Origin of the sequence: Sedimentitalea arenosa (assembly GCF_016428585.1) — a bacterium.
GTDB lineage: Bacteria > Pseudomonadota > Alphaproteobacteria > Rhodobacterales > Rhodobacteraceae > Sedimentitalea > Sedimentitalea arenosa.
In genome coordinates, this window is sequence record NZ_JAELVR010000001.1 from 113,874 (window position 1) to 340,724 (window position 226,851).

The window sequence follows — 226,851 nt, forward strand, 5'->3', positions numbered from 1 at the left end:
TCCCGATCGGCGGGGGACTTCTGGTCGGACTGATCCTCCATCGCTTCACCGATGACGGGCGGGTGCGGGCGGTCGCGGACGTGATCGAGGGCGCGGCTCTGCGCGACGGCCGGGTCGAGACCCGCGAGGGATTTGCCTCGATGGCCGCATCGCTGATCACGCTCAGCTCGGGGGGATCGTCCGGGCGCGAAGGGCCGGTGGTGCACATGGCCGGCATGATCTCGACCTGGGTCTGCAACCGCATCCACGCCGACGGCATCACCGGGCGCGACCTGCTCGGCTGTGCCGTGGCGGCGGCGGTCTCCGCCAGCTTCAACGCCCCGATCGCGGGCGCGCTCTTCGCTCTCGAGGTGGTGCTGCGCCATTTCGCGGTCCATGCCTTCGCCCCGATCGTGATCGCCAGCGTCGCCGGTACGGTCATCAACCGGCTGAATTTCGGCGATGTCGCCGAGTTCACCCTGATCACGCCGGGCCCGTTGCAATTCTACGTCGAACTGCCCGCCTTCCTGATCCTCGGCCTGGTCTGCGGGATCGTCGCGGCGGTGCTGATGCGTTCGATCTTCTTCGCCGAGGACGTCGGCGGGGTCATCCAGGACCGTACGGGCCTGCCACGCTGGCTGCGTCCGGCGGTGGCCGGGGCGCTGCTGGGCGGGCTCGCGATCTTCTATCCGCATATCATCGGGGTCGGCTACGAGACCACGCTGTCCGCGCTCAAGGGGCAGATCCTGCTGCACGAAGCGATCGTCTTCACCATGCTCAAGGTCGCCGCCGTGGCGATCACCTTCGGCGGACGCATGGGCGGCGGCGTCTTCTCGCCCTCGCTGATGGTCGGCGCCCTGACCGGCCTGGCCTTCGGCTGGATCGCGACCTCGATCCTGCCCGAGGTCTCCGGCATTCACACGCTCTATGCCTTCGCCGGCATGGGCGCCGTGGCCGCCGCGGTCCTTGGCGCGCCGATCTCGACCACGTTGATCGTCTTCGAACTGACCGGCGACTGGCAGATCGGCCTGGCGGTGATGGTGTCCGTCAGCATGTCGACCGCGCTTGCAAGCCGTCTCGTCGACCGCTCCTTCTTCCTCACCCAGCTCGAGCGGCGCGACATCCACCTCGCCGCCGGGCCGCAGGCCTACCTGCTGTCGATGTTCCAGGCCGGCGGGATCATGCGTGCCAGCGACCACGCGCGCGCCGCCGATCCCGAACGCTGCGCGGCGCTCATCGCCGACGGAATCTGCGTCACCCCGTCCAGCACGCTGGAAACGGCCATGCCGATGCTGGAACGGTCCGAGGACGGGTTCGTGCCGGTCGTGATCCTTGACAAGGACGACGCCACGCCCCGCCTTGTCGGCGCGCTGTTCCACATCGATGCGTTGATGGCCTACAACCGTGCCCTGGCTGCGACGGCAGCCGAAGAGCACTCCTGAAAAACACAGCTGCGCCGCACTCGGGTCGGTTGGGCGTGGTTGCATGTGTCTTGGGGCTCTGCCCCAAACCCCGGAGTATTTGGACGAAGATGAAAACACCGGTCTGGCTGCGTTGTTTCATCTTTGCCGAAATACTCCGGGGGAGTCGCCCGCACGGGCGGCGGGGGCGGAGCCCCCCGTGATGTCGTCAAATGGTGTCTTCGTCAGATCTGCTCGACGGTTACGAGGTCGCCTGTGAAAAACGCGAGGTGATCCTTGATCGCGGCGACAGGGTCGTGTGGGTCTTCGTAGCTCCAGACCGCGTCTTTCAGCGTGGCGGACCGGTTCACGATGTCGAAATAGCGCGCGGTGCCCTTGTGTGGGCAGGTCGTGGTGGTCTCGGACGGGTCGAGCATCGCCATGGCGATGTCTTCGCGCGGAAAATAGACCACCGGGGGAAGGTCGCCTTCGCTGAGTTCGAGGGCATTGGTGCTTTCGCCCAGAACGGCGCCGCCCGAGCGCACCGTCCAGACGCCGCCGAGGCGGCGGATGCGGATGTGATCTGCCATGTTCTGTCCTTCCGAAAAACGAGCGTCGCGGCCTTGTCGATGTGGCCGCGACCGAGAGCCGTGCGCCTCTCAGATCGGCGCGGTCGCCGCATCCAACCACACATTCGCCGCCTTGCCCAGACGCGGGCCGATCTTTTCGCGCACCTCGCGGTGATAGGCGTCAAGCCATGCGCGCTCGTCTGTCGTGAGCCTGTCGCGCAGGATCAGACGACGGTCGATCGGCACGAAGGTCAGCGTTCGCCAGCAGAGCATCTCGCGCTCGGGATCGCCGCCGGGAAGGGCCGGTGCGGCCTGCGCCACCAGCAGATTCTCGATCCTGATGCCGAAGGCACCTTCGCGGTAATAGCCGGGCTCGTTGGAGAGGATCATCCCGGGTTCGAGCGGCACTGTCGACATGCGGCTGAGCCGCTGGGGGCCCTCGTGCACGCTGAGATAGGCCCCGACGCCATGACCGAGCCCGTGGTTGAAATCCTGCCCGGCCAGCCAGAGCGGCATCCGCCCGATGGCTTCGATGTCGCGTCCGGCGAGCCCCCTGGGCCAGCGCAACCGCGACATCGCGATCATGCCCTGCAGCACACGGGTGAAGGCGGCGCGCTCGTCCTCGCCGGGCGTGCCGATGGCGATGGTGCGGGTGATGTCGGTGGTGCCGTCGAGATATTGCCCACCGCTGTCCAGAACCAGCAAATGCCCGTCGGCGAGAACCGAGTCGGTTTCCTCGCTGACGCGGTAGTGCATGATCGCCCCGTTCGGCCCGGTGCCGGCGATGGTGTCAAAGCTGATGTCCTGCAGCGCGTTGTCCTTGCGCCGGCAGGACTCCAGCCGGCTGACGACCTGCGTCTCGCGCAGGCTGCCCGGCGCCTGCGCATCCAGCCAGGCCAGCAGTTCGACCATGGCCGCGCCGTCCCGCAGATGGGCGGCGGCGCTGCCGGCGATCTCGGCCGCGGTCTTGGTGGCCTTGGGCAGGGCACAGGGGTCATTCCCGGCCACGCCCGCCGCGCCGAGCGCGTCCGCCAGCTTCTGCGGCGCGGTGCTGCGGTCATAGCGCACCGGGCCCGCGAGCGCCGCGAGCGCCGGCAGAAGGCTCTCGGGCAGGCACACCGTCACAGCCGGGCCGAGGTGATCCGCAAGGCCGTCAAGCTTGACGGCGGCAATGAACAGATCGACCCGGCCGTCGTCGTGCAACACCGCGAACCCGTGCGCCACCGGGTTGCGGGGGATGTCGCTGCCGCGGATATTCAGCAGCCACATGATCGAGTCCGGCTGGGTCAGCACTGCCGCGCGATGCCCTGCCTTGCGCAGCACTTCCGCCAGTCGCGTGCACTTGGACTCCGCCGTCTCACCCGCGAATTCAATCGGGTGCGGCTTGACCGGCCGCATCGGCGGGGAAGGCTGGTCCTCCCAGATCGCGTCGACCAGGTTGGCGCTCTGCACCATCTCGATGCCCGATCCTTCCAGCGCCCGGGTCCAGCCTTCCACCTCGGCGACCGTGTGCAGCCAGGGGTCGAACCCGACGCGTCCGCCCGAAGGCAACTGGTCGCGCAGCCACTCGGCCAGACCGGTCTCGGGCCACGGCACCGGGGTAAAGACATCGGCCACCTGCGCCTTGACCTGGGTGCGATACCGCCCGTCGACGAAGACCCCTGCGACCGTGCCGAGCGCCGCGCAGAAGCCCGCCGAGCCGGTGAACCCGGTCAGCCAGGCCAGCCGCGCGTCGTGATCGGCGACATACTCGCCCTGATGCGCGTCGGCGCGCGGCACCAGGAACCCGTCGAGCCCGGCCTCGGCCATCGCGGCGCGCAGCCGCGCCAGCCGGGGAGGGCCCTGCTCCGGGCGGGCGGTGACCTCGAATGTCTGGAACATGGCGACCCCTTCACGTCCTGAGATGGGCCGACCCTGTCCCCCGATCCGCGAAAAGTCCAGCACTCTTGCGGTTCTGGCGGGCGCGGCCGGGCTTTGCTAGTCTGTGCCCAACTCAGACCGGGACAGACTATGACCATGATCCGATTTGCCGCGCCGCTCTGCCTTCTCCTCCTGCCCGCCACCGCCTGCGCTGAAAGCAGCGAGGAGCGTGTCGCCCTGCCGGACCTCGCCGCCGACGCGCTGGCCGAGAAGGCCGGCGGCCGCGATCGCGTCAGCGGGCTCGAGCTGTCGGGCAGTTTCCGCAAGGGCGGAACGCAGGCGCTCTGCGCGACCACGAACGCCTATGATGCCAACGGCCATTTCATCGGCTTGACCTATTGGCAGGTCGAGTTCAGCGCCGATGGCACCGCCGTGCGCAACCTGCGCAACGTCACCGGCCTGAACAGCGACTGTTACAGCCGCAGCTACGATCGCTACGGCCGCTGACGTCTAGACGCGCTTGTCGCTCCCGTCCGTCCGCTCCTGCCGTGCGGTCGGCCCGACCTGCATCCAGCCGAGCCAGGGGCGGCGGCACGCGGGGCAGGGACACTGCTGCGGTCCCGGGTCGCGTCTGTGTCTGATATCCGAAATGCTCATGTCTCAAATCCTTTCCGCGCGTCATCCGAAACGGATGGCGCTGCGGGACAGGATCGAAATCCTGCCTGTCCCGCACATCATGGTTAACACATCCGTCGCGACTGATCTGTGATCCGGGTCACACCCGGCGCGTCAACTCGCCTTGCGGATTCCCATGACACGCGCCCGCGCCCGCGGGTCGCTGTCAAACAGCGCCGCCAGCTGCTCGGTCATCGCCCCGGCCAGTTGCTCGACATCGGTGATCGTCACCGCGCGATCATAATAGCGCGTCACGTCATGGCCGATGCCGATGGCCAGCAATTCGACCACCTTGCGCTTCTCCACCATGGCGATCACGTCGCGCAGGTGTTTTTCCAGATAATTCGCCGGGTTCACCGACAGGGTGGAATCATCCACCGGCGCCCCGTCCGAAATCACCATCAGGATCTTGCGCGCCTCGCGCCGGTTCACCATCCGCCGATGCGCCCATTCCAGCGCCTCGCCGTCGATGTTTTCCTTCAGCAGGCCTTCCTTCATCATCAGCCCCAGGTTGGGCCGCGCCCGCCGCCAGGGTGCATCGGCGCGCTTGTAGATGATGTGGCGCAGATCGTTCAGGCGGCCCGGCTGCTGCGGCCGGCCATCGTTGAGCCACGCTTCGCGCGCCAGCCCGCCCTTCCACGCCTTGGTGGTGAAGCCGAGGATCTCGACCTTGACGTTGCAGCGCTCCAGCGTGCGCGCCAGGACGTCGGCGCAGATCGCGGCGATCGAGATCGGCCGCCCGCGCATCGACCCGGAATTGTCCAGCAGCAGCGTCACGATCGTGTCGCGGAACTCGGTATCCTTCTCGACCTTGAAGCTCAGCGGAGTCGTCGGGTTCGCGACGACACGCGCCAGCCGACCGGCATCCAGAATGCCTTCCTCGCGGTCGAACTCCCAGCTGCGGTTCTGCTGCGCCTGCAAGCGGCGCTGCAGCTTGTTGGCCAGCCGCGAGACGGCCCCTTTCAGGGGTTCCAGCTGCTGGTCCAGGTAGGCCCGCAACCGCTCCAGTTCGACCGGCTCGGCCAGATCCTCGGCGGCGATCTCCTCGTCGTGATCGCCCTTGTAGACGCGATAGTTCGGATCGGCGTCCGAAAACGGCTGCGGCGCCGGCGGCTCGAGCGGCGCCTCGCCCTCGGGCATCTCGGCATCCTCGCCCAGGTCCTGGTCGGCCATGTCCTCGGTGCTGACCTGCGCCTGGGACTGGTCCTGCTGATCCTCCTGGCTCTGCTCGGGGTCGGCATCGGCGGACTGGTCGTCGTCGTCCTCGCCGGTGCTGTCGGGCTGCTGGTCGTCCTCGGCGTCGTCCTCGGCCTGGTCTTCCTGATCGTCGTCCTCGCTGTCCGGGTCCTCGCCCAGCTGGTCGCCATAACCAAGGTCCGAGATCACCTGCCGCGCGAACTTGGCGAACTCGGTCTGGTCGGCCAGGATGTCCTGCAGGTTCTCCAGCCGCCCGCCCGCCTGCGCCTCGATGTAACCGCGCCACAGCTCCATCACGTTCTGCGCGCCCGCAGGCATGTCCCGCCCGGTGGCCAGGTGCCGGATCAGGTAGCCCGCCGCCGCCGCCAGCGGCGCTTCGGAGGCATCGCTGATCTGGTCATAGCCCTTGCGCAGCGCCTCGTGGCCGATCTTGGCGTCGATATTGCCCGCCGTGCCCGGCATGTCCCGGGCCCCCATCGCCTCGCAGCGCGCCGTCTCCATCGCCTCGTAGAGATCGCGCGCCATGTCGCCCGGCGGGGCATAGCGCGCATGGGTCCTGTCATTGTGATACTTGCGGTTCAGCGCCAGCGCATCCGCCGTGCCGCGCGCCAGCAGCACCTCCTCCCGCGTCATCCGCCGGCTGACCTGCGGCAGCCGCATCGCGTCGCCCGACAGGCCCGACGGGTCGACCGTGTAGCTGATCGTCAGCTCCGGGTCGTCGGCCATCACCTTGGTGGCTTCGGCCAGCGCCTTCTTGAACGGATCGGCCGGATTGTCGGATTTCTGCGCCATCGCCCTGTCACTCCGCAGTTGCGGCAAAGACGGCAGCAGCGGGCGCCGCGCCCCGCTTCATCTTTGCCCAAATACTCCCGCCGGAGGCGTCACGCCACCGGCGTGATCCCGCGCGCGTCACCCCAGCGCCGTGCTCGCCGCACTTTCCGGCAGTTCCTCGTCGAAACAGCGCTGGTAGAACTCCGCCACCGTCTGCCGTTCCAACTCGTCGCACTTGTTCAAAAAGGACAGGCGGAAGGCATAGCCCACGTTGCGGAAGATCTCGGCGTTCTGCGCCCAGGTGATCACCGTCCGCGGGCTCATCACCGTCGACAGATCGCCGTTCATGAAGGCGGTGCGCGTCAGGTCCGCGACCGTCACCATCTGCCCGACTGTCTTGCGCCCGGCGGCGGTGTTGTAATGCGGCGCCTTGGCCAGCACGATGGCGCTTTCGGCGTCATGGGACAGGTAGTTCAGCGTCGCCACCAGCGACCAGCGGTCCATCTGCGCCTGGTTGATCTGCTGGGTGCCGTGATACAGCCCCGTCGTGTCGCCCAGGCCGACGGTGTTGGACGTGGCGAACAGGCGGAAATACTTGTTCGGCGTGATGATCTCGTTCTGGTCCAGCAGCGTCAGCTTGCCGTCATGCTCCAGCACCCGCTGGATCACGAACATCACGTCCGCGCGCCCCGCGTCATACTCGTCGAACACGATGGCGGTCGGGTTGCGCAAGGCCCAGGGCAGGATGCCCTCGTGGAACTCGGTCACCTGCTTGCCGTCGCGCAGCTTGATCGCGTCCTTGCCGATCAGGTCGATCCGGCTGATGTGGCTGTCCAGGTTCACCCGCACCGTGGGCCAGTTCAGCCGCGCGGCGACCTGCTCGATATGGGTCGATTTCCCGGTGCCGTGATAGCCCTGGATCATCACCCGGCGGTTGTGGCTGAACCCGGCCAGAATCGCGAGCGTGGTGTCCGGATCGAACTTGTAGGTATGATCCACCTCGGGCACCCGCTCGGTGCGTTCGGCAAACCCCTTGACCGTCATCGGCGTGTCGATTCCGAACACGTCGCGGACAGACACGTCCTCCGTCGGCTTCGCATTCATGTCCATCGCACCATCGGCCATGTCCGTCGTCCTTGTCGCTAGCTGGCTTGGGGTTGCCCCCGTGAAACCCGGACGTGGTGCAACATCTGGCGGCCAAGAGCAAGGGGAGCACGCCATAATTCTCGCCGTGCTCCCCGGATCGCGCCGCCTCTGCCGCGCGCCAGGGCGCCGCGCGACGGAGGCGGCACGACCCGTTCGGCCCCGCATCGCCTTGACCTCACCCGCCCGCAGAAGCCAGATCCCGCCGTGTTTTCGCTGTGAGACGAGTATCGGCATGGACGCCGCGATTTTGAGCCTGGCGCTTGGCGCCCTGGTGTATCTGGCCGTCACGGTGGTCAAACGCGGCGCGACCGACGCCCCCCCCGCGTCCCGAGGGGCCGCCGCCACCCCGCAGCCCCGTCCCACGCCCTGTTCGACGCCCGGACACCGCGGCACACGCCGCGCCCGCGCAGCCCACCCCGACCCTGCCGCCGATGCCGCCTGACCGCGTCCTCACCGGCAAGGCCCACGTGATCGACGGCGACACGATCCGGATCGGCAAGACGAAAATCCGCCTGGCCGGCATCGACGCGCCGGAACGCGACATGCCCTGGGGGCAAAAATCGAAATGGGCGATGGTCGCGATCTGCAAGGGGCAGACCATCACCGCACGGCTCGATGGGGAACGCTCCCACGATCGGCTGGTCGGCACCTGTTTCCTGCCCGACGGTCGCGACATCGGTGCCGAGCTTGTCCGCCAGGGGCTGGCGCTCGATTGCGCGCGGTTCTCAGGCGGGACATACCGCTCCCTCGAACCCGAGGGCGCCCGCCGCCGCCTCGCCAACGGCAGGTTCGGCCACGCCTCGATCCGCCTCCGCACCGATATCCGCACCAGGGCCCGGAGCGACTGACGCCCGGACCGTCTTTCATCTTCACAGAAATACTCCGGGGGAGTCCGCCGCAGGCGGACGGGGGCAGCGCCCCCGCGCCGGTCAGTCCTTGAAGTTCCGGCTGGCCTTGATCTGGTCCCAGGCCCAGACGACTTCCTGCAGCTGTTCCTCCTGGCTGCGGTCGCCGCCATTCATGTCCGGGTGCAGCACCTTGATCAGCTTCTTGTAGGCCTTGCGCACCTCGGTCTTGGTCCAGCTGTCCTTGACCTCGAGGATCTCGACCGCGCGCCGCTCGGTCGGCGGCAGACGCCGGCCCGACCCGTTGTTGCGCCCGGGGTTCTGGGTCGCGTTCGCGCCCAGCACCTGGTGCGGATCCTCGATGCCCAGCCGCGCCCAGGCCCGCGCCTCGGGGTCGCTCATCGGCTTGGTGGTGCGTTCCCAGACCTTGTCCTTGGACTGCTGCGCGTTGATCTCGGCCTCGGTGGTGCCGTCGAAGAAATTCCACTTCAGGTTGTATTCGCGCACATGCTGCTGACAGAACCAGTAATAATCGTCCAGCACGTCCGGGGCCTTGGGCGCCCGGAACTTGCCCGGCTCCTCGCAGCCCTCGTGCTCGCATTGCCGCACCGATGTCTCGGACGCGCCGGACATGCTGCGCCGTCCGCGCGGGTTCTTTTTCTTCGCCGACTTGATCGACATGTCGAAGCCAAACGGGTCAGGTTTTGTCATTTCAGATCCCTTCTCGACACATCTTTTCGACTCGGAGCACAGAGTTTAATGTAAGTCTCGACAGATAGAAGAGGGTGCAGCAAAAAAACTGCTGCAAATCGACCAACATGACCGTGACCCAAGACATCACCACCCGACTGGAACAGGCCTTCGCGCCGACCGCGCTGGACGTGGTGGACGACAGCGAAAGCCATCGCGGCCATGCCGGCTACCGGGACGGTGGCGAAAGCCATTTCAACGTGATGATCCGCTCGCCCGCCTTTGCCGGCCAGTCCCGGATCCAGCGTCACCGCGCGGTCCACGCCGCGCTCGGCCCGGACCTGGTGGGGCGCATCCACGCCCTGTCGCTGGACATCGGCGTCTGACGCAGCCCGCGCCACGTCTGCACCAGGGGAGTCTCCCATGCGCCCGTCCACATCGGCCCCGCTGGCCCTGACCGGTCTGCTCCTGGCGGCCTGCGCCGAGGAAAACCCGGCCACCCTGGCCAATCCCGCGGCCACGTTCTGCATCGAAGAGGGCGGCCGATACCAGATCCGCAAGGACGCCGCCGGCGCCGAAACCGGGATCTGCGTGCTGCCCGACGGCACGGAGGTCGACGCCTGGGCGCATTTCCGCGCCAACGCCCCCGCCTGAGCGGGCCTGTCAGCCGCGCTCGTGCCGGTCTTCCACGGCGGTCTCGGGCGCGTCGTCCGCGAGGCCCGGCGCCTCACCCGCATGGCCCGCGCGCTCCTCGGCATCCGGAGACTGCACCGGCACGGCCGCCCCGTCCCCGGCGACCACCGACGGCGCGGGCACGATGGCCGGGGCCGGTGCGCCCGGCGCATCCAGCACCCGCGGCGCATGCGCGTCCCTGTTGGCACCAACCTCGAGCGGCCGGCGGAACACCAGGACGTTGCGCCAGTTCGTCGTGGAGCCGGTCAGCCCGCTGCGTTCCTCGCTCGGCAGCAGTTCGGCGCGCTGGTACTCCCAGCCCGCAGCGCCCATCTCGTTCAACACGGTTTCGACCGACAGGGCAAAACGCCCCTCCGCCGTCTTGACGCCCTTGGCCTTCTGCCCGCGCGCCGGCGCCGGAACCACCTTGTATTCGTATCGCGACATCTGATTTCCCGAAATCCTGCTGCCGGGCACCCTATAGCACCCCGGCGTCAAAGCGCCAGACCCCGCGCTCAGCCCTTGCGCCGGATCCCGACACTGCGCCCGACACGCTCGGGCCGGGGCAGGGTGGCATGGCGCTTCGCCATCGCCGCGACCTTCTCGGCCACGTCGGGCGGAAAGGGCGCGACCTTCGGTCCGCTCATGTCGATATGCAATCCCAGCGCCTCGCCCGTGGCGGCCAGCCAGCCATCCTCGTGGAACAGCTCCTGGTAGGTGTGGAACCGCTTTTCGTCATGGTCGATCAGCTGGAAACTCACCCGCACCCGGTCGCCCTCGTGCAGCTCGCGCACATAGCAGACGTGGAATTCCGCGGTGTAGGTGGTGAACCCCCGGCTTTTGGCATAGTCCGGGCCAAAGCCGAGCTCCGCATAGACCTCGTCGGCACAGCTGTCGAACAACACGTTGTAATAGGCCATGTTCAGGTGGCCGTTATAGTCGATCCAGTCCGGCTTCACCGTCATCAGACTCGACATGAATGGGGCGGCTTGTGTCATTCGCATCTCTTTCCCTTTTTTGCGCCGCGACCCTACCGGCTTTGCCGGGCGCGTCAAACGCCTTTGCATCGGGCACCCGTCCGGCCCCTCTGACAATTGGATCGATCCGGGTCAGTAAACAGTAGGTGATGCGTTAACCTTCTGTTAATGTCTTGACGCGTTCGGGCGGGAACCCGGGCGCGTGTATTTATCGTTTCAAGGGAAGGACTGACCAATGAAAACACTTTTGGCCATCGTGGCGGCCGCGGGCATGAGCCTCGCGAGCGGCGCATATGCCGCGACGCTTCAAGGCACGTTCTACGACACCGGCGGCAACCAGGGCGGCGGTTCGCCGCTGACCAACACCATGACCCTCGCCGAGGCATTCCTCGCGGGCAACCCGACTCCGGACGCGACCTTCCAGTCGACCGGGATCAATTACGGAACGCCGCCAAATTACACGTTCACCGACCTGAACGCGTTCCTTGGGGCCGATGCTGCATCGCTCAACCCGGCCTCGGCCGGCACCATCGACATGCTGGGATCGGTCATCACCATCGCCGGCACGATCAGTGTCGGTGCTGGCAACAACGTGTTCGACGTGTTCAGCGATGACGGCTTCTCGATCAAGGTCAACGGCAGCGAAATCGGCCGCCAGGAAGGTCTGACCGCGCCAAGCAACTTCAGCTTCAACTTCGACGGCGGACTCGGTGGCCTTGCCGATTTCGAGATCACGTGGTTCGAAGGGTCGCGGACCCAGGCTGCGCTCGGCGTCAAGCTGAACGGCGATACGCTGACCGCTGCGGTGCCGCTTCCGGCCGCGGGCTTTCTGCTGATCGGCGCTCTGGGTGGCCTCGCCGCCGTCAAGCGCCGCCGCAAGGCCGCCTGATCCAACGATCCACCGCTGGATGACATGCTGAACGGCGGCTCACGGGCCGCCGTTTTTCCGTCTGCCGGGGCGGCCAGCGTGGCCCCGGCAAGGTGGCTGGCGGTGTCCGCCGGGCGATCTTTAGCGATCACGCCGGCCCGACAGGCTGCACGCGCCGTATGTACGCGATATGCACGCGGTCTGCACGCTCTGCACAGGGGGCTTACAACCCCAGCTTGGCCTGCACGATCTGGTTGACGGCGGCCGGGTTGGCCTTGCCGCCGGTCGCCTTCATCACCTGCCCGACGAACCAGCCGGCCAGCTTCGGGTTGACCTTGGCCTTTTCCACCTGCGCCGGATTGGCGGCGATGATCTCGTCCACCGCGGTCTCGATCGCGCCGGTGTCGGTGACCTGTTTCATCCCGCGTGTCTCAACGATTTCAACGGGATCGCCGCCCTCGGTATAGACGATCTCGAACAGCTCCTTGGCGATCTTGCCGGAGATGTCGCCCTTGCTGATCAGCCCGATGATGCCGCCCAGTTGCGCAGGGCTGACCGGGCTTTCGGTGATGTCGTGATCTTCCTTCTTCAGCCGCCCGAACAGCTCGTTGATGACCCAGTTCGCCGCCAGTTTTCCATCGCGCCCCTCGGCCACCGCCTCGAAATAGGCGGCCGAATCCAGATCGGCCGTCAGCACCGAGGCGTCATAGTCAGACAGGCCGAACTCCTTGATGAAGCGCGCTTTTTTCTCGTCCGGCAGTTCCGGCAAGTTGGCCGCGATGTCATCGACCCAGCCCTGTTCGATCTCCAGCGGCAAGAGGTCCGGGTCGGGGAAATAGCGGTAGTCATGCGCCTCTTCCTTGGAGCGCATCGACCGGGTTTCGCCCTTGTCCGGATCATAGAGCCGGGTTTCCTGCATCACTTCGCCACCGCTTTCGAGGATGGCGATCTGGCGTTTCGCTTCGACCTCGATGGCCTGCTGAATGAACCGCATGGAGTTCATGTTCTTGATTTCGCAGCGCGTGCCGAGATGCGAAAAATCCTGTGTTTCCTGATACTTCTCATACTGACCGGGTCTGCATATCGACACGTTCACATCGGCCCGCAGGTTGCCGTTCTGCATGTTGCCGTCACACGTCCCCAGATAGCGCAGGATCTGGCGCAGCTTGGTGACATAGGCGGCGGCCTCTTCGGGGCCGCGTATGTCGGGGCGGCTGACGATTTCCATCAGCGCGACGCCGGTGCGGTTCAGATCGACAAAGGACATGTTCGGGTCCATGTCGTGGATCGATTTGCCTGCGTCCTGTTCCATGTGGATGCGTTCGATCCGCACAAGCCGCGCGACACCTTCACCCATCTCGACCAGCACCTCGCCTTCGCCGACGATGGGGTGGTAAAGCTGTGAAATCTGGTAGCCTTGCGGCAGGTCCGGATAGAAGTAATTCTTGCGATCAAAGGCACTTACAAGATTGATCTGCGCCTTCAGACCCAGCCCGGTGCGCACGGCCTGTTCGACACAGTATTCGTTGATGACCGGCAGCATCCCCGGCATCGCGGCATCGACGAAGGACACGTTGGAATTGGGTTCCGCCCCGAATTGCGTCGACGCGCCGGAAAACAGCTTGGCGTTGGAACTGACTTGGGCGTGCACTTCCATCCCGATGACCAGTTCCCAGTCGTGTTTCGCGCCTGCGATGGTTTTGACTTTGGGGGCGGTGTAGCTCAGGTCCAGCATGGGTCAGCCTCTTGTCCGTGACCCGCGCGTTCTAGGCCAGCATGCCCTGCGGGGCAAGGGGCGCGGACCTGTCAGAAAAACGAAAAATGCGTGCGTTTGACCGGGATGTCGCGGGTTTGGAACGCGGCTTCTAAGTCGCGATGCGGCGGCACGCATTCAAACGGCAGGTGCACGCGTTTCTCGCCCGTCAGCATGGCGCTGACCCGGACGGAGAAGTCCCAGCGGGTATCAAAGCGCATGTGGTCGATTTCGGCAAGATCCAGCGTGCCCTTGCGCCGCCCGCTGTGCCAGTCCAACTGGTTGTCGTCCAGCCGCACCCCGGCGCTGGGATTGCGATAAAGATCCCCGAGCGCGGGCAGGGTCAGCAGCGCCAGAAGGCCCATCACCCACCAGGCCGCGTCGACCGCAACGATCAGGCCGATCAGACCTGCGTAGACGAGGATCAGAACGCTGAGCGTGCGCCGTGACCGGCCCTGCCGGGTGAAGGTGAACGGCTCGGCCATCAGCGCCCGCCGGAAACATCCAGTACGGAACCGGTGACGTAGCTCGCCTGATCCGACAGTAGGTAGAGTACCGCATCGGCAACCTCTGCCGCCGAGCCGGTGCGTTTCATCGGCACCATGTGGGCCAGCCGTTCGGCGCGGCCCGGCTCGCCCCCCTTGGCGTGGATGTCGGTTTCGATCAGTCCGGGGCGGATCGCATTGACCCGGATGTTGTCTGCCGCGACCTCGTCGGACAGCCCCTTGGTGAACGTGTCGATGGCGGCCTTGGACGCGGCGTAGTCGACGTACTGATTGCCCGACCCGAGCCGCGCGGCGGCCGAGGAAATGTTGACGATCGCACCCCCGTCGCCCTGTGCAAGCATCCGCGAGACGGACTCTTTCGCCACGAGGATCGCGCCGATGACGTTGATGTCGAACATGCGCCGCAGACGCGCATGGGTCAGGTCGGTCACGCGGGCGGTTGCATCGACGACACCGGCGTTGTTGACCAGCGCGTCCAGCCGGCCGAATTCGGCGTCGATCTGCGCGAACAGTGCCGCGATCTGGTCCGGGTCGGCCACGTCGGCCTGACAGGTCAGAACCCGTGCCCCGGCGGCCTTGGCGTCCGCCGCGACCGCCTCGGCCCCGGCGCGATCGCTGTTGTAGGTCACCACCACGTCATAGCCCCGTGTCGCGGCCAGACGGGCCGTGGCGGCCCCGATCCCGGCGCTGGCCCCGGTGACGAGCATCACCTTGCGCATCTACGTCGCCCCTTGAATGCGGGTGATCATTTCGGAGGTGTCACGCGACAGGTCGGGCGTCGCCATGATCCGGTCGAGCTGCGCCTTGATCAGCGCCTGCCGCCCAGAATCGTAGCGCCGCCAGGTCTGAAACGCGCTGCACATGCGCGCCGTGGTCTGCGGGTTCACCGGGTCGAGCCGGATCAGCCAGTCGGCCAGCAGGGCATAGCCCGACCCGTCCGCGGCATGAAAGCCCGCGTGGTTCATCGACAAAGCACCCATCGTGGCGCGGAAGCGGTTGGGGTTCTTCCAGTTGAAATCCGGGTGTTCGGTCAGGGCATGCGCGACCCCGACCGCGCGGTCTGGCGCGGCCTGCACGACCTGAAGGCCGAACCACTTGTCGATGACCAGCCGGTCGTCTTTCCATTGATCATAGAACGCCGCGACTTCGGCTTCGCCCTTTTGCGCGGACAGCAGGCAGGACAGGGCCGACAGTTGCAGCGTCATGTTGTCGGCTTCGGCAAATTGCGCCGCCGCCTGCGCGCCGCCGTCAAGCCGGGTCAGGAGCGCCAGCGCCGCGCCGCCAAGAGCCCGCTTGCCGGTCTGGTTGGGGTCCGGGCGATAGGTGCCGTCGATGCGGCAATCGGCCAGGATGCGCGGCAGCACGTCCTGCGCGTGCTGCGCCAGCGCCTGTTTCAGGGTCTCTCCGGCCTGCCAGATCGCATCCGGATCCGGTGTTACGCCGGTTTCAAAGATCGCAGCTGCCAGTTCCGACTGGCCCGGCTGTGCCAGCATCAGCGCGCGATAGGCGGGATCGAGCGTGTCGTCGCGCAGGACGGCCAACATGCCGTCAAGGTAATCGGCATCCGGCGTTGTGCCCCGTGTCGCCATGCCGGTCAGCGTCGCCCGGGCCAGCGCCCGGCCCGCTTCCCAGCGGTTGAACGGGTCGGTGTCATGGGCCAGCAGGAAGGCACGGTCGGCCGATGTCATCTCGCGGATCAGCACCACGGGCGCGGAAAAACCGCGCAGGATCGACGGCACCGGTTTCGCGGCCAGCCCTTCAAAGGTGAAGCTCTGCGTCGCCTCGGTCATTTCGAGCGTTTCGGTGGCGCGCACTTCGTCGCCGTTGGCGTTCAGCAGCCCCACGTCGATGGGGATGACCAGCGGTTGCGGGTCGGGTGTTGCGGCCGAGGGCGGCGTGGTCTGGGTGAAGGTCAGCGCATATTTGCCGTCGGCCCAGTCTTCGGTCACCGACAGGCGCGGGGTGCCGGCCTGCGCATACCAGCGCGCAAACTGGGTCAGGTCGCGTCCGGTCACATCTTCGAACACCTTCAGCCAGTCCTCGATGGTGCAGGCCTGCCCGTCATGGCGCGCGAAATAGAGATCGAGCGCCTCGGCATAGGCGGCATCGCCGACCAGCCGTTTCAGCATGCCGATCACCTCCGCGCCCTTTTCATAGACGGTGGCGGTGTAGAAGTTGTTGATCTCCTGAAAGCTCTCGGGCCGCACCGGGTGGGCCAGCGGCCCCTGGTCCTCAGGGAACTGGCGGGCGCGCAGGTCGATCACGTCGGTGATGCGCTTGACCGGCGCGCTGCGCATGTCCGAGGTGAACTGGCTGTCACGATAGACCGTCAGCCCTTCCTTGAGGCAGAGCTGGAACCAGTCGCGGCAGGTGATGCGGTTGCCGGTCCAGTTGTGGAAATACTCATGCGCGATGATCGCCTCGATGCGTTCGAAATTGGTGTCGGTCGCGGTTTCGGGGCTGGCCAGCACGGCCGAGGAGTTGAACACGTTCAGCCCCTTGTTCTCCATCGCGCCCATGTTGAAATCGTCGACCGCGACGATGTTGAACACATCAAGATCGTATTCGCGGCCATAGACTTCTTCATCCCAGCGCATGGATTTCTTTAGCGCCTCCATGCCGAAGGCGCATTTGCCTTCATCGCCGGGCCGGACATACAGGTTCAGCGCGACATCCTTGCCCGAACAGGTGGTGAAGCTGTCTGACAGCGCCACCAGATCGCCCGCGACCAGCGCGAAGAGATAGGCGGGTTTGGGCCAGGGGTCGTGCCATGTCGCGCTGTGCTCGCCCGACCGGACCGGGTTGCCGTTGGACAGCAGGACCGGGTGCGGCCCGTTGATCGTCACGGTGAAGACACTCATCACGTCGGGTCGGTCGGGGTAGTAGGTGATCTTGCGAAAGCCTTCGGCCTCGCATTGGGTGCAATACATGCCGTTTGACATGTAGAGCCCTTCCAGCGCCGTGTTGTTCGCCGGGTCGATCTCGACCTCGGCCTCCCAGGTGAAGGGCGCATCCGGCACCGTGCAGGTCAGTCCCGCGTCGGTCACATCCGGCGTGACTGGTGCGCCGTCGATGCGCGCCTCGATCAGCTTCAGGGTCTCGCCATGCAGGAAGAACGTCCGATCCTTGGCCTCCGGGTTCGGTCGAAATGCGATGCGGCTGTGCACGCGTGTCGCGTTGGGGGCCAGATCGAAGACGAGGTGCACCGAATCGACCACGAAGCCGAAGGGCGCATAGTCTTTCAGATAGATGGTCGTGGGGGCTGCATCGCGCATGGGAGTCTCCGGAGCGGAACAATTTCTGCCGGTGGACGTTAGGTTCACAAGAAAGCAGGCGCAACCGATCCCGTCGGTTGCCCGAAATCAACTTGTCAAGGAACAGGAGAGATCATGTCCGCACCGCAGACGAACATCGAAAAGCAGGAACGCCGCCACAAGGGTCCGCTCATCGGCGTTGGACTGGCAGTGGTGGTAGCCATCGTCGGTTACGTGGTCTGGCAGTCGACATTCGAAGCCGAGCAACCCGGCCCCGCGGGTGTGACCGGCACCGAGCAGGCCGCACCGCAAGTGGATCCGAACGCAGGCAATTCCACCGCTCCGGCGGACTGATCTCGACGTCATGAAGCACGCGGCGCTCCGATGGGTGCCGCGTGTTGCCTATTGGAAACTTTCGCTCTAACTGTCCCCCGGCATACAATCGCACACAGGCGAAAAGGGACGGGAATGAGCGACAGAAAGGTGATCGACGGGCTGCAGGTTGCGCCCGAACTTGTGGACTTCATCGACAACAAGGCGCTGCCGGGGACGGGCGTGTCGTCCGAGACATTCTGGAGCGGACTGTCGCGCGTCCTGCACGAACTGGGACCCGAAAACCGCGCCTTGCTCGAGCGGCGCGAGGAGCTGCAGAAACAGATCGACGAGTGGCACATCGCCCGCCGCGACCAGCCCCACGATCACGAGGCCTACACGGCGTTTCTCGAGGACATCGGATATCTGCTGCCCGAGGGCGAGGATTTCGAAGTCGACACCGCCAATGTCGATCCCGAGATCGCGGATGTGGCCGGCCCGCAACTGGTGGTGCCCGTGACCAATGCGCGCTACGCGCTGAACGCCGCGAATGCGCGTTGGGGCAGCCTTTATGATGGTTTTTACGGCACCGATGCCATGGGCAGCCTGCCGCCGGCGGGCGGGTACGACCGCGGTCGCGGCGCACGTGTCGTTGCGCGGGCGCGGGTGTTCCTCGACGAGGCCTTCCCCATCGTCGGCACCAGCCACGCGGACGCGCGCCGTTACCATGTGAATGACGGTGCCCTGCTGGTCGATGACCACCCCCTCGCCAACCCCAAGCAGTTCGTCGGATACCGCGGCCATCCCAAGGCACCCGACGCGGTCGTTCTGGTCAATCACGGCCTGCATGTCGAACTGGTCTTTGACCGCACCCATCCGATCGGCAGCCGCGATCAGGCGGGCCTGGCCGACGTGCGGCTGGAAAGCGCACTCACCGTCATCATGGATTGCGAGGACTCTGTCGCCTGCGTCGACGCCGAGGACAAGGTGCTGGCCTATGACAACTGGCTCGGGCTGATGCAGGGCGATCTGTCGACTACGCTCGAAAAGGGCGGGCGCACCGTGACCCGCGCGCTGAACCCCGACCGCGAGTACACCGCGCCCGATGGCGGCAGCCTGTCGCTGAAGGGGCGCGCGCTCATGCTGGTGCGTGACGTGGGGCACCTGATGACCAACCCGGCAATTCTCGACCGCGACGGAAACGAGACCTTCGAAGGGCTGATGGACGCGATGATCACCGTGATGATCGCGATGCATGACCTCAACTCCGAGGGCGGCAATTCGGTCAAGGGGTCGGTCTATGTGGTCAAGCCCAAGATGCACGGTCCGGACGAGGTCGATTTCGCCGCGCGCACCTTCGACATGGTCGAGGACATCCTCGGCCTGCCGCGCAACACCGTGAAGATCGGCATCATGGACGAGGAACGTCGCACCAGCGTCAACCTCAAGCAATGTATCCGCGCGGCGAAAAGCCGGGTCGCTTTCATCAACACCGGATTTCTGGACCGCACCGGCGACGAGATTCACACGTCGATGGAGGCGGGACCGTTCTCGCGCAAGGACTTCATCAAACGCAAGGACTGGATCGGCGCCTACGAGGATCGCAACGTCGATATCGGGCTCGAATGCGGTCTGCAGGGACGCGCCCAGATCGGCAAGGGCATGTGGGCGATGCCCGACATGATGGAGGCGATGCTGGACCAGAAGATCGCCCACCCGCGTGCCGGGGCGAACACCGCCTGGGTGCCCAGCCCGACTGCGGCGACGCTGCACGCGCTGCACTACCACAAGGTCGATGTCTTCGCCGTTCAGGACAAGCTGAAGGCTGGTGGACGGCGGGCCCATGTTGACGCCGTGCTGAACATCCCGCTGGCCACCTACCGGCGCTGGAGCGATGCGCAGAAGCAGCGCGAGGTCGAGAACAATGCGCAGGGCATCCTCGGCTATGTGGTGCGCTGGATCGACCAGGGCGTGGGCTGTTCCAAGGTGCCGGACATCAACAACGTCGGGCTGATGGAAGATCGCGCCACCTGCCGCATTTCGGCCCAGCACATCGCCAACTGGTTGCATCACGGCGTGGTCAGCCAGGACGATGTGATGACCGCGATGAAGAAGATGGCCGCCGTGGTGGACGAACAGAACGCGGGCGACCCGTTCTATTCGCCGATGGCACCGGGATTTGACGGCATCGCCTTCAAGGCGGCCTGCGATCTGGTGTTCAAGGGCCGCGAGCAGCCGTCCGGATATACCGAGCCGGTGCTGCATGCGCGTCGTCTGGAGCTTAAGGCGGCAGGCTGACGCGACCGGGTTCGAGGGGAACGCCGCGGGTTTTCTATCCCCGGTCCCCCTCGGCGAATTTTCGACCATATGAATGAGGAGTGGGTCATGACGATTTCTTTGCGCCGCGCGCGCACGATCATCCGCAAGGCGCTCGAGAAGTCACGCGAGATGGAACTGAAGCCGATGTCCGTCGTGGTGGTGGACGCCGGCGGGCACGTTCAGGCTTTCGAGCGCGAGGATGGCGCAGCACCGGGTCGTTTCGCGGTCGCGTTCGGCAAGGCGCACGGGGCGGTCATGCTGGGCATGGCAGGCACGGCGCAGATGGCGCGGGCCGAGCAGCAGGCCTATTTCATCGGTGCGATGAACGGGTTGTTCGACGGGCAGTTCGTTCCGGTTCCGGGCGGCGTGCTGATCCGCGACCGCAAGGGCGCGGTCGTGGGCGCGGTCGGCGTGACCGGGGACACCTCGGACAACGACGCCGTGGCGGCGATGGCGGGAATCGAGGCAGTTGGTCTGACCGGAGAGATCTGAGCCGGCCCGAGCGATGCAGGGGGCTTGTCGCCACGAAGCCGGGGTTCTAGGTTGTTCGAAACCGGAACAGGACAGGCAACATCATGGCGCGGCCCATCGTCGGTATCATCGGCAATTCCTACTTGATCAACGATCAGTACCCCGCCCATGCCGGGGGATCGCACAATTCCGAGGCGGTCGCCGACGTGTCGGGCTGCATGCCGCTGCTGATCCCGGCCGATCCGCGTTTCCTGTCGGTGCAGGAGTTGCTGGAGACTTGCGACGGGTTCCTGTTGACCGGGGGCCGGCCCAACGTCCACCCCGAGGAATACGGTGAAGCCGCGACCGAGGCGCATGGCGCCTTTGACCGGGCGCGCGATGCGATCACCCTGCCGCTGGTGCGGGCCTGCGTCGAGCGCGGCCAGCCGTTTTTCGGGATTTGCCGGGGGTTCCAGGAAGTGAACGTCGCGATGGGCGGCACGTTGCACCCGGAAATCCGCGATCTGCCCGGGCGCATGAATCACCGGATGCCGCCTGACGGCACGCTGGAGGAGAAATTCGCGTTGCGCCATAGCGTGCGCCTGACCGAGGGCGGGGTGTTTCATCGGTTGTTCGGCGCGCACGAGGTGATGACCAACACGCTGCACGGGCAGGGGATAAAGACACCCGGGAATCGCGTCATCATTGACGGGGTGACCGACGACGGCACGCCGGAAGCGATCTACATCAAGGATGCGCCGGGGTTCACGCTCTCGGTTCAGTGGCACCCCGAATGGGACGCCGCGAATGACCCGGTGTCGCGGCCTCTCTTCGCCGCGTTCGGCGACGCGGTACGCGCCTGGGCGGCGCAACCCGCGATGAAGAAATCCGCCTGAATCCGATCCTGCGCTTGACCTGCCGCAAGGTAGTGCGTGCTGGGAGCATGTAGATTTCCTCCGACGCGATGAGCCGAGGAGACGCGCGTATGAATATCCTGATCTGTTACGCCACCACCGAGGGGCAGACCCGCAAGATCATGCGGTTCTGCGCCGATGAGATGCTTGCGCAGGGCCACGGGGTCGAGCTTCTGCCGGTGAGTGAGGCCGACCCGATCGATTTCGCGCGCTATGACGCCGCGATCTTGGCCGGATCGGTGCATATCGGCGCCATACAGGAGGAGTTGTGCGACTTCGCAAGCCGGCATCACGCGCGGCTGAACGCGATGCCGACGCTGTTCCTGGTCGTGTCGCTGGCGGCGGCGGGCAAGGACGGCTCGGACCATGCCGAGCTCGACAAGATCGCCGAAGACTTCTGCAACGCCGCGCAATGGACGCCGGGTGCGACGCATCACGTCGCAGGCGCCTTCCGCTTTTCGGAATACGATTTCTTCAAGACTTGGGCGATGCGTTATATCGCGTCGCAATATGGCCAGAAGGTCGATCCGCATTCCGATACTGAATACACCGACTGGGACGCCCTCTCGGCAGTTCTGAAGGGCTGGCCCTATACCGCCTGAGGTCAGATCAGCAGGTCGAAACTCCGGCTGAACGGCAGTTCGCGCGCACGGGTGCCGGTCAGGTCGAACAGCGCATTGCCGAGCGCAGGCATCGCGGGCGGAGTCCCCGGTTCCCCCGCGCCGCCCATATGCGCGTTGGTTTCGAGGATCGCAACCTCGGTGATCGGCGCGGTGTGCATGCGGATCGCCTCGTAGTCGGGGAAGTTCACCTGCTGGACTGCGCCATCGGCAAAGGTGATCTCTTCGAAACACGCGGCGGACAGGCCATAGACCATGCCGCCGACCATCTGCGCTTCCAGGTTGCCACGATCCAGCGCGATGCCGACGTCACAGGCGATCCAGGCCTTGGCGATGCGGATCGTTCCGTTCTCGTCCACCACCTCGATGACCTGAGCGACGGGCGTGCCGAAGCTGTAGGTGAACCCGACGCCGCGCCCGACGCCCTCGGGTGTCTGGCCGGTCCAGCCGGCCATGTCCCGCACGGTCTCGAGCACCTTGGCGCTGGGGGCATGTTCGGCCCGGACAAGCTCGAGCCTGAAGTCCAGCGGATCGCGTCCGGCGGCGTTGGCCATCTCATCGATGAAGGTGTCATGAAAGAAGCCATTGAAGGAGGCACCAACGCTGCGCCAGAACCCGACCGGGATGTCGAGATCCGCGAGGTGGCCGCGGATCCGGTAGTTCGGAATGGCAAATGGCTGGTTGAATGCGCCGTCCACATGAACCTTGTCGGGGCCCGCCGCCGGCAGGCCGACCCAGCGGTTCAACGCCTGCTGGGCCGCTGACTGACCGGCGACCTGCCCATCCAGCATCAGCGCGCTGCCATCCTTGACCGCACCGCGGAACCGGGCCATCGCACCGGGACGATAGAAATCGTGGGTCATGTCCTCTTCGCGCGACCAGGTCAGTTGCACCGGGGTTCCCTGCATCTGCAGCGCGACCCGGGTGGCATAGGCGGCAAAGTCGAGTTCGCCACGGCGTCCGAACCCGCCACCCATGAAGGTGGTGTGGATCGAAACGGCGTCCTCGTCGAGCCCGGCCAGATCGGCGCAGGTCGCGCGCTGGAAGGTGGGCGACTGGTTGCCACACCAGATGTCGAGCGCGTCGCCGGTGTAGAGCGCGGTGGCGTTCATCGGCTCCATCGTCGCGTGGGCGAGGTAGGGCACCTTGTATTCGGCATCGAGCGTCACGGCGCCTTCCGGCAGGGCGGACACGTCGCCCTCGTCGCGCATGGTCGAATTGGCCTTGGTCTCGAATGCCTCTGCAATCCGATCAAAGATCGCGGCGCTGTCGGCGGGGTGGGGCGATGCGCCCCAGGCGATGTCAATTGCATTCGCCGCCTTTTGCGCGAGCCACGTGTTGCGGGCGATCACGGCGACACCGGTGCCGAGGTCGACGATCTTTTCGACGCCGGGCATGGTTTCGGCTTTCGATGCGTCGAAGCCATCCATCGCCCCGCCCAGATGCGGGTTGATCCGGAGGGCTGCAAACTTCATCCCGGGCAGGCGCACGTCGATGCCGAACTCGGCCGTGCCTGTCGACTTGGCCAACATGTCGACTCGCGGCTGTGTATTGCCCAGTAGGCGCCAGTCACGCGCATCGCGCAACGTTACCTCGGGCGGATCGATCGAGGCTGCCTCCACCGCCAGATCGGTATAGGCAAGGCGGGTTCCGTCGGGGGCGATCACATGGCCGTTTTCAGTCTTCAGCTGGTCGCGCGACAGGTTCAGGCGGTTCGCGGCCGCCTGTTTGAGCGTTTCGCGCGCCGTGGCCCCGGCCTCGCGCATCCGGATGAAGCCGTCCTTCATCGAGGTCGAGCCGCCAGTGACCTGAAGATTCGCCAGTTTCCCGAGCACGCCGAGCGCTTCGCCCACCGTGTGCTGGAAATCGGTGATGTCATAGCCCTTGTTGGGCAGCGCATCGGCCACCATGGCGCTGTTGTAATATGCCTTGGCGGCAGGGCCGTGCAGCACGCGCACGTCCGAAAGCGTGACGTCGAGCTCCTCGGCGATCAGCGCGGCCCAGGTTGTATGCACGCCCTGGCCCATTTCGGCGCGGGGCGAGATCAGCGTGATGCCTTGCCGATCGATCAGGACAAACGGGTTGAGCGCGGCTTCGCCCTCGGCGGGCTGCAGCGGATTGGGGGCGGGCTGGCGGACCTTGTAGACGCCGAAGGCGACGCCGCCGACGATGGCGGCCGAGCCGATGAGAAAGGTGCGGCGGGCGATCTTTCCGATGCTGGCCATGATATTACGCCTCCTTCATCTTGGCCGACGCGGTTTTGATCGCGGCCCGGATGCGAGTGTAGGTGCCGCAGCGACACAGGTTGCCCTGCATGGCGTCGTCGATGTCGGCGTCGGTGGGCGTCGGGTTCTCGGCCAGAAGCGCCGCCGCCTGCATGATCTGCCCCGACTGGCAATAGCCGCATTGCGCGACCTGGTGTTCGATCCAGGCCTGCTGCAGCATCCCCAGATTGTCGGGCGCGCCCAGACCCTCGATGGTGGTGACGTCGCCCCAGACATCGGCCAACGCGATTTGGCAACTGCGCACGGCCTCTCCGTCGATATGCACCGTACACGCGCCGCAGGCCGCGACGCCGCAGCCGAACTTGGTGCCGGTCAGTCCGATCTCGTCGCGCAGGACCCACAGCAGAGGGACATCCTCGGGCAGATCGACCTGATGCCGTGTTCCGTTGATCGTCAAACTCGTGGTCATGGCGGTCCTCGCTCTCGCCTTGGCAGGGTTTGACAAAAGTAAAGCAAAGTGTCAGGGTGTCAATGGTCGAATTGACAAAACGGCCTCGAAATGTCAGTGCATGGCCATGAAGGACGATCAGCCCCTGGACAAGCAACAGGCGATCCTGCAATCCGCATGGCAGGCCTTTGCCGCCTATGGCTATCGAAAGACGTCGATGGACGACATAGCACGCGGTGCCGGCATGTCGCGCCCGGCGGTCTACCTGCATTATCGCAACAAGGACGACATCTTTCGCAGCCTCGTCCGTCACTACTATGACACGGCGGCCGAAGCCGTCGCTGCGGTGCTCAAGCGCGAAGCGCCGGCAGAGGTCGTCCTTGCAGACGCGTTTCGGGCGCAGCTGGGCGACACGATCGAGGTGATGCTGACTTCGCCGCACGGGATGGAGTTGCTGGACACCGGACTGGCGACAGCCGCCGATATCAAGGCCGAGGGCGAGGCGCGGCTGGTCGCGCTTTATGCCGCGTGGCTGAAGCGGGCAGAGGTCAATGGGCATATTCGCCTTGACGACACGCCCGAGACCGTCGCCGGAACCATCGCGCTGGCGCTCAAGGGGATTAAGACCGAGGGGCCGGATTTCGCGACGGTCAAGACGCGGCTAACCGTGCTGGCGCAGCTTCTGGGACGGGGGCTGTCCGCGCGCCGCTAAAGATCGGTCCTGAGGTGCCAGAGCTCGGGAAAGAGTTCGACCTCGAGCATCCGTTTCAGATAGCTGACACCGCCGGTGCCGCCGGTGCCGCGCTTGAAGCCGATCACCCGTTCCACAGTTGTGACGTGGTTGAAGCGCCAGCGCCGGAAGTAATCCTCGAGATCGACCAGCTTTTCGGCCAGCTCGTAAAGCTCCCAATGCGTTTCCGGCGCACGGTAGACCTCCGTCCAGGCCGCGATCACCGACTCCTGCGCCGCATAGGGCTGACGTACGTCGCGGTTCAGCACTTCCTTTGGCAAGGGCACGGAAACGTCGAGCACGCGCAGCGCCACGTCATAGAGCGAGGGCTGCTCCAGTTCCGCTGTCAGCAGGGCCAGGATATCGGGACGGTGTTCGTGCGGGCGCAGCATGGCGGGGTTGCGGTTTCCCAGCAGAAATTCGATCTGCCGGTACTGATGCGACTGAAAACCCGAGGACTGCCCGAGCGCCTCGCGAAAGGTGGTGTAGTCGCTGGGCGTCATCGTCCGCAGCACGTCCCACGCGCTGTTGAGTTGTTCGAAGATGCGCGCCACACGCGCCAGCATCTTGAAGGCGGGGCGGGGGCGGGCACCCTGAAGTGCCGCGCGCGCCGCCATCAGTTCATGCAGCGCAAGACGCATCCAGAGCTCGGAGGTCTGGTGCTGGATGATGAAGAGCAGCTCGTCATGGGCATCCGACAGCGGGTGCTGCGCGTCCAGCAGTGTCGGCAAGCGCAGGTAGTCGCCATAGGACATGCGCCCGTCAAAGGACATCTGCGCCCCCTCGCGGGCCGGATCATAGGGGTCTGTCATGGCGTCGCGCCCGTCGGGCGGCTCCGATCACCCGACGTGCTCATGTGACCGCCGCGCGAACGCGGAATTCCGGCCTGTCCCAGAGACGGTCGGTCATGACCTCGGCGATGATCGCGGCGGCAGCGCGTACATCAGCTTCGTCGAGATAGAGCGGCGTGAAGCCGAAGCGCATGATGTCGGGCGCGCGGAAATCCCCGATCACGCCGCGCGCTATCAACGCTTGCATCGCGGCAAAGCCGTCTTCGAAGCGGAACGACACCTGGCTGCCGCGGCGCTCGGCCGCACGCGGACTGGCCAGGGTCAACATCGGGCAGGCTGCCTCGACCTCGGCGATGAACAGCTCGCAGAGCGAAACCGACCTGGCGCGCACATCCCGGATGTCGGCCATGTCCCAGATGTCGAGCGCGCATTCGAGCGCGGTCATCTGGATCACCGGCGGTGTGCCCACGCGCATCCGGTCGACGCCGTGCCCGGGGCGATACTTGCGGTGAAAATCGAACGGGGCTTCATGGCCCAGCCACCCCGACAGGGCGGGCAGGGCGCGGCCCGCGTGACGGGGCGCGACATAGATGAAGGCGGGCGCGCCCGGACCGCCGTTGAGGTACTTGTACGTGCAACCGACCGCGAAATCGGCCCCTGCGCCGGACAGGTCGACGGGAACCGCGCCCGCGGTGTGCGCCAGGTCCCAGACGGTGACCGCGCCGACCGCGTGCGCGCGCCGCGTGAGATCGGCCATGTCGTGCCAGCGCCCGGTGCCGTAGTCGACCTCGGTCAGCATAAGGACCGCGACCTCGTCCGTCAGGGCGTCAGCCACGTCCTCGGGATCGACGATGCGCAGTTCATGGCCCTTGCCCAGCGTCTTGAGCAGCCCTTCCGCCATGTAGAGATCCGAGGGGAAATTCCCGCTGTCTGTCAGCACCACGCGACGCTCTGGCACCAGGTCGAGCGCGGCGGCGAGGGCCTGGTAGACCTTTATCGACAGCGTGTCGCCCAGCACCACCTGGCCCGGTTCCGCCCCGATCAGCTTGCCCACCCGGTCGCCAAGCGCCATCGGCTGCGCCATCCAGCCGGCCTTGTTCCAGCCGGTGATCAGCATCTGGCCCCATTCGTCGGTCAGCATCTGCTGCACACGCGCTGGCGCGGCCTTGGGCAGCGGGCCGAGCGAGTTGCCGTCAAGATAGAGCACGCCTTCGGGCAGGTCGAACATCGCCTTTGTGGCGGCAAAATCGGTCATGGTGGGGTCCTCGTGCGAAAGGGCTACATCTGCCCGCCGGCGATCTCGATCGTCTGGCCGTTCACGCTTTCCGACCCCGGACGCACCAGCCACATGGCGGCGGCGGCGATTTCCTCGGGCGCGATCAGTCGCTTGTGGCGGTTGGCATTGACCATGACGGCGCGCGCTTCGTCGGCGCTGATGCCCGCGCGCTGCGATATGCTGTCAGTGTTGCGGTCCACGATCGGGGTGTCCACATAAGCGGGACAGATCGCGTTGAAAGTATAGGGCTTGGCGATGTAATCCTCGCTCAGCGCGCGGGTGAGTCCGATCAGCCCGTGCTTGGAGGCCGTATAGCAGGCCGCACCCGGCAGACCGCGGACACCGGCCATCGAGGCGATGGTGATGACCCGGCCCCAGTCGGTTTCGCGCATGCCGTGCAGGCATTCTCGGATGGTCAGGAAAGCGCCGTCGAGATTGGTCGCCATCATGTTGCGCCAGAACTCCAACGTGGTCTTGTGTACGGCACGGCCCTCGGCGATGCCCGCATTGGCGACGCAGATCTGCACCGGGCCGCGCGCGTCGACGGCGGCGGCGATCTTGCCCACCACGTCGTCTTCGTCGCGCACATCCATCGCCATGCCGGTGATGCCGTGCCCCGCGACCGCGTCCAGAACCTCCTGCCGCCGGCCGGTGATGGTGACCTGAACGCCATCGGCCGCCAGTGCTTGCGCGATCGCAAGCCCGATGCCGGTGCCACCGCCCGTGACCATTGCGTGTTTGCCTGCAAGCGTCATGATCTCATCCTCCCTGATCTGGCCCGCACCCTATCGTCTGAAGCCCCGGTGGCAAGACGCATCCTTTGGTCACTTTACTTACCAATTCGCATCTGTGAATGTATCGGCGACGAAAGAGGAGCCCCCATGAAACATCTTTTCGCCATAGCTGTGATCGCGGTCGCCGGTGCCGCAAGCGCCAGCGAGGACATCGCGGACCAGTATCCGCAATCCGAGCTCTATTCCAAACCGGTCGAGGTCATCCCGCACGTGTTCTCGGCGATCGGGGCCACGGCGCCGCCGACCTACGAGAATTCGGGCCACAACAACAACCTGTCCTTCATCGTGACCGACGCGGGCGTTGTGGTCGTGAACGCCGGCGCGTCGAGCCGTCTGGCCGCGGCGCTTCACGAGGAGATCAAGGCCGTGACCGATCAGCCCGTCGTTCTGGTCATCAACGAGAACGGGCAGGGCCACGCGATGCTGGGCAACGGCTATTGGCGCGATCAGGGCGTCGATATCCTGGCGCACGAGGACGCGGTGGCCGAAACCATGGAGAACGGCGATTTCATCCTGCAGGGGATGCAATCCTACAACCGCGACAAGGCCGAGGGCAGCCGCATCGAACATGCCAACCTGACATTCAGCGACGAGTACGACGCCTCGCTCGGCGGCGTCACGATCAAGGTGCTGCATCTGGGGCCGGCGCATGATCCGGGCGACCTGCAGGTCTGGCTTCCCGATTGGGAGATCATGATCGCCGGCGACATCGCCTTTCACGAACGGATGCTGCCGATCTTCGGCCACACCTGCACCAGTTGCTGGATCGAGACCTGGGAAGAGAAACTCGAACCCATCGCGCCGACCTACGTGATCCCCGGACACGGGCATCCGACCAACTTCGCCCAGGTCCGGCGCTACACGCTCGACTATCTTGTCGATCTGCGGGCGAAGATCCGCGATCATATCGACGAAGGGGGCGACCTGGCGGGCGCCTACTATGTCGACCAATCGAATTGGGCGCATCTTGACACGTTCGAGGAATTGGCCACCAAGAACGCAGGACGCGTGTTCGAGGAGATGGAATGGGAATGATCCGTACAAGCGCCGCGATTGCCGGGCAGGCCTGAGATGAAGTGGTTGGACCTGCCACCGGTCTGGCTCGGAGGGTTCATTGCCCTCGCCTGGTTTCAGGCGCGGCATGCCTCCTACGGGTTGAGCTTCGGCGGTGCGTGGGCGGATTTTGTCGGCGGGTTGCTGATCGGCGGCGGCCTGCTGCTGATGTTGCTGGCGTTTTCGGAGTTCCGCCGCCAGCGCACCACCATCATCCCGCACAAGACGCCGAGCCGCCTGATCCAGTCGGGAATTTTCAGCCGCACCCGCAACCCGATCTACCTGGGCGACACGCTGATCCTGGCCGGGCTGGTCCTGCGGCTGGACGCGGTGCTGGCCCTGCCGCTTGTCCCGATCTTCGTCTGGGTGATCGAGAAGCGTTTCATTCTTCCCGAGGAAGATCGCATGCGGCGCGCCTTCCGCATGGACTTTGCCCGCTATGAACGCAAGGTGCGACGCTGGGTCTGAGTTGATGTGCTGCAGACCATTGTATAGCAAAGCGAGGCTGTAATGACCTGCGAAGTCCTGTTATGACGCGCAGACACCACGATTTTCGGCCCGAAACGGGCGATATGGGGGACAAGAGTTGAAGATAGGAACACCGAAGGAAACGTTTGCGGGCGAAGCGCGTGTCGCGATGACGCCCGACTCGGCACGTGCGCTTCAGAAGCTTGGATATGACTGCCTGATCGAAACCGGCGCCGGCGCCGCGGCCGGGTTTTCCGACGCGGCCTATGAAGAGGCCGGGGTCGAGGTAATCAAGACCGCCGCGGCGCTCTGGAAAGAGGCCGACATCGTCGCCAAGGTGCGCCAGCCGAACGAGACCGAGCTGAAACGCCTGACCAAGGGCAAGACCCTGATTTCCTTCTTCAATCCGGCTGCGAACGACGCCGGAATGGAGCTCGCGAAGTCCAAGGGCGCCAACGTCATCGCGATGGAACAGGTGCCCCGCATCAGCCGCGCGCAGAAGATGGACGCGCTGTCCTCGATGGCGAATATCGCGGGCTACCGCGCGGTGATCGAAGCCGGCAACAATTTCGGCCGCTTCTTCACGGGCCAGATCACCGCCGCGGGCAAGGTGCCGCCGGCGAAGGTTCTGGTGGTCGGCGCCGGCGTCGCCGGTCTGGCCGCCATCGGCACCGCGACCAGCCTCGGTGCGATCACCTATGCCTTCGACGTGCGTCCGGAAGTGGCCGAGCAGGTCGAATCGATGGGCGCCCAGTTCGTCTTCCTCGATTTCGAGGAAGAGCAGCAGGACGGCGCGGCGACCGGCGGCTATGCCTCGGTCTCCAGTCCCGAGTTCCGCGAGGCGCAGCTCGCCAAGTTCCGTGAACTGGCGCCCGACATGGACATCGTCATCACCACGGCACTGATCCCGAACCGCGAAGCGCCGGAGCTGTGGACCGAGGACATGGTCAAGTCCATGAAGCCCGGCAGTGTCATCGTCGATCTCGCGGCTGAAAAAGGCGGCAACTGCAAGCTGACCGTGGCCGACGAGAAGATCGTGACCGACAACGGCGTGACGATCATCGGCTACACCGATTTCCCGTCGCGCATGGCGGCGCAGAGTTCGACGCTCTATGCCACCAATATCCGCCACATGATGACCGACCTGACGCCCGAGAAGGACGGTCAGATCAATCACGACATGGAAGACGACGTGATCCGTGGCGCGACCGTGACCTTCGATGGCGAGATCACCTTCCCGCCGCCGCCGCCCAAGGTGCAGGCGATCGCGGCCAAGCCGAAGGAAGCCAAGAAGGAACTGACCGCCGAGGAAAAGCGCGCGCAGGAAATCGCAGCGTTCAAGCAGCAGACCAAGAATCAGGTCGGCCTTCTGGCCATCGCGGCGGTGTTGCTCCTGGCGGTCGGCCTCGTCGCGCCGGCCAGCTTCATGCAGCACTTCATGGTGTTCGTGCTGGCGGTCTTCGTCGGCTTCCAGGTGATCTGGAACGTCAGCCACAGCCTGCACACGCCTCTCATGGCGGTGACGAACGCGATCTCGTCGATCATCATCCTGGGGGCGCTGGTGCAGATCGGATCGTCCTCTGTCATCATCGCGATACTGGCCGCATTGTCGGTGTTCATGGCCTCCGTGAACATCTTTGGCGGGTTCCTCGTGACACGGCGCATGCTCGCCATGTTCCAGAAGTCGTAAGGAGTTAACTAGCCATGGAATACGGCTTCACGATTGCGGCCTATGTGGTCGCGGCAATCCTGTTCATCCTTTCGCTGGGCGGTCTGAGCGGCCAGGAAAGCGCCAAGCGCGCCGTCTGGTACGGCATCGTCGGCATGGCGATCGCCGTGCTGGCGACGCTGATCGGACCGGGCCAGGACCGTTGGCTTCTGTCTCTGGTCATGATCGCACTGGGTGCCGGGGTCGGCTACCAGCTGGCAACGCGTGTCCAGATGACCCAGATGCCGGAACTGGTGGCGATCATGCATTCGCTCGTCGGTCTGGCCGCGGTCTTCGTCGGCTTCAACGCCGATATCGAACTGGGACGCGTCGCCGCCGCGTTCAACGAGGCGGGTCACGCCTTCCCCCGGCCCGAGGAGGTGACGGCGGCCAGCGTCGCGTTCGCCAAGGAGTTCTCGGGTTTCGCTGCCATCGTCGCCAAGAAGACGGCGGTCGAGATCACCATCCTGCGGGTCGAACTGGTGCTGGGCATCTTCATCGGTGCCGTGACCTTCACCGGGTCGGTCATCGCCTATGGCAAGCTGGCGGGAAAGGTCGACACTTCGGCCAAGAAACTGCCGGGCGGGCACATGTTGAACGCTGGGGCCGCGATCCTCTCGCTGCTGCTGGTCGCACTCTACCTCGGCGGGGCAGGCATGTGGACCCTGCTGTTGATGACCGCGCTTGCGCTTTTCATCGGCTATCACCTGATCATGGGCATCGGCGGTGCCGACATGCCGGTCGTGGTGTCGATGCTGAACAGCTATTCCGGCTGGGCGGCGGCAGCCATCGGCTTCAGCCTCGGCAATGACCTTCTGATCGTTGTCGGCGCGCTGGTCGGCTCCTCGGGTGCGATCCTGTCCTACATCATGTGCAAGGCGATGAACCGCTCGTTCATCAGCGTTATCCTGGGTGGCTTCGGTGGCCCGGCGGGCGAGCAGATGGCGGTCGAGGGCGAACAGATCGCCATCGAGGCCGACGGCGTCGCCACGGCGCTGAACGAGGCGGACAGCATCATCATCATCCCGGGCTACGGGATGGCGGTGGCGCAGGCGCAGGGCGCCGTGTCCGACCTGGTCAAGAAGTTGCGCGCCAAGGGCAAGAACGTGCGGTTCGCCATCCACCCGGTCGCCGGGCGTCTGCCCGGGCACATGAACGTGCTTCTGGCCGAGGCCAAGGTGCCTTATGATATCGTGTTGGAGATGGAAGAGATCAACGACGACTTCCCGGACACGGATGTCGCCATCGTCATCGGCTCCAACGACATCGTGAACCCGGCCGCGCAGGATGATCCGAACAGCCCGATCGCCGGCATGCCGGTGCTGGAGTGCTGGAAGGCCAAGCAGGTCTTCGTGTCAAAGCGGGGGCAAGGCACCGGCTATTCCGGCATCGAGAACCCGCTGTTCTTCAAGGACAACACGCGGATGTTCTATGGCGATGCAAAGGCCAGCCTCGACAAGCTGCTGCCGATGATCGACTGACAACCGGCCATGCCGTCCGAAAAGTTGAAAACCCCGGTCAAGGCGACCGGGGTTTTCTTTTTGCCTGCGGCGGAATGCGCTCTGGCGCCGCCTCATTTCTGAGTATAATTGTCAGTTAATGAGTGCCGTGAGCCGCATATCGTCTTTGCCACACCGCGAGTTTCCGAGCGGTCGAGAGCACCCGCCGCTGATGGACGCGCTGGGGCAAGTGCGCTGCGTCGGGCGGCGGTTGCGGCTGCATGGCGCTCGCGATCCTTCGCCGTTGGGCGTGCTGCTGCAGCGTCTGCCCGCGATGTTGGGGCGCAGGCTGGTCTTTCATGAGCCCGGCGCGCGCGACGTTTCCTTTGACGAGGCATGGTTGCTGAACCTGCTCGATGCGGTCAGGTCGGCCGACGAGGATCGCTATCGTTTCGCCCTGCTCAGCCGGATGCCGCGCGACCGGGCCTCGGCGTTGCATTTTCTGGTCTGCCAGGCCGCGCATACATTGGATACGTCGCGATAAGTGGTTATGTTGACTGACAGCAAGCCGTCGCCAGCCAACAGCATTTCCAAGAAGGATACATGACATGACACAAACTGCCGCAGACCTCAGCCCATCGGCGCGCGAAGCCATCGCCGACGCGCTCAACCAGGCGGTTGCGGAAACCGTCGTCACCACGATGCTTGCGCAGAACTTTCATTGGAACGTGACCGGCATGGCATTCGGCCCGCTGCACGCGCTTTTCCAGGAAATCTACGAGGATCACTTCGTGGCACAGGACGACCTGGCCGAACGGATCAGGGCGATCGACGCCCATGCCGACGGTGTTCTGGGCGACATGCTGAAGCGCTCGAAGGTGAAAGAGGCCACGGGGCATCCGTCGGCCGAAGACATGATCGCCCACCTGCGCGATGCGCAGGAGACCCTCGCCGCGACCACCGCCGAAGCCGGTGCGCTCGCTGCCGAGCATGGGGATACGCTGACCGAAGACCTGTGTATCGCACGCGGCCAGACCCACGAGAAGTTCGCCTGGATGTTGCGCGCGCACCTGCGCTGACGATCAGAGCCCCCCGGGCAGGGGGGCACGCTTCTTCTTGCACTTGCGTGCATAGATCTCGGGCCACGCATGGAACTTTCCAAGCGCGGCCTGTTGCTTGATCAGCATGTCGACGAAAGCGCGGCGATGCTTGTCTTTCTTCAGTGACTTGAAAAGGGATTTCTGATCTCGGGTCATGCTGCATCCGATGCAGTGACCTCCGCGTTTGTACTTGCACACGTCGATGCAGGGAGAGGGCGTCTTGCTCATCTACTTTGTCAGGATCAACTTGCCGCTGCGCGTCAGGCGCAGGATGTAGAGCACTCCGTCGAGCATGATCCCCGCGCGCATTTCGGGTCCTAGAAGCGCGCGCGCATCATGCATCGGCAGGGCCGTTTGAGGCATGGAATGATCCGACTCATCTGACATGTCTATTTTCTGACAAAAATAATCAGAAAAGACAAGTCGCGAAGCGGACAAACCTGTTTCCATCCAAGAAGATGACACCGTCACCGAGATCGGAGTTGCCTCTGACTTGGCAGGGAGCGTTCGGGCATAATGAACCGCACGCTCCGATCTCGGCCTCATCGCGTGGAACACCCAGAAACCCGGTATTTCGCGTTCCTCTTCCATGCGCATTCAGGATGAGGATGCCGAGCGGTGGCCTGAAGTCACCGAGAGATTGAGCGTTGAACGGGGCTTTTCGGTTTCGGTATACGAATGTATCCCTTTAACCACCTGATAAAAAACGAGAACTTCACTTTCGATGCGGAGTGGGCTAAGCTTCGCCAAACGAGGTTTCAGATGCCCCCGATCGAAGATCACCCCTTGCGCTATGCCCTGGCCAACGAGTTGCACGCTCGACCGTTTCCGCGTGTCTCCGAGCAGAGCACGGTCGCATTCGTCGCGATCAAGCAGGCCAAGGAGGCGGTGAGTCGCGACCGGTCCGAGGACCTCGCCCATCTGATCGCTCTGCTGGATCGGCACGGCGCGCCGCACCCTCAGCCGGGGGCGACGCACTATTCGGGCCGGATCGGTCGGCATGTGCTGAAATGGGAGCAACACACCGAGTTCGTGACCTACACCGCGTTCTCCGACGGTGTCAGTGACCGTGCTTTCGATCCCAACGATTTTTCGGTTTTCCCCGAGGCCTGGCTGGCCGAGGCGCCCGGTCAGCGCATGACCTCGGCGATGATGCGGATCGAACCTCGCTCCGATGACTCAGAGATCGAGGCGCGGCTGGGCGATTGGTTCGTGCCCGAAAGCCTGGCCGTGGCCGAGGTGCTGGACAAGGCCGCCGTGGCCGCCAGCGATTTCCGCATCGACCCGGCTGGGCATCTGCGGCTGGCGGTGTTCGTCGGGAGCGACACCGGCGAGCGGCGGATCGGGCGCATCGCGCAGCGTCTGTTCGAGATCGAGACCTACAAGACCATGTCCATGCTGGGCTTCTCTCGCGCGCGCAGTCTCAGCAGCCGGATCACGGCGCTGGACAATCAGTTGACCGAACTGATGGTCGAGATGACCAGCGGTGAAACCCAGCCCGACGTGACCCTGAGCAACCTGTTGTCGATCTCTGCAGAGCTCGAGACGATGGCGGCACGGGCGTCGTTCCGCTTCGGCGCCACCGGCGCCTATGAGGCGATCGTGAACCAGCGGATCTCGGTCCTGCGCGAGACCCGGTTCCTGGGCCGGCAGACTTTCGGCGAATTCATGATGCGGCGCTATGAGCCGGCCATGCGCACGGTCAAGTCGACCGAGACCCGGCTGCAGGCGCTGGCCGACCGCGCCATCCGTGCCGGCGACCTGTTGCGCACCCGGGTCGACGTCGACCGGAGCGCCCAGAACCAGGCGCTGCTCGAAAGCATGGACAAGCGCGCAGCATTGCAGCTGCGGATGCAGAACACCGTCGAAGGATTGTCCGTCGTCGCCATCAGCTATTACGCGGTTTCGCTGGCGGGCTACCTTCTCTACCCGGTGTCGGAAACCACGGGGATCGGCAAGGGGATGCTGACCGCGCTGGTCACCGTGCCCGTGGTGGCGCTGGTCTGGTGGCTTATCCGCAGGATACGCCGCAAGATCGGGTAAGCGCCACCCGCGCAAGACCGATGACAAAGCCCGGCCCGTTTGGCAGTCTGGAAAGTGCAGAGGACTTTGGGCGCGAGGGCATCGTGGCGGGACCGATACGGGACGACGAAGGCCAGTTCACCGAATGGCGGCAATTGGGGCGCAGCAGTCTCGGCGAAACATGGGCCGCCCGTGATGCGATGCGGGGCAGGGAAGTGGTGGTCAAGGTGCGCCCGCCGCTTGGTGCCAGCCGCGAGACCTGTCGGCGCGAAGCGGCCCTTGCGCGCAAGCTGAACACGCCTTTTCTGCAGAGATTTCTGGAGTACCGGCCGGCCGAGCTGGGACCCGATGCCCTGATCTACGAATACGTCCCCGGGGCCAGCCTCAAGACGCGGCTGGCCGACGGACCGCTGTCGCGCGATGCGGCGCTGACCATGGCGCGCGACGTGCTGACGGGGCTGGCGGCGGCGCACGCGAACGGCATCATCCACCGCGATGTCAGCCCCGAGAACATCATCCTGTCGGATCGTGGCGCGGTTCTGATAGACTTCGACGCCTTGGGCGATCTGGTGCAGGACAGCCACATCGGCCGGACCACCGTAGGGGGAGAGTTCGCGGGCAAACCGCTCTACATGTCGCCGGAACAGATCACCGGCGCGCCGCAGAGCGCGGCCTCGGATATCTGGGCTGTGGGCGCCGTGCTGTTCGAAAGCCTGACCGGGCGCAGCTTCCGGCAGGGCGAGTCGATCGCCGACCTCGTCGGGCAATATGCCAGCACGCCGGACGTGCGCGACGCGCCCGCCTCGTTGCAGGCGCTTCTGACGGACATGCTGGCGCCCGACCCCGGACGCAGACCCGACGCGATCGATGCCATAGACATGATCGAGGCGGCGCTGCGGATGTCGACGCCGCCGACGCGTCCGTCCGTTGTGTCGCCAAGCCCCGAACGCCCCATGTCCAGGCCGAGCCCGTCGGCACCGGAGATCGCGTGGGACCTTAGTCCTGCGTCCCCGGCGAAGGCCGGCGGCGGGCGGGCGATCATCGCGGTGGGCCTGGTCGCGCTTCCGCTCGTGGCGGTCATCGTTTTTGCGGCGATGTTCCGGGGTGGCGCACTGCTCAAGGCCTTCCGCGAGCAGGAGTTCCACACGCCCCATGTCCTGGGCATGGCGCTGGTCGCACTCGGTGTCGTTCTGGTGATCCTCAGTTTTTTCGTTGCGCGGTTTCTGCGCGCAAGGGCAGCGAGGGAGGACGTGGCTTTGCCCTTCCGAGCGCTCGATCTGATCAATGCACCGGATGCGCGTGACCGGTTGACAGAAACCATCTGCCTGCGAATCGACGCCTATCGCGACCTCGCGGGCAAGCCGTCCGAAGACCTGCTGACCGTGACCATGGTCGCATTGGCGAATGAATACGCGTCGGCGGAAACGGCGGATGAGCGGTTCAAGGCGCTGGCGATGTTGAACGATCTGCACACGCAGGTTGCGAGAACCCTGCGTCCGTGGTGGATGAACTACGAGACGTTGATTGCGCGCGTCCTCTCTCTGACGACGCTGGTTGCGGGTGTCGTCACCGCTGTCGAGGGCGTGCGCAGGTTGTTCTGAGTCTACTCCGCCGGGCTTAACGCCGCGCCGTGACCGGTGGACCGCCCCAGCAGGGCGTTTACGCCCAGAGCGCCAGCTGCAATCGACAGGATCGCGAGCAGCGCTGCGATGCTGAGCGTCGGGACACCCGACAAACCCGCGCCCACCGTGCATCCCCCGGCGAGAACGCCACCAACCCCCATCAGCGCGGCACCGGACAGATAGCGTCCGGTCTGGCGCGGGGAGTCGAAGCTCTGCCACCGGAAGGAGCCGAACAGCAGGGACGCCGCCAGCGCGCCGATCAGCACACCGCCGACGAGGCCGACGCCAAAACCCGCGGGGATCGAGGTCGAGGCGATGGTATAAAACAACGTATCGGCTGCCGGTGCGGTGAAAGACAGGCTTTCCATCGCGATCGGGTCGAACTCATCGAGCAAGATGAACCCGGTGCCAACCCAGCCCAGAGGCACCAGCAGTCCGAGCAGAGCGGCCAGCGAGAGGGAGCCGAAACCTGCGCCCGAACGAAGCGCGACACCCAGCGCCGTCGCGGCGATCAGCGCGGCCCAGACCAGCGCACCGCCGGGCAGTGCGGCCAGCGAGACCATGTCGCCCATCGGTACGGTGATGCCACCAAGTGCCGTGCGCAGGGGGGCGAGCACGCCTTTCAGCGTGGCATGGGCGATCACGGCGAAAACGATCAGCACGAGCAGCGCGCGCAAGTTGCCAGAACCGCCCAGCACCGTCAGGCGCGAGACGCAGCCGCGTGTCAGAACCATGCCCGCGCCGAACAGGAGACCGCCCAGGGCGATGGCCAGAAATGGCAAGTCCGAGGTCATGAAGCGGTGCGCGGCGAAATCGATCCAACCGAGTGTGACTGCCGCCTGTGTGCCGATCACGGCAACCGCGAGCGCGGTCAGCCACACGCCCATCGCGGCGCGGCGGTCTTCGCCGACCAGCGCACGACGAAAGCAGAACTGCGTACGCTCCGCCAGAAGTCCGAACAGGACTCCGATGCCGAGCGCGAGAAAAACGCTCACCTCTTTCGGCGTTGCCGTTTCAAAACCCAGGGACTCGAACATGATCCATCTCCCGTTGACAGGAACAAAGGACCAGATCGCGTAGCCTTGGAGGTGTTTCAAGGGGGGAGCCGTCAGAAGGAAAGCCAATTTCCGGAACGATGTTCCGGTTTTTGAAACAGGCGCCGACGCGTGTTCCGCGCCAATCACGTACACAGAACGCACGCCGCCGAAATGACGGCGCGCGCAAGTTTCGTTCTTAATTGACGGTCAGCGTCCGCGGATCCGGGGATCGAGCGCATCCCGCAGCCCGTCGCCCAGGTAGTTGACACTGAGCACGGTGAGCGAGATCGCGACACCGGGCCAGATCACCCGCTCTGGATATTGCTGCAGGAAGTCCGTGCCATCGAACAGCAGCCGTCCCCAGGTCGGGAAGTCTGGCGGAAAGCCCAGTCCGAGGAAGGACAGCGCGCTTTCGGTGATGATCGCGTTGGCGATGCCCAGGGTTGCCGACACCATGATCGGGCTCAGCACGTTTGGCAGGATGTGCCGCGTGATCATCTTGGTGTTGGTGGTGCCGATGCTGCGCGCGGCCAGAACGAATTCGCGTTCTTTCAGGGCGAGCACGTCGCCGCGCACGATCCGCGCGGTGGGCATCCAGCTGGTGATCCCGATGGCGCAGACGATCAGGATGAAGATGCCCTGTTCCGGCCCGAAGGCCGCGTTCAGAGGTTCGCGGAACAGCAGCATCATGACCAGCAGGAGCGGCAGCAGGGGCAGCGCGAGAAACAGGTCGGTCAGGCGCATCAGCGGTCCGTCAAGACGTTTGAAAAACCCAGCGATCACGCCGACGAACGAGCCGAGGAACAGCGCCAGCAACATCGCCGCCATGCCCACGGCCACGGAAATCTGCCCGCCCGCCATCATCCGGGCGAGGATGTCGCGGCCAAGCTGGTCGGTGCCGAACGGATGGCTGAGGCTCGGCCCCTGGTTGCGGGCGCGGATGTCGATGAAGGTCGGTTCCACGGTCCAGAACAGCGGGCCGATGAAGACGCCGAGCACGATGATCAGGAAGATGATCCCGCCCCAGAGTGCGCCCTTGTGCGACTTGAACTGGTCCCAGACGTCCAGCCACTGGCTGCGCGGCGGGCGGTCGGGCATCGGGCCACGGACGATGGCGGCCACCGGATCATGAGCCGCCAGCGAGGCCACTTCGTCCTTTGGATCGGTCGCTTTCTCGTGCAACGGGTCAGTCATAGCGGATCCTCGGGTCAAGAATGCCATACAGCACGTCGGCGATCAGGTTGAAGAGCACGATCAGCACCGCGAAGATGAACGCCAAGGTCTGCACCATGGGCAGGTCGTTGGCCTGAATCGCACCGATCAGCAGCTGCCCGATCCCGTTCACCTTGAACACCTGCTCGGTGATGATCGCCCCGCCAAAGATCGACGGAACGCCGAGCGCGATCACCGTGACCACCGGGATCATCGAGTTGCGCAGGACATGCAGCATGACCACCGTGTATTCCGTCAATCCCTTGGCGCGGGCCGTGCGCACGTAATCCTGGTTGAGGTTGTCCAGCATCGAGGCACGCATGAACCGGCTGATCTGCGCGGTGATCTGAAGCGCCAGCACCATCACCGGCATCACCATCTGCATCAACTGCTGTTTGAAGCTGGCCCAGTCATCGACGACCAGCGTCGTATCGTAGATCGACGGGAACCAGCCGAGATTGACCGAAAAGATCACGATGACCAGAACGCCGGAAAAGAACGGCGGCACCGAAAATCCGACCATCGACACGAAAGTGCCGGCCTGGTCGAACCAGGAATACTGCCGATAGGCCGAATAGATCCCGATGGGCAGGGCGATCAGGATGCCGACCACGTAGGCGGTGCCAACGACCCAGAGCGTCTGCGGGATGCGCTGCATCACGATGTCCATGACCGGGCTGCGGGTCTGCCAGCTGATGACGCGGGGATCGCCTTCGGAAAAGGATGTGCCGAAAACGTGGTCGACCAGCACCTGCGGCTCGATCCAGAAGAACTGTACGAGCCACTTCCAGAACCGGATATGCATCGGCTGGTCCAGACCCAGCGCGATGCGCATCTGTTCCTTGACTTCCGGGGGGACGGTCAGGGGCACCTGCGCCATCGGATCGCCCGGTGCGAGTTCGAGAAGCAGGAAGATCACCAGGCTGATGAACAACAGCGTCGGGATTGCCAGGACCAGACGTCGAATGGTGAATGTCAGCATTCAGGGCGCCTCTGCTAACACGTGTCTTGTTGTTATTGGCAAGAGCCACGCTCCGGGCGTGCCCGGAGCGTGGCGTCAGGCACCTGCGTGATCAGGAACCTTGCTTGCGATACCAATCGGCGACATTCCAGAGTTCGGAATCCCACACGTTCAGGACAACGCCGCCCAGCGTGTTGGAATGGGCGGAGTTGCGGCCGCGCCAGGTCAGCGGCATCATGACATATTCCTGCATCAGGATGTCGTTCATGGCCTTGGCGAGTTCGGCACGCTTTTCGATGTCGCCGGTGACGGCCATTTCCTCGATCAGCGCGTCATATTCCTCCGAGCAGAAGCGCATCATGTTGTTGCCCTGCCACTGGGTTTCCGGGCGCGGGAACTGATCGCAGGACCAGTTCGCCATGTAGGCTTCGGGGTCCGTGCCGTCGAAGTTGTTGGTGAACATCTCGACATCGGCGAAGAACTTCTGGAACGTGTCCGGCGAGCCGGGGTCCGATCCGAAGAAGACCGACGCATCGATGCTGCGCAGCTCGGTTTCCACGCCGATTTCGGACCACCACTGCTTGATGAGCGCCTGGTAATCCTGGCGCACCGCGTTGACCGAGGTCTGGAACAGGATCGAAAGCTCGACACCGTCCTTGTCGCGAATGCCGTTGCCGTTGCTGTCGACCCAGCCGGCCTCGTCCAGCAGCGCGTTGGCGCCGGCGATGTCCTGCACGAGGCAATCGTCATTCGCGGTCGAGGCATAGATCGCCGGAGCCGGCAACACGTTGCAGGTCAGGCGGCCGAAATCGCCATAGCCGATTTCCGTCAGGAGCGCGCGGTCGATGGCCATGGACAGCGCCTGGCGCACGGCCTTGTCGGTCATGAACGGGTGCGGGTGCTTTGCGGTGCCGCGCTCGTCGCCAAGGTCTGGACTGACATCGGTCAGGTTGACGTGCAGACGCTCGACCGAGGTGCCGAAGGACACGACGTTGGTGCCCTTGCCGGCCTCTTCCATGCGGGTCAGCACTTCGGGGGCCAATTGCAGGTTCCAAGCATAGTCGAATTCGCCGGTTTCCAGAACCGCGCGGCCCGCGGCATTGGCATCGCCGCCGCCCTTGAGCGTCATGGTCGCGAAGGCCGGTTTGGCCGGATCACGATAGTTTTCGTTCGCGGCCAGCGTCACCACGTCGTTGGGACGGAACTCGGTCACGGTGAAGGGGCCGGTCCCGACCGGGTTGAAATTGGCCTCGGTGCATTCGGGCATCCGCGGTCCCATGCAGTCGGCGAACTGCGCCTTCTGGATGATCGGAGCCTGCGCGCCCACGAAGGGTCCATAGGGGAAGGGCTTGGCGACGCTGAAATTGACCACCGCGGTCAGCTCGTCCGGCGTGTCGATGGACACGACGTCGAGAAACTTCTCGGACTGGGCACAGCCGCCACCTTCCGCGGTGCAGTATTCCCAGGTGAACTTGACGTCCTCGGACGTGACCGGTGTTCCGTCGGACCAGAGCAGGCCCTCCTTCAGCTTCCATGTGATGGATTTCAGGTCTTCCGACACGCCGCCATTGGCGACTGTCGGCACCTCGTCGACAAGCCAGGGCACCATGTTGCCGTCCTGATCGTAGCGGGCCAGGGGCTCGATCACCAGCGAGGCGGCCTCGAGGTCCTTGGTGCCGCCCGACAGGTAGGGCGTCATGATCGACGGCGCCTGCCAGTAGATCACCTTCACTTCGCCGTCCGATCCGCGCTCGGCCATGGCCATGGGGGCCAGCGCCGTGCTCGCGATCGCACCGAGCAGTAGAGCTTTGATTTTCATGTTCGTCTCCTTGTTGGACACCGTGTGCCGCTATTCGTTCCGCTTCACTTGCGGATACTGGTCTTGCCGTGCGGGGGAACGGTGCGGCGTCCGGATGCAGGCGCTATTGCCATGCAGACGCGATCCGCCCATCCCCCGACATCGGATACGCCCTCATCGAAACAGAGTTTGAGAAAATTGCAAGCGTTCCGTCCCTCAATGTGAGGCGGGGGTTTGACAGGTTCAAAGCCTCGGCCTAGCGTTCAGGCTCACGGGACTTTCAGGGGGCGCTCAAGTGCTGGATCAGCCGATTGCAAGGATCGAGGGGCTCAGGGTCTCGTTCCAGACCAAGGATGGCCCCGTCCTGGGGGTGGAGGATGTCTCCTTCGACGTCAATCCGGGCGAGACGGTCTGCATCGTGGGCGAATCCGGCTCGGGCAAATCGGTCACGTCGCTGTCGCTGATGCGCCTTGTCGAGTTCGGCGGGGGTAAAATCGATGCAGGGCGCCTGATTTTTGATCGAAAGAAGGGTGACGAGCTCGACGTTGCGACCGCCGATCAGGACCTGATGCGGCAGATCCGCGGCAACGAGATCGGGATGATCTTCCAGGAACCGATGACTGCGCTCAACCCGGTCTTCACCGTCGGTCGGCAATTGACCGAGGGTTTGCGGGTGCACAAGGGGCTGTCGCGCACCGAAGCCGAGGAGCGGGCGCTTGTCCTGCTGCGCGAGGTGCGCATCCCGGAACCGGAACGCCGTCTCAAGCAATATCCGCACGAGCTGTCGGGCGGCATGCGTCAGCGCGTCGTGATCGCGATGGCGATGGCGTGCGAGCCGCGCCTGCTGATCGCGGACGAGCCGACCACGGCGCTGGATGTGACGATCCAGGCCGAGATTCTCGCCCTGATGGACCGACTGAAGCGCGAAACCGGCACGGCGGTGATGTTCATCACCCATGACATGGCGGTGGTGGCGCAGATGGCCGACCGCGTCGTCGTCATGTTTCGCGGCAACAAGGTCGAGGAAGGAACGGTCGAGGAAATTTTCGAGAGCCCAAAGCACGACTATACCAAGGCGCTGCTGGCGGCCGTCCCAAAGCTGGGCGAGATGCGCGGCAAGAGCGCACCCGAGCCGATGAAGCTTCTGGGCGTCGAGAACCAGAAGATCGAACCGATCCTCGGCTCCGACGATGTGCTGTTGCGTGTCAGCAACCTGACCACGCGGTTTCCCGTCAAAGGGGGCTTCTTTCGTCGCACCATCGCCAACGTGCATGCGGTCGAGGATGTGTCCTTCACGATCAATCGCGGCCAGACCCTGAGCCTTGTCGGAGAGTCGGGCTGCGGGAAGTCCACTGCGGGCCGGTCGATCCTGCGCCTGGTCGAGCCGCAGTCGGGCGAGATCGATCTTGATGGCGTCGACATCATGAAACTGGACTCCGGGGGGTTGCGCGAGGCCCGGCTGGACATGCAGATGATCTTCCAGGACCCGTTCGCCTCTCTCAATCCGCAGATGCAACTGATGGACCAGGTGGCGGAACCGCTGCGCAACTACGGTGCGAATTCCGCGGACGACATCTCCAAGCGCGTTTCGATGCTGTTTGAGCGGGTGGAACTGCCCAAGAGCTTCATGCGCCGTTACCCGCATGAACTGTCGGGCGGGCAACGCCAGCGTGTCGCCATCGCGCGGGCGCTCGCGCTCAATCCCAAGCTGATCGTCGCGGACGAAGCGGTGTCGGCGCTGGATGTTTCCGTTCAGGCCCAGGTGTTGAACCTGATGATGGAATTGCAGGCGGATCTCGGCCTGTCGTTCCTGTTCATCAGTCACGACATGGCCGTGGTCGAACGTGTCAGCCACCAGGTGGGGGTCATGTATCTTGGCCGGATCGTCGAGATGGGTCCGCGGGCGCGGGTCTTCGAGAATCCGCAACACGCCTATACCCAGGCCTTGATGAAGGCGGTTCCGATCGCGGATCCGCGTCGCCGAAAGTCGGAAAAAGATCTGAATTTCAAGCCGATACCGTCACCAATTCATGGATTGGATTATCAGCCCGAACCGTCCGCCTACGAGGAGGTCGAACCCGGCCACTACGTGCTGACGACCGACAGCGGGTACTGATATGGCCGATGTTCTGAGCGCCCGTGCGATCCTCGACCGGCTGGTCGAATTCCCGACCGTCAGCCGCGATACCAACCTGCCGCTGGTCGACTGGGTCGAAGACTATCTCGCCAGCCACGGCATCAAAGCGCATCGCTACGTTGACCCGGACCAACCCAAGGCGGCGCTCTTTGCCCATGTCGGCCCCTTGGTGGAGGGCGCGGTGGTCCTGTCGGGCCATACGGACGTCGTGCCGGTGGATGGCCAGCCGTGGGATACCGATCCGTTCAGTGTCGTCGAACGGGACGGCAAGCTGTTCGGGCGCGGCACCTGCGACATGAAGGGGTTCGATGCTATCGCGATCTGGGGGCTGGTCGAGGCGCACCGGCGCGGCGTCGCGCGTCCCCTGCAGCTGGCGCTGAGTTTCGACGAGGAGATCGGCTGCACCGGCGCACCGCCGATGATCGAGGCGATGCAAAAGGTGCTGCCCAAGGGGTCCGCAGTGATCGTCGGCGAACCATCGACGATGCAGGCGGTCACCGGACACAAGGGCGGGCAGGGGTTCAACACCCATGTCATCGGTTTCGAGGTCCACTCTTCGCTCATGCATACCGGTGTCAACGCGATCATGTCCGCGGCCCGCCTGATCGAATGGGCCAACGCGACCAACGCCGCGAACCAGGCCGCCGAGCCGACCGCGCTTGCCGCGATGTTCGATCCGCCCTGGACTACCGTGCATGTCGGAATGATCGAGGGCGGGACGGCACACAACATCACCGCCAAGGATTGCCGCTTCTCGATGGATTTCCGGGCTGTGGCGGGCGAGAGTCTTTCGGACTGGCGGGCACGTTATCTCGCCGAAGTTCGCGCCGTCGAGGCGGACATGCAGGCCGTTCATCCCGAGGCGCGTATCGAGATCAGCGAACGGTTTTCGGTTCCCGCCCTCGAACCCGAACAGGACGGCGAGGCCGAGACACTCGTGCGCGCGCTGACCGGCGACAATGCGAGGCACGTGGTGAGCTATGGAACCGAGGCGGGTCAATTCCAGGATGCGGGCTATTCCGCGGTGGTCTGTGGGCCCGGAGACATCGCGCAGGCGCATCAGCCGAACGAATTCATGACCGTCGCCCAGTTCGAAGCCGGCCAGGCCTTCATGGATCGGCTCGTCTCGCGCTTGCAGGACCGCTGACGGATGCCGGTGAAGAACCGCCTGGCCGACCTGCACGACGAGATCGCCGGCTGGCGACACCACCTGCACCGCCATCCCGAACTGCTCTACGAGGTGCATGGCACCGCCGCCTTCGTGACCGAGCGGCTGCGCGAGATCGGCGTCGACGAGATCACCACCGGCGTCGGCCGGACCGGCGTCGTTGCGGTCGTGCGCGGGCGGTCCGATCGGTCAGGGCGGGTCATCGGGTTGCGCGCCGACATGGACGCGCTGCCGATCCACGAGGCGACCGGGCTGGCGCATGCCAGCACCAACGCGGGGGTCATGCATGCCTGCGGCCATGACGGGCACACGGCGATGCTTCTGGGCGCGGCCAAGTACCTTGCCGAGACGCGCAATTTCGACGGCACCGCGGTGCTGATCTTCCAGCCTGCCGAAGAGGGCGGCGCGGGCGGCAAGGCGATGTGCGACGACGGGCTGATGGAGCGCTGGGGCATCGACGAGGTCTATGGCCTGCACAATGCGCCTGGCCTGCCGGCGGGCAGCTTTCATATCCGGCCAGGGCCGATGATGGCCGCGACGGACGAGTTCGAGATTGTGCTGGAGGGCCGGGGCGGCCATGCCGCGCGCCCGCATCAGACCGTCGACACCGCCGTGATGGCCTGCCACCTCGGCGTCGCTCTGCAGACCGTCACGTCGCGCAACGCCGATCCGGTCGAGCAACTTGTGCTGTCGGTCACGTCGATCGAAAGCTCTACCACCGCCTTCAACGTCATCCCGCAGCGCGTCACCTTGCGCGGCACCGTGCGGTCGATGGTGGAACCGCAGCGCGCGATGGCGCGCCGCCGGCTGCGCGAGATCACCGAGGGGATCGCCGCGAGTCTTGGCGGCACCGCGGCGATCGACTTCCCCGAAGGTTACCCGGTGCTGATCAACGCGCCGGAACCGACCGCCCATGCCGCCGCCGTCGCCCGCGACGTCGCGGGCGATTGCGCGCTCTCGCCGATGGTGATGGGAGGCGAGGATTTCTCCTACATGCTGCAGGAACGCCCCGGTGCCTACATGCGGATCGGCAATGGCGACACTGCCGCGCTGCACAACCCCGCCTATGATTTCGACGACGAGATCATTCCGGCCGGCTGCAGCTGGCTGGTCGGCATGATCGAGGCGCGGATGCCCGCCGGCTGACGGCGCACCCTTGCATCGCGACGCCAGAGGCGTAGATCTGGATCAGAGCCAACAAGGAGTGACAGACATGCCCGTCAAGAACCGTTTCGCCGAATTGCAGACCGAGATCACCGAATGGCGTCGGGACATCCACGCCCATCCCGAGATCCTGTTCGAAACACACCGCACCAGCGCGCTGGTGGCAGAGAAGCTCAAGACCTTCGGTTGCGACGAGGTCGTCACCGGGATCGGGCGCACCGGGGTGGTGGGCGTCATCAAGGGCAAGTCCGACAGCAAGGGCCGCGTGATCGGGCTGCGCGCCGACATGGACGCGCTGCCGATCCACGAGGCGACGGGGCTGGACTATGCCAGCAAGACCGATGGGGCGATGCATGCCTGCGGCCATGACGGGCACACGGCGATGCTGCTGGGGGCGGCCAAATACTTGGCCGAGACACGGAATTTTGACGGCACGGTTGTGGTGATCTTCCAGCCGGCCGAGGAAGGCGGCGGTGGCGGCAAGGAGATGTGCGACGATGGCATGATGGACCGGTTCGGCATCCAGGAGGTCTATGGCATGCACAACTGGCCGGGCAAGCCCGTGGGCAGTTTCGCGATCCGTCCCGGCGCGTTCTTCGCGGCGACGGATACGTTCGACATCACGCTCGAAGGGCTGGGCGGACACGCGGCCAAGCCGCAGGAGACGATCGACACGACGGTGATGGCCGCCCAGACAGTGCTTGCGTTGCAGACGATCGCCAGCCGCAACGCCGATCCCGTCGACCAGGTCGTGGTGTCGGTCACCTCGTTCGAGACCTCGTCCAAGGCGTTCAACGTCATTCCGCAAAAGGTCCAGCTGAAGGGGACCGTGCGCACCATGAGCCCCGAGATGCGCGACCTTGCGGAAAAGCGCATCAAGGAGATCTGCAACGGCATCTCGGCAACCTTCGGGGGCAGCGCCGATATCCACTATCACCGGGGTTATCCGGTGATGGTCAACCACGAGGAACAAACGGAATTCGCCGCCGACGTGGCGCGCGCGGTGTCCGGCGATTGCGAGGATGCGCCGCTGGTCATGGGGGGCGAAGACTTCGCGTTCATGCTCGAGGAACGGCCCGGCGCCTATATCCTCGTGGGCAATGGCGATACGGCGATGGTGCATCACCCGGAATACAACTTCAACGACGAGGCGATCCCCGCCGGGTGCAGCTGGTGGGCCGAGATCGTCGAACGGCGGATGCCTGCCGCCTGATGCGATGCGGGCGCTTCGGGGCCCGTCTTCTCACTGTCGTAAATCGTTGGTCCAACAGAAGATTACGGCCGCGTCCGGCCTCGGGCCAGAGGGCGTCTTGAAAATGGTCCAGTGGACCTTTTGAGCCCGGAGGGGTTCGCAGAACCGATGGGGCATGCAATGCGCCCTTCGCGCGGGGGAGGGTGATTGGACTTCCCGGAAATCATCCGGGGGATGATTTCGCCTAATCACGGGCGGAGCCCCGGACGTAGCGGCCACATTGCGCAACAAGAGGGCGGCGCCCGACCTCGGGCCGGAGGCCGTCTTGCATTTGATCCAGTGGATCAAATGAGGCCGGAGGGGTGCGCAAGCACAGAGGGGGCATGAAATGCGCCCTCCCCGTGGGGGAGGGTGAAGCCCGTCTTGGAAACTGTCCGGGGGACAGTTTCAGGGCTGAACGGGCGGAGCCCCGGACGGGCGCAGACATGGGGTGTGACGATAGGGTTGTGCCCGACCTCGGGCCGGAGGCTGTCTCGCAAAAGGTCCGGTGGACCTTTTGAAGCCGGAGGGATGCGACAGCATCGAGGGGGCACGATAGTGCGCCCTCCCCGTGGGGGAGGTCGGGCGCGGCCCGGGACGGGGTCCCGGGCGGTTGGTTGTGGCGGGCCGATTTTAGTGGCGATTTAGAGTGGCGCTCGTTATAAGGGCGGTGCGTTAGTCAACCGATGCCTGATGCGCAGCATCAGGCACGCGCCCGACCCGCCCCTCAGGGCGGGCGCGTTCCGCACCCACCCTCGGGCCGGGCGCGAGGGTTAGCAGTTCAGAATGCTCGCGAGCGCGGTTGATGGGAACGCGCCTCTAATTCGGAACGAATATCAACGGCTTCACGAAGTAGCATGTCGATTTCTTCGATAGCGACCTTGATTGTGCGTTCTGAGATTGCCTCATTGAATTCAAACCACTGCCTGTTTTCTTTGTTGCCACGCGGGAAATAGTGAGCAACTCTAATAGACTGGGTTTCGTCGTCGAAATAGAATGCACCATGTGCAACAAGATTTCTGTTTTCGATACCATTTGTGATCTTCTCGGCAAGAGCACACATGCGTAGGCCAAGTGGTGCATGGCAATTAGTTGAGCATTGTCGCAATTGCCGAACAAGCTTTGGTGTGATTTTTTTGATTTCCAGAGTCTTCAAGAATTGCTCGCTGGAGGTTTGGTCTACTCCGTCAGCGAGCATGACAATTTGCCAGATTGTCAGTTCAAGATGTGCAGCAGATTGCAAATATATTCCGGCGTTAACCAGTACACGTGCTGGCAACATCTTTTCAATCAGGGTTTGACTCAAGGCTCGATCCAAAAACGAAATTCAAACATCCAACTCCTCCACGAACCTCGCATTCTCCTGAATATACTGGAACCGCATCTCGGGCTTCTTGCCCATCAGGCGTTCGACGAGGTCTCCGGTTTCTCCGGGTTCGTCCTCGTCGATGGTCACGCGGATCAGCTTGCGCGATTTCGGATCCATGGTGGTTTCCTTCAGATCCTTGGCGTCCATTTCGCCGAGGCCCTTGAAGCGGGAGACGTCGATCTTGCCCTTGCCGCCCAGACCCTTTTCCAGCAGCGCGTTCTTTTCGGCCTCGTCGGTGCAATAGACGCGTTTAGCGCCCTGCGTCAGACGAAAGAGCGGTGGGCAGGCGAGATACAGGTGGCCCGCATCGATCATCGGGCGCATTTGGGTGAAGAAGAAGGTCATCAGGAGCGACGCGATATGGGCGCCGTCGACATCGGCGTCGGTCATGATGATGACTTTTTCATAGCGCAGGTCATCGACGTTGAACTTGCTGCCAAGGCCGACGCCGAGCGCCTGGGTCAGGTCGGAAATCTCGGCGTTCGACCCGAGCTTGGAACTGGCCGCGCCAAGCACATTGAGGATCTTGCCGCGCAGGGGCAGCAGTGCCTGGGTCTTGCGGTCGCGCGCCATCTTGGCGGAGCCGCCCGCGCTGTCGCCTTCGACGATGAACAGCTCGGTGCCTTCGCGCGTGTTTGACGAACAATCCGTCAGCTTGCCCGGCAGGCGCAGTTTCTTGGTCGCGGATTTGCGTTGGGTTTCCTTTTCCTGCCGGCGGCGCAGGCGTTCTTCGGCCCTGAGCACGAGGAAGTCGAGGATCGCGCCGGCGGACTTTGTGTCGGCCGCCAGCCAGTTGTCGAAATGGTCGCGCACGGAGTTTTCGACCAGCCGCTGGGCTTCCATCGTGGCGAGCCGGTCCTTGGTCTGGCCGACGAATTCCGGTTCGCGGATGAAGCAGGAGACCAGCGCGCAGCCGCCGGTGGTGAGATCCTCGCGGGTGATGGTGGCGGCCTTCTTGTTGCCGACCAGTTCGCCATAGGCCTTGATGCCCTTGACGATGGCGGCCCAGAACCCGGCCTCGTGGGTTCCGCCCTCGGGCGTGGGAACGGTGTTGCAATAGGACTGGATGAAGCCGTCGCGGGACGGGGTCCAGTTGATCGCCCATTCGACCTTGCCCGGGTGGCCGAATTTTTCCTTGAAATCGACGGTGCCGGCAAAGGGTTTGTCGGCATAGGTCGAGGCCGCGCCAAGCGTTTCGGTCAGATAGTCCGAGAGGCCGCCGGGGAAGTGGAACGTGGCCTCTGTCGGGGTTTCGCCATCGTCGATGGCGGATTTCCAGCGGATTTCGACGCCGGAGAAGAGGTAAGCCTTGGAGCGGATGGACTTGAAAAGCCGCGCCGGTTTGAACCGGTGTTGACCGAAGATCTCGGCGTCGGCATGGAAGGTGACGGTGGTGCCGCGCCGGTTGGGGGCGGCGCCGACCTTTTCTACGGGGCCCAACGGGATGCCGCGGGAAAATCGCTGTTCGTACAGCTCCTTGTTACGGGCGACCTGCACGACCATCGTGTCGCTGAGCGCGTTGACGACAGAGGCGCCGACGCCGTGCAGACCGCCCGAGGTCTCATACGCCTTGCCCGAGAACTTGCCGCCGGCGTGCAGCGTGCAGAGGATGACCTCGAGCGCTGACTTGTCGGGGAATTTCGGGTGTGGGTCGATCGGAATGCCGCGGCCATTGTCGCGGATGGTCACGGCGTAATCGTCATGCAGTTCGACCTCGATCCGGTTGGCGTGACCGGCGACCGCCTCGTCCATCGAATTGTCGAGCACCTCGGCGACGAGGTGGTGCAGGGCGCGTTCGTCGGTCCCGCCGATATACATGCCGGGGCGCTTGCGCACGGGTTCCAGCCCCTCGAGCACTTCGATCGAGGAGGCGTCATAGTCGGACGGGGCCGATTGGGTCAGAAGATCGCTCATACCGCTGCTCTGTTGTTGTTTTGCGACAGTATGGCAGGGGGGGCGGGAATGGGAAAGTGTTTCCCTGTCCGGTGGAGGCGGCGGTTGGGGGATGGTCGCGGCACTCTCGCGTAGGGCGAGCATAGGGCACTGTTTTCAATCCCTTTTTCGGCCGGATGTAATTGCGGGTCGGGTGCGGAACTGTTAACACGTGCAATGAACAACGCGTTAAATGGTGACAGGAGACCATCGTGAAGACACTTTCCCTTTCGATTGCGGCGCTGATGATGCCGCTAGCTGCCGCGGCGGCGACTCTGAACCTGGATTCGGAGAAGCCGGGCGGCAACGCCGGCTTGCTCTACAAGGATGCGGGCGGCTTCTATCTGGATGCGAACGACACGGTGCGGACCGACAATTCGATCGTCTACCTGTCGTTGGCTGCGGGCACCTACAACATCACGCCGACCAAGGATCTGTACGAATCCTGGTCGCGCTGGAGTGCCAACAAGAACTGTGACAACTCTGGCGAGAATTGCACCCAGGGGTTCGAGCAGTCGTTCGCGTTCTTCATGGTGGACACGGCGACAGCGGGGGCTGATGGGCGCGTCGGAGATGTGCGCAGCGCGCCGACCGACAACAGCCTCACCAACCTTGTGAACTATTCCGTGCCGTTCACGGAATCTTTCTTTGCGACGCCGGGGCAGGGGTATGACGCTGTCGCAGGCACGGTGATGGCATCGTTCACCTTGGACACCGCACAGGATGTCGGGTTCTACATTCATGACAACTGGGTCGCCGACAATCGGGGCGGTGTAAGCATCAACGTCGCTGCGGTCCCGCTGCCGGCCGGTTTGCCGCTGCTTCTGGCAGGTTTGGGTGGGCTCGCGCTTGTGCGGCGCAAGTCGGCCTGATCATCCCGTTGCACAAGCACTGAATTTGCCCCGGTCGTGACGGCCGGGGCATTTTTCGTTGTCCGGTATCCGGGGCGTCGCGGTGGGCGTCAGTATTGCGCGTAGAATATCGACAGGTTGTCGCCCATCACAAGATCGTCCAGATGAGTGTCGCGCAGGATGATGGTGATCGAAGACAACTCGTCCTCGGGCGCCGGGACCCAAGGCTGATCGTCGGTATGGCGGATCACCACGTTGTCGCCGCGCTGGGTGATCGACAGATCAAAGCCGAGCAGCGAGAGTTCGATCTCGTCCTCTTCGGGGTTGAAGTCTCGGATCACGTTGCGCCCGTCCTCGAACAGGTCGAAGACGAAGGTGTCGGCGCCGGGCCCGCCCTTGATCCTGTCGTTGCCGTCGCCGCTGCGGATGGTGTCATCGCCGCGATTGCCGTTGAGCCGGTCATCGCCGTTGCCGCCGTCGATCACGTCATCGCCCTTGCGGCCCCGGATCAGGTCGTCTCCGCCCAGCCCGCGCAGGATGTTGGCCGCGTCGTCTCCGAGCAGCGTATCGTCCAGCGCGCTGCCGGTCACGTTCTCGATCGCCCTGACGCGGTCGATCTGCACGATGACCGCGCCGGGTTGGGAAGCGGCCGACGCGAAGAAGAGCGGCGGCGGAAAGCCGTAAGTCATCACGGTTCCGTCGCGCAGATCCGCGGTGATGCCCGTGGCTCCGCCGGTGGGCGAGGGGACCGAGTCATCCAGAACGCTTGCGGCATAGCTCAGCGTGTCGATCCCGGTGCCGCCCCGATAGATGTCGGTGCCACTGCGGTCGAGGAACAGGTCGTCGCCGTGTCCGCCCTTGGCGAAATTGTCGTAGTAGCTGTCCTGGTAAGTCAGGCCGCCCTCGCTCAATGCCTTGCGCAACGGATTGATCTGCCCCGAGGCGGCCTGCTGCAAGAGCGCCCCGAAGTCGGTTGCCGACAACGAAAGCCCTTCGACGGTTCCGATGCGCGGGTCGAATGCGAAGGATGCGTCGGCATCAAAGGGTGCGAAAGGGGCCAGGCGGGCCTCGATCCCGGTGATCGTGCCGGAGATGATCTGGCCCCGATCGACCACGAGCGTATCGCCCGAGACCAGAACCAGATGGCTGCCGGCGTCATAGAGCACATCGTCGCCCTGAGCCTCACCCGGGCCGGATTTTGACAGGATTTCGGCGATCAGGTGTTGTGTGGGGCGTGTAGTCGCGCTGTGATCTGTCAGGCGGATCATCGGAACTCTCCAAAAAAATTGATCGACCTGGCGCCACGTACGGGGTCGACCCTCATCGCTAGAATGGAGGAAGGATACACCTTGAGACGGATTTTAACAAAGTCTTACCGAATTGATGGTTACCAGGCCGGCGACACGACACCCAGCAGCGGTTATCGATCCAGCCAATCGAGGATGGCACGCGCCACCTGGTCGGGCGCCTGGTGGATCAACCAGTGGTTCAGGCCCGGCAGCTCGACGCGGGTGAGATCGGCGGCAAATTCTTCGAGACCCTCCGTGGATTCCGGCAGAAGGGCGCTGTCTTCCAGTCCCCAGATCAGCAGATGGGGACAGTGCACCTGCAACCGCTCCTTCGGCAGATCGGGCAGGTCGCCGAGCGGCACGCCCGGCTCGGCGAGGCGCAGGGGCGAGGCGCGGTACCAGTGGATCATGGTTTCGAGCCTTCCGGGTCGGGCCCATTCTGTCAGATATTCCTGCGTCTTCTCCTCAGTCAGCCAGCCAGTGTCCATCTTGGCCATGAACAGCTGTTTCATTCGGGCGAACCCGTCCTCGGCCAGAACCTCGTGGCTGTCCGGTCGGCGCAGGAAGGTTATGTAACTGCTGGCCTCCGATTGGGCACCGCCCGAAGCCATCGCGCGCTGAAAAGGCACCGGATGGACGCCATTGGCGATGATCAGCCGGTCCACAAGTTCGGGTTTGAACATCGCCAGCCCATAGGCCACCGCCGCGCCCCAGTCGTGGCCCATCACCGTGACCGGCCCGCCCAGACACCCGATCAAGGCTGCCATGTCCGAGACCAGTGCGGAGGCCGCATAATTCTCGACCCCCGCAGGTGCCCAACTGCGCCCATAGCCGCGCTGATCGGGGGCGATGCAATGGAAGCGTTCGCCTAAATAGGGTGCGAGATCGGCCCATGCACCGCCATGTTCCGGAAATCCGTGCAGCATCAGGAGCTTGGGCAACGCGGGGTCGCCCCAGCGTCGCAGAAAAAACGGATGCCCGTTCAGATCGACCGTTTCCGTGGTCATCCCGGCCGATGGCATGGCGTGCCCCTTCTTCATTGTCTGGCTTGCGCTCGCCTCACGCAGAGGCGAGCGCGCGAGCGTCGCGTTTACTCGCCGGCGGCACGGGTCTCGAACACGAGCCCTTGGGCAGTGCGGGGCGCGAAGCCTTCCCAATAAGTGTGTTCAGCGGTCTCCTTGCCGGTGTCGTCCAGCGCGACCACGCCGTCTTCGGCGCGCTCTATGAGGTCGAAGAACGCCGCCTTGTCGTTGTCACCCTTCAGGTGCAGGTCCATGAAGGCAGTGGCGAAATGCTGAGCGATGTTGTTCATCCGGTTGGTGTCCCAGACCGCGTCCGCATAGTGTGCGAAGGGCACGAAATCGAGCGTCTCGACCGGTGCCCAGCTTTCCGCGGGCGCTGGCATCGGCGCGGCGGCGTTGTGGTTGGCGGCCTCGAAGGTCAGCAGGTGGCGGGTCGTGCCGGTGGTACCGGCGAAGATCTCGCGCATCGCGTCATAGATCGAGACGTCGTCCGCACTCCCGGCCATCAGCAACAGCGGTTTTTCGAACCCGGCCAGGCCCGCGTCATCCCAGAACCCGGTGTTCTTGCCCCAGGGGCCGATCGCGATCACCGCCTTGACCCGGTCGTCGATCAGTTCGGCATGGCTGTCGGAGCCCGCGAGATGGCGTGCGAGCAGTCCGTTGGGCGTGCCCCAGGGATACTCGGTCGAGGCTTGCGTCACGCCGGCGCCGCCGAAAATCAACGCGCCGTATCCGCCCATGGAGTAACCGATCACACCGGTGGTTTCGGCATCGGTGATGGCGCCCAGCGGCCCGTCGAGCGCGGCCATCTGATCGATCACGAATTTCTGGTCTATCGGCCGGTTCAGCAGGGTCGATCCGAAGGCCGCCTGATCGGAATAGGTGCTGTCGGTGTGGTCGATCGAAACCGTGACATACCCCTTGGAGGCGAGGTTCTCGCCCAGATGGGACATCAGGAACCGGTTGCCCGGATAGCCGTGCGAGATCACGATCAGCGGAAAGGTCTCGCCTTCGGCGGGCGCGGCATCGCGCGCGGCGCGACCCGTCAGCGTGATTTCGGTGCGCCCGTCGCGCAGCACGGTTTCGTAGGTCACGCCCGGCTCGGTGCCGTCTGCAGCCGGATACCAGACTTCGACCGTCAGGGGACGATCATAGAGCGGCTCGTTGCCCTCGGTGGTGTTCAGGATGTCGTTCTGGCCGGGGTTCACGAAGTTCAGCGTCTGCACCCCGACCACGTGGTCCCCGACGGCGGCCAGCGCGGGCGCGTCTGGGCGGATCAGGTCGATCCGGTTCTCGGCCTGCGCGGTGAGAGCCGACGCGGCGAGTCCGGCGGCGAGGCCAATGACGGTGCGAGGGTTTGACATGGGTGCGATCCTTCCGGTTGGTGTCCGTCACGCGGCGCGTCTTGCGTGGCGCCTGCGTCTGCTTGGAGCCGCACTGTGACAGTTTCTTGACACCGATCAAGGCGTTAAATCCTCTGACCTGTTAGGCTTTCGGGCGACGCAGCACCCAGAGGAGACGCACAGAATGACATCGCAGACCGCTACCAGCGCGCCCGCAGCCGAGCCGCAGACAGCCACGCCCAATGGCGCGGACAACCGTCCGACGCCGGAACAGGTGCGCCGCGCCTTCGAGAGCGGCAAGTATCCCTATACCCGCAAGCTGGGCCGGCGCGCCTACGAGGCCGACAAGGCGCAGGTCCAGGCCGAACTGCTCAAGGTGCAGATCTGGGCGCAGGAAACCGGCCAGAAATTCGTTCTGCTCTTCGAAGGGCGCGATGCGGCGGGCAAGGGCGGAACCATCAAGCGCTTCATGGAACATCTCAATCCGCGTGCGGCTCGCGTGGTGGCGCTGAACAAGCCGACTTGGGAAGAGAAGGGCCAGTGGTACTACCAGCGCTACATTCAGGAGCTCCCCACCGTTGGTGAGATGGTCTTCTATGACCGCTCCTGGTACAACCGCGCCGGCGTCGAACGGGTGATGGGTTTCTGCGACCCGTCCGAATATCTCGAATTCATGCGCCAGACGCCCGAGTTCGAACGCATGCTGGTGCGCTCGGGAATCCGGCTTTACAAGTACTGGTTCTCGGTCACCCAGCAGGAGCAGAAACGCCGCTTTGACAGTCGTGAAACCGATCCACTCAAGCGCTGGAAACTCAGCCCGATCGACAAGGCTTCGCTGTCCAAATGGGACGATTATACCGAGGCCAAGGAAGCGATGTTCTTCTATACCGATACCGCCGATGCGCCTTGGACCGTGATCAAGTCCAATGACAAGAAGCGGGCGCGGCTGAACTGCATGCGCCACTTCCTCGCCTCGCTGGACTACCCGGACAAGGATATCGACGTGGTCGGCGCGCCCGACCCCCTGATCGTCGGACAGGCGCATCATGTGATCCACCGCTCCGACCATATCCTTGGCACCGCGCTGCATCCCGCGACCCGTACGACCTGATCGGTTGCCGGACAGGGGCGCCACCAAGCGCCCCTCTCTTCATCTTCGTTCAAATACTCCGGGGTTTGGGGCGGAGCCCCAATCTGTCAGCGCGCGTCAGACGAACTCGAAATCCGCAACCCCGATATCGGCGGCGGCCACGCCAGCGACGACGATCTCGGTCAGTCCGTCCAGTACGAGCCGCGCCTCTGCGATGCCGCTTACCGCGACCTGCGCGAGGGTCAGGCCTTCGATGCGGATCAGGTCGATTCCGTCCTCGAAATCCGTGATCCTGTCGCGCCCCTCCCGCACCTTTCCGTCGAACACGAAGACGTCCGTGTCCAAGCCACCGGTCAGCACGTCGTTGCCCTTGCCGCCGGTCAGCGTGTCGGAGCCGGCAAGGCCGGAAAGCGTGTCGTGCCCGGTCCCTCCGCTCAGCCGGTCGTCGCCCGCGCCGCCGCGCAGCAGATCGGCGCCGCCATTGCCGAACAGGAAGTCCGCGCCGCTTCCGCCAAACAGTTCGTCATCGCCCGCGCCGCCGGCCAAACGGTCGGACTTGCCGTTGCCGTCGAGCCTGTCAGCACCGGCGTCGCCGAACAGCCGATCGCGCCCGCCTTCTCCCGCGAGTGCGTCGTCGCCCGCACCGCCGATCAGCGTGTCGCGTCCCCTGCCGCCGGAGAGCGTATCATTGCCGCCGAACCCGTTCACCGTGTCATGGCCGCTGCCCGCGCGCAGGCTGTCGGCGCCGTCGCCACCCGACAGCACATCCGCGCCGTCCGACCCGTCGATGTCGAGGGTCACGGGCGGCAGGAGTGAATCGTCCGCCGCCAGATGGTCGAACAGCACGTTGCGCGCGAGGCCCGGAAATGACGAAAAGATCGGCGAAGCGAGGACTGCCGCGATCGCGCCCGCGATGTCGAGCCCGACCGCGTGGGCCAGCGTCGTGATGTAGCTGTTGCTGTTCTGACCCTCCAGCCCGCCGATCAGCCCGAGACGGTAGTCGATAGGTTGCGCCGCAATCGAGTCGCGCACCTCTCCCAGCACCTGCCAGATCTCGCCCGCGCTGCGCGCCACGCCGAAACTCAGCTCGACGGCGAGGCTGCTGACGCCGAAGGGGGTGTCGAATTCCTGCTCGGGCCGCACGTCCCAGTCTCCGACTGCGAAGAACGGGCCCTGGACCTCGAGTTCGCGCTCGTCGCCGTTGAAATACGCGTCGTCGGGGTCATAGACCAGTTGCAAGTGGCCATAGGAGGTGAAGAGGACTTCATTGGCGACGAGATAGATCGAGGACATGGCCAAGGGCTCCTGCAGCGATGGATCACACGGGCCAGTTCACTCGGGCCACATCGCCAGAATAGCATGCGGAGCGCACCGCGCACAGCGGCGTCAGGGCTTGCGAGGGTGCGGGCTTGGGCATAGTGCTGCTCGGATGAGCGTCGCGATGACATATCCGGGTCACGTCAGGGCCATCCTGGTACTGGGCCTGCCGCTGATCGGCGGTCACGTGGCGCAATTCGCCATCTCTCTGACCGACACGGTCATGCTGGGCTGGTACGGTGTGGACGAGCTTGCGGCGGTCACGCTGGCGAGCAGCTATTTCTTCGTGTTCTTCATCCTCGGCGCGGGGTTCGCGCTGGCCGTGATGCCGATGGTCGCCGCGGTCGCGGCGCGCGACGACGACACGAGCGTACGCCGGATCACCCGCATGGGTCTGTGGCTGTCGCTGGCCTATTGCGTTCTGGCGATGCCCGCGATGATCTGGTCCGAGACGATCCTCGCCACGCTCGGTCAGCCGCCTGACGTCTCCGAACTGGCCGCGCGATACCTGCGGGTCGCGGGCTGGGGCCTGTTTCCCGCCCTTCTGGTCATGGTTCTGAAATCCTATCTGGCGGCCTTGGAACGCACGCAGATCGTGCTGTGGATCACGCTGCTCGCGGCAGGCTGCAACGCGCTCGCGAACTATGCGCTGATCTTCGGCAACTGGGGCGCGCCTGAAATGGGCATAATGGGCGCGGCGGTGGCGTCGATATTGACGCAGCTCGTCTCGCTGGTGGCGGTGGTGATCTATGCGCTGCGGGTGCTGCCCGAGCATCGGCTGTTCCAGCGCTTCTGGCGGCCCGACTGGGACATGCTGGGGCAGGTTTTCAAGCTGGGTGTGCCGATCGGGCTGACGACGGTCAGCGAGGTCAGCCTGTTCTCGGCCTCGGCCGTGATGATGGGGTGGCTTGGCACGGTGACGCTGGCTGCCCACGGTATCGTGGTGTCGATCGCAGCGCTGACCTTTATGGTGCATCTCGGGCTCAGCAATGTCGCCACGATACGCGCGGGCAACGCCTTCGGCCGGCAGGACCGGGCGCACATGGCACGCGGGGCGCTGGTGGTGACAGGGCTGTCGCTGGTCTTTGCGCTCTGCACCATCGCGGCCTTCCTGCTGATCCCGGAGCCGCTGATTTCGCTGTTCCTTGAAACCGACAACCCGGAACGTCCGGCGATCCTGGCTATCGGCGCGGGGTTGCTGGCCATAGCGGCGCTGTTTCAACTGGTGGACGGGGCGCAAGCCATTGCGCTGGGCCTGCTGCGCGGGCTGCAGGACACGCGGGTACCGATGCTGATGGCGGTGCTGTCCTACTGGATCGTCGGAATCCCGACCTCCTACGTGCTGGGCTTCAGGCTCGACATGGGCGCAATCGGGGTCTGGATGGGACTTGTCACCGGGCTTGCCTGCGCCGGGGTGTTCCTGATGGCGCGGTTCTGGGGCCGGGCCATCACCCGCGTCGGGCAAGCTGAGATCTAGGCCGCCTTTTCCGCTTGGCTGTGACTCCAAGACGCCGCTGTCGTCGGCGTCTCTAGGAGGAGAGATTTCAGGAACGGAAACTCCGTAACGCAGGCCAGGCCAGGTTTGCTTGATGCGGTGCCGGGGCGTGCGCTAGCCGCGTTTCGCCATCCGGTCGGCCTTCTTGCGGGCCAGCACACCGCGCAGGTCGTGCATCGCCATCAGGAGCGCATCCGTGACCTCTTCGAGTTGCGCGTCGGTCGCGCGGGACTGCGCCCAATGCGCGGTGAGGTTCAGGCGGTCCACCGTGCGCAGGATGTCGTCGGTGTCGCGCCGGGCGAGCAGGTCGACGCGGTCAGCCATCCAGTCGCGGATCGCGGTCAAATCGGCGTCCGAAAGCGTCCGATCGCCCTGCGGCTTGATCTCGCCGTTGCGGGTGTTGACGACCGCGATCTGGTCCATCTCGATCCGGCGCTGCCGGTTCTCGGTGTCCACGCGAAAGACGACGGCGCCGTTGTCCCGCACCCGGAAGTAGTAGTCTGGTAACTCGTCCGCCATGCGCTCCGGTCCGCTGGAATGTGCAGGTCCTCGCCTGCTGCTAGCAAGGCGAGAGATCTTCTATCTTGTTTCAGGTCAAGCCGGCGCAGAAGCTCTGGATGCGGCTGCAGGCGTCGCGCAGGGCGTCGTCCGACGTGGCATAGCTGATACGGAAATTCGGACTGAGGCCGAAAGCCGCGCCGAAGACGACAGCGACGCCAGTTTCCTCAAGCAGCGCCTTGGCAAAGGCCTCGTCATCCGGGATCGCGGTGCCGGCAGCCGAGGTCTTTCCGATCAGGCCGGCGATCGAGGGATAGACGTAGAAAGCGCCTTCGGGCGTGGGGCAGGTGACGCCGTCGATTTCGGACAGCATCGATACGACCAGGTCGCGGCGGCGCTTGAATACGGCGTTGTTGGCGGCCAGGAAATCTTGCGGTCCGGTCAGCGCCTCGACTGCGGCCCATTGGCTGATCGAACAGGGGTTCGACGTGCTCTGGCTCTGGATCTTGCGCATGGCTGCGATCAACGCCTCGGGTCCGGCGGCATAGCCGATGCGCCAGCCGGTCATCGCATAGGCCTTGGACACGCCGTTGCAGGTGAGGGTGCGCTCGTAAAGGCCGGGCTCGACCTGCGCCGGGGTGCAGAATTCGAACCCGTCATAGGCGAGATGTTCGTACATGTCATCGGTCATCACCCAGACATGCGGGTGACGCATCAGGACGTCGGTCAAGGCTTTGAGTTCGTCGCGGCTGTAGCCTGCGCCGGTCGGGTTGGACGGCGAGTTGAAGATGAACCACTTCGTCTTCGGGGTGATCGCCGCTTCGAGTTGGTCCGGCGTCAGCTTGAAGCCGGTCTGAAGCGAGGTTTCGGCGATTACGGGCTCTCCGCCCGCCAGCAGCACCATGTCCGGATAGCTGACCCAGTAGGGCGCGGGAATCACCACCTCGTCGCCTGGATTCAATGTCGCCATCAGCGCGTTGTAGAGGATCTGCTTGCCACCGGTGCCGACGCTGACCTGCGCGGGCGCATAGCCCAGCCCGTTCTCGCGCTGGAACTTGTCGCAAATCGCCTGTTTCAGTTCGGGGATGCCGTCGGGCGCGGTGTATTTCGTCTTGCCGTCGTGGATCGCCTGGATCGCCGCCGCCTTGATGTTGTCGGGCGTATCGAAATCGGGTTCCCCCGCGCCGAGCCCGATCACGTCGCGCCCGGCCTCCTTGAGGTCGCGCGCCATGGCGGTGACGGCGATCGTCGGAGACGGTTTGACGCGGGACAGTGTCGCAGACAGGAAACTCATGGGGGGCCTCGATTTGTATGTTCGCTTCGAACGTCATAGGGTGCCGCCGAAAGCCGATCAAGCGGCATCGGGTCAGCCGCGAGGGAGAGCGACGATGAACGACGATAACAGCGATTGGTATGGACCGGATGCCGCGACCTTCGGCGACCGCGTGGCCGGTGCGCGCGAAGCCGCAGGCATGACGCAGGCGCAGCTTGCGCGCCGCCTCGGGGTCAAGAAGGCGACGCTGGTCGGCTGGGAGGACGATCTGTCCGAGCCGCGTGCCAACAAGCTTTCGATGCTGGCGGGGCTGCTGAACGTGTCGATCATCTGGCTCCTGACCGGCGAGGGCGAGGGGATGCCCGCCCCGGTGGAAGATGCCCGGGAGATGCCGGACATTTCGGGCGTGCTGGCCGAGTTGCGCGAGATCCGCGCCGCGATGCGCACCAATGCCGAGCGCGCAGCCCGGGTCGAGAAGAAGCTGCGCCAGCTCGTGCAGCCCGGAGGCGACGCATGAGCGAGCCGCGCGCGGTCAGGATCAAGCGGCTGAGAATGCGTTCGATGCGGCGCGGCATAAAAGAGATGGACCTCATCCTCACCGCCTTCGCCGATCGCCAACTCGCGGACATGTCCGAGGCCGAACTCGACACCTACGACGCGCTGCTCGAGGAGAACGACCAGGACCTCTACCAGTGGGTGACGGGGCAGAGTGCTGCGCCGGACCTCTTCGTATCCATGATCGCGGATATTTCGCAAACGCTTCAAAAGCAACGATAATTCGGTTTAACTGATTATTCGGCTTTTACCGTCAGTCTCTGACCCCAGCAGTTCGAGTCGGAGATACGGATGAGTATGGAAATGCAAGTCGGGCCTGTGACCCGCAAGGGGTTCATGACCGGGTACCTGGAGGCGCTGGCGCTGGTGGAGCGGTTGCACCGTTTGCTTCTGGACGTGATCAAGGACGAGTTCGAACGGGTCGGCGTGCTCGAGATCAACGCAGTGCAGGCGCTGCTGCTGTTCAATATCGGCGAAAACGAGGTGACCGCGGGTGAATTGAAAAGCCGCGGCTATTACCAGGGCAGCAATGTCAGCTACAACCTCAAGAAGCTGGTCGAGATGGGCTACATGCACCACCAGCGCTGCGAGATCGATCGCCGCTCGGTCAGGGTCAAGCTGACGCCGCGCGGTCGCGAGATCCGCGACATCGTGGCCGGGCTCTTCAGCCGCCATGCAGAGGGGCTCGAAGGCAAGGGCGTCATCAGCGCTGAGGGAATCGAGAACATCACCGGCTCTCTGAAGCGGGTCGAGCGCTACTGGACCGACCAGATCCGCTATATCTATTGATCAACCCGCAGGCGACACGCCGCGAGCAGTCCGGGCCGGTGCGGGCCCGGGGACACGGGCATCCGGCGGTGCCCGTGTCGTTGTTTGCCTGACTCGACCTTTGCAATCGGCATTGCGGTTGCCCGGCGCCTCCTCAGGGCGTCGGACGGCAACGGCGGTAGACTCCGTTGCCGCCGAGACGTGCCGACAGGCGATCGGGCGGGCCTTGTGCAGAGCGGTTCTGACCGGCTGACCTGAAAGATCGGGAGGCCATCACGGATGAATGTCCTGCTTGCGGTGCGACAGGATGATGCCCTGCAACTCGCGCAGCAGCTTGCGGGTCATTGCGGCCTCGAAATCCTCGAACCCGAGCGCGGTTTCGACGAAACCGTCGGGACCGTGGATCACCAGGGCACGGAAATAGGAGGAGAGTTCCGCGATCTCGACATGGCGGCGGTCTCCCGCGGCGGGTGAATCGGCACCCACGGCCAGCGCGTTGATCGTGAGCGTCGTGCCCGAAAGCGTCGATTTCACGTCGCGCGGATTTGGCCCCTCGTTGTGCATCCCGTCGCCTGACAGGTCGAGCGTTCGTCGCCAGCACTCCTGTTGCCCTGAAAGCAGGTCGGCGCCGAAGAGCATCGCCGTTCCAACCGAGGTGCCGAGCGGTGCTTCGGTGACCCGACGCACCGCCCGCAGGCGAGAGGTGACGCGCGCCAGATCCTCTTCGCCGCGCAGTGCGGTCCATCCGACCAGCAGCCGCTGATGGCCTTGACCGCTCCATTCGAACACCGCGAGACGGATCGGCATGTCGGGTGCCTGCAGGATCGCGCGGCGCACCTCGGGCGAAAGCAGCGCGCCGGCCAGTCCGTCAAGTTGCAGCCGGTATTCCCGGCTGTCGACAGATCCTGACACGTCGATCCCGATGGCCAATGCCTGTCGGCAAGTCTGGGCCGTGGCGCCGGATACGCAGAGCCAGAGCGCGAGCGCCAGAAAACGCCACATCCCGGCTCAGCCCGGTCCGCCGGGAGAGGCCGGGGCCGTGGCGCCCATGATGCGCGGACGCAGCTCGCGCTCGAGCTTGCGGCGCATCGCGCGCGCGTAGTCGTCGAACCCCTGCGCAATCTCGAGAAAGGCGCCGGGGCCGTGCAGAACCTCGCGCCTGTAGTACTCGATCAGGTCGATCTCGGCCTCGTAATCGGCGGCGTTCACGACCAGACCGTTGACCGTGATATCGGCAAAGGGAAACTCCGCATAGGCCGCCTCGGGAGGGAAGCCCTCGTTGTTCTCGCCGTCACCCGCCATATCGAGGGTCTTGAACAGACAGGCAGGACCACGGTCTATCAGTCCGGCACCATAGCCGAGTGCATAGCCCATCGCAGTTGGAAACTCATTGTGGCTGCGCTTTGAGGCTCCGATGGTGGCGGCCACGTCGCGCAGGGCAGAGCGACTGTCGATCAAGCGCCAATCGATCAACAGGTGCTGGTTGTAGCGCCCGCTCCATTCAAAAACCGCGAGGGCGACCGGCAGCGGCGCGGCAAAGAATGCCTCGACCACCTCGGGTGCGACCAGCGCCGCCGCGAGGCCGCGACGCTGGAGGGTGTCCTCGGCGGCATCGACCGAGGAGGACACGTCCATCGCCAGCACCAGCGCCAGGCGGCACTCGGCGCCGGCGGCGGGCCCGGCGAGGGCCAGGCTGAGCGCGAGGGCGCGCAGCCCTACCAATGGCCCTTGTTTTCCATGCTCGTCCAGGGCTCGGCCGGTGGCAGCGGGTCGCCCGTCTGCAGCAGTTCGACCGAGATATTGTCGGGCGAGCGCACGAAAGCCATGCGACCGTCGCGCGGCGGACGGTTGATGGTCACGCGGTTGTCCATCAGGTGCTGGCAGGTCTCGTAGATGTTGTCGACGCTATAGGCGAGGTGGCCGAAATGGCGGCTGTCACTAGGCAGTCCTTCGTCGCCGTCCCAGTTGTAGGTCAGTTCGACAGGACAGTCCTCCTGACCCGGCGGTGCCATGAAGATCAGCGAAAAGCGACCTTCCTCGCTGTCATAGTGCCGGGTCTTTTTCAGGCCGAGCAGTTCGAAGAAAGCCATCGTCTTGTCCAGGTCTTTGACCCGGACCATGGTGTGCAGGTATTTTATCGTCATCATGTCCTCCGTTCTGGTGCAGACCTTAGCGTTCTGAGCGCTCAGTGCCAGAGGGGGATGCGCCGTGTTCGGTCAGAATCTGGAGCCGATTCCCAGCGACAGGGACAGTTCGCGCGATTCGAATCGGCTGAAGTTCGAGGTCTTCTGCCCGGCTCGCAGCCGCAGGGTCGGTACGAATCCGGCATAATCGAAGCGGTCGAAGACCAGCGTCACGTCGCCATAGAGCGAGGTGTCGGTGCGCTGCGTGGGCGGGCGGAACAGGCTGGCGATGAAGGTGTCGTAGCGGGTGGTGCCCACCACGAGGCCGATGGCCAGCCGCGCGGGACCGATCCGCTGGTCGGGCGCATAGGCAAGCCGCATCGAGGCCGAGTCGTAGGTCCCGTTCACGCTGGCGGCGCGGGCGTCGCGCAGGGCGATGGTCAGGTCGATCTCGTCTCCGTTGGGCAGCGTGCGGCCATAGGCGAGGCCGAACCCCAGAATATCGGCGTCGTTGGAGCGGAACCGGGCCTTGTTGCGGGTCTCGACCTCGGCGCGCAGGACCAGGTCGGCGCCACCGGCGAGACGCCAGCCGCGTTCGGCCTCGAGCCGGGCGAAGCGATAGCTGCGTTCGCCGCCATACCAGCTTTCGCCGAGCGCCAGCCCGAAGCGCAGGCTGCCGCCACTGTCGGGCGCGCCAAGTGCGATGGCATGGCTCAGCGAGAGTTCGCCATAGGTCGAGGCGAAATCCGACCCGGTGGCGCGCGGTGCAAGGGCCTTGGCGCTTTCCGACAGCGCGACCCGTTCGACATAGAGCCGGGCGGCGAGGAAGGTGGCGCTGCGGGCACCGGCGGTCAGGCGGTAGGCCGGGGCCACGTCGAGCGAGGCGATGGTGCCCGAGAGCGCGCGGGCCGAGGCGCTGATCGTACCGCCGTCTGGTACACCGTCGATGATGTTGAGAGAGGTGTCGGAACCGTTGTTGACGTTGTCCGATGGGCGCAGGTCGGCGCGCAGGCGCAGCGACCACGGGTTGATCCGACGCAGCAGCTTGTAGTCGCGCGCGATACGGTCGACATCGGCGTCCCGTTCGGCATGGATTGCGGTGCGGCGCAGCCAGAGTTGTGAGAGACTGTAGTGGCCGCTGTCAAAGGCCATTCGGGCAGCCAGTTGCGCCGCCTCGAAACGGTTCGGGCCCGGCGGGCTGAAGCGATAGGCATAGCCTGCCGCGCGGCGGGCGAGCACCGGATCGTTCAATTGTGCATACCCTGAGGCGATGATGTAGTAGGCCAGCGGATCCTTCGGGTCGGCCTTGAGCAGGCCCTTGCCGATCCGCACCGCCAGTCCGGGATCGCCACTGTCCAGCGCCTGCCGCGCGAGCAGACGCGCCTGCGGCAGCGTCAGGCCGACCAAAGGCTCTGGTTGCGCCGACAGCGGCAATGCGGCCAGGGCGAAGGCGAGCAGTGCCAGCACAAGCCCGAATGTCGGGCCGGAAAGGCGGCGCAGGATCTGTCGCGCAGGGAATCGCCGATGCGCCTGCAAGGGCATCGTCAGGGCGTGGCGGGTTCGCGATCGAGAACGAAAAGGCCGTATTCCTCGATGTCGGGCAGACCTTGCTGGTGGTCCTCGGCGTAGAGCGCGCCGGCCACGGCGCTGGCCTCGGGTCCGCCGAAGATGCCGCCGTATTCGCCCTTCTTTTGTTGGTTCTGGGTAATCTCGCCAGCGAAACTGCCATCGGGGTTGATGTCGGTCGGAGCGATTTCGAGATCCTGCAATGCGATGTCGCGCGCAGTGTAGTTGCGATTGGACACGAGGCCCTTGACGCGGTTGTTGTCGAAATCGGCGACGATCCGGGCGTCGCCGGTCACGCGCCCGGCCTGGCGCGGGCGCTGTTCCACCGGCACACCGGGGGCTGGGATCAGATCGTTGCCATTGTCCGGATAGTTCAGCAGGCCGACATAGGTACCTGAGTATTTCACGTTGCCGGTGTCCTGTGTCGGACCAGGCCGGTCAAAGGCCCCGGCGCGGGAATAGGTGCCGCCCCCATTGTAATAACCGAACTGCCCTCCGGTCACGACGATCGCGCCCTGTGTGTCGCCGATGGCGCGGACATAGGCGGTGGAATGGGCGTCGAGCGCGCTGGCTTGGCGGGTGAAGGCCTGGTAGTCGCCGGAATCCAATGCCGTGTTGCGGGCATAGACTTCGGAAAAGGGATCGCCCTCGAAGGTCACGCCCTTGACGGTCAGGGTCGGAACCGGGCCGGTTGGGTCATAAACGACGCTGTCGAGATCGCTGGCCACCTCGGCGGGAATCACCAGCCCCGGCGCCACCGGATCGGTGGGCGGTTCTTCTTCATCGAGGAACGGGTTGCCGCCGCTGCAGGCGGACAGCGCGCAGGCCGTCGCCATCCCGAACAAGTACCGCTTCATGCGCCTCACCCTTTTTCCGTGCTTCGCACCAGGATTTTCTACCTATAGTAGATTGTCAACGACCTTGCCGTGCTTTTCGGCGCAGGCGTGGCAATCCGACGACCCTGTGGCCGCCTCCCTTCCGTGCTACTCCGGAAATGGTTAACGAAGTGCTTAGACCGAAGTGTCTTGCGCGGCGCGCATTGGCGCTTTTCGCCACCGCAGTCATGTCCTAGTCTGACCCGACAAGCGGATGGCGAGGGAGGCAGAGGGTGCAGCAATATCACGACGCGCTTAGGGTTATCCTGGAGCAGGGTGAAGAAACCAGCGATCGGACCGGAACCGGCACCCTGTCCCATTTCGGGATGCAGATGCGCTATCCGATGTCGGACGGGTTTCCGTTGGTCACGACCAAGAAACTGCACCTCAAGTCGATTATCCACGAACTGCTCTGGTTTCTCGCGGGGGATACGAACATCGGCTATCTCAACCGGCACGGCGTGTCGATCTGGGACGAATGGGCCGACGACAAGGGCGATCTGGGTCCGGTCTATGGCCGCCAGTGGCGCGATTTCCCCAAACTGATCCCGACAGGCGCCGAGGTCGACGGTGCACCGGCCTATCATCGCGGCAGCGTTGACCAGATCGCCGGACTGATCGAGGCGATCCGCAAGACGCCGGACAGCCGCCGCCTGATCGTGTCGGCGTGGAACCCCGGCGAGGTTGATGCGATGGCCCTGCCGCCGTGCCATACCATGTGGCAGGTGCGGGTGCTGGGCGGCAAGCTGCATCTGCAGCTCTACCAGCGGTCCGCCGACATGTTCCTGGGCGTGCCGTTCAACATCGCCTCCTACAGCCTGCTGTTGCACATGCTGGCTCATGTAACAGGTTATCAACCGGGGGATTTCGTCCATTCCATCGGCGATGCACATATCTATTCCAACCACATGGAGCAGGTGCGCACCCAGCTGTCGCGCAGTCCCAAGGCGCTGCCGAGCCTGCGGATCGCGCGCGATGTGGAGTCGATCTTCGATTTTCGTTTCGAGGATTTTGAGATCGCGGGTTATGCGCCCGATCCGGCGATCCGCGCGCCGGTGGCGGTCTGACTCATGATTACCCTGATCGTCGCACGAGCCCGCAACGGCGCCATCGGCAAGGACAACGCCATCCCGTGGGAGGCGCCCGAGGACCTGGCCTTTTTCCAGCGCGAGACGCTGGGTGGGGCCCTCATCATGGGGCGGATGACCTGGGACAGTCTTCCCTTCAAGCCGCTGCCGAGGCGGCTCAACATCGTGGTGTCCTCACGCGGGGTCGAGGCCGAGACGGTTCTGCCATCGGTGGAAGCTGCCGTGGAGCATGCCTATGCCAGCGGCTATCGGCGCGTCTACGGGATCGGTGGTACGGCGATCTTCGCCGAACTGATGCCGCGCGCCGACCGTCTGGTGGTGACCGAGGTCGATCTTGACATAGCGGACCCGCAGGCGGTGTTCCCCAGCTTCGACCCGGCGGAATGGGAGCGGGTCGGCGGCCAGCTATTGCGCGATGCGGAACCGCGCTGCGAGGCGTCGGAATACCTGCGCCGCCGTTCGGTCTAGCCGATAGCGCGACCGGCCAGCCAGCCCAGCGTGACGGCGGCCAGAAGGCCGTTGCCCGACAGATAGCCGCTGTCGCCCTTGCCCGACACACCGCAGGCCGCACCGCCGCCCGCGAAGAGGTTCGGCAGGGCGGTGCCGTCCGGTCTCAGCACCCGGCCATCGAGATCGGTGCGCAGACCTCCCTGGGTGTGAAACAACGCCCCGGTCACGTGCACACCGCAGAAGGGCGGGGCAAGCGGCGGGGGTGTGAAGCGGCGGCCAAAGCTGTCGGGCGTGCCGTCCGTTGGCAGGTTGGCGAGGGTTTCGGCCAAAGGCGCGGCGGGAAGTGACAGGGCTTCGGCCAACTCCTCCACAGTCTCGCCCTGCCGGATCGCCCCCGCAGCCTCGGCGCGCTTGAAATCCTCGAACTGGCGCGCGATGGCGGCGATGCGGGCGTCGAAGATCGCATAGGCCTCACCGCCGGGCTGGGCCAGCACCGCGCGGGCAGCCTCGGAATAGCCTTGGGATTCGTCCCAGAAGCGGCGGCCTTCGCGGTTCACCTGCACGCCGCCTTCAGTGATGACTGCCCAGGTGATCAGGATGCCATGCGGATGGGCGACATTGCCGTGGCCCTGGTAGGCACCCATATGGTTGAGCGCCGCGCCAAGCCCAGTGCCCCAGCGCATCGCCTCGCCCCGGTTGCCGTCATGGCCGAACCACAGGGCGTCGGCGATCGCGGGCATGTGCTCGGCGACCATCGCGCGGTTCCCGCCGAACCCGTTGCAGGCGAGGATCAGCCGTTCGCAGCCCACGGTCTCGGCCACGCCGTCGGGGCGGCGCAGGTCCAGCCCGCAGACCCGGTCGCTCCGGGTAAAGAGCCGCGTTGCGCGGCGGTCGCAGATGATGTCGATGCCCTCGGCCTCGCAGGCGCTGCGCAGGGCGTCGATCAATTCCTGCCCTGACCGCGACGGCAACCCGTGCATCCGGCGGCGGCTGTGGCCGGGATAGTCGAAATCATCGACCAGCGAGAAGGGCAGGCCGTGTCGTTCGGTCAGCCAGTCGACCACGGGGGCGGCGGTGCGGGCGAGCCGCGCGACCAGAGCGGGATCGTTCTCGCCCTTCGCCTTGGCCTCGATGTCGTGGGCGAACAGCTCAGGCGTGTCCTGTATCCCGGCGGCGTGCTGGGCGCGCGTGCCTGCGGCCGGAATCAGCCCGGCGGAGAGCGCGGTCGAGCCTGAAGGCACCGGGTCGGCCTCGACGACCAGAACCTGTTGCCCCGCCTCATGCGCGGCAAGAGCCGCGACCAGTCCGCACGCGCCGGCGCCGACGATCAGGGTCTGGGCTTCGAGATCGAAGCGTGGCGGCGGTGTGGCGAGCTCAGCCGCGGTCATAGGAGGCGCCCCGTGCCAGCATCTCGTCGGTGCCGATCACGCGGTTCAGCCCGGCGAAATCATGCATCCGGTCGGCGAAGGGGCGGTTGCTGCCGTGGTGATTCAGGCTGGCGTAATAGTCCTGCGCGCAGCGGGCCAATGCCCGGACGATGCCGCCGGGAAAGATCACGATGTCAAAGCCCAGCTCCTGCAGGTCGGCGGCGCTCTGCACAGGGGTCGCACCACCTTCGACCATATTGGCCAGAAGTGGTGTGCGCCCGGCGAAGTGGCGCGCGATGGCGGACAACTGTTCGGCCGATTGCGGCGCTTCGATGAACAGCACGTCGGCCCCGGCGGCGAGATATCTTTCGGCGCGGTCGATCGCGGCATCGAAACCTTCGACGGCGATGGCGTCGGTGCGTGCGATGATCAGTGTCTCGTTCGACTGGCGCGCATCGGCCATGGCTGCGAGCTTTCCGGCCATTTCGGCGGCGGGGATCAGCGACTTGTCGCCCAAGTGACCGCAGCGCTTGGGATAGGACTGGTCCTCGACCTGCAGGGCCGCGGCCCCTGCGCGCTCATAGAGCCGCATGGTGCGCTGCGCGTTGAGAGCGTTGCCGAACCCCGTGTCGGCATCGATGATGACCGGCAGGGCGGTGCGATCGGCGATCAGGTTCATCGTGTCGGCCATCTCGGTGACCGAGGTCAGACCGATATCGGGCCGCCCGAGCCGGGTGTAGGCGACGGCGGCGCCCGACAGGTAGAGCGCTTCGAACCCCGCCTGTTCGGCCAGCGTGGCGGTCAGGCCGTCATAGACGCCCGGCGCGACGAGAATCTCGCCGCGCTGCAATCTGGATTTCAGCGGCTCAGCCATGCCAGCGCCTCCTCGCAGGTCATCTGGTGGGTGACGGTGCCCAACGAGACGAGCGTCGCATCGTGCACGTCATCGCGGAAGGCGGCGCAGCCGTCGGTCAGCATCACCGTGTCGATGTCGCGCAGATGGGCGTCGCGCAGGGTCGAGGCGACCCCGCCATTCGTGACGATGCCGCCGACGATGAGCCGGTCAAGGCCGAGGGCGCGCATGATGTATTCCAGCCTGGTCTGGTAGAAGGCGGAATAGGCCACTTTTTCAACAGTGTAGTCGGCGGGTGCGAGCCTTTCGACGAGGTTGTGGCCAAAGCCGCCGGGCGCAAAATCGCCGGGGCCGAGGAACGGCCTCAGCGCCTTCAGATGCGGCGAGATGAGGGGCGCACCGGCGGGTCCCGGGACGAGGGTGAACTGGGCCGACAGGTAGGTGCCACCGCGCGCCCTGAGCGCTGCAACCAGTGGTGCGATCCGGTCGGGCAGGTCGGCGATGGCGGGGGCGGATTGCCCGGCGCGTCCATAGGCGCCTTCGGGATGGAGAAAGTCGTTCTGCAGATCGATGGTCAAAAGCGCGGTGCGCGTCAGATCCCAGGTCATCGGGTCGCTCATGGGCTCTTCTCCGCGGGGGCGATAATGGTGTTGCCGAACTTGTCGACACGCCCTTGCAGGCCGGGTTCGATCAGAACGGTCGTATCGGGTTGTTCGAGGATGGCGGGACCGTCGATCACGGTGTCGATCGGAAGGGCCAGCCGATCGTGAATCGCGGTGTCATGCCAGTGTCCGGCGAAATGCACACGGCGAGTTGCTTTTGGGATCGGCGCCGCGCCCGTGCCGGGTGCGAGGGTGGCGAGGTCGAACTTGGGCCGGATGCCGGTGACGGTGCTCCGCAGGTTCATGACCCGTCGCACGCCCTTGTCCAGAAGCCGACCGAAGGTGGCCGCATAGGCTGTGTCGAACGCCTCGGCGATTGCTTCGCGTGTCGGAGCGGAAACGGTGCCACCATTCATGTCGACCGGGATCGGCACCGAGACCGTGTGGGTCTGCCCGACATAGGCCATGTCAAGTTCGAAGCCGAGTTCGCGCGAGTCAAACCGGGTGCGCGCGGCGTCCAGCAGCGCCATGCCGCGATCGGCATGGTCCTGCATGAACCCGGTCAGCGCATCGGTGTCGAGCGTGTCGAGCAGAGCATTGAGCGTCTGCACGAAATCCTGCCGCATGTCCGCGATCACGCAGCCCATGGCGGAGGTCACACCAGGATAGCGCGGGACGATGGCCTGTGCCAGGCCGACCTCGGCCAGCATGGCGCCCGCATGCAGCGCACCGCCGCCGCCGAACGGCATGAAGGCGAAGCGTTTCGGATCGAACCCACGTTCGATGCTGACCAGACGGATCGCCCCGGCCATGCGCGAATTGGCGACCCGCAGGATCGCTTCGGCGGCGGCCAGCGTGTCCAGGCCCAATGGCGCACCTACGTGGGTGTCGATCGCGGCGGCGGCGGCCTCCACGTCCAGCCGGTCAAGCTTGCCGCCGATCGGATTGTCGGGATCGATGCGCCCCAGAACCACGTTGGCGTCGGTCACGGTGGGGCGGTCGTTACCCAGCCCATAGGCGACCGGCCCGGGATCGGAACCCGCGCTTTCCGGACCGATGTTCAACAGACCGCCCTTGTCGACCCAGGCGATTGATCCGCCACCCGCGCCGATGGTGGTGATCTCGATCATCGGGCTGCGCACGACGAGACCGAAGTCGATGGCGGTCTGCGCGCTGAGCATCGACTGCCCGCCGGCGATCAGCGAGACATCGAAGCTGGTACCGCCCATGTCGCCGGTGATGACGTTGTCGAACCCGGCGCTCTGCGCGATGTAGCCGGCGGCGATGACCCCGGCGGCGGGGCCGGACAGGGCGGTGCGAACCGGCAGTCGGCAGGCGGTATCCACGGCCATCACGCCGCCGTTGGATTGCACGATCATGAACTCGCCGTCAAAACCGCCATCCTTCAGCGCGGATTCGAGCCGGTTCAGATAACCCGAGACCTCGGGTTGCAGATAGGCGTTGAGGGCGGTGGTCGAGAAGCGTTCGAATTCGCGGATTTCGGGCAGGATCTCGTGGCTGGCCGAGACATGCGGACTGTTCCAGATCTCGCGCACGGCGGCGACGGCGGCGGCCTCGTTCTCGGGGTTGGCGTAGGCATTGGCAAAGAGGATCGCGACCGCCTTGCAGCCCTGCGCCTGGAGCTGGCGCGCGGCCGCGCGCACCGCGTCCAGATCGACGGGCGTACGGATGGTGCCGTCGGCCAGCGTGCGTTCGGGCACTTCCAGCCGGTTGCGACGGTTCACCACGGGATCGAAATCGCCGCGCAGGCCCCAGGTGCGGGGCCGGTCGCGGCGGCGCATTTCCAGCACGTCGCGCAGGCCTTGCGTACAGATCACGCCACAGGTCGCCCCCTTGCGTTCGAGCAGCGCATTGGTGCCGGCGGTGGTGCCGTGCACGACCACGGCGACCTGCGAGAGATCCTCAACCTGCTGGGCGATGCCATCCAGAAAGCCGCCCGACTGGTCCGGGCGCGTTGTCGGAACCTTGGCGACTGACGCGGTGCCGGCGGTTTCATCCAGAACGAAGACATCGGTGAAGGTGCCGCCGACATCGATGCCGATCATCAGCCTGCTCATGCGGTTTCCTTTCGCCAGGCCGGGCCGTATTGCGCGTCAGCCGCTTCGTCAGTGATCAGCCCGCGCGCCACGTCGCGCGCGATTGCGGCGGGCGCGCGGTCGGCGGCAAGGCCGTACCCGCCGCCGCCGGGTGTTTCCAGCCGCACGGCCTGGCCTTGTTTCAGGCGCAACCCGCGCATCTTGGAGACCAGCGGCGGATGCTGCCAGCCGCTGTCGGTTTCGTAGCTGAAGAGGTTCATCGCCGCATCTCCGCCCCCGGCGATGCCGTGCGGGGCGAAGCGACCGCGCTCGCCGAAGAGGAACGCCTCGGCGCCGTTTTCCTCCAGCACCTCGATTTCGTAGATCGCACCCATGCCGCCGCGATGCGCCCCCGCACCAGCGCTGTCGGGCCTCAGCGCCCAGGTGCGGAACATGACAGGATAGGCGGCCTCCAGGATCTCCATCGGCGGGATGGTGGCGGTGGAAATCGGCGCGTTGCCGTGGTTGAGCCCGTCGCTCTCGATGCTGCCACCATGACCGCCACCATAGAAACTGAACATGACCCAGGGGCGGCCATCCTTGCGTTTCCCGGCGATCGACAGGGCGTTGATCGTGCCGTACGCGTTGGCCACGACCCGCTCGGGTGCGGCCTGCGCGAAAGCACAGAACACCACGTCGATCATCCGCAGGATCGTTTCGGTATAGCCGCCGGTCGGGGCGGGAAACTCCGCCGACAGCAGCGAGCCTTCGGGCACGATGACGTCGATCGGGCGCATGACACCCGCATTGGCCGGCAGGCCGGGAAAGATGTGCTTGATCGCGACATAAGCGGTCGCCACAGTTGTCGGCCGCGCGATGTTGACGGGCCCGGCGCATTGCGGCGCGGAGCCGGTGAAGTCGAGCACCATCCGGTCATCCCTGATCTCGAGCGCGACGCGGATCGGCAACGGATCATCCGTGATCCCGTCATTGTCGAGGAAGTCCTCGGCCTCCCATCGTCCGTCCGGCAGGGCCGTCAGTTCCGACCGCATCAGCGTTTCGGCCCGCTGCCCGAGCGCATCCAGCGCGGCTTGAACCGTGTCGGCCCCGTATTCGTCGAGCAATTCGTCCATCCGCCGCACGCCGAGGTCGAGCGCGCCCAGTTGCCCGTTCAGGTCGCCCATCGCCGATTGCGGCAGGCGGGTGTTGCGCAGCAGGATGTCGATGATGTCCTGGTTGACCACGCCGGCCCGTGCCAGCCGCACGGGCGGCAGGATGAAGGCCTCCTGAAACACTTCGGTCGCGGCGGGGTTGTAGTTGCCCGGTACCGCGCCGCCGACGTCATGCCAGTGGCCGACTGAGGCGAGGTAGCAGAACAGCTTGCCGTCGCGGAAATATGGCCGCACGAGCCGCATGTCCGACAAATGCGTGCCGCCGATATGGGCGTCGTTGAAGATGAAGATATCGCCATCGGCCAGGTCGCCCTCGGCGGCGGCCTTGTCGATCACCGCCTTGACGGCAAAGCTCATCACTCCGACGAAGATCGGCAGACCCGACTTGCCCTGCACCAGCGTGTCGCCGGTGTCCGCGTGATAAAGGCCGTGGGAGGCGTCATGCGCTTCGGCGATGATCGGATTGAAGGCGGCGCGGAACAGGGTCGCGTCCATCTCGTCGGCGATCTGTTCCATGCGTCCGGCCAGGACCGACAGGGTGATCGGATCGATCTCGGTCATCCGCGCACCTCGGCGATGTCGTTCCACACGTCTTGGCGGGTGATCTTCCCGCCGGCCAACTCGAACCGGTCGATGAAGCGGATGCCGGAAAAGGCGCTGCCGTCGGGCCATTCTCCGGACAAGGTCCCACGGCAATAGACGACCGAACCGTCTGCACCTGAAACGGTATCGAACCCCTCGAAACTCTTGGTCACAAAGCGGTAGCGCGGTTTCGACCAGGCGATCAGGTCGGCCAGCTCGGTCATCGGGGCGGTGCCGGGAAAGCGCATGGTGAAACCCTCGCCCAGATGCGCCTGCGCCGCGTTCAGATCGCGCTGCTCCATGGCTGCGAGAAAGGCGCGCACCGTGTCGGTGGGGTCGGGCAGGGCCGGGGCCGGCTCACGCGGGCCGTCTCGGAAATAGCCATCGCGCGCCACCTCGTTCAGCATCACCGTCACGGCCTCGGGGGCGGCGGGTATCACACTGCGCACCGCGTTCGCGAGCCCGGTTGCGAGCCTGCGCTTTTCCTCGGCGCCGTACCCTTCCATCAGGTGCAATTCGACGATCGGCATGCCGTCCTCCCATGCTCATCTGTATTTTTTGTAATACAGATTTTGTCGCTTTGTTAAGACCTAATTTTTTCTACTGATAATACATTCTCTTGATTTTTGAAAAACCACCGATACGATTGGCCCCAAGCAGGAGGGGTAATCGCGCTTGGACAGCATCGCAGCGACACCGTTGCCCGAAGGGGCCAAGGCGCGCCGCGTCTACCTGGCGCTGCGTGACCAGATCGCCGATGGCCGGCTTGGCGACGGGGACAGCCTGCCCGGCGAGCAGCAACTGGCACAGAGCTTCGGAGTGTCGCGCGTGACCGTACGGCGGGCCTTGCAGGCGCTTGTCGAGGCTGGCCTCGTGGTGCGCCGCGCGGGCAGCGGTACGCGGGTGTCCGCTGCTGTCCAAAGCCGTCCAATGGCGATGGATTTCACGACCCTCATGCCGCAACTGGTCGAGATGGGCCAGAGCACCGCGGCGCGCCTCTTGTCGTTTGCGTATGGCGAGGCGCCCGACTTCATCGCCCGCGCCATGCGTCTGCCCGCCGGAGAGGAGGTGCAGATCGCGACCCGTGTGCGCAGTGCGGACGGCACGCCGTTCTCGCACCTGACCACCTATGTGCCGGCGGGGATCGCGCAGAACTATTCCGAGAACGATCTGGCGACGACGCCTCTCTTCAAGCTGCTCGAGCGCAGCGGCGTGCGTATCGACGCAGCGCACCAGTCGGTTTCGGCGACGCTGGCGGGTCCTGACGTGGCCGAGGCGCTGAACGTGGCGGTCGGTTCGGCGCTGCTGTCGTTGAAGCGGGTCGTACGGGACGAGACCGGTGCGGGGGTCGAATACCTGTCGGGGCTCTATCGCCCGGACATGTTCCGTCTCGAGATGCCGCTGGCTCGGGTCGGCACGGGTCCGGCTCGTCATTGGGAACCGGCCATCGGACGCACGGAGGAGGATGCCTCATGACCGCCCCGCGCACCTTGCTCGACAAGCTGTGGTCCGCTCACGAGATCCTGCGCCGCGCGGATGGAACCTCGCTCCTCTGGGTTGACCGGCACTTGGTCCACGAAGGCTCGCACCACGCCTTCGCCAAGCTGGCTGAGCGCGGCTCGGCCGTGGCCGAGCCGGGGCTGACCTTCGCGGTCGCGGATCACTATGCGCCGACGCGCGCGCGGGGGCTGGCGCAATTGCCGCAGATCGCGCGGATGATCTCGACGTTGCGCGACAACGCGGCCCGCCATGGGCTGAGACTGTTCGATCTCGACGACGCCGAACAGGGGATCGTGCACGTCATCGGTCCCGAGTTGGGCCTGACGGTGCCGGGGTTGCTGATCACCTGCGGCGACAGCCACACCTCGACCCATGGCGCACTGGGGACGCTGGCCTTTGGTATCGGCGCGACCGAGGTGGCACATGTGCTGGCGACCCAGACGATCTGGCAGACCAAACCGGCGGCGATGCGGATCACCATCGAGGGCGCACTGGGTCCAGGAGTATCGGCCAAGGACATCGCGCTGAACTGGATCGCGCGTCTCGGCACGGGCGGGGCACGCGGCCATGCGGTCGAATATTCCGGCAGCGCCGTGCGCGCCCTGTCGATGGAAGCGCGCATGACCCTCTGCAACCTTTCGATCGAGGGCGGGGCGCGCTTTGGCATGATCGCGCCCGACGAGGTGACACTTGCCTATGTCGAGGGGCGGCCTTTCGCGCCTGCGGGGGCTGATCTCGAGCGGGCACGCGACGCCTGGGCAGAGCTGCGCAGCGACGCGGACGCAGCCTTTGATCGCGAGGTGGCGCTGGATGCCGCCGAGATCGCCCCGACCGCCACATGGGGCACAAGTCCTGACCAGGCCGTTCCGGTGACGGGCACCATCCCCGATCCCGACATGTTGCCGGCCGACAAGGCCGAAACCGCGCGCGCGGCACTGGACTACATGGGGTTGCGTGCCGGGCAGCCGATCGCGGGCACCAGGGTCGACCAGGTGTTCATCGGCTCCTGCACCAACGGGCGGATCGAGGACCTGCGCGCGGCGGCTTCTGTTCTGGCCGGGCGGCGCGCGACGGTGCCGGGGATGGTCTCGCCGGGGTCGGCCCAGGTCAAGGCGCAGGCCGAGCGCGAGGGGCTCGACCGGGTTTTCGTCCAGGCGGGGCTCGACTGGGTCGCGTCGGGCTGTTCCATGTGCGTGGGCATGAATGGCGACGTGGTGGCGTCGGGCCAGCGTTGCGCGTCGTCCACAAACCGCAATTTCAGGGGCCGGCAGGGGCCGGGTGCGCGCACCCACCTGATGAGTCCGGCCATGGTCGCAGCCGCTGCCGTTGCGGGCGAGATCACCGACGTGCGCCCGTTTCTGGCCGGGAGGGCGGCGTGATGCCGGGCTGGAGCGAACACGTCGGCACCGCGGTGGCGCTGCCGCGCGACAATATCGACACCGACCAACTGATCCCGGCGCGCTTCATGTCGACGCCGCGCGCGCAGGGCTATGGCAACTTCCTGCTCCATGATCTGCGACGTGACGCGCATGACGCACTGGATGAGACATTTCCGCTAAACACTTGTCCAGACGCGTCTATTCTGGTCGCGGGCCGGAACTTCGGCAGCGGATCGTCGCGTGAGGCGGCGGTCTATGCGCTCCTCGATGCCGGCTTTCGCGTCGTGATCGCGCCAAGCTTCGGCGACATCTTCGCCGCCAACGCCGTCAACAATGGCCTGTTGCCCGCACAGGTGACGCCCGAGGTGGCGGCTGACCTTGCCGAACTGCTGGCCAGCGGGCCGCGCGAGATGACGGTGACGCTCGAGTCCCGCGAGATTCTATGTGGCGCAACGCGGGTGTCGTTCGATGTGAAGGACGGCTGGCGGACCAAGCTGATCAACGGCTGGGACGATATCGACCTGACGCTGGACCATGCCGCGCGGATCGCCGCGTTTCGCGACGACCGGCGCAGCGCTGCACCATGGGCCTGGCCCCGCCGGCCTGGTGCGCAGTACGCCAGATAAAACCGAGCCGGCGCAGGGCCGGCCCCAACAGAGGAGAGACTTGTATGAAGATGACAATGATGGGAGGGATCGCCGGAGCCGTCCTGGCGGTCGGCGCAGCCCAGGCCGAGGACACCCTGTCGGCGGTGCACGCTTTTCCCGAGAGCCTGATCTACACGAAGAGTTTCCTGTCCTTCGTCGACAAGGTGAACGAGGCGGGCGAGGGCGTGGTGCGTATCGACGTGCGCGGTGGCCCCGAGGCCATCGGCATGTTCCAGCAGCCCGACGCGGTGCGCGACGGGATCGTCGACATGGTCTATACGCCCGGGTCGTTCTACGGCGGCGCATTGCCCGAAAAGGACGCGATGGTGGCCTCCAACCTCACCGCGATCGAAACCCGTGAAAACGGCGGCATCGCGCTGATCGACCAGATCCACCAGGAGAAGATGGGGCTCAAGTACCTCGGATGGTTCGATTCCGGTGTCTGCTACAACCTCTGGACACGCGAGGAGCCGAGCTTTGACGATGCCGGCAATCTCGAGGTCGAAGGCCTGAAGCTGCGTGGCAACAACGTCTACAACGCCTTCTTCACCAACTACCTCGGCGCGCAGGTGATCGACCTGCCGACAGGCGAGGTTTACTCCGCGCTGCAGCGGGGCGTGGTGGACGCGACCGGATGGACCCAGATCGGGCTGATCGATCTCAAGTGGAACGAGTTCCTGAACTACCGGATCGAGCCCTGCTTCTTCTCCACCGACCTCGGCGTGATCGTCAATATGGAGAAGTGGAACAGCCTGTCGCCCGAGGCGCAGCAGATTCTGCAGGACGTGGCGATCCAGCACGAGAAGGACAGTGTCGAGGCGTTGCGCACCAAGCGCGACGAGGATTTCGCCGCGCTGGAGGAGGGCGGCATGAAGGTCGTCAGCCTCGAGGGCGAGGCCAAGGCGAACTACCTGGCCGCGGCACGCGAAAAGACCTGGGAGCGGATGAAAAGCCTGATGGCCGAACAGCCCGGCGGCACCGACAATTACGACCGCCTGATCGAGCTGTTCTACGATCTGGACGCGGCGAACTGAAACCGGGAACGGGCTCGTTCATGCGGACGGGCCCGACCGGGCGGGGGCAGGGACAATGAAGGCGATCAAACGGGCCTATGATGGCCTGCTCTACGGCATGGCCATCGTCGCGGGGGCGACGCTGATCTGGCTGATGGTGTCCGTCGTCGCCTCGGTCGTGATGCGCAACCTCGGCCTGCAGCCCTTTGCCTGGCTCTTCACCTCGGCGGAATACGGTCTGCTCTACATGACCATGCTGGGCGCGCCGTGGCTGGTGCGGGAAAAGGGCCACGTACATATCGAACTGGTCACATCGGCCCTGCCGGCCAACCTGCGCGCGCTGGTCAGCCGGGGCGTCGCACTGGCTTGCGTGGCGGTCTGCGTGATGCTCACCTGGAAGGGCGCCGAGCTCTGCCTCACCAACATCCAGCGGGGCGATTTCGACACCCGCGCCTATTACTTTCCGCGCTGGCTGCTGACGATCTCGTTTCCGCTCAGCTTCGGCCTGATGGCGGTGGAGTTCTGGCGTTTCGTTGTCGGCGACGAACTGATGCACACCGGACAGGCGGGGATCCACGAATAATGGAATGGTATCTGGCGCTGGCCCTTCTGGTCGGTTCGATCGTCTTCCTGATGGCCATGGGGATGCCCGTGGCGCTGGCCTTCCTCGCCGCCAACATCCTTGGCGCGTGGGTGTTCATGGGCGGCGAGCGCGGGGTGGTGCAACTGCTCAACAACGGCTTGGGGGCACTCACGAAATACGCGCTGATGCCGATCCCCCTGTTCCTGCTGATGGGGGAGATCTTCTTTCACACGGGCCTTGGCGGGCGCATGTTCAACGCCATCGACCGATTGCTGGGCCGGCTACCGGGCCGGTTGAGCTATGTCACGGTGCTGGGCGGCACGGCGTTCTCGACCCTGTCGGGATCGTCGATGGGCTCGACCGCGCTTCTGGGGTCGCTGATGGTGCCCGAAATGAAACGGCGCGGCTACAAGTCCCACATGAGCATCGGGCCGATCCTCGGCACCGGAGGGCTGGCGATCATCATCCCGCCTTCCGCCCTTGCGGTTCTGCTGGCGACGCTGGCGCAGATCGACGTGGCGGCGCTGCTGATCGCGGGTGTGATCCCCGGCCTGATCCTGGCCCTGTTCTACATCATCACGATCTGGGTCCAGACACGGATCGACCCCGGCGCGGCACCCGCCTATGACGTCACGCCGATGCCGCTGTCGGCCAAGCTGTGGTTGCTGATGCGCGAGGTGGTGCCGATGGTCGGGGTGATGGTCGTGATCGTCGTTCTGATGATCCGAGGCTTCGTCACGCCGTCCGAGGCGGCCGCCTTCGGCGCGTTGGGCGTTTTGCTGCTGGCAGCGGCCTTCCGCTGCTTGACCTGGGAGGCACTGCGGGCTTCGGTCGTGGGGGCGCTCAGGGTCACGCTGATGGCCTACCTGATCGTGTTCGGCTCGGCCACATTCAGCCAGCTCCTGGCGTTTTCTGGCGCCTCGCGCGGCTTGGTGCTATGGGCCACCTCCTTCGATCTGGCACCGCTGGCGATGCTGCTCGTCATGTTTGCGGTGCTGCTGTTGCTTGGCATGTTCATGGAGCAGATCTCAATGATGCTGCTGACCGTCCCGATCTTCTTTCCGCTGGCGATGTCGCTGGATTTCGACCTCATCTGGTTCGGGCTGATCATGCTGCTGGCGCTCGAGATCAGTTTCACGACGCCACCGTTCGGATTATTGCTCTTCGTGATGAAGGGAGTCTCGCCGCCCGGCACGACCATGCGCGAGATCTATACCTCGGCCTTTCCCTTCATTGGCTGTTCGCTGCTTCTGGTGGCGCTGCTGATCGCCTTTCCGGGACTTGCGCTCTGGTTGCCGTCGCTCTGAACGGCGGCCTCAGCCGGCCTTGTACGCGCTGAAGGCGCAGCGGTTGGAGTCGCGTCCAGAGAGCGCCAGGCGCTGGTCCGCGATGCGGCCGCGAAAGGTGGTGCGCCCGACCAGCAGGCCCCAGTTGATTTCTCCGACGAGCTGGCGGCCGTTCAGCTGCCCCGAGAAGCGTCCGTTGAACCCCTGGGACTGACGCGCCGGTCCGGAATAGCGATTGCCCCCGTCATGGCGCACGGTCAGGGCGCCGGTGATCTTGAGGCGGCCAAGCCGGCTGTTGGCGCCGCAATTGCTGGTAAAGCGCCACGTCCCGGTCATGTTGCCCGGGCCGAGCGCGATCGGTGGCGGCGGTGTCATCAGGCGCGCGTTCTCGGGCGTTTGCAACCATGCCGTCAGCGCGGGATCGGACTGACGTTGCAGGGCCGCCCTTTGGTCTGCACTCAAATAGCCTGTCGCGGGCAGTCCGGCGCTGCCCTGCCAGGCGCTGAGCGCGCCGCGGGTGCCCGGGCCGATCCTGCCGTCGATGCCGTTTGGATCGAAGCCAAGCACCAGCAGGCGTGCCTGCAACGTGCGCACCTCTTGCGGGCCAAGGTCGAGTTCGGCTTCGCTGGTCGCGTCTGCGGGCTGCGCGCCCGGTTCCGGCGGGGCGGGAAAGCTGGGCAGCAACGCGGCCCGCTCCGCCTCGCCCGGGGTGACCTGATCCGATCCTGTCGGTGCAGGGGCCTCGGCCGTCTCTGTCGGCGCGTCGGCGAGCCGTGCGTCGATCGCCGCGACGTCGAGTCCCTTGATCGGCTCGGCCAACAGGATGCGCACGGCGAGGTCGGAAGCCGGAAACTCCTCGATGATCCGGTCGAGCAGGGCACGGATGTCGCGCAGTGCCGCAAGCGACGTGTCGGGACCGGCATAGAGGGTGCGCGCTTCGGCCAGCAGGCTGTCCGCTGTCTCCTGCGCGGTCACGGGCGCGGCCGCCCAGATCGCGATCAGGCTGCACAAGCAGATCGCGCGCATGGTTCGAAAGATCCTCATCTTTGCGGTCTCCGCCCTGTGTCAGGCCCAGAGTTCGGAATTCAGCTTGACATGTCAATGTCGGGATCGGGACACTCGCACCTGATTGGATCGAAGTCATTTGCGAGGCCGCCGCATGTTTCCGGCACGTTTTCCGTTCCTTCTGGTACTGAGCCTTCTCGTCGCGACCGCCGCCGCGCGGGCCCAGGAGGCCGCCAACCTCCTGTTCGTCGATGCGATGACCGACGCCCGGACTGCCGGCGATCCGCTGCACCTGAGACGACTGCTGGACGCGGTGGCCGAGGGCTTTCCCGACACCGCGCAAGCCCGCGCCATCGCCGCGGACAGGGTGCCGGGTCTCGACCGGTCGGCGCTGCCCGCCGATCCGGCATGGCACCAACTGGTTGTGCCGGGCGGCACTATCGGTGGCTTCACCCATGGCCAGTTCCCGTCGCTTGGCGACAGAACGCATCCCGGTATAGATATCGGCGGGGGTTGCGGCCTGCCGATCGTTGCGCCGAGAGGCGGCACCGTCGTCCGGGTCGTATCGGGCGATGTCACCGATTCCGAACTGGCCGAAATGGGAATCACGCGGGATCGCAACACCAGGGACCTCGAGGAGAACACCGGCAATGCTGTCGTGCTGCGCCATCCGGGCGCCACGCCGCAGGTGCATACGATCTATCTGCACATGGCCGAGACGCCGGCGGACGAGGCCGGGCGCCGATGGGCGCCCGGGGACGCGGTCCCGGCGGGGGCGCGGCTCGGCTTGGTGGGCGAGACCGGCAAGGCCTATGGATGCCATGTCCACTTCGAAGCGCGCCGCTTCGAAGGCACCCACAAGTATTTGCATCCGACCTTTGGAAACATTTACCCGACGGGCGACGTCTCCGGCAGCGACAGCTTTGCGCAAGACTGGATCATCCCCACGACCTGGCTGCGCGAGGCGTTCGTCGCCACACATCTGGAGCAACGGGACGCGGCCTCGAAGCCACCCGCCGAGCAGACCGCGCCTTTGGCGAAGGACAGCGAGGAGACCTCCGGCTGGGGCCCCGGCCTCGTCGCAGGTGTCGAGATGGGCTACAATCCATGTGGGGCGAACAAGGACGATGATGCCTGCCTGCGGGGGCTGGGACTGTCGGACGAGGCGATCGATTTTTCTCATGCGATGGACGGTGACTACTCCGGTTTCACGATCGGCGCGTCATTCCAGGAGTTGGGACCGGTCGACTTTGCCGTCGCACAGTTCGTTGGCAATACGACCTACTACCTGCCGGTCCTGCTGAACGGGCCGCTGGGACTGCACCGTCTTGCCATGACCCGGGATCTTGCGGCGACCTTCCGCGACGACGCCAGCCGCAAGATGCTGGCGCGCTATCCGCGGGCCACCAACGTGGGCGGGGTTTCGGTCCGCGCGCACCGTCTCCTTGCGGACGGCACCCAGCGTTTCGTGATCCAGGAAACCGTCCACGACGGGTGCCGCGCCTGTCCGATCCTTGGCAGCGCGTTCAGCTTTGCCGATATCGGACCCGCGACCGGTGGCGTACTGGCGCGCCGTCCCATCGGGCTGGCGCTGGGCGATCCGGATGAAAAGCCGGATCTGACTGCGGCGCTGGTGCGCGCACAGCCCGATGTGCTGCAGGTGGCGTTGAACGCGCTGGGTTACGACGCGGGGCAAATGGACGGGTTTCCGGGTCCACAGACCCGCGGCGCGCTGATGGATTTCCAGGTCGAACACTGCCGCGTTCCGACCGGTCAGCCCGACCCCGCGACCGCCGAGACGCTGGTCCGGGCGAGCGGGTTCGACACGCCCTGCGCCGGGGCCCGGCTGCCAGACGGGATCGATGCCAACAGCCCCTTGCGCACCGGTATCTATGTCGATGACCCCGGCAAATGCGCGCTGGAGTCGCTGCCGTTCGACACCGTTCATCAGTCGCAACGTATCGTGCGCCCCGAGCCGGCAGGCATCACCTTCGGGCAGGAGGGGGGCTGCAGCACCGCCCGCACCGATATCCGTGCGGGGATCACGCTCTATCGCGGCACCTGCAACGAAGGAAACCAGACACGCGAGGCTCGGTGGCGGCTCGACGTTCTGTCGAATGACAGCTTCATCGATCTGGACATGACCGACGGCGCGCCGCGCCAGTTCACGCGCTGCGCGGATGACAGCCTGCTAAGGCAGAGCTGGGCCGCGTGGTTTCCCGAAAGCGCCGCGCCCGCGCAACTTGCCGTTGCGCAACCAGCCGAAGTCCTCCCGACCGCGGTGCCAGCCGCGTCCGCACAGATGCAGGCGGGGTGGCAGGCGTCGCCAGGGGTGGCACAGCTGTTGGCCGAGATCCGCAACACGCATCCGGCGCAGGCGTTCGAGGGATGCGAGCAGGCGCATGGGCCGATCGGACCGGAGCAACGCCAGGCCTTGCTCGCGGGCACGGTTCTGATCCTGGAGGATCGCAACGGCGCGGCGTCGACCCGTATCGTGACCAACGACCTTCTGGCGGGCGACCGCTTCTGCCTTGACGGAAACCGCGCGCGCTGTGCCGCGAACAACTACCAGCTCTATCATTGCGCCGCCGGCGCCGCGCCGTTGGTCAATGTCAGGTCCTCGCAGGTCGCCTATCGCGTGACAGACGTGCAGCCGCAGGTTCGAAATCCGTCGATCTCGGGTCGCATCGAAAGCGCGGTCTTCGGGGCTGCGGCACCGGACCTGCCTGTGGAGGGCCGCAATTGCACGCTGAACAACGGCTGGGCCGAACCCACCGCCGCCCGATGGGCCGGGCGGTGCGAGAACGGGCGCGCGACCGGTCCCGGGGTGCTGGAATGGCTCAAGGGGCCGGAAGTCATCTGGCGCACGCGGATCGGGCCGCTCTGGGACATGGCGCTCGAAGATGGCCGGTTGCGATTCGACATCGATCTGGACGCGTTCCGTTTCGAGATGGACAGCTGCGATCAGGGGCTCAGTGGCTATCGCGGTGTCGGCGTGATCGTTCCGGCGGACAAGCCGGTCACCTATTTCGAGAACAGCTGGATCGTCGAGGAGTTGCTGGGCCGCGCCGTCGCTCTGGCCCAGGCGGATTGCCCGGTGCCGAACAAGGGTGTGTCCAACATCGCGGTCTCGATCCGTTGGGCGAACGGCGAGTCCGCAGTCCGCGCCCGCAACTACGAGACCGACCGTCTGACCTGGCGGGAGTTCAAAAACACTGCGGTGCAGACCATGCAGCGCGACCTCATGCAAGCCGAGCGCAGCCGTCAACAGCGGGAGCGCGAGCAGGCGGCGCGCGCGCGGGCCGAGGTGCTGGCGGCACAGTTCAAGACTCGGCGCGATGCGCTCGAAGCTGCGGCGCGGGAGTTCCTTGCGACCGGGAACGGCGGGATGGACGAACTGGCCGTGGCGCTGGAGATCGACGAGATCGGCACGCTGGGGCGGCTGGAAGACGGTGTCACCCTGCGCCTCGGCGCCGCTGAGGGGATAGAGACGACGACCCACGATGGATCGCGGCACTACCGGGTGGCCTATGATGTGGCTTCGCCGATGGCGCGCCTGGAACAGGAATTTCGCTCGAAACAGGATTTCTCGTGGGAGAACTGGATGGCAATGACGCAGGCTGCCTCGCCGCGGCGGACCCGCATCGCCTGCCTGTTCGCCAAGGTCGCGCAGCTTCCGAAGGAGGCACGCGAGATCGAAGGACGTCTTCTGACCTTCGCGAGCGACACTCGGGCGGTGACCATCTCTCTTCTTTGCGAATAGGGCGAATGACTCGATTTGGTGCGTTGGGAAGGCTTGCCTAGCTTATAATTTCATATATACATGAAATATGGAAAAACAGATTCTTGGCCGTTTGGCCAGCCTTGGCCACGGACAGCGCTTGGCGGTGTTCCGCCTGCTGATGCGCCGCTATCCCGATGCGGTGCCGGCGGGAGAACTGGCGGCTGTGCTTGGCCTGAAGCCCAGCACGCTGTCGGCCTATGTCTCGACGCTGATGCAGGCGGGGTTGATCACGCAGCAGCGCGCCGGCACCTCGCTCAAATATGCCATCGACATGGCCGCCCTGCGGCAAACGTTCGACTACCTGCTGAATGACTGCTGCCGGGGGCGTCCCGATCTCTGTCTGTCCTCGGTCCCCCATCCTGAACATGGAGCCCACCCAATGAAGGATCGCAAATACAGGGTGCTGTTTCTCTGCACCGGCAATTCCGCGCGCTCGATCTTTGCAGAAACCCTGTTGCGCAGCTTTGCCGGAGAGCGGTTCGAGGCCCATTCCGCCGGCACCAATCCTCGTCCGGAGGTGAACCCCATCGCGCTCCAGGTGCTTCGCGGCAAAGGCCATGACATCTCGACGCTGCGCGCGAAAACCGTGGATGAGTTCCGCGACCCCGATGCGGCGGCCTTCGATTTCGTCTTTACCGTTTGCGACCAGGCCGCGAACGAAGACTGCCCTGTCTGGCACGGCCAGCCGGTGAGCGCCCATTGGGGCATGCCCGACCCGGCCAAAGCCGAGGGCACCGATGCCCAGAAAAGTCTCGCGTTCCAGGAGACATATGGCGCGCTGAAGACCCGGATCGCGGCCTTCGCGGCGCTGCCGATCGAGTCGCTTGACCGGATGTCGTTGCAGCGGGCGGTGGACGACATCGCGCGCGAGTTCAAGGGAGTGCCGTCATGACCGTATATGCGCTGAACGGATTGGGCCGGGTCGGCAAGCTGGCGTTGAAACCGCTGCTGGACCGGAACGCCCAAATCGCCTGGATCAACGACGCGGTGGGCGACACGGGAATGCACGCGCATCTTCTGGAATTCGACACCGTGCATGGCCGCTGGGATGCGGTGTTTGCCCATGACGCGGACAGCGTGACGATCGACGGGACACGGCTCCCCTTCATCGGCTCGCGCGACCTGGCCGCGCTGCCGCTTGACGGTGTGGATGTGGTCATCGACTGCACCGGGGTGTTCAAGAGCGCTGCGGCGCTTGCTCCCTATTTCGCCGCAGGGGTGAAGAAGGTCGTGGTCTCGGCCCCGGTCAAGGACGCGGAAGCCGCCAACATCGTGCAGGGCGTCAACCACGAGAGCTATGACCCGGCCCGCCACCGGATCGTGACTGCGGCCAGTTGCACGACCAACTGCCTCGCCCCCGTCGTCAAGGTCATCCACGAGGCGATCGGGATCCGGCACGGCTCGATCACCACGATCCACGACGTGACGAACACGCAGACCATCGTCGATCGTCCTGCCAAGGACCTGCGCCGCGCGCGCTCGGCGCTGAATTCGCTGATCCCCACATCGACCGGCAGCGCTACCGCGATCACGCTGATCTATCCCGAGCTTGCGGGTCGGCTGAACGGGCACGCGGTGCGCGTGCCGCTGCTGAACGCATCGCTCACCGATTGCGTCTTCGAGGTCGCGCGCGAGACCAATGCCGAGGAGGTGAACGCGCTGTTTAAGGCCGCCGCGAACGGCCCGCTGAAGGGCATTCTTGGGTACGAGACGCGCCCGCTGGTCTCGGCCGATTTCACTAACGACACCCGGTCGGCGATCGTCGACGCGCCTTCGACCATGGTCATTAACGGCACCCAGGTGAAGATCTATGCCTGGTATGACAACGAGATGGGCTATGCCCACCGGCTGGTGGACGTGGCGCTGATGGTCGGAGCCTCCGTGTGAGTGCACCTGCGCGCCCGCAGGGGCTTGGTGCCTATGTCGCGGTCACGGCGGCCTATTGGGCCTTCATGCTCACCGACGGCGCGCTCAGGATGCTGGTGCTGCTGCATTTCCACACGCTCGGCTTCTCGCCGGTCCAGTTGGCCTACCTGTTCCTGCTCTATGAAGTGGCGGGCATGGTCACGAACCTTTCAGCCGGATGGCTGGCCGCGCGGTTCGGACTGACCAGCACGCTCTATGCCGGGCTGGCGCTTCAGGTCGCCGCCCTCATCGCGCTCGCGCAGCTGGATCCTTCCTGGGCCATCGGCGTGTCGGTCGCCTTCGTGATGGCAGTGCAGGGCGTGAGCGGCGTCGCCAAGGACCTGGCCAAGATGTCGTCGAAATCGGCAGTCAAGCTGCTGGCACCGGCCGGGCAGGGCGGCCTGTTCCGCTGGGTCGCGGTGCTCACGGGGTCCAAGAACGCGGTAAAGGGGTTGGGCTTTCTGCTTGGGGCGGCGTTGCTGGCCTTGGTCGGATTCACCGGGTCCGTGATCACGATGGCGGTGATGCTGGCGCTGGTGCTGCTGGCGGTCGTGATCGCGATGCCGCCGGGCCTGCCACGCGGGCGCAAGGGTGCGAAATTCACCGAGGTCTTCTCGAAATCGGCCAATGTCAACTGGCTGGCCGCGGCGCGGGTCTTTCTGTTCGGCGCGCGCGACGTGTGGTTCGTGGTCGGTATCCCGATCTATTTCTACGCGGTGCTCTCCGACGGGACAGAGGCCGGCAACCGCGCCGCCTTTTTCACCATCGGCAGCTTCATGGCGTTCTGGATCATCCTCTACGGCGCCGTACAGGCCTTGGCCCCGCGAATTCTCGACGCCGCCGGGCGTCCCGACGAGTCCCTGATACACGCCGCTAGGCGCTGGGCGTGGCTGCTCTGCGCCGTACCTGCGGCGCTCGCCATTGCGGCGCTGATCGCGCCCGGACCTACGCCCTTGCTGACCGCCGCGCTGGTCGTGGGGCTTCTGGTCTTCGGCGCGATCTTCGCTGTGAATTCGGCGCTGCATTCCTATCTGATCCTCGCCTTTACCCGGGCGGAACGGGTCACGATGGATGTCGGCTTCTACTACATGGCCAATGCCGGGGGGCGGCTCCAGGGCACATTGTTGTCCGGTCTGACCTACCAGGTGGGCGGGTTGGCCCTGATGCTCGCCGTGTCCGCGGTGATGGTCGCGCTGAGCGCCGTGGCGGTGGGCCGGTTGCGTGCCGAGCAGAGCGCGCTGCGTGTCGCCTGACCGCCGTGCGGCCAAAATTGTGGACCGGTTCCCGAAAGTCTGTAAAGTGACCGGCATTCGAGGGATATGAATTGACAGGACGGCCATGGTGCTCACCGACCAGCAGAAGAGCTTCCTCGAACTGGCCTTCGGAGTCACCCTGAACGACCCGGCACCGTCCGTCCCGGCAGAAGTCACCGCCCAGAAATCCGAGCTGTCCGGCCTCATCACGCGGCTGAAACGCGACGATCCCGAGGCCGCTGCTGCGGCGAATGCACGGCTCGCCGACCTTGCTGCGCTGCTGGAACGCGGCGACACGGACGCGGCGCTCGAGGAGATGGACGCGCTGGAGTTGGACCTGGCGGCCAGCCTGCCACCCTCCAACGTGGCGTTCCAAAAGCTGCGCCTGCGCTGGCAGGAGGCCAAGAAGACGGCGGCAAAGGATCTGGACAAGCTGCAGAGCGACATCTTGGCGGAATATGACGATCCCGAAGCCGCGGGCAGCGCCAAGCGGCTGGACGAGGTACTGGCCGCGTTCAACGCCGGCCTGTCGGATGCGCTCGACGACATCATGAACGCCGAGCAGGGCAGCCGGCGCAGCGCCCTCTGCGCCGAGGCGGGCGGCATCGTCAGCCGCTATCTCGACTTCGTCTTCGGCTCGCCGCTGGTGGCGCATGTCGAAACCAACCCGTTTCGTGCCATCGACATCTCGGCGATTCTGGCGCAACCGCTGCAGTTGATTGAAATCGAGCTCGCCAAGCACGGAGCCTGATGCGCCGCATGAACCGGGCGCCTGTACTTGAAAGGATTTCGACGTGGCCGTTACCCTTGGAAGCGCGTTCTTTCTGATCCCCATGTCCGATGCCGAAAAGGATGCGCTAACCGCCAAGGTCGGCACCGACGGCGATGCGGTCACGGCGGCGATGGCGGATCCCGAGATCGCCTACATCACCGCCGGCACGCAGCTGATGGTCGCCCATTCCTACCGCGAGATGGTCAACCGGCATACGCCGTTCCGACGCTGGATCAAGATGAGCGGTTTCGAAGAGGCGATGGCGAACGCGACCCCTGCCTTCAAGGCTCGGATAGACGCGGGCGTCAAGGCGGCGCGCGATGACGTGCGCGGCGCCTTCACCGACCCGGCCTATACCGAGCCGCCGATGCCCGACCTCGACGCGAATGCCAGCGGCAGGCAGGCGGCAGCGCAGATGCTGGCGGCGCATGACGGTTTCGTGGTCGGTCGGGCGCACTCAGACGAAGGATCGGTCAACGCGACCGCCGATATCCTCGCCGATCCGAACAGCACCGTGAACCTGCTCTTCGTCGAGGAACTGCGCGTCGAAACCCAGGCGGAGCTGGATGCCTGGCTGGCCGCTCCGCCGGATGCCGCGATGGGTCCAGCGCTGAAGGAGCGGCTGGCGGAACTGAAGACCTACATGTACACCGACTGGGAGCCGCTTCTGTATCAGGCAAAACAGAAGGGCGTACGGGTCGTGGGCATCGACTCCAGCGAAGCGGAACCCGGGGTGCCGTCGTCCGATCCGCTCTATGGCGAACGGCGCGCCACTGTGATGAACAAGCTGGCCAAGGACGTGATCGAACGCGAAACCGCCGCGACTGCGAACCCGAAATTCGTGATCCTGACCGGCGAGATGCATCTGAATTGTGACGTCGGCGGGGTGCCGGGCCTCTCGCAACTCCTCGGCGTGCCGGGCGTGCGCGAAAACGGCGCAGGGAAGTTCCGCGTCTTTCCGGACGATCCCAGCAAGCGCGGCATGGTCACCGAATTGCAGCAGGCGTTCCTCGATGCGGCGATCACCAAGGCGAAGGCGGACTACGACGCGATTCCCGCGGATCAACGTCCCCGCAGCAATCTGGACATGCGCGACATGCGTCGGGTGCTGGAGCCGATTGCGCGACAGTTCACCGCCGACGGATCGCTCAACGTTGTCGATGACATACCGGGCCTCGTCGCGCGCGGTCCGGTACAGGCGGCGATTACCGCTCTGTGCGAAACGACCAAGGGGCGCCGCAAACGGATAGATGACCTGGTGGCTGCCGTCGATGCCGGCAATCTCGGCGAGGTCACGCGGCTGGTCGATGAAGATCCCTTCATAGTGAACTCGACCATGGCGGGCGACAGCTACGACGAAACCCTGCTGCACATAGCGGCCCAGAAGGGCAAGACGGACATTGCGGATTTCCTGCTGGATCGCGACGCCAACCCGAACCTGCTGTCCAAGAAGGGCGAGACGCCACTGCACCTGGCGATGGCGAATGACACGCTTGGCGGAGCGGATGCGGCGCGGCTGGCGACCAAGATGATGGCCAAGGGCGCGCGCTCGGACCTGCCGGGGCCCGACACGCGGACCGGCTACAAGATCGCCATGCAACGCGGCGATTCGGATGCGCTGGCTGTGCTGGTCGACGCCGGGCAGGGATCGGTCGAGGACCTGTTCGTCAAGGAGTTCGAGATCGCCGCCAGGGCGGCCTACGAGGTCGGGCGCGACCCGGCGCAGCATGAAAACCTGAACGCTGACGAGCTTGCCGCGTTGGCGCGGGCCCGCTATCAGGCCGAGATCGCAGGCACTGCGCCGCCGACCGACGCGGCCGCCGTAAAAGCGATGTTCACAGGCAACGCGACCATTACCGGCGAGATCGACGCGCTGCGCAACCGCACCCGCGCGCGCAAGGCCAACAAGACTGCGTTGGCTGCAGCAATCGGCGGCAATGACGCCGCCGAAAGCACCCGTGTGCTTGCGCTCGATCCGATGCTCGGGACGATCCCGGTCTCGGAGGGCTGCACGGCCGTCGGTCTGGCGGCCAAGGGCAGCCATAACAAGGCGCTGCGGGCGCTTGTCGCCGGCGGGGCGGACGTCAACGCCAAGAGCGAGCGGGGTCGCACCCCGCTGCACGAGCTGTTCAGCCGCGAGGTGCGCAAGACCGACCTGACCCGACAGGCCGAGGTCACGCATACCGCTGGCGTGCTGCTCAGACGCCATGCCGACCCCGACATTCCGAACGGCCGCGGTCAGACCGCGCTGCATCTCGCGGGCTTTCGCAACAACGTCTCGGCGGTGAATGCGCTGATCGATGCCGGGGCGGATGCGACGAAGCGCGATGACCGAGGCTGGAGCGCCTACGAGATGACGCTGGGGGCGACCAACAAGGAGGCCGAGGCGGCCTTTCAGGCCAAGGGTGCGGCCACGACCGCCTCGCCGATCGCCGGTCCGGGGCCCTATTCGACGGTCGATATCCTGTGCCGGGCGACGCTCTGCGCCGATCCGGGCAAGGACCCACTGGCCATGCGAAAGATGTACGAGGACATGTATGCCGTCGATACGATGCGCCCGATGCTCGACCTCGCCGCGGCGGCGGCCTGCAACGACCGCAATCCGCCCAAGGGAGGGCTGCGGGTCTTCGCCCAGAACAGCAACACGGTGGGCCAACTCTACGGCGCGGGTGTCGGTCCGTCAGGCGCCTATGATGAAAAGGTCAACTCGCTTCTGGTCGGCACCCAGTCCGGACCCGGATCGACCGGCGCGCACAAGACCAACGGCGGCGCCATCGGCACGGTCGCGCACGAGATGACGCACCTCGCCGTCCATCTCGTCACAGACGATGAGGCGACGATCCCGTTCACCGACAATGCCGAGCGCGACGCCTATCTCGAGGCGATCGAGAAGGACATGGCGACCTTGCATCGGCTCAGCGACAGTGACCCGGCGCAAGCCTACGTGCGGGAGCGTTTCAGCGGCCGGATGCAGACCTATGCGCAGAAGAAGACCGATCCTGCCACCGGAGTACCCGAACCCGATTTCACCAATGCGCGCGAGCGTCTGCTACAGGAACATATCGTCAGCATTCCACAGCTCATGGTGACATATGGCGAGGACTTCGTGCGCAAGCACCTGCCCAACATGTGCGACTTCGTGGATGATTTCGGCGCCAAGGCGCGTGACACCCTGGCCAACGATCCGCGTTTCGCGGCGGGCGCGGCCAAGATCGACGCTGCGGCCAACCAGGCGCTGGTCCATCGTCTTCAAGCCGAGCAGCGCGGCCCGAGACCCAACGCGGTGGTTCTGATCAACCAGGATGCGCCCGAATTCAAGATCGACAACATCATGCAGCGGCTGGAGGGCGAGTTCATCGCCCGGCACGGCCGGCGCAAGGCGTCGACCCTGGCCGATGGCCCTGGAGTCGCGTCATCGGCGGCCGATTTCGAGGTCGACCCGAACGACCAGGCGGCGCTCGACCGGCGGATGCGCAAGCTGCGCGCGGCGCTCGAAAGGACACTGGCCGCGTCCGAACTTCCGCCCCGGCTGTTGCCCGATGCGCTCGGCGCGATGCTGGAGAAAATGGGCGAAGCCCTGGACCTGACGATGAGCGACAAGGACGCGGTCGAGGCGGCGAGCCGGATTTCGGACACCTGGGTGAAGAGCAGCATGATCGACTATGTCGAGTTCCGCATCGCGGACCGGCGCGACATCACGCCCGCGGAAATGGCCCGCGCCGCCGTCTACAAATCCGAACTGATTGCCCATGCCGGCGGCGCGACCGGCGAGGATTGGCAGGATCACGTGATCGATGTGAACAAGTCACGCGAGAAACGCGCCATCGACGCGCTGACGACGGAACTGGCCAAGCCCGCGAACGCGGCCCTGCTGCGCCATGACGGGGGCCGTGCGACGCAGCTCTTGCGCACCCTTCCGCGCAATGTCACGCGGGGGCCCGCCGATACCGCGATCCGGGTCAAGACCACCGCGCGCCGCTTCGGCACGCGCGATCCCGATCATGTCAGCATCAATGTGAAACAGGCCAAGCGCGACTGGGTCGACGCGCTGGCCAGTGTGAATGCATGGGTCTGAGCTGACGTCTCAGGCCACCGCGCGCGCCAGCGCGCATTGCTTCCACAGCACGGTCAGCGCCTCGATCAGGTGCTCCAGATCGGCGTCGCTGTGCAAGGGCGATGGCGTGAAGCGCAGACGCTCGGTGCCCTTGGGCACGGTGGGGTAGTTGATCGGCTGCACGTAGATGCCGTAATCCTGCATCAGGATGTCCGCCAGCATGCGGCACTTGACCGGGTCCTTGATCATCACCGGGATGATGTGGCTGGGGTTGTCCAGGTGCGGGATGCCGCGTGCGTTCAGCATGGCGCGCAGCTTGGCCACCCGGTCGCGCTGCTGCAGGCGTTCAAGGTTCGACTGTTTCAGATGCTTGATGCTGGCGCAGGCCGCCGCGGCCACGGCCGGGGGCAGGGCGGTGGTGAAGATGAAGCCCGAGGCGAACGACCGGATGAAATCGCACAGCGCGGCTGACCCCGCGATATAGCCGCCCATGCAGCCATAGGCCTTGCCCAGCGTGCCCTCGATCAGGGTGATGCGATCCATCAGCCCCTCGCGTTCGGCAATGCCGCCGCCGCGCGGGCCATAGAGGCCGACCGCATGCACCTCGTCCAGATAGGTCATCGCGCCATGCTTGTCCGCGACCTCGACGATCTCGGCCATCGGGCAGATATCGCCATCCATCGAATAGACCGATTCAAAGGCAACGATCTTGGGCGCGTTGGCGGGCAGGGCGGCCAGCTTGCGGTCCAGGTCCTCGGGGTCGTTGTGCTTCCAGATGACCTTCTGCGCGCGGGAATGGCGGATGCCCTCGATCATGCTGGCATGGTTCAGCGAATCCGACAGGATCACCGCATCCGGCAGCCGGCTGCCAAGGGTCGACAGCGCCGCCCAGTTCGACACGTAGCCCGAAGTGAACAGCAGAGCGTCCTCCTTGCGGTGCAGGTCGGCGAGTTCGGCCTCCAGCAGCTTGTGATGATGGTTCGTGCCCGAGATGTTCCGGGTGCCGCCCGCGCCGGTGCCGCACTGGTCGATCGCGTCTTTCATGGCCTGGCGCACGACCGGGTTCTGGCCCATGCCCAGATAGTCGTTCGAGCACCACACCGTCACCTCGTCGGGCGCTTCGGCATCGTGGCTCTTGGCGCGGGGGAAATCGCCGCAGCGACGCTCCAGCTCGGCGAAGACGCGATAGTTGCCCTCGTCCTTCAGCGTCTCGAGCTGGGTATTGAACATTGCGTCATAGTCCATGGGTCATCTCCCGTCCTGTCTTGCCAGTCTGAATGGGTTTGGGGGCCGGAAGCATCCAGCGCCAGAGTTTCGCGTCAGGCAGCGGCACCACCATCAGCCAGTGTTCGATGAGCGCCAGCGCCGTGATCGCGCTCAGCAGGGCAAAGCCGACCGTGTCCGCAGCACTCTGGGCCTCCGCCATGCGCTCCAGCCAGCAGGCGGTGGCAAAGCTCAGACCGGTGATCGACACCGGGAACAGCCAGTTGAGCCGCGCGATGCGGAAATGGCTGGGCAGATGCGCGAGATGTTCGGGGATGAATTCGACATTGATCCGGGGCACGCCGAAATAGAGGTTCAGCTTGGCCGAGATGCGGGCCGCGAACAGCACCACGAAGGTCAGGTGCCCGACCGGGTTCAGCGCGTCCCAGCCGGTCAGCAGCAGCGCCACCGTCATGAAGAGCAGCAGCATTTCGTGATAGGCGATGGTGCCCCAGGCGCGGATGAAACGCTCCCATTCCGGCAACTTCTCGGGGCAGGGGTGCAGGTTGGGCCCCGTCACCAGCCCGGTGAGAAAGGCCAGCTCGATCCAGCCCCAGATCGCCAGGGCGGACAGGAAGGCGAGATAGGCCGCCGCGACGCTGCCTTCGCCGAGCGTCGCCAGATAGCCCCAGAGCCCTAGTCCCAGCAGAGGTAAAGCGGCCAGCGCCGTGCGCTGACCGCTCCGACCCGCCCGGCGCACAACGATCAGGATCGCCCCGGTGGAGAACCACCAGAGAAACAGCGCGACAAGCGCGGCGATCCAGGGGCTGGCCATCAGTATGCGGGCTCCAGTCGGGTCGATGCGGGAACCCGGTGCTTCTGCACCGGGATCGTGTAGAGAGAAACGAAAGCCAACGCCGCCTTGGCGGACCCCGTGGTTTTCGCCAGCCAGCCGCCGACACCGCCGCGCGCCTTGCCCTCGGCGATCTGCACGTTGGCGCGCTGCAACGCTTCGCAGCCGCGCTGCCAGCGGGGGTTGTCGATATCCAGCGTGATGGGGAAGATCTGCTTGGTCAGTTCCGAGGTCTTGGTGAACACCTCGCGCGCATACCAGTCGGTATCCACACCCAGCGCCTCGTGGAAGGCCGGGCGCTGGTGGTCGCGCACATACATCGTTGCATAGACCGCCGTCAGGAAGAACTTGATCCAGTAGACGTTGATGCCGCTGGTCAGCTTGGGGTCGGTCTTCATCAGGAGAGCGAAGGCCTCGCCGTGGCTGAACTCGTCATTGCACCACTCCTCGAACCACTTGAAGATCGGGTGGAAGCGATGTTCGGGATGTGCCTCGAGGTGCCGGAAGATGGTGATATAGCGGGCATAGCCGATCTTTTCCGACAGGTAGGTGGCGTAGTAGATGAACTTGGGCCGGAAGTAGGTGTATTTCTTCTTCTGGGTCAGGAAGCCAAGGTTCACCGCGACGCCCGCCTCGCGCAGCGCGTCGTTGATGAACCCCGCGTGACGTGCCTCGTCGCGTGCCATCAGCTGGAAAAGCTGGGTGATGTCCTTGTTGTTGCCGCGCCGCTTCATCTCCTTGTAGAGCACGCAGCCCGAGAATTCGGCGGTGCAGGAGGAGATCAGGAAGTCGATGAATTCCTTTCTCAGCGTCGGATCCATCCCGTCCCAATCGACGTGGTCCCAGTCCTCGTTCTTCTTGAAATGGCCCTTGTTCGGGTCGCTCTCCATCTGCGCGATCAGCTTGTCCCAGTCATCGCGCACCGGGGTGACGTCGATCGCGTCCAGCTCGTCGAAATCGGTGGTGTAGAAACGCGGGGTCAGCAGGGTGTTCTGCATCGCGACCTCGGTGGCGGCCTTGCTGTCGAACTTGGCCTGCTCCTCCTGGATCGCGAGACCTTCCTCGACCGTGGTGGCGTCGGCGCTGTGCTTGGGCATCATGTTCATAGCGTGACCTCCTCGGAGAACGAGAACTCGCAAAGCTCCATCACTTCGAGGTCGCCCGTCAGGCGGGTCCAGAGCCGTTCCAGCGCGCTGGCGCGATAGATCACCGCCTCGCGGTCCTCGGTGACGATCTCGCCGAAGGGGGCCATGATCTCCGGTCCCTTCACCAACACCTCGTCACCCGGATAGACCGTGGTGCCGTTGTTGAAGCGCACATGCGCGTGCAGGCTTTCGAACTTGTGGCTGATTTCGACGGTGCAGGGTGCCCGTTCGATGTCTCGTGTCAGAAGTCCCATGTCTGTGCTTCCCTTTCAGTTGGCCAGCAGCCTGGCGAAGGCCCTGGCGTTGTCCGCGCCGAACCCCATGAGGTCGGCGCTCCAGCCCGTGCTGGGGTCGTAGATGGAGAGGCGCCCGGTATCGCGGCGCAGGACCTGCACCGGGCCTTGAAGGTCCACGCGCGCCTTGATGCGCTCGCGCTCGATGACACGCGCGATCCCGGCGACGAACCCGCCCTCTTCGGGGCTCAGATCGGCCAGAACGCTGCCGTCGGTGTTCAACACCATGACCGCGCCGCTCAGGTCGCGGGTGGTCAGGATCATCTCGCGCTGGGCCACCACGGCGCCCTCGGGCGGGGTGGCCGACAGCGGCACGTCGGTCAGCCGCGCATAGGTCACGATGGCCAGCACCGCCAGTACCAGGGCGAACATCGCGCGCACCAGGACAAGGGGGATCTTGCCTTCGGGTGCGGGGCGGCTCGGGGCGCTGGCATGGCTGGTCATCGGTCTGTCCTATTCTGCGGCAATGGCGTTGGGTGTGGGGCGGCGCTCGATCCGGGGCTGCGTCACGCGCGCCTCGGCGGCATCGGCCAGAAGGGCCGCGACGCGCTCGGCATCGGGGATGCAGCGCAGCGCCGGCTGGGTCTTGAAATGCCAGGGCCGCACATGCGGCCAGCAGGTCAGGTAGCCGAACCGCACCGGGCCTTCCAGCTCCAGCGCGATGGTGCCGGTGCCGTTCTTCCCGAGCGCGAGATCGGCATTCAGGATGCGGGTGTAGGGCAGGTTCAGCGTCACGGTCAGCGCGGCGCCGATCCGCATCGCCACCCGCCGATTGGTGATCGTATAGACGGTGCAGCGCGCCTGAAGCAGCGCGAACAGCAGCAGCAGACCGCAGCAGACCCCGCCCAGCACCAGGAACGGCACGCTCGCCGCGACGGCCAGGTCCAGCGGCAGCGTGCCGCTGACGCTGATGAACCGCCACAGGAAGAGCGCCCCGAAGTAACCCGCGACCCATTTCAGGTTCAGCGCATCGACCGCCAGCGCCCAGGTCGAAGGGCGCCCCTGCCAGAGGATGCGCTCGCCCTCGGGCGGCAATTCTGGCAGGCCCTTCACGGGCTCGACGGCGAAATCATCATGGCTCATCGGGTCTCTCCCCCTGCTGTGCGGCGGTTCTCAGAGTTGCGGATCCTGGCGCGCCTGGCTGGCATAGAGCAGACCGCCGCCGTAGTAGGCGCTGATCTTGTCCTCCTCCAGAAGGGTCACCTGGTTGCCCGAGGCGTGTTTCGGCACCGCGCCGAAATGCTCGCCATGGATCGAGCGGACGACCACGCGGTCGGATTTGATCCGCGCCATCGGCAGCGGCACGAGGCGGGTGCCGGTGCCCACGCCGTCGGCCAGCTCGATCTCGAGATAGCGGACCATCTGCTCGGGTTCATCCAGCCACATGTCCACGACCGTTCCGGCGGTGGCGCCGTCACCGGCGACGACCGTCAGGCCGCGCGGGTCACGACCGGCCGCCACGTGGAAATGGTCGGCCGCCTTCATCGGGACGATCTTGGGATGGCCGTGCCCGTCCAGTTCGGGAACGTCGCGCCGCGCCACCCACGAGGCCGGGCCGACACCGTCGGTCATCGGGTTGCCGGTCGGGTCCATCGGAAAGCCCTCGGACACCGCCGAGCGGGCCAGCGCCAGATCCGGCCGCTCGGCCTTCTGCTCGCTGGGATAGGAAATCGTGCCCCGTCCATGCGGCAGGATGAAGGTCTTGTCGTCCGGCACCGGGAACAGGCCCTGGTTCGCCGACGGATCGCCGTTCTCGTCCTGCAGCGGATAGCCCTCGCGCATGTTCTCGCGCTGCAGGTAGAAGATCAGCAGCGCGAAGAAGACCCAGAACAGCCAGATCGACAGGCTCGCCAGGTCGAATTCGCCAAAGAATGTCTCTGTCATGATAGGTTCCTTTCCATGGGTCGGGGCGTCACGTCGGGAAATCGGCGAGACCGACCCTGACCGGCGATCCCGGTGAATGCGTGGGCCTGGCCGCGGTCCGCACAAGCGGACCCAGCGCGGCCAGGGTGATGAAGATCAGCGCGATCTCGGTGTGATAGACGAAGGAATAGCCGGTGGCGGGTGTGTTCAGCGCCTCGCCCAGGTTGCCGGCCAGCGCCTGGGTGTTGATGACGTCCCGCAGGGTGCCGCCGATCATGATCGACAGCCCCGCCGCCGTGGCCTGCGCCGCGCCCCAGGCTCCGAGCGCGAGTCCACGCCCGGCGGTGCCGGTGACCGGCAGGGTCATGGCGGCGGTCAGGGTGGCGACCGCGAACAGCCCGCCGCCCAGCCCGATCAGGCCGGCCCCGGCGAAGAACAGCGGCGGCGATTGCATCGGGTCCGCGAAGATCACGCAGGAAAACGCGGCCAGCCCCAGCACCAGCCCGAACCCGCCGATGCGGTAGGGGTTGGCCTGCCGTGCCAGCCAATGCCCCGCAAGGCCGAAACCGATCAGCGCGCCGGTTGCCCACATCGCGGTCAGCAGCGTCGTGGCGCTGACCGACAGGCCGAGGATCTCGCCGCCATAGGGTTCCAGCAGCACGTCCTGCATGTTGAAGGCCATGGTGCCGAGGAACACCACCAGCAGCAGCCGGCGCACCTGGCCGCGGCTTGCGAACTCGGCCCAGGCATCGGAGAATCTCGGGCGGGGGGCGGCGCGTTCGGCCTTGCTCATCGGGCGCACGCTTTCCTGTTTCCAGAGCGCGACCAGGTTCAGCAGGATGCCCACCACCGCCGCGCCCTGCACCACGCGCACGAGGCGCAGCGGCGAGAAATCCCGCAGCAGCCAGCCGATGATGACCGCCGATAGGCCCATGCCCAGCAGGAACATGACGTAGAGCAGCGCGACCACGCGCGGCCGCGTCTCGTCCGTCGCCCGGTCGCTGGCCAGCGCCAGACCGGCGGTCTGCGTCATGTGCAGGCCGAGCCCGGTCATCAGGAAGGCCAGCGCCGCCAGCACCTCGCCCGCGAAGGGCACGTGGTGCACCGGGTCGCCGCCCAGCACCAGCAGGGCGAAGGGCATGACCGCAAGGCCGCCCATCTGCCAGAGCGAGCCGAACCACAGGTAGGGGATGCGCTTCCAGCCGATGGCGCTGCGATGGGTGTCGCTGCGAAAGCCCAGCAGCGCGCGGAACGGCGCGATCAGCACCGGCAGTGCGATCATCACCGCGACCACCGTCGCCAGCACGCCCAGTTCGACGATCATCACCCGGTTCAGCGTTCCCAGCAGCATGACCGAGGCCATGCCGACCGAGACCTGGAACAACGACAGCCGCAGCAACTGGCCCAGCGGCAGACCGTCGCTTGCGGCATCCGCGAAGGGCAGCACGCGCAGGGTCAGCTGGGTCAGGGGATGCGGCTTCTTGTTCATGCGCGGTACTCCAGCGCGTGCGAGATGTAGAAACCCGATGCGGTGCGGCCCAGATCCGCAAGCCGTCCGCTGTCGGCGACGCCGCGCGCCAGCGTGGCCGGTGCATGTGGCACCATGACCGGAGAGCGGTCGCTGCGCGGGAACAGCTTGCCCGCGTACCACATGCCCATCAGCAGGGGCGTGCGCGGCGCGACGGTGAAGACCAGCGCCTGATCGCAACGTGCACCCAGCCCGGTGATCGCCGCGCGGATATCGGCGGCGCCGTAGTAGATCAGGCTGTCCATCGCCAAGGCATAGTCGAAGCGGCCGAGATCGGCGTCCAGCATGTCTCCGCAGGCAAACCGTACCCGTGCCGCCAGCGTCGGGTCGAGCCGGGTACGGGCGATCTCGATCAGCGAGGGCGAAACATCCACCGCCACCACGTCGGCTCCGCGCGCGGCGAGCTCCGCCGTCATCTGCCCCGCGCCACAGCCGGCATCCAGCACCCGCGCACCGCGCAGGTCATCCGGCAACCGCGCCAGCATCCGCGCCCGCATCCGGTCGCGCCCGCGCCGAACAGTTTCGCGGATGCGGCTGACCTTGGCGGTGCTGGTCAGGCGTTCCCAGGTCTGGGTCGCGGTCTGGTCGAAATAGGTTTCGACACGGGATCTGGTGGCTTCGTATGTCATCAGTCAAACCCGAGCAGTTCGAAGATATCGCGGTCGGGCATCGGCGCCGGAGCCAGCGGCTCGGTGCCGTTCCACAGCGTTTCGGCGAGGCGGATGTATTCCTTCTGCACCGCGACGATGTCCTCGTCGGCATCCATCTCGAACAGCGTTTTCTTCTTCAGCCGTGACCTGCGGATCGCGTCCAGATCGGGCATATGGGCGATGCGGTTGAACCCGACCGTCTTGCAATAGCGGTCCACCTCGTCGGTGTCCTTGGAGCGGTTGGCGACACAGCCCGCCAGACGCACCTTGTAGTTGGCGGATTTCGCCTGAACGGCGGCGATGATCCGGTTCATCGCATAGATGCTGTCGAAATCGTTGGCGGTGACGATCACCGCGCGGTCCGCGTGCTGCAGGGGGGCTGCGAAGCCGCCGCAGACGACGTCGCCCAGCACGTCGAAGATCACCACGTCCGTGTCGTCGAGCAGGTGATGCTGCTTGAGCAGTTTCACCGTCTGCCCGACCACGTAGCCGCCGCAGCCCGTACCCGCGGGCGGCCCGCCCGCTTCGACGCATTTCACGCCGTTGAAACCCTCGAAGACGAAATCCTCGGGCCGCAATTCCTCGGGGTGGAAATCGACCTCCTTGAGGATATCGATCACCGTCGGCACCAGCGTGCCGGTCAGCGTGAACGTGCTGTCATGCTTGGGGTCGCAGCCGATCTGCAAGACGCGCTTGCCCATCATCGAAAACGCGGCCGACAGGTTGGACGAGGTGGTCGACTTGCCGATCCCGCCCTTGCCATAGACCGAGAACACCTTGGCGCCCTCGATCTTGAGTGCGCTGTCCTGATGCACCTGCACCGAACCTTCTCCGTCCTGTCCGCGCAGGGTGGGAATGCCTTTGTCGAGCGGGCTCATGAGGGCGTCCTTTCAAGGGTTGGGGTCAGTCGGGTCATTCGGCGGCAATTCCTTCCATTCGATCCTCGAGCGCATCGGAGGCGGATTGCAGGGCGGCCAGCGTCTCGGCGTCGGGCTGCCAATAGGCGCGGTCGTTGGCTTCGAGCAGGCGATTGGCCATGCGGGAGCTGGCGACCGGGTTCAGCTCCGAGATCCGCTTGCGCATCTCCTCGTCCAGAACGAAGGTTTCCGAGATCCGCTGATAGACCCAGGGGTCGACCTGCCCGGTGGTCGCCGACCAGCCCAGCGTGTTGGTCACATGCGCCTCGATCTGGCGCACGCCTTCCGAGCCGTGGCTCAGCAGCGCTTCGTAGAATTTCGGGTTGAGCGAGCGCGACCGGGTTTCCAGCGCCACCTGCTCGGACAGCGTGCGCACCTTGCCGGCGCCGCGGGTCTGGTCGCTGATGTAGATCGCCGCCTCGGTGCCGCGGGCGCGTTTCACGGCGCGCGATATCCCGCCCAGCGTGTCGAAGTAATGATCGACCGTGGTCACGCCCAGTTCGACCGATTCAAGGTTTTGATAGGCGACCTCGACGGTGCCCAGCACGCTCTGCAGCAGGGCGGGGTTCTGTTCGGCCTTGCCATCGACGCCATATGCGAAACTCTTGCGCGCCTGGTAGGCGTCTGCCAGCTCGTCCTCGTCGTCGAAGGCCGAGCTGTCGACCAGCTGATTCACGTTCGAGCCATAGGCGCCCTCGGCGTTGGAGAACACGCGCAAGGCGGCGGTTTCGAGGCTGGTGCCGGTTGTCTCGGCATGGGCCAGCGCATGGGCGCGGATGAAGTTCATCTCCAGCGGCTCGTCCGCCTGCGCGGCTTTCAGCGCCGCCTCGGCGAGCAGCTTGGTCTGCAGCGGCAGCAGGTCGCGGAAGATGCCCGACAGGGTCATGATGACGTCGATCCGGGGCCGACCGAGCGTGTCCAGCGGGATCAGGTCCGCCCCGGCCAGCCGCCCGAAACTGTCAAACCGCGGCTTGGCCCCGATCAGCGCCAGTGCCTGCCCGATCGGCCCGCCGTCGGACTTGATGTTGTCGCTGCCCCAGAGCACAAGCGCGATCGACCGGGGCAGGCCGGCATGGGTGTCCAGCAGCAGTTGCGCCTGCTTCGCGCCCTCGCGGCAGGCGAATTCGGTCGGCATGCGGAACGGGTCGAAGGCGTGAATGTTGCGCCCGGTGGGCAGGATGTCCGGGTTCCGGATCAGGTCACCGCCCGGCACCGGCGAGGTGAACCGCGCATCCAGGGCGCGCAGCAGGGCGGGAATCTCGTGATCCTGCTCCAGCGCAGCGGCGATCCGCGCGCGGGTCTCCGGCGGCGCCTCGGTGACGAGGGCGAGGTAGTCGGCCCGCGCCTGGTCCGTCAGCGGGCGGCCCAGAACGTGCAACCCCTCGGGGATCAGCGCATCCTCGGTCTCCAGCAGCTTCAGCCACAGGGCCGCGGCGTCGCTGCCGTCCAGATCCACCGCCTCGGCCTGTTCGCGGATCAGCAGCTCCAGCTCGCCCCGTCCCTCGGCGCCGGGCGCCATCTCGCGCCAGCGCGTCAGGCTGTCCTTCAGATCGACAAGCCCCTTGTAGAGGCCCGCCGCCGCCAGCGGCGGGGTCAGGTGGGTGACGGTGATGGCCCCGCTGCGCCGCTTGGCCAGCGTCGCCTCGGACGGGTTATTGCCGGCATAGAGATAGACGTTCGGGAGATTGCCGATCAGCCGGTCCGGCCAGTCGCGCGCGCCCATCCCGGCCTGCTTGCCGGGCATGAACTCCAGCGCGCCATGCATGCCGAAATGCAGGATCGCGTCGGCCTCGTAGGTCGATTTCAGCCACAGGTAGAAGGCCGCGAAGGCATGGGTCGGGGCAAAGCCGCGCTCGAACAGCAGGCGCATCGGGTCGCCTTCGTAACCGAAGGCGGGCTGCACGCCGACGAAGATATTGCCGAAGCGTTGCCCCAGAACGAAGACGCCGCGCCCGTCCGATTGCACCCGACCCGGCGCCGGACCCCAGACCGCCTCGATCTCGTCCAGATGCGGCGTGCCGCGCACGATCGCATCGGCGCTGAAATGGTCGACGACATTCGCCTCCTGGCCGAACTGGCGGGAATTGCCGCCCAGCACCGCGGCCCGCAGGGCATCGACATCCTCGGGCAGATCGACCGAATAGCCATGCGCCTTCATCGCGGCGAGCGTGTTGAACAGCGATTCAAAGACGCTGAGATAGGCCGCTGTGCCGGTCGCGCCCGCATTGGGCGGAAAGCCGAACAGCACGATGGCCACCTTCTTCTCGGCGAGGGCGCGTTGCCGCAACCGCACCAGCCGCGCGGTCTTGTCCACCAGTGCGTCGATCCGCTCGGGGCAGGGCGCCATTTCCTTGGCGCCGGGGGCGCGGCTGCAGTTCCGGTCGCAACCGGAGCAGCCCTCGGCCCCGTGCCGGCCGCCATAGACGGTGGGTGCGATGGCGCCGTCCAGCTCGGGCAGGGCGATCAGCATCGTGGTCTCGATCGGGCCCAGCCCCTGCGCGCTGTCGGCCCATTGGCCCAGAGTCTGGAACTCCAGTGGATGCGCCGCCAGATAGGGCAGGTCGAGATCCTGCAGCACCGAGATCGCCGCCGCGTTGTCGTTATAGGCCGGCCCGCCCACCAGGCTGAACCCGGTCAGCGACACCAGCGCATCGATCGTCACGCCACCCTCGCCGCGAAAATACGCGGCGATCGCGGGCCGCGCATCCAACCCGCCGGCAAAGGCCGCGACGACCTTCAGACCGCGCGCCTGCATCGCCCGGATCACCGTGTCGTAATGCGCCGTGTCCGAAGACAGCACATAGGAGCGCATCAGCAGCAGCCCGACCGTGCCGACGCTGTCTTTCGGGTTGGGCAGCGCGTCCACGTCGGTGGTCATGCGCGCGGGCAGGTCCGGGTGGTAGAGCCCGACCTCGGGATACTCCAGCGGGGCCGGCGCCTCGACACCGCGCCATTCCGCGCGGCTGGCGTATTTGCTGACAAGGAAGCGGACCATCGCCTCGATATTGTCGTCCGAGCCGCCCAGCCAGTATTGCATCACCAGGAACCAGGCGCGCAGGTCCTGCGCCTTGCCGGGGATGAAGCGCAGGATGCGCGGCAGGCGGCGCAGCATCCGCATCTTCTTCTCGCCGCTTTCGGTCGAGGGCTTGTCCGAGCCGCGCAGCCGCTTCATCAGCCGCGACATCGACGAGGGCGGGGCCGACATGTCGAGACTGCCCAGCTTGGTCAGCCTGACGATGGCGGCATCGGCGATCACGCCGATCATCCCGTCCACCTCGTCGCGTCGCGCGGCAAGGTCGGGCAGGATCGCCCGGACGTGTTCTTCGAGAAACAGAAGGTTGGCGACGATCATGTCCGCCGCCCGGATCGCCTCCCGGGACGCGGTCAGGGCGGCTGGGTTCTCGCCCCACTCGGCCGCCGCGTGCACGGACACACGCAGGCCCGGGAAATCCGCGGCCAAACGCGCACTGGCGCGTTCGACCGGTCCGGCAGCGTGGGAATCCAGCGTGAGGATCACGATGCGATAGGCCGCCGGCGCGGCGGGCAGGGTGACATCATCGCGCATAGTGAGCCTTCGCTTCATAAAGCGTCTCGACGCTGATCTCGCGTTGGCCGCGCTCGGCGGCGAACGCCTCGGTGTTTCGCCGTGCCTTGCCGCGCACGAAGAACGGCACCTTGCGCAGTTCGCGTTCCGCCGCGTCCAGCCAGATCACCTCGCCGCCGGGCTCTCCCGGCCTCTGCGGGGCAGCCGTTTCGTTCGCCGCGGCCTGCTCGGGCCGCGCCATCGCCGCGCCGCCGTGATGGCTCGCGCCCGCGTCGTCGTGAAACTCGAAATCGTCGCGGAACATGTGCAGCAGGTGCTCTTCCAGCCCCATGACCAGCGGATGCACCCAGGTGTCGAAAATGACGTTGGCGCCTTCCAGGCCCATCTGCGGCGAATAGCGGGCCGGGAAATCCTGCACGTGGACGGGCGCCGAGATCACCGCGCAGGGAATGCCCAGCCGTTTCGCGATATGGCGCTCCATCTGGGTGCCGAGGATCATCTCGGGGGCCAGTTCGGCGATCGCTTCCTCGACCTCGAGATAATCATCGGTGATCAGCGCGGTCAGGCCGAATTCCTTGGCGACCCCGCGCACCAGACGCGCCTGTTCGCGGTTGTAGCAGCCCAGCCCCACCACCTCGAAGCCCATCTCGTCGCGTGCGATGCGCGCGGCGGCGGCGACGTGGGTGCCGTCGCCGAACAGGTAGACCCGCTTGCCGGTCAGGTAGGTGCTGTCGACGCTGGCCGAATACCAGGGCAGGCGCAGGCGGGTGTCGTCGATGCGGGCCGCGACCCCGGCCAGCGCGGCGACCTCGGCGACGAAGTCGCGGGTCGCGCCGACGCCGATGGGCACGGTCTTGGTGAAGGGCAGGCCCAGTTCGCGCTCCATCCAGCGGCAGGCGGTCTCGCCGGTCTCGGGATACATCAGCACGTTGAAATGCGCCGCGCCCAACCGGGCGATGTCGCCCGGCGTCGCATCCAGCGGGGCGACCACGTTCACGTCCACGCCCATGTCCGACAGCAGGCCGGTGATCTCGGTCACGTCATCGCGGTGCCGGAACCCCAGCGCAGTCGGCCCGATCAGGTTGCAGGTCACGCGCGCCGTGCGCTCGACCTTGAACGCCAGCGCCCGCACGATCTGAAAGAACGTCTCGTCGGCGCCGAAATTCTCCTTGCGCTGGTAGCTCGGCAATTCCAGCGGAATGACCGGCACCGGCAGGTCCATCGTCTCGGCCATGCCGCCGGGATCGTCCTGGATCAGCTCCGCGGTGCAGGACGCCCCGACGATGATCGCTTCGGGCTTGAACCGGTCATAGGCATCGCGGCAGGCGGTCTTGAACAGGTTCGCCGTGTCGCTGCCCAGGTCGCGCGCCTGGAAGGTCGTGTAGCTGACCGGCGGGCGATGGTTGCGCCGCTCGATCATGGTGAACAGCAGGTCGGCATAGGTATCGCCCTGCGGCGCGTGCAGCACGTAATGCAGCCCCTTCATCGCGGTGGCGACGCGCATCGCGCCGACATGGGGCGGGCCTTCATATGTCCAGACGGTCAGCTTCATTCGGCGGCCACCTTCAGCAGGCCGCGCCGCCGCAGCGGACGCGAGAACAGCCCGGCCAGATCGCCCGCCTGTTCGTAGAAATGCACCGGGGTGAACACCAGTTCGATGGCCCACTTCGTCGCCAGCCCCTCGGCCTCCAGCGGATTGGCCAGCCCCAGCCCGCAGACCGTCAGATCGGCGCGGGCCGCGCGGGCGCGGTCCAGTTGCAGGTCGACATCCTGACCCTCGGAAATCTGCGGCCCGGCGGGGATCAGGTCCAGGTCGGGACCGACCAGCTGGCGATGAATATAGGGTGCGCCGATCTCGATGGCGGTCATGCCGCATTCGCCGGTCAGGAACCGCGCCAGCGGGATCTCGAGCTGGCTGTCGGGGAAGAAGAACACCGACTTGCCAGCCAGCGTTTCCGCCGCCTGGGCGATGGCCCGGCGGGCGCGGGCGCGGGGGGCGTCGGTGGCCGCGGCAAAAACCGCGTCGCTGACGCCGAATTCATCCGCGATGGCGCGCAGCCACGCGGTCGTACCGACCTCGCCAAAGGGGAAAGGCGCCGCGATATGGCGCGCGCCGCGCCGTTCCAGCGCCGCGCAGGTCCCGCCCAGGAAGGGCTGGGTCAGGGCGAACACGGTGTTCGGTCCCACGGCCACCGGATCGTCGGCCCGCAGGGACGGCAACACGGTCACATCCGTCACCCCCATGCGCGCCAGCAGGTCCAGCGCCTGATCCTGCACCACGTCGGGCAGCGCCCCCACCAACATCAGTTGACGCGCCTCGGTGGCGGGCAGGGCGGGCACCATCGCGGCCAGGCAGGTGTCCTCGCCCTCGGTGAAGGTGGTTTCAATCCCAGAGCCAGTAAAGTTCGTCACTTGCACGCGGGGCGCGAATTTTGCGCTCAATCTCTCGGCCGCTTTCGCAAGGTCAAGCTTGATCACTTCCGACGGGCAGGAGCCCACGAGGAAGAGCCTGCGTATGTCACCCCGTCTGGACAGTAACCGTTCGACTTGACGGTCGATCTCCTCCTGCGCGTCGGCCATGCCCGCCAGGTCGGTTTCCTCCAGGATGGCGGTTCCAAAGCGCGGTTCGGCAAAGATCATCACCCCGGCGGCGCTCTGCAGCAGGTGCGCGCAGGTGCGCGAGCCGATCACCAGGAAGAAGGCGTCCTGCATCTTGCGGTGCAGCCAGATGATCGAGGTCAGCCCGCAGAACACCTCGCGTTGTCCGCGCTGGCGCAGCACCGGCGCATCGAGACAGCTGGGCAGGGTTTTGGGCGCATCGCTCATGCGGCGGCCTCCCCCTGGAGCCGCGCCATGCGCAGCTTCCACAGGAATTGTCCCGCGTTCACGACATAGGCGAGGTAGGCCGTCAGGGCCAGGATCATGAGCCCGTCGGGCGACATCGAACCGGCCCACAGGGCATATAAATAAGCGGTATGAAGCGTGATCACGGCAAAGGAGAACACGTCTTCCCAGAAAAAGGCGGGGGCAAAGAGATACTGCCCGAACACCACCTTCTCCCAGATCGCGCCGGTCACCATGATGAGATAGAGAAACCCGGTCTTGACCACGATCGACAGCGTCGCGGCCCCATAGCCCTCGCCGCTCCACAGATAGCGCAGCACCAGCGCCAGCGAGACCAGGAAGACGAGGAACTGAAGCGGAGCCAGGATGCCCTGCACAAGCGTCCAGCGCGTCTCGTCGCGCCGTTTCCGCTGTTCTGGAGTGTACAGAGCGGATCGCGCCGGCTGACCGTCCACATGGTAGGACATGGTTGATTCCTTGGCTGACCTTACAGGAAAGTTAATGGCCGCGCTCTTGGAGTGTCAACTAAAACTTACACATGTTGCGCTGACAGGTGGTGCGCCAAATCCTGAGTGATTCCGTAGGGGGCCGGGGCTAAATGCCGAAGAAACCGAAGAAAAATGAACGGTACGGCTTGAAAAGATGGAACAATCTGCTTTTGTGTCTATTGGCTTTGACATTTTTCGGATCCTGAATGACACTTGAGTGGCTCTTTATGCACATCGCGAGCCTTCTGCAGTGCGCCGCACCGCCGTTGGCCGGAAAGGCGCTGCCATGGCCCGTTCACCCAAGGACCCGTTTTTGTCAGGTGTCGACGACAAGCGCGTCGACGCGCTTGCGCGGAGGGTTATCTCCGCACTCCGAAACAGACCGCCGCGTGAATTGCGCGACCGGATCCGTGATGCGACCGACTGGCTCGTCGAGACCGTTCTCTCCAAGGACATCTTCATCGCCGAAGATGCGCGTGCCGAGTTGATGTCGCGCAATCTCCTTCCCGCGGATATCATGGATCATTGCATCGCCGATGCCGCGCGCGAACTCGGCGAGCGCTGGACGAAGGACGTCGCCACGTTCTCGCAGGTATCGCTGGGCTCGGCCCGGCTGCACGGTCTGTGCAAGCATTTCGCCGTCGATTGGGAGCCCAGCCGAAACCTGCGGCCCAACGGCTCGGTGCTGATCGCGGTCTGCGACCGCGAGGATCACCTGATCGGTCCGGTCATTCTGGCCGATCAATTGCGGCGCGCGGGCTACTCGGTGCACCTGATGGTGCGCGCGACGCCGGAAAAGCTGCTCAGCAAGCTGACATCCGAGCCGTTCTCCACCGTGCTGATCTCCTGCAGCGGGCTCGGATCGCTCACGGATGCGGCCAGCGCCGTCAAACTGGTGCGCCGCAAGCTCTCCAAGGTGCCGCGCCTGGTTCTTGGCGGACCGGTGCTTGACCATGCCGAGGATTTGTTGGAAACGACCGGAGTCGATCTGGTGACCAACAGCATTGCCGCCGCGGTGGCCGTGCCGGACGACTTCCCGCAAAGCGCGGCAGTGGCGGACAAATGAACTCGAAAGACAGGCATACTCTGGCGGCCCGATCGATCCCGGTGATCGAACCCGAATACCTGCCCAGTGTCCTGTCCACGGCGTCGGACCTGGCGCTCGTCATCACCGAGGACGGTCGCACGACCTCGGTCATGGCCAACGAGAAGACCGGCGGGTACGGCAATCTCGACCATTGGCACGGGCGCCCGCTGTTTCAGTTCCTGACCCAGGAATGCCAGGGCAAGCTGCAGTCGATCCTCGACCGGTTCGCCGCCGGCGAACCCGGGCCGATCACCGCCGAACTGAACCACCGCGACAACGCCACATGGCAATTCCCGATCCGCTACGTGATCCACCGCGTCGGGCGCGAGGGCGCGCTGCTGATGCTGGGCCGCGACCTGCAGCAGGTCGCCGAAACCCAGCAGCAACTGGTTCAGGCACAGGTCGCGCTCGAACGCGGCTACGAGGAACGGCGCGAATTCGACGCCCGTTACCGGATGCTGATGGCCGCGACCCGCGACGCCTTCGTGCTGGTGTCGGTGTCGGACGGGCGCATCCGCGATCTGAATGCCGCCGCCGCCAACGTGCTCGGCTCGGGCATGGACGAGCTCGAAGGCGCCGCCTTCGCGCAGGAGTTCAAGGACCGCCGCCGCACCGAGTTCGTCGAGAGCCTGCTCAACGTCGCCATGTCCGAGACCAATTCCGATCTCCCGGTCGTGACCCGCTCCACCCGCCGCGCGATCAGCGTCTCACCGATGCTGTTCCGGGCCGCCGGGGAGCGTTACCTGTTCTGCCGGCTCGATCCGGACGATGCCGAACACCCGATGGACGACCGGCTCAGCATGACGCTGAACGCCATGTTCCGCGACGGCAAGGACGCCATCGTCTTCACCGATCCCAAGGGCGTGATCGAGGCCGCGAACGAGGCCTTCGTCGACATGATCGACTTCGGCAACATCTCCGACGTCAAGGGCCGCAGCATCTCCGACTACCTCGCGCGCGGGCAGATCGACACCACCGTGCTGCTGGAAAACGCCATGCGCTCGGGCCACATGCGGGTCTATTCCACCCGCCTCAAGAACGAGCTGGGCGGCTGGACCGCGGTCGAGATCTCGGTCTCCTATCTCAACATCAAGTCGCGCCCCTCGGTCGCCTTCCTGGTGCGGGACGCCAGCCGTGTCGAGGCGATGCGCACCACGCTCAACCCGCAATCCGAAGAGGCGGTGCATCACAACGTCGCCGAACTGGTCGGCTCGGCCAAGCTCAAGGACATCGTCGCCGAAACCAACGACGTGATCGAGAAGATGTGCATCGAGACCGCCATCGAACTGACCCAGAACAACCGCGCCGCGGCGGCGGAAATGCTCGGCCTCTCCCGGCAGAGCCTCTACGTCAAGCTGCGCAAATACGGCCTGCAGGACCGCGACGGCGACAGCTGATCGCCGCCAGTCCGCAAGTGTAAACTTCTTGCAACGACTCGATGTGTCAGTCAAACTGGACACATGGCCGTATCAGAAAAATTACACCCCAGACCTCTCCCCGATCCGGCGGCCGCGCTGCAGCTGATCAAGCCGATCACCTGGTTTCCACCGATGTGGGCCTATCTCTGCGGCGTCGTCGCCTCCGGGGTCTCGCCGCAGGGGCAATGGGGGCTGGTCGCGCTCGGCATCCTGCTGGCCGGTCCCATCGTCTGCGGGATGAGCCAGGCCGCGAACGACTGGTGCGACCGGCATGTCGACGCGATCAACGAACCCGACAGGCCGATTCCCTCCGGGCGCATCCCCGGACGCTGGGGCCTGTGGATCGCGCTGGCGATGTCGGTGCTGTCCCTTGCGGTCGGCCTTCTGCTCGGCCCCTGGGGTTTCGCCGCGACCGTGGTCGGGGTGATTGCCGCCTGGGCCTATTCCGCCGAGCCGGTCCGCCTGAAACGCTCGGGCGTCTGGGGGCCGGGTCTCGTCGGACTGTGCTACGAGGGGCTGCCCTGGTTCACCGGTGCCGCCGTGCTGTCTGCGGGGGCGCCCGCCGCGCCGGTCGTCGTCATGGCGCTGCTCTACGCGCTCGGGGCCCACGGCATCATGACGCTCAATGATTTCAAGGCCCTGGAGGGTGACCGTCAGACCGGCGTCAACTCGCTCCCGGTGACTCTCGGCCCCGAGCGCGCCGCCCGGCTGGCCTGCTGGGTCATGGCCGCTCCCCAGGTCGTGGTGATCGCGCTGCTCCTGGTCTGGGACCGGCCGCTACATGCGTTCGCCATCGCCGCCGTCCTGCTCGGGCAACTGGCCGCGATGCGCATCCTGCTGCGCGACCCCAAGGCCCGTGCGCCCTGGTACAATGCGGTGGGCGTCACGCTCTACGTCTCGGGCATGATGATCACCGCCTTCGGCATCCGCACGTTGGAGTTGCTCTGATGACCCTGTCCTGGCTGTCCATCGTCCGCCTCGGCCTCGTGCAGATGTGCCTCGGCGCGATCGTGGTCCTGACCACCTCGACCCTGAACCGGCTGATGGTCGTCGAACTGGCGCTGCCGGCGGTGCTGCCGGGGCTGCTGGTGGCGCTGCATTACGGCATCCAGATCACCCGCCCGCAATGGGGCTATCGCTCCGACACCGGCGGGCGGCGCACGCGCTGGATCATCCTCGGCATGATCGCGCTGGCGCTCGGTGGTCTCGGCGCGGCGTTCGGTGTCGTGCTCTTCGCGCACAGCTTCGCCGCCGGGCTGGCGCTGTCGGTGCTGGCCTATGCGCTGATCGGGCTGGGGGTCGGCGCGTCCGGCACTTCGCTGCTGGCACTGCTCGCCACCGCCACCGATCCCAAGCGCCGCGCGGCGGCGGCCACCATCACCTGGCTGATGATGATCGCGGGCATCGCGGTCACCGCCGGCACCGTTGGCGCCTTTCTCGACCCCTACAGCCCGGCGCTGCTGATGCGGATCGTGGCCATCGTCACCCTCGGCGCGGTCGGCCTCACCTGCCTCGCGGTCTGGGGCGTCGAACGCGGCCTCGTGCGCCGCTCCGAGCCGCGCCCGGTGCCCTTCCTGCCGGCCCTGCGGCAGGTCTGGAGCGATCCCGGCGCGCGCAACTTCACCATCTTCGTCTTCCTCTCGATGACCGCCTATTTCATGCAGGAGCTGATCCTCGAGCCCTATGCCGGTCTGGTCTTCGGCTTCACGCCGGGCCAGTCGACCTCGCTTTCGGGCGCGCAGAACGGCGGTGTCTTTCTCGGGATGCTGACCGTCGGCATCGCCGCCACCGGCCTCGGTCTCGGCTCGCTGCGGGCCTGGGTGATGGCGGGCTGTGTCGGCTCGGCCGTCAGCCTCGGGCTGATCTCGGCGCTCGGCCCGGTCGGGCCGGGCGCGCCGCTGGTGCCCGCCGTCGTGATGCTCGGCGTCTTCAACGGCATGTTCGCGGTCGCCGCGATCGGCGCGATGATGGCGCTGGCCGGGCAGGGGCAGGGCAGCCGCGAAGGCATGCGCATGGGGCTCTGGGGCGCGGCGCAGGCCATCGCCGCGGGCTTCGGCGGACTGCTCGGCGCAGCCGCCGTCGATCTTCTGCGCCGTGGCATGACCGGCGACATCGCCGCCTTCGGCACCGTGTTCCTGCTCGAAGCCGCCCTCTTTCTCTGCGCCGCGATGATGGCGGCGCGCACCATGAAACCCAAGGCCGTCAGCGCCCCCACTCTGGTTCCGGGAGAATAGCCATGTTCGATGTCGTCGTTGTCGGAGGCGGTCCCTGCGGGGCCACCGCGGCCCAGGATCTCGCCCGCTCGGGTCACAAGGTCGCGATGCTCGACCGCGACGGGCGCATAAAGCCCTGCGGCGGCGCGATCCCGCCCCGCCTGATCCGCGATTTCGACATTCCCGACAGCCAGATCGTGGCGCGCGTCGGCACCGCGCGGATGATCTCGCCCAGCGGCCGCGCCGTCGACATCGCCATCGAGAACGGCTTCGTCGGCATGGTCGACCGCGAGCATTTCGACGAATTCCTGCGCCGGCGTGCGACCGAAGCGGGCGCCACGCGGCTCACCGGCACCTATGTCGGCGTCAACCGCGACGGTGTGCGGCCCAAGGTCGTCTATCGCGACAAGGCCAGCGGCGAAACCGTCGAAATCGAGACGAGACTCATCATCGGCGCCGATGGCGCGCGCTCCAACGTCGCCCGCACCGAGGTGCCCGGCGGCAGCACCATCCCCTATGTCATCGCCTATCACGAGATCATCAAGGCACCGCCCGCGACCGAGATCTACGACCCGGCGCGCTGCGACGTGGTCTATGACGGGCGCATCTCGCCCGATTTCTACGGCTGGGTCTTCCCGCATGGCGAAACCGCCAGCGTCGGCATGGGCACCGGCATCGACGGGGTCGACCTGAAACGCGCCACCGCCGCCCTGCGCGCCGCCTCGGGCCTGGCCGAGTGCGAAACGATCCGCCGCGAAGGCGCGCCGATCCCCCTCAAGCCGCTCGACCGCTGGGACAACGGCCGCGACGTGGTGCTGGCGGGCGATGCCGCCGGCGTGGTCGCGCCCAGCTCGGGCGAGGGCATCTACTACGCCATGGTCGGCGGCCAGGTGGCCGCCTCGGCCTGTTCCGCGATGCTGTCCACCGGGCGCGCGAGCGATCTCAAACTGGCCCGCCGCCTGTTCATGCGCGACCACAAGACGGTGTTCCGGGTGCTCGCCTCGATGCAGAACGCCTATTACCGCTCCGACGACCGGCGCGAACGGTTCGTGTCGCTCTGTCACGATCTCGACGTGCAGCGCCTGACCTTCGAGGCCTACATGAACAAGGCCCTTGTGCGCGCCCGCCCGATGGCGCATCTGCGGATCGGACTGAAGAACCTCGCCCACCTCACCGGGCTCGTACACGCGGAATACACATGAGTCTCAAGATCCCCGCCTGGATCGACGGCAGGCTGCAGCCGGTCGACAAGCTGGAAGTGCATCGCCGCGGCCTGCGCCACCCGGCGGTGTCGGTCTTCGTGATGAACGGCGACCGGGTGCTGCTGCAACGCCGCGCCCTCGGCAAGTATCACACGCCCGGTCTCTGGGCGAACACCTGCTGCACCCACCCGGCCTGGAACGAGGACCCGAAGGTCTGCGCGGTGCGGCGGCTGGATGACGAGCTTGGCATCACCGGGCTGCTGCCGATCCAACGCGACCGGGTGGAATACCGCGCCGACGTGGGCGGCGGGCTGATCGAGCACGAGGTGGTCGATATCTTCATCGCCGAGGCGCCGACCAACCTGCGCATCATCCCCGACCCCGACGAGGTCGACCAGGTGCGCTGGACCGCGTTCGACGCCTTGGTGGAGGAGGTCGCGGCACAGCCCACGCGGTTCACGCCCTGGCTGCGCATCTATCTCGACAAGCACGCCGAGTCGATCTTCGGCCCCCGCGTCACCGCCTGATCACGACACGGTCTTCAAGCTCACCACATGGCCCCTGGGGCGCAGTGCGCCGCGCACGCTGTCGGCGATATCCGCCGCGGTCAGCCCGGCATCGGCATACATCTCGGCGGGCGCGGCCTGCGGGATGAACCGGTCGGGCAGGGTGAGCGTGCGCACCGCCAGCCCGCGATCGAACACGCCATGCGCGGCCAGTTCGTGCAGCACCATCGCGCCGAACCCGCCGCGCGCGCCCTGTTCCACGGTGATCAGCGCCCGGTGGCTTCGGGCCAGGTCCAGCAGAAGCTCGATATCCAGCGGCTTGGCAAAGCGCGCATCCGCGACGCTGACCCCGATCCCCTCGGCCTCCAGCGCCTCGGCGGCGATCAGGCATTCGCCCAGATGCGCCCCCAGCGACAGGATCGCCACGTCCTCGCCGTGCCGGATCATCCGGCCCTTGCCGATGGCCAGCGGCGTGCCGCGCTCGGGCAAGGCGACCCCGGTGCCCGCGCCGCGCGGAAAGCGGAAGGCGATCGGCCCGCTGTCATGGGCGACGGCGGTCGCGACCATGTGCACCAGCTCCGCCTCGTCCGCCGCCGCCATCACGGTCAAGCCCGGCAGGTTCGACAGGTAGGCCACGTCGAAGGCCCCGGCATGGGTCGCGCCGTCGGCGCCGACCAGCCCGGCCCGGTCGATGGCGAAGCGCACCGGCAGCCCCTGCAAGGCGACGTCATGCACCACCTGGTCATATCCGCGCTGCAGGAAGGTCGAATAGATCGCACAGAACGGACGCAACCCGCTCGCCGCCATCCCGGCGGCGAAGGTCACGCCATGCTGCTCGGCGATGCCCACGTCGAAAACGCGGGCGGGGAAGCGGTCGGCCATGATGTTGACACCGGTGCCCGAAGGCATCGCCGCCGTCACCGCCACCACGCGCGGATCGCGCGCGGCTTCCTCGGTCAGCGCGGTGCCGAAGACGCTGGTATAGCTCGGCGCGCCCGGCTTGGCCTTGGCCTGCGTCCCGGTGCCGATGTCAAAGGACGACACCCCGTGATACTTGTCGGCGCTGGCCTCGGCGGGGACATAGCCCTTGCCCTTGACCGTGCAGCAATGGATCAGAACCGGTCCCGTCGCCTTGGCGCGCGCCGCGCGCAGCACCGGCAGAAGCTGGTCCATGTCGTGCCCGTCGATCGGACCGACATAGTCGAACCCCAGTTCCTCGAACAGCGTGCCCGCACCGGGCAGGCCGGTCACCAGCTGCCGCGCCCGCCGCGCGCCCTCGCGCATCGGCGAGGGCAGGGCGGCCTCGAAGCCTTCGGCCAGTGACTTCATCCGCGCCAGCGGCTCGTTGGCGTAAAGCTGCGACAGGTATTTCGACATCGCGCCCACCGGCGGGGCGATGCTCATCTCGTTGTCGTTCAGGATCACGAACAGGCGGCGGCCTTCGGCGCCGGCGTTGTTCAGCGCCTCATAGGCCATGCCCGCGCTGATCGCGCCGTCGCCGATCACCGCGATGGCGTCGCCCGTCGCCTGGCCCATGTCCCGCCCGATTGTAAATCCGAGTGCGGCGCTGATCGAGGTGCTGGAATGCGCCGCGCCGAACGGGTCGTATTCGCTTTCATCACGCTTGGTGAAGCCGCTCAGCCCGTCCTTCTTGCGCAAGGTGCGGATGCGGTCGCGCCGCCCGGTCAGCACCTTGTGGGGATAGCATTGGTGCCCCACGTCCCAGATCAGCTTGTCCATCGGGGTGTTGAACACCGCGTGCAGCGCGACGGTCAGTTCCACGACACCCAGGGACGAGCCCAGGTGCCCGCCGGTCTCGGACACGGCCGAGATCACCTCGGCGCGCAGTTCCTGGGCCAGACGGCGCAACTGGCGGTCGTCCAGCCGTTTCAGATCGGCAGGTCCTGCGACAGTGTTCAGAAGCGGGGTATCGGGACGGGACATCGGTCTAACCTCCGGTCGGGGCAAGTGGCGCCGCGCGATCGTTAGGGACACGAAACGGCGCGGCGCCGGCTCCTGTAGCCAACAGGAAGGAAACGGGGCGGCAAGCACCCCTCGCGCGGGCAGAGAAGCATCGGCCCGTGCCTGGCTGGAAGACGGGCGGAACCGGACGCCTCCGGCCCCGCCTGCCTCCTATTCGTAGACCGGCGCCTCGGTGGTGGCGAGTTCCGGCCAGTTGTCGATCACGTTCAGGCCCTGCAACGGCTGCTGTTGACCCTTGTGGCAGGTCTTGCACGCGGCCTTGGGCGCATCCGCATGGATCGGGCCCAGCCGATCCTCGGGATAGACGTCCCGCAGCGGCACCAGGTAGTCGTTGTTGATCTCCTGCACCATGCTGATGCCCAGCATCTCGGTGCCCCATTGCGGGGTCACCTGCGCGCCGTCGTAAAAGGCGCGGCTGTTGTGGCAGAAGACACAGTTCACACCCAGCGCGTTGGACACGTAGTTCATCAGCGCATAGGTGCGCTCGGTGTCCTGGATGCTGGGCAGCGGGTCGTCGCCCGCGGGCCCGCCCGCGACCCGGCTCTCCAGGTCGTGGACGCCGATCGTGTTGGCCTCCAGCAGGTAGGTTTCGAGCGCGTCCGACGGCAGCGAGGTCGACTGGCTGATCAGCGTCGCCCGGTTCTGGTTCGCCGACCAGCCCGCGGTCGCCTCGTTGACCGGCGCGATCCTGAACCAGATGTCGCTGGGAACCGGCTGGCCCCGGTGGCAGGTATAGCAGGTCACCCCCACCACCGCGTTGGCGTTCACATGCCCGTCCCAGTACTCGTTGATCGCCTGGGTCATCTGGATCATGCGCCGCGCGACGACGGTCTGGTAGTTCTCCTCGCCGGCCAGCAGGTCGGGAATGCCGGTCCATTCGCGCATCGCCCCGACCAGCCTTGTATAGTTGGCCTCGGTCAGGTCGGCGAGCAGCGGCTCGGCATTCTCGATCACGTCGCCCGCCCGCGGATCTCCCGGCTGCGGGATCACCGGCGTCGAGGTCGTGAAGCCCGCGATGCCGGGGTCCGGCGTCGCGAGATCGGATTTGAACTCCGGCACCGACATGCCGGTGCCGCGCGGCCCGGTCTGCATGCTGTCGGTCGCGAAGGGTTGCCCCCAGGTCACCAGCAGAGTCGCCACCAGCACCGCCCCCCCGATACCGCCGATCAGGATCGCCGGGCCGTAGATGTTGGTGGGGTTGTTGCCGTTCCAGTCATTGAACCACTTGGGAAGCATCTCATTCACCCTTTCCGATAAAGCCTTCGTAGGTGCCGTAGGCTTCGTATCCGTAGGAGCCGTCATAGGCCGGCGCGAAATTGTGCTCCTGTGCCCAGATGAACCAGTTGTCCACCACGGTGCCGGTCAGCAGGATCCCGATGCCGCCGGTGATCGGCGTCAGCACCGCGAACCACCAGGCCCAGCGGTGAATGCCCTCCATCGTGGCGTTGAAGCCCATGGTCCAGCGCCAGAACAGGGCGGCGCGCTCGGTGGCCGTGCCCCGGTCGACGATCTGCTCCAGCTCCCGGTCGCCGCCATAGCGGGTGACCGACAGGATCGTGGCGCCGTGCATCGCGAAAAGCAGGACAGAGCCATAGAGGAACACGATCGACAGGCAGTGGAACGGGTTGTAGTAGAGGTTGCCGTAGCGGATCGAGAACGCCGTGGTCCAGTCCAGGTGCGGGAAGATGCCGTAGGGCACCGCCTCGCTCCACGATCCCATCAGGATCGGCCGGAACAGGCCCAGCACCAGGAACAGCCAGATCGCGCTGGCAAAGGCCCAGGCGACGTGCTTGCCCATCTTCTGCTCCTGCGCCAGCAGGTAGGCGCGCAACCACCAGGTGCAGACCGATACCAGCAGGAAGAAGCTCGATATGATGTACCAGCCGCCATCGTTCAGCGGCGGCATCCGCAGCCCGTATTCCGGGCTCGGCGGCTCCAGCGCCAGCCAGAACAGTTGCCGGATGAACTCGCTGATCGACCAGTCGACCTGCGCCAGCATGTTCAGCCCGACGATGACGAACCACAACAGGCCCGTCGCCAGCCCGACCATCCCGGTCCAGCCCAGGTAGATCGGCCCCAGTTGCGCGTTGCCGAACCAGCCGACCAGCTTGGAGAAGCCGGGCTTGCCGAGGCGTTCCTCCATCATCCGGCCGTTGTCGTTCATGCCCATTTCGGGCGGACCCTGAACCTGGACCTGCGTGAATATGTTTTGATAGTCGGTCATGATTACATCCCCACCTGAGACGGCCAGATCGGCAGTTCGAGCCACCAGTTCCACCATTCAGGCCAGCCCTTGGTCCAGACCGGGCCGCTGATGATGATGCAGACGGCGGAAAAGAACACCGCGTTGATGGCCAGCAGAAAGCCCAGCCGGTGAATGCCCAGCGTGCCGACCGAATAGCCGATGAAATCGCGGAAGAACGTGTCCTCGTGATCGGGCGTCTTCATCTCCTCGCCCTTTTCCGGGTTCGCCGCCGACAGGATCAGCCCGCCATGCAGCGCCAGGGCCAGCGTGGTGGTGAAGAACAGCGTCACCGCCAGCATGTGCGCCGGGTTGTAGTGGAAATGCAGATAGGCATAGCCCGTGTTGCTGACCCAATCGAGATGGCTGAAGATGCCATAGGGAAAGCCGTGCCCCCAGGCGCCCATCAGCAGCGGGCGAAAGATCACCAGCGTGACGTAAGCCAGGATCGCGAAGGAAAACGCGAAGGGCACGTGATAGCCAATGCCCAGCTTGCGGCAGATTTCCACCTCGCGCAGCGCCCAGCTGATGAAGGCGCCGGTGGCGCAGAAGGTGATGATCTGCCAGAGCCCGCCTTCCATCAGCGGTGCCATGCCCAGACCATAGCTCAGGTCGGGCGGGGCGATGTTGATGAGCCAGGGATTGAACGTGCCCTGCTGGGACGCCCCCCAGAAAATCAGGATCGTGCCCAGAAGGCTGAAAAAGGCTGTCGTGACCCCGAAGAAGCCCACGTAGAATGGACCGACCCAGAAGTCGAACAGATCGCCGCCAATCAGCGTCCCTCCGCGGACGCGATATTTCTTTTCGAAGCTGAGCAATGCCATCTTCATGATCTCCGCGCTTGGCGGCGCGCCTTGCCAGACGTCAGCCGTCGTTTGAATAATCCGTTTGCCGCGGGCGGGGCCTCGTCGGGCAGTCCGCCCGCAGCGGTCTTGTCATCGATGCGCGACGCGAACGCCGCGCCGACGATTCACATGGCGCGCGCCGCGGCCGCGTTCTCAAACCAGTTGAGACCGCTGCTGAGCAGCACCAGGTGGATCATCACCGCGAGCAGGAAGAGGAACACGCCCTGTGCAACAAAGACGCGTCGCGGATCGAAAATCAGCCAGATCTTGTAGAATTTCGCCATTTTTCAATCCTTCCTCAGAACCATGGAGCCCAGATGTAGGTTGCGATATGTGCAACCACCGCAACGGCCACGAACAGCCAAAGGCCGCTCATATAGACCGAATGCAGCTCCTGGGCCTGCTCGTCGGTGAGACCTGTAAAAGACAGGTCGGGGTTATCAGCCATGAACGTTCCTCCGGAAAGTTACGCTGACGCCGCATTCCCTGCGGCGGGGTCCCTCGGGGCCGAAAGCCCTCCGGGGTCTGGCCACCCTTGCGGGCAGGCAGGTCGGTCTCCCGGCCATCAGGCCGAGAAGATAACGGGCGTGATGCGGTCGGCCTCGGCCCAGGCGCGGGCGAGGGGGCCGCGCAGGTTCAGGGTGCGGCGCCGCTTCACGTGCTTCAGCCAGTCCACCGTCGCGAAGGGGACGGCGAACAGGAAGATCAGGGTGAAGTAGAGGTTGAATTCCCACCGGCTGTCATCGCGGCTGCGCGCGTGGCGTTCGGTCGGTACATTGATGTTCATCGTCATGTGAACGGTCCTCCTGTGGATTCCTTGGTCGGGGCGGCGGCCCGCGGGGCCAGCGCCTGGATGGTTTCGATCACGACCCGCGCGTCGCCCTTGCGCAGGGCGGCATCCTCGGCGGCGTCGCGCAGCGACTTGGCGGCGGAAATGCGGGTCAATACCGGGTGGCTGGCCACGATCCGGTCCAGCTCGGCCTGGGCATCCGCGTCCCATGGGAAATCGCGGCGCAGCGGTGTCGGGGTGGCCTCGGTCGCGTCCATCTCGCTGGCCAGCGGCAGGATGTGGAACAGCGCATCGAACAAGCTGTTGCAGACCTCCTGCACAAGGTAGGTCGCGCCCGCATATCCCATGAAGGGCGTGCCGGTGGCGCGCCGGATCGCAGCACCCGGAAAACTGGCCGGAATGAACGAGGGCGCGGGGCCGTGCCCGCCCTTCAGTTCGGCCAGGTACATCTTCTCGTTGATGCTGCCCAGCACGACCAGCGGACGTTTCTGCGCCAGCAGCGCGCGCACTTCCTCGTTGTTGGTCTTCTGCCCGGCGGTGCGAGCGACCGCGAAAGCGCAGGGCAGGCCCATGTCCTCTTCCAGGAACAGCCGGATGCCGCGCGCATAGGTTTCGTTCGCCACGATGGCGAAGGACGCGGTGGCAAAGAAATCCTGCGTGACGGACCGCCACAGGTCCCAGACCGGTTTGATCGTCGAATGTTTCTCGCGGGTGATGAATGGTTCCGGGTCAAGCCCCAGCAGCTCTCCGAGTGTATGTAGAAAGCGTGTGGTGGACTCTATGCCCATGGGAGCTTGCAGGTAGGGCTTGCCCAGAACCTCGGCCAATCCCCGGCCGAACTCGCGATACATGCAGATGTTGACATCGGCGTTGACCAGGTTGCGCATCTCGGCGAGATGCGCGCCCAGCGGCATGACCATGTTGACCTCGGCCCCGATGCCTTCGACCAGGCGGCGGATCTCGGCCAGGTCGGACGGCATGTTGAAGGTGCCATACATCGGCCCGAGGATGTTGACGCGCGGCTTGGCATCCGCCTCGCGCTTCTTCTCGGGCGGCATCCGCCCCTTGGTCATCCCGAATTCGGTAAAGATCCAGGTCATCGCCCGGTCAGCGGCCTGCCACTGGTCCTCGTCGATGGTGCGCGGCAGGAAGCGTTGAATGTTGGTGCCCTGCGGCGTGACCCCGCCGCCGATCATCTCGGCGATGGACCCTGTCACCACCACGGCGGGCAAGGCAGGGTCGAGCGTGCCCCAGGCCCGCTTCATCGCGTCCTCGGTGCCCGCGCCCATCTCGCCCTCGCCAAGGCCCGTGACGACGATCGGCAATTCATGCGGGGGCAGGGCGTCGGTATAGTGCAGCACCGACGTCACCGGCAGGTTCTCGCAGCCCACGGGGCCGTCGATCACCACCTGCAATCCCTTGACCGCGCAAAACGCATAGACCGCGCCCCAATAGCCCCCGGCCCGGTCATGATCCTGGATCAGCATGGCCCGGACCCTCCCGGTGGGGATGCACGGCGCGTATGTACGCGGTATGCACGCGATCTGTACGCTTGGCACAGGCCGGTTTCGCCGTGATATCGGATGATCCGGCCCCCCATCACACCATCTCCTGCGCCTTGGCGGCGCGGGCCAGCTTGTCCAGCTTCTTCTGGTGCAGCGCCCTGAAATCGGGTCGCTCGTTCGGGCTGCCTTCCCAGACCCCGGCGGTGTCGCCACTGCCCACGCCCTCGAAGAACTCGCGCATCCTGTCCATGCGGCCCTTGTTGGCGATGGCGGCGTTCACGACCTCCGCCAGAGAGCCAGCACCCGCCGGTCCCATCAGCGGCCGCGCCGAGATGAGGTTGGTGAAGTAAAGGCTTGGAATTCCTTGCTGTTTGGCCTTCTGAACGACCGGTGTCGTGCCGATGGCCAGGTCCGGTTTCACCCCTTCCATCGCCGCGCAATCATCCTCCAGCGAGGCGCGGAACTTGACCTTGACGCCCTTGGCCTCAAGCCACGCGCAATCCGCCGTGTTCCAGGCGGTGCGCGGGCAGGCGGTGCCGACATAAGGCACCTGCGCGCCGCTCTCGATCAGCAGCCGCGCGACCAGCAACTCGCTGCCCTCGTAGCCCGACAACGTGATCGTTCCGTTGATGAGGTTCGCCTTCAATGCTTCTGAAATCGCTGGTAAAAAAGCGTTCTGTGCAGCCGCGATCCGGGCCGCCGAAACGCCGAACATCTCGCCGATCCCGGCCAGCCACGCGGCCGTGCCGTCGTGGCCCACGGGCGCGCTGCCCAGCACCGGACGCCCGGCGCGCTCCAGCACCCGGACCGCCGAGGTATAGAACGGATGCACCGCCGCCACCCCGCCACAATCCAGTGCCGCGTACAACTCGCGCCATTCCCTGCAGGGAACCACCGGCCCCGCCGCCAGCCCCATCGGCGCCAGCATCGCCCCGATCATCATCGGGTCCGCCGGGAACATCTCGCCCAGCAGCGTCACGGTCGGCCGATCCTCGCGGCCCGACAGCGGCGCGGCAACCGGCCCCGCCTCGACCTCGCGCGCGGCATACTCCAGCATCGCGCCCGCCAGAACATCCTTGGCCTCGGCATGGGTCGGAATGCCGAACCCCGGCACGTCGATGCCGACGATTCGCACGCCGTTGATTTCCTTGGGCAAAAGGCGCAAAGGCACACCGCTGGCCGTCGGCACGCAGAGGTTCGTCACGACGATGGCGTCGAACCGGTCGGGGTCCGCCATCTCGTGCACGCTCTCGCGGATATCCTCGAACAGCTTGCCGGTGACCAGCGTTTCCGAGTTGAACGGCACATAGCCGACCGAGCGCCGCGCGCCGTAGAAATGACTGACGAAGGTCAGGCCATAGACACAGCAGGCCGAGCCGCTCAGAACCGTCGCCACCCGCTTCATCCGCAGCCCCACGCGCAGCGAGCCAAAGGCCGGACACATGCTCTGCGGCTGGTCATGCGGTCCGGTCGGGTAGTCTGCGGCATACTGGTCCAGCAGGTCCGACTGTCCGGCAGTCCGTGCCGCGGCCTCCATCTCGGATTTCGAGTGGCAGCCCAGCCCGTCGCCCGCGGTCACCCCGGCCTGCGCGGCGGTGTCATATGTCGCCTTCTCGCTCATTCAGGCCTCGTCATAGATGACTTCGAGGGTGGGTTTCGGCGCCGCGTTCTTGCCGCGCATGTCGGTGTCTGTCGCGGGCTCCAGCACCACGTCGCCACCGGTGTCCTTGCTGTCGAACAGCGCCAGCAGCCCGTCCTGGTCCACCGGCTTCGGACGGATCGGGGGCGCCTCGGAAACCTTCAGGCCAAGCTCGGAAAACAGCGCGCCCCAGGGGCTCGCAGCGGTGCCGACGATCTGGTAGTTCGCGCTTTTCTTGCGCAGGTCGTCATCCTGCGGGATCGCGGCAAGCACCGGAATTTCCACCGTCTTCGCAAAGGCTTGTGCCTCGCCCGAGCCATCGTCCTTGTTGATCACCAGGCCGGCGACGCCCACGTTGCCCCCCAGCTTGCGGAAGTATTCCACCGCCGAGCAGACATTGTTCGCCACGTAGAGAGATTGCAGATCGTTGGAGGCGACAAGGATCACCTTCTGCGCCATGTCCCGCGCGATCGGCAGGCCGAAACCGCCGCAGACCACGTCGCCCAGAAAGTCGAGCAGGACGAAATCGAAGTCCCAGTCGTGAAACCCCAGCTTCTCCAGCAACTCGAACCCGTGAATGATGCCGCGGCCGCCACAGCCGCGCCCGACCTCGGGGCCGCCCAACTCCATCGCGAAGACGCCGCCACGCTTGAAACACACGTCGCCGATCTTGACCTCTTCGCCGGCCAGTTTCTTGCGGGTCGAGGTCTCGATGATGGTGGGGCAGGCCTTGCCGCCAAACAGCAGCGAGGTGGTGTCGGATTTCGGGTCGCACCCGATCAGCAGCACGCGCTTGCCCTGCTCGGCCATCATGTGGCTGAGGTTGGCCAGCGTGAAGCTCTTGCCGATCCCGCCCTTGCCATAGATCGCGATGATCTGGGTCTTGCTCTTCGGCTCTTCCGTCGCGATCACGTCGGCCAGGTCCTCATGCGCCTCGTCGCGCAGGCGCTGATCAAAGTCCTTCAGGTTCGGCACGTCATCCTTCATGAGAGATCTTTCCAGTTCAGAATCATTTTCAGGCAGGTCGGGTCCTCGAACGCGGCGCGATAGGCTGCCGGCGCGTCGGTCGCATCCGCCCTGTGGGTGATCAGGCCGCCGAGCGACAAAGCCCCCGATTCGATCAGAGCACGGGTGGCGATCATGTCGCCGGGGGTCCATTCCGCAGCGATGCGAAAACGGGCTTCCTTCATGAAGGCGGGCGGAAAGGCAAAGCTCAGCGGGTCGGTGTAGAACCCGGCGAGCACGATCTCGCCGCCGCGCGCGACGCGACCGATCAGATCGTTCAGGATCGCCGCGTTGCCCGAAGCGTCGTAGATGCTGCGGTAGTCGCGGCGCGTATCGGTCTCGGGCGCGATTACCTCGTATCCGTCCGCGCCCGTCCGGCGGGCCGCATCGACCTCCCAGACAGTGGGAGCAGGGCCGCCCGCGGCAATCGTGAGCCGCGCCAGAAGCCGCCCCAGCACGCCGTGGCCGACGATCAGGTCGGGCAGGGCCTTGTCCAGCCCGGCCATGGCATGCCGCGCCGTCGCCGCGAGGGCCAGCAGCGCGCCTTCTTCGCCGAGGCTCGAATCGATTCGGACAACGCGGGCCGCTCGTGTGACGAGCCGCTGTGCGGCGCCGCCAAAGAGGCCGAAAGCGCCCTCAAAGCAACTCGATCCGGGAACGAAGACCCTGTCTCCGGCACGCAGTCCGCTTGCGGACCTGGCTTCGACCACCTCGCCCGCGGCCTCGTAGCCCGGCACCAGCGGATAGCCCATGCCGGGGAAGGGCGGCATCTGTCCGGACCAGAAGAGTTTTTCCGTGCCCGTCGAAATTCCGGAATGGGTGATATCGACAACCACATCTCCGTCGCCCGGGGGGGTCAGGCCGAGGGTCGCAAGACCAAGGTCGCGGGGGCCTTTGAGGAGGACGGCGGAGGCGTGCAAGCGGTTCCCCTTTCTTCTTGGCACGGGTCTTTCAGGGTGACTCGGTGCGCAATTCGGGATGTTTGTCAGTTTAGACTTACATTAATAACTGTCAACTAAAATAGACACATTGTGTGAGGTGCGTCAGCCAGGCTTGACTGCGGTAACCACCGAGGTGACGTAACTGCGGAACGGGCGCGGCGTCTTGATCGTGGTGAACCCGGCCTCGCGGCAAAGCTCTGAAATCGCGTCCTGCGACCGGGTGCGGCCTGTGCCCATGGCTCGTGTGTAAAGGGCGAAATAGACATCCGTGACCGGATCGGGGCGTGCTCCGCCGCTCATCGGCTCGGAAATGATCAGCCGGCCGCCGGGCGGCAATGTCTCGAAGACGCTTTCAAGCAGCTCACGGACCGTGGCGTCCTCATGATCGTAAAGCACCCGGATCAGGGCTACCGCATCGGCGCCGCGCGGCAGGGGGTCGGTCCGGAAAGATCCGCCATGCACCACCACGCGGTCGGCAAGGCCGAGGTCGCCCAGTCGTTCTCTTGCCGATTCGGACACGGTCGGAAGGTCGAACAGGTCGAGTGCGATTCGGGGGTGGCGTCGCGCCACTTCGGCCAAAAAGACGCCGCTGCCGCCGCCGATGTCGAGCAGTCGCGAAACGCCCCGCAGCGACACGGCGTCAAGGGTGTCCGCCGCAACCAATGCCTGGCTGTCGGCCATCAGGCGGGAATACGCCCGCGACACGGTCGGGTCGATTTCCCCGGTCGCGCCAAAGACATAAGGCCAGAAGGTCGCGAGTTCCGGCGTCGTGTCGCCGCGCAGGAATGCGACGGGGTTTTCGAGGTCGCGATAGAGCGCCCGGTGATGCAGGATCATCTGCTCAAGTCCCGGAACCCCGGTGAGCGCTGCGCCCTTGCGGGTCAGTCCGATCCGTTCGTCGCGGCGCAGCTGAAGCAGTCCCATCGCCGCGCCTGCCTGGGTGAGGAGTTGCATCGAAGCCTTGGGCAGGCTGCAGTGATGCGCGAGGGTTTCATTCGTGGCGGGGCCGTCCATCAGGTGCTGCAACAGGCGAAGTTCCACGATGGCGTGCAGCGCCTGGCTTTTTGCAAACCCCTGAACAAGTTCGAAAATCTCGGCTCCGTCCTTGCGTGACAGGCCGCGCAGCAGGGGCATCCGTGCCGCCCATTTCTGGAACCCGGGGCGGGCGACCAGCCTGTGCGCCCAGCCAGTCAGGGGCCGCCGTGGCGGGCGGGGAGGGGGCGCAGTCGTGTCCGCCACTGCCTACGCCCGATGACGGGCGGGCGTCACCGGGGTCAGACGTTCGGCATAGCTGCGCACCATGTGGGCCAGCTGTGCCTCGCCCCGGCAGGAGGGGATCGACGCGATGGTGCCGCCGAGGATGTTCTTGAGTCGCTCGATCGCGCCCTCGACGCCCAGTTCGGTCACTGCGTTGGGGCGTCCATGGAGATCGTCCTGACCTGGTGGTTTGCCCAGCGTCTGCGCATCGCAGAGCGCGTCGCGCAGGTCGTCGGCCACCTGGAAGGCCTCGCCGATCCGCGCGCCGAGTTCGTACCAGGGTTCGGCCTCCTGGCCGGCGGCCACCGCGCCCATCTGGGTTGCGGCTATGAACAGGGCGCCGGTCTTGGAGCGATGATAGGCGGCGAGATCGACAACGCGTTCACTCTCCCAGCCCTGGCCGGCACAGATGCCATCGGGCATTCCGGTGCGGCGGGAAAGAGTCAGCAACAGCTCGACTGCCCGGTCCGGGTTCTGCACGGCGGCGCGGGCAAGGGTTTCGAAGGCGAGAATGATCAGGCTGTCGCCGGTCAGAACCGCCAGCGGTTCGGAATAAGCGCGATGCACCGAGGGCTTGCCGCGCCGTGTGTTGGCGTCGTCAAAACAGGGCAGGTCGTCATGCACGAGGCTGGCGCAGTGGATCAGTTCGAGCGCCGCCGCCGCCGCATCGGACAATTCGGGCTGGTCGTCTCCGCAGGCCTGCGCCACCGAGAGCAGGATGGTCGGACGGATCCGCGCTCCACCCGGGTTGGTCGCATAGTGCAGTGCGTCCGCCAGTGCGCGCGGAGCCGTTCCGCCCTGGGCCGAGCGGATCGCCCGCGTCACGGCGGCGTCTATTCTGGAGGGCAGGGGCATCGGCGGAGTCCTTGATGTCATCAGTCTGTGACGTTTCAGTGTAAACAATACTGGACACTTCGCGATGGCGAGTCAACAATCGCATCATGGCAGCAGCAGCTTCTCAGGGCGCCAAGACGCCTCGCATCACCGTTATCGGTGCGGGCATGGGCGGTCTCGCCGCCGCCCTGCGCCTTGCGGCGGCGGGGTGCAACGTGACGCTTCTGGAGCGTCATGCCCATGCGGGGGGCAAGATGCGCGCGGTGCCGACCTCGGCCGGTCCCGCCGACGCCGGCCCGACCGTGCTGACCCTTCGCTCGGTGTTTGACGATCTCTTCGCCTGCGCAGGGGCACGGCTCGATGATCATGTGACGCTGACCCGGCAGGAGATCCCCGCGCGCCATTTCTGGCCGGATGGCAGCCGGCTCGACCTCTGGGCCGATCCCGAACGCAGCCGGGCCGCGGTAAGAGACTTTGCCGGAGACGTGGAGGCAAAGGCGTTCGATCGGTTCTGCGCCGCAACGCGCCGGCTTTTCGAGGCGTTCGATGCGCCGATGATGCAAGCCGCCGATCCCTCCGTCCTGGCGTTAGCGGGACGAGTTCTGGCTGAGCCCGGACTGATTCCGCTGATGGCGCCGCTCTCCGACTTGCACCGTATCCTCTCCCGCCGGTTTCGGGATCCGCGTCTCGTGCAGCTGTTCGGGCGGTACGCTACCTATGTCGGCGGGATGCCCGACCGCTCGCCCGCCGTGCTGTCGCTGATCTGGCAGGCCGAGGCGCGCGGCGTCTGGACCGTCGCAGGCGGGATGCATCAGCTGGCGGAGGCAATCCTCGGTCTCGCCTTGGCACATGGTGTGACCTTCCGCCCTGGCTGCCACGTGGCACGGATCGAGCGGACGGGGGCGCGCGTGACGGGCGTGGTTCTGCAGGATGGCACGATGTTGGCGGCGGATGCGGTTGTCTTCAACGGCGATCCGCGCGCGCTGGCGATTGGTCAGCTCGGGCCGGGCCTCGCGCCTGCGTCCACGCAAACGGCGACCGCTCCGCGCAGCCTGTCGGCGCGTGTCTGGAGTTTTTCGGCGACTGCATCCGGGCTGGACCTTGCGCATCACAACGTGTTCTTCACCGCTGATGCGCAGGTCGAGTTCGATGCGCTCCGCGCCGGAAAAATGCCAACGGACCAAACGCTCTATCTTTGCGCACAGGATCGTGCGCAGCCGGGTGCGCCACCGCCGCGCGCTCAGGAGCGCTTCGAAATCATCGCCAACGCCGCGCCCCTGACCGAGGGCGGGCCGCCGCATCGGGAGTTCCAGACATGTCGGATGCAGACCTTCGAGACGCTGGCCCGGTTCGGCCTGACCTTGTCGCCGAGACCGGGAGAGGAGGCGCTAACCACCCCGACGGACTTCGCGCGAATGTTCCCGGGCAGCGCCGGATCCCTCTACGGGCAGAGCCCGCATGGCGCGATGGCGAGCTTCCGCAGACCTCGGGCGCGCAGCGGGACACCGGGCCTGTACCTGGCCGGCGGGGGGACCCATCCGGGAGCAGGGGTTCCGATGGCAGCGCTCTCCGGGAAGCACGCGGCCGCGGCGATCATTGCAGACCTCGGTTTGACCTCGAAGTTCCTCCGAACGGATACGCCTGGTGGTATGTCGACGGGATCAGCACCGATCAGCGCCGCGCCATCTCGATAATCGGGTTCATCGGGTCGGTATTCTCGCCTTGGTATCGCTGGTCCGGGCGACGTGACCCGGACAATCATTGCTGCATCAACGTGGCCACTTACGGGCGCGGCGGCCGCTTCACCATGACTGACCGTGGGCGTGGCGCCCTTCGGCAATCCGCCGACGCGCTGACCGTTGGTCCATCGACGATGCGCTGGCAGAACGGGCAATTGGTGGTCGAGATCGATGAGCGTGGCGCGCCGCCGGTTCCGGGCCGTGTCCGCGGCACCGTGACGGTCACACCGCCGGCACTGACCGGTGTGGAGCTGCCGCTGACGGCGGACGGGGCGCATGTCTGGCGGCCCTTTGCGCCGACGGCGGGGATCGAGGTGGCCTTGGAGGCGGAGGGCTGGCAATGGGACGGCCATGGCTACTTCGACGCCAATTTCGGCACCCGTGCGCTGGAAGAGGATTTCAGCCACTGGACCTGGGGCCGTTTTCCCACGGCAGACGGTGCGACCTGCTTTTATGATGTGGAGCGGCGCGATGGCAGCCGGTTGGCGCAAGGCTTCCGCTTTTCCCCCGATGGCGCGGCAGAGCCGATGGCGCTGCCGCCAAAGACCGGGTTTCGCCGATCGCTCTGGGCGGTGCGCCGCGAAACGCGGGCGGATGCGGGATACCTGCCCCAGCAGGTGATGAACTTGCTGGATGCGCCCTTCTACAGCCGCTCGATGGTGCGCACCCGGATCGAGGGTCAGGAGACCACGGGCATACACGAAGCGCTCGATCTCGTGCGATTCCGCTCGCCCCTGATCAAGCCGATGCTGGCGCTGCGGGTGCCGCGCCGCGCTGGCTGGGCGTTCGACTAGGTCGTGCCCGCGCGGGCGATATCTGTGTTCAGGCGCCAGACCGCCAGGTTCAGCGCTGCCGCGACGCTGACCCAGGCCAGGTAGGGCACGAAAAGCAGCCCTGCGATCAGGTCGATCTGGAACAGCGCGACCATCGTCGCTGCCACGGCGAGCCAAAGTGCGCAGAGAACGGCCATGCCCGCCCTGATCCGGTGCAGTCCGAAAAAGACTGGTGTCCACAGGGTATTGAGCGCGATCTGCAACGCCCAGAGCGCCATTGCGATCCCGTTTCCATCGGCCAGTGCGGCGCGTGCTCCTGCGGTCGCGATGCACAGGTAGAGCGTGGTCCAGGCGACCGGGAACAGCCAGTCGGGCGGAGTCCAGCGCGGCTTGTTGAGCGCCTTGTACCAGTCGCCCGGCTGAAACAGGGCGCCGGTCGCCCCGGCGGCGAAACAGGCAGCGAGGAAGATCGTGAACAGGATCCAGAACATGTGAGATACCTAGGAGGAACCCGGCCCCGCGCCAAGGTGATTTTTCTGGCTTAGCTCCTGCTGCGCCAGTTGCGCGAACGCGGCATAGAGCGTTTCACTCCAGTCCTGCAGTGCGGGGACGCGTTCGGCGGCAGCCTCGACAAGGAAGGCGACCTCGGGCAGCGGGCGCGCGAATAGCACGGCGGATTGCGGCATCGCCGAGGTGGTCACGCTGTGCGCGACAGAGAGGCCAAGCCAGCCCAACTTCTGACCAAAGCCGGTGCGGGCCCGGTGCGAGACGCTGTCGAACCCGTTCGCACGCACCCGCCCGCCGATGCCGGCATAGATGTAGCGGGCGGCAAGAATGCCCGGACGGCAGTCCAGCGGCAGCGCTTTCACCCCGGCTTCGGAGCGGACGTAGAGGTCGGAGGCCGACCGCAGCAACCGGCGGACCATGTCCCTGATCGCCGGATCGGGTTCCGGATCTGCCAAGAAGGCGTCCGGATCGCGCCCTGCGTCGGCGAACCAGTCCAGCGGTAGGTAGAGCCGGTTCTCGACAGCATCCTCGCCGACATCCCGCGCGATGTTGGTCAGTTGCATGGCCACACCCAGGTCGCAGGCGCGTGCCAGTGCGTTTCGGTCGCGCACCCGCATCAGCACGCACATCATCGCCCCGACCGACGCCGCCACCCGGGCCGAGTAGGACACCAGATCGGACAGGCTGTCATAGCGCTTTTCCATCGCGTCCCATGCCAGCCCCTCCAGCAAGGCTTCGGGAAGGGCGCGGGGCATGTCATACTCCGCAATGAGGTCGGTGAAGGCGCGGTCCGGTGCCGCGTTGCGCGGCCGCCCGGCATAAGCCAGGTCGAGCCGGTCGCGCAGGCGCAATACGGCGCTGGCCTTTTCGGCATTCAGATCGACCTCGTCATCCGCCAGCCGGCAAAAGGCATAGAGCGCCAACGCCGGGTCGCGCACGCGCGCGGGCAACAGGCGCGAGGCCGCGTGAAAGGAAAGCGAGCCGTGGCGGATCGCCTCGCGGCAGTGGTCCATGTCCGCCGCCGCGATCATCTTGCATTCACCGCGGCGGCGTCGGGCACCAGTTTGCCCAGAACCTCGGCGCTCGAGATCACGCCGGGCAATCCGGCGCCGGGGTGGGTGCCGGCCCCGACGAGATAAAGACCTTTCGCCTCCTCGCTGACGTTGTGGGGCCGGAACCAGGCGCTCTGCAGGATGCGGGGTTCGATCGAGAAGCCGGTGCCGTAGGGGCTGAGGTACCGGTCGCGGAACGTGTCGGGGGTAAAGACCTCGGAGGCGGTCAGATGCGCGCCGAGACCCGGCAGCAGCTGATCCTCCAGCACCGCCTGTACGCGCTTGCGATAGGTGTCGCCCTCGCTGGCCCAGTCGACAGGATCGTCGTGGCCCAGGTGCGGCACAGGGCTGAGGGCATAGAATGTGTCGCCCCCCTCGGGCGCGACACCGGGATCGGTGCGGCTGGGACGGTGGACATACAGGCTCATGTCCTCGGCCAGCCGGCCCTTGATGAAGATGTCACGCACCAGACCCTTGTAGCGTGGCCCGTTGAGGATCGTGTGATGCCCCACGTCGCCCCACATATTCGCGGTTCCGCGTGTGCCGAAATACCAGACGAACAGGCTCATGCTCCACCGTGTGCGCTTCAGTTTGCGCGTGGTCCAGCGGCGGCGGGGCCGGTTGCGCAGCAGGTGGTCATAGGTGTGGCCGGAATCGGCGTTGGATACCACCACATCGGCCTCGACGGTTTCTTTCGTCGCCAATCTCACCCCTTGCGCGCGCCCGTCGCGTACCAGGATCTCGTCGACCTCGCAGCCAAGCCGCATCAGCCCGCCTTGGGACTCGATCACGCGCCCCATCGCGTCCGCGATGGCGGCGACGCCGCCGATGGCGTAGTGCACGCCGAAGGCTTTTTCGAGGTGGCTGACGAGGATGTACATAGAGGTCACGTGAAACGGATCGCCGCCGATGAAGAGCGGGTGAAAGCTGAAGGCCATGCGCAGGCGCGGATCACGGAACCGCTTGGCAGCATGGGCATGTACCGACCGATCCGCCCGCAGCATGGCAAATCGCGGCAGCACCTTCAGCAGATCACCCAGGCGGTGCATCGACCGGCGTCCCAGGTCCTCGAAGCCGAATTCGTAACGTGCCTCGCTGTCCCGCAGGAACCGATCGTAGCCCGCGGCGTCATCGGGCGACAGGCGGCTCACCTCGGCGCGCATGGCATCCGTGTCCTGCTGTGCGGTGAAGCGCGAGCCGTCGGGCCAGCGAATCTCGTAGAACGGGGTAAGCGGGCGCAGGTCGACATCTTTGTCGAACTCGCGCCCGCAGGCGGCCCAAAGTTCGCGAAACACCTGCGGTACGGTGACGATGGTCGGGCCGAGATCGAACCGGTGCCCGTCGCGATGCAGGCATGAGCCGCGCCCTCCGAGGCTGTCGAGCCTGTCGATCACGGTGACGCGGTAGCCTTTCGCGCCGAGCCGCATCGCGGCGGCCAGGCCGCCGAGTCCGGCGCCGACGACGACTGCATGGGGGCGGGCCTGGGCGTCCTGCGCAGCTTTCAACGTCGGATCAACACGTGTCATCATTTCACCACAGTAAGACTGTCCAGTTTAATTTACAATCTTTCTTCTGACGCTTTCCACCCTCGAGAAATCGTGTCAGACTTGGTTGACAGGATCGCAACGGCAGCTGCCGGCGCGGATATTCGGGGGCAATGTCATTCAGACGGTGACAATCAGCTTTTTCCGGTTCGACGGGGTTGCGAACAGAGTCTGGGCGCTTGCGATGATGGGCGCGGCGCGGTTGTCGCTGGCGCGCATCGCGGGGCTCGAGTTCTGGAAGCTCTGCGGGTCGGGGAGCGATGAAGGATTTACTCCGAAACCCAACACCGGAGTTTACGCCATTCTTTGTGCCTGGACCGATCTGGATGTCGCGCGCAGCGCGCTGGCGCAGGCTTCTGTCTTTGCACGCTACCGCTCGCGTTCTAGCGAACACTGGACGCTGGTCCTGAGTGCGCTGTCCAGCCGTGGCCAATGGTCGGGCAAAGAGCCGTTTCGCGCGTCGGCTCACGACGGCGGTGCGGGCCCGATCGCCGCGCTGACCCGTGCCACGATCAAACCCGCCGTCGCGATGCGGTTCTGGAAACGCGTGCCGGACATCAGCCGCGTAATCGGGGCAGACCCGAACGTGCTGTTCAAGATCGGCATCGGCGAGGTTCCGCTCCTGCACCAGGTGACGTTCTCGATCTGGCCCGACGCGGACAGCATGGCGGGATTTGCGCGCCAGGACGGCCCGCATGCCCGCGCCATTCGTGCCGTGCGCGAGGGAAAGTGGTTCAGCGAAGAACTCTATGCCAGGTTTCGCATCATCGATCAGCACGGAAGCTGGAGCGGCGCGCGTCCGATTGCCACGAAGATGGAGACGACATGACACCGGCCTTCCCGTTCTCGGCCATCGTCGGCCAGGAAGAGATGAAACGCGCGATGATTCTCACGGCGATCGACCCGCGACTCGGCGGCGTCCTCGTGTTCGGAGACCGGGGCACCGGCAAATCGACTGCCGTGCGCGCGCTTGCCGCCCTGCTGCCGCCGATCACCGCCGTCCGGGGGTGCCCGGTGAACGCAGCCAGCGTCGAAGAGTGCCCGGACTGGGCCGGGCTGACGGAGTTTGAGACCGAGGAGCGCCCAACCCCGGTGATCGACCTGCCGTTGGGCGTGACCGAGGACAGGGTAACCGGCGCGCTCGACATCGAACGCGCGTTGACGCAGGGCGAGAAGGCGTTTCAGCCCGGCCTGCTGGCACAGGCCAACCGGGGTTATCTTTATATCGACGAAGTCAATCTGCTGGAGGATCACATCGTCGATCTGTTGCTGGACGTGGCGCAGTCGGGCGAGAACGTGGTGGAACGGGAGGGGCTGTCGATCCGCCACCCGGCCCGCTTCGTGCTGGTCGGTTCGGGCAATCCCGAAGAGGGCGAACTGCGTCCCCAACTGCTGGACCGGTTCGGTCTGTCGGTCGAGGTGCGCTCGCCCGACGATATCGAGGAGCGCGTGGCCGTGATCGAGCGACGCGACGCGTTCGAGACCGACCCGGATCGGTTCCTGAAGAAATGGGGACGCGAGGATCGTTCGATCCGGGACCGCATCGGACAGGCCCGCGCGACCCTCGGTGCGATCAAACGGCCCAAGTCCGTTCTGAGGGATTGTGCCCGTCTCTGCGTCGCGCTTGGTGCTGACGGGCTGCGAGGTGAGTTGACGTTGCTGCGCGCAGGGCGCGCGCTCGCCGCCTATGAGGGCGACACGACGCTGTCGCGCGATCATCTGCGCAGCGTGGCCGCCATGGCACTCAGCCACCGGCTGCGCCGCGACCCGCTGGACGAGGCGGGCTCGCAAGCGCGGGTCGCCCGCGTGGTCGAGGACGTTCTGACGTGACGGAAACCGGGACAGAGCGCGACGAGCACCAACCTGTCTGGTCCCGTGCCGGTCTCGCGCTCGATCTGCTCGCCATTGATCCGGTCGGGCTGGGAGGCATGACGGTGCGGGCACGCGCCGGACCTGTGCGCGACCTGTTTCTTCGCCGCATGGCGCGATTACCCATGCCTCTGCTGCGGGTACATCCCCAGATCGGCGATGACGCGCTCTTTGGCGGGCTCGATCTGGGCCGGACCCTGGCGCAGGGCAGGTACATAAGGAGCGAGGGGCTGGCCGGTCGCAGCGGCGTGCTGATGCTTGCCATGGCCGAACGCTGCGGTCCCGGCCTGGCCGCCCGTTTTGCGCGTCTGCTCGACAGCGGTGCGCGGGCGATGATCCTGCTGGATGAAGGTGCCGACGAGGACGAAAGACCGCCCGGAGCGATTTGCGAGCGGCTGGCCTTTCATGTCGATCTCTCGGATGTGGCCCTTGCCGAAGCGCAAGAGGACGCGGTGCCTGACCTCGCCAGCGCGCGGTCGCGCTATCGCCGGATCGCAGCATCAGGGGAAGACGTGCGGACCCTGGTCGCGCTCGCGGCCCGTTTCGGGATCGACACCATGCGCGCGCCGATGCTGGCGATGCGCGCGGCGCGCGCCCATGCGGCACTGGTGGGCCGGGACCGTCTCGAGGAAGGCGACTTGCGGGCCGGCGCCGAACTGGTCTTTCCCGCCCGCGCAACGCGCCTTCCTGCGCCGCCCGAGCCGCAAGACGCACCGGATCAGCCCAATCCACGCCCCGACACCGAAGATGCGACGGCGCGCGATCCGGGGGACCTGCCGCGCGATATCCTGATCGAAGCGGTGCGCGCGCTGCTGCCTGATGGTCTGTTGACCGGTCTCGCGACACCTGGGCACAACACGGCGGCCGGAGGCTCGGGGGCGGGCCGTCTGCGCAAGGGCAACCGGCGCGGTCGTCCTCTGCCACCGCGACCCGGACGGCTGAATGGGCGCAGCCGGGTCGACCTCGTCGCCACCTTGCAGGCCTGCGCCCCGTGGCAAACCATTCGGCGCAAGTCGATGCCGCAAGCGGGTCGGATCATCATCTTCCCCTCCGACATCCGCGTGAAACGCTATCAGGACAAGAGCGACCGCCTGCTGATCTTCGTGGTCGATGCCTCGGGGTCGGCCGCCGTGTCGCGTCTGTCGGAAGCCAAGGGCGCGGTCGAGCTGCTGCTGGCGCAATCCTATGCTCAGCGCGACCACGTGGCGCTGATCGGGTTTCGCGGAGACGGCGCCGATCTGCTGTTGCCGCCGACCCGCTCGCTTGTTCAGACCAAGCGCCGCCTTGCGGCCCTGCCCGGCGGCGGTGGCACGCCACTGGCCACCGGGCTGCAGGCAGCGGTGCAACTGGCGGAGCATTCGGAGCGTCAGGGTTTGACGCCGTCGATCCTTCTGCTGACGGACGGGCGTGCCAACATCACTCTCTCGGGCGCGGCGGACCGGCCGCGTGCGCAAGGCGAGGCCGAGCAGATCGCAAGCCTGATCGGAGCGCGGCGGATCGGCGGCGTGGTACTCGATATCGGCAACAGGCCGCACCCGCCGCTCAAGACACTGTCCCAAGCGATGCAGGCCCGGTATGTGCCGCTGCCCCGCGCCGATGCCCGCCGCATGAGCGAGGCGGTCGGCGCCGCGCTGGCGCCCTGAGATGAACTGGGAGCGGGATCTGCCGACATGGCCGCTGTCGGAACTGTCCCGCCGCGTTCAAGTGCGCCCGCATCGCTGGCATGTTCAGGATGCGGGCTCCGGGCCGATGATCCTGCTCCTCCATGGCGCGGGCGCATCGACTCACAGCTGGCGTGACGTGCTGCCCCGGCTGGCGGAGATCCACCATGTGGCGGCGGTCGATCTGCCGGGGCAGGGGTTCACGCGGATGGGCGCGACCGGGCGCAACGGGCTTGATACGATGGCGGAGGACCTGCTTGCGCTGTGCGAGGACCAGGGGTGGCGACCCGCGGCTTTGGTGGGGCATTCGGCCGGGGCCGCGCTGGCCCTGCGCCTGTCACACCGGTTGCGCGATGCTGGGGGTGCCCCGCCGCGTGTCATCGGGTTCAACGCTGCGCTCGAAGCTTTCGATGGTCTGGCCGGCTGGCTGTTTCCGCTGCTTGCCAAGTTTCTCGCCACGACACCGATGGCGGCGCGACTCTTCACGATGGGCGGCAGCCACGAAACCCGCGCCCGCGCATTGATCGAGAACACCGGCTCGTATCTCGATGACGTGGGGATCGCCCTCTATGCCCGGTTGATCGCGGATCGCGACCACGTCGATGCGACGCTGCGGATGATGTCGCAATGGTCGCTTGAGTCGCTGCTGGAGGAGCTTCAGACCACGGTCGCGCCGACCCTGTTTTTGACCGGGGATCGGGACAAGGCGGTGCCACCACGCACTTCGGACAGGGCGGCGGCGCGGATGCCCAATGCAGAGGTCCGGACCTGGACGGGTCTGGGGCACCTGATGCACGAGGAAGCCCCCGAACGCGCGGTGAACGAAATTCTCGGGTTCTTGCGCGCGTCTGAATGATCGCCATCGGGGCGGCTTGGTTTATGCGCAGGCTCGGACAAAAAAACGCCGGAGGCAGACCCCCGGCGCTCTAGAAAGCGAGCTATCTCGGCTTCGATCAGGCCGCTTTGCCCGGACGATAGGTGTCGATGACTTCTTTCATCGGAGCATAGGCTTCTTTCGCCTTGTCCTTGGTCAGTTCGACGACTTCGCGTGCGTTTGCAGCGGTTGCCTCGATACGGGCATGTGCGTGCGCGGCGTGCAGGTCGAGCACGTCATTCAGGCACTTCGCCTGGAAGGTTTCCTTGCCGAGGTTGACGTATCCGTCAACAGCGTCCTTGGCATATCCAAGCAGCGCCTTGTCGACTTCGATGATGCCTTCAATCGCCTTGCGGCCCGAGGTGAAGTAGGCGCTGACGAGTCCGGTCACGGCCTTGCCGGCGTCGGCTGCGGTCGAAAAGGTCGCCTTGGCGGCTTCTTCTGCGGCGGCGGTTGCTTCGGTCTTGGTCGAGGCAGTGGATTTGGTGGTCTTCGTGCTCATTGGATTTCTCCTTTTGATGTCTCTGAGCCATACTTAGGAGTCGAAATGCTGCAATGCAACATAGAAATGCTGCGACGCAGCGTCATTGCGGAAAAGCCGTTTTTTCTCAGTGAAATGCCGATGTCAGAACGAACAGAGCTCCGCCCACGAACGCCCCCAGAACGGCCCCGTTGATGCGGATGAATTGCAGGTCGCGGCCGACCTCGTTCTCCATACGCTCGACCAGTTCTTCGCTGTCCCACTCCTCGATCACCTTGCTGATGTAGTCCACGATCGCCGGGCGGATATTGTCGAGAACGCTCGTCATGGCGTCCAGCAGGCGGCCGTTCAGTTGGGCTTCAAGCTCGGGTGACTTGCGCACGGTGTCTGCGAATTCCGTGATCGCACCTGCGATCATGCCGGCCACGCGCTGCGGATCGTCTTCGAGCGTGCGTTCGGCACGGCCGAGGATCGCGCCGACGATGGCATCGACCGTGGTTTCGAACTCGGGTGAGTCGGCGTATTTCCGGCGTCCCTCTTCGATGTAGCTGGAGATATGCCCCGATTTGTGCAGATCGTCGATGAGGTGCACGACCGAGCTGTCGAACTCGGCGCGCAGTTTTGATTTGCCGTCTGAAAGCTCGTCGATGATTGACAGGAGCCCGTCGACCAGGAGCCGTACGAACTGCTTGTCGACCGAGCTCGCGATCCACCAGCGGCTTCTATCCTGAACGATTTCGGTGACCTTGCCGCGATTCTGGTCCAGTACGTTTCGCACTTCCAGCAGGATGTCATCGAGCAACCGGCTGTGCACGGCGTCCTTGAGCAGTGTCGAGAGGTTGCGAGACAGGCCTTTGGGGTTGACCGAGGTCAGGACCATCTCGCGCACGAAGCGGTTGCCTTCGGGCCCCAGTCCGCGTTGGAGTTGATACTTCAGGATCAGTTGCAGGAGGTTCGACAGCTCGCGCGCCACGACCCCGGCATTGTCGGGCTTGGAGAGCCAGCCGAACAGCAGGCCTGCGGGATTGATCTTGCGGACCTGTGCCAGCAACTGGTCCGGCACGAGAAAATACTCGTCGATGAACCGCGCGATGTTGCCGGCCGCGCGTTTCTGGTTCTTTGGCAGTAGGGCAGTGTGGGGGATCGGCAGTTTCAGAGGATGGCGAAACAGTGCCTCGACGGCGAACCAGTCCGCCAGCCCGCCGACCATGCCCGCCTCGGCCATGGCCCGGATCAGCAACAGCCAGTAGGGCGGGTCGCTGACGGCGAAACTGGCGAAGAAGATGACGCTGAGCGCACAGAGAATACCCGTAGCGACCCTGCGGACGCTCCGGATTTCGGCGATCCTGTCCCCGTCGAATGGCTCATCTGTCGCGGACATGCTCGAAGATCAGGCGCCTACCATCGATTCTTCATGGATGAAGGCCTCGACCCGATCGGCCACGACTTCCGCCTGCGTCAGCACGAACATGTGGCCGCATGGCACGTTTTCGAGCGTCGCGTTGGGTAGCCGTTTCGCCAGGATGCGTCCGTTTACGGGCGGCACCAACGGGTCGTCCTCACCCATCAGGATCAGCGTCGGGATCTTGATCTGACCCAGGAAGAAGTAGCTGGTCCAGCCGAGCCCGGCCAGCAGCTGGTAGACATAGCCGCGCTTGTCGCCCGCGCGCATCGCGATCGCGTGATCCTTCAGCAGCTCGGTGTTGAACGCGACTTCGCCGCCGTAAATCTCGGCCCCGACCTTGAGCATGTAGTCCGGGTCCTGATAGCGTTTGGGGGTCGCCATCTTGCTCAGGACGCTCACGTTACCCGGCACCATGATCATGCCCGCGGCCGTCGCCGCGAGCGTCAGCGTGTGACAGCGCTCCTGGAAATCGAAGGCGAATTGCTGTGCCAGCGCACCGCCCCAGGAGACGCCGAACACGTCGACCTTGCCCACCCCGAGCTCGTCGAGAATCTTGTTCAGCATCCGTGTGAGGTTGGTGAACCGGTAGGGCGAGAACGGGGTCGGCGATTTGCCGACACCCGGCACGTCAAAGCCGATCAGCCGCGTCCGCTTGAAGTGGTTCACGAACGGCGCGATGGTTTCAACGCTGGCCCCGATGCCGTTGCACAGCAGCAGCGTGCGGTCGGCATCTTTCGGCCCTGCGACCGCGACGTTCCAATCCTGGCCCATCACGGAAATGATGCGGGTTTCGATGTTCAAAGTCAGGTCCCCTGGACGATTTCACGCACATATGTGCCCGGAGAATCGGCCAACGGCACATGCTTCTCCGACCCCAGTTGTTCCGGAGCTTTCACCTGAGTTCCAGCGCGTTCTTCGAGCCATTTGGCCCAGTAGAGCCACCAGCTGCCCTCGTTGGTTTCGGCCCCCTTCAGATAGGCTTCCGAGCTCGCATGATCGCCCTTGTTGGTCATGAAACGCGCCTTGGGGTTGCCCGGCGGGTTGATGATCGCCTGGATGTGGCCCGATTGGCTGAGAACGAACTCGTTGTCGCCACCGAAGGCCTGCATCGACAGATAGCAGCCTTCCCACGGGGTGATGTGGTCGGTGGTGCCACCGACGACGAACTTGTCGCATTCGACCTTTTTCAGATCCACCTTGGTGTCCAGCACCGAAATGTCGGCCCCTTCGCGTGCACCGCCCTTTTCCAGCAGCGAAATCATGTCGCCATGAAGGGCCGCGGGCAGGTTCGTGGTGTCGGCATTCCAGAACAGGATGTCGAAGGCGGGCGGCTCGTTGCCCAGCAGGTAGTTGTTGACCCAGTAGGACCAGATCAGGTCGTTGGGCCGCAACCAGGCAAAGGCCTTCTGCAGGTCCTTGCCCGGCAGCACGCCTTTGGAGCGTGAGAAGAGCCGGGCCAGTTCCAGCGTCTCGAAATTGGCGAACAGACCCATGGTGGTGTCCTTTGCGCCTTCGACGTTCAGGATTGCCACCAGCAGCGAGAACGAGTTCGCCCGCTTGATGCCCTTGGCGGCCCAGTAGGCCATGAGCAGCGCTGCTGTGATTCCGCCGGAACAGGCCCCGACAAAGTTGAGATCTTTGGACTTGGTGATCTCGCAGGCGACTTCCGAGGCGCGATCGAGCGCCAGGAGGTAATCGTCCATGGCCCAGTCAGAGTGTTCTTCCCCCGGGTTGCGCCAACTGACGATAAAGACCTGGTGGCCTTGCTCGAGCAGGAACTCCACGGCCGACCGGCCAGGCGCGAGATCCCAGATATAGAACTTGTTGATCTGGGGCGGGATGATGAAAACCGGGCGTTTGAACACCTTTTCGGTTTTCGGCTTGTACTGGATCAGTTCGAGGATGTCCTCGCGATAGATCACCTGGCCTTCGCTGGTGCCGAGATTCTCGCCGACCTTGAACTTGGATTTGTCCACCATCGAGGGCAGGCCGCCATTGTTGACCATGTCCTCGATCAGGTGCTTGGCGCCGGATACGAGGTTCTGCCCGCCGGTCTCCAGCGTCGTCTTCATCGCGGCGGGGTTGCCCATCAGCATGTTGGTCGGCGCGACGCTGTCGGTGAGGATCGACGTCAAAAGGTTCACCCGCAGCTTGGTGCGCTGATCCATGTCCAGGGAATCGACCCATTCGGTCAGGCCACGTGACCAGGTCAGGTAGGATTGCATCAGCGACTTGTACGCCGGATTCGACGTCCAGATCGGGTCGTTGAAGCGCTTGTCGCCACGTTCGGGCTGGGTCTGGGACCCGCCGGTGAGGCTGGCAAAGGTGTCCTGCACCGCGTCGAAATAGGCTGAGAAGAGCTTGTCGGGTTGCCTCAGCGAGGCGGAGTAGAACTCGCCCATGGCTTTCGCGAGGTCAACAGAAGTCTCTATGGTTTTCTTCGGCATCGTCCTGCTCCTCCTATCCTACGACCATGGCCAGCAGTTCCGCGACCACGGCAGGCTTTTCGGCCCCGTCGGCCTGCAGCGTGGCCTCGAGCCGCATCAGCTGGTTGCCGCCGCCCTTGTCGTCCACTCCGACCAGCTTGTAGCGCGCACGCACGGTCGATCCGGCCAGGACCGGCGCGAGGAAGCGTACCTGGCTCAGGCCGTAGTTGAGCATCGCCTTGGCATCCTTCGGGGCCACTTCGGCACTTTCTGCCGCGGCCGCAAGCAACGACAGCGTCAGGAAGCCGTGCGCGATCGGACCGCCGAAGGGGCTGTGCTTGGTGGCTTTTTCGACATCCACATGAATCCACTGGTGATCTCCGGTCACGTCGGCAAAGCCGTTGATCATCTGCTGATCCACGACGACCGGATCGGACTCGCCGAAGTCGTGGCCAATGCACTCTGCGAGAGTCTTGGTCGAATAGTTGTCAGGCTGTGCCATTCCGGGCGCTCCTCCGTCTTGGTTGGTCCGGGCAGCGTTCCAGGGGGCATATTCTGCGAGAGGTCTTTGCGGAATTGTACCCTTCTTGATCGCCGGACCCCGGATATGCTGGGTCTTTCATCAAATCGTGGCAAGTTTAACAGGACGGAAGCGTCGCACCATGCCCTAAACGTGAAGATGGGAGTGTCGAACGTCACGTTCCGGACGGTGTCGTCTGAATATGACGCCACGTTCCATACAAAGCGTCATTCGATCGGGGTTGGGGCGGTATCGGTCTGTGGGATGCACGGCGGCCGAGTCGGAGGCATGCTTGTCCAGAAAAGCAAGACCTAAGTCTGTCGACACCGTTTGTGTCGTGCCCCGCACACAGGGCCCGGCACTGTACGAAAACAGAAAGAAGTCGCGGAATCAGCTTGCGCGGTTCGCACCGCTCTGACCGTGTCCTGCATACTGCGCGCCCCGTAGGCAGACGGGGCGCTGAAATGGGGCAGCTAGAGGGGTTTGAGGTTGGCGGCCATTTCGCGGCCGTCCCGGCCCTCTTCGAGGTCGTAATTGACCTTCTGGTTGTCGGCCAGGCCCGTCAGACCCGAGCGCTCGACGGCAGAGATGTGCACGAACACGTCCTTGCCCCCGGCATCGGGCGCGATGAAGCCGTACCCTTTCGTCGTATTGAACCATTTCACGGTGCCAGTCGGCATGTCCCGTGTCTCCTTCTAATTTATCTTCATCCCGACATCGCGGGACACACGACAGCACGACCCCCGGACCAGCATCCTGCCAACGCATTCGGGTGCAGATTCCAAGCATGTACTGAACTTTAAAATTGCACGCCCGCAGCAAAAATCAAGAAAAAGGGGCTGCAAATCCGTCAACAGGCGGATATCCCGCAGGAGAATTTGGAGGGTGGAAATGCGTCTTTTTGGATTGAAAAACTGCGATACCTGCCGCAAGGCGTTGAAATCTCTGCCAGATGCACGGTTCATCGATGTGCGCAGCGACGGCGTGCCGGAAGAGTTGCTCGTTTCCGCGCTCGATCAATTTGGCGACGCTTTGCTCAACACGCGGTCAACCACATGGCGGGGCCTTGATCAGAACGAGCGCGCGGAACCGCCCCTGGATCTGCTGAAGAAACATCCGACGCTGATGAAACGACCGCTTATCGAGTCGCACGACGGGCAGCTGTTTCTTGGCTGGACCGCCGAGGTCAGGAGCGCCCTCAACGTCGACAGAGCCACGACGGATCAGGCCAGGCGGCCCATGATCCGGTCGACGGAGAGCGGGCCGGCCCCTTTGACCACGATGATGAGCAGCACGGTGATCCACAGCAGACGTTGATCGAGGATCAGGCTGCCTGACAGGCCGTCAAACCACGCGCCAAGGGTTTGGGGGTCTGATGCGCCATGCCCGATGACGTCGGTTGCCGATTGCATCAGGATGAAGCCGATCATCCCGATGGACGCGAGGCGGCTCAGCAGACCGATCACGATCAGGGCCGGCAGGATGAATTCCGCCCATGTTCCGGCAAGGGCGACGGCCCAGTGGAACACGCCGAGTTGCGAGCTGTCATAGCCGGCCGCTTCCATGGCGCGCGGGAAGATCTGAACATAGGCACCGTCGGACGGGAACAGGATGCCGAAAAACCCGTCGCCCAGCTTGGTGGCCGCGGATTTCCAGAAATAGACCAGCAGCACAGCCGCGAAGGTGAACCGGGCAAGCGTCGGCAGGATAAAGCCCGATTGCCTGTCCAGCCAGTCGAACAGGGCGTTGTGCAGCGTGGCGAGCTTGGTCATCGTTCAGTCTTTCGGTGTGAGGGAAATCAGCGCCTGGCCCGAAAGAAGCAGGGCCAGCGGCGCGGAGAGATCGAACCGGGGATGGTCGTCCAGAGCGAGGTCATAGGCCGCGCCGATCGTCTCACCCTGCCACAACGCGGCCAGCCAGGTCGCGGCTCCCGGAGGCAAGGCGTACGGAACCGGATCGAACCCGGGCCGCGTGATCAGAACGTCCTGCGCAACCGGAACAGGTTTCGGCGCGTTCTGCTCTGTGTTGAAGCGCCAGATGCCGTGGATCGGCCAGTTCGACCGCAACACGTTGGCAGCGGGCGCAAGGGTCACTCTGCAGTCCATCAAGCGTTCGGGTGACATCTTGCCCAGCGTCGCGGGATCGATCGCCTCGCTGTCGGCGGCATGATACGAGCGGCGCAGCGCCAGTTCCAGCCGTGCGACATCGCCGAGATATCCGAGATGTGCCAGTTGCGGCAGGTTCGAAAGGAAGTCGGGAAAATTCTTGCCGAAACGTATCATGAGCGGCGAGTCGGGCGGGTTGTCGCACAGGTAGAGGCGGGCGAGACCGTTGATGTTCTCGCGTCCGAGAACCCTCGTGATTACCGGGAATCCGGTTGCCAACGCGTCCGTCAGCGAGACGACGACATTGTTGCGATAGACGTTGAAACGCCGTGTGGTCGGACGGCCGTTGCCATCGGTCAACCCGTCTGGGACAGGCTGTGCGGGATCCAGCAGCGCATCGCAAAAATGGGCTTGCGACACTGTCATGCCTGCACACGGCTCAACGCGGCCTGCGCGCGTTCGGCTTCCGCACCTAGCACCGGCCAGTCGGGCACGTCATTGTCCCACTCGACCAGAACAGGCTTGGGGCCGGTCCGCTCCAGCACGATATCGAGTAGGCGCCAGACCGGGTCGATCACCGGGGCTCCGTGGTTGTCGATCAGAAGCGGTGCGCCGGCATCGTCGGCATCCTCGTCGTGTCCGCCAACGTGAATCTCGCCAACCTCGTGCAGCGGGTAGGCGTCGATATAGGCCTGGGGCGACGTGCCGAGATTGGTTGCCGAGACGAACACGTTGTTCACGTCCAGAAGCAGGCCGCAGCCGGTCCGCCGGCAGAGCTCCGCAAGGAAGTCGGTTTCACTCCAGGTGCTGGTGTCGAAGGCCAGATAGCTCGACGGGTTTTCAAGGAGCATGCGTCGGCCCAGTCGCTCCTGAACCTGGTCGATATGCGCGGCGACCCTGTTGAGCGTGTCCGCCGTGTAGGGCAGGGGGAGCAGATCGTTGAAAAACGCGCCGCCATGGGTCGACCACGCCAGATGTTCGGAAAAGCTCGCAGGCTTCAGCCAACCCACCAGATGCGCGAGACGGTCAAGATGCGCCTCGTCAAGCGGGCTCTCGCCGCCAATGGACAAGCCGACACCGTGCACCGAAATCGGAAAACGCTCCGACAGGCTTCGCAGTTGGGCGAGCGGTCGGCCGCCATCGCCCATGTAGTTCTCAGCGTGGATCTCCAGCCAGCATACTGGGCCTCGATCGCGGCCGATATCTGCAAAGTGTTGCGGCTTGTATCCGACGCCCGGTGCCGGTGGCAGTGTGTCCTTGCGGCTTGTGACATCCAGCATGACGGGCCCGACAGTCGTGAAAGGGGTTGCCGGGCGGGGGGATAGTCCCCGGCCCGGTCTGTTGATCGCTTATGCGGGGAGGTCCCGCTCGAGCGCGCTCAGAGAGCCCTTGCGCTCGGTGCCGTCGGCCATCGCCGGCAAGTCCATGCTTTCGCAGGTTCCGGCATCGACCAGCGTCCAGGCGTTGCCCTGGTAGTCGACGGTCGACGTGCCCGCGCAGGTGGTGCCGGGGCCGGCGGCGCAGTCGTTCTGGCCGGCCAGGGACACGCCATAGCACTTTTCCTTGGATTGGGCGCTGACACTGCTGCTGGTGGCCGCCATCGCGGCGGCGACGGCTCCGGCGACGGCGATGGTCTTGACGGTGGTGGACATGAGGGTCTCCCGGTCTGTTTCGAAAATTGCGATGCTGCCAGCGTATTGACACCAGGCAAGGCCGTGAAGTCACGAGCCCGTGTCTCACGGTCCCGTCAATGACCGTGACGTTTCACACCGCCCGAGCCTTGGCAAACCGGGCGAATCGACCGGGAATGTTTCAAACCGGCCCGGGCCGCGGAGCCGCGGCCGGGCGCTTGTGTTACAACTGGTCCGGCGGTGTCGCCTCGCGTCCGAGCGCCTGTGCAACATCCGCCAGCGGCTGGACACTGGTCTGCTTCTCGCCAAGCCGGCGAACCGATACGGTCCGTTCCTCGACCTCGCGCGCGCCCACGGCGAGGATCACCGGAACCTTGCCGACGGAGTGTTCGCGGACCTTGTAGTTGATCTTCTCGTTCCGGATGTCGGCCTCGGCGCGCACGCCGGCGGCCTGAAGCTCGGCGACGACCTCGTGCACGTAGTCATCCGCTTCGGAGGTGATCGAGGCCACGACCACCTGTCGAGGGGCCAGCCAGAACGGCAGCTTGCCCTCCCAGTTCTCGATGAGAATTCCGATGAAGCGTTCGAACGAGCCGAGGCAGGCGCGGTGCAGCATATAGGGGCGATGCTTGTCGCCATCCGCGCCGATATAGCTGGCGCCGAGCCGCTCCGGCAGGTTGGGGTCCACCTGGAAGGTGCCGCATTGCCAGACCCGCCCGATCGCATCGGTCAGGTAGAAGTCGAGCTTGGGGCCGTAGAACGCGCCATCGCCCGGCTCCAGCACGTAGTCGCGCCCAACCGCCTTGATCGCGTTTTCCAGCGCCCCTTCGACATGGTCCCAGCTTTCGTCAGAGCCGACGCGCTTTTCGGGCCGGGTGGCAAAACGGATTTCGAATTCCGGAAAGCCAAGTTCGCGATAGACGCCAGCGAGGAAGTCGATGAAGCGCGCACACTCCTCCTGAATCTGATCCTCGGTGCAGAAGATATGCGCGTCGTCCTGGGTGAACCCGCGCACCCGCATGATGCCGTGCAGGGCACCGGACGGTTCGAACCGCGCGCAGGAGCCGAATTCGGCCAGCCGCAAGGGCAGGTCGCGATAGCTTTTCAGGCCCTGGTTGAAGACCTGCACGTGACAGGGGCAGTTCATCGGCTTGAGCGCGTTGATCCGCGTTTCGGCGCGGTTCTTGGCGCTGGCATCATCGTGTTCCCCATCCCGGCTCTCGTCGACTTCGACGATGAACATGTGATGCTGATACTTGTCCCAGTGGCCGGATTTTTCCCAAAGCTTGCGGTCCACGACCTGCGGCGTGTTGATCTCGTGATAGCCGCCGGCGCGCTGCTTGCGGCGCATGTAGTCCTGCAATTGGGTGTAGATCGTCCAGCCGTTCGGGTGCCAGAACACCTGACCCGGCGCTTCTTCCTGCATGTGAAACAGATCCATCTCGCGGCCCAGCTTGCGGTGGTCCCGTTTGGCAGCCTCTTCCAGCATGTGCAGGTGGGCCTTCAGCTTTTCCTTGCTGGTGAAGGCGACGCCGTAGATACGCTGCAGCATCGCGCGGTCGCTGTCACCACGCCAATAGGCGCCGGCGATGCTCATCAGCTTGAACGCGTCGCCCGGAACCTGCCCGGTGTGTTGCAGGTGCGGCCCGCGGCACAGGTCCTGCCAGTGCCCGTGCCAATACATGCGCAGCGGCTCGTCGCCCGGAATCGCCTCGATCAGCTCGACCTTGTAGGGTTCGTTGTTGGCCTCGTAGAACTTGATTGCCCGGTCGCGGTCCCAGACCTCGGTGGTCACCGGATCGCGCTTGTTGATGATCTCCTTCATCTTCTTTTCGATCAGGCCCAGGTCTTCGGGCGTGAACGGCTCTGCGCGGTCGAAATCGTAGTACCAGCCGTTTTCGATGACGGGTCCGATGGTGACCTTGGTGGCGGGCCAGATTTCCTGCACGGCGCGGGCCATGATATGAGCCAGATCATGGCGCACCAGCTCGTTGGCCTGCGCCTCGTCCTTCATGGTGTGAATGGCGATGCTGGCGTCACTGTCGATCGGCCAGGCCAGATCCCAATGACGACCGCCGACCGTGGCGCTGATCGCCTTCTTGGCGAGCGAGGTCGAGATGTCTGCAGCGACCTCGGCCGCGGTGACACCCGCGTCGTAGGATCGTGCATTGCCATCGGGAAGGGTGAGGGTGATCTGAGCCATGTCGGCCTCCTCGTCGGTTTGGCGCCCACTGAACGCCCGGTTGCGGGTTATATGTTGTCGCGTTTTGACCCCGTGTACAGGGCGAGTCAACCAAGGAAAACGCGCAGAACACGCACTGGGACGGCAAAGTTTAATCCGCACACCGCTCTTGTCACCCGGCAGGGAATCCCGATTGAAGTCAGGCGGAAGCCGTGCATGATCGAGGGTCTGGAAGGAGACCCACATGCCCACAGAGACGTTCCTCGAGACCCCGCAAGCACGCCGGATCGCCTATCACCTGACGCCCGGGACGGGGCCGTGCATCGTGTTCCTGGGAGGGCTGAAATCGGACATGGAGGGCACCAAGGCCGTCCACCTCGAATGCTGGGCAAAAGGGCAGGGGCGTGCCTTCCTGCGTTTCGATTATTCCGGACATGGGGAAAGCAGCGGCACGTTCACCGATGGATGCATCGGCGACTGGGCGGAGGACACGCGTGCCGCCGTGTCGGTCCTGACCGATGGCCCGCTGCTGGTCGTCGGTTCCTCGATGGGCGGATGGCAGGCCTTGCTGCTGGCACGCGCGGTGCCCGAGCGGATCGCGGGGCTCGTGACCATCGCCGCCGCGCCCGACTTCACCGAGGACGGATATTGGGCCAGCTTCACCGATGCACAGAAACACGCGCTGAAGACCGTGGGCCATGTGGAACTGCCGTCCGACTACATGGAACCCTACATCATCAGCAAACGGATGATCGAGGACGGAAGGCGCCATCTGGTCCTGCGTGATCCGCTGCATCTTCCCTTCCCCAGCCGGTTCTTGCAGGGCACCGCCGACACCGCCGTGTCGACCGACACCGCCCTGCGTCTGCTTGAACATGCGACCGGGCCGGACATGCGCCTGACCCTGGTCAAGGATGCGGATCACCGGTTTTCCGATGATGCCTGCCTCGATTTGATCGAAGAAGCGATCACGGACGTTCTTGCGGCGATCGACTGATGCGCCGCCCGGCCAGCATGTGGAGCCTCGAGGCCCTTGGGCGCGTGAGGTTGTCACGGCATTTCTTCATGCGCGATTTCCTCTATTCCGAGATCGGCAATTTCCATCGGGTACAAAACCTGCCGGAAAAACCCGACCTCGCCATCGAGACCGGACGCGCATTGTGCCAGACCCTGCTCGATCCGCTTGAGGAGACGTTCGGCCGTATCGCGGTGCGGTCGGGATACCGCTCGCCGGAATTGAACCGCTTTGGCAACGAACACGGATTGAACTGTGCCCGCAACGATCATCCTCTGGAATGCCACATCTGGGACCGTGGTGAAGAGAACGACCGGATCGCGGGCGCCTCGGTCGTGATCCCTTGGTTCGCCGATCAATACGAGCGCGGCCGCGATTGGCGTGACCTTGCGTGGTGGCTCTATGACCACGTGCCGTTTTCCGAGGTCTGGTTCTTTCCCAAGCTCTGCGCGGTCAATATCGCGTGGCGGCCGGTCCCGTCACGGCGGATCGACAGCTATATCGCGCCGCGCGGACGATTGCTCGCGGCTGGTGAGGCGCCGGGTCTCTCGCGTGAAGACCGGGCCGCGCTCTATGTGGATTTTCCGCCGTTTCGCGGAATCGATCTGCCTGTCGCACCCGGCAACTGGACGCGGATGCCTCAGGGATAGAGCGCGTCGCGCTCCGCTTTCGTCAGCACATGGACAGGGCCTGACGGCGTTCCGGTCTGGGGGTCGAAGAACGGGGTTTGCTTCCACCGTCCCGACAACCGGGCCGCACCCATGTTCCTGGCGAGCCGCCAGACCATCGCGGCTGCGCCTTTGTGTTTCGCCGTGCCGCCCGGCACCTGTATGAAAGCCTGTGCGCGGACCGGACCCAGCGCGTCGCGATCTTTCACACGGTCAACGAGGATGCTGGAAAACGGCATGTTGGGGCGCGACAGGGTGATGAAAAGCGGCGCCTTGCAACATGTTGCATACCACCGAAACGGCCCTTTGGGGCCAAGGCGGAACGCCGCCAGTCGATCAGCGCCCGCGTCGAAGTGAACCTGGTCGGGCGTGGTTTGAAACAGCCCGACGCCGTCCGGCGCCGGGTCGGGCTGTTCAAGATGGAGAAGGGCCACGCGGCAATCGCGGCAATGGCAGAGCAGATGCGTGCCGGACCTGGCGGCGTCGGCGGCCAGTGTGCCCTGCACCTGGCCGCAGTTGCAGGAAAAGGCGATGTCCTTGGGTTGCGACATCGCCCGCTTTCCCTATTCTGCCGCCGCGACGTTCTTGTTGGCCGGCTTTTTCGCGCTGCCGCTGCCAGAACCGCCGCTGTTGGCGTCGATAAAGTCCAGAACCAGCGGGCGAATGTTGCGTCTCCAGGACTTGCCCGCGAAAATGCCGTAGTGACCGGCGCCAGGCTCAACGTGGCTGGCCTTCTTGCTGTCGGGCAGGCCGGTGCATAGATCCAGTGCCGCGATGCACTGACCGGGGGCCGAGATGTCGTCCTTGGCGCCTTCGACCGTCTTGACCGCGACGCTGGTGATCTTGCCGATATCGACCTTGTGGCCATCCACCACGAACGCATTGCGGGCGATCTCGCGTTCCTTGAAGACTCGCTCGACCGTGGAGAGGTAGAACTCGGCCGGCATGTCCATCACGGCGAGATACTCGTCGTAGAAGCGGTTGTGTGCGTCGTGATCGGAAGCCTCGCCACGCGAGACGCGGGCGATCTGGTCCTGAAACGCCTTTGTGTGGCGCTCTGCGTTCATCGACATGAATGAGGCAAGCTGCAGCAACCCCGGATACACCATGCGTCCGACGCCGGGATACTTGAAACCGACCCGCTGGATCATGGTTTCCTCGAGCTGGCCCATCGTGACGCGGCGCCCGAAATCCGTCACTTCGGTCGGCGTGGCGTCCGGGTCGACCGGGCCGCCGATCAGCGTGAGCGAGCGAGGCTGCGCATCCGGGTCCTGCTCGGCCAGATAAGCGGTGGCGGCCAAAGTCAGGGGTGCCGGCTGGCAGACTGCGATCACATGGGTATCCGGTCCCATCTCGCGCATGAAGTCGACGAGGTAGAGCGTGTAGTCCTCGATATCGAACTTGCCCGCTGACACGGGGATGTCGCGGGCGTTATGCCAATCGGTGATGTAGACTTCACAATCCACGAGGAGCGACTTCACGGTGCTGCGCAGCAGCGTCGCATAGTGGCCGGACATGGGGGCGACCACCAGCACCTTGCGGGGCTTGGTGTCGCGCCCCGGCACGGCGAAGTGGATCAGGTCACCAAAGGGTTTCTCGACCACGGTTTCGATCTTGACGAGATGGTCCTTGCCGTCTTCGCAGGTAAAGGTGCGGATACCCCAGTCGGGCTTTACCGTCATGCGCTGGAACGTGCGCTCCGTCACCTCACCCCATGCAGCCATCCAGCTGAGCGCAGGGTTTGGAATCATGCTGAAGATCGGATAGGATGCGATGGCAAGCGCCGAAGCGCCCATCCATTGGTTGGTGTTGCGCGCCGTTTCCATCAGGTCGTAGGTCATCATGTAGCGCATAGTTCAGGGACTCCATTCATTCACAACCGATCCGGCACAGCATCGGACCTTTGGTCGCTTTGCCCCCCGAAACCAGCGACCATATTTCTGCACAGCAGCGAGACTACGAGGGATTCTTTAAAATGACAACTACCGAAGACAGCACGCCGGCCCTGACGGGTGAACATCTCGAGCGGCTCACCGAGAACCTCGGCAAGATCGAAATGCTGTCCAAGCGTCTTGTGGAGGTCATGACCAACAAGACCAGTCACCACCCCTCGCTGAACGCGCCGCGGCAGGACATCTTCGCGAAAGCGGCGACCGCCTACTGGGCCGAGGCCTTGCAGAACCCCAGCAAGATCATCGAACAGCAGGTCGCTTATTGGGGAAAATCGGTCAAGCATTTCGCCGATGCGCAGGAGGCGCTGGCGCGCGGCCAGTTCCGCGCACCGGAGGATCCCGGCCCCAAAGACCGGCGGTTCACCAACCCGCTCTGGGACAGCCATCCGTACTTCAACTTCATCAAACAGCAGTACATGATCAACGCCGAAGCGATCCGTCAGGCTGTGGACAGCGTCGATGACATGGACGCCAAGGAAAAGCAGCGCCTGAGCTACTTCGCCTCGCAAATCGTCGACATGATGGCGCCGACGAACTTCCTCGCAACGAACCCGGATGCGCTGGAAAAGGCGCTCGAGACCGAGGGGCAGTCGTTGGTCAAGGGACTTGAGAACCTGATTTCCGATCTCGAGGCCAACAATGGCGAACTGGTCGTCCGGCTGGCCGATGAAAAGGCGTTCGAGCTGGGCGGCAACATCGCCGTGACTCCGGGCGACGTGGTCTATCGCAATCGGATGATGGAACTTATCCAGTACAAACCCGCGACGGAAACGGTGCACGAGATCCCGCTGGTGATCTTTCCACCCTGGATCAACAAGTTCTACATTCTCGACCTGAAGGCGCAGAACAGCCTGATCAAGTGGATCACCGAGCAGGGCTACACGCTGTTCGTGGTGAGCTGGGTCAATCCCGACGAAAGCTATGCCGAAGTCGGGCTGGATGACTATATCGAAGACGGCTATCTGACAGCGATCCGCGAAGTCAAATCGATTTGCAACGTCAAACAGGTCAACGCGGTCGGCTATTGCATTGCCGGCACGACGCTGGCGTTGACCCTGTCGTTGCTGAAACAGAAAGGCGACACGTCGATCAAGTCGGCGACCTTTTTCACGGCCTTGACGGATTTCGGCGATCAGGGCGAGTTCACGCCCTTCCTGACCGATGATTTCATCGACGGGATCGAAGCGGAGGTCGAGAACAAGGGCGTGCTTCAATCCTATATCATGGCCCGCACCTTCAGTTACCTGCGTTCCAACGACCTCGTCTATACGCCGGCCATTCGCAGCTACATGATGGGAGAGGCGCCCCCGGCCTTCGACCTGCTTTATTGGAACGGGGACGGTGCGAACCTGCCGCGACGGATGGCGATCCAGTATCTTAGACAACTCTGCCAGCAAAACCGCTTCACGCAGGACGGTCTCGATCTGCTCGGACACCGCCTCAAGATTTCGGATGTGACCGTCCCGGTCTGTTCGATTGCCTGCGAGACCGACCACATCGCGGCATGGAAGGACTGTTACAGGGGGGTGCAGATGATGGGTTCGCGCAACAAGACCTTCATCGTCTCTGAATCCGGCCACATCGCGGGCATCGTCAACCCGCCGAGCAAGAAGAAGTATGGTCACTACACCAACACCGATCTGAAAGCGACGCCAGCCGAGTGGCTGAAGGCGGCGGAACGGCATGACGGGTCCTGGTGGCCGCGCTGGCAAAGCTGGCTCAAGAGCCGGTCGGGCAAGCAGGTTCCGGCCCGCGACACGGGTGATTCGGATCATCCTTCGCTCGCACCGGCGCCCGGAACTTACGTTAGGGCAAGGGCAAGCCTCGGAAAAAAATAGGCTTTTCAGATTATTCTGCATCGCAGCATTTTTTTCTTGAAATGCCGCGATGCAGCATTCATATTGTCCTCAGAATACAGATCACCGGCACACGCCGCTGAACACAAAAAGGACTAGGACAATGGCAAAGACTCAAGACTTCACCAGCATCATGAAAGACATGATGGGCGCATTCCCCGTGGACACCAAAGCCATGGAAGATGCTTTCAAAACTCAGGCGACCCTGAACGAAAAGCTGTCCGGCGTCGCTCTGGAAGCAGCCGAAAAATCGGCCGAGATTTCCAGCAAGTGGACCAAAGACACCATCGCCAAGCTGGGCGAGATGACCAAAGCCAAGGCAGAGCCGGCTGACTACGCAAAGTCGATCACCGATTTCGCTTCCGCCTCCGCTGAAGTCGCAGCCGAGAACATGGCCGCTTTCGCCGAGATCGCGAAGAAGGTTCAGATGGACACCGTCGAACTGCTGATGGCTGCCGGCAAGGACATCACCGAAGATGCGACCGCCGCTGTCAAGAAAGCCACCAACGACGTGACTGCCGCTGCCAAGAAAGCCGCAGCCAAGTAAGGCACGCAAGAAACGCTGATTTGCGCCAACTCCTCCCAACCGGTGCAATCGCGGGGGCAGGTCGAAAGACCTGCCCTTTCTTTTTGTGCATCCCTTTCTTTCGTGCCGTTGCACCTTTCAAACGGCGCAAACCATGCGCTCTTCCTTTTTCTGCTGCACTCGCATAGTCTTTGCTGCAACGCATCAAACGTCGGGAGGCGAGGACGTGGCGGAACAGGAAAAACCCCTACTTATCAAACGGTATGCCAGTCGGCGGTTGTACAACACCGAAACCAGCGACTATGTCACGCTCGAAGATATCGCCGGCTTCATCCGCGAGGGACGCGAGGTTCAGATCGTCGATCTGAAGTCGGGCGACGACCTCACCCGTCAGTACCTGCTCCAGATCATCGCGGAACATGAAAGCCGGGGCGAGAACGTGCTTCCGGTCACCGTTCTCAACGATCTGGTCCGCAGCTACATGCTGCCGGGCGGCGGCATGATGCCCCAGTTTCTGCAAAGCTCCTTCGACATGCTGCGCGAGAACCAGGCCAAGATGATGGAAAACATGACCGCCATGAACCCGATGACCAAGATGCCCGGGTTCGAAGCCATGCGAGCGCAGCAGCAGGCGTTTCTCAAGGCGATGACAGGCGGCATCACCCGGTCTTGGTCCGCACCCGACAAGGAGGATGCGGAAAGGGGCGGCGAGGACACCGAGGATCTCGACGAGATCAAGAAACAGTTGGCGGACCTGCAGAACAAGCTGTCCAAGCTGAAGTGACGCGCACCCCGATCCTGTTCTGTCAGGTTCCGTAGGCTGGCAGATCGCCCTTCGCATCGTGGACGGCGTCCAGGATGATATCGGCGATCACGTCCAGCTCGGACCGGGTCAGCCGCACTGGAAGGCGCACGTCGCAGGCACGCATCAGCATGGCTCGGGTCTTGGGCAGGTCTGGCAGATCATCTATGAACTTCCAGTTCCAGAAGGCGCGGGCGTTGTCCTTGCTCTGTCCGAAGACCTGAACCTTGACCCCGCGCTCAGCAGCCAGGTTTGCGAAAGCCGCAGTCTCTGCATCGCTCATCCCGATCAGGTTGAACTGGATCGAATCCGGGGCGCGCCGTTCCGCCGGCAAAGGAGCTGGCACTTTGATGAACGGCGAGGCTCCGATCCGCTCGGCGACATGGTCGTGGTTGCGCAATCCATCCCGCACCCGCCGGGCCAGTTCTGGCAGTTGTGGGCGGATGACGGCTGCCGAAAGATTGCTCATCCGCAAGTTATAGAGCGGCAACCGGTTCTGCCACGTTTCGAAGGCTTCGGCCAACGCCGGACTTGTGCCGTGTTTCTTCCAGTTGTGTTCATACGCGCCCGACATGATGACGGCCCGCGCCACCAGATCCGCATCGTCGGTGATCAGGATACCGCCTTCACCCGCGTTGATCATCTTGTAGGACTGGAAGGAAAAACAGCCGATCCGCCCGATCGTGCCAATCTTGCGACCGGCCCACGTGGTGCCCAGCGAATGGGCCGCGTCCTCGATCACAGGGATGCCGCGCGCGTCGCAGAGCGCCGTGATGGCGTCCATGTCGCTCGTGTGACCGCGCATGTGGCTGATGATCACCGCCGCAATGTCCTGGTCCAGCCGCGCCGCGAAGTCGGCCAGGTCAATCCGGTAATTGTCGTTCACTTCGCAGAGCACCGGACTGCACCCGGCATGAACAACCGAAGACGGCACCGCCGCGAAGGTGAATCCGGGGATCAGGACCCGTGCGCCCGCGGGCAGCCTGAGCGCCTTCAGAGAGAGGAAAAGCGCCGCGGAACAGGACGAGACGGCCAGTGCATAGGTGCTTCCCATAAGGGCCGCGAACTCCGTTTCGAGCAGGGCGACCGGGGCATCCTGCGGTGCCGTATAACGGAAAAGGTCACCAGTACGCATCAACTCGTCAAGCGCGGCCCGCGCGGCTTCGGGAATGGCTTCTGCGTCGTGCACGTTGGGAGGAGTTTGCATATTTCGATTTTCCAAATTTGTATTTTGGATAAGATAAAACACTTGCGCGCCCGTGCCAATCCACGGCGAGACAGGGCGGGCCGAAAAATCACTATCGAAAGAAAGGCAGGACGTCAGATCCCGAGTCGATCGCGCAATGAAAACCACGTCATCGCCAACACCAGAAGCGGCGACCGCAGCGTTCCGCCACCGGGAAATGACGGTGCCGGAACGCGGGCCATCGTGTCGAACCCGTCGGTTTCACCTTGGATCGCAAGCGCCATCAATTGCCCGGCATGGGTCGCGGTGCCCACCCCGTGCCCGGAATAGCCCGACGCCGACAGCAGGTTCGGGCCGAGCCGCGCCAGGAAGGGCATTCGCTTCATGGTGATCCCCAGGGTGCCGCCCCACGCATAGTCGATCCTGACATCCGCAAGATGCGGAAAGATCTGCGTCATCGGCTTGCGCACCAAGGCCGCGATGTCTTTCGGGAAGCGGTAGCCATAGCTTTCGCCGCCGCCGAAAAGCAGCCGCTTGTCCCGGCTCAGCCGAAAGTAATTGACCACGAACTTGCAATCCGCAACCGCGACGTCCTCGGTCAGAACGCGCACCGCATCGTCGCCCAAGGGTTCTGTCGCGGCGATGAAATTGTTGATCGGCATGACCCGCGCCGCGACCTGGGAGTGCAGCTTTCCCAGATAGCCGTTGCAGGCCAGAATCACGTTGTCGGCAATGACATGGCCCGTTTCCGTCCTGATCCGTACGGGCTGGCCCTCGACCAATTCCAGAACCTCGCTGTCCTCGTGGATCCGGACGCCCGCCGCCGCGGCGGCGCGGGCGAGGCCGAGCGCATAGTTCAGCGGATGAAGATGCGCCGCGCCCCAATCCAGCGTGCCACCAACATAATCGGGCGAGGGGCAGAGCGCATGACAGGCGGCTTGGTCGAGGTCTTCGAGCGCGTCGTACCCGTACTTTTCGCGCAGATGTGCACTGTATCGATGCAACTCCTCCACCTCGCGCTTGCTCGACCCCGTATGCGCGACGCCCGGCTTCAGATCGCAATCGATCTCGTGTTCGGCGACAAGGTGTTTGACCAGCGCCTTGGCGTCTTCGGCCAGTTGCCACAGCTTGGTGGCCTCGGCGACGCCCATGAGGCGCTCCAAGCCGTCCTGGTCCATTCGCTGTCCACTGCCGAGTTGCCCGCCGTTGCGGCCTGACGCGCCAAAGCCCACGCGATGCGCCTCGAGCAGAACAACGTCGCGGCCCGCCTTCGCCAGATGCAGCGCCGCGGACAGGCCGGTGTATCCCGCGCCGATCACACAGACATCCGCGCGAGCCTCGCCCTGCAGGCGGGCGAACGGTTCAAGCGGCCGCGCCGTGGCGGCATACCAACTGTTGGGATAGGTGCCGCGCACGTCGTTCGAATGCAGCAGATTCATCATCGGACATCGGCCCTCTCGCGCCGTCTCGCTGTATGGTTCCGGTCGAAAGTGCCCCAGTGCCGACTTCTCAATCGGAGCGGTCGGCACTGGGGCTTCGGGGTTCACACGTTCATCAGCAGGTGCTCGCGTTCCCAGGGGGAGATCACCTGGAGGAACTCCTCGTACTCGGCTCGTTTCACGATGCTGTAGACCCGGGCGAATTCGGGGCCCAGAACCTCGTGCAGCGCGGTCGACTCTTCGAAAAGGTCGAGCGCCTCGCCCATCACGCGGGGGATGTCTTCCTCACCCTCGTAGGCGTCGCCCTTGAACTGTTTTTCGGGGCGCCTCTCTTCCATCAGGCCCAGATAGCCGCAGGCCAACGACGCGGCGATGCCGAGGTAGGGGTTGCAATCCATGCCGCCCAACCGGTTCTCGACCCGGCGCGCGACCGGCCCCGACAGCGGAATGCGGATTCCCGTGGTTCGGTTGTCGCGGCCCCATTCCAGGTTGATCGGCGCCGCGTGTTCGCGCGTGTAGCGGCGATAGCTGTTCACGTAAGGGGCCATCACGGCGATCGCGGCCGGCAGGTGATGTTGCAGCCCGGCGATGAAATGGAAGAACGCGTCGGTTTCGCCGCCTTGCGGCCCGGAAAAGATGTTCTTGCCGGTCTCGACGTCAAGGATCGAATGATGCAGGTGCATCGCGCTCCCGGGCTCGTCAGCGATCGGTTTCGCCATGAAGGTCGCGAAGCAATCGTGCCGCAGGGCGGCCTCGCGGATCAAGCGCTTAAAGTAGAAGACCTCGTCGGCCAGCTTCACCGGGTTGCCGTGCCGCAGATTGATTTCCAGCTGTCCGGCACCGCCTTCCTGGGTGATGCCGTCGATCTCAAAGCCCTGCGCCTCGGCGAAGTCGTAGATGTCGTCGATCACCGGGCCGAACTCGTCCACCGCGGTCATCGAATAGGCCTGTCGTGCCGCCGCCGGTCGGCCGGAGCGCCCCATCATCGGTTCGATTTCCTTGGCCGGGTCGAGGTTGCGTGCGACGAGGTAGAACTCCATTTCGGGCGCGACGATGGGTTCCCAGCCCTGGTCACGATAGAGCTGCACGACGCGCTGCAGCACGTTGCGCGGCGAGAAGGGCACGGGCACGCCCTTGCGGTCATAGGCATCGTGGATCACCTGCAGCGTCCAGTCGCCGGTCCAGGGCGCGGCGGTCGCCGTCGACATGTCCGGCCTCAGGATCATGTCCTTCTCGATGAAGCCGTCCTCGCCCGCGGCTTCGCCCCAGTCGCCGGTGATCGTCTGATAGAAGATGCTGTCGGGCAGGTGGAAGTACTCCTGCTTTTCGAACTTGCTCGCGGGCACCGCCTTGCCGCGGGCGATGCCGGGCAGGTCCGAGATGATGCACTCCACCTCGTCCAGCCGGCGGCCTTCCAGATAGGTCTTTGCCGCGTCGGGCAGTTTCTCGAACCAATCTGACATCAGATCCTCTTTTCCTTGAAAAACGCGGCCATCCGCGCTGCGAATTCGTCGTTGAGCACCGGACCGTCCAGCTTTTCCAGCGCCGAGTCCAGCAGCGCATCGGGCACAACGCCCCTGCCGCGCGCCCGGATCAGGCCGTCGATGAAGCGCGCATCGTATTCGGGGTGCGGCTGCATGGTCCAGACCGTGTCGCCATAGCCGAGAAAGGCATAGGGGCAGAAGGCGTTGCCACCCAGCACCTTTGCGCCTTCGGGCAGTTGCGTGACCTGGTCCTGGTGCCAGGCATTCAGCGTCACGGTCTCGTCGCCCACCTGGTAGGTCGTGCGCCCGACCGCCCAGCCGCCCGGATACTTCTCGACCTTTCCGCCGAGCGCCTGGGCGATGATCTGGTGACCGAAACAGACGCCGATCAGCGGCTGTTTGCGCGCGACGATCTCGCGGATCAGCTTTTCGAGCGGGGCGATCCAGGGATGATCCTCGTAGGCGCCGTGGCGCGATCCGGTGATGATCCATCCATCCGCCGCGTCGGCCCCCGGCGGCAACTCGTTGTCGACCACGGCAAAGGCTTCGAAGTCGAAGCCATGCCCGCCCAGCATCTGCTGGTACATGGTGTCATAGTCCCCGGTCTCGCCCACCAACGCATCGGGGGCGTGTCCGGTTTGCAGGATAACGATTTTCATGTCTCACCTGTAGATAGACCCGGCACACGGCGCGGGTGCGCCAAGTGTCGCAAACAATGCTCAGACAGTGTCAAGATAGATCTCCACCTTCTCGGCCGCCGTGACGTCCTGCATGTAGTGCAGTTCCTGCCGTTTGGTCAGCACGAGGTTCCGGATCAGCTCGGGCGCAAAGATGCGCGCCACCTCGGCGGAGGTTTCGAACCTGTCGATGGCGTCGCCCCAGTTCGACGGGATCTGGGGCAGATCCGCCTCGTAAGCGTTGCCCGTGATCGGGGCGGGCGGCGCGATGGCGTCCTCGATCCCGTTGAGCGCCGCGCCGAGGATCGCCGCGACGGTCAGATACGGATTGACGTCACCGCCCGCGACCCGGTGTTCGATCCGCCGCGACACGGGACTGCCACTGGGAATACGGATCGCCGCGGTGCGGTTCTCATAGGCCCAGCTGATCCCGGTGGGCGCATGGGCGCCCGGCACCATCCGGTCATAGCTGTTGTCGTGTGGCGCGAAGATCAGCGTGCTGCCGGACATCGCCGCAAGACAGCCCCCGACTGCATGGCGCAGCGTGTCGTTGCCGGTTTCGGAACCATCGTCGAACACGTTTTGCCCTTCGGAATCCAGGACCGAGAAATGCATGTGCAATCCGGAGCCAGAGTAGTCCTCGTAGGGTTTGGCCATGAAGCTGGCGGCAAAGCCGTGGCGGCGGGCCAAGCCCTTGACCAACATCTTGAACAGCCATGCGTCGTCCGCTGCGCGTAGGGCATCGTTCTGATGCATGAGGTTGATTTCGAACTGGCCGAGACCGGCTTCCGATATGGCGGTGTCGGCGGGAATGTCCATCTCCTCGCACGCATCGTAGAGCTCGGTGAAAAAGTTGTCGAACTGATCGAGCGCGCGCAAGCTGAGGATTTCGCCGGCCTTGCGGCGCTTGCCGCTGCGCGGCGATGGCGGCACCTGAAGATGCCGACCGCTATCGTCGATGAGGAAGAACTCAAGTTCCACCGCGACCACCGGCGTCAGGCCGCGGGCCTTGTAGCGTCGCACCACCGCATCCAGCGCGTGGCGCGGATCGCCGGCGAAAGGTTTGCCGTCTTCGTGGAACATCCATATCGGCAGCAGCGCGCTTGGCGTGTCCAGCCAAGGCATCGGCATGAAGCCGCGTTCGGTGGGAAGCAGGACGCCGTCGCGATCACCGCTTTCCAGAACCAGCGGGCTGTCATCGATATCCTCACCCCAAATGTCGAGATTGAGCACCGACATCGGAAACCGCGTGCCGTCGTCGATCGCCTTGTCGGCGAACCGGACAGGCACCCGCTTGCCGCGCGGCTGACCATTGAGATCTGCTGCTGCAAGCCGGAGCGAGCGCACCTGTGGATTCTTCCGCAGCCAGTTTTTCATGTTCATCTTGCTTGCGCCGTACCTGCTCATGGAATTTGATCAAATTCCTACTACCGGATCGGATTGAAGCGCAAGCCTATTTTGGAACGGTTTTCCGACGGAAGGTGGCGGTTGAGGCGTTTGTTGATCAAACCGAACGTGCCGACGATCGCCAGGGTGAACAGGATGAAGTATCCGGCCAGGATGGGGTAGGGGACGAAGGGATTGAAGGTCTTGTCGGCGAAATAGCTGGCATAGTAGAGCGCGTCGCCGCGCTGCTGCCAGGCGGGAAAGCCCGAGAAGAAAACCAGTGTCGTGGCGTGAAACAGAAAGATCGCCTCGTTCGTGTAGGCGGGCCAAGCCAGGCGCAGCATGGTCGGCCAGATGATCCGGCGGAACCGCGACCAGCCCGACATGCCATAGGCGTCCGCCGCCTCGATATCGCCCTTCGGAATCGATCGTAGCGCACCATAGAAAATCTCGCCGCTATAGGCCGCGGTGTTGAAGAACAGCACGATGAGGGCGCCGAGCCAGGCGGCGGTGAACGGGTCGAAAAAGGAGTTCACATTCTTCAGGCTGAGGAAAAGGAAATAGGCGAAGAAGAACTGGATGAAGAGTGGCGAGCCCCGGAACACGAAGATGAACCATTCCGCCGGTTTGCGCGCCCAGGGGTTGGCCGACCCTTTCGCCACTGCCAGCGCGGTCGCGAGAAAGAAGCCGGTGAACAAGGCCATTACCCCGAAGTAGACGTTCCAGATCATGCCCGATCCGATCAACGTCACTTGTTCGCACAGGGTGAAACCGTCGCGCGGCAGAAGCCGTTCGCCGATTCCGATCGACCTCAGCGCATAGTCATGGATGGTCTGCAGGCACTCCGACATCAGGCTGCCGCCCGTCTCTGGGCTTCCCCGCCCGACGTCGCCTGGCCATGGGTCAGCTTCTGCATGAGCCGCTCGAGCACGATTTCGGAGACGCGCGTGAAGGCGAGGTAGAAGATCAGCAGGAACAGGAAGTACCACATCCGCCAGTCACCATGCGGATAATCGGTGAAGCGCGAGGTCTTGGTGCCGCCCAGTTCGCGCGCCCAATAGACGATGTCCTCGATCCCGAGCAGGAACAGCAGCGGCGTCGCCTTGATCAGCACCATCCAGAGATTGGACAGGCCGGGGAGGGCATAGACCCACATCTGTGGCACCAGAATGCGCCAGAAGGTCTGGCGTTGGCTCATTCCATAGGCTTCAGCGGTTTCGAGTTGGGCGCGCGGCACGGCGCGCATCCCGCCGAAGAGCACGTTGGCCGCGAAGGCGCCGAACACGATGGCGAAGGTCACCACCGCCAGCAGGAAGCCATAGGTTTCGTGCATCCATTGCGGCGCGGTGCTTAGCGGCAGTTTCGCCGCCGTGCAGACGACGAAGTCCGAGCCTTGGCGGATGGGCTGGTCCCAATCGGGGCACAGTACCTTGTGGCGCATGTATTCGAAGGCCTGGTCGAGGGCGATGACGAAAAAGAGGAAAAACGCGATGTCGGGCACGCCGCGCACAATGGCGATATACGTCTTGCCGAACCAGCGCAGCGGCGCAAAACGGGCGCGCGCGGCCATCGCACCCAGGAAGCCGAACCCCAAAGCCACAGGCGCGGTGATCGCAAGAAGCAGCAGCACCTTGAGGAAGGCCACGTAGAAGGACATGTGGACGCCGGTCGTGAGGTAGCAGGAAAACCAGCGGAAGGTTCCCAGCGTGTCAGGATCGGAGCAGTAGGAAAACATGTGTCCGGATGCGCCCGCTCATCTGCCACCATGTGTGGCGCCGCAGTTGCGAACAGGCCCGCCACGGGGGCGGGCCTGCGGTGATCACTGTCAGTAGGTGGTGGTGTCTTCGCCGAACCACTTCTTGAGCATGGTGTTCAGCGACCCGTCGGCCTTCATCTCGGTGATGATCGCGTCGAACCGGTCGCGCAGCTCGCCGTCGCTTTCGCGCAGGCCCATGCCGATGCCGCCGCCCAGCGGAACAGGCTCGCCCACGAACATCAGCTCGCCGCTGGATTCCTCGACCAGCGGCACGAGGAAGTCATAGTCCGCCAGAACCGCATCGGCCTCGCCGTTGCGCACGGCGGCGATCGTTTCTTCGGGTGTCGCGAACTCGACCAGGGTGGCGCCGCTCTCGGCGACATGGCCGGCCTGGATCGTCGCGGTCTGCGCTGCGACGACGCCGTTGAGCACGTCCACGCCGTCAGAAGCCGCGACATAGGCAGAGGCAGTGGGCGGGAAGTAGTTTTGCGTGAAGTCAATCACCTGGTCGCGTTCGTCGGTGATGCTCATCCCGGCCATGATGGTGTCGTAGTTGCCGGACACGAGGTTTGGAATGATCGAGTCCCAATCATTCTTCACCCATTCGCAGGTCAACTCGGCACGCTTGCACAGCTCATCACCCAACTCGCGCTCGAAGCCGTCGACCTCGCCCGCGTCGTTGATGAAGTTGTACGGAGGATACGCGCCCTCGGTGCCCATTCGGATGGTCTGGCCTTGGGCAAAGGCCATGCCGGCGGCCAGCGCGAGTGCGGCGGTGCCCATAATCAGTGATTTCATGAAGAGATCTCCCTTGGTTTTTTTGTTTACGCAGCGTGGGTTGCCGAAAGAAACCCGCGCAGGCGTTCGGATTTGGGCGCACCGAAGAGCGTGTCTGGCGGCCCTTGTTCTTCGATCAGACCCTGGTGCAGGAACACCACATGGTCGGACACGTCATGCGACAATTTCATGTCGTGCGTCACGATCAGCATCGTGCGGCCTTCCGCCGCCAGGTCCTTGATGACCCGGACGACTTCCTGTTCCAGTTCCGGGTCCAGCGCCGAGGTCGGTTCATCGAACAGTAGCGCTTCGGGTTCCATGCACAGCGCGCGCGCGATCGCGGCCCGCTGCTGTTGCCCGCCGGAGAGTTGCGCCGGGTAGGCATCGCACTTGTCGCCGATGCCGACCTTGTCCAGATAAGCCCGCGCGGCGCTTTCGACTTCGCCGCGATCGCGGCCCAACACCGTCACGGGCGCTTCCATCACGTTCTGCAGGATGGTCATGTGCGCCCAAAGGTTGAACTGCTGAAACACCATCGACAGGTTGGTACGGATGCGCAGAACCTGCTTGGCGTCGGCGGGGCGCCGATTGTGGCCCTCGCCCTTCCACTTGACCGGCTCACCCTTGAAGAGGATCTCGCCTTGCTGGCTGTCCTCCAGCAGGTTGGCGCAGCGCAGCAGGGTCGACTTGCCGGAGCCCGAAGACCCGATCAGCGACACCACGTCGCCCCGGCTGGCATGGATGTCGACTCCCTTCAGCACCTCGAGCTGTCCATAGCTCTTGTGCAGGTTGCTGATCTCGATGACGGCGGTGGAGTCTGACAAGATGTATCCGCGGGTCTGTTACGCTTCAGTGCGGTAATAGGAATGAAAAATCTGCGCATTGCAACTTGCAAAACGGCCGAATGGCGGCCGAAACCTGCGAATTGACCACACGGAAGCCTGTTTTGGTCAGGGAGACGGCGGGGTCGGAATGCCGAGGTATGCCGCCGCGGGGATATCGACCAGTCCCCGCAGGTGCAGAAGGTCGCGCGTTTCGGGAGCGAGGTCCACAATCGCGGAGCGCACCGCCGCGGCGATCGGCGACGGGTTCCGTCCAGCCGCCGTGATGTAAGGTAGTCCGGGGGTGGGATCGGTCTGGTCGACCACCCTCAGGCGTCGCGCCACCGGGTCATGTTCGCACAAAAGCGCCCAAGTCAGGGCGTCGATTCCGGCGAGGTCGGCGGCTCCCTCGGCCACCGTGTCCACCGAGGCCGCGTGTGCGCCGGTCTGGACGAGGCGCGAGAACCGCACGCCGCGCCGTGTCAGGTATGTTATCGGCCCGGCCCATCCGGATTGTGAAAGCGCCTCGTTATAGGCGAAGACGCCGCCGTCGAAGGCGTCCACCGTGTCGCCCGACGCGTCCGCATTGGCCACGAGAACCGAACGGTAGTAGCCGGGCGGGCATCCCTGCAGGTCGTAGTCCGGCGTGCCGACCAGCGTGACATGACCGTGCAGGGAGGTGCGGAACGGCATCCCGCAGGTCTGCGCCAGCAACAGGTCCGGATCGCGCCAGACCGACCACGGATCGCTGTGCCGGCTCAGTTTCTCGGGCCCATCCCCACAACCCGCGCGGATCAGGCTCCAAAGAGTATCGTTGGCTCTGCGCAGCGGCGGCATGTCGTACATGCCCAACCAGGCGATCACGCGTTGGCGGCTTTCTGACGCGCCATTGCGCTGTCCACGTCGCTGACGCCGAGCAGGTTCGCAACCAGCCGCAGCAGGGCGTCCTCCTCCTGAGCGCGTGCACCATCCGCAAGGACCACCGTCCAGAGCGATTGCACGACCGACACGCGTTCCTCGTAGGGGACCGCGTCCTTGATCGCGCGGGTAAACCGCACCGTGTCCGGCGCCTCACCTTCAAGCGTTTCGGCCTGGCCGCGCAGTTCCGCGGCCTCGAAAGGAGACAACCCGTAGCGGGCCGAAATGATGCGATCGATGCGCGCGATCTCGGCGGGCGCATAGTCGTTGTCAGACCGCGCGATACGCACCAGCAACGCGGTCAGCGCAAGACGGGCGTCCTCATCGGGCAGCGGGGTGGGGTTCGGCTCTGTCAGCCGGCGGAGAAAATCACCAAACATATTTGTCAGTATAATCCTCCTCGCGGGGGAGGCCAATCAGGAAACCTGCCTGCGCGCTTCGATGGCGCGTTCGCGGGCGGCCTTGCTTTCGATGAAGCTGAGCCCCATGGCCTTGCGAGCGCTTTCCAGCACCCGCAGTTCGGCTTCCTTCGGTTCGCCATCTGCCAGCACCACTTCCCAAAGGGCATCCAGCGCCGCGAGCCGCTCGGACAGGCCGGTCGTTTCGCGGATCAGCTTGGCGAAGGTGTCTGTTTCGGGCGCGGCGTCGTGCAGCTTTTCGCAGGTTGCGCGGATCTTCGCCGCCTCGATGGCATTGTGCTGGAACAGCCGCGCCAGGATACGGTCGATCAGGCTGATTTCCTCGACCACATAGTCCTGGTCCGACTTCGCGACGCGCACCAGAAGCGCCCCCAGGGCCAGTTCGGCATCCGGGTCGGGCAGTTCTTCCGTGTTGTTGGCGCGGAATGCCGCGAAAAGCTTGTTCAACATGGAAAAAGACTAACCCACATATGGGGTTTCGCCAAGCTGTTCCTACCCGTCATAGCCTTCTATGATCACCAGATCGCCGGTCGAGACCGGGTCCCGCAGGGCCTTGGCGTCCTGGTAGCCGACACTGTCATAACACGCGCGCGCGGCCTCGAAGCTGTCGAATTCGATCACCACGGTGCGCGCCCGCGCCTGGCCTTCGCGCACCTCGCGTGGGCCACCCCGCACGAGGAACCGCGCACCGTATTCGGCGAAGGGCGCGGCATTGGCCGCGATATAGTCCTTGTACCGTTCCATGTCGTCAATATCCACATGCGCGACCCAGTAGCCTTTGGCCATTGTTCCCTCCCGTTCCGTGGTTTGGCGTACAGACTGGAACAGACCGGCCCCACAGGCAATCTCGTTGAATCCGAAGGGGCGCAGTGCCCCCGCAGACGTTGGGTCAGACCAGCCGCGACGTTTCCTTGGCCGCGCGCACGAAATCGGCAAACAGCGGATGCGGCGCGAAGGGCTTGGATTTGAGCTCGGGATGGAACTGCACGCCAATGAACCATGGATGCTCGGTCCATTCCACGATTTCTGGCAGGCGACCATCAGGGGACATGCCCGAAAACCGCAGACCGACCTCCTCGAGCTTTTCGCGGTATTTGATGTCCACTTCATACCGGTGGCGATGACGTTCTTCGATATGCGGCGCGCCATAGACCTCGGCCACGCGCGAGCCCGGCGCCAGCGTGGCGTCATAGGCGCCCAGGCGCATCGTGCCGCCCTTGTCATCGCCCAGCTTGCGTTCGACCGTATGATTGCCGCGCACCCATTCCTTGAGGTGATAGACGACCGGTTCGAACCGCTTCTTGCCGGCCTCGTGGTCGAACTCCTCCGACCCGGCTGTCTTCAGCCCGGCCACGTTTCGGGCGGCCTCGATCACTGCCATCTGCATGCCGAGGCAGATGCCGAGATAGGGCACGTTGTGTTCCCGCGCGAACTGCGCCGCCTTGATCTTGCCCTCGGTGCCGCGTTCGCCGAATCCGCCGGGTACGAGGATCGCGTGGAAGCCTTCGAGATAGGGCGCGGGATCCTCGGTATCGAATATTTCGGCATCGACCCATTCGATGCTGACCTTGACGCGATTGGCCATGCCGCCGTGGGTAAGAGCCTCGGCGATCGACTTGTACGCATCCTCGAGCTGGGTGTATTTGCCCACGATGGCCACCTTGACCTCGCCCTCGGGGTTGTAGATGCGGTCGGCCACGTCTTCCCAGCGTTCGAGATTCGGTTTCGGCGCAGGTGTGATCTGGAACGCGTCCAGCACCGCTTGATCGAGACCCTCGCGGTGATAGGCGAGGGGAGCTTCGTAGATCGACTTGAGATCCTGTGCCGCGATCACCGCGTCCGGGCGCACGTTGCAGAACAGGGCCAGCTTCTCGCGTTCCTTTTCGGGAATCGGTCCCTCGCTGCGGCAGACAAGAATGTCGGGCGCGATGCCGATGCTGCGCAGTTCCTTGACACTGTGCTGTGTCGGCTTGGTCTTGAGTTCGCCGCTCGCCTTGATGAAGGGCAGGAGAGTCAGGTGCATGAAGATGCACTGTCCGCGCGGTTTTTCCTGGCTGAACTGGCGGATCGCCTCGAAGAAGGGGAGGCCCTCGATGTCGCCGACCGTGCCTCCGATCTCGCAGAGCATGAAATCGACCTCGTCCTCGCCGATCGAAATGAAGTCCTTGATCTCGTTGGTGACGTGGGGGATCACCTGGATCGTCTTGCCGAGGTAGTCACCGCGCCGTTCCTTTTCGAGCACATTGGAATAGATGCGCCCCGAGCTGACGCTGTCGGTGCTGCGCGCCGCGACACCGGTGAAGCGTTCATAGTGGCCGAGGTCGAGGTCGGTTTCGGCGCCATCGTCGGTCACGAAGACCTCGCCATGCTCGAAAGGCGACATGGTTCCTGGGTCGACATTCAGGTACGGGTCAAGCTTGCGCAGGCGGACCGAAAAGCCGCGCGCCTGCAACAGCGCTCCGAGCGCCGCCGAGGCCAGCCCCTTGCCGAGAGAGGAGACAACGCCACCGGTGATGAAAATGAAACGTGCCATGCTGTCGGCTGCCCCCGTGAGTGTCGAAATTTCAGTGCCGGACCGGTTTGAAAAACCGGAGCATCACGGGATTTCTCCCTTATAGGATTCGCGCTTCAAGCGCAAGGGAACCGCAAGATGCTGTTGCGATTCCGTTCCGGTCTTCAAGGTCTTGTAGACGTGCCTTGGTGTCAGTCCGCGCGCGGTACCAGCGGGGCGGTGTCGCCGTCAGCCGGCGGCAGCAGGTCCTCGCCCGTGGGCAACGCCGGAACGGTTTCTTCAACCTCGGGAGCCGAACCGCCAAGCCGGTCGAGCACCGATGTGCCCGACGCTTTCTGTGCCGCGAGAATGGTCAGGGTGATCGACGTGCAGATGAACGCAATCGCCAGCAGCCATGTCACCTTTCCGAGCGCCGTGGCCGCCGCGCGCCCGCTCATCGCGCCGCCGCCGCCGCCCATGCCGAGCCCGCCGCCTTCGGAGCGCTGCAACAGCACGACCCCGATCAGGCCAAGAGCCAGGAGGAGGTGGACGATCAGAATGACATTTTCCATGGAGACCTTCGGCGTGCAGCGTGAGCGGTGGCGATATCGCGCGGTATGTAGGGAAGATTGCCGATGGGAGCAAGGGACGATCTGGGGGCTGGACAAAACCCGCCGCGCGGGCGCAGAGTTTCGACATGCCGCATGATCACGACCCCGACCATCCGCACACGCTCCTGCCGCCGGAACCGGCGCTCAGGGTCAAGGCGCTTGAAACCATCCTGACCCGCAAGGGTCTGGTTGACCCGGCCGCGCTCGACGAGATCATCGACACCTATCAGAATCGCATCGGGCCGCAGAACGGCGCGGACGTGGTGGCGCGCGCCTGGAGCGATCCGAGCTTTCGCAAGGCGCTGTTGGAGGATGCCACGACGGTCGTGGCCGATCTTGGCTACTACGGGCGGCAGGGCGAACACATCGTCGTCGTCGAGAATACGCCCGAGCGTCACAACATGGTCGTCTGTACTCTGTGCAGCTGCTACCCGTGGCCTCTGCTCGGCATTCCGCCGGGCTGGTACAAGTCCGATGCTTACCGCGCCCGTGCCGTGCGCGAACCGCGCAAGGTTCTGGCGGAGTTCGGCGTCGCGTTGTCCTCCGACACCGCGGTGAGGGTATGGGATTCAACGGCGGAAGTGCGGTATCTGGTCCTTCCGATGCGTCCCGCGGGAACGGACGGGCTCGACCGCGCGGCGCTCGCCGCTTTGGTCACCCGCGACAGCATGATCGGCACCGGATTGCCGCAATCCCCGTCATGACGCGGGTCCACGACATGGGCGGTCGGTTCGGTGACGGTGCTGTGCTGCCGGAACCGCAGGGTATCCCGGACATGGGTCCGGAATGGCAGGCGCGCGCGCTCGCGATCACGCTGGCAACCGGCGCTCTGGGAGAATGGAACATCGACATATCCCGCCACGCGCGGGAGCGCCTGTCGCCCAAGGATTACACTCGGTTCACGTATTACGAGAAATGGGTGGCCGCGCTTGCCGATCTGTTGGTCGAGACCGGCCTGCTGACACGCGATGATCTGCAGAGCGGCGGTGATCTTGCGCCGGAACCGCTCGTCGAAAGGGCGCTGCGCCATCCCAAGGTGGCCGAGGTTCTGGCAAAGGGCGCCCCAGCGGATCGTGTGGGCGGGCCGACCGAACGCTTTGCCGTCGGGCAGGCGGTGCGCACGCGGCGCCCTGCCGGCAATCGCCTTTGTCCTGGCGGCCACACGCGTTTGCCGACCTACGCGTCCGGCGCGCGCGGTACGATCTTGCGGCTGCACGGCACCCACGTCCTGCCCGACAGCAGCGCGCATCGGCTGGGTGACGCGCCGGAGCCGCTCTATGCCGTGGCCTTTCCAGCGCGCCAGCTCTGGGCGTTTCCCGAACATCCGGACGACGAGGTAATTCTGGACCTCTGGCAATCCTACCTCGAGCCCGCATGAGCCGACCGACCGAACCCGCATTCAGCGAGCCTTGGCATGCGCAGCTTTTCGCGCTGACCGTTCATCTGAACGAGTCGGGCCACTTCGACTGGCCCGATTGGGCGGCCCGTTTCTCGGCGACGCTGGCGCGGCATGGGCTGACGCGTGATCTCGATGGTGGCGATGACTACTTTGTCGCCTGGCTTGAAACGCTCGAAGAGCTGTTGGCCGAGCAAGGCGCGGCCAATCCGGGTGAGGCGGCGCATATGCGCAACGCTTGGGAAGCGGCCTATCTCGCGACCCCGCACGGCCAACCGGTCCGCCTGTCGGACGCACAGCCTCACACTCCAGATTGAGGTTTCGCTGCCATCGCGGCCCGGCTATACCGTCGCGGGTTTCATCGAGAACTGGAAGGACTTGAAATGGCCAATGTCGTCGTGGTCGGCGCCCAGTGGGGCGACGAGGGAAAAGGCAAGATCGTGGATTGGCTCAGTGAGCGCGCCGACGTGATTGCCCGGTTTCAGGGCGGCCACAACGCCGGTCACACGCTGGTCATCGACGGAACCGTCTACAAGTTGCACGCTCTGCCCTCGGGCGTCGTGCGCGGCGGCAAGCTGAGCGTGATCGGCAACGGCGTGGTTCTCGATCCGTGGCATCTCCTCAAGGAAATCGAAACGATCCGCGCGCAGGGTGTGACGATCACGCCCGACACGCTGATGATCGCCGAAAACACCCCATTGATCCTGCCGTTCCACGGAGAGCTCGACCGGGCGCGCGAGGCGCAGAACTCGGTCGCCAAGATCGGAACCACCGGGCGCGGGATCGGTCCGTGCTACGAGGACAAGGTCGGTCGCCGAGTAATCCGGGTTGCGGATCTCGCCGACGATGCGACATTGCAGCTGCGGGTCGACCGCGCGTTGGTCCATCACGATGCGCTGCGCCGCGGACTGGGGCTTGACCCGATCGACCGTGACGCGCTGCTTGATCAGCTGCGGGAAATAGCGCCGCGGATCCTGGAATACGCGGCGCCGGTCTGGAAGGTGCTGAACGAAAAGCGCAAGGCCGGCAAGCGTATCCTGTTCGAGGGTGCACAGGGCGCGCTCCTGGATATCGACTTTGGCACATATCCCTTCGTGACCAGTTCCAACGTGATCGCCGGTCAGGCCGCCACGGGCACCGGCATCGGTCCCGGATCGATCGATTTCGTGCTTGGAATCGTCAAGGCCTATACAACGCGGGTGGGCGAGGGACCTTTCCCCAGCGAATTGCACGATGCCGATGGGCAACGGCTGGGCGAACGTGGTCATGAATTCGGAACCACGACCGGTCGAAAGCGGCGCTGTGGCTGGTTTGACGCTTGCCTCGTGCGCCAGACCTGCGCCACCAGCGGCGTGAACGGCATCTCACTGACCAAGCTGGATGTTCTGGACGGGTTCGAAACTCTCAAGATCTGCGTCGGCTATGAACTCGACGGAGTGCGGCTTGACTATCTGCCGACGGCGGCGGATCAGCAGGTGCGTTGCACGCCGATCTACGAGGAAATGCCCGGCTGGTCCGAAAGCACCGAGGGCGCGCGCAGCTGGGCCGATCTTCCGGCGGCGGCGATCAAGTATGTCCGCCGGGTCGAGGAGTTGATCGAGTGCCCGGTCGCGCTACTTTCAACTTCGCCAGAGCGTGAGGACACGATCCTCGTCACCGACCCATTCGCGGATTGACATGACGACACCTTCGAAACCCGGTCTCAGCTACAAGGCCCGCCGCCGATGGTCCCTGGTCATCCTGCTGGTGGGCCTGCCACTTTACATCGTCGCCGCGGTCACGATCATGAACATGATCGACCGCCCGCCCATCCTTGTCGAGTTCTTGGTTTATATCGGCCTCGGCATTCTGTGGGCGTTGCCGTTCAAGTTCGTTTTTCGCGGGATCGGCCAGGCCGATCCGGACGCCAAGGACGGCTGACTCTCTCCATTTTTTCGATGGCATTTGTCTTGAATGCATTCTGCCTTCACGCATGTGATTCGCGTTTTTCGGGTTAGATTTCCCCGGCAGTAAATTGATTTTAAAAAATTTTCCGCGCAGTTTCGTAATTCTGTGCTGCAAGGCCCTTCGTCGGAATGTCGCATTTTTGCCTAAGTTTTGGGCGTGGTTCCCCGAAAACCCGAGATTCCCGAAGAGTCCCATTACAACCAACCTATAGTTGAACCTGGCAGGCATAATTGACGACTCGCGCTGCGGTTCATGGGTACGGACCTGCCACAAGGGACCTGCCTGCCCCGTGCCCCGGCCGAGACTTCAAGGCGGGAGCGACAGGAGGTACTCCAGAATGACGACAAAACTGATAATAGGTCTCGACGGGCTCAGTTCCGGGGAGAGAGCGTTGGACTACGGTTGCAACCTTGCCCGCCTGATCGGGGATTGCGAACTGGTGGTGGTCTACATCATCGAGTGGTCGCCCTATTCTTTCCAGACCCCGGAAGAGAACGCCGAGCGCCACAAGCGCCGCGAAGAAGAGATTTCGACGGCAAAGGAACGCATCGTGGCTCCCGCGGTCGAACGGATTTCCAGTGGTGGACTGTCCGCGACAGGCGTGGTGCGTCACGGCAACGTGGCCGATGCGCTGATTGCGATCGCAAAAGAGCAGAAGGCCGATCAGATCATCGTCGCCCGATCACGCGAGCGCAGCCTGTCCAAGCGCATTTTCGGCGGCTCGACGGCCAACCTGGTCATGGAAGCCTCCCTCCCCGTGACCGTCGTCGGATAAAGGAGCACGCAATGAAAAACCCTATTCGAACCGGACTTCTAGCCCTTCCTCTCGTGGGCTCGCTCTCCGCACCTGCCATTGCGCAGGAGGCGATGAGCCTCGATGACAAGGTCAACGAGGCCTTCGCCAACGCCACGGGCCCGTTCGTGAACCTGATCTTCGCGCCGTTCCCGGGCACCGATTTTCCTTGGATCGTCATGTGGCTGGTGGTCGCGGCAACGGTGTTCACGCTGTATTTCGCTTTCGTGCAGTTCCGTTTCTTCGGGCACGCTATCGCACTGGTCAAGGGCGACTACTCCGACCCGAACGATGCAGGCGAAGTCAGCCATTTCCAGGCACTTGCGACGGCGCTCTCGGGAACCGTCGGCCTCGGTAATATCGCAGGTGTTGCCGTTGCGGTCGGGATCGGTGGGCCGGGCGCGACCTTCTGGATGATCCTTGCCGGTCTGCTCGGAATGGCGTCCAAGTTCACCGAATGTACGCTCGGCGTGAAGTATCGCAACGAGTATCCGGACGGCACCGTGTCCGGGGGTCCCATGTATTACATGTCCAAGGGGTTTGGAGAGTTGGGCCTGCCTGGTGGCAAGATACTCGCCATTCTGTTCTCGATCTTCTGTATCCTTGGTGCCCTTGGCGGTGGAAACATGTTCCAGGCCAACCAGGCGCATGCACAGATTTCCGGTATCGTGGGGGATTATCCTGGTTGGATCACCGGCCTCGTGTTCGCAGGCGTGGTCTTCATGGTGATTGTCGGCGGTGTGAAATCCATCGCCCGCGTGACTGAAAAGATCGTTCCGTTCATGGGAATTTTGTATGTCGGTGCGGCCCTGATCATCATTCTTGTCAACTATGACAAGATTGGTTGGGCGTTCGGCCAGATTTTCCAAGGCGCGTTCACCGGTCTTGGCGTGGCGGGCGGTATGGTCGGGGCCCTGATCCAGGGGTTCAAGCGGGCCGCGTTCTCCAACGAAGCCGGCGTCGGTTCCGCGGCGATTGCGCACTCTGCCGTTCGCACCAAGGAACCGATCACGGAGGGGTTCGTCTCCCTGCTCGAGCCCCTGATCGACACTGTCGTGATCTGCACGATGACCGCGCTCGTCATTACCATTTCGGGTCAGCTGATCATCGATCCTGCGACCGGGCTCTACGTGCTTGACGGCAACCAGATCTCGACCGTGGACGGCAACAGCGGCGTCGCTCTCACCTCGGCGGCATTTGGATCGGCCATCGGCTGGTTCCCCTATGTGCTGGCGCTTGCGGTCGTCCTGTTCGCCTTTTCGACGATGATCTCTTGGTCCTATTATGGTCTGAAGGCGTGGACTTATCTGTTCGGCGAAGGCAAGACGACCGAGCTGGTGTTCAAGTTGATCTTCTGCGTCTTTATCGTGATCGGAGCGGCAGCGAGCCTCGGGCCGGTCATCGATTTCTCGGACGCTGCGATCTTCGCGATGGCGGTGGTCAATATCTTCGCGCTTTATTTCCTGATGAAGGTCGTTCGCAAGGAATTGGCCTCCTACAGCGCCCGCCTGGCATCTGGCGAAATCAGGAAGTTCGTCTCCTGAGTGCACCGCAGGTCTTCGATGCCAAAGGAAACATGCGGCGGCCCGTTCTGGGCCGCCGCTTTCGTTTCCAACTCCGGGTCAGCTCCAACCTGCCGAGTGGTGGTCCGGTCGGAAGCCTATTTCTCCGGAGGCCGTGAACCGTCCGCCGCCGGTTTTTTCGATCTTGCCGTCGCGCAGCAGCAGCCCGAAGGACCGCAAGCTGTCCTCGCGATTGAATCCGATCGCATCGACCTGACGCACCTTGTTCATCAGTTGCGGTCGAGAAAACTGTGCACGCCCTTCGACGAAGACCAGATACGCGGCCGCTGCTTCAAGAAGGTCAGGCAAGGCTTCGGCCTTCATTTCGGATGCGAATTCCGCAAATCCACTGTGGTCGGCTTGCATCTCGCCGTCTGGTTCCGCGTCCGTGCTGATGCGTCGCGGTCTCACGGGGCCTTGTTTGGCAGCGGCGGCATCGGTATCGACGCGTTGATCGGGTGACAGCTTCAACGGCGCTGGGCGCAGTTCCGTATTCGGTCGCTCCATGCTCTTCCCGCTAACAACAGGGCGTCGCGGGCGCACGACATCTGCCAGGTCGGAGCGATACACTGCTTCCTCGCAATCGTCCGGCAGACCGTCTTTGATGTCCGAATTGGCCGCGGCCACGGCCCCCCGGAGATGATCGTAGGTTGTGCGCGCATCGGTCGCTTCAGGGGTGTCCATCTCGCGTTCGACCGCTGCCATCAGCCGGGAGACGTCGTCCTCATCGCTTTCGAACTCGCCGTCGCGCGGCGTTGGGGAGCCCTCGGCCGAAGCCTGGGCAACTGCCGCTGAGTCATCATCCGAACGGTCTGCAGAACTCTCTTCGTCTGAAGCACATGCTTCGTCGGCAGCGACACTTGGTGCTTCGAGCGTCGAAGTGCTCTCCGCACCAAAACATGTATCCGGGGTCGGCTGGGTCGCGGCCTCCAGGTCTTCAAGCTGTCCTGTTGCGACGGCAGCCTCGAAATCCGCGCGCTTGACCTTTATCACGTTTGGTTGGTGGAATGCAGTTTCCAGGTTGGCGTTTGAGCCAACTTCGGTTTCCTCGTTGCCGGCGTTCTCAGAGTTTGGATCTTCATCCGGGTCGCCGATCTGCACGGCGTGCTCTGCTTCGTCTGTGGCGTCGGCATCATCGCCTACGGCGTGATCATCCTCGAATTCGGCATCGGGGTTGTCTGAGGATTCCACCTTTACATCCGCTTCTGGATCGCCCTCCGCTTTGTTGGGGCAGTTGTCTTCCATGTGCTGCGGTGCGTCTTCAGCATCTGTGCCATGCGGACTGGCGGCCTCGTCGACTGCTTCTTCGGACGGCTGCAGTTGTCCGCTCGCCGCGGTTTGTGGCAGGGCTTCTTCCTCGGCAACGCACTGCAGGTCCTCCGTCTTCGCGAAAGCTGCGATAGGTGACGCGTCGCCATCTTCTGGCGCATCTGTGTCCGGGACATTCAGGAGGGCATCAAGACGGTCCAATGCTTGCTGGAGTTCATCTTCTTCGTCCGGACCAGACGACTCGCCCACAAAAGCCTCTACAAGCTCGCTCGGTATCGGATCGTGTTGTTGCGTCGGGTCATTGGGCTGGTGTCCCGTCGCGACGAATTTGTCTCCCTCCTCCGGCACCACAGCGTCGAGTGACTTTTCCTTAATCCAAGGTCCCGCAGACTCCGAGATGTCTTGTGACGCGGCCAGCGCGACTTCGGAATACGCTTCAAGAGGCGCGGATTCAGCGGGCGTTGAAGGCTCCCCTTCCTGCGACACGCCGTCTTCCGGTTCACGGCAAGTCTCGGTGCCACGATGGTTTGAGTCGTCGTCTGGCGAGGTGGATGCTCCAGACAGAACCTCAGTCATGTCTTCGGCCGCGGAGTCGATGATGTCCTGCTCCACCAGTTTCGACTGGGCGCCGCGCTGAAATGGTCCGCCGGATACCACAGCACGGATACGCTGCAGTTTGGCCGCGATACTTTCACCGTCACGTCCGGTCGTCTCGACCAGTTCTGCTTCGAAGATCGGCACCGAGTCGTCCACGGTGCCGGTGATCGCGGCGTGAAGCGAACAACCAGCGGACACGTCAGGCAGAACCGACTCGCATTCCTCGTCGGTTTCGGTGTCCTGGAAAGGGTTTAGCGGAACAGGTGATGCGCCCTTCGAGGACGCCACGTCCTCCTGATCGTCCTTCGGAGGTGGGGCCGCTGGCCTAGCGGCGGTTTCCATGTCCGGGTCATCCGGCGCGCCGCTCTTTTCAGCTTGCTTGCTATCGGGACCCGCGGCGGTCAAGGCTTTTGCCTCTGGACTGGTTGGATCGGCACGCAGCACATAACCGCCGCTGTCCTCCTGTCGTGCCTCGACCCGGCGCGAAATCTCGCGCTGTGCGATACGGGCAAGCATCTCGGTATCCGGCGCGGGCGGTTCGGCACCGAAATACCGGTCCTCCGAGGCGAGTTCGCGGAAGTATTCCGCGATCGCCTTCATGGTGTCGAAGGAATCGTCGAACCCTTCCAACGTGCAGGAGAACGTACCGTAGGAGACCGTCAGAATCTTGTTGTTGTGAACCATCGGATGCATGTCCTCGCGGTTGTTGGGGCACCATTCACCATGCTGAGCATTTCGGAACCCGACCGATTCCTTGCATACACGGGAGCTATCGACCGTTAGATTGTGGTCTGTTTCCAAACACGCCATTAACGACGCCATGAAAAATACCAAAATTTCTTCTGACCGGCCGGTCACACTGGTCGGTGGCGGTGACCTCGGTCGTGACGATCTGGAGGACGCCCTGCGGCGTGCGCCTCTGCTCGTGGCGGCCGATGGCGGGGTCGCGCACGCGCTTGAGGCGGGTCATGTGCCGAGCGCGGTCATCGGCGATCTCGACAGTCTGCGGGAGAGTGACCGGACGCAACTACCGCAGGATCGGATCTTCAGGATCTCCGAGCAGGAAACTACGGATTTCGACAAGGCGTTGCGTCATGTCTCGGCGCCGATCGTACTGGCCGTCGGGTTTCTTGGCGGTCGACTGGACCATCAGCTCGCCGCGCTGAACGTGCTGGTAAGGTATCCTGTGCGACCGTGTATTCTGATCGGGCCGGGGGAGATCGTTTTTCACCTTCCGTCATCCCTGACGATCGACCTTGTGGACGGCGATATTGTCTCGCTGTTTCCGATGGGGCGTGTCACGGGACGGTCGGAGGGATTGGCCTGGCCCATCGACGGATTGACGCTGGACCCCACGGAACGCATCGGAACGTCGAACCGGGCGTTGGGTCAGGTGCGGATATCGACCGACGGTCCCGGTTTGCTCGCGATCCTACCGCGCGCCGCGCTGGATGCCGTCATGCGGGCGATTGAATCGTCGCGGACTTCGCCTCCCGGACAACGGCTCGGGCGATGATCTGCTCGCGAATGACGATGTAGAGACCGGCACCAATCGTGATGCAGATCCCGACGCTGGCCAAGGCGTTCGGCAGGTCTCGGAAGATCAACCACCCGATCACCGTCGCCACGGGAATCTCGAGATACTGCATCGGAGCCACCGTGGCCGAAGGTGCAAATTTGAGCGACCAGGTCATCAGCAGATGGGCCAGCGTGCCGAGGATGCCGATGGCCAGCAGCAGACCCCAATCCGATGCGGTGGGGGCCATGAAGGACAGCGAGGGCCAGCCGATCAGGTCGCCTGCGAACAGCACCGGCAACATGCCGATGGTCGCGATGACGCCGCTGATGGCCTGAAGTCCGATGGGGTCCGTCTCCTTGGCGATCTGACGCGTCACCAGCATGAAGAACGAGAATATGACAGCGACCGCAAGCGGCAGCAGAGCCGGCCATCCGACCTCGGCAAAGCTCGGCTGAACGACAAGGAGCGTGCCCAGAAAACCGACGACGCAGGCGAGCAGACGCCGCGTTCCGACCTCTTCGTCGAGAATGTACTTGCCGAGCAGAAGCATGATGAAAGGCATCACGAAGGCGATCGCCACCGCATCCGCGAGTGGCAGATACTTGAGCGCCGTGAACATCGCTCCGATCCCCGCGATGTGCAGGACGGTGCGAAGCACCACCAGCCGGAACACCCGCGCGTTCATGCGCCAGACCCGTCCAGCCATGAGCACGATCGGTATCAGGATGATCGCCTGGATGCCGAAGCGCACCAGAAGCAACTGTCCCAGCGGGACCGATTGTCCCAGGAGTTTGGCGACCGCGTCGCCCATTGGCGCCACGATGCAGAATCCCAGCATCAAGAGAACGCCCAGGACGGGCCGATCAGCATACATGCCGGTTACGTTAGCGAGGTTCGCAAATGATGCAAGCAAAGGTTGCATTGACCGAAGGTCAATCGAAAGACCCTCCGTCGCACCCTTCAGAAGGTCAGCAATTGGGCACGTTGACGGCCAGCCCGCCCAGCGAGGTTTCCTTGTATTTCTCGCTCATGTCCATGCCGGTCTGACGCATCGTTTCGATGCAGGCGTCGAGCGGGACAAGGTGTGTTCCGTCGCCGCGCAGGGCGATGCTGGCGGCGCTGACCGCCTTGATCGCGCCCATCGCGTTGCGCTCGATGCACGGCACCTGGACCAGGCCTTTGACCGGATCACAGGTCATGCCGAGGTGGTGCTCCAACGCGATTTCGGCAGCGTTTTCAACCTGCCCGGGCGTGCCGCCCATCACGGCGCAGAGCCCGGCCGCCGCCATGGCCGAGGCGCTTCCGACTTCCGCCTGGCAACCCGCCTCGGCGCCCGAAATGGATGCGTTGTACTTCACGAGGCCGCCGATCGCGGCCGCCGTCAGCAAGAAATCCTCGATGTGGGCGGTCGAGGCGCCGGGGACGTGATCGAGGTAATATCTTAGCGTAGCCGGCAGAACACCGGCAGCTCCGTTCGTCGGTGCGGTGACGACCTGGCCGCCGGCGGCGTTCTCCTCGTTCACGGCCATCGCATAAACGCTCATCCAGTCGTTGATGGTGTGCGGCGCGGTCAGGTTCATGCCGCGCTCTGCCTGAAGTGCATCGTGAATCGCCTTGGCGCGACGTTTTACCATCAACCCGCCGGGCAGGATGCCGTCGCTGTTCAGACCGCGATCGACGCAGTCGTTCATGACCTGCCAGAGCCGCTGCGTGCCCTTGTTCAGATTGGCTTCGCCACCGCGCGCGATTTCGTTGGCCCGTTTCATGGCAGCGATCGACTTGCCGCTTGCCCTTGCCATTTCGAGCATTTCAGCAGCGGATTTGAAGGGGAACGGGACGGGCGCGCCTGCATCGGTGGCCTTGCCGGCTGCAAGCTCATCTTCGGTCATCACGAAGCCTCCGCCGATCGAATAATAGATCTGCTGCAGGATGACGTCACCCTGCGCATCGGTCGCGATCAGGATCATTCCGTTGGCGTGGCCGGGAAGCGTACGGTCGTAGTCGAAAACCAGGTCGGTCGCCGGGTTGAACTTCAGATCGCCAAGACCCTCCGGACTCACCATGTGCCGTGACTTTATGTCGGCCAGGGCGCAGGCGGCCGCCTCGGCATCGTAGGTTTCGGGATGAAACCCGGCGAGACCGAGGATCGTGGCCTTGTCCGTCGCATGTCCGACCCCGGTGAAGGCGAGGCTGCCATGCAGCGACGCGCGCAGGCCCGCGAAACGGAAGGGCGAGGCGCGCATCTGGTCCAGGAACCGCGCCGCGGCGACCATTGGTCCCATCGTGTGGGAGGAGGAGGGACCGATACCCACCTTGAACATATCGAAAACGGAAAGAAACATTCAGGTTGGACTCTCTTACGGCAGGACAAGATGATCGGCGACGCGATGACGGCGGTGAATCGTATTGGGCAACGTTATGTCATGACCTGTGGTCTATGCTGTTTCGTTCCGAAACCCGAGGTCAAAAGCGACATGGCCAACAGGATTGCGAAGCCGTCGCCCGATCGGCAGGCGTTGCCAAATTCGCCTCTCGCCCCTCGGAGGCAACTGTCCTATAAGGCCCTGAACCGTACGGAGACCCGCTCATGACAGCAGAGATGTCGCCTATCGACAAGGCCAAGTTCGTCGCCGCGAAACGCGCATCCGATCTCGTCGAGACCGGGATGCGTATCGGGTTGGGAACCGGCAGCACGGCGGCATGGCTGGTGCGGTGTCTCGGAGAGAGAGTGCGCGATCAGGGACTGCGTATCCGCGCGGTGGCGACGTCGACACGGACGGCCGCTTTGGCGCGCGAGGTCGGTATCGACGTGATCGCGCTGGACGAGGCCGGATGGCTCGACCTTACAATCGACGGTGCCGACGAGTTCGATGGCGATCTCAACCTGATCAAGGGCGGGGGCGGAGCGCTGCTGCAGGAGAAGATCGTCGCCACCGCGTCCGATCGGATGGTCGTGATCGCCGATGCCGGCAAGGAAGTCGAGAAACTGGGCGCCTTTCCGTTGCCGGTCGAAGTCATTCCCTTTGGCTGGAAAGCGACTCAGAAGATGATAGAGGAAATGCTGGTGTCCATGGACGTGCTGGGGCGCAAGACCAGCCTTCGCATGGACCAGGATGCGCCTTTCGTGACGGACGAGGGCAACCGCATTCTCGACCTGCATCTCAACCGGATCGGCAACGCGCGCCAGTTGGCGCTGGCGTTGAACCAGGTGCCCGGCGTGGTCGAGAACGGGCTTTTCATCGACATTTGCGACGCGGTTGTGATCGGCCACGGCGACGGGCGGGTCGATCTGCGCGACATCAACGCGGGCACGGTCGAGCATGACCGGCTGGACCTCGGGGAAAGCGACAACCTGTTCAGTGATCTCGCCGACTGAAAGGACTGCAAATGAGTTTTGACTACGACCTGTTCGTCATCGGCGGAGGCTCTGGCGGCGTCCGCGCTGCGCGGGTGGCCGCGGGCGAGGCGGGCGCTAAGGTGGGCCTTGCCGAATCCGATAGATACGGCGGCACATGCGTGATCCGGGGCTGCGTCCCCAAGAAGCTGATGGTTTTCGCGTCGGGCTATGGCGCCATGCCGGCCGAGGCGCGTGAATACGGCTGGGACATCGCGGATGGCGCGTTCGACTGGACGGCCTTTCGCACCAAGCTGAACAAGGAACTCGACCGGCTCGAAGGGGTGTATCGCAACCTGTTGAAGAATTCGAGCGTCGATACGTTCGATGCCCGCGCGACGTTGAAGGATGCTCATACGGTCGAACTGTCCTCCGGCGAATGCTTCACCGCAAAGCATATCCTCGTTGCGACTGGAGGGCATCCGGTGCGTCCCGACATGCCAAACGCGGATCTCGGCATCGTGTCCGACGATATCTTTCACCTGCCCGACCTGCCCAAGTCTATCCTGATCATCGGTGGGGGGTATATCGCCTGCGAATTCGCCTGCATCCTGCACGGGCTCGGCGTTCAGGTCACCCAGTACTACCGGGGCGCGCAGATCCTGCGTGGTTTCGATGACGAAGCACGTGGGCTCGTGGCCGACTCGATGCGCGAGCGGGGCATAGACCTGCATCTGGGTACCAACGTTGTCGAAATGACGCGCGCCGACGCGGATCATGCGCTCAGCCACTCCGGGACCAACTCTGACGCGGCCATGGGCCCGGCGGCGCAGGACCGGGACGTGCCGACGCGCGACGATGGCGGGGCAGGCAAGGGTGGCCCTGTCTGGGTCAAGTCCACAAACGGCACCGAGCGGGTGTTTGACATGGTGCTCTTCGCCACCGGTCGCGATCCCAATGCACGGGACATGGGGCTCGAAAAGATCGGTGTCGAAATCGGGCGCCGTGGCGAGATCGTCGTGGACAAGTACAGCCAGACCGCGGTGCCCTCGATCTATGCGATCGGCGACGTGACCAACCGGGTGAACCTCACCCCTGTGGCGATCCGTGAAGGCATGGCCTTCGTGGAGACCGTGTTCAAGGGCAACCCGACGCCAGTTGACCACGAACTTGTCGCCAGCGCGATCTTCACCCAGCCCGAAATGGGGACGGTGGGCCTGAGCGAAGAAGAGGCGCGCGACCGCGAGCCGGTCGATATCTATTGCACCAGCTTCAGGCCGATGCAGTCGGCCTTCGCCGGCCACTCGGACCGCGTCTTGATGAAGCTGGTCGTGAGCAAGGCCAGCCGGAAAGTCCTGGGATGCCACATCGTAGCGCCCGATGCGGGCGAGATGATCCAGCTTGCGGGCATCGCCATCAAGATGGGGGCAACAAAGGAGGACTTCGATCGCACGGTTGCGGTTCATCCGACGATGTCCGAAGAGATCGTGACGATGAGAACCCCGATGCGCAGTGCCTGACCAATTTAGTCTTGAATATTCACGACGCGCATACAGGTAACACGACAGAGCCGCGACGCGCGGCATAGGAAGGGAAAGCAACAATATGGCGGGCAACAGCGGTGGCCCCTGGGGGGGCGGAGGCTCCTCCGGTGGAGGCGACAACGACGGAAGAAACGGCAGCGGCAACAACGGCGGTGGGCGCCGGCCCGGCGGCGACGGGCCGCAAATTCCGGAAATCGACGATCTGGTGAAGAAAGGCCAGGAGCAGCTGCGCGTCCTCATGGGCGGCCGTGGCGGCTCGGGGCAGGGCGGCGGCGGTGGCCGCGGTTCCGGCGGCGGCGGGCCGCTCTTCACCAAGGGTACGATCGGGCTTGCCGTGGTCGCCGGCGCGGTGCTCTGGGGCCTAGCCAGCTTTTATACGGTCAAGCCGGAAGAGCAGTCGGTCGAACTGTTTCTCGGCGAGTTCTACGCCATCGGACAACCAGGTCTGAACTTTGCACCCTGGCCCCTGGTCACGGCAGAGGTCATTCCGGTGACCCGCGAACAGACCGAAGACATGGGTGGCAACCGGGGCGGCAATGACGGCCTGATGCTGACCGGCGACGAGAACGTGGTCGACATCGACTACCAGGTTGTCTGGAACATCAACGATCCGGCGAAGTACCTGTTCAACCTCGCCGACCCGCGCCAGACCATTCAGGCGGTTTCGGAATCGGCCATGCGCGAGATCATCGCGCAGTCGGAACTGGCCCCGATCCTGAACCGTGACCGGGGAATCATCGGCGATCGTCTTCAGGATCTCATCCAGATCACGCTCGACAGCTATGACAGCGGCGTGAACATCATCCGCGTCAACTTCGACAAGGCCGACCCGCCCGAAAAGGTCATCGATGCGTTTCGCGACGTTCAAGCCGCCGCCCAGGAGCGGGACCGCCTGCAGAACGTGGCCGATGCCTATGCCAACCGGGTTCTGGCCGAGGCGCGCGGTGAAGCCGCGCAGCTCCTGGAAGAGGCCGAGGGCTATCGCGCTCGCGTCGTCAACGAAGCGACCGGTGAGGCCAGCCGTTTCTCGGCGGTTCTCGAAGAATACGAGAAAGCTCCGGAAGTGACGCGCAAGCGTCTCTATCTGGAAACCATGGAGCAGGTCCTGGGTGGTCTGAACAAGATCATCATCGACGAAAACTCCGGTGGCTCGGGCGTCGTGCCCTATCTTCCACTCAATGAACTGCGCCAACCAAGCTCAACTGGAGGAACGAACTGATGCGGAAAACCACATTTCTTCTTCCCATTCTGGTCATCGCAGTCGCAGCCCTGCTGTCGTCGATCTTCATCGTCGACGAGCGCGAGAAGGCCTTGGTCCTGCAGTTCGGTCGCGTCGTTGCGGTCAAGGAAGATCCGGGCCTCGCCTTCAAGATTCCGCTGATCCAGGAAGTCGTACGTTATGACGACCGGATCCTGTCGCGGGACGTCGAGCCGCTGGAAGTCACTCCTCTGGATGACCGTCGTCTTGTCGTCGACGCCTTCGCGCGCTACCGGATCAGCGACGTCAACCAGTTTCGCCAAGCGGTCGGTGTCGGCGGCATTGCCATCGCCGAAAACCGGCTGGACTCGATCCTCCGCGCCGAAACGCGGGAAGTTCTGGGTTCGGTCAGTTCCAAGGATATCCTGAGTTCCGACCGTGCGGCTCTCATGCTGCGCATCCGCAACGCGGCGATCGCCGAAGCGCGCGGACTTGGGATCGACATCATCGACGTGCGCCTGAAGGCGACAGACCTGCCGACGCAGAACCTCGAGGCGACGTTCGAACGGATGCGCGCTGAACGGGAACGGGAAGCGACGGACGAACGCGCGCGCGGTAACGAAGCCGCCCAGCGGGTGCGGGCCCAGGCCGATCGGACCGTGGTCGAACTCGTTTCCGAAGCTCAGCGGGAAGCCGAGATCATCCGAGGCGAGGCGGACGCGCTGCGTAACAACATCTTCGCGCAAGCCTTTGGCCGGGATGAGGAGTTCTTCGAGTTCTACCGCTCGCTCACGGCGTATCAGCGGGCGCTTCAGGGCAGCAACTCCTCGATGGTGATGAACCCGGATTCCGAGTTCTTCAACTATCTTCGCTCACCCACTGGCGAGTCGTCGGCGCCACAGGAGTAGTACCCGTGGGCTTCGTTTTCCTGGCCCTCGGGCTGGTTCTGATCGTGGAGGGGCTGGCCTGGGTGCTGGCCCCTTCCGCTTTGGAGCGTCTGCTTGAAATGCTGCGTGGCGTTCCCGACCAGGTGCGCCGCCAGATCGGCGCGCTCGCCATCGTCAGCGGATTGTTTCTGTTGTGGATCGCGCAGGCGCTCGGCGCATTCTGACCGCCCGCCACCTCATGCCCGCACCGGTTGGACTTTCACATCCGCTTGAAACGGTGCAACACTGTTTGCGGGCCGCGACAATGCGCCTACATTGTTCCCCAAGCAAGGCGCTGGCCCGGCAAAGGCGCAGCGCCGCTGCAATTCAAAAGGAGACGGCACAGTGAAGCCCCAGGCAATCGCAATTACAGGTCGACATTCGAATGACGCCGGGGCCCTCGTGCGGCTGGTCTGGCTGTCCGCGCTCGCGGTGGTGTTCGTGCTGATGCAGGCGCTTGCAGCACAGGCGCGGCCCGAAAGCCTCGCACCGTTGGCCGAAAAGATAAGCCCTTCGGTGGTGAACATCACGACCTCGACCACGGTCGAGGGCCGCACGGGGCCGCAGGGCATCGTTCCCGACGGCTCGCCCTTCGAGGATTTCTTCCGCGAGTTCCAGGATCGTAACCGGGACGGCGAAGGTCCGCGTGCACGCCGGTCCTCGGCGCTTGGCTCGGGCTTCGTGATCTCCGAAGACGGTTATGTCGTCACCAACAACCACGTGATCGACGGTGCCGACGAAATTCTCGTCGAGTTCTTCTCGGGCGAGGAACTGGCCGCGACAGTTGTGGGCACCGACCCGAACACGGATATCGCCCTGCTCAAGGTCGAATCCGACGAACCGCTCCCTTTCGTGAGCTTCGGAGACAGTGACAGCGCACGGGTCGGAGACTGGGTCATCGCCATGGGCAACCCGCTGGGACAGGGGTTTTCCGTCTCGGCCGGCATCGTGTCGGCGCGCAATCGGGCGCTGTCGGGCACCTATGACGACTACATCCAGACCGACGCGGCGATCAACCGCGGCAACTCGGGCGGTCCGCTCTTCAACATGGACGGCGAGGTTGTCGGCGTGAACACGGCAATCCTTTCGCCCAATGGCGGCTCGATCGGGATCGGCTTCTCGATGGCGTCGAACGTGGTCACGCGCGTTGTCGACCAGCTGAAGGAATTCGGTGAGACGCGGCGCGGCTGGCTGGGCGTTCGGATTCAGGATGTGACCGATGAAATCGCCGAAGCGATGGGCCTCGAGCAGGCCGCTGGCGCGCTCATCACTGATGTACCGGAGGGGCCCGCGAAAGAGGCTGGACTGTTGTCTGGCGACGTGATTCTGACCTTCGACGGCGTGGACGTGGCCGACACGCGGGCGCTGGTGCGCCAGGTCGGAAACACCGCTGTCGGCAAGTCGGTCCGGGTCGTGGTGTTCCGGGACGGCGGCACGCAAACCGTCATGGTGACGCTTGGCCGCCGCGAAGAAGCCGAAGCCGCCGTTCCTGCCGCGATGCAGGACGACGACACACCCGACGTGAAAGAAAAGACCGTGCTGGGGATGACCCTCAGCATCCTGACGGACGAGATGCGCGAAGAACTCGGTGTGCCGGATAATCAGAACGGACTGGCGGTCCTGTCCGTCGATGAGCTTTCCGAGGCTTTCGAGAAGGGTCTGCGCTCCGGTGACATCATCACCGAGGCGGGTCAGCAGAAGGTGGCGTCGCTGGATGAACTGGATGATCGGATCGAGGAAGCTAAGGAAGCCGGGCGGAAGTCTCTCTTGCTGCTGGTGCGGCGGGGTGGCGACCCACGGTTCGTTGCGCTGAGCTTGGCTGACTGACAGAAACCGGAAAAAAAAGAGCCATGTGCATTCGCACATGGCTCTTTCCTCTTGGACCGGTCAGGGGGAGCACACAAGGAAGGACCGGCCCGGGGGATAGTGGCAGGGGCCCTAGGGCCACCTGCCGGGAGGATGCAGCTTTGCCTGTGCTCGGCGGAACTGGTTATCGGTATCCACCAGCCAACTCAGGACGGTTCCAAATGCTCCCTGCGGCTGCTTCGGAAGAAACGTGCAGGCGCGCTTGCGGAGCTTGGTCGGACGTCGTGTCATGATGGCTCCTTTCATCGTCAACAGGGGAACTCGTGAAACGGGAACTCTTTACTCGGGATTACTCTCTATGGGTGGTTCGTTAAATCTTGCCTTTGGACTTCGCTGTTCTCGTAGGTCCAACATGCGTCAGAATCGTGCCGCTGTATGTGAACCAGCACACACAAGATCTGGAAAATCTCAGGCTTCGAGAAAAAATCTCAGATCTGGTCGGGTTCGGCCAGAACCTGCAGCGCGTCGAGATCCTTGACCACCAGCCCGCCGCGGGCGCTGTCGATCACGCCCTCGCGCTTCCAGCTCGACAGGATCTTCGAGACGGCTTCGCGGGTGGCGCCCACGAACTCGGCGAGTTCTGCCTGCGATAGCGATATCTTGAAGGGCGGAGACGAGCCTTCGGGCGAGAGATGCAGAACCTTGCGGGCCAGACGGGTGGGCAGGGGCAGGAATACCTGTTCGTTCAACTGCCGCCCCATCCAGCGCATGCGCTGACCGGCCAGGTGAATCATGTCGACGGCAAGATCCGGGCGCTGGCGGATCTGTTGCAGCACGTCCGCATGGCGCACGCGGCAGAGCAGCGTTTCCTCGACCGCCGTGGCGGTCGCCGTGCGTGCGCCGGGGTCGAAGAGCGAGATTTCCCCGAACAGTGCTCCGGGACGCATCATGTCGAGCGTCAGCTTTCGGCCATCCATCGCCAGCACGCTGAATTCGACCGCGCCGCTCATGATCGCGAAGAGGGCGTCGCCCACATCACCTTGTTCGAACAGGATATCGCCCGGTTGCAGCGTCACGTCGGTTGCCTGTTCCGAAAGCATCGTTCTGAGATCGGCGGACACGTCGGACAGGAATCCGATTTTCGGCAAACTGCGCGCGCCCATTGAGTATCCCTCTCATGTTCCCCGAGTCATGTTACCAAGTTTTCACGCGTCGGGAACAGGGGAATGCGGCTGGCAGGGCTTGGCGGTGTGTTCCGGGTCGAGCAGCCGGTCCAGCAGGGGCGAGATATCCTCGATCCGCTCTGCAATCACGTGGGTGACGGAATGGGCCCGCTGCAGGCGTCCGCTGACGCGCAACATCCGTCCGGCGATCACCGCGCGGCGAAACCGCTCGTAGATCTTGCGCCAGACGATCACGTTGACCACCCCGGTCTCGTCCTCGAGCGTCAGAAAGATCACGCCCTTGGCGGTTCCGGGGCGTTGGCGCAGGATGACCAGTCCGGCGACGGTCACGGCGGCGCCTTCAGGCGAATCCTGCAACCGCGACGCGGTCAGGCAGGAGGGCGGACCGGCCCGGTTCGGGCGGGAAAACGGAGCAATGACGGACATGGAACAAAGATAGAACAAGCTGCAAAAATGTCCAGTCTTCCAGCGGCGAGGGCAGATTGCTCTGGCACGCCACGAGTCGCTTGGATAGACAACAGCCGACATATGAGGAGAGCCGGAGAAGATGGCAAAAATCACCTATATCGAATACGGCGGCACCGAACATGTGGTCGAGGTCGCCAACGGGCTGACCGTCATGGAAGGCGCGCGCGACAACAACATTCCGGGCATCGAGGCCGATTGCGGCGGTGCTTGCGCCTGTTCGACCTGTCACGTCTATGTCGATTCCGCCTGGGTCGAGAAACTTCCGGCGAAGGATGACATGGAAGAGGACATGCTCGATTTCGCCTATGAACCCGATCCTGAACGCTCGCGCCTGACCTGCCAGATCAAGGTGACCGATGCGCTGGACGGACTCGTGGTGCGGATGCCCGAGAAACAGATCTGATGACAGGCCGGGCGCGGCGTCTGCCCGCCCGCTCGTGGCCCGCGATCGCTCGCCGCGCGCTTCTGGCGTTGTGTCTGTGGCAACCCGTGCAGGTGTCGGCGGACACGGCGTCGATCTGTGCGGCCACCTATGCGGAGCCGACATCGGACTACCCACATGGGGTTCTCGGAGATGAGTTGGAATGGGCAGCTCTAGACGTCATCGTCGGGCGGAAATGCAACGCGACCGCATCCGCGTCTTTCGTGACCTATCGTCTGAAGGCGCCATCCAACACGGTGTTCGAGGATCTGGCGCCGCGTCTGTGGGACGTCAGCGGGGACGGAGAACCCGAGGTCGTCGTGGTCCGCAGCCATCAGCGTTTCGGCGGGCAACTCGTGATCTACGGATTGAATGGTGTCGTTCCGGTCGAACGTGCGGCGACGCCGCCGATCGGTCACAGGTTCCGCTGGCTGGCCCCGGTCGCCGCCGCCGATCTGGACGGGGACGGTCATGTCGAGATCGCCTATATCGACCGCCCACATTTGGCCAAGACTCTGCGGATCTGGCGGTATCGGGATGAAACCCTCTCGCCCCTGCTCACGGTGCCCGATATGACCAATCACCGGATCGGCTGGGATTTCGTGGTCGGGGGGCTCAAGTCCTGCACGACGCCGCCTGCTGTGGTTGCGATTTCAGGTGACTGGAGGCGCGTGATCGAAGTCACGTTGCAGGATGGAGCTGCGGTCTCGCGCGACATCGGGCCGTATCAAGGCCCTGAAAGCGTGGCGACAGCCCTTCGGTGCGACTAGACTGTCCGCAAGGCACCAAACCGTACGGGCCGAGCCATTTCACTCGAGCGCGCGCCAGCCGATATCCTTGCGGCAGAACCCCTCGGGCCAGTCGATGTGCTCCACCATCTCGTAGGCGCGCTCCCGCGCCTCGGCCAGGGTTTCGCCTCGGGCGGTCAGGTTGAGAACCCGGCCGCCACTTGCCCGATAGGCCCCATCCCGGCGCTCGGTCCCTGCGTGGAAACACATCTGCCGACTCGTTTCGGGCAGCTTGTCCAGCCCCTTGATGACGCTGCCCTTCGCATACGCGCCGGGATACCCGTCTGTCGCCATGACCACCGTCATTGCATGATCGCCGGACCAGTTCACGCGCATGTCCTTCAGGCGCCCCTCTGCCGCTGCGTGCATCAGGTCGAGCGCTTGCGCTCCGAGCCGCATCATCAGGACCTGACATTCCGGATCGCCGAAACGCACGTTGTATTCGACAAGGCGCGGTTCGCCATCGCGGATCATCAAGCCGACATAGAGCACACCTTGGTAGGGTGTGCCGCGCTGTGCCATCTCGGCGATGGTGGGGCGCACGATACGGTCGAGCGCCCGTTGCGCCACAATGTCATCCAGCACCGGTGCGGGAGAATACGCACCCATGCCGCCGGTGTTCGGGCCGGTGTCGCCGTCTCCCACGCGCTTGTGGTCCTGGGCGGTTCCGATCGGCAACACGTTATCGCCATCGCAGAGCACGAAGAACGAGGCCTCTTCGCCCTCCATGAATTCCTCGATCACCACCTCCGTGCCGGCCCCGCCGAAAGCGCCCTCGAACATGTCGTCGACTGCGGCCAGCGCTTCGTCCTCGGTCATGGCTACGATCACGCCCTTGCCGGCAGCCAGCCCGTCCGCCTTGACCACGATCGGCGCGCCTTGTGCTCGAATGTGCGCCTTTGCCGTCTCGGGATCGGTGAAGTGGCCATAGGCGGCGGTCGGGGCGCCGGCGGCGTCGCAGATCTCCTTGGTGAAGCTTTTCGAAGCCTCGAGCCGCGCCGCAGCCGCCGATGGGCCGAACACCAGGAAGCCCGCATCACGCAGCCGGTCCGCGACCCCGGCCGCCAAGGGCGCCTCCGGGCCGATTATGACGAAGTCGATCGCGTTCTCCTCGGCGAAGGTCGCGACGGCACCGCCATTCTCGATGTCGAGCGCCGCGCAATCGGCGATCTGGGCGATTCCCGCGTTTCCGGGGGCGACGATCAGCTTGTCGCATTTCGGGTTCTGCAACACCGCCCAGGCCAGGCTGTGTTCGCGCCCGCCGCTGCCGAGGATGAGGATGTTCATGAAATGCGCTCCGATCTGCTTGGCCTCGCCTGGCCCGCGTTCTAAGCTGGCTCCCAAGGCGAAACAAGGCATCCCCATGTCCGATCTCATCGACGACCCGGTTCCGGGTCAGAACCTGCCGGAATACTCCGTGTCCGAGATTTCCGGCGCGGTGAAACGCACTCTGGAAGACGAATTCGGACGCATCCGCGTCCGCGGCGAGGTCGGCCGCGTATTCAAGGCACGGTCGGGCCATCTCTACTACGACGTCAAGGATGACCGCTCGGTGCTGGCCTGCACCACCTGGAAGGGCCAGATCGCCGGATTGTCGGTTGTGCCCGAGGAGGGGCTCGAGGTGGTCGTGACCGGCCGCCTCACGGCGTTCGGCGCGCAATCGAAGTACAACCTCAACGTCGACGAAGTAGCAGTGGCGGGGCAGGGCGCGCTCATGGCGCTGCTGGAAAAGCGTAAGGCGCAACTGGCCGCCGAGGGCTTGTTCGATCCCGCCCGCAAACAACCGCTGCCCTACCTGCCCGAGATCATCGGTGTCGTCACCTCTCCCTCGGGCGCGGTGATCCGCGACATCCTGCACCGGTTGCGTGACCGGTTTCCGCGCAAGGTGCTGATCTGGCCGGTGGCGGTTCAGGGGGCGGCCTGCGCGCCAGAGGTCGCTCGCGCCATCGCCGGTTTCAACGCGCTGAGCGAGGGCGGTGCCTTGCCGCGGCCCGATCTGTTGATCGTCGCGCGCGGCGGCGGGTCGGTCGAAGATCTTTGGGGCTTCAACGAGGAGGTCGTCGCACGCGCAGCGGCGGCGTCGCGGATTCCGCTGATCTCGGCTGTGGGGCATGAAACCGACACGACCCTGATCGACTTCGTGTCCGATCAGCGCGCGCCAACACCGACCGCGGCGGCGGAACTGGCGGTGCCGGTGCGACTGGACCTGCTGGCGAATGTCGACGCGCAGGGAGCGCGGATCAGCCGGGCGATCAGCAATGGTATCGCCCAGCGGCGGCAACGGCTGACCGACCTCTCCCGCGCCTTGCCCCGGCCCGAGGGGCTGCTCGACTCGCCGCGCCAGCGCCTCGACCAACTCGCGCACAAGCTGCCGGGCGCGCTGATTGCGGGCGTGCGGCAGCGCCACATCCAGACGGCCCGGCTGGGCGGGCGTCTGCATCCGGGCATGTTGCAGCGGATGGTGAAGGGCGAACGCGACCGGCTGGATCGCGGATCGCGGAATCTCGGGCCGGCCCTGCATCGCGCGTTGAACGAGCACCGCGGGAGGCTCGATCGCACGTCCGCGCGGCTCAAGACCGACCGGCTGGATACCCGGCTGTCGCAGGGCAGGGTGGATCTGGCCGCGCTGGGGCGTCGCCTCTCGCGCGCGGGCGCGCAGCAGATCGAACATTTGAAGAAGCAGGTCGCGGCCAATGATCGTCTGCTGGCCTCGCTCGGCTACGAGGCCACCCTTGCACGCGGCTATGCGGTGGTCCGGGCCGAGGGTGAACTCGTGACCACGCAGGCTGCTGCGACCAAGGCCGGCGCTCTGGAAATTCAGTTCGCCGATGGGCGACTGGACGTGCTGCCCGTGTCCGGGCGCAAACCCGCGAAACCCGCAAAACCGGCGCAGCACGCTCCGGATGAGTCCGACCAGGGTTCGCTCTTCTGACCTCGGGCCGGGTCAGTTGTCGACCTGGTGCACCTCGATCACGTTACCGTCCGGATCATAGAAGAAGATCTGGTGCCACCCCGTGACCGCGGTGTTGCCCCAGTCCGAATAGGGGATGCCCTGCGCGTCCAGATGCGCCTTGAAGGCGGTGAGATCGTCGGTGCGATAGGCGATATGCCCTTGGCTGACCGGGTTGACGATCTGCCTGGTCGCAAAGCCGGCTTGCACGTCCTTCTGGGCAATGTGGGTCTGGACCGCGCCGTCCGTGACGAAGGCGACATCTCCCGCATACCCTTTTTCCTTTTCGAGCGTCGGCAAGCCGCCGGTCTCGCGCGCAAGGCCCAGCACGTCGCGATAGAAGGCGTCCATGCGGGCGACGTTATCGGTGGACAGGTTGATGTGATGGAGGGTCAGCTTCATGTCGGCGCCTTTCGCGGAGAACTCGCCGCCCACTCTGTCGGCGGGGCGACGCCCGATCAAGCCCGGTCCGGGGGCATTTTGCGGCGCTCAGGCTTGCGAGCCGGGCGCCGCAGGGGTAAACGCGCTCTGACACAGCACGAGGACCCCCATGTCGATTGATCAGACTACCGCCGCCCGGGTGGCCAAGCTGGCCCGGATCAAGGTCGAAGAGGATGCGCTGCCTGCGCTGGCGGCTGAATTCAACACCATTCTGGGGTTCATCGAACAGTTGAACGAGGTCGATGTGGACGGGGTCGAGCCGATGACCTCGGTCACGCCGCAACGCCTGAAACGGCGTGCCGATGTGGTGACGGATGGCAACCAGCAGGCCAAGGTTCTGTCGAACGCGCCCGATGCGCGCGAGGGCTTTTTCGCGGTTCCGAAAGTGGTGGAGTAATCATGACCGATCTGAACACTCTGGGCCTGGCGGAGGCGCGTGACGCGCTGCGTGCAGGCGAGACCACGGCGGTCGAGCTGACCGAAAGCTGTCTCAAGGCGATCGACGCGGCGGATGCGCTGAACGCCTTCGTGCACAAGACGCCGGAAATCGCGATGGAGCGTGCCGCGGCCGCCGATGTGCGGCTCAGGGCGGGGGATGCGCCGGCCATGTGTGGCCTGCCGATCGGCATCAAGGATCTGTTCTGTACGCGCGGTGTGCCGTCGCAGGCGGGCAGCAGAATCCTGCAGGGCTTCCTGCCGGAATACGAATCCACCGTCAGCCAGAACCTTGCCGACGCGGGGGCCGTCATGCTGGGTAAGCTCAACATGGACGAATTCGCCATGGGCAGCAGCAACGAGACCAGCACCTATGGCAACGCGATCAGCCCGTGGCGGCGTGGAAATGATGATGCGGCGCTGACGCCGGGCGGCTCCTCCGGTGGCTCCGCCGCAGCCGTGGCGGCCGATCTCTGCCTTGCGGCGACCGGCACCGACACTGGCGGCTCGATCCGTCAGCCCGCCGCCTTTACGGGCACAGTCGGGATCAAGCCCACCTATGGGCGCTGCTCGCGCTGGGGCATCGTGGCCTTTGCCAGTTCTCTCGATCAGGCCGGGCCGATGACCAAGTCTGTGCGCGACGCGGCGATCATGCTGGAAGCGATGTGTGGGCATGATCCCAAGGACAGCACCAGCGCCGATCTGCCGGTGCCGGATTTCGAAGCGATGCTGAGCGGTGACATCAAGGGCAAGACCATCGGCATTCCGCGCGAGTACCGCATGGACGGCATGCCGGGTGAGATTGAAACGCTATGGTCTCAGGGTACGGACATGCTGCGCGATGCCGGTGCCAAGATCGTCGATATCAGCCTGCCACACACGAAATATGCGCTGCCGGCCTACTACGTCATCGCGCCTGCCGAAGCGTCGAGCAACCTCGCCCGCTATGACGGGGTGCGCTATGGCCACCGCGCCAAGCTCGCGCAGGGCGACGGCATCACCGAGATGTATGAAAAGACCCGCGCCGAAGGCTTCGGCCACGAGGTGCAGCGTCGGATCATGGTGGGCACCTACGTTCTGTCCGCAGGGTTCTACGACGCCTACTACAACCGTGCGCGCAAGGTCCGTACGCTGATCAAGAGGGACTTCGAGAACGTCTTCGCCGAGGGGGTCGACGCGATCCTGACCCCGGCTACCCCGTCTGCGGCCTTTGGTCTGGGCGAGATGACGGATGCGGATCCGGTACAGATGTATCTCAACGATGTCTTCACCGTGACGGTCAACCTGGCCGGCCTGCCGGGGATCTCGGTGCCCACGGGACTGGACAGCCAGGGCCTTCCACTTGGCCTGCAACTGATCGGCCGTCCATGGGAAGAGGGCGATCTGCTGAACACGGCCTATGCGCTGGAGTCCGCCGCGGGCTTTGTGGCCAAGCCCGGGAAATGGTGGTAATCATCTCGCCATCCGTAATCAGCATCCGCAAGGCAGGAGACATGCGCAATTTCGTCCGACCCGTCCTGATGGCAGGGGCTTTCGCGGCCTCTCTCGCCGCTTGTGCGCCACAGGTGCCTGACAGCGGCGCAGGTATCGGTTTCGGCAGCGAGGCCGAGGCGATGCAGGCGCGCGAGCGCGAACTTGCCGGGGTACCGGCGACTGCCGACAGACTGGCGCCACCGCAGGCCTTGTCGAGCGAAACCCTGCCGCCCGCGGATCCAATGATGCAGCCCGCGCCACGCTCGCCAGGCTCGGTCTCTGCGGCACAGAGCGGATCGGCGGACGACATTGCCGCGCAAACCGCCGCCGTCCTCGCCTCGACCGCGCCGGCGACCGGTGGCGGCACCCTCGGCTCGCCCGAGGTGGTCACGACCGAAAGCGGCCTGTCAGCCGAGAACGATTTTTCAGCGGTGGCGGAAACCCGCACCATCGAATCCGACGCGGCCCTGATCGCGACCAATCGCGCGCAATACGAGGTCGTGCAGCCGACCGCCGTGCCCGATCGCGACGGTGCGACACAGCCCAATATCGTCAGCTATGCGTTGTCGACCTCGCATCCGGTCGGTACGCGCGTCTACAGCCGAAGCGGCATCAACCTGGAGGGGCGTGCCGAGCGGGCGTGCCGCAATTTCTCGTCCGCCGACCTTGCGCAGATCGAGTTCCTGTCGCGCGGGGGGCCAGAGCGGGACCGTGCGGGGCTGGACCCGGATGGCGACGGTTATGCCTGCAACTGGGATCCGTCGCGCTTCCGCAAAGCGGTGCAGAACTGACCCCGCGATGGGGGACGCGATCCGCTGGCAGCCTTCGCCGAATTTCGGGCCACGGCGCGACGGGCTGACGCCTGAACTGATCGTCATACACTATACCGCCATGAGCAGCGCCGAGGCGGCGCTGGCACGCCTGTGCGACCCGGCGGCCGAAGTCTCGGCCCATTACCTCATCGCCGGTGATGGCCGGGTCTGGCAGATGGTCGAGGAAATGCAGCGCGCCTGGCATGCCGGGGCGGGACGCTGGGGCGGGCAGGGGGATGTGAACTCGCGCTCGGTCGGGATTGAACTCGACAATGACGGCACGTATCCGTTTTCAGATCCGCAGATGCGCGCGCTCGAAGGTTTGCTCGCCGGGATCATGGATCGGTGGCGGATTGGACCGGCGGGCTTGATCGGCCATTCCGACATGGCGCCGGATCGCAAGTTCGACCCTGGTCCACGGTTCGACTGGGTGCGGCTGGCGCGGCAGGGATTGGCGGTCTGGCCCGGTCAGGACGCGTGCGGGGAGGGCGATTTCATCGCCGACGCTGCCCGCTTCGGCTATGACCCGGAATACGGGGCCGACGCGGTGCTCGCCGCCTTTCGCGCCCGCTTTCGTCCCTTTGCGACCGGCCCGCTTTGTGCGGCGGACACGGCGGCGATGCAGGACCTCGCCCACCGCTTTGGCGTTGACCGGATCGGCAATAGCGCCTAAGTCGCGAGCGCGCGGAGAGCCGGATGGCCGCTGGCGCCGAAAGGTGCGAGAGGAAAGTCCGGACTCCCCATGACAACGGTGCCGGGTAACGCCCGGGCAGGGCAACCTGACGGACAGCGCCACAGAAAACAAACCGCCCGCCGCACCCGAGGTTCGCCGAGGGAGATTGCGCACGGGTCAGGATGAAACGGTGGGGTAAGAGCCCACCGCGCCGCTGGCAACAGGGGTGGCACGGCAAGCCCCACCGGGAGCAATGCCAAATAGGACCTCCGCGCGGGCTGGTCCCCTCGGGGATACCGCCGCTAGGCCGGTCATGGCCAAGAGAGGTCGGGTTGGCAGCTGGACGCGCGTGGCGACACGCGCGCTAGAGGAATGGTCATCGACGGGGCCACGCCCCCGAACAGAATCCGGCTTACAGGCTCTCCGCGCATACCATCATTCATCGAACGGGCATGTCGAACCGGCCTGTCAATACTCCGTGGCGTCTTGCGTCAGGTCAGAACCTGGGCCGCGGCGACGAGGACTCCGCAAAGGATGACGCCAAGGGCGAAGGAGGGAATACGCATGTCTAAATCCAATCGTGAAACACCGAAACAGTTCGGGACAGTCAAATAATGCAGCAAGGGTAGCTCGCCAGCCGTTTCCTGAAAATGTCGCGTGTATGGATCACCATGATGCTGCAGCAAAAACGCTGCAGTCTCGTTTGCCTGTTGACTCCGGCCCGCGCCTGAGTACAAGCGCAGCTTCATGTGAATTCGTCGAAGGGCCCCGCCATCGGGTGATCCTTTCGTTGCAGGAGAGAGACCATGGCGAAGCCGACCACAATCAAAATCCGCCTGAACTCGACCGCAGGCACCGGTCATTTCTATGTGACCAAGAAAAATGCGCGCACCATGACCGAGAAGATGGTCGTCCGCAAATACGATCCGGTGGTCCGCAAGCATGTCGAGTACAAGGAAGGCAAGATCAAGTAACCGCATGACGGTTGCGTGAAACTGCCAAGGCCACGCCGCGCGCGTGGCCTTTTTCGTCGCGCCATGCGCACGCCCTGCAAGGGAACGGACGGATGCCCAAGGACGGACATTTCAACACGCGTACCGGTTGGCTGCGGGCGGCGATCCTGGGCGCGAATGACGGGTTGGTTTCCACCGCCAGCCTGTTGGTCGGGATGATTTCGGCCGGCGCGGGACATGGCGGCGTGTTGCTCGCCGGACTTGCGGGTCTGACCGCCGGAGCGTTCTCAATGGCTGCAGGCGAATACGTTTCTGTTTCGGCGCAGGCTGACAGCGAGGCGGCAGACCTTGCCCGTGAACGGCAGGCGTTGCGGGACGACCCCGACTATGAACTGGAAGAACTGGCGGAGGGGCTGCAATCGCGCGGGGTATCACCCGGTCTGGCGCGGCAGGTGGCGCATGAGATGACCGAGCATGACGCCTTGGACGCCCATGCGCGCGAGGAACTCGGCTTTACCGAGACCAGCGCCAGCGATCCGTTGCAGGCCGCCTGGACCTCGGCCGTGAGCTTTGCCATCGGCGGGGGACTGCCGGTGCTGGCCGTGCTGGGCGCGCCTGACGGTGCGGGAATTGCCTCCGTGGCGGCGATGTCGCTAGCGGCGCTGATGCTGCTGGGAGCTGTCGGCGCCTGGCTGGGCGGGGCCCCTATCCGCGCCGCCGTTTTGCGTGTCCTGTTCTGGGGCACGTTCGCCATGGCCGTGACGGCTGGCGTTGGGCGCGTTCTTGGTGTCGCAATCGTCTAGTGCGGCGCAACGAAAAAGGGCCGGTCGTTTCGACCGGCCCATTCCTCTTGATCGTTGCCGAGCTTATTCGCGATTGCCGAACAGCTGCAGCAGGAACATGAACATGTTGATGAAGTCGAGATAGAGCGTCAATGCGCCCATGATCGCGGACTTCGCCAGCCACTCGCTGTCGCCATGTGCGGCATGCTGGATGTACTCGGTCTTGATCTTCTGCGTGTCATAGGCGGTCAGACCCGCGAAGATCAGAACGCCAAGGATCGAAATCGCGAACATGATTGCCGGCGACTGCAGGAAGATGTTGACGATCATCGCCACCAGAAGGCCGATCACGCCCATGATCAGGAACGATCCCCAGGCCGAGATGTCTTTTTTGGTGGTATAACCCCAGAGGGACAGCCCCGCAAAGGCGATCGACGTGATCAGGAAGACCTGAGCGATCGAATAGCCGGTGAAGGCGACGAAGATCCACGCCATCGACAAGCCCATGACGGCCGAGAAGGCGTAGAAGAACAGTTGAGCCCCTGCTGCGGACAGCCTGTTGATCGCAGCACCAAAGGCAAACACCATGATCAGCGGCGCGAACATCAGAATCCAGCCCAGAATGTTCGGCGACAGCGTGACCGGGTCGCGGAAGATGCCCAGAAGGGCAGGGCTGGTGCCGACGGCCCAGGCGACGAGGAAGGTCAGCAGCGTGCCCACGGACATGGTGCCGTAGACCTTGTTCATGTGGGCGCGAAGGCCCTCGTCGAACGCGGCTGTGCGCGTTCCGGCCGCGGTCCGGCCCGTCATGTGAGTCGTGTCGAATTCAGCCATTCAAGGTCTCCGTTCAAGACTGTTGAACTGCCGGACAAACTCCGGCAGCGATTGTGCCAAATATCGGAGGCCGAAGCCGTAATTTCAAGTATTTCCGTCAGGATTCTTGGTGACAATTCGGTCAGAATCCGCGCGGCCACTACAAGATGCAGCGGCCGTCCCGATCCCGAGCCCCGTTTCAGCTGATTCAGTAGAGTGGTTTGTCCCAGACCGGGCGCCTTGCCTCGGCTTCCGCTTGGGCACGGCTGACGCCAATGTCCCGCAGCGCCGCATCGTCCAGCCTGCGCAGCGCCTGGCGTTGATGCCACAGACCATAGGCCTGGCTGAGCCGCTGCAGAAGCGACGGATTGGACCGTGGGGTGGCGATGGTTTGTGAGATATAGGTCATGTCAGGTGTCCTTACGGCGAATCGTGATGCTTGATCTCGCTTCAATCATTTTCCTTGATCTACTTGGGGTGTCGTGCTTCATATGAAAAGTGAATGTTTGTGAGAACTGATATCAAGGATCGTGATGATGCGGAATTTGGACATTACGACATTGCGTTCCTTCGTAGCCGTGGCCGACTCCGGTGGCGTGACCCGAGCTGCGGGCTTCCTGCATTTGACGCAATCCGCGGTCTCGATGCAGCTCAAGCGACTCGAGGAGGTGCTTGGTCTGCAGCTGCTCGACAGGTCGGGCAGGACCATCGCGCTCACCGCCTCTGGTGAGCAGCTCTTGGCCTATGCCCGGCGCATGGTCGCGCTGAACGACGAGGTGATCGGGCGTCTTACGGATCAGGCCTTCGAGGGCGAGATCGTGCTGGGCGTGCCCCATGACATCGTTTACCCGGCGATTCCGCGGGTACTGCAACGGTTCAACGCCTCTTTCCCGCGGGTCAGGGTGCAATTGGTGACGTCCTACACGCGCACGCTCAAGGCGCAGTATGCCCGCGGCGAATGCGATCTCATCCTGACAACCGAGGTCGAGCGCACCACGGACAGCGAAACCTTGGCTGAACGCCCGCTCTGCTGGATCGGGGCGCCGGACGGCTCGGCCTGGCGGCAGCGGCCCCTGCGCCTGGCCTTTGGTCGCTTCTGCACCTTCCGGCCGCGGGTCATCGCGGCGCTCGATTCAGTGGGCATCCCCTGGGACATGGTCGTCGAAACCGAGTCTGACCGCACCATAGAAGCAACGGTGAGCGCTGATCTGGCCGTCAACGCGATGATCGAAGGGACCGAACCCGTCCATCTGCGCCAGATCGACCATGGTGGCACGCTACCCAATCTGGGCGCGCAGATGATCAACCTGTACGGCGCGGACAAGGCCCGCAGTCAGATCGTCGAAAATCTCGCCGGGCTGGTCCGGAAATCCTTCAGCAGCATTGCGGTGCCGAGCCTTCAGGCAGCGGGCTAGTCGCCTGTCCGGATCACGACCTTGCCGGTCGATTTGCGGCTGCGCAGCAACTCCATGCCCTCGGCCACATCGGTGAGGGGCAGGATGTGGCTGACATGCGGAGATAGAAGACCGTTGGAATACCAGTCGATGAGTTGGGCGAGACTGCGTCGGACCAGATCCGGCCGGAACTTCATGTAGCCGCCTATATAGTAGCCGATTACCGTCAGGTTCTTGACCAACAAGTGGTTCGCCGGGATCTGCGGCACCTCGCCGCTGGCGAACCCGATCGGCAACAGCCGGGCTTCTGGGTTGCAGGCGCGGAAGGCGGCCTTGAAGGCCGGCCCGCCGACCGCGTCATAGACGACATCCGCACCGCCCAACTCCTTCACACGCGTCCGCAGGTCCTCGGAGTCATCAATCAGGTGGTCCGCCCCCGCAGCGCGGGCGACCTCGAGCTTGTCGCGCCCGCGCGCATGGGCGATCACGGTGGCGCCCATCAACTTGCCGATCTCGACCGCCGTCAGCCCGACGCCTCCCGCGGCTCCGGTCACCAGCAGCGTTTCTCCGGGCTGCATGCGGGCGCGGTAGTCCAGCGCCATGTGACTCGTGACATAGGCGATCTGCAGGGCCGCAGCGTCTTCGAAGCTCATCGCGTCGGGAATGCGGATCGCGCGATCAGCCTCGAACACGCCGAATTCGGCCAGCCCGCCCTGGCCCGAGAAGACGGCGACGCGGTCCCCCGGCTTCAGATTGTTGACCGAATCGCCGGTAGTGGTGACGATTCCCGACAATTCCATGCCCATCGTGAACGGTGTTTGGGGGATGTCCTGGTAGGTGCCTTTTTGTGTCAGCAGGTCTGCGAAGTTCAACCCGCAGGCTTTGATCTCGACCCCGATTTGCGTCGGACCCGGCTCGGAAATGTCGATCCGGCACAGGTGCGGCGCTGCACCCTCGGTTGTTATTCGGTAGGCGAGCACATCAAAATCCTTGTATTTTTAACGATTTGCGGACAGTCTGACTGTCAAGTCGCGCAGCGAATCCTTCCAAGCCAGCCGGAGCTTGTAAAGGGGAGTTCGACGTATGGAGCTGCAGAATTTCGTTTTGAATCAGCCCCGAACCTCCCGCCCCCGGCAGCATGCCTCCCGTTTACCGGGAATCCCTTGACTTGAATTCAACTGAAAAGCCCGTAGTATCTGTGGCACGGTGTGGACCGGGTTGTTTAGAATGGCTTGGTAGGAGCGGAGATCGGAAGTCTGTCGCACCTTGCCCGCTAACAAGGTCTGAACGGTAATTGGTTTGGTAAAGGAGAAAACGTATGACTCACCCTGTAGATGTGCATGTCGGCAAAAGGGTGCGGCACCGCCGATGGTTGATTGGAATGACCCAGCAGCAATTGGCTGAACAGGTGGGGATCAAGTTCCAGCAGATCCAGAAATACGAGACCGGCGCGAACCGGGTCAGTGCATCGCGGCTCTGGGACATCGCCGACGCGCTCGACGTTCCGGTGAGCTTTTTCTTCGAGGGTCTTGAAGATGCCGAACGCCAGGGCGACGAGAAGTCGATGGTTCCGACCGATCTGATGGGCGACAAGGAAGCGCTCGATCTGGTGCGCTCCTACTACGCGATCCCCGAGAACCAGCGCCGCCGCCTTTTCGAACTGGCCCGTGTTCTGAGCGACGTGGCCTGAGTCAGACGCGCCGATCCGTGCCGCTTGCGGCCGGTCGTCGCGAATGTCATGTGAGCGGTCATGACAGAAGACCTTTCCGCTCGCCTGAGCGACCTCGACCTGAGCAACAGGCTGGCAGACGCTGCGCGTGATGCCATCCTGCCGTATTTTCGACAAGCAGGCCTCCCCTCCCAGAACAAGGACAACAGCGGGTTCGACCCGGTGACAGCAGCGGATCGCGCGGCCGAACTGGCCATGCGCAATCTGCTGTCGCAACATCGGCCCGAGGACGGCATCTGGGGCGAGGAGTTCGGCAGAACGCCGGGCGAGTCGGGGCGGGAATGGGTGATCGACCCGATCGATGGCACACGCGCCTTCATCTGCGGAGCGCCGACCTGGGGGGTTTTGATCGCACTCTCGGATGCAAGCGGCCCGATCCTCGGTGTGATCGACCAGCCCTATACCCGCGAACGGTTCATCGGTGGACCCGGGGTCGCGGAAATGACAGGGCCGGCAGGGCGGATCACCCTGGCCACGCGCCGCGTGACAGACCTGTCGGAGGCAGTCCTCTTCTCGACCTTTCCCGAAGTCGGCAGCACCGAGGAACTCGCGGGATTTGAGGCCGTGTCCAAGGCCGTCCGCCTGACACGTTTCGGCATGGATTGCTACGCTTACGCCCTGCTTGCCGCAGGGCATGTGGACTTGGTGATCGAAGCCGGTCTGAACGCCTATGACATTCAGGCCCCGATCGCCGTGATCGAGGCCGCCGGTGGCATCGTGACCGACTGGCGTGGTCGGCCTGCGCATATGGGGGGGCGTGTGCTGGCCGCATCCAATGCGGACCTTCACCAGGCCGCGCTGACCTTGCTTGGAAACACGCCCGACACTTGAACCCGGCGGACGGGCTCGTTATCCATGATCCGCGCCGAGTCCTTTGCCCGCAGTCTGTCGGTGCGTGTTCTCGCTTCGCACCGACTCGGGCCGACACAGAGTGTGGGGCCTGACATGACCGAACTCCTGATCAAATCCGCTGAATTCGTCCTGACGATGGATGACGACCGGCGTGAACTTGCCGACACCGATATCCTCGTGCGCGACGGCGTCATTGCCGCGATCGGCCCAGACCTTGAGACCGAGGGCGAGACGCTGTCGGGCCGCGGCTGCGTCGTGACACCCGGACTGGTCAACACGCATCACCATCTCTACCAGACGCTGACACGGGCGGTACCGGGCGCGCAGGACTCGTTGCTCTTCGGGTGGTTGCAGACGCTCTATCCGATCTGGGCGCGCTTCACGCCGGATCACATGCATGTCTCGGCGCAGGTCGGACTGGCCGAGCTTGCGCTCTCCGGCTGTTCGCTCAGTTCGGACCATCTCTACCTATATCCCAACGGTACGCGACTCGAAGACACGATCGCCGCTGCCGCCGAGATCGGCTTGCGCTTCCATCCCACTCGCGGCGCGATGAGCATCGGGGAAAGCGACGGAGGGCTGCCGCCGGATTCGCTGGTCGAACGCGAGTCCGCCATTCTGGAAGATTGCATCCGCGTGATCGATGCGTTTCACGATCCCCGCGAGGGGTCGATGTGCCGGGTCGGGATCGCGCCCTGTTCGCCGTTTTCCGTCAGCCGCGACCTGATGCGCGATGCCGCCGTGCTGGCGCGCGACAAGGGCGTGATGTTGCACACCCATCTGGCAGAGAACGACGAGGATATCGCTTACAGCCAGGACAGGTTCGGATGCCGTCCGGGACAGTACGCCGAGGACCTGGGCTGGACCGGCCCGGATGTCTGGCATGCCCATTGCGTCAAGCTCGATGCCAGCGAGATCGGCCTTTTCGCGCGCACCCGCACCGGGGTTGCGCATTGCCCCTGTTCAAATTGCCGCCTTGGCAGTGGGATTGCCCCGGTTCGCCAGATACGCGATGCCGGCGTGCCGGTTGGCCTGGGGGTCGATGGGTCGGCCAGCAACGACACGGGCAACCTGATGGCCGAAGCGCGCATGTCCATGCTTTTGCAGCGTGTCGCCCGTGGCGCGGACGCGATGAGCGCGCGCGAGGCGCTCGAAATCGCGACCCGCGGCGGTGCGGACGTTCTTGGCCGCCCGGACTGTGGGCGCATTCAGGTCGGTGCCCGCGCCGATGTGGCGTTGTGGGACGTGACGGGTATCGACGGCGCCGGCAGTTGGGACAAGGCCGCATTGCTGCTGGCAGGTCCGACCCGCGTGCGCCACCTGCTGGTGGAGGGGCGCCTGGTTGTCTGCAATGGCAGCCTCGTCACGGTCGATCTCGACAGGCTGATCGAGAAACAGAATCGCCTGGCTGCCGATCTCGCCGCCGCGCTCTGATGCAGTGAAAACTGACCCGAAACGGCCCGTGGCACAAATCTCTTGGCCAGGGTCGCTTGCCGGTGTTCATTGCCCGGCGCTTCTTCTATTTTGTGCGCAAGCAGGGGGCAGAGCATGAACACAGGCACAGATCAGGACGTGACGGACCCGACGCGTGAGGACGATGCCTATACGCTCGACCGCAAGTCCGTGGCGGCGATCCTCGAGGCCGTAGAAAACACCGACTCGGTGCTCTTGACCGAGCTGATGGAACCCCTTCATGCCGCTGATATCGCCGACCTGCTCGAACAGATCAGCCGGTCCGAGCGTGAACGGCTGATCCGGCTCTATGACCGGGAATTCGACGGCGAGATCCTGTCAGAACTCGATGACAGCATCCGCGAGGAGGTGATCGCCCAGCTCGAACCGCAGATCCTCGCGGACGCGGTGCGCGATCTCGACAGCGACGACGTGGTCGACCTGATCGAATATCTCGAAGAGCCCCAGCAGGAGGCCATTCTCGGCGCGCTCGAGGATGCCGACCGGATCGCCGTGCAGCAGGCGATGTCCTATCCCGAGGGCTCGGCCGGCCGCCTGATGCAGCGCGAGGTCGTCATGGCGCCGGAACACTGGACCGTCGGCCAGGCCATCGATCATCTGCGCGGCAGCGAACACCTGCCTGACCAGTTCTATCACATCGTCCTGGTCGATCCGCGCCTGCACCCGATCGGCAATGTGACGCTGGGCAAGCTCATGGGCGCACGGCGCGAGGTTCTGCTGAGCGAGCTGACCGAAGACATGTTCCGCGTCATCCCGGCGACCCAGGACGAGGAAGATGTCGCCTATGCCTTCAACCAGTATCACCTGATCTCGGCACCCGTGGTCGACGAGGAGGGGAGACTTGCGGGGGTCATCACCATCGACGACGCCATGGCGGTCCTGGACGAGGAACACGAAGAAGATATCCTGCGCCTCGCCGGGGTCGGAGAAAGCTCCCTTTCCGACAGCGTCTCGGACACTGCAAAGCGCCGACTTCCCTGGCTCGGCGTGAATCTCGCGACGGCGATCCTCGCATCGCTGGTGATCGCGCTGTTCGAGGACACGATCGCGCAGTTCGTGGCGCTGGCGGTGCTGATGCCGATCGTCGCCTCGATGGGCGGCAATGCCGGCACGCAATCCTTGACCGTGGCGGTACGGGCGCTGGCGACGAGGGACCTCACCGGCTCCAACGTATGGCGGGTCATCCGCCGCGAGCTTTTCGTCGGAGCATTGAACGGTATCGTCTTCGCCGTGGTCATGGGTGTTGTCGGGCTCTACTGGTTCGGCTCGCCTGCGATCGGATACGTGATCGCCGCGGCGATGGTGATCAACCTCACCGTAGCGGGGCTCGCCGGCACCATCATTCCCATCGCGATGGACAAGTTCGGCGTCGACCCGGCGCTGGCCTCCGGCACATTCGTCACCACGGTGACCGACGTGGTCGGCTTCTTCGCCTTTCTCGGTCTCGCCGGTATCGTTCTACTATGACCGATCTCGCGGTGCTGAAGGCCGAGACGCGCAAGGCCGCCCTGGCGCGCCGCGCAACCGCCCATGCGGCCGCCCCGGGCGCAGATGCCGGGCTGTTGTCGGAGGTGCTGGCGGGATATCGGGGCGCTCCGATGTCGGGCTACCTGCCGATCCGCACCGAGATCGACCCCTTGCCGGCGATGGCCGAAGCTGCGGCGCATGGGCCTGTGACGATCCCGGTCATCGTCCGCGCGAAGGAACCGCTGCTCTTCAGCCGCTGGACCCCCGACATCGCCCTGCGGGACGGCCCCTTCGGCACCTCCGTCCCCGAGTTCGACGATTTCATCGAACCGGAGATCCTGATCGTGCCGCTCGTTGCCTTCGACCGCCGTGGCGGACGGCTGGGCTATGGCGGTGGCTTCTATGACCGGACCTTGCAAAAACTGCGCGCCCGGCGCGCGACCCTTGCCATCGGCTTTGCTTACGATGCGCAAGAGGCAGAGGCGATCCCGCTCGAGGCGACCGACCAGCCGCTGGACATGATCGTGACCGAGAGGCGGGTGCTGGCATTTTGACCATGAATGTTCCTGCGGAACTTGCCCGTTCCGATAGTCGCGCCCGTGGTCGTTGCAACGATCCCTTCAGGATCACGGGAAAGAGCGCGAAACGGCCTGAAATCTCGCCCGTCTCGACGCGCCGGACTACGATATCCGACGTCAATGCGGCGCTTGCCCTTGACCCGTGCAATCTCTAACACCGCTGGAATGAAGATACTGTTTCTGGGCGATGTGATGGGGCGTGCCGGGCGCGCCGCGGTCAGCGAAAATCTTCCGCGCTTGCGGGAGGAGTGGCGGCTCGATTTCGTCGTGGTCAATGGCGAGAACGCGACCAACGGGATGGGTCTGTCCGGGGCGCATGCCAAGTCACTGCTCGACGCCGGGGCCGATTGCCTGACGCTTGGCGATCATGCCTTCGACCAAAAGGACATGCTGCAGTTCATCGAGGGCGAACCGCGCATCCTGAGGCCGTTGAATTTCGCAAAGGACGCACCAGGCAAGGGCCACCGGCTGTTCACCACGCGAACCGGCCGCAAGGTGTTGGTCGCGCAGGCGCTGGGGCAGGTCTTCATGAAGCGTCCCTTCGACGATCCGTTCTCGGCCATCGAACCGGTGCTGAAATCGCATCCCATGGGTGGTCTGGCGCAAGCGGTGATCGTCGACATGCATTGCGAGGCAACTTCGGAGAAAATGGCGATGGGGCACTACTGCGACGGGCGCGCCAGCCTTGTCGTCGGCACCCACACCCATGTTCCGACAGCCGACGCGCAGGTTCTGCCCGGCGGTACGGGATACCTGTCCGATGCCGGCATGTGCGGTGACTACAACTCGATCATCGGAATGGACAAGGCCGAACCCATGCGCCGCTTCATCACCGGGATGCCGAAGGCGCGTTTCAGTCCGGCCACCGGCGAGGCGACCTTGAGCGGCATTTTCGTCGAGACCGACGACCGCAACGGAAAGGCGCGCGCGGTTCGCATGGTGCGGGTCGGCGGACGGTTGGAACAGGCGGCGCCGTGACCCGGCGCGAGACCGCGTTCTACACCCTTCTTCTGCTGTTGCTCGGTGCGGGCTGGGGGCTGACGTTCCCGCTGAGCAAGATCGCCGTCAGCACCGGCCACAGGCATTTCGGCCTGATCTTCTGGGACGTCATGATCGGGGCGGTCTTTCTTGGGCTTGTGCTGTTCTTGCGGGGTGGGCGGTTGCCGATGTCTCCGAGACATCTCCGGCTCTACGCGATCATCGCGCTGCTCGGGACATTGGTACCCAACTCTGCGTCCTACCAGGCGATCACCCATCTGCCCGCGGGGGTGGTGGCCATCGTCGTGTCGCTGGTGCCGATGCTGGCCTTCCCGATCGCGCTCGGCCTCGGGCTGGACCGGTTCAGCCCGCGCCGCCTGTTGGGCCTGAGCGCCGGCTTGTCGGGTGTTCTGCTCCTGGTGCTGCCCGACGCAAGCCTGCCTGATCCGGCTATGCTGGTCTGGGTGCCGCTCGCGCTGATCGCTCCGCTCTGCTACGCGTTCGAGGGCAACTTCGTCGCGCGATGGGGGACGGCCGGACTGGACGCGGTGCAAGTGCTTCTTGGCGCGTCATTGATGGCCGCCGCCGCCAGTCTTCCTCTCGCGATCGGCACCGGCCAGTTCATCTCGCCGTTTCGCGTCTACGGACCGCCCGAGTGGGCCTTGATCGCCAGTGCGATCATTCACGCGATAACCTACGCCGGCTATGTCTGGCTGGTCGGCCGCGCTGGATCGGTTTTCGCGGCGCAGGTCAGCTATCTGGTCACGGGTTTCGGGATATTGACGTCGCTCATTGTGCTGCGGGAAGCCTATTCGCCCTACATTTGGGCAGCGCTGGGGCTGGTGTTGGCCGGCGTCTTCCTCGTTCAGCCGCGTCGGCAGGAGTCGCTTGCCCCGGACGCGCCAATCAGTGAAACTGCGCGCTAGCCAGTTTCGCTGCGCCCGGGACCGAAGAATCATCATGAACCTGTTCCAGCTTTCCGAGACCGGCAGCGCCGTGCTGTCGCTGCTGATCGTCGGCGCGATGTTCGTGCTGTTCCTGCGCGAGATCTTCCCCACCGAGGTCGTCGCCATCGCTGGCGTCGCGGCGATGCTGGTGACCGGGGTGCTGCCCTACCAGGATGCGCTGCCGGTGCTGGCAAACCCCGCACCCTGGACCATTGCGGCGATGTTCATCATCATGGGGGCGCTCGTGCGGACCGGAGCGCTCGATGCGTTCACATCGCTGGCGCAGAAACAGGCCAGCACCAACCCGAGGTTCGCAATTGCAATGCTGATGGGGTTCGTGGTGCTGGCGTCGGCCTTCGTGTCCAACACGCCGGTCGTGGTGGTGATGATCCCGGTTTTCATCCAGCTGGCCCGCACGCTTGATGTGTCCGCCAGCAAGCTTCTGATTCCGCTCAGCTATGCGGCGGTCATGGGGGGCACGCTGACCCTGATCGGCACCTCGACCAACCTGCTGGTGGACGGCGTGGCGCGCAGCAATGGCCTGCCGGCCTTCACGATCTTCGAGATCACGCCGCTCGGGCTTGCCGTCGTGGCCTGGGGGATGATCTACTTGCGCATCTTTGGCCCACGCCTGCTGCCGGACCGGGCCAGTATGGCGACCATGCTGAGCGACCGCTCGCGGATGAAATTCTTCACCGAGGCGATCATCCCTCCGGAAAGCAACCTGATCGGGCGCGAGGTGACCGGCGTGCAGCTGTTCAAGCGCGAAGGGGTGCGGCTGGTCGACGTGATCCGGGGCGACGTGTCGCTCCGACGCAACCTCAAGGGTGTGCAGTTGCAGGTCGGCGACCGGGTCGTACTGCGCACCCAGATGACCGAACTGCTGAGTCTGCAGGCCAACAAGGAGCTGAAACGCGTCGACCAGGTTTCGGCGGTCGAGACCTCGACCGTGGAGGTGCTGATCACGCCGGGTTGCAAGATGGTCGGACGGTCTCTCGGCACGCTGCGCCTGCGGCGGCGCTATGGCGTCTATGTTCTGGCGGTTCATCGGCGCAACCAGAATATCGGCCGGCAACTGGACGACCTCGTGGTGCGGGTGGGTGACACGCTGCTGCTGGAAGGTGCCCCGGCGGATATCCAGAGACTCGCCGCGGACATGGACATGGTCGATGTCAGCCACCCCTCGGCCCGCGCCTTTCGGCGCAGCCACGCGCCGATCGCCATTTTGTCGCTCTTGGGCATCGTGGTGCTGGCGGCCCTTGGCGTCGCCCCGATCCTCTTCCTGTCGATCGTCGCGGTGGCGCTCGTGCTGGTGACCAAGTGCATCGACGCGGACGAAGCGTTTTCCTTCATCGACGGACGATTGCTGGCGCTGATCTTTTCGATGCTGGCGATCGGTGCGGCGCTTGAAAGCTCGGGCGCGGTGCAGTTGATCGTGACTGCGATCGCCCCGAGCCTGAGCGCGCTGCCGCCGTTCTTTGTGGTCTGGGCGATCTATTTGCTGACCTCGATCCTGACAGAACTGGTCTCCAACAACGCGGTGGCGGTGGTGGTCACTCCGATCGCCATTGGCCTCGCGACGGCGATGGGGTTCGATCCGCGCCCCTTGGTCGTGGCGGTCATGATCGCGGCCTCGGCCTCTTTCGCGACGCCGATCGGCTATCAGACGAACATGCTGGTCTATGGGCCAGGAGGATATCGCTTCACCGACTTCATGAAGGTCGGCATCCCTCTGAACCTGTTGATCGGCCTTCTGGCCTCGGCCCTGATCCCGATCATTTGGCCACTCTGACGTTTCCAAAAAGCGCGCCTGCGGCGCATTCGATGTTTTCGCGTTCAGGCCACGCGGGCCTGGCTGGCGTTTGTGTCCTTGCCGACGTCGGGGAGTTGGATCAGGCGATGGCGGCAGAGCGCCCGGCGTTGCGGCCCGAGAAGATGCAGCCCCCGAGGAACGTGCCTTCGAGCGCATTGTATCCGTGGTAGCCGCCGCCGCCGAAGCCCGCCACTTCGCCCGCGGCGAAGAGACCGGGGATCTCCGTTCCGTCCGCCGCGATCATCTGGCTGTCGAGATTGGTCTGCAATCCACCCAGAGTCTTGCGCGTGAGCACGTTCAGCCGCACGGCGATCAACGGCCCGTTGGCCCGATCGAGGATCCTGTGCGGCTTGGCGACCCGGATCAGGCGATCGCCGCGATAGTTGCGCGCCGCATGAATCGCCATCAACTGCGCATCCTTGGTAAAGGCGTTGTCGACTTGTGCATCGCGCGCCTCGATCTGGGCGCGCAGGGCGGGTTCCAGGATCAGGTCGTTGCCCGCGACCCGGTTCATGCCGGCGACCAGGTCGGTGAGTGTCTTGGCGACGACGAAATCCTCGCCGTGGCGCTTGAAGGCTTCAACCGGTCCTGGGGCGCCCTTGCCGGACAGGAGGCGTGCTTTCAGCACCTCGCCCCATCGACCCGAGGTGAGGTCGGGGTTCTGTTCCGATCCCGAGAGCGCGAATTCCTTTTCGATGATCTTCTGGCTCAGGACGAACCAGCTGTAGTCGTATCCCGTTTTCAGGATCTCGCGCAGGGTCGAGAGCGTGTCGAACCCCGGCAGGCAGGGTGGGAGGAGGCGACTGCCCTTCGCGTCGAACCATAGCGAGGATGGACCGGGCAGAATGCGAATGCCGTGGTCCGGCCAGATCGGATCCCAGTTGCGCACGCCCTCGGTGTAGTGCCACATCCGGTCGCCGTTGATCACATGGCCGCCGGCGCTTTCGCTGATCGCGATCATCCGGCCATCGACATGCGCGGGCACACCGGCCACCATCCGGGCGGGTGGCTCGCCCAGCCGGTCCTGCGGCCAGGCGCGACGAACGAGGTCGAAATTCCCGCCGATGCCGCCCGAGGCGACCAGCACCGACGCCGCGCGATATTCGAAGCTGCCGGCGGGATCTCGGTTGGTCCGTTGCCCGCGCGGTGCGCTATCCGGAGCCAGATGCGTTCCGGCGACCCCTTTGGCGGCGCCGTTCTCGACCAGGATGGAATCGACCTGGTGGCGGAACTTCATCGTGACGCGCCCGGCCTCGACATGGGCGCGGACACGGCGTTCGAACGGCGCCATCGCGCCCGGACCTGTGCCCCAGGTCAGGTGGAACCGCGGTACCGAGTTGCCGTGGCCGGTGGCGAAGCCTCCGCCGCGCTCGGCCCAGCCGACGATGGGGAACCAGCGCATTCCCATCGCGTGCAGCCAGGGGCGCATCTCGCCTGCGGCGAAGTCGACATAGGCTTCGGCCCACTTGCGCGGCCAGTCGTCCTCGGGGCGGTCGAACTGCGCGCTGCCCATCCAGTCGCGCAACGCAAGGTCGCGGCAGTCGCGGATGCCCATGCGGCGCTGTTCGGGCGTGTCGACCATGAAGAGCCCGCCGAGCGACCAGAAAGCCTGGCCACCAAGAAACCTTTCGGGCTCCTGGTCAAGCAGCAGCACGCGCTTGCCCCGGTCGCCCAGTTCCGCTGCCGCCACGAGCCCGGCCAGCCCGCCGCCCACGATGATCACGTCCGCATCGTCCATGCGCCCCTCCCGGTCTTGCGCTCAAGCCTAGGACCGATGGTGTGGATCAGGCAATGACAAAGGCCGGACCTGTCGCCGCGTCATCCATAGCGCTGCGCGAAGCGGCGCAGGATCTCGGCCGGCTCGGTCACTGTCGCCGCGTGGCAGATACCGATCAGCGTGTCGGCCTGGTCGGGAGGGAAATAGCCGTGATTGCGATAGATGCGGATGCGGCGTTCGAAGTCCCGCGAGTCGGCCTCGGGATGGAACTGGGTCGCATAGACGTTCTGGCCGAACCGCAGCATCTGGATCGGGCAGGCCTCGGAATGCACCAGCTTGACGCAGCCAGCCGGCAGCGACTGGACCGCTTCCTTGTGGCCGACGAAAGCCTGGAATGCGGGTTTCAGACCGGCGGTCAGCGGATCAGTTTCGCCTTCGGACGTGAGCCTGCAATCGGAAGGTCCGACTGGTTCCGCGAACCGGTCCTTGCTGACCTCGGCTCCCAGGTGATGGGCCAGGACGCCCAGCCCGTAGCAACACCCCATGAAGGGATGATCATTCGCGGTGATCTGAGGCATCAGGCTCATGATCTGCGCTTCGATCCGGGCTTCGGTCGGTGTCTTCCGGTCCGGCGCATCGCTGACGCACCCCGGGCCGCCGCCGACGATCAGTCCGGCATAATCGCGAACATCGAGGCCCTCGGGCAGGGACTCGCGGTCGAGCCGGATGCGGTGGGCGCGCTCGGGACCGATCCCGCATTTGCCGAGGATCGCCGCGAACTCGTCATCCGACGCGTCGGTTTCGGGCCGCAGTTGCAAGATCAGGAAACGTTTCATCCGGGTCTCCTCGCGTCAGAGCGGCCAGAATACGAGAATGGCGGGGATCGAGACGGCGACGACGATGATTTCGAGCGGCAGGCCCATGCGCCAGTAGTCGCCGAACTTGTACCCGCCGGGGCCGAGGATCAGCGTATTGTTCTTGTGGCCGATCGGGGTCAGAAAGGCCGACGAGGCCGCCACTGCGACCGCCATCAGGAACGGGTCGGGCGAGACCTGGAGCGTCTGGGCCATCTCGATGCCGACCGGCGCGGCGACGATGGTGGTGGCCGTGTTGTTCAGCAGGTCCGAAAGGGTCATGGTGACGACCATCAGCATGGTCAGGATGGCCCAGGCCGGCATGCCGTCGGTCAGCGTCACCAGCGCGCCGGCGATCAATTCGGTTCCGCCCGAGGTTTCGAGCGCGGCGCCGAGCGGGATCATCGAGCCGAGCAGCACCACCACCGGCCATTCGATATGGGTGTAGATTTCTGTGATCGGCAGGACGCGGGCCAGAACGTATGCGACGACCACCAATCCCAGCGCGATCGGCAGGTAGAGCAGTCCGATACTTGCCGCGGCCACGGCGGCCGCAAAGATTCCGATTGCCAGCCAGACTTTCTCGTTCGCGGTGACGTTCAGCCCGCGCTGCGCCAGTGGCAGACAGCCCAGCCACTCGGTCACATCGGACCCGCGGTCGCGCGGGCAGAGCAGCAGCAGGATGTCGCCGGGCTGGATCTCGGTCTGGCGCATGTGCTTGGTGATGCGCTGGCCCTGGCGCGAAATGCCCATCAGGATCGTGTTTTGCCGCCAGGCGAGCCCCACGCCCTGCGCCGTCTTGCCCGCGATCCGGGCGGCTTCGGGTACCACGACCTCGATCACCTCCAGCCCGTCACCCGCTGCGGTCAACAATTCCTGCCGCTTGCTGTCGGAAAAGTCGAGTTTCAGTGCCGAGCGGAATTCGTCGAGCGCGTCGGGGCGGGCCTCCAGCACCAGAGTATCTCCGGCCTTGAGCACCGAGTTGGCGGCGCGCCCGTAGCGTCGCTTGCCATCGCGGATCAATCCGATGATCGCCACGTCGGTCTTCTCCGCATCGCCGTCCAACTCGGCGAGTCGCTTGCCGATATGGTCGGACTCCTCTGGCACCGTCAGTTCGGCGACATATTCGGCGAGATCGGTGGCGCCGGCGGTCTCGCCGTCGCGCTGCGGAATCAGCCGCCAGCCGATCAGCGCCACGAAGGCCAGACCCGCCAAGGCCGCGATGCCGCCGACCGGGGCGAAATCGAACATCTGGTAGGCCTCGCCCAAGGCGTCCTCGCGGATGCCTGCGATGATGATGTTGGGCGGGGTCCCGATCAGCGTGACCATGCCGCCGAGGATGGTGGCAAATCCCAACGGCATCAGCGACAGGCCCGGATTGCGTCCTGCCTTGCGCGCAGTCTGGATGTCGACGGGCATGAGCAACGCCAGAGCGGCGACATTGTTCATGAAGGCCGACAGGATCGCGCCGATTCCGCCCATCAGGGCGATGTGGCTGGCGAGAGGGCGGGTGCTGTCGACCAGTGTCCGGGTGATCAGGAACACCGCGCCCGACCGTACCAATCCGGCCGACACGATCAGCACCAGCGCCACCACCAGAGTCGCGGGATGGCCAAAGCCGGTGAAGGCGTCCTCGGTCGGAACGACGCCCAGAACCACCCCGATCATGAGCGCCGAGAAGGCCACGAGGTCATAGCGGAACCGTCCCCAGAGAAGCATGGCGAAAACGGCGGCGAAAAGCGTGAACAGGATGATCTGGTCGGTTGTCATGGCCGGACACTAGGGCCAAGTCCGTGCCTTGACCAGATGGCATCACACCACCACTGACGGCTTGCCCTCGCCCCGCGCTCTGCCCTATAGAACCGCGCAGACCAGCGCATGCATACTGACGGAGAATTCCATGGCCGGCCATTCCAAATGGGCAAACATCCAGCACCGCAAGGGACGCCAGGACGCCGCGCGCTCCAAGCTGTTTTCCAAGCTGTCCAAAGAGATAACGGTTGCCGCCAAGATGGGCGACCCGGATCCCGACAAGAACCCGCGCCTGCGTCTCGCGGTGAAGGAAGCCAAGTCAAACTCCGTTCCCAAGGACGTGATCGACCGTGCGATCAAGAAATCGCAGGCGGGCGACGGAGAGGATTACGAGGAAATCCGCTATGAGGGCTATGGTCCCAATGGCGTTGCGGTGATCGTCGAAGCGATGACCGACAACCGCAACCGCACCGCCTCGACCGTGCGGTCGACCTTTACCAAGAACGGCGGCAATCTGGGTGAAACGGGCAGTGTCGGCTTCATGTTCGATCGCAAGGGCGAGGTGACCTATCCGGCCGAGGTCGGCGATGCAGATACGGTAATGATGGCCGCCATCGAAGCTGGCGCCGAGGACGTGGAAAGCACCGAGGACGGCCACGTGATCTGGTGCGCGGACACCGACCTTAACGAGGTCGCCACCGCGCTCGAGTCCGCGTTGGGCGAGAGCGAGAGCACCAAGCTGGTCTGGCGGCCCACCACGACCACCGAGATGGACCTCGAGGGCATGCAGAAGCTGATGAAGTTGATCGACGCGCTCGAAGATGACGACGACGTTCAGCGCGTCACCACCAACTTCGAAGCGCCCGACGAGGTGATGGAGCAGCTCTGATCAGCCGCTGACGTAGGGCGCGGGCGAAGCGCGCCCCGGGCGGAAGAAGACCTTCTGGTTGTGCAACCGGCCAAGCAGCTTGTGAATGTCGGCCAGCGTTTCGTCAAGCGCGGCGAGTTCGGTCGTCGCCTCCGGTCGCGCCGGCGTTTCTGCGAGCAGGGCAAGCCTTTCAAGCGAGAGCTTTTTCTTGCGTTGTTGCAGCGCGGTTTCGATCAGCTCGATGTCGCGGACATCCAATTCGAACCTGGTGTTGAATTTCGGCATTTCCCGGATTCCTGCTATTGACTGGGTAACAATGTTACGTGCGCAGTCGCATTTCGGATCGTTCGTGTCTCTTCGAGCTACAGGAAGGTCGAAATTTCTTCCAGCGGTTTCTTGATCTTCGCGACACTTGGTACCACCGCGTCCGGGGCCGGATGTCCCGCAGCGATGATCATCGTTGGTTTCTCGGACGCAGGCCGCCCAAGCGCCGCGTTCAGGAATTTCATCGGGTTCGGCGTGTGGGTCAGGGTGCAGAGGCCCGACAGGTGCAGGGCGGTCAACAGGAAGCCGGTGGCGATGTTGACGCTTTCGGGCACGTAGTAGTTCTTGTAGCGGGTGCCATCGTCGAACTCGCCCCACCGTTGGGCGAAGACCACGATCAGCCAAGGGGCGATGGTCAGGTGCGGCTTGTCGGCTGTCGTTCCGATCGGTTCCAGCGCCCTGATCCATTCGTCGCCGCCGCCGCCGGCATAGAACTTGCGCTCTTCCTCTTCGGCTTCCTCGCGGATTCGCTGCTTGATCGCGGGGTTACTGATGGCGACGAAGTGCCAGGGCTGGTGGTTGGCGCCCGATGGCGCCGATCCGGCGGTGCGCAGGCAGGTTTCGATGATCTCGCGCGGCACCGGGCGGTCGACATAGTCGCGCACCGAGTGCCGGGTGCGCATGCGGTCCAGGAACGAGGTCGACTCCGCTTGCATCTGGACGTCGCTCATGTCGGCGCGGTCGGGCAGGGGAATGGTTGTGTAGGTCAGCTTGTCCTTCGCGAACATGGGGCGCTCCAATCTCAGTGTTGCGCCGTTATGGCCGCCCGGGACGGTCGCATCAAGCGCCCGGTGCGACGAGTTCCTTGCGCGCAGCCATGCGCACCGAGTCGGTGACGGGCTTGAGTGCCTGGGCCATCACCCGGCTGACCTGCCATGTCAGCGCAACATCCAGATGGGTTCCGCGCTGCAACGGCACAAGCAGACTGTCGCGGATCGGTTCGCGCACCAGCGCCTCTGGGTTCATGCCCCAACCGACGCCGCGCCGCGCCGCCTCCACGAAGGCGTGGGTGGAGGGCAGGAAATGGGTCGGTGGCGACAGCTTCAGCCCCAGTGTCTCGGCGATCCAGCGGCGTTGCAGCATGTCCTTGGCGTTGAAGGTCAGGCAGGGCGCGCGTGACAGGGTTTCGGCGGTCAGGCCGTCGGCGAACCAGCGCCGCATGAACGCGGGACTGGCTGTCGCCACGTAGCGAAGTGACCCGAGCGGTATCGCGTCACAGCCCGGTGCGGGTTTTTCCTGTGCCGAGATTGCAGCGCTCACGGCGCCACGCTTCAGCCAGTCGGAACTGTGGTCCTGGTCGTCGATCACCAGGTCGAACAGGACGTCCGGCACGGCGGCCATCGCCGCGACGAACCACGTGGCCAGGCTGTCGGCGTTCACCGCGACGCGCAGGGTCATCGCACCGCTTCCCCGCTTCAGGGCGAGGTCGCGGCTGACCTGCGCCTCCAGCAGCGCCACGTCCTCGGCGTGTTTGGCCAGCCGTTGCCCGGCCGGGGTGGCTGTGCAAGGTGCGCCACGCCGGATGAGAGCGCTGCCGACCCGGTCCTCCAATGCCTTGATCCGCTGTGATACAGCCGAGGCAGTGACCGAGAGGTCGGCGGCGGCCGCATCGAAGCTGCCGCGCCGCAGGACGGCCGCCAACGCGGCAAGTTGCTGGGGGTCGAATTGCATTAGCGTGTCTTAATCAAGGCAACAGGATTTAATTCGACTACGGCAGATCGACGGGCTAGTCAAACCCGTGAGCAAACAGAGGTCCGCCTGATGACATCGGCCGTTCTGCCCGGATTCGCCCTGGGCTTCAGTCTGATCCTTGCGATCGGCGCGCAAAACGCCTTCGTTCTGCGCCAGGGGTTGCGGCGCGAGCATGTCTTCGCGACGTGCCTGACCTGCGCAGTGTCCGATGCGTTGCTGATCACTGCGGGCGTCGCGGGCTTCGGCTCGCTCGCCACCGTGGTGCCATGGTTTGAACCGGTGATGCGCTATGGCGGCGCGGCCTTCCTGCTGGCCTATGGCGCGCTGAGCCTGCGCAGCGCGTGGAACGGCGGCGCGGTGCTGGTCGCGGAGGGCGGGCCGGGGGCAAGCCTGTGCCGGACGCTGGCGACGGTGCTGGCCTTCACCTGGCTCAACCCGCATGTCTATCTCGACACGGTCGTTCTGATCGGCTCGATCTCGGCGCAGTATGACGACCGGCTGCAGTTCGGTCTCGGCGCGGTTGCGGCAAGTTTCTTTTTCTTCTTCACCCTCGGCTACGGGGCGCGGCTGCTTGCGCCCGTCTTTGCGCGCCCAGGCGCCTGGCGCGCGCTCGATCTCGGGATCGGGCTGGTCATGTGGGCCATCGCGGCCAAACTGGTTATCATGTGAAGGGTTGAACCCGCCGGTCATTGCGTGTTCAACGACAGCATGGAGACAGCACGCACAGCCCGGCCAATGGTCGGAATATTCTGGATGCTGGTGACGGGGCTGTGCTTCGTTGCGGTAACGGCCATCGTCAAGTTTCTCGGCCCGCGCATTCCTCCGGCCGAGCAGGCCTTTCTGCGCTACTTCCTCGGGCTTGCCTTCCTGTTGCCGATGTTGCGTCCGATGCTGCGAACGCGGCTGAGTGGCCGGATGTGGGGCATGTTCGCGGCGCGGGGCGTGTTTCATGCAATGGGCGTGATGCTGTGGTTCTACGCGATGACCCGGATCCCGCTGGCAGAAGTCACAGCGATCAATTACCTCGCGCCGGTTTATGTCACGCTCGGCGCAGCACTGTTCCTTGGTGAAAAGCTGGCCCTGCGCCGCATCGTGGCGGTTTTGGTCGCGTTGCTGGGCGCCGCGGTGATCCTGCGTCCGGGGTTTCGCGTCGTCGAACCGGGACATATGGCGATGCTTCTGGCGGCAGTGGTGTTCGGCGGATCCTACCTGTTGGCCAAGGTGATGGCCGACCGGGTCAGCGCACCGGTCGTGGTCGGCATGCTGTCGATCTGGGTGACCGCGGCGCTTGCTCCTTTCGCTTATGCGGTCTGGGTCACGCCGACCCTGACCGAACTGGCAATCCTGTTCGGCGTCGCCTGTTTCGCGACTGCCGGGCATTACACGATGACGCTGGCCTTCGCCGCTGCGCCGGTGGCGGTCACGCAGCCGGTGACGTTCCTGCAGCTGGTCTGGGCCACGGCGCTGGGTGCCGTGGTCTTTGCCGAGCCGGTGGATATCTGGGTCGTGCTCGGCGGCGGGTTGATCCTGGGATCGGTCACTTTCATCACGTGGCGGGAAGCGATGTTGAACCGCCAGCCGATCACGCCGCCGACCCCGGCGACCAAGGTCTGACCCGGCCCTTGCCAGCACGTATGCCTCGGGCCTAGGCTGAGGGCCCCTGCAATAAGGAGACCGTGATGCGCGGCCCAATGCGTTTCGTCCTGCCGATCGTGTTCCTGATCTCGACGATCGGGGCAGGGGCCGCACCTGCGGTCGTCATCGACACGCCGAAAGCCAGCGGTGACGGGGTGCCACGGGCTTGGCCGGATTCCCGGCGTACCGTCATCGTCGAACTCGCCTCCGGCGGGGGGCAGGACGTCATTGCGATGTCGGATGTTTCCCGTCCGAAGCCGCCCTCCGACGATGAAGCCGGCATCCTGGCGCAATTGCAGGGCGATTGGGTGTCGTCCGAAGACACGTCTGCGCGGATGCGCATCGACGGCACCACGCGCACGCTGACTTATGACGGTGCGGAAATGGAGTCGGAACAGATAGAGGTCGCGACCGAGTGCGGCGGAAATGATGGCGCTGGCCCCTACCTGAGCAGCCGCGAAGAAACTTCCGGCGACGTGACCTGCTATGCGATCGAGACCCTTGGGCCCTCGGAGTTGGTTCTGATGCATCTGCCGCGCGGCAACCTCCTGATCTATGAACGGGCAGAATAGATCACGCTGCGTTTTTATTGATTGACGAGTCAATAAACACTTCCTACCGTCCTGCGGACCAACTGGGACGGGGCGGAAAACATGCCGAAAATCGGAATGGAACCGATCAGGCGCGAGGCGCTGGTCAAGGCGACGATCGCCGAGATCGGAACCGCCGGATCGCTCGACGTGACGGTCAGTCAGATCGCGCGCCGCGCCGGCATGTCGAGTGCTTTGGCGCATCACTATTTCGGCGGCAAGGAGCAGATCTTTCTTGCGGCGATGCGCCGGATCCTCGCGGATTTCGGAGCCGAGGCGCGCCGTGAACTGCGTGCAGCGCCGCCGGAAGAGCGGGCCGGCGCCATCATCCGCGCTTCCTTCGCGCCTTCCTGTTTCACGCCGCAGGCGATCAGTGCCTGGCTGACTTTCTATGTCATGGCGCAGACCAATGACGACGCGTTGCGGCTCTGGCAAATCTACCAGCGGCGTTTGCGCACGAACCTGTCTCATGCGCTGCGCGGTCAGTGCAACGATCCTCGCGGCGCGGCGGATGCGTTGGCCGCGTTGATCGACGGGCTCTACATCCGCGCCGCGCTGAGCGAGGCGGACACGCCCGCCATCGCGACCCACCGTGCGCTTGCGCTGCTCGACATGCTGAGGGGACGTTGATCATGGCCCGGCCGAACATCCTCATCCTGATGGTGGACCAGCTCAACGGCACGCTGTTTCCCGACGGACCGGCCGAATGGCTGCATGCGCCCAACCTCAAGCGGCTGGCGGCCCGGTCCGCGCGCTTCGCCAATGCCTATACCGCCAGCCCGCTTTGTGCGCCGGGGCGGGCCAGCTTCATGTCTGGCCAGTTGCCCTCGCGAACGGGCGTGTATGACAATGCGGCCGAGTTCCGCAGCGATATCCCGACCTTCGCCCACCACCTTCGCCGCGCCGGCTATCAGACCTGCCTGTCGGGCAAGATGCATTTCGTCGGTCCGGACCAGTTGCACGGGTTTGAAAGCCGTCTCACCACCGACATCTATCCGGCCGATTTCGGTTGGACTCCGGACTACCGCAAGCCTGGAGAACGGATCGACTGGTGGTATCACAACATGGGTTCGGTCACCGGAGCTGGCGTTGCCGAGATATCCAACCAGATGGAATACGACGACGAGGTGGCCCATCACGCGATCGCCAAGCTGTATGACCTCGCGCGCGGGCACGACACGCGGCCGTGGTGCCTGACCGCCAGCTTCACCCATCCGCATGATCCCTATGTGGCGCGCCGGAAATACTGGGATCTCTACGCCGATTGCACCCATCTGGCCCCCGACGTGCCGGCGATCCCCTACGAGGCACAGGACAAGCATTCAAAGCGCCTGTTCGATGCCAACGACTGGCGCAGTTTCGACATCACGGACACCGACGTGGCCCGTGCGCGGCGCGCCTATTTCGCCAACATCTCCTATCTCGACGACAAGATCGGCGCGATCCTTCAGGTGCTGGAGGATACGCGGCAGGAGGCAATCATTGTGTTCGCTTCCGATCACGGCGACATGCTGGGCGAGCGCGGGTTGTGGTTCAAGATGTCCTTTTATGAAGGCTCGAGCCGTGTTCCGCTGATGATCGCGTCTGCGCAGCTGGATCCCGGACGGATCGATACGCCGGTCTCGACGCTGGATGTCACGCCAACGCTGGGAGAACTGGCCGGGGTCGACATGGCCGAGATCGCGCCCTGGACCGATGGCGAAAGCCTTGTGTCGCTGGCGCAGGGCGGGGCGCGCACAGCTCCTGTCCTCATGGAATATGCCGCCGAGGGATCGGACGCGCCGTTGGTCTGCATGCGCGAAGGACGGTGGAAATACACGCGGTGCGTGCTCGACCCGGAACAGCTTTTCGATCTGAAGGCCGACCCGCATGAAAACACGAACCTCGCCGAAGATCCGGCACATGCGGAGGTTTTGGAAAAGTTTCGCGCGCAATCGGACGCGCGCTGGGATCTCGCCCGTTTCGATGCGGATGTGCGCGCCAGCCAGGCCCGGCGTTGGATCGTTTACGAGGCGCTCCGGCAGGGCGGCTACTATCCGTGGGACTATCAACCACTTCAGAAAGCGTCGGAACGCTACATGCGCAACCACATGGACCTGAACGTGCTAGAAGAGAACCAGCGCTTTCCCAGGGGCGAATGATGGGTCCTGGTCCTATCCGAAAGGCCCGTGGCGGGCGCGGAACCGACCATGTCTGACATGGAGGCGGATTTTGTCGTCGTCGGGGCCGGCAGTGCCGGTTGCGCCATCGCCTATCGCCTGTCCGAAGCCGGGGCGTCGGTCCTGGTGATCGAACATGGCGGCACAGATGCCGGACCGTTCATACAGATGCCGGCGGCCCTCAGCTATCCGATGAACATGGCTCGCTACGACTGGGGCTATGTTTCGCAGCCCGAACCGCATCTGAACAACCGACGCCTCGCCTGTCCGCGCGGCAAGGTGATCGGCGGCTCCTCCAGCATCAACGGCATGGTCTATGTCCGTGGGCACGCGATGGATTTCGACCATTGGGCCGAGTCCGGGGCGACAGGCTGGGGCTTTGCCGATGTGCTGCCTTATTTCAAGCGGATGGAGCATTGGCATGACAGTGGTCATGGCGGCGATCCGACGTGGAGGGGCAACGACGGTCCCCTGCATGTGACGCGAGGCCCCCGAAGCAATCCGCTGTTTCAGGCCTTCGTCGCAGCAGGCCAGCAGGCGGGCTACGAGACGACCGACGACTACAACGGCGAGAAGCAGGAAGGCTTTGGTCCGATGGATCAGACCGTCTGGCGGGGGCGGCGTTGGTCGGCGGCCAACGCCTACTTGCGTCCCGCGCTGAAACGTCCAAGCTGTTCGCTGATCCGCGCCTTCGCGCGGCGTGTCGTGATGCAGAACGGGCGCGCCGTCGGAGTTGAGGTCGACAGGGGCCGCACGCGCCAGATCATCCGCGCCCGGCGCGAGGTGGTGCTTGCGGCATCCTCGATCAATTCGCCGAAACTGCTGATGTTGTCGGGGATCGGACCGGGCCAGCATCTCGCCGAACGCGGCATCGAGGTGATCGCGGACCGGCCCGGTGTTGGGGCCAATTTGCAAGATCACCTCGAGCTTTACATCCAGATGGCGGCAAGCCAGCCGATCACGCTGTTCAAACACTGGAACCTCTTCGGCAAGGCGCGGATCGGGGCGCAGTGGCTGTTTGCCAAGCGCGGTCTGGGTGCGTCCAACCAGTTCGAGAGCGCAGCCTTCATCCGCAGTGGCGCGGGTGTCCCCTATCCCGACATCCAGTATCATTTCCTGCCGATCGCCGTGCGTTATGACGGGCGGGCCGCGGCCGAGGGGCACGGGTTCCAGGCCCATGTCGGTCCGATGCGGTCGCTCAGCCGGGGTCACGTGAGCCTTGCCTCGCCCGATCCGCGCGATGCTCCCGAAATCCGGTTCAACTACATGTCGCACCCGCAGGATTGGCGCGATTTCCGCACCTGTATCCGGCTGACCCGCGAGCTGTTCGCACAGCCCGCTTTCGCGCCCTTCGTCAAGCACGAGATCCAGCCCGGCGACGCGGTGCAGAGCGATGATGCGCTGAACGATTTCATCGCGGATCACGTGGAGAGCGCCTATCACCCCTGCGGCACCTGCCGGTTGGGTCGGGCCGACGATCCCGACGCCGTGGTCGATCCCGAGGGACGGGTCATCGGGGTGGACGGTCTGCGCGTTGCGGACAGCAGCATTTTCCCCCGTATCACCAACGGAAATCTCAACGCCCCCTCGATCATGGTGGGCGAGAAAATCTCCGATCACATCCTGGGGCGCGATCCGCTGCCGCCCTCCAACGAGACCCCGTGGATTCATCCCGATTGGCGCGAGTCACAGCGCTGAGGCGTGTTAACCTTTCTTAACGTCACCGCTTGAACGCTGCGCGGTGTCCGCGCATACCAAGCGAATGTTAAGGTTTTGTACAGCATTCGTTCTTGCTCTCTGCCTGCCTGTCGCAGGCGTCGCCGGTCCCGAGGGGCCGGTCCGGGTGATCGATGGCGATACGCTCGACGTGGGGGATACGCGAGTGCGCCTACATGGCATTGATGCGCCCGAGCGCGACCAGACCTGCCAGAGACATGCGACGGGTGAGACCTGGGCGTGCGGGGACTGGGTCACGCGTGAAGCGCGCGCACGCTACGAAGGACGCATCGCCGATTGCGATACGATCGACACCGACCGCTATGGCAGGGTGGTGGCGCGTTGCGAAGTCGGAGGAGTCGACATCGGTCGGTCGCTCGTGTCGGATGGGCTGGCGTTCGCATATCGCCGCTACTCGATGGACTATGATCTCGAAGAGAAGGGTGCCGCGGTGAATGACCGGGGCCTGCACGCGAGCCGGGTCATGACCCCTTCGGACTATCGCGCCGCACGCGCAGTCGTCCCGCAGCCCTCGCGCGCGGATTGCCCGATCAAGGGTAACATCTCATCCAAAGGCACCCGTATCTATCACATGCCGGGTCAGGAGCACTACGACAGGACGCGGATCAGCACCTCCAAGGGCGAACGGTGGTTCTGCTCGGAGGGGGAGGCGCGGGCCGCCGGGTGGCGGCGCGCCCGACGCTAGATTTTCGTCGCGTAAGGTATGTGTTTCGGTCCTTTTTGATCCGCATCAAGGCAGGCGCAGCGCCGGCGCGCCTAGTCTTTGGGCAATCGCAGAAGAAGGAGCGAACGGATGTCCCACACCCCCCACGAACTGGTCGAAGAATTCCCCGACAAGGTCGAGTTGATGCGCCGGCTGAAACAGTCTGATGCGCATTTCGCGAATCTCGCGGATGAGTATCACGAGGTGAACCGCGCCGTGCATCGTGCGGAAACCAATGTCGAACCGATGGCGGAACTGGCCGAAGGCGAGCTGCGCAAGAAACGCGCGCTTCTGAAGGA

At 64.7% G+C, this 226,851-nt stretch carries 219 protein-coding genes, 1 other RNA gene and 1 pseudogene (2 of these 221 running past the window's edge); 104 read left to right on the forward strand and 117 right to left on the reverse strand.

Annotation, left to right across the window (positions count from 1 at the left end; translation table 11 throughout):
• Positions 1–1,421, forward strand: partial view of a chloride channel protein gene (locus tag JF290_RS00525; protein ID WP_199022758.1) — the 3' portion only. Its footprint begins 268 nt before the window's first position; the window shows 1,421 of its 1,689 coding nt (coding positions 269–1,689); its start codon lies off the left edge, out of view; the stop codon is at positions 1,419–1,421.
• A gap of 203 nt (positions 1,422–1,624) precedes the next feature.
• On the opposite strand, the gene JF290_RS00530 is transcribed toward JF290_RS00525, so the two are convergent.
• Positions 1,625–1,969 carry a DUF427 domain-containing protein gene (locus tag JF290_RS00530; RefSeq protein WP_199022759.1) on the reverse strand — a complete coding sequence of 115 codons (345 nt, stop codon included), beginning with the start codon at positions 1,967–1,969 and terminating at the stop codon, positions 1,625–1,627.
• Positions 1,970–2,038: 69 nt separating this feature from the next.
• A complete protein-coding gene (locus tag JF290_RS00535) occupies positions 2,039–3,829 on the reverse strand; it encodes an aminopeptidase P family protein (RefSeq protein WP_199022760.1) in 1,791 nt (596 codons plus the stop codon).
• A gap of 129 nt (positions 3,830–3,958) precedes the next feature.
• Between JF290_RS00535 and JF290_RS00540 the strand changes: the two genes are divergently transcribed.
• Positions 3,959–4,315, forward strand: a complete 357-nt coding sequence (locus tag JF290_RS00540) for a hypothetical protein (protein ID WP_199022761.1) — start codon at positions 3,959–3,961, stop codon at positions 4,313–4,315.
• A gap of 282 nt (positions 4,316–4,597) precedes the next feature.
• Here the strand turns inward: JF290_RS00540 and cobT are convergent, their stop codons facing one another.
• Both cobT and cobS read right to left on the reverse strand, forming a co-directional pair.
• The gene (gene cobT / locus JF290_RS00545; protein ID WP_199022762.1) at positions 4,598–6,472 is read right to left on the reverse strand and encodes a cobaltochelatase subunit CobT; all 1,875 of its coding nucleotides are present in this window, start codon (positions 6,470–6,472) and stop codon (positions 4,598–4,600) included.
• Between the two features lie 117 nt (positions 6,473–6,589).
• On the reverse strand, positions 6,590–7,576 hold the full coding sequence (gene cobS, locus JF290_RS00550; RefSeq protein ID WP_199022763.1) for a cobaltochelatase subunit CobS: 987 nt from the start codon (positions 7,574–7,576) through the stop codon (positions 6,590–6,592).
• A gap of 452 nt (positions 7,577–8,028) precedes the next feature.
• Between cobS and JF290_RS00555 the strand changes: the two genes are divergently transcribed.
• Positions 8,029–8,445 carry a thermonuclease family protein gene (locus JF290_RS00555; protein WP_199022764.1) on the forward strand — a complete coding sequence of 139 codons (417 nt, stop codon included), beginning with the start codon at positions 8,029–8,031 and terminating at the stop codon, positions 8,443–8,445.
• A gap of 81 nt (positions 8,446–8,526) precedes the next feature.
• Here JF290_RS00555 and JF290_RS00560 read toward each other — a convergent pair whose 3' ends face one another.
• On the reverse strand, positions 8,527–9,153 hold the full coding sequence (locus JF290_RS00560; protein WP_199022765.1) for a DnaJ domain-containing protein: 627 nt from the start codon (positions 9,151–9,153) through the stop codon (positions 8,527–8,529).
• Positions 9,154–9,260: 107 nt separating this feature from the next.
• Between JF290_RS00560 and JF290_RS00565 the strand changes: the two genes are divergently transcribed.
• Both JF290_RS00565 and JF290_RS00570 read left to right on the forward strand, forming a co-directional pair.
• The gene (locus JF290_RS00565; RefSeq protein WP_199022766.1) at positions 9,261–9,518 is read left to right on the forward strand and encodes a BolA family protein; all 258 of its coding nucleotides are present in this window, start codon (positions 9,261–9,263) and stop codon (positions 9,516–9,518) included.
• Between the two features lie 37 nt (positions 9,519–9,555).
• Positions 9,556–9,786, forward strand: coding sequence for a DUF333 domain-containing protein (locus JF290_RS00570; RefSeq protein WP_199022767.1), 231 nt, complete (start codon positions 9,556–9,558; stop codon positions 9,784–9,786).
• A 9-nt stretch (positions 9,787–9,795) separates the two neighbouring features.
• Here JF290_RS00570 and JF290_RS19410 read toward each other — a convergent pair whose 3' ends face one another.
• Complete coding sequence (locus JF290_RS19410; protein ID WP_233155075.1) at positions 9,796–10,251, reverse strand: DUF4177 domain-containing protein; 456 nt, start codon at positions 10,249–10,251, stop codon at positions 9,796–9,798.
• Positions 10,252–10,319: 68 nt separating this feature from the next.
• Positions 10,320–10,802 (reverse strand): thioesterase family protein, encoded by a 483-nt coding sequence (locus JF290_RS00580; protein ID WP_199022768.1) that lies wholly within the window; start codon positions 10,800–10,802, stop codon positions 10,320–10,322.
• Between the two features lie 214 nt (positions 10,803–11,016).
• On the opposite strand from JF290_RS00580, the gene JF290_RS19415 reads away from it, so the two are divergent.
• On the forward strand, positions 11,017–11,670 hold the full coding sequence (locus JF290_RS19415; RefSeq protein WP_233155076.1) for a VPLPA-CTERM sorting domain-containing protein: 654 nt from the start codon (positions 11,017–11,019) through the stop codon (positions 11,668–11,670).
• 202 nt (positions 11,671–11,872) lie between these two features.
• On the opposite strand, the gene gatB is transcribed toward JF290_RS19415, so the two are convergent.
• The 4 genes from gatB to pepN form a co-directional block, all read right to left on the reverse strand.
• Positions 11,873–13,384, reverse strand: a complete 1,512-nt coding sequence (gene gatB / locus JF290_RS00590; protein ID WP_199022769.1) for an Asp-tRNA(Asn)/Glu-tRNA(Gln) amidotransferase subunit GatB — start codon at positions 13,382–13,384, stop codon at positions 11,873–11,875.
• A 71-nt stretch (positions 13,385–13,455) separates the two neighbouring features.
• Entirely contained in the window at positions 13,456–13,887 is a 432-nt protein-coding gene (locus tag JF290_RS00595) for a hypothetical protein (RefSeq protein WP_199022770.1), read from the reverse strand.
• Positions 13,887–14,627 (reverse strand): SDR family oxidoreductase, encoded by a 741-nt coding sequence (locus JF290_RS00600; RefSeq protein ID WP_199022771.1) that lies wholly within the window; start codon positions 14,625–14,627, stop codon positions 13,887–13,889. The genes JF290_RS00595 and JF290_RS00600 overlap by 1 nt, the downstream gene beginning before the upstream one ends.
• The gene (pepN, locus tag JF290_RS00605; protein ID WP_199022772.1) at positions 14,628–17,183 is read right to left on the reverse strand and encodes an aminopeptidase N; all 2,556 of its coding nucleotides are present in this window, start codon (positions 17,181–17,183) and stop codon (positions 14,628–14,630) included.
• A 114-nt stretch (positions 17,184–17,297) separates the two neighbouring features.
• Between pepN and JF290_RS00610 the strand changes: the two genes are divergently transcribed.
• The 5 genes from JF290_RS00610 (at position 17,298) to JF290_RS00630 (ending at position 21,759) form a co-directional block, all read left to right on the forward strand.
• Complete coding sequence (locus JF290_RS00610) at positions 17,298–17,516, forward strand: hypothetical protein (protein WP_199022773.1); 219 nt, start codon at positions 17,298–17,300, stop codon at positions 17,514–17,516.
• A 114-nt stretch (positions 17,517–17,630) separates the two neighbouring features.
• Entirely contained in the window at positions 17,631–19,772 is a 2,142-nt protein-coding gene (locus tag JF290_RS00615) for a malate synthase G (RefSeq protein WP_199022774.1), read from the forward strand.
• A gap of 87 nt (positions 19,773–19,859) precedes the next feature.
• A complete protein-coding gene (locus JF290_RS00620) occupies positions 19,860–20,285 on the forward strand; it encodes a GlcG/HbpS family heme-binding protein (protein ID WP_199022775.1) in 426 nt (141 codons plus the stop codon).
• Between the two features lie 83 nt (positions 20,286–20,368).
• Entirely contained in the window at positions 20,369–21,139 is a 771-nt protein-coding gene (locus JF290_RS00625) for a gamma-glutamyl-gamma-aminobutyrate hydrolase family protein (protein ID WP_199022776.1), read from the forward strand.
• An 89-nt stretch (positions 21,140–21,228) separates the two neighbouring features.
• The gene (locus JF290_RS00630; protein WP_199022777.1) at positions 21,229–21,759 is read left to right on the forward strand and encodes a flavodoxin domain-containing protein; all 531 of its coding nucleotides are present in this window, start codon (positions 21,229–21,231) and stop codon (positions 21,757–21,759) included.
• A 2-nt stretch (positions 21,760–21,761) separates the two neighbouring features.
• On the opposite strand, the gene JF290_RS00635 is transcribed toward JF290_RS00630, so the two are convergent.
• Both JF290_RS00635 and JF290_RS00640 read right to left on the reverse strand, forming a co-directional pair.
• A complete protein-coding gene (locus tag JF290_RS00635) occupies positions 21,762–24,002 on the reverse strand; it encodes a xanthine dehydrogenase family protein molybdopterin-binding subunit (protein ID WP_199022778.1) in 2,241 nt (746 codons plus the stop codon).
• Positions 24,003–24,006: 4 nt separating this feature from the next.
• The gene (locus JF290_RS00640; RefSeq protein ID WP_199022779.1) at positions 24,007–24,471 is read right to left on the reverse strand and encodes a (2Fe-2S)-binding protein; all 465 of its coding nucleotides are present in this window, start codon (positions 24,469–24,471) and stop codon (positions 24,007–24,009) included.
• Between the two features lie 106 nt (positions 24,472–24,577).
• On the opposite strand from JF290_RS00640, the gene JF290_RS00645 reads away from it, so the two are divergent.
• Positions 24,578–25,162 (forward strand): TetR/AcrR family transcriptional regulator, encoded by a 585-nt coding sequence (locus tag JF290_RS00645; RefSeq protein ID WP_199022780.1) that lies wholly within the window; start codon positions 24,578–24,580, stop codon positions 25,160–25,162.
• Here JF290_RS00645 and kynA read toward each other — a convergent pair.
• The 3 genes from kynA to JF290_RS00660 are packed head-to-tail and all read right to left on the reverse strand — an operon-like array spanning position 25,159 to position 28,002.
• Complete coding sequence (kynA, locus tag JF290_RS00650; RefSeq protein ID WP_199022781.1) at positions 25,159–25,992, reverse strand: tryptophan 2,3-dioxygenase; 834 nt, start codon at positions 25,990–25,992, stop codon at positions 25,159–25,161. The genes JF290_RS00645 and kynA overlap by 4 nt on opposite strands.
• Before the next feature lie 40 nt (positions 25,993–26,032).
• Positions 26,033–27,226, reverse strand: coding sequence for a kynureninase (gene kynU / locus JF290_RS00655; RefSeq protein ID WP_199022782.1), 1,194 nt, complete (start codon positions 27,224–27,226; stop codon positions 26,033–26,035).
• A gap of 23 nt (positions 27,227–27,249) precedes the next feature.
• Positions 27,250–28,002, reverse strand: a complete 753-nt coding sequence (locus tag JF290_RS00660) for an SDR family NAD(P)-dependent oxidoreductase (protein WP_199022783.1) — start codon at positions 28,000–28,002, stop codon at positions 27,250–27,252.
• A 126-nt stretch (positions 28,003–28,128) separates the two neighbouring features.
• Here JF290_RS00660 and JF290_RS00665 point away from each other — a divergent pair, with 126 nt between their 5' ends.
• The 6 genes from JF290_RS00665 (at position 28,129) to JF290_RS00690 (ending at position 33,788) form a co-directional block, all read left to right on the forward strand.
• Positions 28,129–29,076: an MBL fold metallo-hydrolase gene (locus JF290_RS00665; protein ID WP_199022784.1), complete on the forward strand. Its 948-nt coding sequence runs from the start codon at positions 28,129–28,131 to the stop codon at positions 29,074–29,076.
• Between the two features lie 36 nt (positions 29,077–29,112).
• Positions 29,113–29,562 (forward strand): methyltransferase family protein, encoded by a 450-nt coding sequence (locus tag JF290_RS00670; protein WP_199022785.1) that lies wholly within the window; start codon positions 29,113–29,115, stop codon positions 29,560–29,562.
• Between the two features lie 118 nt (positions 29,563–29,680).
• Positions 29,681–31,252, forward strand: a complete 1,572-nt coding sequence (locus tag JF290_RS00675) for a Re/Si-specific NAD(P)(+) transhydrogenase subunit alpha (RefSeq protein ID WP_199022786.1) — start codon at positions 29,681–29,683, stop codon at positions 31,250–31,252.
• A gap of 14 nt (positions 31,253–31,266) precedes the next feature.
• The gene (locus JF290_RS00680; RefSeq protein ID WP_199022787.1) at positions 31,267–32,751 is read left to right on the forward strand and encodes an NAD(P)(+) transhydrogenase (Re/Si-specific) subunit beta; all 1,485 of its coding nucleotides are present in this window, start codon (positions 31,267–31,269) and stop codon (positions 32,749–32,751) included.
• A 118-nt stretch (positions 32,752–32,869) separates the two neighbouring features.
• A complete protein-coding gene (locus tag JF290_RS00685; RefSeq protein ID WP_199022788.1) occupies positions 32,870–33,253 on the forward strand; it encodes a hypothetical protein in 384 nt (127 codons plus the stop codon).
• A gap of 64 nt (positions 33,254–33,317) precedes the next feature.
• Positions 33,318–33,788 carry a Dps family protein gene (locus JF290_RS00690; RefSeq protein WP_199022789.1) on the forward strand — a complete coding sequence of 157 codons (471 nt, stop codon included), beginning with the start codon at positions 33,318–33,320 and terminating at the stop codon, positions 33,786–33,788.
• A 3-nt stretch (positions 33,789–33,791) separates the two neighbouring features.
• On the opposite strand, the gene JF290_RS00695 is transcribed toward JF290_RS00690, so the two are convergent.
• Positions 33,792–34,037, reverse strand: a complete 246-nt coding sequence (locus tag JF290_RS00695) for a DUF1289 domain-containing protein (protein ID WP_199022790.1) — start codon at positions 34,035–34,037, stop codon at positions 33,792–33,794.
• On the reverse strand, positions 34,038–34,196 hold the full coding sequence (gene hemP, locus JF290_RS00700; RefSeq protein ID WP_199022791.1) for a hemin uptake protein HemP: 159 nt from the start codon (positions 34,194–34,196) through the stop codon (positions 34,038–34,040). It abuts the gene before it with no gap.
• Between the two features lie 375 nt (positions 34,197–34,571).
• Here hemP and JF290_RS00705 point away from each other — a divergent pair, with 375 nt between their 5' ends.
• Both JF290_RS00705 and JF290_RS00710 read left to right on the forward strand, forming a co-directional pair.
• Positions 34,572–35,852 carry a DUF3422 family protein gene (locus tag JF290_RS00705; protein WP_199022792.1) on the forward strand — a complete coding sequence of 427 codons (1,281 nt, stop codon included), beginning with the start codon at positions 34,572–34,574 and terminating at the stop codon, positions 35,850–35,852.
• Between the two features lie 83 nt (positions 35,853–35,935).
• Positions 35,936–37,432: a serine/threonine-protein kinase gene (locus JF290_RS00710; RefSeq protein WP_199022793.1), complete on the forward strand. Its 1,497-nt coding sequence runs from the start codon at positions 35,936–35,938 to the stop codon at positions 37,430–37,432.
• Positions 37,433–37,434: 2 nt separating this feature from the next.
• Here JF290_RS00710 and JF290_RS00715 read toward each other — a convergent pair whose 3' ends face one another.
• From JF290_RS00715 to JF290_RS00730, 4 genes are all read right to left on the reverse strand, one after another.
• A complete protein-coding gene (locus tag JF290_RS00715; protein ID WP_199022794.1) occupies positions 37,435–38,490 on the reverse strand; it encodes a YeeE/YedE family protein in 1,056 nt (351 codons plus the stop codon).
• 207 nt (positions 38,491–38,697) lie between these two features.
• Positions 38,698–39,588, reverse strand: coding sequence for an ABC transporter permease (locus tag JF290_RS00720; RefSeq protein ID WP_233155089.1), 891 nt, complete (start codon positions 39,586–39,588; stop codon positions 38,698–38,700).
• Between the two features lie 88 nt (positions 39,589–39,676).
• On the reverse strand, positions 39,677–40,684 hold the full coding sequence (locus JF290_RS00725; protein WP_199022796.1) for an ABC transporter permease: 1,008 nt from the start codon (positions 40,682–40,684) through the stop codon (positions 39,677–39,679).
• Positions 40,685–40,775: 91 nt separating this feature from the next.
• Positions 40,776–42,482: a peptide ABC transporter substrate-binding protein gene (locus tag JF290_RS00730; protein ID WP_199022797.1), complete on the reverse strand. Its 1,707-nt coding sequence runs from the start codon at positions 42,480–42,482 to the stop codon at positions 40,776–40,778.
• 274 nt (positions 42,483–42,756) lie between these two features.
• Here JF290_RS00730 and JF290_RS00735 point away from each other — a divergent pair, with 274 nt between their 5' ends.
• The 4 genes from JF290_RS00735 (at position 42,757) to JF290_RS00750 (ending at position 48,143) form a co-directional block, all read left to right on the forward strand.
• A complete protein-coding gene (locus tag JF290_RS00735) occupies positions 42,757–44,577 on the forward strand; it encodes an ABC transporter ATP-binding protein (RefSeq protein WP_199022798.1) in 1,821 nt (606 codons plus the stop codon).
• Position 44,578: 1 nt separating this feature from the next.
• Positions 44,579–45,745, forward strand: coding sequence for an acetylornithine deacetylase (argE, locus tag JF290_RS00740; protein ID WP_199022799.1), 1,167 nt, complete (start codon positions 44,579–44,581; stop codon positions 45,743–45,745).
• 3 nt (positions 45,746–45,748) lie between these two features.
• Complete coding sequence (locus JF290_RS00745) at positions 45,749–46,912, forward strand: M20 aminoacylase family protein (protein WP_199022800.1); 1,164 nt, start codon at positions 45,749–45,751, stop codon at positions 46,910–46,912.
• 67 nt (positions 46,913–46,979) lie between these two features.
• Positions 46,980–48,143 (forward strand): M20 aminoacylase family protein, encoded by a 1,164-nt coding sequence (locus JF290_RS00750; protein ID WP_199022801.1) that lies wholly within the window; start codon positions 46,980–46,982, stop codon positions 48,141–48,143.
• A 799-nt stretch (positions 48,144–48,942) separates the two neighbouring features.
• On the opposite strand, the gene JF290_RS00755 is transcribed toward JF290_RS00750, so the two are convergent.
• Positions 48,943–49,467, reverse strand: a complete 525-nt coding sequence (locus JF290_RS00755; RefSeq protein ID WP_199022802.1) for a hypothetical protein — start codon at positions 49,465–49,467, stop codon at positions 48,943–48,945.
• A gap of 21 nt (positions 49,468–49,488) precedes the next feature.
• On the reverse strand, positions 49,489–51,444 hold the full coding sequence (gene parE / locus JF290_RS00760) for a DNA topoisomerase IV subunit B (RefSeq protein ID WP_199022803.1): 1,956 nt from the start codon (positions 51,442–51,444) through the stop codon (positions 49,489–49,491).
• Positions 51,445–51,674: 230 nt separating this feature from the next.
• Between parE and JF290_RS00765 the strand changes: the two genes are divergently transcribed.
• Positions 51,675–52,334 carry a VPLPA-CTERM sorting domain-containing protein gene (locus JF290_RS00765; protein WP_227364048.1) on the forward strand — a complete coding sequence of 220 codons (660 nt, stop codon included), beginning with the start codon at positions 51,675–51,677 and terminating at the stop codon, positions 52,332–52,334.
• 89 nt (positions 52,335–52,423) lie between these two features.
• On the opposite strand, the gene JF290_RS00770 is transcribed toward JF290_RS00765, so the two are convergent.
• From JF290_RS00770 to JF290_RS00780, 3 genes are all read right to left on the reverse strand, one after another.
• Positions 52,424–53,581: a calcium-binding protein gene (locus JF290_RS00770; RefSeq protein ID WP_199022804.1), complete on the reverse strand. Its 1,158-nt coding sequence runs from the start codon at positions 53,579–53,581 to the stop codon at positions 52,424–52,426.
• Between the two features lie 152 nt (positions 53,582–53,733).
• The gene (locus tag JF290_RS00775) at positions 53,734–54,624 is read right to left on the reverse strand and encodes an alpha/beta fold hydrolase (RefSeq protein WP_233155077.1); all 891 of its coding nucleotides are present in this window, start codon (positions 54,622–54,624) and stop codon (positions 53,734–53,736) included.
• Positions 54,625–54,692: 68 nt separating this feature from the next.
• On the reverse strand, positions 54,693–55,988 hold the full coding sequence (locus JF290_RS00780) for an alpha/beta hydrolase family protein (protein WP_199022805.1): 1,296 nt from the start codon (positions 55,986–55,988) through the stop codon (positions 54,693–54,695).
• Positions 55,989–56,151: 163 nt separating this feature from the next.
• On the opposite strand from JF290_RS00780, the gene ppk2 reads away from it, so the two are divergent.
• Positions 56,152–57,078 (forward strand): polyphosphate kinase 2, encoded by a 927-nt coding sequence (gene ppk2, locus JF290_RS00785; protein ID WP_199022806.1) that lies wholly within the window; start codon positions 56,152–56,154, stop codon positions 57,076–57,078.
• A gap of 96 nt (positions 57,079–57,174) precedes the next feature.
• Here ppk2 and JF290_RS00790 read toward each other — a convergent pair whose 3' ends face one another.
• The gene (locus tag JF290_RS00790; protein WP_199022807.1) at positions 57,175–58,350 is read right to left on the reverse strand and encodes a calcium-binding protein; all 1,176 of its coding nucleotides are present in this window, start codon (positions 58,348–58,350) and stop codon (positions 57,175–57,177) included.
• A 136-nt stretch (positions 58,351–58,486) separates the two neighbouring features.
• Between JF290_RS00790 and JF290_RS00795 the strand changes: the two genes are divergently transcribed.
• On the forward strand, positions 58,487–59,851 hold the full coding sequence (locus tag JF290_RS00795) for an MATE family efflux transporter (RefSeq protein ID WP_199022808.1): 1,365 nt from the start codon (positions 58,487–58,489) through the stop codon (positions 59,849–59,851).
• A gap of 132 nt (positions 59,852–59,983) precedes the next feature.
• Here JF290_RS00795 and JF290_RS00800 read toward each other — a convergent pair whose 3' ends face one another.
• Positions 59,984–60,388, reverse strand: coding sequence for a hypothetical protein (locus tag JF290_RS00800; RefSeq protein ID WP_199022809.1), 405 nt, complete (start codon positions 60,386–60,388; stop codon positions 59,984–59,986).
• 70 nt (positions 60,389–60,458) lie between these two features.
• The gene (locus tag JF290_RS00805) at positions 60,459–61,661 is read right to left on the reverse strand and encodes a pyridoxal phosphate-dependent aminotransferase (protein WP_199022810.1); all 1,203 of its coding nucleotides are present in this window, start codon (positions 61,659–61,661) and stop codon (positions 60,459–60,461) included.
• 94 nt (positions 61,662–61,755) lie between these two features.
• Here JF290_RS00805 and JF290_RS00810 point away from each other — a divergent pair, with 94 nt between their 5' ends.
• From JF290_RS00810 to JF290_RS00820, 3 genes are all read left to right on the forward strand, one after another.
• On the forward strand, positions 61,756–62,157 hold the full coding sequence (locus JF290_RS00810; RefSeq protein ID WP_199022811.1) for a helix-turn-helix domain-containing protein: 402 nt from the start codon (positions 61,756–61,758) through the stop codon (positions 62,155–62,157).
• Complete coding sequence (locus JF290_RS00815; protein ID WP_199022812.1) at positions 62,154–62,417, forward strand: succinate dehydrogenase assembly factor 2; 264 nt, start codon at positions 62,154–62,156, stop codon at positions 62,415–62,417. Before JF290_RS00810 ends, JF290_RS00815 begins: the two co-directional genes overlap by 4 nt.
• Positions 62,418–62,486: 69 nt before the next feature.
• Positions 62,487–62,984 carry a MarR family winged helix-turn-helix transcriptional regulator gene (locus tag JF290_RS00820; protein WP_425503901.1) on the forward strand — a complete coding sequence of 166 codons (498 nt, stop codon included), beginning with the start codon at positions 62,487–62,489 and terminating at the stop codon, positions 62,982–62,984.
• Positions 62,985–63,236: 252 nt separating this feature from the next.
• On the opposite strand, the gene JF290_RS00825 is transcribed toward JF290_RS00820, so the two are convergent.
• The 5 genes from JF290_RS00825 to JF290_RS00845 all read right to left on the reverse strand — a co-directional run bounded on the left by JF290_RS00825 (position 63,237) and on the right by JF290_RS00845 (position 67,509).
• On the reverse strand, positions 63,237–63,965 hold the full coding sequence (locus JF290_RS00825; protein WP_199022813.1) for a DUF1194 domain-containing protein: 729 nt from the start codon (positions 63,963–63,965) through the stop codon (positions 63,237–63,239).
• Between the two features lie 6 nt (positions 63,966–63,971).
• Positions 63,972–64,685 (reverse strand): DUF1194 domain-containing protein, encoded by a 714-nt coding sequence (locus JF290_RS00830; protein WP_425503902.1) that lies wholly within the window; start codon positions 64,683–64,685, stop codon positions 63,972–63,974.
• Positions 64,679–65,107, reverse strand: coding sequence for a VOC family protein (locus JF290_RS00835; protein ID WP_199022814.1), 429 nt, complete (start codon positions 65,105–65,107; stop codon positions 64,679–64,681). Before JF290_RS00835 ends, JF290_RS00830 begins: the two co-directional genes overlap by 7 nt.
• A gap of 72 nt (positions 65,108–65,179) precedes the next feature.
• Positions 65,180–66,553 (reverse strand): tetratricopeptide repeat protein, encoded by a 1,374-nt coding sequence (locus JF290_RS00840; protein ID WP_199022815.1) that lies wholly within the window; start codon positions 66,551–66,553, stop codon positions 65,180–65,182.
• Between the two features lie 77 nt (positions 66,554–66,630).
• Positions 66,631–67,509 (reverse strand): factor H binding protein domain-containing protein, encoded by an 879-nt coding sequence (locus tag JF290_RS00845; protein WP_199022816.1) that lies wholly within the window; start codon positions 67,507–67,509, stop codon positions 66,631–66,633.
• Between the two features lie 251 nt (positions 67,510–67,760).
• On the opposite strand from JF290_RS00845, the gene JF290_RS00850 reads away from it, so the two are divergent.
• Positions 67,761–68,594 carry a thymidylate synthase gene (locus JF290_RS00850; protein ID WP_199022817.1) on the forward strand — a complete coding sequence of 278 codons (834 nt, stop codon included), beginning with the start codon at positions 67,761–67,763 and terminating at the stop codon, positions 68,592–68,594.
• A gap of 3 nt (positions 68,595–68,597) precedes the next feature.
• A complete protein-coding gene (locus tag JF290_RS00855) occupies positions 68,598–69,083 on the forward strand; it encodes a dihydrofolate reductase (protein ID WP_199022818.1) in 486 nt (161 codons plus the stop codon).
• Here the strand turns inward: JF290_RS00855 and JF290_RS00860 are convergent.
• The 6 genes from JF290_RS00860 to JF290_RS00885 are packed head-to-tail and all read right to left on the reverse strand — an operon-like array spanning position 69,080 to position 76,207.
• Positions 69,080–70,453 (reverse strand): FAD-dependent oxidoreductase, encoded by a 1,374-nt coding sequence (locus JF290_RS00860; protein ID WP_199022819.1) that lies wholly within the window; start codon positions 70,451–70,453, stop codon positions 69,080–69,082. The two genes, JF290_RS00855 and JF290_RS00860, sit on opposite strands and share 4 nt — an antisense overlap.
• Entirely contained in the window at positions 70,440–71,306 is an 867-nt protein-coding gene (locus JF290_RS00865; protein ID WP_199022820.1) for an isocitrate lyase/PEP mutase family protein, read from the reverse strand. The genes JF290_RS00860 and JF290_RS00865 overlap by 14 nt, the downstream gene beginning before the upstream one ends.
• The gene (locus JF290_RS00870) at positions 71,291–71,905 is read right to left on the reverse strand and encodes a cysteine hydrolase family protein (protein ID WP_199022821.1); all 615 of its coding nucleotides are present in this window, start codon (positions 71,903–71,905) and stop codon (positions 71,291–71,293) included. Before JF290_RS00870 ends, JF290_RS00865 begins: the two co-directional genes overlap by 16 nt.
• Complete coding sequence (locus JF290_RS00875) at positions 71,902–73,965, reverse strand: hydantoinase/oxoprolinase family protein (RefSeq protein WP_199022822.1); 2,064 nt, start codon at positions 73,963–73,965, stop codon at positions 71,902–71,904. Before JF290_RS00875 ends, JF290_RS00870 begins: the two co-directional genes overlap by 4 nt.
• On the reverse strand, positions 73,962–75,656 hold the full coding sequence (locus tag JF290_RS00880; protein ID WP_199022823.1) for a hydantoinase B/oxoprolinase family protein: 1,695 nt from the start codon (positions 75,654–75,656) through the stop codon (positions 73,962–73,964). The genes JF290_RS00875 and JF290_RS00880 overlap by 4 nt, the downstream gene beginning before the upstream one ends.
• Positions 75,653–76,207, reverse strand: coding sequence for a nuclear transport factor 2 family protein (locus JF290_RS00885; RefSeq protein ID WP_199022824.1), 555 nt, complete (start codon positions 76,205–76,207; stop codon positions 75,653–75,655). The genes JF290_RS00880 and JF290_RS00885 overlap by 4 nt, the downstream gene beginning before the upstream one ends.
• A gap of 145 nt (positions 76,208–76,352) precedes the next feature.
• On the opposite strand from JF290_RS00885, the gene JF290_RS00890 reads away from it, so the two are divergent.
• The 6 genes from JF290_RS00890 to JF290_RS00915 are packed head-to-tail and all read left to right on the forward strand — an operon-like array spanning position 76,353 to position 82,106.
• Positions 76,353–77,153, forward strand: coding sequence for a GntR family transcriptional regulator (locus JF290_RS00890; RefSeq protein ID WP_199022825.1), 801 nt, complete (start codon positions 76,353–76,355; stop codon positions 77,151–77,153).
• Positions 77,150–78,556 carry a 3-isopropylmalate dehydratase large subunit gene (leuC, locus tag JF290_RS00895; protein WP_199022826.1) on the forward strand — a complete coding sequence of 469 codons (1,407 nt, stop codon included), beginning with the start codon at positions 77,150–77,152 and terminating at the stop codon, positions 78,554–78,556. Before JF290_RS00890 ends, leuC begins: the two co-directional genes overlap by 4 nt.
• Positions 78,556–79,182, forward strand: a complete 627-nt coding sequence (gene leuD, locus JF290_RS00900) for a 3-isopropylmalate dehydratase small subunit (protein WP_199022827.1) — start codon at positions 78,556–78,558, stop codon at positions 79,180–79,182. The genes leuC and leuD overlap by 1 nt, the downstream gene beginning before the upstream one ends.
• Before the next feature lie 44 nt (positions 79,183–79,226).
• Complete coding sequence (gene dctP / locus JF290_RS00905; RefSeq protein ID WP_199022828.1) at positions 79,227–80,237, forward strand: TRAP transporter substrate-binding protein DctP; 1,011 nt, start codon at positions 79,227–79,229, stop codon at positions 80,235–80,237.
• A 55-nt stretch (positions 80,238–80,292) separates the two neighbouring features.
• On the forward strand, positions 80,293–80,799 hold the full coding sequence (locus tag JF290_RS00910) for a TRAP transporter small permease (protein WP_199022829.1): 507 nt from the start codon (positions 80,293–80,295) through the stop codon (positions 80,797–80,799).
• On the forward strand, positions 80,799–82,106 hold the full coding sequence (locus JF290_RS00915) for a TRAP transporter large permease (RefSeq protein ID WP_199022830.1): 1,308 nt from the start codon (positions 80,799–80,801) through the stop codon (positions 82,104–82,106). Before JF290_RS00910 ends, JF290_RS00915 begins: the two co-directional genes overlap by 1 nt.
• A gap of 9 nt (positions 82,107–82,115) precedes the next feature.
• Here JF290_RS00915 and JF290_RS00920 read toward each other — a convergent pair whose 3' ends face one another.
• On the reverse strand, positions 82,116–83,129 hold the full coding sequence (locus JF290_RS00920; protein ID WP_199022831.1) for a peptidoglycan-binding domain-containing protein: 1,014 nt from the start codon (positions 83,127–83,129) through the stop codon (positions 82,116–82,118).
• 115 nt (positions 83,130–83,244) lie between these two features.
• Between JF290_RS00920 and JF290_RS00925 the strand changes: the two genes are divergently transcribed.
• The 6 genes from JF290_RS00925 (at position 83,245) to JF290_RS00950 (ending at position 94,879) form a co-directional block, all read left to right on the forward strand.
• On the forward strand, positions 83,245–86,853 hold the full coding sequence (locus JF290_RS00925; RefSeq protein ID WP_199022832.1) for a peptidoglycan DD-metalloendopeptidase family protein: 3,609 nt from the start codon (positions 83,245–83,247) through the stop codon (positions 86,851–86,853).
• Between the two features lie 67 nt (positions 86,854–86,920).
• Positions 86,921–87,766, forward strand: coding sequence for an arsenate reductase/protein-tyrosine-phosphatase family protein (locus JF290_RS00930; protein WP_199022833.1), 846 nt, complete (start codon positions 86,921–86,923; stop codon positions 87,764–87,766).
• Complete coding sequence (locus JF290_RS00935) at positions 87,763–88,761, forward strand: ArsJ-associated glyceraldehyde-3-phosphate dehydrogenase (RefSeq protein ID WP_199022834.1); 999 nt, start codon at positions 87,763–87,765, stop codon at positions 88,759–88,761. Before JF290_RS00930 ends, JF290_RS00935 begins: the two co-directional genes overlap by 4 nt.
• Positions 88,758–90,032, forward strand: coding sequence for an organoarsenical effux MFS transporter ArsJ (gene arsJ, locus JF290_RS00940; protein WP_199022835.1), 1,275 nt, complete (start codon positions 88,758–88,760; stop codon positions 90,030–90,032). Before JF290_RS00935 ends, arsJ begins: the two co-directional genes overlap by 4 nt.
• A gap of 85 nt (positions 90,033–90,117) precedes the next feature.
• Positions 90,118–90,783, forward strand: a complete 666-nt coding sequence (locus JF290_RS00945; RefSeq protein ID WP_199022836.1) for a hypothetical protein — start codon at positions 90,118–90,120, stop codon at positions 90,781–90,783.
• Positions 90,784–90,826: 43 nt separating this feature from the next.
• Entirely contained in the window at positions 90,827–94,879 is a 4,053-nt protein-coding gene (locus JF290_RS00950; RefSeq protein WP_199022837.1) for an ankyrin repeat domain-containing protein, read from the forward strand.
• A 9-nt stretch (positions 94,880–94,888) separates the two neighbouring features.
• Here the strand turns inward: JF290_RS00950 and hemA are convergent, their stop codons facing one another.
• From hemA to bchF, 14 genes are read right to left on the reverse strand one after another with little or no spacing between them, the layout of a single operon-like run.
• On the reverse strand, positions 94,889–96,103 hold the full coding sequence (hemA, locus tag JF290_RS00955) for a 5-aminolevulinate synthase (RefSeq protein ID WP_199022838.1): 1,215 nt from the start codon (positions 96,101–96,103) through the stop codon (positions 94,889–94,891).
• Positions 96,093–96,896, reverse strand: coding sequence for a putative photosynthetic complex assembly protein PuhE (gene puhE, locus JF290_RS00960; RefSeq protein WP_199022839.1), 804 nt, complete (start codon positions 96,894–96,896; stop codon positions 96,093–96,095). Before puhE ends, hemA begins: the two co-directional genes overlap by 11 nt.
• A complete protein-coding gene (acsF, locus tag JF290_RS00965) occupies positions 96,896–98,020 on the reverse strand; it encodes a magnesium-protoporphyrin IX monomethyl ester (oxidative) cyclase (protein WP_199022840.1) in 1,125 nt (374 codons plus the stop codon). Before acsF ends, puhE begins: the two co-directional genes overlap by 1 nt.
• A complete protein-coding gene (locus JF290_RS00970; RefSeq protein WP_199022841.1) occupies positions 98,017–98,313 on the reverse strand; it encodes a hypothetical protein in 297 nt (98 codons plus the stop codon). Before JF290_RS00970 ends, acsF begins: the two co-directional genes overlap by 4 nt.
• Positions 98,314–98,328: 15 nt before the next feature.
• Positions 98,329–98,796, reverse strand: a complete 468-nt coding sequence (gene puhC, locus JF290_RS00975) for a photosynthetic complex assembly protein PuhC (protein ID WP_199022842.1) — start codon at positions 98,794–98,796, stop codon at positions 98,329–98,331.
• A gap of 9 nt (positions 98,797–98,805) precedes the next feature.
• Positions 98,806–99,435 carry a photosynthetic complex putative assembly protein PuhB gene (gene puhB / locus JF290_RS00980; protein WP_199022843.1) on the reverse strand — a complete coding sequence of 210 codons (630 nt, stop codon included), beginning with the start codon at positions 99,433–99,435 and terminating at the stop codon, positions 98,806–98,808.
• Positions 99,436–99,465: 30 nt separating this feature from the next.
• On the reverse strand, positions 99,466–100,236 hold the full coding sequence (gene puhA / locus JF290_RS00985) for a photosynthetic reaction center subunit H (protein WP_199022844.1): 771 nt from the start codon (positions 100,234–100,236) through the stop codon (positions 99,466–99,468).
• A 28-nt stretch (positions 100,237–100,264) separates the two neighbouring features.
• The gene (locus JF290_RS00990) at positions 100,265–101,704 is read right to left on the reverse strand and encodes a PucC family protein (RefSeq protein ID WP_199022845.1); all 1,440 of its coding nucleotides are present in this window, start codon (positions 101,702–101,704) and stop codon (positions 100,265–100,267) included.
• Positions 101,701–102,372, reverse strand: coding sequence for a magnesium protoporphyrin IX methyltransferase (gene bchM, locus JF290_RS00995; protein ID WP_199022846.1), 672 nt, complete (start codon positions 102,370–102,372; stop codon positions 101,701–101,703). The genes JF290_RS00990 and bchM overlap by 4 nt, the downstream gene beginning before the upstream one ends.
• Positions 102,372–103,271 (reverse strand): ferredoxin:protochlorophyllide reductase (ATP-dependent) iron-sulfur ATP-binding protein, encoded by a 900-nt coding sequence (gene bchL / locus JF290_RS01000; protein ID WP_199022847.1) that lies wholly within the window; start codon positions 103,269–103,271, stop codon positions 102,372–102,374. The genes bchM and bchL overlap by 1 nt, the downstream gene beginning before the upstream one ends.
• A gap of 34 nt (positions 103,272–103,305) precedes the next feature.
• Positions 103,306–106,875 (reverse strand): magnesium chelatase subunit H, encoded by a 3,570-nt coding sequence (locus JF290_RS01005; RefSeq protein ID WP_199022848.1) that lies wholly within the window; start codon positions 106,873–106,875, stop codon positions 103,306–103,308.
• The gene (gene bchB / locus JF290_RS01010) at positions 106,865–108,406 is read right to left on the reverse strand and encodes a ferredoxin:protochlorophyllide reductase (ATP-dependent) subunit B (RefSeq protein WP_199022849.1); all 1,542 of its coding nucleotides are present in this window, start codon (positions 108,404–108,406) and stop codon (positions 106,865–106,867) included. Before bchB ends, JF290_RS01005 begins: the two co-directional genes overlap by 11 nt.
• Positions 108,403–109,680 carry a ferredoxin:protochlorophyllide reductase (ATP-dependent) subunit N gene (locus JF290_RS01015; RefSeq protein WP_199022850.1) on the reverse strand — a complete coding sequence of 426 codons (1,278 nt, stop codon included), beginning with the start codon at positions 109,678–109,680 and terminating at the stop codon, positions 108,403–108,405. Before JF290_RS01015 ends, bchB begins: the two co-directional genes overlap by 4 nt.
• Positions 109,677–110,165 carry a 2-vinyl bacteriochlorophyllide hydratase gene (bchF, locus tag JF290_RS01020; RefSeq protein ID WP_199022851.1) on the reverse strand — a complete coding sequence of 163 codons (489 nt, stop codon included), beginning with the start codon at positions 110,163–110,165 and terminating at the stop codon, positions 109,677–109,679. Before bchF ends, JF290_RS01015 begins: the two co-directional genes overlap by 4 nt.
• 307 nt (positions 110,166–110,472) lie before the next feature.
• Here bchF and JF290_RS01025 point away from each other — a divergent pair, with 307 nt between their 5' ends.
• The 6 genes from JF290_RS01025 to idi all read left to right on the forward strand — a co-directional run bounded on the left by JF290_RS01025 (position 110,473) and on the right by idi (position 116,633).
• Complete coding sequence (locus JF290_RS01025) at positions 110,473–111,252, forward strand: cobalamin B12-binding domain-containing protein (protein WP_199022852.1); 780 nt, start codon at positions 110,473–110,475, stop codon at positions 111,250–111,252.
• Entirely contained in the window at positions 111,249–112,670 is a 1,422-nt protein-coding gene (gene ppsR, locus JF290_RS01030; protein WP_199022853.1) for a transcriptional regulator PpsR, read from the forward strand. Before JF290_RS01025 ends, ppsR begins: the two co-directional genes overlap by 4 nt.
• A 63-nt stretch (positions 112,671–112,733) precedes the next feature.
• Complete coding sequence (chlG, locus tag JF290_RS01035) at positions 112,734–113,639, forward strand: chlorophyll synthase ChlG (RefSeq protein WP_199022854.1); 906 nt, start codon at positions 112,734–112,736, stop codon at positions 113,637–113,639.
• The gene (locus JF290_RS01040; RefSeq protein ID WP_199022855.1) at positions 113,639–114,925 is read left to right on the forward strand and encodes a BCD family MFS transporter; all 1,287 of its coding nucleotides are present in this window, start codon (positions 113,639–113,641) and stop codon (positions 114,923–114,925) included. Before chlG ends, JF290_RS01040 begins: the two co-directional genes overlap by 1 nt.
• Positions 114,926–114,927: 2 nt before the next feature.
• A complete protein-coding gene (locus tag JF290_RS01045; protein WP_199022856.1) occupies positions 114,928–116,106 on the forward strand; it encodes a geranylgeranyl diphosphate reductase in 1,179 nt (392 codons plus the stop codon).
• The gene (idi, locus tag JF290_RS01050; RefSeq protein WP_199022857.1) at positions 116,103–116,633 is read left to right on the forward strand and encodes an isopentenyl-diphosphate Delta-isomerase; all 531 of its coding nucleotides are present in this window, start codon (positions 116,103–116,105) and stop codon (positions 116,631–116,633) included. The genes JF290_RS01045 and idi overlap by 4 nt, the downstream gene beginning before the upstream one ends.
• Here idi and dxs read toward each other — a convergent pair whose 3' ends face one another.
• The 13 genes from dxs to JF290_RS01115 all read right to left on the reverse strand — a co-directional run bounded on the left by dxs (position 116,634) and on the right by JF290_RS01115 (position 129,674).
• Positions 116,634–118,556, reverse strand: coding sequence for a 1-deoxy-D-xylulose-5-phosphate synthase (gene dxs, locus JF290_RS01055; RefSeq protein ID WP_199022858.1), 1,923 nt, complete (start codon positions 118,554–118,556; stop codon positions 116,634–116,636).
• 189 nt (positions 118,557–118,745) lie between these two features.
• On the reverse strand, positions 118,746–119,831 hold the full coding sequence (gene pufC / locus JF290_RS01060) for a photosynthetic reaction center cytochrome PufC (RefSeq protein WP_199022859.1): 1,086 nt from the start codon (positions 119,829–119,831) through the stop codon (positions 118,746–118,748).
• Position 119,832: 1 nt separating this feature from the next.
• Positions 119,833–120,819: a photosynthetic reaction center subunit M gene (pufM, locus tag JF290_RS01065; RefSeq protein ID WP_199022860.1), complete on the reverse strand. Its 987-nt coding sequence runs from the start codon at positions 120,817–120,819 to the stop codon at positions 119,833–119,835.
• A 2-nt stretch (positions 120,820–120,821) separates the two neighbouring features.
• The gene (gene pufL, locus JF290_RS01070; RefSeq protein WP_199022861.1) at positions 120,822–121,661 is read right to left on the reverse strand and encodes a photosynthetic reaction center subunit L; all 840 of its coding nucleotides are present in this window, start codon (positions 121,659–121,661) and stop codon (positions 120,822–120,824) included.
• Between the two features lie 146 nt (positions 121,662–121,807).
• Positions 121,808–121,966, reverse strand: a complete 159-nt coding sequence (gene pufA, locus JF290_RS01075) for a light-harvesting antenna LH1, alpha subunit (RefSeq protein ID WP_199022862.1) — start codon at positions 121,964–121,966, stop codon at positions 121,808–121,810.
• A 14-nt stretch (positions 121,967–121,980) separates the two neighbouring features.
• On the reverse strand, positions 121,981–122,130 hold the full coding sequence (pufB, locus tag JF290_RS01080) for a light-harvesting antenna LH1, beta subunit (protein ID WP_199022863.1): 150 nt from the start codon (positions 122,128–122,130) through the stop codon (positions 121,981–121,983).
• Positions 122,131–122,247: 117 nt separating this feature from the next.
• Positions 122,248–122,475, reverse strand: coding sequence for a cytochrome PufQ (pufQ, locus tag JF290_RS01085; protein WP_199022864.1), 228 nt, complete (start codon positions 122,473–122,475; stop codon positions 122,248–122,250).
• Positions 122,472–123,959, reverse strand: coding sequence for a chlorophyllide a reductase subunit Z (gene bchZ, locus JF290_RS01090; RefSeq protein ID WP_199022867.1), 1,488 nt, complete (start codon positions 123,957–123,959; stop codon positions 122,472–122,474). The genes pufQ and bchZ overlap by 4 nt, the downstream gene beginning before the upstream one ends.
• 112 nt (positions 123,960–124,071) lie before the next feature.
• The gene (gene bchY / locus JF290_RS01095) at positions 124,072–125,598 is read right to left on the reverse strand and encodes a chlorophyllide a reductase subunit Y (RefSeq protein ID WP_199022868.1); all 1,527 of its coding nucleotides are present in this window, start codon (positions 125,596–125,598) and stop codon (positions 124,072–124,074) included.
• Complete coding sequence (locus JF290_RS01100) at positions 125,599–126,603, reverse strand: chlorophyllide a reductase iron protein subunit X (RefSeq protein ID WP_199022869.1); 1,005 nt, start codon at positions 126,601–126,603, stop codon at positions 125,599–125,601.
• Positions 126,600–127,541, reverse strand: a complete 942-nt coding sequence (gene bchC, locus JF290_RS01105) for a chlorophyll synthesis pathway protein BchC (protein WP_199022870.1) — start codon at positions 127,539–127,541, stop codon at positions 126,600–126,602. Before bchC ends, JF290_RS01100 begins: the two co-directional genes overlap by 4 nt.
• Positions 127,542–127,664: 123 nt before the next feature.
• Positions 127,665–128,696 carry a methyltransferase gene (locus JF290_RS01110; protein WP_199022871.1) on the reverse strand — a complete coding sequence of 344 codons (1,032 nt, stop codon included), beginning with the start codon at positions 128,694–128,696 and terminating at the stop codon, positions 127,665–127,667.
• Positions 128,697–128,804: 108 nt separating this feature from the next.
• Positions 128,805–129,674: a polyprenyl synthetase family protein gene (locus tag JF290_RS01115; protein ID WP_199022873.1), complete on the reverse strand. Its 870-nt coding sequence runs from the start codon at positions 129,672–129,674 to the stop codon at positions 128,805–128,807.
• 86 nt (positions 129,675–129,760) lie between these two features.
• On the opposite strand from JF290_RS01115, the gene crtD reads away from it, so the two are divergent.
• Both crtD and crtC read left to right on the forward strand, forming a co-directional pair.
• Positions 129,761–131,347 (forward strand): 1-hydroxycarotenoid 3,4-desaturase CrtD, encoded by a 1,587-nt coding sequence (gene crtD, locus JF290_RS01120; RefSeq protein ID WP_199022875.1) that lies wholly within the window; start codon positions 129,761–129,763, stop codon positions 131,345–131,347.
• A complete protein-coding gene (crtC, locus tag JF290_RS01125) occupies positions 131,314–132,186 on the forward strand; it encodes a carotenoid 1,2-hydratase (protein WP_328701190.1) in 873 nt (290 codons plus the stop codon). The genes crtD and crtC overlap by 34 nt, the downstream gene beginning before the upstream one ends.
• Here crtC and tspO read toward each other — a convergent pair.
• The 3 genes from tspO to JF290_RS01140 are packed head-to-tail and all read right to left on the reverse strand — an operon-like array spanning position 132,183 to position 135,253.
• Positions 132,183–132,656: a tryptophan-rich sensory protein TspO gene (gene tspO, locus JF290_RS01130; RefSeq protein ID WP_199022877.1), complete on the reverse strand. Its 474-nt coding sequence runs from the start codon at positions 132,654–132,656 to the stop codon at positions 132,183–132,185. The genes crtC and tspO overlap by 4 nt on opposite strands.
• 9 nt (positions 132,657–132,665) lie before the next feature.
• The gene (gene crtB / locus JF290_RS01135) at positions 132,666–133,703 is read right to left on the reverse strand and encodes a 15-cis-phytoene synthase (protein WP_199022879.1); all 1,038 of its coding nucleotides are present in this window, start codon (positions 133,701–133,703) and stop codon (positions 132,666–132,668) included.
• Complete coding sequence (locus JF290_RS01140; protein WP_199022881.1) at positions 133,700–135,253, reverse strand: phytoene desaturase; 1,554 nt, start codon at positions 135,251–135,253, stop codon at positions 133,700–133,702. Before JF290_RS01140 ends, crtB begins: the two co-directional genes overlap by 4 nt.
• A 142-nt stretch (positions 135,254–135,395) precedes the next feature.
• Between JF290_RS01140 and crtA the strand changes: the two genes are divergently transcribed.
• From crtA to bchO, 4 genes are read left to right on the forward strand one after another with little or no spacing between them, the layout of a single operon-like run.
• On the forward strand, positions 135,396–136,097 hold the full coding sequence (gene crtA, locus JF290_RS01145; protein WP_425503904.1) for a spheroidene monooxygenase: 702 nt from the start codon (positions 135,396–135,398) through the stop codon (positions 136,095–136,097).
• On the forward strand, positions 136,094–137,098 hold the full coding sequence (gene bchI, locus JF290_RS01150) for a magnesium chelatase ATPase subunit I (RefSeq protein ID WP_199022883.1): 1,005 nt from the start codon (positions 136,094–136,096) through the stop codon (positions 137,096–137,098). The genes crtA and bchI overlap by 4 nt, the downstream gene beginning before the upstream one ends.
• Positions 137,095–138,780, forward strand: a complete 1,686-nt coding sequence (locus JF290_RS01155) for a magnesium chelatase subunit D (RefSeq protein WP_199022885.1) — start codon at positions 137,095–137,097, stop codon at positions 138,778–138,780. Before bchI ends, JF290_RS01155 begins: the two co-directional genes overlap by 4 nt.
• A gap of 1 nt (position 138,781) precedes the next feature.
• Positions 138,782–139,654, forward strand: coding sequence for an alpha/beta fold hydrolase BchO (gene bchO, locus JF290_RS01160; protein WP_199022887.1), 873 nt, complete (start codon positions 138,782–138,784; stop codon positions 139,652–139,654).
• A 97-nt stretch (positions 139,655–139,751) separates the two neighbouring features.
• Here bchO and JF290_RS01165 read toward each other — a convergent pair whose 3' ends face one another.
• From JF290_RS01165 to JF290_RS01190, 6 genes are all read right to left on the reverse strand, one after another.
• Positions 139,752–140,174 (reverse strand): phasin family protein, encoded by a 423-nt coding sequence (locus JF290_RS01165; protein WP_199022888.1) that lies wholly within the window; start codon positions 140,172–140,174, stop codon positions 139,752–139,754.
• Between the two features lie 106 nt (positions 140,175–140,280).
• Entirely contained in the window at positions 140,281–141,534 is a 1,254-nt protein-coding gene (locus JF290_RS01170) for a DUF445 domain-containing protein (RefSeq protein WP_199022890.1), read from the reverse strand.
• Positions 141,535–141,543: 9 nt separating this feature from the next.
• Entirely contained in the window at positions 141,544–142,359 is an 816-nt protein-coding gene (gene phaZ / locus JF290_RS01175) for a poly(3-hydroxyalkanoate) depolymerase (RefSeq protein WP_199022892.1), read from the reverse strand.
• Between the two features lie 2 nt (positions 142,360–142,361).
• A complete protein-coding gene (locus JF290_RS01180) occupies positions 142,362–144,005 on the reverse strand; it encodes a PHA/PHB synthase family protein (protein ID WP_199022894.1) in 1,644 nt (547 codons plus the stop codon).
• A 13-nt stretch (positions 144,006–144,018) separates the two neighbouring features.
• Positions 144,019–144,486: a MaoC family dehydratase gene (locus tag JF290_RS01185; protein WP_199022896.1), complete on the reverse strand. Its 468-nt coding sequence runs from the start codon at positions 144,484–144,486 to the stop codon at positions 144,019–144,021.
• A 491-nt stretch (positions 144,487–144,977) separates the two neighbouring features.
• Positions 144,978–145,184 (reverse strand): cold-shock protein, encoded by a 207-nt coding sequence (locus tag JF290_RS01190; protein ID WP_199022898.1) that lies wholly within the window; start codon positions 145,182–145,184, stop codon positions 144,978–144,980.
• Positions 145,185–145,395: 211 nt separating this feature from the next.
• Between JF290_RS01190 and JF290_RS01195 the strand changes: the two are divergent.
• Positions 145,396–145,710 (forward strand): annotated as a pseudogene (locus tag JF290_RS01195) (ArsC/Spx/MgsR family protein); the annotation flags it as partial.
• 17 nt (positions 145,711–145,727) lie between these two features.
• Here the strand turns inward: JF290_RS01195 and JF290_RS01200 are convergent.
• From JF290_RS01200 to thrS, 5 genes are all read right to left on the reverse strand, one after another.
• Positions 145,728–146,276 carry a DoxX family protein gene (locus JF290_RS01200; protein ID WP_199022900.1) on the reverse strand — a complete coding sequence of 183 codons (549 nt, stop codon included), beginning with the start codon at positions 146,274–146,276 and terminating at the stop codon, positions 145,728–145,730.
• Between the two features lie 3 nt (positions 146,277–146,279).
• The gene (locus JF290_RS01205) at positions 146,280–147,035 is read right to left on the reverse strand and encodes an HvfC/BufC N-terminal domain-containing protein (protein WP_199022902.1); all 756 of its coding nucleotides are present in this window, start codon (positions 147,033–147,035) and stop codon (positions 146,280–146,282) included.
• Positions 147,032–147,889 carry an MNIO family bufferin maturase gene (bufB, locus tag JF290_RS01210; protein WP_199022903.1) on the reverse strand — a complete coding sequence of 286 codons (858 nt, stop codon included), beginning with the start codon at positions 147,887–147,889 and terminating at the stop codon, positions 147,032–147,034. The genes JF290_RS01205 and bufB overlap by 4 nt, the downstream gene beginning before the upstream one ends.
• 69 nt (positions 147,890–147,958) lie before the next feature.
• Positions 147,959–148,261 (reverse strand): BufA1 family periplasmic bufferin-type metallophore, encoded by a 303-nt coding sequence (locus tag JF290_RS01215; RefSeq protein WP_199022904.1) that lies wholly within the window; start codon positions 148,259–148,261, stop codon positions 147,959–147,961.
• A 202-nt stretch (positions 148,262–148,463) separates the two neighbouring features.
• Complete coding sequence (gene thrS, locus JF290_RS01220) at positions 148,464–150,443, reverse strand: threonine--tRNA ligase (protein WP_199022905.1); 1,980 nt, start codon at positions 150,441–150,443, stop codon at positions 148,464–148,466.
• Between the two features lie 223 nt (positions 150,444–150,666).
• On the opposite strand from thrS, the gene JF290_RS01225 reads away from it, so the two are divergent.
• Positions 150,667–151,419, forward strand: a complete 753-nt coding sequence (locus tag JF290_RS01225; RefSeq protein ID WP_199022906.1) for an alpha/beta hydrolase — start codon at positions 150,667–150,669, stop codon at positions 151,417–151,419.
• A 17-nt stretch (positions 151,420–151,436) separates the two neighbouring features.
• Entirely contained in the window at positions 151,437–152,087 is a 651-nt protein-coding gene (locus JF290_RS01230) for a hypothetical protein (RefSeq protein WP_199023223.1), read from the forward strand.
• On the opposite strand, the gene JF290_RS01235 is transcribed toward JF290_RS01230, so the two are convergent.
• Positions 152,078–152,656 carry a DUF6151 family protein gene (locus tag JF290_RS01235; protein WP_199022908.1) on the reverse strand — a complete coding sequence of 193 codons (579 nt, stop codon included), beginning with the start codon at positions 152,654–152,656 and terminating at the stop codon, positions 152,078–152,080. The genes JF290_RS01230 and JF290_RS01235 overlap by 10 nt on opposite strands.
• Positions 152,657–152,668: 12 nt before the next feature.
• Positions 152,669–153,958: a polyhydroxyalkanoate depolymerase gene (gene phaZ, locus JF290_RS01240; protein ID WP_199022909.1), complete on the reverse strand. Its 1,290-nt coding sequence runs from the start codon at positions 153,956–153,958 to the stop codon at positions 152,669–152,671.
• A 122-nt stretch (positions 153,959–154,080) separates the two neighbouring features.
• On the opposite strand from phaZ (JF290_RS01240), the gene phaC reads away from it, so the two are divergent.
• From phaC to phaR, 3 genes are all read left to right on the forward strand, one after another.
• Positions 154,081–155,895: a class I poly(R)-hydroxyalkanoic acid synthase gene (gene phaC / locus JF290_RS01245; protein ID WP_199022910.1), complete on the forward strand. Its 1,815-nt coding sequence runs from the start codon at positions 154,081–154,083 to the stop codon at positions 155,893–155,895.
• A 121-nt stretch (positions 155,896–156,016) separates the two neighbouring features.
• Positions 156,017–156,460, forward strand: a complete 444-nt coding sequence (locus JF290_RS01250) for a phasin family protein (protein ID WP_199022911.1) — start codon at positions 156,017–156,019, stop codon at positions 156,458–156,460.
• Positions 156,461–156,665: 205 nt separating this feature from the next.
• Positions 156,666–157,223, forward strand: coding sequence for a polyhydroxyalkanoate synthesis repressor PhaR (phaR, locus tag JF290_RS01255; RefSeq protein ID WP_199022912.1), 558 nt, complete (start codon positions 156,666–156,668; stop codon positions 157,221–157,223).
• Between the two features lie 22 nt (positions 157,224–157,245).
• Here the strand turns inward: phaR and JF290_RS01260 are convergent, their stop codons facing one another.
• The 15 genes from JF290_RS01260 to secG all read right to left on the reverse strand — a co-directional run bounded on the left by JF290_RS01260 (position 157,246) and on the right by secG (position 171,167).
• A complete protein-coding gene (locus tag JF290_RS01260; RefSeq protein ID WP_199022913.1) occupies positions 157,246–158,448 on the reverse strand; it encodes a DegT/DnrJ/EryC1/StrS family aminotransferase in 1,203 nt (400 codons plus the stop codon).
• A gap of 113 nt (positions 158,449–158,561) precedes the next feature.
• Positions 158,562–159,866: an NAD(P)/FAD-dependent oxidoreductase gene (locus tag JF290_RS01265; protein ID WP_199023224.1), complete on the reverse strand. Its 1,305-nt coding sequence runs from the start codon at positions 159,864–159,866 to the stop codon at positions 158,562–158,564.
• 104 nt (positions 159,867–159,970) lie between these two features.
• Entirely contained in the window at positions 159,971–161,329 is a 1,359-nt protein-coding gene (locus tag JF290_RS01270) for a glutamine synthetase family protein (protein ID WP_199022914.1), read from the reverse strand.
• A complete protein-coding gene (locus JF290_RS01275) occupies positions 161,329–162,009 on the reverse strand; it encodes a type 1 glutamine amidotransferase (RefSeq protein WP_199022915.1) in 681 nt (226 codons plus the stop codon). The genes JF290_RS01270 and JF290_RS01275 overlap by 1 nt, the downstream gene beginning before the upstream one ends.
• A 60-nt stretch (positions 162,010–162,069) precedes the next feature.
• Positions 162,070–163,404, reverse strand: coding sequence for a glutamine synthetase family protein (locus tag JF290_RS01280; RefSeq protein WP_199023225.1), 1,335 nt, complete (start codon positions 163,402–163,404; stop codon positions 162,070–162,072).
• 50 nt (positions 163,405–163,454) lie between these two features.
• Positions 163,455–164,264: an ABC transporter permease gene (locus tag JF290_RS01285; protein WP_199022916.1), complete on the reverse strand. Its 810-nt coding sequence runs from the start codon at positions 164,262–164,264 to the stop codon at positions 163,455–163,457.
• Positions 164,264–165,148: an ABC transporter permease gene (locus tag JF290_RS01290; RefSeq protein WP_199022917.1), complete on the reverse strand. Its 885-nt coding sequence runs from the start codon at positions 165,146–165,148 to the stop codon at positions 164,264–164,266. The genes JF290_RS01285 and JF290_RS01290 overlap by 1 nt, the downstream gene beginning before the upstream one ends.
• 90 nt (positions 165,149–165,238) lie before the next feature.
• Positions 165,239–165,967, reverse strand: coding sequence for a transporter substrate-binding domain-containing protein (locus JF290_RS01295; RefSeq protein ID WP_199022918.1), 729 nt, complete (start codon positions 165,965–165,967; stop codon positions 165,239–165,241).
• 26 nt (positions 165,968–165,993) lie between these two features.
• Positions 165,994–166,770 (reverse strand): ABC transporter ATP-binding protein, encoded by a 777-nt coding sequence (locus tag JF290_RS01300; protein WP_199022919.1) that lies wholly within the window; start codon positions 166,768–166,770, stop codon positions 165,994–165,996.
• Between the two features lie 126 nt (positions 166,771–166,896).
• Entirely contained in the window at positions 166,897–167,631 is a 735-nt protein-coding gene (locus JF290_RS01305; protein ID WP_199022920.1) for a PhnD/SsuA/transferrin family substrate-binding protein, read from the reverse strand.
• Positions 167,628–168,065 (reverse strand): tellurite resistance TerB family protein, encoded by a 438-nt coding sequence (locus JF290_RS01310; protein WP_199022921.1) that lies wholly within the window; start codon positions 168,063–168,065, stop codon positions 167,628–167,630. Before JF290_RS01310 ends, JF290_RS01305 begins: the two co-directional genes overlap by 4 nt.
• Before the next feature lie 36 nt (positions 168,066–168,101).
• The gene (locus JF290_RS01315) at positions 168,102–168,554 is read right to left on the reverse strand and encodes a tellurite resistance TerB family protein (RefSeq protein WP_199022922.1); all 453 of its coding nucleotides are present in this window, start codon (positions 168,552–168,554) and stop codon (positions 168,102–168,104) included.
• Positions 168,555–168,596: 42 nt separating this feature from the next.
• Positions 168,597–168,890, reverse strand: coding sequence for a DUF1330 domain-containing protein (locus JF290_RS01320; protein WP_199022923.1), 294 nt, complete (start codon positions 168,888–168,890; stop codon positions 168,597–168,599).
• A gap of 103 nt (positions 168,891–168,993) precedes the next feature.
• Entirely contained in the window at positions 168,994–170,637 is a 1,644-nt protein-coding gene (gene pyrG / locus JF290_RS01325) for a CTP synthase (RefSeq protein ID WP_199022924.1), read from the reverse strand.
• 170 nt (positions 170,638–170,807) lie between these two features.
• On the reverse strand, positions 170,808–171,167 hold the full coding sequence (gene secG / locus JF290_RS01330; RefSeq protein WP_199022925.1) for a preprotein translocase subunit SecG: 360 nt from the start codon (positions 171,165–171,167) through the stop codon (positions 170,808–170,810).
• A gap of 125 nt (positions 171,168–171,292) precedes the next feature.
• Here secG and nthA point away from each other — a divergent pair, with 125 nt between their 5' ends.
• From nthA to JF290_RS01365, 7 genes are all read left to right on the forward strand, one after another.
• The gene (gene nthA / locus JF290_RS01335) at positions 171,293–171,910 is read left to right on the forward strand and encodes a nitrile hydratase subunit alpha (protein ID WP_199022926.1); all 618 of its coding nucleotides are present in this window, start codon (positions 171,293–171,295) and stop codon (positions 171,908–171,910) included.
• Complete coding sequence (nthB, locus tag JF290_RS01340) at positions 171,907–172,584, forward strand: nitrile hydratase subunit beta (RefSeq protein ID WP_199022927.1); 678 nt, start codon at positions 171,907–171,909, stop codon at positions 172,582–172,584. The genes nthA and nthB overlap by 4 nt, the downstream gene beginning before the upstream one ends.
• A complete protein-coding gene (locus JF290_RS01345; protein ID WP_199022928.1) occupies positions 172,581–172,919 on the forward strand; it encodes a nitrile hydratase accessory protein in 339 nt (112 codons plus the stop codon). Before nthB ends, JF290_RS01345 begins: the two co-directional genes overlap by 4 nt.
• Positions 172,920–172,985: 66 nt before the next feature.
• Positions 172,986–174,278, forward strand: coding sequence for an adenylosuccinate synthase (locus tag JF290_RS01350; protein WP_199022929.1), 1,293 nt, complete (start codon positions 172,986–172,988; stop codon positions 174,276–174,278).
• A gap of 1 nt (position 174,279) precedes the next feature.
• Positions 174,280–174,522, forward strand: a complete 243-nt coding sequence (locus JF290_RS01355; protein ID WP_199022930.1) for a DUF2842 domain-containing protein — start codon at positions 174,280–174,282, stop codon at positions 174,520–174,522.
• Positions 174,523–174,886: 364 nt separating this feature from the next.
• Complete coding sequence (locus tag JF290_RS01360) at positions 174,887–175,324, forward strand: universal stress protein (protein ID WP_199022931.1); 438 nt, start codon at positions 174,887–174,889, stop codon at positions 175,322–175,324.
• Between the two features lie 11 nt (positions 175,325–175,335).
• Positions 175,336–176,886 (forward strand): alanine/glycine:cation symporter family protein, encoded by a 1,551-nt coding sequence (locus JF290_RS01365; RefSeq protein ID WP_199022932.1) that lies wholly within the window; start codon positions 175,336–175,338, stop codon positions 176,884–176,886.
• Between the two features lie 78 nt (positions 176,887–176,964).
• Here the strand turns inward: JF290_RS01365 and JF290_RS01370 are convergent, their stop codons facing one another.
• The gene (locus JF290_RS01370; protein ID WP_199022933.1) at positions 176,965–179,454 is read right to left on the reverse strand and encodes a midas domain-containing protein; all 2,490 of its coding nucleotides are present in this window, start codon (positions 179,452–179,454) and stop codon (positions 176,965–176,967) included.
• Between the two features lie 136 nt (positions 179,455–179,590).
• Between JF290_RS01370 and JF290_RS01375 the strand changes: the two genes are divergently transcribed.
• Entirely contained in the window at positions 179,591–180,286 is a 696-nt protein-coding gene (locus JF290_RS01375; RefSeq protein ID WP_199023226.1) for a thiamine diphosphokinase, read from the forward strand.
• Here JF290_RS01375 and JF290_RS01380 read toward each other — a convergent pair.
• Together JF290_RS01380 and JF290_RS01385 are read right to left on the reverse strand one after the other, a co-directional pair.
• Complete coding sequence (locus tag JF290_RS01380; protein ID WP_199022934.1) at positions 180,228–181,163, reverse strand: DMT family transporter; 936 nt, start codon at positions 181,161–181,163, stop codon at positions 180,228–180,230. The two genes, JF290_RS01375 and JF290_RS01380, sit on opposite strands and share 59 nt — an antisense overlap.
• 94 nt (positions 181,164–181,257) lie before the next feature.
• Entirely contained in the window at positions 181,258–182,631 is a 1,374-nt protein-coding gene (locus JF290_RS01385; RefSeq protein ID WP_199022935.1) for an L-serine ammonia-lyase, read from the reverse strand.
• 245 nt (positions 182,632–182,876) lie between these two features.
• On the opposite strand from JF290_RS01385, the gene rpiA reads away from it, so the two are divergent.
• The 6 genes from rpiA to JF290_RS01415 all read left to right on the forward strand — a co-directional run bounded on the left by rpiA (position 182,877) and on the right by JF290_RS01415 (position 189,118).
• Complete coding sequence (rpiA, locus tag JF290_RS01390) at positions 182,877–183,665, forward strand: ribose-5-phosphate isomerase RpiA (RefSeq protein ID WP_199022936.1); 789 nt, start codon at positions 182,877–182,879, stop codon at positions 183,663–183,665.
• An 11-nt stretch (positions 183,666–183,676) separates the two neighbouring features.
• Positions 183,677–185,143, forward strand: a complete 1,467-nt coding sequence (locus tag JF290_RS01395) for an FAD-dependent oxidoreductase (protein ID WP_199022937.1) — start codon at positions 183,677–183,679, stop codon at positions 185,141–185,143.
• An 85-nt stretch (positions 185,144–185,228) separates the two neighbouring features.
• Entirely contained in the window at positions 185,229–186,386 is a 1,158-nt protein-coding gene (gene hflK, locus JF290_RS01400) for an FtsH protease activity modulator HflK (RefSeq protein WP_199022938.1), read from the forward strand.
• On the forward strand, positions 186,386–187,273 hold the full coding sequence (hflC, locus tag JF290_RS01405; RefSeq protein ID WP_199022939.1) for a protease modulator HflC: 888 nt from the start codon (positions 186,386–186,388) through the stop codon (positions 187,271–187,273). Before hflK ends, hflC begins: the two co-directional genes overlap by 1 nt.
• Positions 187,274–187,278: 5 nt before the next feature.
• The gene (locus JF290_RS01410; RefSeq protein ID WP_199022940.1) at positions 187,279–187,476 is read left to right on the forward strand and encodes a DUF2065 family protein; all 198 of its coding nucleotides are present in this window, start codon (positions 187,279–187,281) and stop codon (positions 187,474–187,476) included.
• A gap of 262 nt (positions 187,477–187,738) precedes the next feature.
• Entirely contained in the window at positions 187,739–189,118 is a 1,380-nt protein-coding gene (locus tag JF290_RS01415) for a Do family serine endopeptidase (RefSeq protein WP_233155101.1), read from the forward strand.
• Positions 189,119–189,585: 467 nt separating this feature from the next.
• On the opposite strand, the gene JF290_RS01420 is transcribed toward JF290_RS01415, so the two are convergent.
• Positions 189,586–190,260 carry a Crp/Fnr family transcriptional regulator gene (locus JF290_RS01420; RefSeq protein WP_199022942.1) on the reverse strand — a complete coding sequence of 225 codons (675 nt, stop codon included), beginning with the start codon at positions 190,258–190,260 and terminating at the stop codon, positions 189,586–189,588.
• Between the two features lie 42 nt (positions 190,261–190,302).
• The gene (locus JF290_RS01425) at positions 190,303–190,707 is read right to left on the reverse strand and encodes an OB-fold nucleic acid binding domain-containing protein (protein WP_199022943.1); all 405 of its coding nucleotides are present in this window, start codon (positions 190,705–190,707) and stop codon (positions 190,303–190,305) included.
• A gap of 121 nt (positions 190,708–190,828) precedes the next feature.
• Here JF290_RS01425 and JF290_RS01430 point away from each other — a divergent pair, with 121 nt between their 5' ends.
• Positions 190,829–191,152 (forward strand): 2Fe-2S iron-sulfur cluster-binding protein, encoded by a 324-nt coding sequence (locus tag JF290_RS01430; RefSeq protein WP_199022944.1) that lies wholly within the window; start codon positions 190,829–190,831, stop codon positions 191,150–191,152.
• The gene (locus tag JF290_RS01435) at positions 191,152–191,940 is read left to right on the forward strand and encodes an FG-GAP repeat domain-containing protein (RefSeq protein WP_199022945.1); all 789 of its coding nucleotides are present in this window, start codon (positions 191,152–191,154) and stop codon (positions 191,938–191,940) included. The genes JF290_RS01430 and JF290_RS01435 overlap by 1 nt, the downstream gene beginning before the upstream one ends.
• Before the next feature lie 39 nt (positions 191,941–191,979).
• Here JF290_RS01435 and purD read toward each other — a convergent pair whose 3' ends face one another.
• The gene (gene purD, locus JF290_RS01440; RefSeq protein WP_199022946.1) at positions 191,980–193,245 is read right to left on the reverse strand and encodes a phosphoribosylamine--glycine ligase; all 1,266 of its coding nucleotides are present in this window, start codon (positions 193,243–193,245) and stop codon (positions 191,980–191,982) included.
• A gap of 76 nt (positions 193,246–193,321) precedes the next feature.
• On the opposite strand from purD, the gene xseA reads away from it, so the two are divergent.
• The gene (xseA, locus tag JF290_RS01445; RefSeq protein ID WP_199022947.1) at positions 193,322–194,890 is read left to right on the forward strand and encodes an exodeoxyribonuclease VII large subunit; all 1,569 of its coding nucleotides are present in this window, start codon (positions 193,322–193,324) and stop codon (positions 194,888–194,890) included.
• Between the two features lie 12 nt (positions 194,891–194,902).
• Here xseA and JF290_RS01450 read toward each other — a convergent pair whose 3' ends face one another.
• Positions 194,903–195,310, reverse strand: coding sequence for a VOC family protein (locus tag JF290_RS01450; RefSeq protein WP_199022948.1), 408 nt, complete (start codon positions 195,308–195,310; stop codon positions 194,903–194,905).
• 148 nt (positions 195,311–195,458) lie between these two features.
• Between JF290_RS01450 and gatC the strand changes: the two genes are divergently transcribed.
• The 5 genes from gatC to rnpB all read left to right on the forward strand — a co-directional run bounded on the left by gatC (position 195,459) and on the right by rnpB (position 199,173).
• Positions 195,459–195,746, forward strand: coding sequence for an Asp-tRNA(Asn)/Glu-tRNA(Gln) amidotransferase subunit GatC (gene gatC, locus JF290_RS01455; RefSeq protein ID WP_199022949.1), 288 nt, complete (start codon positions 195,459–195,461; stop codon positions 195,744–195,746).
• Between the two features lie 2 nt (positions 195,747–195,748).
• Positions 195,749–197,236, forward strand: a complete 1,488-nt coding sequence (gene gatA / locus JF290_RS01460) for an Asp-tRNA(Asn)/Glu-tRNA(Gln) amidotransferase subunit GatA (RefSeq protein ID WP_199022950.1) — start codon at positions 195,749–195,751, stop codon at positions 197,234–197,236.
• 41 nt (positions 197,237–197,277) lie between these two features.
• On the forward strand, positions 197,278–198,048 hold the full coding sequence (locus tag JF290_RS01465; protein WP_199022951.1) for a hypothetical protein: 771 nt from the start codon (positions 197,278–197,280) through the stop codon (positions 198,046–198,048).
• A 7-nt stretch (positions 198,049–198,055) separates the two neighbouring features.
• Positions 198,056–198,742, forward strand: coding sequence for an N-acetylmuramoyl-L-alanine amidase (locus tag JF290_RS01470; protein WP_233155079.1), 687 nt, complete (start codon positions 198,056–198,058; stop codon positions 198,740–198,742).
• 11 nt (positions 198,743–198,753) lie between these two features.
• An RNA gene (rnpB, locus tag JF290_RS01475) (RNase P RNA component class A) lies at positions 198,754–199,173 on the forward strand.
• A 60-nt stretch (positions 199,174–199,233) separates the two neighbouring features.
• On the opposite strand, the gene JF290_RS01480 is transcribed toward rnpB, so the two are convergent.
• Positions 199,234–199,491 (reverse strand): hypothetical protein, encoded by a 258-nt coding sequence (locus JF290_RS01480; RefSeq protein WP_199022952.1) that lies wholly within the window; start codon positions 199,489–199,491, stop codon positions 199,234–199,236.
• 57 nt (positions 199,492–199,548) lie between these two features.
• Here JF290_RS01480 and rpmG point away from each other — a divergent pair, with 57 nt between their 5' ends.
• Both rpmG and JF290_RS01490 read left to right on the forward strand, forming a co-directional pair.
• Positions 199,549–199,716: a 50S ribosomal protein L33 gene (gene rpmG / locus JF290_RS01485; RefSeq protein ID WP_007814563.1), complete on the forward strand. Its 168-nt coding sequence runs from the start codon at positions 199,549–199,551 to the stop codon at positions 199,714–199,716.
• 92 nt (positions 199,717–199,808) lie between these two features.
• Positions 199,809–200,498 carry a VIT1/CCC1 transporter family protein gene (locus tag JF290_RS01490; RefSeq protein ID WP_199022953.1) on the forward strand — a complete coding sequence of 230 codons (690 nt, stop codon included), beginning with the start codon at positions 199,809–199,811 and terminating at the stop codon, positions 200,496–200,498.
• A 63-nt stretch (positions 200,499–200,561) separates the two neighbouring features.
• Here JF290_RS01490 and JF290_RS01495 read toward each other — a convergent pair whose 3' ends face one another.
• On the reverse strand, positions 200,562–201,311 hold the full coding sequence (locus tag JF290_RS01495; RefSeq protein WP_199022954.1) for a Bax inhibitor-1/YccA family protein: 750 nt from the start codon (positions 201,309–201,311) through the stop codon (positions 200,562–200,564).
• 187 nt (positions 201,312–201,498) lie between these two features.
• Positions 201,499–201,699: a DUF1127 domain-containing protein gene (locus JF290_RS01500; RefSeq protein WP_199022955.1), complete on the reverse strand. Its 201-nt coding sequence runs from the start codon at positions 201,697–201,699 to the stop codon at positions 201,499–201,501.
• Between the two features lie 127 nt (positions 201,700–201,826).
• Between JF290_RS01500 and JF290_RS01505 the strand changes: the two genes are divergently transcribed.
• Complete coding sequence (locus JF290_RS01505) at positions 201,827–202,705, forward strand: LysR family transcriptional regulator (RefSeq protein ID WP_199022956.1); 879 nt, start codon at positions 201,827–201,829, stop codon at positions 202,703–202,705.
• On the opposite strand, the gene JF290_RS01510 is transcribed toward JF290_RS01505, so the two are convergent.
• Positions 202,702–203,664: an NADPH:quinone oxidoreductase family protein gene (locus JF290_RS01510; RefSeq protein WP_199022957.1), complete on the reverse strand. Its 963-nt coding sequence runs from the start codon at positions 203,662–203,664 to the stop codon at positions 202,702–202,704. The two genes, JF290_RS01505 and JF290_RS01510, sit on opposite strands and share 4 nt — an antisense overlap.
• 338 nt (positions 203,665–204,002) lie before the next feature.
• Here JF290_RS01510 and JF290_RS01515 point away from each other — a divergent pair, with 338 nt between their 5' ends.
• The 8 genes from JF290_RS01515 (at position 204,003) to JF290_RS01550 (ending at position 212,500) form a co-directional block, all read left to right on the forward strand.
• Positions 204,003–204,374 (forward strand): helix-turn-helix domain-containing protein, encoded by a 372-nt coding sequence (locus JF290_RS01515; protein WP_199022958.1) that lies wholly within the window; start codon positions 204,003–204,005, stop codon positions 204,372–204,374.
• A gap of 60 nt (positions 204,375–204,434) precedes the next feature.
• Positions 204,435–205,244, forward strand: a complete 810-nt coding sequence (gene hisN / locus JF290_RS01520; RefSeq protein WP_199022959.1) for a histidinol-phosphatase — start codon at positions 204,435–204,437, stop codon at positions 205,242–205,244.
• Positions 205,245–205,358: 114 nt separating this feature from the next.
• Positions 205,359–206,699 carry an 8-oxoguanine deaminase gene (locus tag JF290_RS01525; protein ID WP_199022960.1) on the forward strand — a complete coding sequence of 447 codons (1,341 nt, stop codon included), beginning with the start codon at positions 205,359–205,361 and terminating at the stop codon, positions 206,697–206,699.
• A gap of 114 nt (positions 206,700–206,813) precedes the next feature.
• Positions 206,814–208,205 (forward strand): magnesium transporter, encoded by a 1,392-nt coding sequence (mgtE, locus tag JF290_RS01530; RefSeq protein WP_199022961.1) that lies wholly within the window; start codon positions 206,814–206,816, stop codon positions 208,203–208,205.
• Positions 208,202–208,759, forward strand: a complete 558-nt coding sequence (locus JF290_RS01535; RefSeq protein WP_199022962.1) for a 5-formyltetrahydrofolate cyclo-ligase — start codon at positions 208,202–208,204, stop codon at positions 208,757–208,759. Before mgtE ends, JF290_RS01535 begins: the two co-directional genes overlap by 4 nt.
• Positions 208,760–208,948: 189 nt before the next feature.
• Positions 208,949–209,761: a TIGR00282 family metallophosphoesterase gene (locus JF290_RS01540; RefSeq protein WP_199022963.1), complete on the forward strand. Its 813-nt coding sequence runs from the start codon at positions 208,949–208,951 to the stop codon at positions 209,759–209,761.
• On the forward strand, positions 209,758–210,687 hold the full coding sequence (locus JF290_RS01545) for a DMT family transporter (RefSeq protein WP_199022964.1): 930 nt from the start codon (positions 209,758–209,760) through the stop codon (positions 210,685–210,687). Before JF290_RS01540 ends, JF290_RS01545 begins: the two co-directional genes overlap by 4 nt.
• A gap of 34 nt (positions 210,688–210,721) precedes the next feature.
• A complete protein-coding gene (locus tag JF290_RS01550; RefSeq protein ID WP_199022965.1) occupies positions 210,722–212,500 on the forward strand; it encodes an SLC13 family permease in 1,779 nt (592 codons plus the stop codon).
• 100 nt (positions 212,501–212,600) lie between these two features.
• Here the strand turns inward: JF290_RS01550 and JF290_RS01555 are convergent, their stop codons facing one another.
• The 3 genes from JF290_RS01555 to JF290_RS01565 form a co-directional block, all read right to left on the reverse strand.
• A complete protein-coding gene (locus tag JF290_RS01555; protein ID WP_199022966.1) occupies positions 212,601–214,259 on the reverse strand; it encodes an FAD-binding dehydrogenase in 1,659 nt (552 codons plus the stop codon).
• Between the two features lie 80 nt (positions 214,260–214,339).
• The gene (locus JF290_RS01560) at positions 214,340–215,074 is read right to left on the reverse strand and encodes a glutamine amidotransferase (protein WP_199022967.1); all 735 of its coding nucleotides are present in this window, start codon (positions 215,072–215,074) and stop codon (positions 214,340–214,342) included.
• A gap of 15 nt (positions 215,075–215,089) precedes the next feature.
• A complete protein-coding gene (locus JF290_RS01565) occupies positions 215,090–216,862 on the reverse strand; it encodes an SLC13 family permease (RefSeq protein ID WP_199022968.1) in 1,773 nt (590 codons plus the stop codon).
• A 130-nt stretch (positions 216,863–216,992) separates the two neighbouring features.
• On the opposite strand from JF290_RS01565, the gene JF290_RS01570 reads away from it, so the two are divergent.
• A complete protein-coding gene (locus tag JF290_RS01570; RefSeq protein WP_199022969.1) occupies positions 216,993–217,733 on the forward strand; it encodes a YebC/PmpR family DNA-binding transcriptional regulator in 741 nt (246 codons plus the stop codon).
• Here the strand turns inward: JF290_RS01570 and JF290_RS01575 are convergent, their stop codons facing one another.
• The 3 genes from JF290_RS01575 to JF290_RS01585 all read right to left on the reverse strand — a co-directional run bounded on the left by JF290_RS01575 (position 217,734) and on the right by JF290_RS01585 (position 219,707).
• Entirely contained in the window at positions 217,734–217,997 is a 264-nt protein-coding gene (locus JF290_RS01575) for a hypothetical protein (RefSeq protein ID WP_199022970.1), read from the reverse strand.
• A 77-nt stretch (positions 217,998–218,074) separates the two neighbouring features.
• Positions 218,075–218,764: a nitroreductase family protein gene (locus tag JF290_RS01580; protein ID WP_199022971.1), complete on the reverse strand. Its 690-nt coding sequence runs from the start codon at positions 218,762–218,764 to the stop codon at positions 218,075–218,077.
• A 52-nt stretch (positions 218,765–218,816) separates the two neighbouring features.
• The gene (locus JF290_RS01585; protein WP_199022972.1) at positions 218,817–219,707 is read right to left on the reverse strand and encodes an ArgP/LysG family DNA-binding transcriptional regulator; all 891 of its coding nucleotides are present in this window, start codon (positions 219,705–219,707) and stop codon (positions 218,817–218,819) included.
• Positions 219,708–219,797: 90 nt separating this feature from the next.
• Between JF290_RS01585 and JF290_RS01590 the strand changes: the two genes are divergently transcribed.
• The 8 genes from JF290_RS01590 to JF290_RS01625 all read left to right on the forward strand — a co-directional run.
• Entirely contained in the window at positions 219,798–220,397 is a 600-nt protein-coding gene (locus JF290_RS01590) for a LysE/ArgO family amino acid transporter (protein WP_199022973.1), read from the forward strand.
• Positions 220,398–220,436: 39 nt separating this feature from the next.
• Positions 220,437–221,342, forward strand: coding sequence for a DMT family transporter (locus JF290_RS01595; protein WP_199022974.1), 906 nt, complete (start codon positions 220,437–220,439; stop codon positions 221,340–221,342).
• 65 nt (positions 221,343–221,407) lie between these two features.
• A complete protein-coding gene (locus JF290_RS01600) occupies positions 221,408–221,935 on the forward strand; it encodes a hypothetical protein (RefSeq protein ID WP_199022975.1) in 528 nt (175 codons plus the stop codon).
• A gap of 81 nt (positions 221,936–222,016) precedes the next feature.
• A complete protein-coding gene (gene betI / locus JF290_RS01605) occupies positions 222,017–222,583 on the forward strand; it encodes a choline-binding transcriptional repressor BetI (RefSeq protein ID WP_199022976.1) in 567 nt (188 codons plus the stop codon).
• A gap of 2 nt (positions 222,584–222,585) precedes the next feature.
• On the forward strand, positions 222,586–224,094 hold the full coding sequence (betC, locus tag JF290_RS01610; RefSeq protein ID WP_199022977.1) for a choline-sulfatase: 1,509 nt from the start codon (positions 222,586–222,588) through the stop codon (positions 224,092–224,094).
• Positions 224,095–224,151: 57 nt separating this feature from the next.
• Positions 224,152–225,810, forward strand: a complete 1,659-nt coding sequence (betA, locus tag JF290_RS01615) for a choline dehydrogenase (protein WP_199023228.1) — start codon at positions 224,152–224,154, stop codon at positions 225,808–225,810.
• A gap of 64 nt (positions 225,811–225,874) precedes the next feature.
• On the forward strand, positions 225,875–226,534 hold the full coding sequence (locus JF290_RS01620) for a thermonuclease family protein (RefSeq protein ID WP_199022978.1): 660 nt from the start codon (positions 225,875–225,877) through the stop codon (positions 226,532–226,534).
• 108 nt (positions 226,535–226,642) lie between these two features.
• Positions 226,643–226,851: the 5' portion of an HP1242/YdcH family protein gene (locus JF290_RS01625; RefSeq protein ID WP_199022979.1), read on the forward strand. The gene runs 31 nt beyond the window's last position; 209 of the gene's 240 nt are visible here — the first part of the coding sequence; the start codon lies at positions 226,643–226,645; its stop codon lies beyond the right edge, outside the window.

Coding starts and splice junctions, on each gene's coding strand:
- JF290_RS00530 (WP_199022759.1), bottom strand. CDS start 1,969: ATGGCAGATCACATCCGCATCCGCCGCCTCGGCGGCGTCTGGACGGTG.
- JF290_RS00535 (WP_199022760.1), bottom strand. CDS start 3,829: ATGTTCCAGACATTCGAGGTCACCGCCCGCCCGGAGCAGGGCCCTCCC.
- JF290_RS00540 (WP_199022761.1), top strand. CDS start 3,959: ATGACCATGATCCGATTTGCCGCGCCGCTCTGCCTTCTCCTCCTGCCC.
- cobT (WP_199022762.1), bottom strand. CDS start 6,472: ATGGCGCAGAAATCCGACAATCCGGCCGATCCGTTCAAGAAGGCGCTG.
- cobS (WP_199022763.1), bottom strand. CDS start 7,576: ATGGCCGATGGTGCGATGGACATGAATGCGAAGCCGACGGAGGACGTG.
- JF290_RS00555 (WP_199022764.1), top strand. CDS start 8,029: ATGCCGCCTGACCGCGTCCTCACCGGCAAGGCCCACGTGATCGACGGC.
- JF290_RS00560 (WP_199022765.1), bottom strand. CDS start 9,153: ATGACAAAACCTGACCCGTTTGGCTTCGACATGTCGATCAAGTCGGCG.
- JF290_RS00565 (WP_199022766.1), top strand. CDS start 9,261: ATGACCGTGACCCAAGACATCACCACCCGACTGGAACAGGCCTTCGCG.
- JF290_RS00570 (WP_199022767.1), top strand. CDS start 9,556: ATGCGCCCGTCCACATCGGCCCCGCTGGCCCTGACCGGTCTGCTCCTG.
- JF290_RS19410 (WP_233155075.1), bottom strand. CDS start 10,251: ATGTCGCGATACGAATACAAGGTGGTTCCGGCGCCGGCGCGCGGGCAG.
- JF290_RS00580 (WP_199022768.1), bottom strand. CDS start 10,802: ATGACACAAGCCGCCCCATTCATGTCGAGTCTGATGACGGTGAAGCCG.
- JF290_RS19415 (WP_233155076.1), top strand. CDS start 11,017: ATGAAAACACTTTTGGCCATCGTGGCGGCCGCGGGCATGAGCCTCGCG.
- gatB (WP_199022769.1), bottom strand. CDS start 13,384: ATGCTGGACCTGAGCTACACCGCCCCCAAAGTCAAAACCATCGCAGGC.
- JF290_RS00595 (WP_199022770.1), bottom strand. CDS start 13,887: ATGGCCGAGCCGTTCACCTTCACCCGGCAGGGCCGGTCACGGCGCACG.
- JF290_RS00600 (WP_199022771.1), bottom strand. CDS start 14,627: ATGCGCAAGGTGATGCTCGTCACCGGGGCCAGCGCCGGGATCGGGGCC.
- pepN (WP_199022772.1), bottom strand. CDS start 17,183: ATGCGCGATGCAGCCCCCACGACCATCTATCTGAAAGACTATGCGCCC.
- JF290_RS00610 (WP_199022773.1), top strand. CDS start 17,298: ATGTCCGCACCGCAGACGAACATCGAAAAGCAGGAACGCCGCCACAAG.
- JF290_RS00615 (WP_199022774.1), top strand. CDS start 17,631: ATGAGCGACAGAAAGGTGATCGACGGGCTGCAGGTTGCGCCCGAACTT.
- JF290_RS00620 (WP_199022775.1), top strand. CDS start 19,860: ATGACGATTTCTTTGCGCCGCGCGCGCACGATCATCCGCAAGGCGCTC.
- JF290_RS00625 (WP_199022776.1), top strand. CDS start 20,369: ATGGCGCGGCCCATCGTCGGTATCATCGGCAATTCCTACTTGATCAAC.
- JF290_RS00630 (WP_199022777.1), top strand. CDS start 21,229: ATGAATATCCTGATCTGTTACGCCACCACCGAGGGGCAGACCCGCAAG.
- JF290_RS00635 (WP_199022778.1), bottom strand. CDS start 24,002: ATGGCCAGCATCGGAAAGATCGCCCGCCGCACCTTTCTCATCGGCTCG.
- JF290_RS00640 (WP_199022779.1), bottom strand. CDS start 24,471: ATGACCACGAGTTTGACGATCAACGGAACACGGCATCAGGTCGATCTG.
- JF290_RS00645 (WP_199022780.1), top strand. CDS start 24,578: ATGAAGGACGATCAGCCCCTGGACAAGCAACAGGCGATCCTGCAATCC.
- kynA (WP_199022781.1), bottom strand. CDS start 25,992: ATGACAGACCCCTATGATCCGGCCCGCGAGGGGGCGCAGATGTCCTTT.
- kynU (WP_199022782.1), bottom strand. CDS start 27,226: ATGACCGATTTTGCCGCCACAAAGGCGATGTTCGACCTGCCCGAAGGC.
- JF290_RS00660 (WP_199022783.1), bottom strand. CDS start 28,002: ATGACGCTTGCAGGCAAACACGCAATGGTCACGGGCGGTGGCACCGGC.
- JF290_RS00665 (WP_199022784.1), top strand. CDS start 28,129: ATGAAACATCTTTTCGCCATAGCTGTGATCGCGGTCGCCGGTGCCGCA.
- JF290_RS00670 (WP_199022785.1), top strand. CDS start 29,113: ATGAAGTGGTTGGACCTGCCACCGGTCTGGCTCGGAGGGTTCATTGCC.
- JF290_RS00680 (WP_199022787.1), top strand. CDS start 31,267: ATGGAATACGGCTTCACGATTGCGGCCTATGTGGTCGCGGCAATCCTG.
- JF290_RS00685 (WP_199022788.1), top strand. CDS start 32,870: ATGAGTGCCGTGAGCCGCATATCGTCTTTGCCACACCGCGAGTTTCCG.
- JF290_RS00690 (WP_199022789.1), top strand. CDS start 33,318: ATGACACAAACTGCCGCAGACCTCAGCCCATCGGCGCGCGAAGCCATC.
- JF290_RS00695 (WP_199022790.1), bottom strand. CDS start 34,037: ATGAGCAAGACGCCCTCTCCCTGCATCGACGTGTGCAAGTACAAACGC.
- hemP (WP_199022791.1), bottom strand. CDS start 34,196: ATGTCAGATGAGTCGGATCATTCCATGCCTCAAACGGCCCTGCCGATG.
- JF290_RS00705 (WP_199022792.1), top strand. CDS start 34,572: ATGCCCCCGATCGAAGATCACCCCTTGCGCTATGCCCTGGCCAACGAG.
- JF290_RS00715 (WP_199022794.1), bottom strand. CDS start 38,490: ATGTTCGAGTCCCTGGGTTTTGAAACGGCAACGCCGAAAGAGGTGAGC.
- JF290_RS00720 (WP_233155089.1), bottom strand. CDS start 39,588: ATGCCCGACCGCCCGCCGCGCAGCCAGTGGCTGGACGTCTGGGACCAG.
- JF290_RS00725 (WP_199022796.1), bottom strand. CDS start 40,684: ATGCTGACATTCACCATTCGACGTCTGGTCCTGGCAATCCCGACGCTG.
- JF290_RS00730 (WP_199022797.1), bottom strand. CDS start 42,482: ATGAAAATCAAAGCTCTACTGCTCGGTGCGATCGCGAGCACGGCGCTG.
- argE (WP_199022799.1), top strand. CDS start 44,579: ATGGCCGATGTTCTGAGCGCCCGTGCGATCCTCGACCGGCTGGTCGAA.
- JF290_RS00745 (WP_199022800.1), top strand. CDS start 45,749: ATGCCGGTGAAGAACCGCCTGGCCGACCTGCACGACGAGATCGCCGGC.
- JF290_RS00750 (WP_199022801.1), top strand. CDS start 46,980: ATGCCCGTCAAGAACCGTTTCGCCGAATTGCAGACCGAGATCACCGAA.
- parE (WP_199022803.1), bottom strand. CDS start 51,444: ATGAGCGATCTTCTGACCCAATCGGCCCCGTCCGACTATGACGCCTCC.
- JF290_RS00770 (WP_199022804.1), bottom strand. CDS start 53,581: ATGATCCGCCTGACAGATCACAGCGCGACTACACGCCCCACACAACAC.
- JF290_RS00775 (WP_233155077.1), bottom strand. CDS start 54,624: ATGCCATCGGCCGGGATGACCACGGAAACGGTCGATCTGAACGGGCAT.
- JF290_RS00780 (WP_199022805.1), bottom strand. CDS start 55,988: ATGTCAAACCCTCGCACCGTCATTGGCCTCGCCGCCGGACTCGCCGCG.
- ppk2 (WP_199022806.1), top strand. CDS start 56,152: ATGACATCGCAGACCGCTACCAGCGCGCCCGCAGCCGAGCCGCAGACA.
- JF290_RS00790 (WP_199022807.1), bottom strand. CDS start 58,350: ATGTCCTCGATCTATCTCGTCGCCAATGAAGTCCTCTTCACCTCCTAT.
- JF290_RS00795 (WP_199022808.1), top strand. CDS start 58,487: ATGAGCGTCGCGATGACATATCCGGGTCACGTCAGGGCCATCCTGGTA.
- JF290_RS00800 (WP_199022809.1), bottom strand. CDS start 60,388: ATGGCGGACGAGTTACCAGACTACTACTTCCGGGTGCGGGACAACGGC.
- JF290_RS00805 (WP_199022810.1), bottom strand. CDS start 61,661: ATGAGTTTCCTGTCTGCGACACTGTCCCGCGTCAAACCGTCTCCGACG.
- JF290_RS00810 (WP_199022811.1), top strand. CDS start 61,756: ATGAACGACGATAACAGCGATTGGTATGGACCGGATGCCGCGACCTTC.
- JF290_RS00815 (WP_199022812.1), top strand. CDS start 62,154: ATGAGCGAGCCGCGCGCGGTCAGGATCAAGCGGCTGAGAATGCGTTCG.
- JF290_RS00820 (WP_425503901.1), top strand. CDS start 62,487: ATGAGTATGGAAATGCAAGTCGGGCCTGTGACCCGCAAGGGGTTCATG.
- JF290_RS00825 (WP_199022813.1), bottom strand. CDS start 63,965: ATGTGGCGTTTTCTGGCGCTCGCGCTCTGGCTCTGCGTATCCGGCGCC.
- JF290_RS00835 (WP_199022814.1), bottom strand. CDS start 65,107: ATGACGATAAAATACCTGCACACCATGGTCCGGGTCAAAGACCTGGAC.
- JF290_RS00845 (WP_199022816.1), bottom strand. CDS start 67,509: ATGAAGCGGTACTTGTTCGGGATGGCGACGGCCTGCGCGCTGTCCGCC.
- JF290_RS00855 (WP_199022818.1), top strand. CDS start 68,598: ATGATTACCCTGATCGTCGCACGAGCCCGCAACGGCGCCATCGGCAAG.
- JF290_RS00860 (WP_199022819.1), bottom strand. CDS start 70,453: ATGACCGCGGCTGAGCTCGCCACACCGCCGCCACGCTTCGATCTCGAA.
- JF290_RS00865 (WP_199022820.1), bottom strand. CDS start 71,306: ATGGCTGAGCCGCTGAAATCCAGATTGCAGCGCGGCGAGATTCTCGTC.
- JF290_RS00870 (WP_199022821.1), bottom strand. CDS start 71,905: ATGAGCGACCCGATGACCTGGGATCTGACGCGCACCGCGCTTTTGACC.
- JF290_RS00875 (WP_199022822.1), bottom strand. CDS start 73,965: ATGAGCAGGCTGATGATCGGCATCGATGTCGGCGGCACCTTCACCGAT.
- JF290_RS00880 (WP_199022823.1), bottom strand. CDS start 75,656: ATGACCGAGATCGATCCGATCACCCTGTCGGTCCTGGCCGGACGCATG.
- JF290_RS00885 (WP_199022824.1), bottom strand. CDS start 76,207: ATGCCGATCGTCGAATTGCACCTGATGGAAGGGTACGGCGCCGAGGAA.
- leuC (WP_199022826.1), top strand. CDS start 77,150: ATGACCGCCCCGCGCACCTTGCTCGACAAGCTGTGGTCCGCTCACGAG.
- leuD (WP_199022827.1), top strand. CDS start 78,556: ATGCCGGGCTGGAGCGAACACGTCGGCACCGCGGTGGCGCTGCCGCGC.
- dctP (WP_199022828.1), top strand. CDS start 79,227: ATGAAGATGACAATGATGGGAGGGATCGCCGGAGCCGTCCTGGCGGTC.
- JF290_RS00910 (WP_199022829.1), top strand. CDS start 80,293: ATGAAGGCGATCAAACGGGCCTATGATGGCCTGCTCTACGGCATGGCC.
- JF290_RS00915 (WP_199022830.1), top strand. CDS start 80,799: ATGGAATGGTATCTGGCGCTGGCCCTTCTGGTCGGTTCGATCGTCTTC.
- JF290_RS00920 (WP_199022831.1), bottom strand. CDS start 83,129: ATGAGGATCTTTCGAACCATGCGCGCGATCTGCTTGTGCAGCCTGATC.
- JF290_RS00925 (WP_199022832.1), top strand. CDS start 83,245: ATGTTTCCGGCACGTTTTCCGTTCCTTCTGGTACTGAGCCTTCTCGTC.
- JF290_RS00930 (WP_199022833.1), top strand. CDS start 86,921: ATGGAAAAACAGATTCTTGGCCGTTTGGCCAGCCTTGGCCACGGACAG.
- JF290_RS00935 (WP_199022834.1), top strand. CDS start 87,763: ATGACCGTATATGCGCTGAACGGATTGGGCCGGGTCGGCAAGCTGGCG.
- JF290_RS00945 (WP_199022836.1), top strand. CDS start 90,118: ATGGTGCTCACCGACCAGCAGAAGAGCTTCCTCGAACTGGCCTTCGGA.
- hemA (WP_199022838.1), bottom strand. CDS start 96,103: ATGGACTATGACGCAATGTTCAATACCCAGCTCGAGACGCTGAAGGAC.
- puhE (WP_199022839.1), bottom strand. CDS start 96,896: ATGGCCAGCCCCTGGATCGCCGCGCTTGTCGCGCTGTTTCTCTGGTGG.
- acsF (WP_199022840.1), bottom strand. CDS start 98,020: ATGAACATGATGCCCAAGCACAGCGCCGACGCCACCACGGTCGAGGAA.
- JF290_RS00970 (WP_199022841.1), bottom strand. CDS start 98,313: ATGGGACTTCTGACACGAGACATCGAACGGGCACCCTGCACCGTCGAA.
- puhC (WP_199022842.1), bottom strand. CDS start 98,796: ATGACCAGCCATGCCAGCGCCCCGAGCCGCCCCGCACCCGAAGGCAAG.
- puhB (WP_199022843.1), bottom strand. CDS start 99,435: ATGAGCCATGATGATTTCGCCGTCGAGCCCGTGAAGGGCCTGCCAGAA.
- puhA (WP_199022844.1), bottom strand. CDS start 100,236: ATGACAGAGACATTCTTTGGCGAATTCGACCTGGCGAGCCTGTCGATC.
- JF290_RS00990 (WP_199022845.1), bottom strand. CDS start 101,704: ATGAACAAGAAGCCGCATCCCCTGACCCAGCTGACCCTGCGCGTGCTG.
- bchM (WP_199022846.1), bottom strand. CDS start 102,372: ATGACATACGAAGCCACCAGATCCCGTGTCGAAACCTATTTCGACCAG.
- bchL (WP_199022847.1), bottom strand. CDS start 103,271: ATGAGCCCGCTCGACAAAGGCATTCCCACCCTGCGCGGACAGGACGGA.
- JF290_RS01005 (WP_199022848.1), bottom strand. CDS start 106,875: ATGCGCGATGATGTCACCCTGCCCGCCGCGCCGGCGGCCTATCGCATC.
- bchB (WP_199022849.1), bottom strand. CDS start 108,406: ATGAAGCTGACCGTCTGGACATATGAAGGCCCGCCCCATGTCGGCGCG.
- JF290_RS01015 (WP_199022850.1), bottom strand. CDS start 109,680: ATGAGCGATGCGCCCAAAACCCTGCCCAGCTGTCTCGATGCGCCGGTG.
- bchF (WP_199022851.1), bottom strand. CDS start 110,165: ATGTCCTACCATGTGGACGGTCAGCCGGCGCGATCCGCTCTGTACACT.
- JF290_RS01025 (WP_199022852.1), top strand. CDS start 110,473: ATGGCCCGTTCACCCAAGGACCCGTTTTTGTCAGGTGTCGACGACAAG.
- ppsR (WP_199022853.1), top strand. CDS start 111,249: ATGAACTCGAAAGACAGGCATACTCTGGCGGCCCGATCGATCCCGGTG.
- chlG (WP_199022854.1), top strand. CDS start 112,734: ATGGCCGTATCAGAAAAATTACACCCCAGACCTCTCCCCGATCCGGCG.
- JF290_RS01040 (WP_199022855.1), top strand. CDS start 113,639: ATGACCCTGTCCTGGCTGTCCATCGTCCGCCTCGGCCTCGTGCAGATG.
- JF290_RS01045 (WP_199022856.1), top strand. CDS start 114,928: ATGTTCGATGTCGTCGTTGTCGGAGGCGGTCCCTGCGGGGCCACCGCG.
- idi (WP_199022857.1), top strand. CDS start 116,103: ATGAGTCTCAAGATCCCCGCCTGGATCGACGGCAGGCTGCAGCCGGTC.
- dxs (WP_199022858.1), bottom strand. CDS start 118,556: ATGTCCCGTCCCGATACCCCGCTTCTGAACACTGTCGCAGGACCTGCC.
- pufC (WP_199022859.1), bottom strand. CDS start 119,831: ATGCTTCCCAAGTGGTTCAATGACTGGAACGGCAACAACCCCACCAAC.
- pufM (WP_199022860.1), bottom strand. CDS start 120,819: ATGACCGACTATCAAAACATATTCACGCAGGTCCAGGTTCAGGGTCCG.
- pufL (WP_199022861.1), bottom strand. CDS start 121,661: ATGGCATTGCTCAGCTTCGAAAAGAAATATCGCGTCCGCGGAGGGACG.
- pufA (WP_199022862.1), bottom strand. CDS start 121,966: ATGGCGAAATTCTACAAGATCTGGCTGATTTTCGATCCGCGACGCGTC.
- pufB (WP_199022863.1), bottom strand. CDS start 122,130: ATGGCTGATAACCCCGACCTGTCTTTTACAGGTCTCACCGACGAGCAG.
- pufQ (WP_199022864.1), bottom strand. CDS start 122,475: ATGACGATGAACATCAATGTACCGACCGAACGCCACGCGCGCAGCCGC.
- bchZ (WP_199022867.1), bottom strand. CDS start 123,959: ATGCTGATCCAGGATCATGACCGGGCCGGGGGCTATTGGGGCGCGGTC.
- bchY (WP_199022868.1), bottom strand. CDS start 125,598: ATGAGCGAGAAGGCGACATATGACACCGCCGCGCAGGCCGGGGTGACC.
- JF290_RS01100 (WP_199022869.1), bottom strand. CDS start 126,603: ATGAAGGATGACGTGCCGAACCTGAAGGACTTTGATCAGCGCCTGCGC.
- JF290_RS01110 (WP_199022871.1), bottom strand. CDS start 128,696: ATGCCCCTGCTGCGCGGCCTGTCACGCAAGGACGGAGCCGAGATTTTC.
- JF290_RS01115 (WP_199022873.1), bottom strand. CDS start 129,674: ATGCCCCTGCCCTCCAGAATAGACGCCGCCGTGACGCGGGCGATCCGC.
- crtD (WP_199022875.1), top strand. CDS start 129,761: ATGGCAGCAGCAGCTTCTCAGGGCGCCAAGACGCCTCGCATCACCGTT.
- tspO (WP_199022877.1), bottom strand. CDS start 132,656: ATGTTCTGGATCCTGTTCACGATCTTCCTCGCTGCCTGTTTCGCCGCC.
- crtB (WP_199022879.1), bottom strand. CDS start 133,703: ATGATCGCGGCGGCGGACATGGACCACTGCCGCGAGGCGATCCGCCAC.
- JF290_RS01140 (WP_199022881.1), bottom strand. CDS start 135,253: ATGATGACACGTGTTGATCCGACGTTGAAAGCTGCGCAGGACGCCCAG.
- bchI (WP_199022883.1), top strand. CDS start 136,094: ATGACACCGGCCTTCCCGTTCTCGGCCATCGTCGGCCAGGAAGAGATG.
- bchO (WP_199022887.1), top strand. CDS start 138,782: ATGAACTGGGAGCGGGATCTGCCGACATGGCCGCTGTCGGAACTGTCC.
- JF290_RS01165 (WP_199022888.1), bottom strand. CDS start 140,174: ATGAGCACGAAGACCACCAAATCCACTGCCTCGACCAAGACCGAAGCA.
- JF290_RS01170 (WP_199022890.1), bottom strand. CDS start 141,534: ATGTCCGCGACAGATGAGCCATTCGACGGGGACAGGATCGCCGAAATC.
- JF290_RS01180 (WP_199022894.1), bottom strand. CDS start 144,005: ATGCCGAAGAAAACCATAGAGACTTCTGTTGACCTCGCGAAAGCCATG.
- JF290_RS01185 (WP_199022896.1), bottom strand. CDS start 144,486: ATGGCACAGCCTGACAACTATTCGACCAAGACTCTCGCAGAGTGCATT.
- JF290_RS01190 (WP_199022898.1), bottom strand. CDS start 145,184: ATGCCGACTGGCACCGTGAAATGGTTCAATACGACGAAAGGGTACGGC.
- JF290_RS01200 (WP_199022900.1), bottom strand. CDS start 146,276: ATGACCAAGCTCGCCACGCTGCACAACGCCCTGTTCGACTGGCTGGAC.
- JF290_RS01205 (WP_199022902.1), bottom strand. CDS start 147,035: ATGACAGTGTCGCAAGCCCATTTTTGCGATGCGCTGCTGGATCCCGCA.
- bufB (WP_199022903.1), bottom strand. CDS start 147,889: ATGCTGGATGTCACAAGCCGCAAGGACACACTGCCACCGGCACCGGGC.
- JF290_RS01215 (WP_199022904.1), bottom strand. CDS start 148,261: ATGTCCACCACCGTCAAGACCATCGCCGTCGCCGGAGCCGTCGCCGCC.
- thrS (WP_199022905.1), bottom strand. CDS start 150,443: ATGGCTCAGATCACCCTCACCCTTCCCGATGGCAATGCACGATCCTAC.
- JF290_RS01225 (WP_199022906.1), top strand. CDS start 150,667: ATGCCCACAGAGACGTTCCTCGAGACCCCGCAAGCACGCCGGATCGCC.
- JF290_RS01230 (WP_199023223.1), top strand. CDS start 151,437: ATGTGGAGCCTCGAGGCCCTTGGGCGCGTGAGGTTGTCACGGCATTTC.
- JF290_RS01235 (WP_199022908.1), bottom strand. CDS start 152,656: ATGTCGCAACCCAAGGACATCGCCTTTTCCTGCAACTGCGGCCAGGTG.
- phaZ (WP_199022909.1), bottom strand. CDS start 153,958: ATGCGCTACATGATGACCTACGACCTGATGGAAACGGCGCGCAACACC.
- phaC (WP_199022910.1), top strand. CDS start 154,081: ATGACAACTACCGAAGACAGCACGCCGGCCCTGACGGGTGAACATCTC.
- JF290_RS01250 (WP_199022911.1), top strand. CDS start 156,017: ATGGCAAAGACTCAAGACTTCACCAGCATCATGAAAGACATGATGGGC.
- JF290_RS01260 (WP_199022913.1), bottom strand. CDS start 158,448: ATGCAAACTCCTCCCAACGTGCACGACGCAGAAGCCATTCCCGAAGCC.
- JF290_RS01265 (WP_199023224.1), bottom strand. CDS start 159,866: ATGAATCTGCTGCATTCGAACGACGTGCGCGGCACCTATCCCAACAGT.
- JF290_RS01270 (WP_199022914.1), bottom strand. CDS start 161,329: ATGTCAGATTGGTTCGAGAAACTGCCCGACGCGGCAAAGACCTATCTG.
- JF290_RS01275 (WP_199022915.1), bottom strand. CDS start 162,009: ATGAAAATCGTTATCCTGCAAACCGGACACGCCCCCGATGCGTTGGTG.
- JF290_RS01280 (WP_199023225.1), bottom strand. CDS start 163,404: ATGAAAAACTGGCTGCGGAAGAATCCACAGGTGCGCTCGCTCCGGCTT.
- JF290_RS01285 (WP_199022916.1), bottom strand. CDS start 164,264: ATGTCGGAGTGCCTGCAGACCATCCATGACTATGCGCTGAGGTCGATC.
- JF290_RS01290 (WP_199022917.1), bottom strand. CDS start 165,148: ATGTTTTCCTACTGCTCCGATCCTGACACGCTGGGAACCTTCCGCTGG.
- JF290_RS01295 (WP_199022918.1), bottom strand. CDS start 165,967: ATGAAATCACTGATTATGGGCACCGCCGCACTCGCGCTGGCCGCCGGC.
- JF290_RS01310 (WP_199022921.1), bottom strand. CDS start 168,065: ATGTTTGGTGATTTTCTCCGCCGGCTGACAGAGCCGAACCCCACCCCG.
- JF290_RS01315 (WP_199022922.1), bottom strand. CDS start 168,554: ATGTTGAACAAGCTTTTCGCGGCATTCCGCGCCAACAACACGGAAGAA.
- JF290_RS01320 (WP_199022923.1), bottom strand. CDS start 168,890: ATGGCCAAAGGCTACTGGGTCGCGCATGTGGATATTGACGACATGGAA.
- pyrG (WP_199022924.1), bottom strand. CDS start 170,637: ATGGCACGTTTCATTTTCATCACCGGTGGCGTTGTCTCCTCTCTCGGC.
- secG (WP_199022925.1), bottom strand. CDS start 171,167: ATGGAAAATGTCATTCTGATCGTCCACCTCCTCCTGGCTCTTGGCCTG.
- nthA (WP_199022926.1), top strand. CDS start 171,293: ATGCCGCATGATCACGACCCCGACCATCCGCACACGCTCCTGCCGCCG.
- nthB (WP_199022927.1), top strand. CDS start 171,907: ATGACGCGGGTCCACGACATGGGCGGTCGGTTCGGTGACGGTGCTGTG.
- JF290_RS01345 (WP_199022928.1), top strand. CDS start 172,581: ATGAGCCGACCGACCGAACCCGCATTCAGCGAGCCTTGGCATGCGCAG.
- JF290_RS01350 (WP_199022929.1), top strand. CDS start 172,986: ATGGCCAATGTCGTCGTGGTCGGCGCCCAGTGGGGCGACGAGGGAAAA.
- JF290_RS01355 (WP_199022930.1), top strand. CDS start 174,280: ATGACGACACCTTCGAAACCCGGTCTCAGCTACAAGGCCCGCCGCCGA.
- JF290_RS01360 (WP_199022931.1), top strand. CDS start 174,887: ATGACGACAAAACTGATAATAGGTCTCGACGGGCTCAGTTCCGGGGAG.
- JF290_RS01365 (WP_199022932.1), top strand. CDS start 175,336: ATGAAAAACCCTATTCGAACCGGACTTCTAGCCCTTCCTCTCGTGGGC.
- JF290_RS01370 (WP_199022933.1), bottom strand. CDS start 179,454: ATGGTTCACAACAACAAGATTCTGACGGTCTCCTACGGTACGTTCTCC.
- JF290_RS01375 (WP_199023226.1), top strand. CDS start 179,591: ATGAAAAATACCAAAATTTCTTCTGACCGGCCGGTCACACTGGTCGGT.
- JF290_RS01380 (WP_199022934.1), bottom strand. CDS start 181,163: ATGTATGCTGATCGGCCCGTCCTGGGCGTTCTCTTGATGCTGGGATTC.
- JF290_RS01385 (WP_199022935.1), bottom strand. CDS start 182,631: ATGTTTCTTTCCGTTTTCGATATGTTCAAGGTGGGTATCGGTCCCTCC.
- rpiA (WP_199022936.1), top strand. CDS start 182,877: ATGACAGCAGAGATGTCGCCTATCGACAAGGCCAAGTTCGTCGCCGCG.
- JF290_RS01395 (WP_199022937.1), top strand. CDS start 183,677: ATGAGTTTTGACTACGACCTGTTCGTCATCGGCGGAGGCTCTGGCGGC.
- hflK (WP_199022938.1), top strand. CDS start 185,229: ATGGCGGGCAACAGCGGTGGCCCCTGGGGGGGCGGAGGCTCCTCCGGT.
- hflC (WP_199022939.1), top strand. CDS start 186,386: ATGCGGAAAACCACATTTCTTCTTCCCATTCTGGTCATCGCAGTCGCA.
- JF290_RS01415 (WP_233155101.1), top strand. CDS start 187,739: ATGCAGGCGCTTGCAGCACAGGCGCGGCCCGAAAGCCTCGCACCGTTG.
- JF290_RS01420 (WP_199022942.1), bottom strand. CDS start 190,260: ATGGGCGCGCGCAGTTTGCCGAAAATCGGATTCCTGTCCGACGTGTCC.
- JF290_RS01425 (WP_199022943.1), bottom strand. CDS start 190,707: ATGTCCGTCATTGCTCCGTTTTCCCGCCCGAACCGGGCCGGTCCGCCC.
- JF290_RS01430 (WP_199022944.1), top strand. CDS start 190,829: ATGGCAAAAATCACCTATATCGAATACGGCGGCACCGAACATGTGGTC.
- JF290_RS01435 (WP_199022945.1), top strand. CDS start 191,152: ATGACAGGCCGGGCGCGGCGTCTGCCCGCCCGCTCGTGGCCCGCGATC.
- purD (WP_199022946.1), bottom strand. CDS start 193,245: ATGAACATCCTCATCCTCGGCAGCGGCGGGCGCGAACACAGCCTGGCC.
- xseA (WP_199022947.1), top strand. CDS start 193,322: ATGTCCGATCTCATCGACGACCCGGTTCCGGGTCAGAACCTGCCGGAA.
- JF290_RS01450 (WP_199022948.1), bottom strand. CDS start 195,310: ATGAAGCTGACCCTCCATCACATCAACCTGTCCACCGATAACGTCGCC.
- gatC (WP_199022949.1), top strand. CDS start 195,459: ATGTCGATTGATCAGACTACCGCCGCCCGGGTGGCCAAGCTGGCCCGG.
- gatA (WP_199022950.1), top strand. CDS start 195,749: ATGACCGATCTGAACACTCTGGGCCTGGCGGAGGCGCGTGACGCGCTG.
- JF290_RS01465 (WP_199022951.1), top strand. CDS start 197,278: ATGCGCAATTTCGTCCGACCCGTCCTGATGGCAGGGGCTTTCGCGGCC.
- JF290_RS01470 (WP_233155079.1), top strand. CDS start 198,056: ATGGGGGACGCGATCCGCTGGCAGCCTTCGCCGAATTTCGGGCCACGG.
- JF290_RS01480 (WP_199022952.1), bottom strand. CDS start 199,491: ATGAAGCTGCGCTTGTACTCAGGCGCGGGCCGGAGTCAACAGGCAAAC.
- rpmG (WP_007814563.1), top strand. CDS start 199,549: ATGGCGAAGCCGACCACAATCAAAATCCGCCTGAACTCGACCGCAGGC.
- JF290_RS01490 (WP_199022953.1), top strand. CDS start 199,809: ATGCCCAAGGACGGACATTTCAACACGCGTACCGGTTGGCTGCGGGCG.
- JF290_RS01495 (WP_199022954.1), bottom strand. CDS start 201,311: ATGGCTGAATTCGACACGACTCACATGACGGGCCGGACCGCGGCCGGA.
- JF290_RS01500 (WP_199022955.1), bottom strand. CDS start 201,699: ATGACCTATATCTCACAAACCATCGCCACCCCACGGTCCAATCCGTCG.
- JF290_RS01505 (WP_199022956.1), top strand. CDS start 201,827: ATGCGGAATTTGGACATTACGACATTGCGTTCCTTCGTAGCCGTGGCC.
- JF290_RS01515 (WP_199022958.1), top strand. CDS start 204,003: ATGACTCACCCTGTAGATGTGCATGTCGGCAAAAGGGTGCGGCACCGC.
- hisN (WP_199022959.1), top strand. CDS start 204,435: ATGACAGAAGACCTTTCCGCTCGCCTGAGCGACCTCGACCTGAGCAAC.
- JF290_RS01525 (WP_199022960.1), top strand. CDS start 205,359: ATGACCGAACTCCTGATCAAATCCGCTGAATTCGTCCTGACGATGGAT.
- mgtE (WP_199022961.1), top strand. CDS start 206,814: ATGAACACAGGCACAGATCAGGACGTGACGGACCCGACGCGTGAGGAC.
- JF290_RS01535 (WP_199022962.1), top strand. CDS start 208,202: ATGACCGATCTCGCGGTGCTGAAGGCCGAGACGCGCAAGGCCGCCCTG.
- JF290_RS01540 (WP_199022963.1), top strand. CDS start 208,949: ATGAAGATACTGTTTCTGGGCGATGTGATGGGGCGTGCCGGGCGCGCC.
- JF290_RS01550 (WP_199022965.1), top strand. CDS start 210,722: ATGAACCTGTTCCAGCTTTCCGAGACCGGCAGCGCCGTGCTGTCGCTG.
- JF290_RS01555 (WP_199022966.1), bottom strand. CDS start 214,259: ATGGACGATGCGGACGTGATCATCGTGGGCGGCGGGCTGGCCGGGCTC.
- JF290_RS01560 (WP_199022967.1), bottom strand. CDS start 215,074: ATGAAACGTTTCCTGATCTTGCAACTGCGGCCCGAAACCGACGCGTCG.
- JF290_RS01565 (WP_199022968.1), bottom strand. CDS start 216,862: ATGACAACCGACCAGATCATCCTGTTCACGCTTTTCGCCGCCGTTTTC.
- JF290_RS01570 (WP_199022969.1), top strand. CDS start 216,993: ATGGCCGGCCATTCCAAATGGGCAAACATCCAGCACCGCAAGGGACGC.
- JF290_RS01575 (WP_199022970.1), bottom strand. CDS start 217,997: ATGCCGAAATTCAACACCAGGTTCGAATTGGATGTCCGCGACATCGAG.
- JF290_RS01580 (WP_199022971.1), bottom strand. CDS start 218,764: ATGTTCGCGAAGGACAAGCTGACCTACACAACCATTCCCCTGCCCGAC.
- JF290_RS01585 (WP_199022972.1), bottom strand. CDS start 219,707: ATGCAATTCGACCCCCAGCAACTTGCCGCGTTGGCGGCCGTCCTGCGG.
- JF290_RS01590 (WP_199022973.1), top strand. CDS start 219,798: ATGACATCGGCCGTTCTGCCCGGATTCGCCCTGGGCTTCAGTCTGATC.
- JF290_RS01595 (WP_199022974.1), top strand. CDS start 220,437: ATGGAGACAGCACGCACAGCCCGGCCAATGGTCGGAATATTCTGGATG.
- JF290_RS01600 (WP_199022975.1), top strand. CDS start 221,408: ATGCGCGGCCCAATGCGTTTCGTCCTGCCGATCGTGTTCCTGATCTCG.
- betI (WP_199022976.1), top strand. CDS start 222,017: ATGCCGAAAATCGGAATGGAACCGATCAGGCGCGAGGCGCTGGTCAAG.
- betC (WP_199022977.1), top strand. CDS start 222,586: ATGGCCCGGCCGAACATCCTCATCCTGATGGTGGACCAGCTCAACGGC.
- betA (WP_199023228.1), top strand. CDS start 224,152: ATGGAGGCGGATTTTGTCGTCGTCGGGGCCGGCAGTGCCGGTTGCGCC.
- JF290_RS01620 (WP_199022978.1), top strand. CDS start 225,875: ATGTTAAGGTTTTGTACAGCATTCGTTCTTGCTCTCTGCCTGCCTGTC.